199 protein-coding genes, 3 tRNA genes, 1 other RNA gene and 4 pseudogenes (1 of these 207 cut by a window edge) are annotated in these 230,686 nt (G+C 42.5%); 146 read left to right on the top strand and 61 right to left on the bottom strand.

All coding sequences use genetic code 11. From position 1 onward, the window contains the following. The 3 genes from BQ7997_RS02340 to BQ7997_RS02330 form a co-directional block, all read right to left on the bottom strand. Positions 1–1,709: the 5' portion of a polysaccharide lyase family 8 super-sandwich domain-containing protein gene (locus BQ7997_RS02340; RefSeq protein ID WP_073343133.1), read on the bottom strand. It extends 313 nt beyond the left edge of the window; 1,709 of the gene's 2,022 nt are visible here — the first part of the coding sequence; it begins with the start codon at positions 1,707–1,709; its stop codon lies off the left edge, out of view. 46 nt (positions 1,710–1,755) lie between these two features. Beyond that, positions 1,756–2,886, bottom strand: a complete 1,131-nt coding sequence (locus BQ7997_RS02335; protein WP_073343548.1) for a glycoside hydrolase family protein — start codon at positions 2,884–2,886, stop codon at positions 1,756–1,758. Between the two features lie 112 nt (positions 2,887–2,998). Beyond that, complete coding sequence (locus BQ7997_RS02330) at positions 2,999–7,018, bottom strand: hybrid sensor histidine kinase/response regulator transcription factor (RefSeq protein ID WP_073343546.1); 4,020 nt, start codon at positions 7,016–7,018, stop codon at positions 2,999–3,001. 244 nt (positions 7,019–7,262) lie between these two features. On the opposite strand from BQ7997_RS02330, the gene BQ7997_RS02325 reads away from it, so the two are divergent. From BQ7997_RS02325 to BQ7997_RS02295, 7 genes are all read left to right on the top strand, one after another. After that, positions 7,263–8,462: a glycoside hydrolase family 88 protein gene (locus BQ7997_RS02325; RefSeq protein WP_073343130.1), complete on the top strand. Its 1,200-nt coding sequence runs from the start codon at positions 7,263–7,265 to the stop codon at positions 8,460–8,462. Positions 8,463–8,526: 64 nt separating this feature from the next. Next, the gene (locus BQ7997_RS02320) at positions 8,527–11,691 is read left to right on the top strand and encodes a SusC/RagA family TonB-linked outer membrane protein (RefSeq protein ID WP_073343126.1); all 3,165 of its coding nucleotides are present in this window, start codon (positions 8,527–8,529) and stop codon (positions 11,689–11,691) included. Positions 11,692–11,714: 23 nt separating this feature from the next. After that, positions 11,715–13,337, top strand: coding sequence for a RagB/SusD family nutrient uptake outer membrane protein (locus BQ7997_RS02315; protein WP_073343122.1), 1,623 nt, complete (start codon positions 11,715–11,717; stop codon positions 13,335–13,337). Between the two features lie 17 nt (positions 13,338–13,354). Beyond that, on the top strand, positions 13,355–14,284 hold the full coding sequence (locus BQ7997_RS02310) for a DUF5017 domain-containing protein (protein ID WP_073343119.1): 930 nt from the start codon (positions 13,355–13,357) through the stop codon (positions 14,282–14,284). A 5-nt stretch (positions 14,285–14,289) separates the two neighbouring features. Continuing rightward, positions 14,290–16,728, top strand: a complete 2,439-nt coding sequence (locus BQ7997_RS02305; RefSeq protein WP_073343544.1) for a polysaccharide lyase family 8 super-sandwich domain-containing protein — start codon at positions 14,290–14,292, stop codon at positions 16,726–16,728. A 34-nt stretch (positions 16,729–16,762) separates the two neighbouring features. Beyond that, entirely contained in the window at positions 16,763–18,280 is a 1,518-nt protein-coding gene (locus BQ7997_RS02300; RefSeq protein WP_159436738.1) for a fimbrillin family protein, read from the top strand. Between the two features lie 23 nt (positions 18,281–18,303). Further along, positions 18,304–19,119, top strand: a complete 816-nt coding sequence (locus BQ7997_RS02295) for a fimbrillin family protein (RefSeq protein WP_073343113.1) — start codon at positions 18,304–18,306, stop codon at positions 19,117–19,119. 414 nt (positions 19,120–19,533) lie between these two features. On the opposite strand, the gene BQ7997_RS02290 is transcribed toward BQ7997_RS02295, so the two are convergent. Beyond that, the gene (locus tag BQ7997_RS02290; RefSeq protein WP_073343110.1) at positions 19,534–20,769 is read right to left on the bottom strand and encodes a fucose isomerase; all 1,236 of its coding nucleotides are present in this window, start codon (positions 20,767–20,769) and stop codon (positions 19,534–19,536) included. Between the two features lie 181 nt (positions 20,770–20,950). On the opposite strand from BQ7997_RS02290, the gene BQ7997_RS02285 reads away from it, so the two are divergent. Together BQ7997_RS02285 and BQ7997_RS02280 are read left to right on the top strand one after the other, a co-directional pair. Next, entirely contained in the window at positions 20,951–22,150 is a 1,200-nt protein-coding gene (locus tag BQ7997_RS02285; protein WP_022138953.1) for a pyridoxal phosphate-dependent aminotransferase, read from the top strand. Positions 22,151–22,168: 18 nt separating this feature from the next. Further along, positions 22,169–23,413, top strand: a complete 1,245-nt coding sequence (locus BQ7997_RS02280) for an ABC transporter permease (protein ID WP_073343106.1) — start codon at positions 22,169–22,171, stop codon at positions 23,411–23,413. A gap of 42 nt (positions 23,414–23,455) precedes the next feature. On the opposite strand, the gene BQ7997_RS02275 is transcribed toward BQ7997_RS02280, so the two are convergent. Genes BQ7997_RS02275 through BQ7997_RS02260 form a run of 4 tightly spaced genes read right to left on the bottom strand, consistent with a single transcriptional unit; the run spans position 23,456 to position 28,381 of the window. After that, positions 23,456–24,628, bottom strand: a complete 1,173-nt coding sequence (locus tag BQ7997_RS02275) for a glycosyltransferase (RefSeq protein ID WP_022138951.1) — start codon at positions 24,626–24,628, stop codon at positions 23,456–23,458. A gap of 55 nt (positions 24,629–24,683) precedes the next feature. After that, entirely contained in the window at positions 24,684–25,703 is a 1,020-nt protein-coding gene (locus tag BQ7997_RS02270) for an AI-2E family transporter (protein WP_073343103.1), read from the bottom strand. 60 nt (positions 25,704–25,763) lie between these two features. Then, positions 25,764–27,017, bottom strand: coding sequence for a sensor histidine kinase (locus BQ7997_RS02265; protein ID WP_073343100.1), 1,254 nt, complete (start codon positions 27,015–27,017; stop codon positions 25,764–25,766). 5 nt (positions 27,018–27,022) lie between these two features. Further along, on the bottom strand, positions 27,023–28,381 hold the full coding sequence (locus tag BQ7997_RS02260; protein WP_073343542.1) for a sigma-54-dependent transcriptional regulator: 1,359 nt from the start codon (positions 28,379–28,381) through the stop codon (positions 27,023–27,025). 378 nt (positions 28,382–28,759) lie between these two features. Between BQ7997_RS02260 and BQ7997_RS02255 the strand changes: the two genes are divergently transcribed. From BQ7997_RS02255 to BQ7997_RS02185, 15 genes are all read left to right on the top strand, one after another. Continuing rightward, positions 28,760–30,061, top strand: a complete 1,302-nt coding sequence (locus tag BQ7997_RS02255; RefSeq protein ID WP_073343097.1) for a TolC family protein — start codon at positions 28,760–28,762, stop codon at positions 30,059–30,061. Between the two features lie 17 nt (positions 30,062–30,078). After that, positions 30,079–31,326, top strand: coding sequence for an efflux RND transporter periplasmic adaptor subunit (locus tag BQ7997_RS02250; protein WP_073343095.1), 1,248 nt, complete (start codon positions 30,079–30,081; stop codon positions 31,324–31,326). A gap of 74 nt (positions 31,327–31,400) precedes the next feature. Further along, positions 31,401–32,117 (top strand): ABC transporter ATP-binding protein, encoded by a 717-nt coding sequence (locus BQ7997_RS02245; protein WP_022138944.1) that lies wholly within the window; start codon positions 31,401–31,403, stop codon positions 32,115–32,117. After that, complete coding sequence (locus BQ7997_RS02240; protein ID WP_073343092.1) at positions 32,114–34,534, top strand: ABC transporter permease; 2,421 nt, start codon at positions 32,114–32,116, stop codon at positions 34,532–34,534. The genes BQ7997_RS02245 and BQ7997_RS02240 overlap by 4 nt, the downstream gene beginning before the upstream one ends. 417 nt (positions 34,535–34,951) lie before the next feature. Next, positions 34,952–35,704, top strand: a complete 753-nt coding sequence (locus BQ7997_RS02235; RefSeq protein WP_044653863.1) for a FadR/GntR family transcriptional regulator — start codon at positions 34,952–34,954, stop codon at positions 35,702–35,704. Beyond that, the gene (locus BQ7997_RS02230) at positions 35,701–36,774 is read left to right on the top strand and encodes a hypothetical protein (RefSeq protein WP_458692834.1); all 1,074 of its coding nucleotides are present in this window, start codon (positions 35,701–35,703) and stop codon (positions 36,772–36,774) included. The genes BQ7997_RS02235 and BQ7997_RS02230 overlap by 4 nt, the downstream gene beginning before the upstream one ends. Positions 36,775–36,803: 29 nt before the next feature. After that, positions 36,804–37,715, top strand: coding sequence for a dihydrodipicolinate synthase family protein (locus BQ7997_RS02225; RefSeq protein ID WP_022138939.1), 912 nt, complete (start codon positions 36,804–36,806; stop codon positions 37,713–37,715). Between the two features lie 117 nt (positions 37,716–37,832). Continuing rightward, the gene (locus tag BQ7997_RS02220; protein ID WP_073343089.1) at positions 37,833–39,473 is read left to right on the top strand and encodes a sialidase family protein; all 1,641 of its coding nucleotides are present in this window, start codon (positions 37,833–37,835) and stop codon (positions 39,471–39,473) included. Between the two features lie 3 nt (positions 39,474–39,476). Then, the gene (locus BQ7997_RS02215; RefSeq protein ID WP_073343087.1) at positions 39,477–40,712 is read left to right on the top strand and encodes an MFS transporter; all 1,236 of its coding nucleotides are present in this window, start codon (positions 39,477–39,479) and stop codon (positions 40,710–40,712) included. 18 nt (positions 40,713–40,730) lie between these two features. Continuing rightward, positions 40,731–42,155, top strand: coding sequence for a sialate O-acetylesterase (locus tag BQ7997_RS02210; RefSeq protein WP_073343084.1), 1,425 nt, complete (start codon positions 40,731–40,733; stop codon positions 42,153–42,155). Between the two features lie 70 nt (positions 42,156–42,225). Beyond that, on the top strand, positions 42,226–45,489 hold the full coding sequence (locus BQ7997_RS02205; RefSeq protein ID WP_073343082.1) for a SusC/RagA family TonB-linked outer membrane protein: 3,264 nt from the start codon (positions 42,226–42,228) through the stop codon (positions 45,487–45,489). Between the two features lie 17 nt (positions 45,490–45,506). Then, positions 45,507–46,964 (top strand): RagB/SusD family nutrient uptake outer membrane protein, encoded by a 1,458-nt coding sequence (locus tag BQ7997_RS02200; RefSeq protein WP_073343079.1) that lies wholly within the window; start codon positions 45,507–45,509, stop codon positions 46,962–46,964. A 12-nt stretch (positions 46,965–46,976) separates the two neighbouring features. Next, a complete protein-coding gene (locus BQ7997_RS02195; protein WP_052662204.1) occupies positions 46,977–48,086 on the top strand; it encodes a sialidase family protein in 1,110 nt (369 codons plus the stop codon). Positions 48,087–48,117: 31 nt separating this feature from the next. Next, positions 48,118–49,662 carry a PKD domain-containing protein gene (locus BQ7997_RS02190; RefSeq protein ID WP_073343076.1) on the top strand — a complete coding sequence of 515 codons (1,545 nt, stop codon included), beginning with the start codon at positions 48,118–48,120 and terminating at the stop codon, positions 49,660–49,662. Positions 49,663–49,805: 143 nt separating this feature from the next. After that, on the top strand, positions 49,806–50,348 hold the full coding sequence (locus BQ7997_RS02185; RefSeq protein WP_073343074.1) for a hypothetical protein: 543 nt from the start codon (positions 49,806–49,808) through the stop codon (positions 50,346–50,348). A gap of 10 nt (positions 50,349–50,358) precedes the next feature. On the opposite strand, the gene BQ7997_RS02180 is transcribed toward BQ7997_RS02185, so the two are convergent. From BQ7997_RS02180 to BQ7997_RS02170, 3 genes are all read right to left on the bottom strand, one after another. Further along, positions 50,359–50,997 carry an HAD family hydrolase gene (locus tag BQ7997_RS02180; RefSeq protein ID WP_073343071.1) on the bottom strand — a complete coding sequence of 213 codons (639 nt, stop codon included), beginning with the start codon at positions 50,995–50,997 and terminating at the stop codon, positions 50,359–50,361. 12 nt (positions 50,998–51,009) lie between these two features. Next, positions 51,010–51,609, bottom strand: a complete 600-nt coding sequence (locus BQ7997_RS02175; protein WP_235817253.1) for an NUDIX hydrolase N-terminal domain-containing protein — start codon at positions 51,607–51,609, stop codon at positions 51,010–51,012. Positions 51,610–51,713: 104 nt separating this feature from the next. After that, positions 51,714–52,277, bottom strand: coding sequence for a Crp/Fnr family transcriptional regulator (locus BQ7997_RS02170; protein WP_073343069.1), 564 nt, complete (start codon positions 52,275–52,277; stop codon positions 51,714–51,716). A 797-nt stretch (positions 52,278–53,074) separates the two neighbouring features. On the opposite strand from BQ7997_RS02170, the gene BQ7997_RS02165 reads away from it, so the two are divergent. The 4 genes from BQ7997_RS02165 (at position 53,075) to BQ7997_RS02150 (ending at position 58,551) form a co-directional block, all read left to right on the top strand. Next, positions 53,075–55,552, top strand: a complete 2,478-nt coding sequence (locus tag BQ7997_RS02165; protein ID WP_083589141.1) for a TonB-dependent receptor — start codon at positions 53,075–53,077, stop codon at positions 55,550–55,552. A 130-nt stretch (positions 55,553–55,682) separates the two neighbouring features. Then, complete coding sequence (locus BQ7997_RS02160) at positions 55,683–56,762, top strand: sensor histidine kinase (RefSeq protein ID WP_073343066.1); 1,080 nt, start codon at positions 55,683–55,685, stop codon at positions 56,760–56,762. Further along, positions 56,759–57,838: a sensor histidine kinase gene (locus BQ7997_RS02155; RefSeq protein ID WP_083589140.1), complete on the top strand. Its 1,080-nt coding sequence runs from the start codon at positions 56,759–56,761 to the stop codon at positions 57,836–57,838. The genes BQ7997_RS02160 and BQ7997_RS02155 overlap by 4 nt, the downstream gene beginning before the upstream one ends. Then, entirely contained in the window at positions 57,835–58,551 is a 717-nt protein-coding gene (locus BQ7997_RS02150) for a LytR/AlgR family response regulator transcription factor (RefSeq protein ID WP_073343064.1), read from the top strand. Before BQ7997_RS02155 ends, BQ7997_RS02150 begins: the two co-directional genes overlap by 4 nt. Positions 58,552–58,581: 30 nt before the next feature. Here BQ7997_RS02150 and BQ7997_RS02145 read toward each other — a convergent pair whose 3' ends face one another. Continuing rightward, positions 58,582–58,887 carry a YidH family protein gene (locus tag BQ7997_RS02145; protein WP_022138923.1) on the bottom strand — a complete coding sequence of 102 codons (306 nt, stop codon included), beginning with the start codon at positions 58,885–58,887 and terminating at the stop codon, positions 58,582–58,584. 198 nt (positions 58,888–59,085) lie between these two features. Then, the gene (gene trxA, locus BQ7997_RS02140) at positions 59,086–59,583 is read right to left on the bottom strand and encodes a thioredoxin (RefSeq protein ID WP_022138922.1); all 498 of its coding nucleotides are present in this window, start codon (positions 59,581–59,583) and stop codon (positions 59,086–59,088) included. A 492-nt stretch (positions 59,584–60,075) separates the two neighbouring features. Between trxA and BQ7997_RS02135 the strand changes: the two genes are divergently transcribed. The 3 genes from BQ7997_RS02135 to BQ7997_RS02125 are packed head-to-tail and all read left to right on the top strand — an operon-like array spanning position 60,076 to position 63,330. Beyond that, on the top strand, positions 60,076–61,473 hold the full coding sequence (locus BQ7997_RS02135) for an RtcB family protein (RefSeq protein ID WP_073343061.1): 1,398 nt from the start codon (positions 60,076–60,078) through the stop codon (positions 61,471–61,473). Between the two features lie 37 nt (positions 61,474–61,510). Beyond that, on the top strand, positions 61,511–62,218 hold the full coding sequence (locus tag BQ7997_RS02130) for an RNA ligase family protein (RefSeq protein ID WP_073343060.1): 708 nt from the start codon (positions 61,511–61,513) through the stop codon (positions 62,216–62,218). A 2-nt stretch (positions 62,219–62,220) separates the two neighbouring features. Next, on the top strand, positions 62,221–63,330 hold the full coding sequence (locus BQ7997_RS02125) for an AAA family ATPase (protein WP_073343057.1): 1,110 nt from the start codon (positions 62,221–62,223) through the stop codon (positions 63,328–63,330). Between the two features lie 82 nt (positions 63,331–63,412). Here BQ7997_RS02125 and BQ7997_RS02120 read toward each other — a convergent pair whose 3' ends face one another. Next, a complete protein-coding gene (locus tag BQ7997_RS02120; protein ID WP_073343055.1) occupies positions 63,413–64,162 on the bottom strand; it encodes a GNAT family N-acetyltransferase in 750 nt (249 codons plus the stop codon). A gap of 616 nt (positions 64,163–64,778) precedes the next feature. Further along, positions 64,779–66,278 carry an L-lactate permease gene (locus BQ7997_RS02115; RefSeq protein WP_073343052.1) on the bottom strand — a complete coding sequence of 500 codons (1,500 nt, stop codon included), beginning with the start codon at positions 66,276–66,278 and terminating at the stop codon, positions 64,779–64,781. Between the two features lie 258 nt (positions 66,279–66,536). On the opposite strand from BQ7997_RS02115, the gene BQ7997_RS02110 reads away from it, so the two are divergent. The 5 genes from BQ7997_RS02110 to BQ7997_RS25830 all read left to right on the top strand — a co-directional run bounded on the left by BQ7997_RS02110 (position 66,537) and on the right by BQ7997_RS25830 (position 73,201). Next, positions 66,537–68,081 (top strand): acyl-CoA carboxylase subunit beta, encoded by a 1,545-nt coding sequence (locus BQ7997_RS02110; protein WP_073343050.1) that lies wholly within the window; start codon positions 66,537–66,539, stop codon positions 68,079–68,081. Positions 68,082–68,236: 155 nt separating this feature from the next. Next, the gene (gene accC, locus BQ7997_RS02105; protein ID WP_022138915.1) at positions 68,237–69,748 is read left to right on the top strand and encodes an acetyl-CoA carboxylase biotin carboxylase subunit; all 1,512 of its coding nucleotides are present in this window, start codon (positions 68,237–68,239) and stop codon (positions 69,746–69,748) included. A 34-nt stretch (positions 69,749–69,782) separates the two neighbouring features. Next, positions 69,783–70,307: a biotin/lipoyl-containing protein gene (locus BQ7997_RS02100; RefSeq protein ID WP_044654560.1), complete on the top strand. Its 525-nt coding sequence runs from the start codon at positions 69,783–69,785 to the stop codon at positions 70,305–70,307. An 88-nt stretch (positions 70,308–70,395) separates the two neighbouring features. Next, complete coding sequence (locus BQ7997_RS02095) at positions 70,396–72,753, top strand: PAS domain-containing protein (RefSeq protein WP_073343532.1); 2,358 nt, start codon at positions 70,396–70,398, stop codon at positions 72,751–72,753. Between the two features lie 229 nt (positions 72,754–72,982). Beyond that, a complete protein-coding gene (locus tag BQ7997_RS25830; RefSeq protein ID WP_229127341.1) occupies positions 72,983–73,201 on the top strand; it encodes a hypothetical protein in 219 nt (72 codons plus the stop codon). Between the two features lie 14 nt (positions 73,202–73,215). Here the strand turns inward: BQ7997_RS25830 and bioD are convergent, their stop codons facing one another. The 6 genes from bioD to BQ7997_RS02060 form a co-directional block, all read right to left on the bottom strand. Next, positions 73,216–73,863, bottom strand: a complete 648-nt coding sequence (gene bioD, locus BQ7997_RS02085; protein ID WP_022138911.1) for a dethiobiotin synthase — start codon at positions 73,861–73,863, stop codon at positions 73,216–73,218. Beyond that, positions 73,860–74,636, bottom strand: coding sequence for a malonyl-ACP O-methyltransferase BioC (gene bioC, locus BQ7997_RS02080; protein WP_073343045.1), 777 nt, complete (start codon positions 74,634–74,636; stop codon positions 73,860–73,862). Before bioC ends, bioD begins: the two co-directional genes overlap by 4 nt. A 10-nt stretch (positions 74,637–74,646) precedes the next feature. Further along, positions 74,647–75,306 carry a DUF452 family protein gene (locus BQ7997_RS02075; protein ID WP_073343042.1) on the bottom strand — a complete coding sequence of 220 codons (660 nt, stop codon included), beginning with the start codon at positions 75,304–75,306 and terminating at the stop codon, positions 74,647–74,649. After that, a complete protein-coding gene (locus BQ7997_RS02070) occupies positions 75,303–76,457 on the bottom strand; it encodes an 8-amino-7-oxononanoate synthase (protein ID WP_073343040.1) in 1,155 nt (384 codons plus the stop codon). Before BQ7997_RS02070 ends, BQ7997_RS02075 begins: the two co-directional genes overlap by 4 nt. 178 nt (positions 76,458–76,635) lie before the next feature. Continuing rightward, positions 76,636–79,050, bottom strand: coding sequence for an adenosylmethionine--8-amino-7-oxononanoate transaminase (gene bioA, locus BQ7997_RS02065; RefSeq protein ID WP_073343037.1), 2,415 nt, complete (start codon positions 79,048–79,050; stop codon positions 76,636–76,638). A gap of 86 nt (positions 79,051–79,136) precedes the next feature. Next, a complete protein-coding gene (locus BQ7997_RS02060) occupies positions 79,137–80,252 on the bottom strand; it encodes a DUF4421 domain-containing protein (RefSeq protein WP_073343035.1) in 1,116 nt (371 codons plus the stop codon). Positions 80,253–80,411: 159 nt separating this feature from the next. Between BQ7997_RS02060 and BQ7997_RS02055 the strand changes: the two genes are divergently transcribed. Next, positions 80,412–83,540, top strand: coding sequence for a SusC/RagA family TonB-linked outer membrane protein (locus BQ7997_RS02055; protein WP_073343031.1), 3,129 nt, complete (start codon positions 80,412–80,414; stop codon positions 83,538–83,540). A gap of 14 nt (positions 83,541–83,554) precedes the next feature. After that, positions 83,555–85,036 (top strand): RagB/SusD family nutrient uptake outer membrane protein, encoded by a 1,482-nt coding sequence (locus tag BQ7997_RS02050; RefSeq protein ID WP_073343028.1) that lies wholly within the window; start codon positions 83,555–83,557, stop codon positions 85,034–85,036. 149 nt (positions 85,037–85,185) lie between these two features. Here BQ7997_RS02050 and BQ7997_RS02045 read toward each other — a convergent pair whose 3' ends face one another. Beyond that, positions 85,186–86,391 carry an MFS transporter gene (locus BQ7997_RS02045; protein ID WP_044654881.1) on the bottom strand — a complete coding sequence of 402 codons (1,206 nt, stop codon included), beginning with the start codon at positions 86,389–86,391 and terminating at the stop codon, positions 85,186–85,188. Between the two features lie 215 nt (positions 86,392–86,606). Here BQ7997_RS02045 and BQ7997_RS02040 point away from each other — a divergent pair, with 215 nt between their 5' ends. The 4 genes from BQ7997_RS02040 to uxuA all read left to right on the top strand — a co-directional run bounded on the left by BQ7997_RS02040 (position 86,607) and on the right by uxuA (position 90,387). Then, positions 86,607–86,894: a YtxH domain-containing protein gene (locus BQ7997_RS02040; protein ID WP_044654880.1), complete on the top strand. Its 288-nt coding sequence runs from the start codon at positions 86,607–86,609 to the stop codon at positions 86,892–86,894. A 378-nt stretch (positions 86,895–87,272) separates the two neighbouring features. Next, positions 87,273–88,343: a LacI family DNA-binding transcriptional regulator gene (locus BQ7997_RS02035; protein WP_073343027.1), complete on the top strand. Its 1,071-nt coding sequence runs from the start codon at positions 87,273–87,275 to the stop codon at positions 88,341–88,343. Positions 88,344–88,363: 20 nt separating this feature from the next. Further along, positions 88,364–89,176 carry an SDR family oxidoreductase gene (locus BQ7997_RS02030; RefSeq protein ID WP_008643544.1) on the top strand — a complete coding sequence of 271 codons (813 nt, stop codon included), beginning with the start codon at positions 88,364–88,366 and terminating at the stop codon, positions 89,174–89,176. Between the two features lie 41 nt (positions 89,177–89,217). Further along, entirely contained in the window at positions 89,218–90,387 is a 1,170-nt protein-coding gene (uxuA, locus tag BQ7997_RS02025) for a mannonate dehydratase (RefSeq protein WP_022138900.1), read from the top strand. Positions 90,388–90,463: 76 nt separating this feature from the next. Here the strand turns inward: uxuA and BQ7997_RS02020 are convergent, their stop codons facing one another. Both BQ7997_RS02020 and BQ7997_RS02015 read right to left on the bottom strand, forming a co-directional pair. Next, positions 90,464–91,060 carry a 3'-5' exonuclease gene (locus tag BQ7997_RS02020; RefSeq protein ID WP_073343024.1) on the bottom strand — a complete coding sequence of 199 codons (597 nt, stop codon included), beginning with the start codon at positions 91,058–91,060 and terminating at the stop codon, positions 90,464–90,466. 259 nt (positions 91,061–91,319) lie between these two features. Then, positions 91,320–91,595: a putative quinol monooxygenase gene (locus BQ7997_RS02015; RefSeq protein ID WP_073343022.1), complete on the bottom strand. Its 276-nt coding sequence runs from the start codon at positions 91,593–91,595 to the stop codon at positions 91,320–91,322. Between the two features lie 331 nt (positions 91,596–91,926). Here BQ7997_RS02015 and BQ7997_RS02010 point away from each other — a divergent pair, with 331 nt between their 5' ends. The 4 genes from BQ7997_RS02010 to rsgA all read left to right on the top strand — a co-directional run bounded on the left by BQ7997_RS02010 (position 91,927) and on the right by rsgA (position 95,566). Then, complete coding sequence (locus tag BQ7997_RS02010) at positions 91,927–92,766, top strand: RteC domain-containing protein (protein ID WP_073343019.1); 840 nt, start codon at positions 91,927–91,929, stop codon at positions 92,764–92,766. 108 nt (positions 92,767–92,874) lie between these two features. After that, on the top strand, positions 92,875–93,477 hold the full coding sequence (locus BQ7997_RS02005; RefSeq protein WP_073343017.1) for a DUF1062 domain-containing protein: 603 nt from the start codon (positions 92,875–92,877) through the stop codon (positions 93,475–93,477). A 78-nt stretch (positions 93,478–93,555) separates the two neighbouring features. Further along, positions 93,556–94,257, top strand: coding sequence for an SIMPL domain-containing protein (locus BQ7997_RS02000; RefSeq protein WP_073343014.1), 702 nt, complete (start codon positions 93,556–93,558; stop codon positions 94,255–94,257). A 217-nt stretch (positions 94,258–94,474) separates the two neighbouring features. After that, entirely contained in the window at positions 94,475–95,566 is a 1,092-nt protein-coding gene (gene rsgA / locus BQ7997_RS01995; RefSeq protein WP_073343012.1) for a ribosome small subunit-dependent GTPase A, read from the top strand. 100 nt (positions 95,567–95,666) lie between these two features. On the opposite strand, the gene BQ7997_RS01990 is transcribed toward rsgA, so the two are convergent. The 9 genes from BQ7997_RS01990 to BQ7997_RS01950 all read right to left on the bottom strand — a co-directional run bounded on the left by BQ7997_RS01990 (position 95,667) and on the right by BQ7997_RS01950 (position 101,218). After that, a complete protein-coding gene (locus tag BQ7997_RS01990; protein ID WP_022136704.1) occupies positions 95,667–96,233 on the bottom strand; it encodes a GrpB family protein in 567 nt (188 codons plus the stop codon). 46 nt (positions 96,234–96,279) lie between these two features. Further along, positions 96,280–96,621: a hypothetical protein gene (locus tag BQ7997_RS01985; protein ID WP_022136705.1), complete on the bottom strand. Its 342-nt coding sequence runs from the start codon at positions 96,619–96,621 to the stop codon at positions 96,280–96,282. A 79-nt stretch (positions 96,622–96,700) separates the two neighbouring features. Then, a complete protein-coding gene (locus BQ7997_RS01980) occupies positions 96,701–97,105 on the bottom strand; it encodes a hypothetical protein (RefSeq protein WP_073343009.1) in 405 nt (134 codons plus the stop codon). 43 nt (positions 97,106–97,148) lie between these two features. Continuing rightward, complete coding sequence (locus BQ7997_RS01975) at positions 97,149–97,667, bottom strand: Imm26 family immunity protein (protein WP_073343007.1); 519 nt, start codon at positions 97,665–97,667, stop codon at positions 97,149–97,151. Between the two features lie 68 nt (positions 97,668–97,735). Next, the gene (locus tag BQ7997_RS01970; protein WP_073343004.1) at positions 97,736–98,257 is read right to left on the bottom strand and encodes a DUF2262 domain-containing protein; all 522 of its coding nucleotides are present in this window, start codon (positions 98,255–98,257) and stop codon (positions 97,736–97,738) included. Positions 98,258–98,326: 69 nt separating this feature from the next. Then, complete coding sequence (locus tag BQ7997_RS01965) at positions 98,327–98,917, bottom strand: imm11 family protein (protein WP_139260877.1); 591 nt, start codon at positions 98,915–98,917, stop codon at positions 98,327–98,329. A gap of 23 nt (positions 98,918–98,940) precedes the next feature. Next, on the bottom strand, positions 98,941–99,693 hold the full coding sequence (locus tag BQ7997_RS01960; protein WP_022136707.1) for an Imm43 family immunity protein: 753 nt from the start codon (positions 99,691–99,693) through the stop codon (positions 98,941–98,943). A gap of 89 nt (positions 99,694–99,782) precedes the next feature. After that, the gene (locus BQ7997_RS01955) at positions 99,783–100,397 is read right to left on the bottom strand and encodes a hypothetical protein (RefSeq protein ID WP_073343000.1); all 615 of its coding nucleotides are present in this window, start codon (positions 100,395–100,397) and stop codon (positions 99,783–99,785) included. 104 nt (positions 100,398–100,501) lie between these two features. Continuing rightward, positions 100,502–101,218, bottom strand: a complete 717-nt coding sequence (locus BQ7997_RS01950) for a WGR domain-containing protein (protein WP_073342998.1) — start codon at positions 101,216–101,218, stop codon at positions 100,502–100,504. Between the two features lie 318 nt (positions 101,219–101,536). Between BQ7997_RS01950 and BQ7997_RS01940 the strand changes: the two genes are divergently transcribed. The 14 genes from BQ7997_RS01940 to BQ7997_RS01875 all read left to right on the top strand — a co-directional run bounded on the left by BQ7997_RS01940 (position 101,537) and on the right by BQ7997_RS01875 (position 116,278). Continuing rightward, a tRNA-OTHER gene (locus tag BQ7997_RS01940) sits at positions 101,537–101,591 on the top strand. 213 nt (positions 101,592–101,804) lie between these two features. Continuing rightward, positions 101,805–104,051 (top strand): hypothetical protein, encoded by a 2,247-nt coding sequence (locus BQ7997_RS01935; RefSeq protein WP_073342995.1) that lies wholly within the window; start codon positions 101,805–101,807, stop codon positions 104,049–104,051. 271 nt (positions 104,052–104,322) lie between these two features. After that, entirely contained in the window at positions 104,323–104,940 is a 618-nt protein-coding gene (locus tag BQ7997_RS01930; RefSeq protein WP_073342991.1) for an HU family DNA-binding protein, read from the top strand. 78 nt (positions 104,941–105,018) lie between these two features. After that, positions 105,019–106,731: an ATP-binding protein gene (locus BQ7997_RS01925; protein WP_073342988.1), complete on the top strand. Its 1,713-nt coding sequence runs from the start codon at positions 105,019–105,021 to the stop codon at positions 106,729–106,731. A 141-nt stretch (positions 106,732–106,872) separates the two neighbouring features. Further along, the gene (locus BQ7997_RS01920; protein WP_073342986.1) at positions 106,873–107,187 is read left to right on the top strand and encodes a hypothetical protein; all 315 of its coding nucleotides are present in this window, start codon (positions 106,873–106,875) and stop codon (positions 107,185–107,187) included. 85 nt (positions 107,188–107,272) lie between these two features. Next, the gene (locus tag BQ7997_RS01915) at positions 107,273–109,432 is read left to right on the top strand and encodes a TonB-dependent receptor (RefSeq protein WP_073342984.1); all 2,160 of its coding nucleotides are present in this window, start codon (positions 107,273–107,275) and stop codon (positions 109,430–109,432) included. Beyond that, positions 109,429–109,920: a DUF4625 domain-containing protein gene (locus tag BQ7997_RS01910; protein ID WP_073342981.1), complete on the top strand. Its 492-nt coding sequence runs from the start codon at positions 109,429–109,431 to the stop codon at positions 109,918–109,920. Before BQ7997_RS01915 ends, BQ7997_RS01910 begins: the two co-directional genes overlap by 4 nt. A 165-nt stretch (positions 109,921–110,085) precedes the next feature. Continuing rightward, positions 110,086–110,682: a cytochrome c nitrite reductase small subunit gene (gene nrfH / locus BQ7997_RS01905; RefSeq protein ID WP_073342978.1), complete on the top strand. Its 597-nt coding sequence runs from the start codon at positions 110,086–110,088 to the stop codon at positions 110,680–110,682. A 42-nt stretch (positions 110,683–110,724) separates the two neighbouring features. Continuing rightward, the gene (gene nrfA / locus BQ7997_RS01900) at positions 110,725–112,206 is read left to right on the top strand and encodes an ammonia-forming cytochrome c nitrite reductase (RefSeq protein WP_073342976.1); all 1,482 of its coding nucleotides are present in this window, start codon (positions 110,725–110,727) and stop codon (positions 112,204–112,206) included. Between the two features lie 66 nt (positions 112,207–112,272). Then, a complete protein-coding gene (locus BQ7997_RS01895) occupies positions 112,273–113,517 on the top strand; it encodes a cytochrome c biogenesis ResB family protein (RefSeq protein ID WP_073342973.1) in 1,245 nt (414 codons plus the stop codon). Continuing rightward, positions 113,514–114,305 carry a cytochrome c biogenesis protein gene (locus tag BQ7997_RS01890; RefSeq protein WP_073342971.1) on the top strand — a complete coding sequence of 264 codons (792 nt, stop codon included), beginning with the start codon at positions 113,514–113,516 and terminating at the stop codon, positions 114,303–114,305. Before BQ7997_RS01895 ends, BQ7997_RS01890 begins: the two co-directional genes overlap by 4 nt. Positions 114,306–114,334: 29 nt before the next feature. After that, positions 114,335–115,612, top strand: a complete 1,278-nt coding sequence (locus BQ7997_RS01885; protein WP_073342968.1) for an alginate export family protein — start codon at positions 114,335–114,337, stop codon at positions 115,610–115,612. 173 nt (positions 115,613–115,785) lie between these two features. Then, a complete protein-coding gene (locus BQ7997_RS01880; protein ID WP_073342966.1) occupies positions 115,786–116,013 on the top strand; it encodes a hypothetical protein in 228 nt (75 codons plus the stop codon). Beyond that, the gene (locus BQ7997_RS01875) at positions 116,006–116,278 is read left to right on the top strand and encodes a type II toxin-antitoxin system YafQ family toxin (RefSeq protein WP_073342963.1); all 273 of its coding nucleotides are present in this window, start codon (positions 116,006–116,008) and stop codon (positions 116,276–116,278) included. The genes BQ7997_RS01880 and BQ7997_RS01875 overlap by 8 nt, the downstream gene beginning before the upstream one ends. 336 nt (positions 116,279–116,614) lie before the next feature. Here the strand turns inward: BQ7997_RS01875 and BQ7997_RS01870 are convergent, their stop codons facing one another. The 4 genes from BQ7997_RS01870 to BQ7997_RS01855 all read right to left on the bottom strand — a co-directional run bounded on the left by BQ7997_RS01870 (position 116,615) and on the right by BQ7997_RS01855 (position 120,580). After that, positions 116,615–117,688 carry an alpha/beta hydrolase gene (locus tag BQ7997_RS01870; RefSeq protein ID WP_073343529.1) on the bottom strand — a complete coding sequence of 358 codons (1,074 nt, stop codon included), beginning with the start codon at positions 117,686–117,688 and terminating at the stop codon, positions 116,615–116,617. 255 nt (positions 117,689–117,943) lie between these two features. After that, positions 117,944–118,780, bottom strand: coding sequence for an AraC family transcriptional regulator (locus BQ7997_RS01865; protein ID WP_022138636.1), 837 nt, complete (start codon positions 118,778–118,780; stop codon positions 117,944–117,946). A gap of 136 nt (positions 118,781–118,916) precedes the next feature. After that, positions 118,917–119,606: a Crp/Fnr family transcriptional regulator gene (locus BQ7997_RS01860; RefSeq protein ID WP_073342961.1), complete on the bottom strand. Its 690-nt coding sequence runs from the start codon at positions 119,604–119,606 to the stop codon at positions 118,917–118,919. A gap of 119 nt (positions 119,607–119,725) precedes the next feature. Beyond that, on the bottom strand, positions 119,726–120,580 hold the full coding sequence (locus BQ7997_RS01855; protein ID WP_073342959.1) for an AraC family transcriptional regulator: 855 nt from the start codon (positions 120,578–120,580) through the stop codon (positions 119,726–119,728). 131 nt (positions 120,581–120,711) lie between these two features. Between BQ7997_RS01855 and BQ7997_RS01850 the strand changes: the two genes are divergently transcribed. From BQ7997_RS01850 to BQ7997_RS01835, 4 genes are all read left to right on the top strand, one after another. Continuing rightward, entirely contained in the window at positions 120,712–121,341 is a 630-nt protein-coding gene (locus BQ7997_RS01850; RefSeq protein ID WP_073342956.1) for a nitroreductase family protein, read from the top strand. Positions 121,342–121,454: 113 nt separating this feature from the next. After that, the gene (locus BQ7997_RS01845; RefSeq protein WP_073342955.1) at positions 121,455–121,994 is read left to right on the top strand and encodes a flavodoxin family protein; all 540 of its coding nucleotides are present in this window, start codon (positions 121,455–121,457) and stop codon (positions 121,992–121,994) included. 136 nt (positions 121,995–122,130) lie between these two features. After that, a complete protein-coding gene (locus tag BQ7997_RS01840) occupies positions 122,131–122,952 on the top strand; it encodes an MBL fold metallo-hydrolase (RefSeq protein WP_073342952.1) in 822 nt (273 codons plus the stop codon). A gap of 20 nt (positions 122,953–122,972) precedes the next feature. Further along, entirely contained in the window at positions 122,973–126,263 is a 3,291-nt protein-coding gene (locus BQ7997_RS01835) for a S41 family peptidase (RefSeq protein ID WP_073342950.1), read from the top strand. 129 nt (positions 126,264–126,392) lie between these two features. Here the strand turns inward: BQ7997_RS01835 and BQ7997_RS01830 are convergent, their stop codons facing one another. Continuing rightward, a complete protein-coding gene (locus BQ7997_RS01830; RefSeq protein WP_073342947.1) occupies positions 126,393–127,292 on the bottom strand; it encodes a helix-turn-helix domain-containing protein in 900 nt (299 codons plus the stop codon). Positions 127,293–127,447: 155 nt separating this feature from the next. On the opposite strand from BQ7997_RS01830, the gene BQ7997_RS01825 reads away from it, so the two are divergent. After that, positions 127,448–128,119, top strand: a complete 672-nt coding sequence (locus tag BQ7997_RS01825) for a YczE/YyaS/YitT family protein (RefSeq protein ID WP_073342944.1) — start codon at positions 127,448–127,450, stop codon at positions 128,117–128,119. A gap of 107 nt (positions 128,120–128,226) precedes the next feature. On the opposite strand, the gene BQ7997_RS01820 is transcribed toward BQ7997_RS01825, so the two are convergent. Further along, positions 128,227–129,984 (bottom strand): 1-deoxy-D-xylulose-5-phosphate synthase, encoded by a 1,758-nt coding sequence (locus tag BQ7997_RS01820; protein WP_073342941.1) that lies wholly within the window; start codon positions 129,982–129,984, stop codon positions 128,227–128,229. A 180-nt stretch (positions 129,985–130,164) separates the two neighbouring features. Here BQ7997_RS01820 and BQ7997_RS01815 point away from each other — a divergent pair, with 180 nt between their 5' ends. Continuing rightward, complete coding sequence (locus BQ7997_RS01815) at positions 130,165–130,920, top strand: class I SAM-dependent methyltransferase (RefSeq protein ID WP_073342939.1); 756 nt, start codon at positions 130,165–130,167, stop codon at positions 130,918–130,920. 57 nt (positions 130,921–130,977) lie between these two features. Here the strand turns inward: BQ7997_RS01815 and BQ7997_RS25825 are convergent. Next, a pseudogene (locus tag BQ7997_RS25825) lies at positions 130,978–131,145 on the bottom strand (AraC family transcriptional regulator); the annotation flags it as partial. A 185-nt stretch (positions 131,146–131,330) separates the two neighbouring features. Here BQ7997_RS25825 and BQ7997_RS25995 point away from each other — a divergent pair. From BQ7997_RS25995 to BQ7997_RS01775, 8 genes are all read left to right on the top strand, one after another. Next, positions 131,331–131,465, top strand: a complete 135-nt coding sequence (locus tag BQ7997_RS25995) for a hypothetical protein (protein ID WP_022138625.1) — start codon at positions 131,331–131,333, stop codon at positions 131,463–131,465. A gap of 63 nt (positions 131,466–131,528) precedes the next feature. After that, positions 131,529–132,392, top strand: coding sequence for a DUF3737 family protein (locus BQ7997_RS01805; RefSeq protein ID WP_073342936.1), 864 nt, complete (start codon positions 131,529–131,531; stop codon positions 132,390–132,392). 3 nt (positions 132,393–132,395) lie between these two features. After that, entirely contained in the window at positions 132,396–133,553 is a 1,158-nt protein-coding gene (locus BQ7997_RS01800; protein WP_073342934.1) for a MalY/PatB family protein, read from the top strand. 77 nt (positions 133,554–133,630) lie between these two features. Next, on the top strand, positions 133,631–134,833 hold the full coding sequence (locus tag BQ7997_RS01795) for a cupin domain-containing carboxymuconolactone decarboxylase family protein (protein WP_073343527.1): 1,203 nt from the start codon (positions 133,631–133,633) through the stop codon (positions 134,831–134,833). A 575-nt stretch (positions 134,834–135,408) separates the two neighbouring features. Then, complete coding sequence (locus tag BQ7997_RS01790) at positions 135,409–136,536, top strand: OmpA family protein (RefSeq protein WP_022138621.1); 1,128 nt, start codon at positions 135,409–135,411, stop codon at positions 136,534–136,536. A gap of 56 nt (positions 136,537–136,592) precedes the next feature. After that, positions 136,593–137,108: a hypothetical protein gene (locus BQ7997_RS01785; protein WP_022138620.1), complete on the top strand. Its 516-nt coding sequence runs from the start codon at positions 136,593–136,595 to the stop codon at positions 137,106–137,108. Positions 137,109–137,260: 152 nt separating this feature from the next. Next, positions 137,261–138,217 (top strand): manganese catalase family protein, encoded by a 957-nt coding sequence (locus tag BQ7997_RS01780; protein WP_073342931.1) that lies wholly within the window; start codon positions 137,261–137,263, stop codon positions 138,215–138,217. A gap of 261 nt (positions 138,218–138,478) precedes the next feature. Continuing rightward, positions 138,479–138,781 carry a hypothetical protein gene (locus tag BQ7997_RS01775; protein ID WP_044656635.1) on the top strand — a complete coding sequence of 101 codons (303 nt, stop codon included), beginning with the start codon at positions 138,479–138,481 and terminating at the stop codon, positions 138,779–138,781. Between the two features lie 84 nt (positions 138,782–138,865). Here the strand turns inward: BQ7997_RS01775 and BQ7997_RS01770 are convergent, their stop codons facing one another. After that, positions 138,866–139,132 carry a hypothetical protein gene (locus BQ7997_RS01770; protein WP_022138616.1) on the bottom strand — a complete coding sequence of 89 codons (267 nt, stop codon included), beginning with the start codon at positions 139,130–139,132 and terminating at the stop codon, positions 138,866–138,868. Between the two features lie 260 nt (positions 139,133–139,392). Here BQ7997_RS01770 and BQ7997_RS01765 point away from each other — a divergent pair, with 260 nt between their 5' ends. Continuing rightward, positions 139,393–139,653 carry a GlsB/YeaQ/YmgE family stress response membrane protein gene (locus tag BQ7997_RS01765; protein WP_022138615.1) on the top strand — a complete coding sequence of 87 codons (261 nt, stop codon included), beginning with the start codon at positions 139,393–139,395 and terminating at the stop codon, positions 139,651–139,653. A gap of 30 nt (positions 139,654–139,683) precedes the next feature. Further along, positions 139,684–139,980, top strand: a complete 297-nt coding sequence (locus tag BQ7997_RS01760) for a YtxH domain-containing protein (protein WP_022138614.1) — start codon at positions 139,684–139,686, stop codon at positions 139,978–139,980. A 335-nt stretch (positions 139,981–140,315) separates the two neighbouring features. On the opposite strand, the gene BQ7997_RS01750 is transcribed toward BQ7997_RS01760, so the two are convergent. Then, positions 140,316–141,248, bottom strand: a complete 933-nt coding sequence (locus BQ7997_RS01750) for a YihY/virulence factor BrkB family protein (protein ID WP_022138612.1) — start codon at positions 141,246–141,248, stop codon at positions 140,316–140,318. Between the two features lie 187 nt (positions 141,249–141,435). Here BQ7997_RS01750 and BQ7997_RS01745 point away from each other — a divergent pair, with 187 nt between their 5' ends. The 14 genes and pseudogenes from BQ7997_RS01745 (at position 141,436) to BQ7997_RS01690 (ending at position 153,290) form a co-directional block, all read left to right on the top strand. Continuing rightward, positions 141,436–141,627, top strand: a complete 192-nt coding sequence (locus BQ7997_RS01745) for a hypothetical protein (RefSeq protein ID WP_022138611.1) — start codon at positions 141,436–141,438, stop codon at positions 141,625–141,627. Between the two features lie 155 nt (positions 141,628–141,782). Beyond that, on the top strand, positions 141,783–142,916 hold the full coding sequence (locus tag BQ7997_RS01740) for an OmpA family protein (RefSeq protein WP_195408632.1): 1,134 nt from the start codon (positions 141,783–141,785) through the stop codon (positions 142,914–142,916). A gap of 203 nt (positions 142,917–143,119) precedes the next feature. Next, positions 143,120–144,193 (top strand): STM4015 family protein, encoded by a 1,074-nt coding sequence (locus BQ7997_RS01735; RefSeq protein WP_073343524.1) that lies wholly within the window; start codon positions 143,120–143,122, stop codon positions 144,191–144,193. Between the two features lie 5 nt (positions 144,194–144,198). Next, positions 144,199–145,209: an STM4014 family protein gene (locus BQ7997_RS01730; protein WP_073342928.1), complete on the top strand. Its 1,011-nt coding sequence runs from the start codon at positions 144,199–144,201 to the stop codon at positions 145,207–145,209. Continuing rightward, entirely contained in the window at positions 145,196–146,050 is an 855-nt protein-coding gene (locus BQ7997_RS01725; protein ID WP_073342925.1) for an STM4013/SEN3800 family hydrolase, read from the top strand. The genes BQ7997_RS01730 and BQ7997_RS01725 overlap by 14 nt, the downstream gene beginning before the upstream one ends. Next, entirely contained in the window at positions 146,047–147,321 is a 1,275-nt protein-coding gene (locus tag BQ7997_RS01720; protein ID WP_073342922.1) for an STM4012 family radical SAM protein, read from the top strand. The genes BQ7997_RS01725 and BQ7997_RS01720 overlap by 4 nt, the downstream gene beginning before the upstream one ends. A gap of 33 nt (positions 147,322–147,354) precedes the next feature. Further along, entirely contained in the window at positions 147,355–148,902 is a 1,548-nt protein-coding gene (locus tag BQ7997_RS01715; protein WP_073343522.1) for an STM4011 family radical SAM protein, read from the top strand. A gap of 94 nt (positions 148,903–148,996) precedes the next feature. After that, complete coding sequence (locus tag BQ7997_RS01710) at positions 148,997–149,560, top strand: Crp/Fnr family transcriptional regulator (protein ID WP_073343519.1); 564 nt, start codon at positions 148,997–148,999, stop codon at positions 149,558–149,560. Positions 149,561–149,647: 87 nt separating this feature from the next. Beyond that, on the top strand, positions 149,648–149,974 hold the full coding sequence (locus BQ7997_RS01705) for a DMT family transporter (protein ID WP_073343516.1): 327 nt from the start codon (positions 149,648–149,650) through the stop codon (positions 149,972–149,974). 230 nt (positions 149,975–150,204) lie between these two features. Continuing rightward, positions 150,205–151,569: an MATE family efflux transporter gene (locus BQ7997_RS01700; RefSeq protein WP_073342919.1), complete on the top strand. Its 1,365-nt coding sequence runs from the start codon at positions 150,205–150,207 to the stop codon at positions 151,567–151,569. Positions 151,570–151,609: 40 nt separating this feature from the next. Continuing rightward, a pseudogene (locus BQ7997_RS26205) lies at positions 151,610–151,675 on the top strand (Crp/Fnr family transcriptional regulator); the annotation flags it as partial. A 1-nt stretch (position 151,676) separates the two neighbouring features. Beyond that, positions 151,677–151,763: pseudogene (locus BQ7997_RS25820) on the top strand (Crp/Fnr family transcriptional regulator); the annotation flags it as partial. A gap of 127 nt (positions 151,764–151,890) precedes the next feature. Then, positions 151,891–152,778: an AraC family transcriptional regulator gene (locus BQ7997_RS01695; RefSeq protein WP_073343513.1), complete on the top strand. Its 888-nt coding sequence runs from the start codon at positions 151,891–151,893 to the stop codon at positions 152,776–152,778. Positions 152,779–152,867: 89 nt separating this feature from the next. Beyond that, a complete protein-coding gene (locus BQ7997_RS01690) occupies positions 152,868–153,290 on the top strand; it encodes a pyridoxamine 5'-phosphate oxidase family protein (RefSeq protein ID WP_073342916.1) in 423 nt (140 codons plus the stop codon). A gap of 259 nt (positions 153,291–153,549) precedes the next feature. Here the strand turns inward: BQ7997_RS01690 and BQ7997_RS01685 are convergent. Together BQ7997_RS01685 and BQ7997_RS01680 are read right to left on the bottom strand one after the other, a co-directional pair. Further along, a tRNA-Asp gene (locus BQ7997_RS01685) sits at positions 153,550–153,623 on the bottom strand. 54 nt (positions 153,624–153,677) lie between these two features. Further along, positions 153,678–153,751, bottom strand: a tRNA-Asp gene (locus tag BQ7997_RS01680). 444 nt (positions 153,752–154,195) lie between these two features. On the opposite strand from BQ7997_RS01680, the gene purU reads away from it, so the two are divergent. The 9 genes from purU (at position 154,196) to BQ7997_RS01635 (ending at position 161,922) form a co-directional block, all read left to right on the top strand. Further along, the gene (purU, locus tag BQ7997_RS01675) at positions 154,196–155,053 is read left to right on the top strand and encodes a formyltetrahydrofolate deformylase (RefSeq protein WP_004297049.1); all 858 of its coding nucleotides are present in this window, start codon (positions 154,196–154,198) and stop codon (positions 155,051–155,053) included. Next, complete coding sequence (hisH, locus tag BQ7997_RS01670) at positions 155,053–155,643, top strand: imidazole glycerol phosphate synthase subunit HisH (RefSeq protein ID WP_044653158.1); 591 nt, start codon at positions 155,053–155,055, stop codon at positions 155,641–155,643. Before purU ends, hisH begins: the two co-directional genes overlap by 1 nt. Before the next feature lie 138 nt (positions 155,644–155,781). After that, a complete protein-coding gene (gene hisA, locus BQ7997_RS01665; protein ID WP_073342913.1) occupies positions 155,782–156,501 on the top strand; it encodes a 1-(5-phosphoribosyl)-5-[(5-phosphoribosylamino)methylideneamino]imidazole-4-carboxamide isomerase in 720 nt (239 codons plus the stop codon). Between the two features lie 73 nt (positions 156,502–156,574). Continuing rightward, entirely contained in the window at positions 156,575–157,330 is a 756-nt protein-coding gene (hisF, locus tag BQ7997_RS01660) for an imidazole glycerol phosphate synthase subunit HisF (protein ID WP_022138591.1), read from the top strand. A gap of 21 nt (positions 157,331–157,351) precedes the next feature. Beyond that, complete coding sequence (gene hisIE, locus BQ7997_RS01655; protein ID WP_022138590.1) at positions 157,352–157,963, top strand: bifunctional phosphoribosyl-AMP cyclohydrolase/phosphoribosyl-ATP diphosphatase HisIE; 612 nt, start codon at positions 157,352–157,354, stop codon at positions 157,961–157,963. Between the two features lie 37 nt (positions 157,964–158,000). Beyond that, a complete protein-coding gene (locus tag BQ7997_RS01650) occupies positions 158,001–158,729 on the top strand; it encodes a cell division ATP-binding protein FtsE (RefSeq protein WP_073342910.1) in 729 nt (242 codons plus the stop codon). A gap of 13 nt (positions 158,730–158,742) precedes the next feature. Then, positions 158,743–160,062, top strand: a complete 1,320-nt coding sequence (locus tag BQ7997_RS01645; RefSeq protein ID WP_073342905.1) for an aspartate kinase — start codon at positions 158,743–158,745, stop codon at positions 160,060–160,062. A gap of 78 nt (positions 160,063–160,140) precedes the next feature. Then, the gene (gene lysA, locus BQ7997_RS01640; RefSeq protein ID WP_073342902.1) at positions 160,141–161,301 is read left to right on the top strand and encodes a diaminopimelate decarboxylase; all 1,161 of its coding nucleotides are present in this window, start codon (positions 160,141–160,143) and stop codon (positions 161,299–161,301) included. Between the two features lie 141 nt (positions 161,302–161,442). Then, positions 161,443–161,922 carry a ferritin gene (locus BQ7997_RS01635; protein ID WP_022138586.1) on the top strand — a complete coding sequence of 160 codons (480 nt, stop codon included), beginning with the start codon at positions 161,443–161,445 and terminating at the stop codon, positions 161,920–161,922. 34 nt (positions 161,923–161,956) lie between these two features. Here the strand turns inward: BQ7997_RS01635 and BQ7997_RS01630 are convergent, their stop codons facing one another. Together BQ7997_RS01630 and kbl are read right to left on the bottom strand one after the other, a co-directional pair. Then, positions 161,957–162,388, bottom strand: a complete 432-nt coding sequence (locus BQ7997_RS01630) for a DUF2721 domain-containing protein (protein ID WP_022138585.1) — start codon at positions 162,386–162,388, stop codon at positions 161,957–161,959. A 189-nt stretch (positions 162,389–162,577) separates the two neighbouring features. After that, positions 162,578–163,771 carry a glycine C-acetyltransferase gene (gene kbl / locus BQ7997_RS01625; RefSeq protein WP_073342899.1) on the bottom strand — a complete coding sequence of 398 codons (1,194 nt, stop codon included), beginning with the start codon at positions 163,769–163,771 and terminating at the stop codon, positions 162,578–162,580. A gap of 135 nt (positions 163,772–163,906) precedes the next feature. On the opposite strand from kbl, the gene BQ7997_RS01620 reads away from it, so the two are divergent. The 5 genes from BQ7997_RS01620 (at position 163,907) to BQ7997_RS01600 (ending at position 169,146) form a co-directional block, all read left to right on the top strand. Further along, a complete protein-coding gene (locus tag BQ7997_RS01620) occupies positions 163,907–164,860 on the top strand; it encodes an NAD-dependent epimerase/dehydratase family protein (RefSeq protein WP_044653416.1) in 954 nt (317 codons plus the stop codon). Next, positions 164,860–165,708, top strand: coding sequence for a DUF4348 domain-containing protein (locus tag BQ7997_RS01615; RefSeq protein ID WP_073342896.1), 849 nt, complete (start codon positions 164,860–164,862; stop codon positions 165,706–165,708). Before BQ7997_RS01620 ends, BQ7997_RS01615 begins: the two co-directional genes overlap by 1 nt. Before the next feature lie 19 nt (positions 165,709–165,727). Beyond that, a complete protein-coding gene (gene murB, locus BQ7997_RS01610) occupies positions 165,728–166,720 on the top strand; it encodes a UDP-N-acetylmuramate dehydrogenase (RefSeq protein WP_083589139.1) in 993 nt (330 codons plus the stop codon). A gap of 6 nt (positions 166,721–166,726) precedes the next feature. Further along, entirely contained in the window at positions 166,727–167,485 is a 759-nt protein-coding gene (locus BQ7997_RS01605) for an MBL fold metallo-hydrolase (RefSeq protein ID WP_022138580.1), read from the top strand. 83 nt (positions 167,486–167,568) lie between these two features. Next, the gene (locus BQ7997_RS01600) at positions 167,569–169,146 is read left to right on the top strand and encodes a DUF3352 domain-containing protein (RefSeq protein WP_073342891.1); all 1,578 of its coding nucleotides are present in this window, start codon (positions 167,569–167,571) and stop codon (positions 169,144–169,146) included. A gap of 539 nt (positions 169,147–169,685) precedes the next feature. Here the strand turns inward: BQ7997_RS01600 and BQ7997_RS01595 are convergent. After that, positions 169,686–170,060 carry a DUF3127 domain-containing protein gene (locus tag BQ7997_RS01595; protein WP_044653421.1) on the bottom strand — a complete coding sequence of 125 codons (375 nt, stop codon included), beginning with the start codon at positions 170,058–170,060 and terminating at the stop codon, positions 169,686–169,688. A 151-nt stretch (positions 170,061–170,211) separates the two neighbouring features. Here BQ7997_RS01595 and dnaN point away from each other — a divergent pair, with 151 nt between their 5' ends. The 23 genes and pseudogenes from dnaN (at position 170,212) to BQ7997_RS01480 (ending at position 195,466) form a co-directional block, all read left to right on the top strand. Continuing rightward, positions 170,212–171,333, top strand: coding sequence for a DNA polymerase III subunit beta (dnaN, locus tag BQ7997_RS01590; RefSeq protein ID WP_044653422.1), 1,122 nt, complete (start codon positions 170,212–170,214; stop codon positions 171,331–171,333). A gap of 115 nt (positions 171,334–171,448) precedes the next feature. Then, positions 171,449–172,228: a 3'-5' exonuclease gene (locus BQ7997_RS01585; protein WP_022137819.1), complete on the top strand. Its 780-nt coding sequence runs from the start codon at positions 171,449–171,451 to the stop codon at positions 172,226–172,228. Then, the gene (coaBC, locus tag BQ7997_RS01580; RefSeq protein ID WP_073342889.1) at positions 172,228–173,436 is read left to right on the top strand and encodes a bifunctional phosphopantothenoylcysteine decarboxylase/phosphopantothenate--cysteine ligase CoaBC; all 1,209 of its coding nucleotides are present in this window, start codon (positions 172,228–172,230) and stop codon (positions 173,434–173,436) included. Before BQ7997_RS01585 ends, coaBC begins: the two co-directional genes overlap by 1 nt. A gap of 26 nt (positions 173,437–173,462) precedes the next feature. Next, a complete protein-coding gene (recN, locus tag BQ7997_RS01575; RefSeq protein WP_073342886.1) occupies positions 173,463–175,124 on the top strand; it encodes a DNA repair protein RecN in 1,662 nt (553 codons plus the stop codon). Between the two features lie 54 nt (positions 175,125–175,178). After that, complete coding sequence (rlmB, locus tag BQ7997_RS01570) at positions 175,179–175,922, top strand: 23S rRNA (guanosine(2251)-2'-O)-methyltransferase RlmB (RefSeq protein ID WP_022137822.1); 744 nt, start codon at positions 175,179–175,181, stop codon at positions 175,920–175,922. Position 175,923: 1 nt separating this feature from the next. Next, entirely contained in the window at positions 175,924–177,630 is a 1,707-nt protein-coding gene (locus tag BQ7997_RS01565) for a serine protease (RefSeq protein WP_073342883.1), read from the top strand. A gap of 396 nt (positions 177,631–178,026) precedes the next feature. Then, positions 178,027–178,974: a tyrosine-type recombinase/integrase gene (locus BQ7997_RS01560; RefSeq protein WP_073342881.1), complete on the top strand. Its 948-nt coding sequence runs from the start codon at positions 178,027–178,029 to the stop codon at positions 178,972–178,974. Positions 178,975–179,332: 358 nt separating this feature from the next. Beyond that, a complete protein-coding gene (locus BQ7997_RS01550; protein ID WP_073342878.1) occupies positions 179,333–179,920 on the top strand; it encodes a UpxY family transcription antiterminator in 588 nt (195 codons plus the stop codon). Then, positions 179,907–182,321, top strand: coding sequence for a polysaccharide biosynthesis/export family protein (locus BQ7997_RS01545; protein WP_073342876.1), 2,415 nt, complete (start codon positions 179,907–179,909; stop codon positions 182,319–182,321). Before BQ7997_RS01550 ends, BQ7997_RS01545 begins: the two co-directional genes overlap by 14 nt. Positions 182,322–182,328: 7 nt before the next feature. Then, positions 182,329–183,420: a chain-length determining protein gene (locus BQ7997_RS01540; protein WP_073342873.1), complete on the top strand. Its 1,092-nt coding sequence runs from the start codon at positions 182,329–182,331 to the stop codon at positions 183,418–183,420. Positions 183,421–183,437: 17 nt separating this feature from the next. After that, a complete protein-coding gene (locus tag BQ7997_RS01535) occupies positions 183,438–184,607 on the top strand; it encodes a glycosyltransferase (protein ID WP_073342871.1) in 1,170 nt (389 codons plus the stop codon). Then, positions 184,604–185,482, top strand: coding sequence for a glycosyltransferase family 2 protein (locus BQ7997_RS01530; protein ID WP_073342868.1), 879 nt, complete (start codon positions 184,604–184,606; stop codon positions 185,480–185,482). Before BQ7997_RS01535 ends, BQ7997_RS01530 begins: the two co-directional genes overlap by 4 nt. A gap of 18 nt (positions 185,483–185,500) precedes the next feature. Beyond that, positions 185,501–187,039, top strand: coding sequence for a lipopolysaccharide biosynthesis protein (locus BQ7997_RS01525; protein ID WP_073342866.1), 1,539 nt, complete (start codon positions 185,501–185,503; stop codon positions 187,037–187,039). 6 nt (positions 187,040–187,045) lie between these two features. Then, positions 187,046–188,008, top strand: coding sequence for a glycosyltransferase family 2 protein (locus tag BQ7997_RS01520; RefSeq protein ID WP_073342863.1), 963 nt, complete (start codon positions 187,046–187,048; stop codon positions 188,006–188,008). 21 nt (positions 188,009–188,029) lie between these two features. Beyond that, the gene (locus tag BQ7997_RS01515) at positions 188,030–189,268 is read left to right on the top strand and encodes an EpsG family protein (protein ID WP_073342860.1); all 1,239 of its coding nucleotides are present in this window, start codon (positions 188,030–188,032) and stop codon (positions 189,266–189,268) included. Positions 189,269–189,272: 4 nt separating this feature from the next. Continuing rightward, a complete protein-coding gene (locus BQ7997_RS01510) occupies positions 189,273–190,310 on the top strand; it encodes an acyltransferase family protein (RefSeq protein ID WP_083589138.1) in 1,038 nt (345 codons plus the stop codon). A 5-nt stretch (positions 190,311–190,315) separates the two neighbouring features. Further along, positions 190,316–191,374, top strand: a complete 1,059-nt coding sequence (locus tag BQ7997_RS01505) for a glycosyltransferase (RefSeq protein ID WP_073342855.1) — start codon at positions 190,316–190,318, stop codon at positions 191,372–191,374. 6 nt (positions 191,375–191,380) lie between these two features. Next, positions 191,381–192,307, top strand: coding sequence for a glycosyltransferase family A protein (locus tag BQ7997_RS01500; protein WP_073342851.1), 927 nt, complete (start codon positions 191,381–191,383; stop codon positions 192,305–192,307). 58 nt (positions 192,308–192,365) lie between these two features. After that, positions 192,366–193,391, top strand: coding sequence for a glycosyltransferase (locus tag BQ7997_RS01495; RefSeq protein WP_073342849.1), 1,026 nt, complete (start codon positions 192,366–192,368; stop codon positions 193,389–193,391). 74 nt (positions 193,392–193,465) lie between these two features. After that, the gene (locus tag BQ7997_RS01490) at positions 193,466–194,092 is read left to right on the top strand and encodes a sugar transferase (protein WP_073342846.1); all 627 of its coding nucleotides are present in this window, start codon (positions 193,466–193,468) and stop codon (positions 194,090–194,092) included. 630 nt (positions 194,093–194,722) lie between these two features. Further along, positions 194,723–194,956, top strand: a pseudogene (locus BQ7997_RS01485) (DUF4248 domain-containing protein). A 128-nt stretch (positions 194,957–195,084) separates the two neighbouring features. Continuing rightward, the gene (locus tag BQ7997_RS25645; RefSeq protein WP_162842105.1) at positions 195,085–195,249 is read left to right on the top strand and encodes a hypothetical protein; all 165 of its coding nucleotides are present in this window, start codon (positions 195,085–195,087) and stop codon (positions 195,247–195,249) included. Between the two features lie 4 nt (positions 195,250–195,253). Further along, on the top strand, positions 195,254–195,466 hold the full coding sequence (locus BQ7997_RS01480) for a hypothetical protein (protein WP_022137844.1): 213 nt from the start codon (positions 195,254–195,256) through the stop codon (positions 195,464–195,466). A gap of 49 nt (positions 195,467–195,515) precedes the next feature. Here the strand turns inward: BQ7997_RS01480 and BQ7997_RS25450 are convergent, their stop codons facing one another. Beyond that, entirely contained in the window at positions 195,516–195,614 is a 99-nt protein-coding gene (locus tag BQ7997_RS25450; protein ID WP_159436737.1) for a smalltalk protein, read from the bottom strand. A 352-nt stretch (positions 195,615–195,966) separates the two neighbouring features. Here BQ7997_RS25450 and BQ7997_RS01475 point away from each other — a divergent pair, with 352 nt between their 5' ends. Together BQ7997_RS01475 and BQ7997_RS01470 are read left to right on the top strand one after the other, a co-directional pair. Beyond that, complete coding sequence (locus BQ7997_RS01475) at positions 195,967–196,452, top strand: DUF805 domain-containing protein (RefSeq protein ID WP_022137845.1); 486 nt, start codon at positions 195,967–195,969, stop codon at positions 196,450–196,452. A gap of 103 nt (positions 196,453–196,555) precedes the next feature. Further along, complete coding sequence (locus BQ7997_RS01470) at positions 196,556–196,930, top strand: RidA family protein (protein ID WP_022137846.1); 375 nt, start codon at positions 196,556–196,558, stop codon at positions 196,928–196,930. On the opposite strand, the gene BQ7997_RS01465 is transcribed toward BQ7997_RS01470, so the two are convergent. Continuing rightward, positions 196,898–198,388, bottom strand: coding sequence for a bifunctional folylpolyglutamate synthase/dihydrofolate synthase (locus tag BQ7997_RS01465; protein WP_073342844.1), 1,491 nt, complete (start codon positions 198,386–198,388; stop codon positions 196,898–196,900). The genes BQ7997_RS01470 and BQ7997_RS01465 overlap by 33 nt on opposite strands. 132 nt (positions 198,389–198,520) lie before the next feature. Here BQ7997_RS01465 and BQ7997_RS01460 point away from each other — a divergent pair, with 132 nt between their 5' ends. Further along, a complete protein-coding gene (locus tag BQ7997_RS01460; protein WP_073342841.1) occupies positions 198,521–199,846 on the top strand; it encodes a PhoH family protein in 1,326 nt (441 codons plus the stop codon). Positions 199,847–199,957: 111 nt separating this feature from the next. On the opposite strand, the gene BQ7997_RS01455 is transcribed toward BQ7997_RS01460, so the two are convergent. From BQ7997_RS01455 to BQ7997_RS01440, 4 genes are all read right to left on the bottom strand, one after another. Then, complete coding sequence (locus tag BQ7997_RS01455) at positions 199,958–200,935, bottom strand: dihydroorotate dehydrogenase-like protein (protein ID WP_073343509.1); 978 nt, start codon at positions 200,933–200,935, stop codon at positions 199,958–199,960. Between the two features lie 15 nt (positions 200,936–200,950). Further along, the gene (locus BQ7997_RS01450; protein ID WP_073342839.1) at positions 200,951–201,625 is read right to left on the bottom strand and encodes a YggS family pyridoxal phosphate-dependent enzyme; all 675 of its coding nucleotides are present in this window, start codon (positions 201,623–201,625) and stop codon (positions 200,951–200,953) included. Positions 201,626–201,631: 6 nt separating this feature from the next. Continuing rightward, a complete protein-coding gene (locus BQ7997_RS01445; RefSeq protein ID WP_005678170.1) occupies positions 201,632–202,111 on the bottom strand; it encodes a DUF4494 domain-containing protein in 480 nt (159 codons plus the stop codon). Between the two features lie 83 nt (positions 202,112–202,194). Beyond that, positions 202,195–202,758 carry an HdeD family acid-resistance protein gene (locus BQ7997_RS01440; protein WP_022137851.1) on the bottom strand — a complete coding sequence of 188 codons (564 nt, stop codon included), beginning with the start codon at positions 202,756–202,758 and terminating at the stop codon, positions 202,195–202,197. Between the two features lie 137 nt (positions 202,759–202,895). Between BQ7997_RS01440 and tpx the strand changes: the two genes are divergently transcribed. Next, positions 202,896–203,396: a thiol peroxidase gene (gene tpx / locus BQ7997_RS01435; RefSeq protein ID WP_022137852.1), complete on the top strand. Its 501-nt coding sequence runs from the start codon at positions 202,896–202,898 to the stop codon at positions 203,394–203,396. 165 nt (positions 203,397–203,561) lie between these two features. After that, complete coding sequence (locus tag BQ7997_RS01430) at positions 203,562–204,446, top strand: DUF3078 domain-containing protein (protein WP_073342835.1); 885 nt, start codon at positions 203,562–203,564, stop codon at positions 204,444–204,446. 56 nt (positions 204,447–204,502) lie between these two features. Here BQ7997_RS01430 and BQ7997_RS01425 read toward each other — a convergent pair whose 3' ends face one another. From BQ7997_RS01425 to BQ7997_RS01410, 4 genes are all read right to left on the bottom strand, one after another. After that, on the bottom strand, positions 204,503–205,141 hold the full coding sequence (locus BQ7997_RS01425; protein WP_022137854.1) for a DedA family protein: 639 nt from the start codon (positions 205,139–205,141) through the stop codon (positions 204,503–204,505). A gap of 34 nt (positions 205,142–205,175) precedes the next feature. Continuing rightward, positions 205,176–206,618, bottom strand: coding sequence for a tetratricopeptide repeat protein (locus tag BQ7997_RS01420; RefSeq protein ID WP_073342833.1), 1,443 nt, complete (start codon positions 206,616–206,618; stop codon positions 205,176–205,178). 105 nt (positions 206,619–206,723) lie between these two features. Continuing rightward, the gene (locus tag BQ7997_RS01415; protein ID WP_073342830.1) at positions 206,724–208,466 is read right to left on the bottom strand and encodes a glutamine--tRNA ligase/YqeY domain fusion protein; all 1,743 of its coding nucleotides are present in this window, start codon (positions 208,464–208,466) and stop codon (positions 206,724–206,726) included. Between the two features lie 50 nt (positions 208,467–208,516). Continuing rightward, the gene (locus BQ7997_RS01410; protein WP_073342828.1) at positions 208,517–209,329 is read right to left on the bottom strand and encodes a PstS family phosphate ABC transporter substrate-binding protein; all 813 of its coding nucleotides are present in this window, start codon (positions 209,327–209,329) and stop codon (positions 208,517–208,519) included. 177 nt (positions 209,330–209,506) lie between these two features. Between BQ7997_RS01410 and pstC the strand changes: the two genes are divergently transcribed. From pstC to BQ7997_RS01380, 6 genes are all read left to right on the top strand, one after another. Then, a complete protein-coding gene (pstC, locus tag BQ7997_RS01405; protein ID WP_073343506.1) occupies positions 209,507–210,703 on the top strand; it encodes a phosphate ABC transporter permease subunit PstC in 1,197 nt (398 codons plus the stop codon). Between the two features lies 1 nt (position 210,704). Next, complete coding sequence (gene pstA / locus BQ7997_RS01400; RefSeq protein ID WP_073342825.1) at positions 210,705–211,580, top strand: phosphate ABC transporter permease PstA; 876 nt, start codon at positions 210,705–210,707, stop codon at positions 211,578–211,580. A gap of 8 nt (positions 211,581–211,588) precedes the next feature. Further along, entirely contained in the window at positions 211,589–212,347 is a 759-nt protein-coding gene (pstB, locus tag BQ7997_RS01395; RefSeq protein WP_022136647.1) for a phosphate ABC transporter ATP-binding protein PstB, read from the top strand. 28 nt (positions 212,348–212,375) lie between these two features. After that, complete coding sequence (gene phoU / locus BQ7997_RS01390) at positions 212,376–213,065, top strand: phosphate signaling complex protein PhoU (RefSeq protein WP_022136646.1); 690 nt, start codon at positions 212,376–212,378, stop codon at positions 213,063–213,065. A gap of 367 nt (positions 213,066–213,432) precedes the next feature. Continuing rightward, a complete protein-coding gene (locus BQ7997_RS01385) occupies positions 213,433–214,035 on the top strand; it encodes a riboflavin synthase (RefSeq protein WP_022136644.1) in 603 nt (200 codons plus the stop codon). 1 nt (position 214,036) lies between these two features. Continuing rightward, positions 214,037–214,582, top strand: a complete 546-nt coding sequence (locus tag BQ7997_RS01380) for a nitroreductase family protein (RefSeq protein WP_073342822.1) — start codon at positions 214,037–214,039, stop codon at positions 214,580–214,582. Positions 214,583–214,791: 209 nt separating this feature from the next. On the opposite strand, the gene BQ7997_RS01375 is transcribed toward BQ7997_RS01380, so the two are convergent. From BQ7997_RS01375 to rnpB, 3 genes are all read right to left on the bottom strand, one after another. Further along, a complete protein-coding gene (locus BQ7997_RS01375) occupies positions 214,792–218,091 on the bottom strand; it encodes a S41 family peptidase (RefSeq protein ID WP_073342818.1) in 3,300 nt (1,099 codons plus the stop codon). 69 nt (positions 218,092–218,160) lie between these two features. After that, a complete protein-coding gene (locus tag BQ7997_RS01370; RefSeq protein WP_022136641.1) occupies positions 218,161–219,480 on the bottom strand; it encodes a YihY/virulence factor BrkB family protein in 1,320 nt (439 codons plus the stop codon). A gap of 22 nt (positions 219,481–219,502) precedes the next feature. Further along, positions 219,503–219,866: RNase P RNA component class A (gene rnpB, locus BQ7997_RS01365), an RNA gene on the bottom strand. Between the two features lie 98 nt (positions 219,867–219,964). Here rnpB and BQ7997_RS01360 point away from each other — a divergent pair. The 6 genes from BQ7997_RS01360 (at position 219,965) to BQ7997_RS01335 (ending at position 226,320) form a co-directional block, all read left to right on the top strand. Next, positions 219,965–220,951 (top strand): C40 family peptidase, encoded by a 987-nt coding sequence (locus tag BQ7997_RS01360; RefSeq protein ID WP_073342816.1) that lies wholly within the window; start codon positions 219,965–219,967, stop codon positions 220,949–220,951. Positions 220,952–221,203: 252 nt separating this feature from the next. Further along, positions 221,204–222,739, top strand: coding sequence for a trypsin-like peptidase domain-containing protein (locus BQ7997_RS01355; RefSeq protein WP_022136623.1), 1,536 nt, complete (start codon positions 221,204–221,206; stop codon positions 222,737–222,739). Between the two features lie 182 nt (positions 222,740–222,921). Beyond that, complete coding sequence (locus BQ7997_RS01350; protein WP_002561589.1) at positions 222,922–223,782, top strand: sigma-70 family RNA polymerase sigma factor; 861 nt, start codon at positions 222,922–222,924, stop codon at positions 223,780–223,782. A gap of 165 nt (positions 223,783–223,947) precedes the next feature. After that, positions 223,948–224,568, top strand: coding sequence for a murein L,D-transpeptidase catalytic domain-containing protein (locus tag BQ7997_RS01345; RefSeq protein WP_022136625.1), 621 nt, complete (start codon positions 223,948–223,950; stop codon positions 224,566–224,568). Positions 224,569–224,645: 77 nt separating this feature from the next. After that, positions 224,646–225,047: a hypothetical protein gene (locus tag BQ7997_RS01340; RefSeq protein ID WP_022136626.1), complete on the top strand. Its 402-nt coding sequence runs from the start codon at positions 224,646–224,648 to the stop codon at positions 225,045–225,047. Between the two features lie 88 nt (positions 225,048–225,135). Continuing rightward, complete coding sequence (locus tag BQ7997_RS01335; protein ID WP_073342813.1) at positions 225,136–226,320, top strand: clostripain-related cysteine peptidase; 1,185 nt, start codon at positions 225,136–225,138, stop codon at positions 226,318–226,320. 736 nt (positions 226,321–227,056) lie between these two features. On the opposite strand, the gene BQ7997_RS01330 is transcribed toward BQ7997_RS01335, so the two are convergent. Then, complete coding sequence (locus BQ7997_RS01330) at positions 227,057–228,208, bottom strand: ISAs1 family transposase (RefSeq protein WP_073342810.1); 1,152 nt, start codon at positions 228,206–228,208, stop codon at positions 227,057–227,059. Positions 228,209–229,238: 1,030 nt separating this feature from the next. On the opposite strand from BQ7997_RS01330, the gene BQ7997_RS01325 reads away from it, so the two are divergent. After that, positions 229,239–229,580: a hypothetical protein gene (locus tag BQ7997_RS01325; RefSeq protein WP_044657227.1), complete on the top strand. Its 342-nt coding sequence runs from the start codon at positions 229,239–229,241 to the stop codon at positions 229,578–229,580. Between the two features lie 147 nt (positions 229,581–229,727). After that, the coding region (locus tag BQ7997_RS01320; protein ID WP_159436736.1) for an ATP-binding protein at positions 229,728–230,686 on the top strand (959 nt) is incomplete at its 3' end.

Below are 230,686 nucleotides of genomic sequence, written 5' to 3'. Positions count from 1 at the left end.
AGCATTTCGGGTTTGTACATTCCCATGAAGTCTTTCCATTGTCCTTCTTTATTCTCGGTGACAGCTATGCAAGTGTCTGCCTGTAATATGATATACCCTGTGTTGTCATGAAAGAAACGTTTATTATCTTCTGACCATACTTTGTCTTTACTGAATCGCTGGTCGATAGATGTCATAATAGTAGCTGTGCTGTCTGCATGAATGTTGCTGCCCATGCATAGCACATAATCATCTGTAAATACCCATGTCTTGTTCGCCTCTAGTTTATTGCGTTTCAGTTGCATGGCAGTGATGCCTGTATGCTGATAAGTAACTCCGCCAACGCAAGAACTGTGATTCCGTGAATCAGTTTTATTGGGATTAGGAATAGGAGCATTGCTTTCATAAGTGGTAATTCCCGGAATCCTTCTCCACTCCCAGAAAGGAAAAATGTTATGGTATTCATCTCCGCGTACATAAGTATATAGTGCTCCATCTGCCATGTAATATCCTTTCAGGTTATCTTCGTTCACCAGTTCCGTGCCAATCACTCGTTCGGAAGCCATGCGTACGGAAGCCATCCAGGCAGGAGTACGGTGGATTGTATAATCAGATTCGCAGAAATGTTTGCTCCCGGTGAATGTATTGGGGACTTGTGAAGAAGTGGAATTTCGGTCAATCATTTCTTGTATTTTACCTGCCACTTCCGGTTCGCTGCTTTTCATTAAAGAATATGCAGCAAAAAGCAGCCTGAATCCTTTGTCGACATCCGCATTTCGGAATAGTTGTCGGTTCAGTCCGTTTACGTCCCAATATCCTCTCCAAATAATCCATTGATAACCTTCGAGCAGGAGAGAAGTGAGAATTTTCTGCTGTTCTTTAGAAAAGGCAAGAGAAGTTCCGGCAAATAGTTCCGAGTAAAAACTCATATTGCAAAGAAAAGACAGTCCGTAATTTCCGAATTGTTGTTGCGGGCCATGTTGGTGGAAGCTCCAGTCCGCTTTGATTCCTTCCTTTTGTCCGAGGGTTATTTCGGAAGTAATGACCTCACGTGCATCTTTAGTCAATTCCCAGTCGTTCTCTAATAAAGCCCTGATTAGTACATTACCTGCCAGCCAGACCTTATTTTGCCCTGTCATGCCGAAAGCAGAGTTCATCATGACTTTGACGGCTGCCTGTTTTTCTTCTTCGCTCATTTCCTGTTCGAATAACAGGAAAGCCGGCCCGAGTGTACGGGGTATGCCGATTTGGTTATACCACCAATTGGGACATATCAACTCATGCTTGAACCAGAAATTCATCGCTTGGTGGATTGTGTTGGTCAGTCGGGATATTTGAACGGGTTTCAGTTGTTGTTGCTTTTGATAATAGTATTTGGCAATCTTCAAAATTCGTTCTGCATGTATTTTGGGTTCCCAGCCGGAACGTTTGCTGTCTTTGTAATTGATGTCTTTCCATGAACCGTCCGCACAAAGAGTATTTGTGAGATACTTGATTTCTTTGGAAGATATAGGATATAACTGTTGTAACTCAATTACATTCTGATCGGAGACTTCTTGCTCCTGAGGAATCGCTGCAAGTTGTTTGAGAAGAGTTCTCTTCCCTTCATCTTCACCAAGAGTTGCATTTATATAATTTCTTTTGATCAGTGCTATCGAATCATTGAAGGGCTTTTGTGCATGAGCTGTACAGCACATGATAAGAAGAAATAATAATAGCTGATTTTTCATTGAGGGTTTATTTGCAATATTCGTACTAAAAAGGCATTTTTATCCGTTACTTCAAAGGAATCACCATATTCCATGATTTTGTAGCATTCTCAAATCCGCCGGGGCCATCCATTGTGGCAAAGAAAGCATGTGTGGCTTTTCCATTCTCAAAGAGAAGGAACGGGCGTTCCAACTGTCCCTGCATTTCCACTTTTCCATCTTCCCATTCTACGGTGCGTGAGTAAGCCTTTGGATCTTTATCTACGGTCCAATGGACGCCGTCGGTCGAGTGAGCCATGACTCCGCCACCTCTTTCGCCCGTATATTTGGCTACGTGATCTTTAAAGATGGCATGATACCCTTTAGAGTCTTTCCATAAAAACGGATCTTCTGCTTCTCCCTGACCATCCACTTGGAAAATAGGCTGATCATTGTTCAATACCGTGTAAGGACCTTCAATATTGGGAGCATAAGCGATTCCTAATGCCATGTCCGAGTATTTGCCGTTTTCAGTATGAGCCCTTCCTTTGAAAATCATCATCACCGAGCCGTCTTCTTGAATAACAGGCGAAGGGTTGGATGCTAAATAGCTATAGAAAGTATTGGCTTTTGTTTTTAATATCGGTTCGTCGAAACGTTTCCAGGGACCGTAAGGAGAATCTGCGACAGCCAATCCGATGCGTTTATTGACACGTCCGATGATGCACCATGGGCTGCTTAATGTCAGTTCATCATAAGTCGGTTCACCGAATGGGTGGGTAGAACCCATATATATAAGGTAATATTTGTCCTTGTACTTCAGGATACGCGGATTGTGGGTGGAACGTCCGTCCCAGTATTGTGCTCCACGTGCCGGCAGGGCAATGTCGCTGAATTGGTAAGGACCTTCGGGCATATCAGATACGGCATGCACAATCTCTGAGGCAACCATCCATCCCGGATGGAAAGGCAGCGACTTGGGGAAGCGGGAAACAAACATATGATATTTTCCGTCTTCACCTTTGACAACGGAGCTTCCCCAACTCCAATATCCTTCACATTCAAAAGCCGGAGTGCGGGGAGCTTTGTCCAATCGATGAAACAATTCATTCTGTGATTGTTGTTTCATGACCGGTAAGTTTTCTATTTTTTGAGCATGAGTATGCACCGCATATAATGCAAAAATCAAGGATAAAAGGGTAAGATAATAGGTTCTCATAGCCATTGTTTTAATTTTTTAATTAGTTTTCGGAAGCAAAGAAAGCGACTTTTCTTCTAAAGAAAGTGCTACAAAAGTCCCAAATAAGTGTTTCCTGAATCCAAAAACTGTCTTAAATCGCCTTTTCGTCACTTTCTCCTTTTCGATATGCCTGTGGCACTACCTGATATTTTTCTTTGAAACTCTTGCTGAACTGTCGTGGAGACGAAAAACCCAGTTTGTCGGATATTTCCGATATGTTCAGTTCCGGATGCTCTTTCAACAAGATTGCCGCCCGTTTTAAGCGGATGGTTACAATGAAGTCATACGGAGTTTTCCCGGTGATATCTTTCAGCTTGGTGAATAGTTTGCTTCGTGCGATACCTATTTCACGGGCAAGCATATCTACATTGAATTCCATGTTGTCTATATGCTGGTCTATAATTCTCATGGCTTTGTCTATAAACTCCTTGTCCATCGGATTGGTAGCTGTAATTTGCGGGGTTTCCTGCGGGTACTTACTGAATTTTTCCTGTAACATGATCCGGTTGTTAATCAGATTGTTGCAACGGGATAATAGAATGTTGACGTTGAACGGCTTGGTTATGTAGTCGTCAGCACCCAGGCGCAGCCCTTCCATACTATGTTCGATAGACGTTCTTGCCGTGAGGAGTACCACCGGAATGTGGCAGGTTTCTAAATTCTCCTTGACTAGCTTGCATAAGTCGGTTCCCGACATTTTGGGCATTACCACATCGCTTAATATAAGATGAGGATGCTCTGATTGCACTTTCTCCCATCCTTCTTCTCCGTCGCAAGCGGTGAACACCTGGTAGAATGGGGCGAATATGCCGGCGAGCATTTCCCGGAGAGATTCGTTGTCTTCCACTATGACAATTTTTATATCCTGTTTTTTCTCGGCATAGGAGTCGGAGTTTAAAGCTGCTTGTTCACTCAGAAGATTTTGGGCGAAGTCCGGAAGCAGGTTCCCTTCAATGGGGGAGTCTTCTCCGGATTCGCAGATTTGTTCAGGTGTAAAATGTTCCTTACCCGTTTTGAGATGTACGCTGAAGGTCGCTCCCTCGCCCGGTTCGCTATATACTTCTATACTTCCGTGATGCAGTTCGATAATACCTTTGGTTAGTGCCAATCCGATTCCCGTTCCCATATAAGATGAGGAAGTTGATTGTTCGGTCTGATAAAAACGGTCGAAAATCTTGTTCAGGTCTTTCTGAACGATACCAGAACCGTTGTCGGTAACTTCAATCACTACTTCCTTGTTGCCTTTACGTACGGAAACAGTGATTTTTCCTCCCTCTTTGGTATGCTTGAATGCATTGGATATCAAGTTGTTCATCACCTTTTGGAGTTGCTTTTTGTCATACCAGACCGGAATCACGTCCTGTGCCTTGTTGAATCTGAATATGATCTGCCGTTGCGCGGCATATTCCTGAAACAACAGATAGCTTTCGTATACAAAGTCTACCAGATTGTGTTCGCTCACTTTGATTGTCATATATCCTTGCTCCTGTTTGCGGAAGTCGAGCAACTCGGTAATAAGCTCACGCATTTGCAGGCAGTTTTTATATACACCCAGAATCCGGTTGTAAATGGAAGGCGCGAAGGTACGTGCCTGTAACAGCATTTCCATCTGACCGATGATAAGTGTTAATGGAGTGCGGAACTCATGAGAGATATTTGTAAAGAAACGGAGTTTTGTCTGGTTGAGCTGTTCGATATCTTCCGCATGTTTTTGTTCGTATCTCAAAGATTCCTGAAGCTTGATACGATTCTTATAAGTGCGGACGATGAAATAGAGGATGATGCCGATGCAGAGCGTATAAAGTAAGTAAGCCCATACAGTGCGGTAGAACGGCGGCAATATTTTAATGTCGAGATGACTTTCGGGAATGAGATGATTGTTTCCGGCACGTACCATTAATGTGTATTTTCCCGGATTCAGGTTGGTATAGGTGATAGTGTGCTGTTGTCCGTACAGACGGGTCCAGTTTTTGGAGAAACCTTCCAGAAAGTATTCAAGGTCGTCTCTGTTGGAAGGAATATAATTGGATATGGCATATTCGATACTGAACATGGACTGGTCGGCCTTTAATGTGATTTGAGGGGTGTCGGCAAGGGAGTGTTGCAGAATTCCGTTGTCATCATTGACTTGAACGGCTTGCCCGTTGACGGACAAACTGAATGGATAGATTTGATAGCTTTGGGGAACATAGTTGATATGTTCTTCCCGAAAAGAAATCATGCCGTCCGTTCCCCCAATATAGATGTCTCCATTGGATGCTTTAAAAACAGAACGTTCATTAATGGCAGATAAGGGAAGTCCGTTCTCTTTCGAATAGTTTGTGAATTTACGGCTGGGGTAGTCCAGAATAGAGAATCCGATATCGGTAGTGAATAAAATCTTATTCGGAGAAAGCTCACATACATCATATACACAGTTGCTTCCCAAGCCATTCTTTTGTTCATCGAAGTTTTCGAAGTCGTTTGTTTCATGCTTATATAAATCGACACCGCTTTCGGAAGTACAGAACCATAATCTTTTTTGGCTGTCTTCGTAGATACGTCCGATATGATTGCTGCTGATACTATGTTCTAACGCATGGTTATGTTTATAGTTTTCTATTTTTTGAGTATCGTCCCGATAAGCATAGACACCTTCCCCGTTTCCGCTGATCCAGACTGTTCCCTGATAATCTACATGAACTGATACGGTACCGCTAATAGGACTATCCTGAAATAAAAGAACCGTTTTTTCAGTTTGGGGATTAAACAGGCAGACTCCTTTGTGAGTGGCAAGAAGAAGATTGTCTTTGTAAGGAACAATTTCCCGGATAATATTTGAAGGGAGAGAACCCTTGTCGCTATTCGTATGATAACGGGTGAATTTGTTACTGCGAAGATCCAACTTGTTTAATCCTCCCATGTGGGTACCTATCCATAAGATATTGTTGGGATGATCGTAATAGATGGTTTTTACATTATTATGTGAAAGACTATTGGGATTGTTACTGTGCTTGTACCATTGAAACGTATTTGTTTGAGAATTATATTTAGTGATTCCCCCACCTTCGGTACCTATCCATACATTGTGTAGGCTATCTTCCGTTATGCATCCTACTATGGAAGCACTAAGGCCGTTCTTTTCCGCTTTTGCAGCTTGGAAGTGCCGGTATATCTGGCTTTTGGGGTTAAAATAGTTGACTCCTCCGAAATAGGTTCCTGCCCAGATCGTCCCTTGCCTGTCGCATAGAAGGCTCCAGATGGACGAATTGGTCAGACTTTTGTCCGTCTCTTGTTTTTGGTAGCGGGTAAAGGTCTTGTAGGAAGCATTGAACTTATTTAAACCGTTAAAGGTGCCTATCCATATATTCCCTTCCTTGTCTTCGCAGAAGTTCCGCGCGAAATTAGAACTGATACTTGCAGGGTCATTCTCGCTGTGCTTGAAATTGGAGATTGAGGTGCCGTTGATGAGATAAACTCCCTGTTCCCAGGTACCTATCCATACTTTTCCTGTAGAATCCTTGAAGATATTGCTAATATTCCCTTGTGGAAGGAGATGAACGAGTTCATGCCTTTTATTGAGCCGGAACAGTCCGTGTTCCTCTGTTCCCATCCAAATATATTCGTCCTCTATATATAAGGCACTGATATTGATGGAAGAGAAGTCCTTCAATTCATAAAAAGGCACAAAGCGATTGTTCTCATATCGATAGATTTTGTTTTTTTGTGAGATATACAGTTGCTTATGGTAGTGCATAGTTCCCGTTGTACCCTGCAATAACGTCCTGAATTGATTTTGGGCGGTGTTAAATGCAGAAATACCTTGGGCGGTTATGATATAAATCTCGTCTTTCCCATTACCGGTGATGTGTAATACCTTGTTGTCTATCAGACTATTGGAATTATTCTTGCTAAACTTGTAGGTGATGAATCTGTTGCCGTTATAAAGATTAATACCATTTCGGGTACCAAACCACATAAATCCTTTTTCATCCTGATAGATAGCCATGACCGAATTGTTGGAAAGGCCGTCATTCGTAGTCAGGTGGTTGAAAGATATTTCCTGGGCTGTACACTTCAGGGCGGACAGCAGGAAGATATACATATAAAATAGAAATTTGCCGGAATTCATTTTATAATAGATTGTTGGTTGGCTGCAAATATAAGTCTTTTTGTTCAAATGTGCTCTTTCCGTAATGGATTTGTGGCAGATAAGAGGTGTGCTCTGAGTCTAAAATAACTACGCTTAGAGTCTCTATTTTATTTTGAGAGGGTATATAGACTCATGATGTATTTTTTATGGATTCAGGTTTCGGTTCTCTTCCCGGACAGCCGCTATCTTTGCGGTATGAATAACAAAATTAGCATTATAATATATGAGAAACTCTTTCTTGACTTTGGCAGGAATATCGGTTTTGTTCTTTGTTGGATGTAAATCGAAAGTGCCTGCAACCGGTGATCTTATTTCGGATAATGTGAATAATGCCGTTGAACAATACTCGCTGATGACCAATCAGATTGAGAAAAGCGGGCAAGTCTTGAATCCGCGTACGTTGGATAAGGACGGAAAAACAGTTTACGTTCCGTATCGGGACTGGACGAGCGGATTTTTTCCCGGAAGTATGTGGTATTTATATCATCTTACACAAGATAAAAAATGGGAAACACTGGCTGTGAAATATACGGAAGCACTCGATTCGGTGCAATACCTCACCTGGCATCATGATGTGGGCTTTATGGCGGGATGCAGTTTTTTGAATGGGATGCGCTTGGGAAATAAAGACTATCGTTCAGTCATTGTCCGGACAGCGAAATCGTTATCAACCCGTTTTCGTCCGAATGCAGGAGTGATTCAGTCGTGGGATGTGAACAATAGCTGGCAGGCGGAAAGGGGATGGAAATGTCCTGTGATTATTGATAACATGATGAATTTGGAATTACTGTTCGAAGCGACATGTCTTTCCGGAGATTCCACCTATTATAATATGGCTGTCAGCCATGCTGACCAGACATTGAAAAATCATTTCCGAATCAATAACAGTTGCTATCATGTAGTAGATTATGACCCGCAAACCGGAGAGGTGCGCAAAAAACAGACGGCACAGGGATATGCCGATGAATCTTCCTGGGCAAGAGGACAGGCATGGGCGCTTTACGGATATACGATGTGTTACCGCTATACCCGCAATCCTGCTTATCTGACGCAAGCATGCAATATATACAATTTTATCTTTACGAATCAGAAACTTCCTTCCGATTTGATTCCTTATTGGGATTATGATGCCTTGAATATTCCCAATGAACCACGGGATGTATCGGCGGCTGCCATTACAGCTTCCGCTTTGTACGAACTGAGCGGTTATGTGCCGGATATGAAGTATAAAGGAACGGCGGATAAAATCATGGAAAGCCTGAGTACATCCGGTTATCGGGCAGAGATTGGAACGAACGGATATTTTATTCTGAAACATTCGGTAGGAAGTATTCCTCATGGAGTGGAGATTGACGTTCCGTTGAATTATGCGGATTATTATTTTTTGGAAGCATTAAAACGTAAAAAGGATATAGGTAGATAGATTGGTTTTCGGGATAACAATTGAAGTAAAAAAACGAATTTGCATTAATTAGAACAATCGTATTATGAAAAATCGACAAAGTATGAAACGTGTCAGTTTATTATTATTGGCGCTTTGTTCCTTTGCCTTCTCTTTTGCACAGATTTCGGTCAGTGGAAAGGTGATGGACGAATCGAACGAACCCATTATCGGGGCTAATGTGACTGTAAAAGGAGGAAAAACGGGAACGATAACAGACCTGAACGGAAATTTCAAGGTATCTGTCCCTAAACAATCTTCCGTGCTGGTGTTCTCTTTTATCGGATATGCTACAAAAGAAGTGACTGTCGGAAACAAGAAAACGCTGACTGTGGTGATGAAAGAAGACGGAGTACAATTGGATGAGGTAGTTGCCGTAGGGTATGCAACAGTGAAGAAAAGTGATTTGACCGGTTCGGTAGCCAAAGTAGATATGGGGGATCTGAACAAGAGCCAGGTGCTTTCTTTCGACCAGGCTTTGGGAGGCCGTATTGCCGGAGTACAGGTAGTCACAGGTGACGGGCAACCCGGTTCGCAGGCTAATATTGTCATTCGTGGTAGTAATAGTATTTCCGAAACGTCGGATGGCAGTCCTTTGTATGTGATTGACGGTTTTGCTACGGAAGATGCCAATCCGGCTGCAATGAATCCGAATGATATTGAATCTATCGACGTCTTGAAGGATGCGTCCGCAACGGCTATTTATGGTGCTCGTGGTGCTAATGGAGTGATCATTATCACTACCAAACGTGGTATGGAAAGTGCGCCGCGTGTCACATACGACGGATATATCACCTATCAGGCTAAACCGAAATTCTTGAAGTTGCTGGAAGGACAGGATTATGTAGCTTTTCAGGAAGAAGCGCAGACTGCTTCGGAGATGGCAAGAACCTTTTATCGGTATGATGAAACTTTGGGGCGTAACCGGGTGTTGGAAGATTATGCGAATATCCCTTCCATCAACTGGCAGGATAAAGTGTTCCGTTCCGCACCGATGACCAATCATCACATTGCTTTGAGCGGCGGTACCAAAAGTACCAAGTATAGTTCGAGTATCTCTTATTATAATCAACAGGGAATTATTGTCAACTCATCTTATGAGAGCCTGAAAGCTCGTGCTACACTCGACCAGCAGATTTCAAAGAAAGTGAAAGCGGGGCTTACTTTTAATTTTTCAAATAATACTTCCAAGGGGTCGGCCCCTTCACAAGGCGGAGGTGGAGCCACACAATATTTTCTTTATCAGGTATTGGCCTATCAACCGGTATATTATACCGATCCGGATAAAGTGCAGGACGATTTGATGCAACAAGACCCGAACTATCCTTATAATCCGGTGAAAACGATTGAGAATATGTATTCGAAGACATTAAGCCGGCAATTGAGCATGAATGCTTATCTGAATTGGGATATTGCCAAAAATCTGGTGTTTAGGGCTACTTTTGCCTACAACTGGCGTACGGATCGCAGCGAGGCCTATAATAATGCGGATACTTACTGGGGAGATCCTAAATATTCCGCCAAACACTCGAATGGAAACTTTTCTTATAAAGAGTGGACGGGATGGTCGAACGAATATACATTGACTTATCGTAGAAAAGTAAAAGGACATAATATATCGGCTATGTTGGGTGGTTCTTTGAATAGCAAAAACGTATCAGTGCTGGGTGCCAGTTCTTCTATGGTACCGTGGGACGCGCTTGGTTTCTGGGGAATATCTAACGGTACGCCGGATAAATTGACTTCTACAAATTTCGATGACCGGATTGCTTCTTATTTCGCCCGTTTCAATTATGACTGGAAATCGCGTTATTTATTGACGGCGACCGTGCGTGCCGACGGAACTTCCCGTTTCCCTTATCACAAATGGGGATACTTTCCTTCCGGTTCTTTCGGATGGCGTATTTCGGAAGAGAGGTTTATGAAAGGAACCCGTACCTGGTTGTCGAACCTGAAACTGAGAGCGGGCTGGGGAGCTACCGGTAACTGTAATACGTATAAGAATTATCCGTCCCAATTGTTGTTCCTAGGTGATCAGAATTACGCTTTTGGCAATAACATAGACAATCCTGCCATCTATATTTCGCAAATGGCTAATAAGAACATGAAGTGGGAGACTACTTATCAAACGAATATCGGATTGGACTTCGGATTCCTTAATAATCGAATTACCGGTCAGGTAGATATTTATAATAAAGAAACCAAAGACCTCTTATTGGATGCGGAAGTTCCTTTATCGCTGGGCTTCAACAAGGTGCAGCAGAATATTGGCAGTATTCGCAACCGCGGGTTGGAATTTGCTTTCAATACCGTAAACTTCGTTGGCGGAAAGGGACGTTTCAAATGGACGACAGGTTTCAACATCTCTTTCAATAAGAGTAAGATAACAGGACTTTCCGGTGATCAGGATTTTTGGGTATCCAACATTCAATATCCTACCATTCAGAATCTTTATATTGCCCGTGTCGGCCATCCGATTTCAGAAATGTATGGGTATGTGTATGACGGGGTTTATCAATATTCGGACTTCAATGAGGTATCTCCGGGAGTGTTCGTGTTGAAAGATGGTATTCCTAACAATACGAAGGATCGTAATAATATTCAGCCGGGTGACATGAAGTTGCGTGATGTGAACGGAGACGGAAAGGTGACACCGGAAGATCAGACGGTGATCGGACACGGACTTCCGGTGCATATCGGTGGTTTTACTAATAACTTTGAATATAAGGGTTTCGACTTAAGTGTTTTCTTCCAGTGGTCGTATGGTAATGATGTGATTAACTACAACCGTTATAAGTTGGAAAACATGACGTCCAGAAATTCAAACCTGTTGGCGTCGGCAAAAGACCATTGGACACCACGTATTGATAATGGCGACGGTACCTATACGGAGGGTAATTATACGAACTATCTGTGCCGGGTGAAAGGGGATATCGGTAATATCAATACAAGCAGAGTGGTGGAAGATGCTTCATTCCTTCGTTTGAAGAATGTGCAACTGGGATATAATTTCCCCGTAAAATTGATTAAACGTTTGGGAATCTCTTCTTTACGACTCTACGTGAGCGGACAGAACTTGTGGACATGGACGAAATATACCGGTTATGACCCGGAAGTCTCTACCCGCAACTCTGCATTGACACGCGGATTCGATTATTCGGCTTATCCCAAAACGACTTCATATACTTTTGGTGTGAAATTAGGATTATAACTAGTTATAAACAGGAGAATATCATGAAAAAAATAATATATATAGCAATAACAGCTTTAGCTTTCTCGTCTTGCAATTTTCTGGATACAGAGGTGTATGGAAGCTTGGATGAGAACAACCTCTATCATGACGAAACAACGTGTATGGCAGGGCTTACAGGAGTTTATGACAAATTGGGGGCAGTGGGAACTTACGGACAGAACCTGTGGGCTGACTTGGATGCTGGTACTGATATATGCGTCTATAATCGTTCGTATGGAATAGACAATGTCCAGGTTTCCACTTATAATTACAATAATACGGATGCCAGCATCGAGACTACATGGAAGGATTTATACGAGGGCATCAACCGGGCGAATGACTACATTCCCGCGATTGAATCCCGTACCGAAGAAGAGTGCGGCGGCAAACAGAAAAAAGCGATGTTTATCGGAGAAGCGAAAGCGTTGCGTGCTCTCTATTATATGAATTTGGTAGCGTTCTGGGGTGAAGTACCTTTACGTTTGGAAGTGGTGCGTGACCTTTCTCAGCAACAACTGAAAAAATCTCCGCAATCTGCAATATATAAACAAATTATTCAGGATTTACTGGATGCGGAACAGGCATGTCGTCCGGCGGATGAACTGAATGCTTCGGGACGTATTTCAAAGACAACTGTACAAGCATTGTTAGCTCGTGCATATATGTGGGAAGCTGGTTATCCGGTAGAAGCGGACACATGGGGAGAAGCATTGAAATGGGCACGTGAGGTAAAAAAGAGCAAGCTTCATGAACTCTATCCCGAAACGGACGGTGTGAACGGATATCGTGCCATGTTTATAAATATGTGTTCCAATAAGTACGATTTGACTCACCGGGAGAGTATGTTTGAGGTGGAATTCTATGGAAATGGGCTGGATAAAACAAACGAAAGCGGTAAAGTGGGATTGTATCTCGGCATCAGCCAGGGACTTCAGACTGATCCTGACACCCCTTTTGCCTATGCCTGGTATGATGGGACACGTATCCTTTTTAAGATGTATGAAGAAGAAGATGCACGTAAATGGTGGAATTTTGGAGATTATACTTATCAGACGAAAGACAATAAAGCCGTAAAGACTCCTTTTACTGATGCGGAAAAAGCTAAAAAGGAAGATGGAAATCCGGGTAAATGGAGAGCGGAATATGATCCGGTACGCCCGTGGGCACGTAATAACTCTTCTATTAATTTTCCGGTAATGCGTTATGCCGACGTATTGCTTATGATAGCTGAATGTGCCAATGAAGTAAATGGCGGGCCTACCCAGGAAGCAGTCGATGCAGTGAATGACGTGCGTGGACGTGCCGGAGCGACTTTGGTTTCTTTAAGTGACTTTAGCGGAGTAGGAGATTTTCGGGAGTTTGTGCGCGAAGAGCGTGCACGGGAATTATGCTTTGAAGTGCCGCGCCATATGGAACTGCGCCGGTATGGGAAAGATTATTTCTTTAGCCGGATACGGTTGCTGAAAGAACAGGCAACTGATGAAAATGGAAGCAGAATAGGGTATGATTTGACAAATGTAAAAGCTGTTCCGGCTATTAATCTGGAAGAGAAACATTTGTATCTTCCTATTCCCCAAGCTGAATTGAACACGAACCCGACGTGTGGACAAAATGAAAACTGGTAATTCTTAAAAGTAACATTATGAAAAAGATAAATATATATGTGTGGTTATTGCTTGCAGGCGGTTTATTAGCCTCTTGTAATGCTGATACTGTAGATGGAATTGATTTTGATGTGAATCTCCGCAATGAACAACAAGAGATATATGTAGGGGATGAAGTGACATTTGATTTTGATGGAAATCCTGATTATATCGTGTTCTATTCGGGTGAAGATGGTTGCAAATATGCCAATAAGGATCGCTTGAAGGTGGATGTGGAGTCTATGAATTTGTCGTACACGATGAAGCAAGTATATACAAAACCCTCTTATCAGAATCGTGCCAATATGCATATTTATGTATCGGAAGATTTTAAAGGACTTTGCACTGCTGAAGGTATTGAGGAAGCTACCTGGACAGAACTTTCCGGAGAAGGTGGATGGAGAGTCCCTACATGCCCGAATGTAACTACTGAAACTGTTACTGATAATGGGGATTTATCCGGTTATATGGATAAAAAGTTCTATTTGGCTTTCCGGTATGAAACACCGGCTTCAGAAGAATACCAACCCCGTTTTGATATTGAGCCTTTGACGCTGACAAAAACGGTGGAAGGACAGGAAATCAAGATGACTAATCCTGAAAAAGAATTTGGTTTTACTTATGTATTTCCGAAAGGGAAACCGGCAGGGAATTATAATCCGAGTGCGACAAGGCTTCTGTTTCAGCCTTCAGCGGATAATACAGGACTTCCGGCTGAAATATGGGCTATCAGTAAACAACTGGATCCTTCGGCTGTTTCTCCTGACGAAGGAACGCCCATCAAATCATTAGATATGACTGCTTCTTCATACACGTATAAATATATGACTCCGGGTGAATATATCGTGACGTTCGTAGCGCGTAATGCCAATATGTGGAATGTGGAAAGTGTAGTAAGAGAGGTAAAAATAACAGTTAAAGAAAGATGAGGACTATGGTGAGATTGAAGTATTTATATGTAGTGGCCGCTCTTTTTGCCGTTTCGTCGGTGTCTGCACAGAATGCGGAAAGGCAATTGGCTTTTGATAATTATCACCGTTATTTTGAAGAAGCGCAACGGACTTCACTGGATGCGGAAAAGGAGAAAGGACTAAAGCATTTTCGTGATTTTTATGCTGTCACTCCTTACCGCGGCCATGAGTTGAAGCGTGTTATGCCATTGTCGGACATTCTCGCTAACTGGCAGGATGACGGTCATTTCGCTGACCTGGAAGAAAGAGAACAACAAGTGATGGCGGGTAAAGACCAGGGAGCTATTGGAGAACTTCTGTCTGATGCGTTCTTTCGTATCTGGAAGGTAGCGGAAGAGTTCCGTACCGACCGTATGGGATACTCTTTGGATAAGAAAGTGTTTAAAAAGTGTCAGAAAGCAATCCTTCATTATGGTAATCTGGAGGTGAGCCGCAGTAATAGGGTACATCGTTTTCATGCTTCCTGTTTTGCCATTCCCACAGCAGCGGTTAATACTTATTTTTGTTTTTTGAAACAAATGGATAAGGTAGAAACCGGAAAAAATAAAGACCGGGAATTGGCGGATGTTTGTGATATGCTGAAAGTATTGGGGTTGCAGGCGTGGACACAACCGCTTCGACACGATGAAACGGATAAGAATGTAGTGCAGATTGAGCGTTTCCGTCAGCATGTATGGTGGGTAGGTGGCAACGCATTGGCATATCGGTCATTGCTTCCGGTAGCGGTGATGTATCAGTCGGTACCGATGATTGAGCTACTGGCTGAAGTGGCAAAACGGGGAATCGGATGTACGGCACAGTCTGTCTATGATGAGGCTTTTTGGACGGAAGGTTGTACGGCAGACGGAGCCGGCTGGGGACACGGAATGCAGTGCTTGATCTGGGGATATCCTATTGACGGTACATTAAGTGCCCTTGGCATGCTGACTTCTCTAAAGAATACTCTTTGGGAAAGTAAACTGGACAAAGATAATGTAGAAACGTTGTTTAATTATATAGAGGGTAGCAACTGGTTCTATTATAAAGGGTATCCGTTGCCGTATTTAGATAGAAATACTGCCCAATATAATCCCGATAAAAGGGATATCCGTTCTTTGGGTATAGCGAGACAGTTGTTGAAAGACTGGTCGGACTCTTTTGATGCCCGGCAGCAGAATGAACTGAACAGTTTCAAGAAAGAAGCGGAACAGCGGAATATTAATATGAATGGTTATCCTGCCGGATTATATAGCGGGACGCGCTGGTTCTTTAATAATGATAAGTTGATAAAGAAAAATGAACGTTACCACATTTTCGTGAATATGTCATCCGTCCGCTGTGATGGTCTTGAAAGTGCTTCCGGGTTTGCTGATGCTTATAATTTCTATCCTACGGATGGCATGACTTTGTTTCAGAGAAATGGGAACGAGTATGCAAAGGTGATTGGTGCCTGGGATGTGACCGCTACACCGGGAGTTACGGCAAGAGAAGGAATGGACAAACTGGTACCGGTTACTAACTGGCGTGGGTATTGCAGTAAGCATAATTTTGCCGCTGCGGCTACGAATGGAGGAGAGAATGCTGTTGCTGGGTATCTTCTTGAGAAAATGAATGCTTCGGAAAAGGAAGGTGTGAATGATAAAGGAAATAATATCCGGAAAAATGAAGTCCTTTATGGGGTAAAGGCTTACAAATCTTATTTCATGTTGGGAGATTATATGATAGCTTTAGGAGCCGGCATCACTAACTTGAATCCGCAGATGGAAGGAACGATTCGCACGACAATTGACCAGACATTGCACGAAAGTGATGTATTGGCGATGCAGGATGGTAAGCAAATACCGGTAGGAAAGGGAGTATGGTCATTTTTTGTGGGTGGCAAGCCTGTGTGGGTGACGCAAAAAGGTAAATTTTCTTATACTATATTGCCCGAATATACCCGGAATGCTTCTTTTGTGTATGAGACTAAAAAAACGGACTGGGTGGGACGGAATGGTTCCAACAAAGGAAAAAAGGACTTGCCCGGACAAGTGGATATTCTTCGCTTGTGGATAGACCATTCTCGGACTCCGGTGGATGACACTTATGGTTATGTAGTGTATGCCGGCGATGGAATGCCGATGGATAAGTTGCCTTTTCAGGTATTACGTAATGATACGCTGGTACAGGCTGTTGAAAATAATAACGGTGAAGTGGTGGAAGCGGTCTTTTATAAAGAGGGAACAGGATTGAAGACTTCTCGCGGAGAATTGTCTGTTTCGGCTCCATGCGCAATATTGATAGATAAGGATAAATTGTCTGTTACAGATGCGACGATGAATCCGGATTGTAAGGAAATCACAGTCAATTATGGCGGTAAACGGATAACAGTAAATATGCCGCAAGGTATGTTGTGCGGCAAATCTGTGACGGTGGATTTATAGACAATGAATGATAAACTTTTAAATGAATACCAATATGAAAAATAAGTTATTCCATATAATTACAGGAATGTTTATCGCATCCTTTTTCTGTGGATGTGAAAATAGTGATGCGGAAGACAGTCAGTTGGAACAGATTCCGGCTGTATTGTCCGGTAAAGCTTATACTTTTGATCCGGATGCTGAAGGAGAAATCTGGAAAGCAGGTAAGTTTGTCGGCATGTATATGCTGAAAGAGAATACATCTGAGTGTGTGGCACCTTATCAGAATGTGCAATACCAGACAACTGTGGAACCATTGGGCTATTTTACTCCGACTGCCAAAGAGGATGTACTTTATTATCCGCAAGATGGCAGTAAAGTGGATATTATTGCTTACTATCCATGGAAAGAGGATTTGAGGGATGACAGGTATCCGTTGAATGTAGGCAATCAGGCAGCCGCTGCTAATTTTAGCTTTTTATATGCCGGCAATGGTAAGGGGGTAAGCAAGGATAATAATAGGGTGACTTTTGAACTCCGTCCTGTATTGTCGGAAGTTGTATTTAAGTTGATTGCGGGAGATGGCGTCACGGATCAATATTTGGAAGAATCGGTTATCACTGTTGCCGGAATGAATACAAAAGCGGATTTTAATTTAGTATCGGGACAGTTTGAGGCGGTTACTGAGGTAAAAGATATTAGTTTTGTGGCTTTAGAAGATGCCAATGGAGCTTCCGGCCAAGTATTTCCTGCGGTTATGGATGATAACCATGTTGCCAGCATCAGATTACCTAAGATGAATCGGGAATATCAGTGGAACTTGACTGAAGAGATAAGTGAACTGAAACCGGGAATGCGATATACTTGCAGTGTCACGGTGGGACTTAACAAAATAGAGGTTGTTACCGATGAAGAACCGATTGGTGATTGGGGGAATGGCAGTAATAATGAAGTGGCCGGAAGTGAGAACTTAATCGGAACCTTGATTGAAGATTTACCGTTGGGAACAATGGTGTATGGCTTAAACGACCCGTTAGGTAAAATGGAAGAAGGTACGTGGTTCTATACAAGAAATAATGCAACTCCGGACGAAAGTCTTTTGAAATCTGTCGTAGAAAGAGATGAAACAATAGGGCATAATGTTATTCATACTACTTATATCGACAAGAAATCGTGGTTTACTTATTATATGGGCTATCGTATGAAGAATGCGAAAAGGACAAAATATAGAATCACGTTGAAAGTAAAAGGAACGGATGGTAAGAATCTCAGGTGTTTTATCCAGAATGCAAATGGTACGGATTTAAATACTGCTGTATTTGTTGCTTCTGATAAGACAGCTTCTGGAGGTTATAATGGATTTCGACAAGTGAATCTCAAAGATACCTATCAAGTACAGACATTGGATTTTGATTTTTCCAAAATGGTAAAGGATCCATTTGGGCATACGGCGGATGAATCTCGTGAAGCAACAGATAAAGCATTGGCAGATTTCTATATAGGTTTCGGCTATAATAGTGTGGCTAACCTGGATTTCTATATAGCGGAAATTTCTATGACAGAGTTGAAATAGTAATCTTTTAAATACGAACGAATATGAATAAACAAAATATACTGACGGGAATAATAATGGCATCCGGGCTTTTATTCTCTTGTGAACAAGCTGAGATGGAACATACTCTTGGCACATCCAACGCAGGAAAAGAAGTATCTTTTCATATAGGCATCTCTTCGTTGACCCGCACTGCCACTACCGGCAATAAAACGGTTTTTGTAGCAAATGATGAATTAGGTCTTTTTGCAGTCAATCGTAGTGGGCTGAATGTGATAGAGGGGCAGGGAAATTTGAAGTATGTCTATCATGACAATCAATGGGACGCAGAGAAGGCAATCACTTTCCCAATAGATGGAAGTTCGGTGAATTTTTACAGCTATTATCCTTATTCGGCTTCTGTCACAGCTACTACATTTGAACATCAGGTGGCAAAAGACCAGTCTGTAGGAAATGCCTATGACCAAAGCGACCTTCTTTTGGCTAGTCATACCACATCTACTGCGGATGATACATCCATTACCCTGACTTTTGCCCATAAGTTAGCATTGGTAGAAGTCATTTTGCCTTCGGATAAAGTGGGCGTTTCTGCCGAAATGAAGGCAAAACGTACGGTAACCGTGGATTTGTTGAAGCAAACCGCCACGCTGAAAGACGCTGATACTGAAGAATGGATTATTATGAAAAAAGTATCGGATACAGTATTTCGTGCCGTTGTTCCTGCTCAAACTTTAGGTGTGGGGCATCTGATTCGTATAAAATTAGATAGTGGAGGATATTATCATTATAGTATAGATTCCAGAGTAACATTGGTTGCTAATGAAATCAATACATTCAGTATGACTGAGCGGTTGATTTGAAAAAAACAATAGGAAGATTTAATAACTTCTTCCTATTCTATTAATCTTTTCTGCCGTTCTATTGATCAATTCATCTAATTGAATTATCCGGTTGCACTTGTGCAACCGGAATGATACACAAGAGCAACTTGGTTGTTACACTTGTCTGTCCGACCAGTTGCACAAGTGCAATTTGATATTTGCCAGTTAGATACGAAGATAATAGGTGGTATCAGTGGTAATTCGTTGATAATTAGAATAATATGATGAAAGTGCAGTTTTTCTTCAGAAAAAAGCAAAAACATCCTATTGTTTTTTGTGAACTTATCTTAAAAACAAGGCGTTTTCAGACTTAACTGCTTGATTACTACCTCTGCGACATTTTTGTATTTCCCCCTATAATACTTAAGAATAATACAAAAATGTCGCAGCATATTATTCGGTTCGTTTGCAGGCATTTGCCAGGAAGAACTCATTCAATGTATCTTCAAAATTTCCATGAATCAAAATGTGATGATTGCCCAATGGATTCTTCAGGAAATATTCTGCCGGAGTATTCATCCGTATGCGGGCTTGTGTCCGGCACATATTGATATAATTCGTATTTTCGGATAGGGTTCCGGTAGAGAGGTAGTACTCGTCCAGACATTCACCGCCGCACTTTATGATAGTCACGTCTCCTGTCGGGAGCAATCCCTGGATGGCAATTCCTTTTTCCGTTTCGAAATGGTTGCGGATAATATACCTTTCCGTTTGTTTCAGCCCGATGGTACAGTGTGCTAAAATAAGTTCGTTGGTACGTGTATTAATCATGGAAGGATTTGCCATGAATCCGTCTTTTCCGGTCAGTGACTTCACGGCAAGCAGGGTGAATATGGATTGAAGGTCACCTTCGCAGCCTGCCATTATTCCGTCATCGTTCAGCAAGGACAATGCCAGACAGCCGGTAGTGTCAATTTGCTCAATCAGTTTGAAACAACTTAGTGTCAGTGCTTCCAGCTTCTCTTCTTCGCATACTTTCTTGATAGCCCGGTAGAGCCGCATCGCTTTGATAATATCTTCAGGAGTTCCCTCTCGGCAGGCAAGAGCTTGCGAGGCGACTGCGGCACAGGAAGCACCTACTTGATCATCCGTGATTTGTTGAAAATGTTCATAGATACGTTCCAGTGGAATGTCTATGTATTCGATGCCCCAACGGCGTTTTGCCAGCAGATAGTCAACATTACTGGCGACCAGCCAGGATGAAGGAGTGCCGATAACTCCGATACGTTTGCCGAATAAGGAACGTTGTGCCCGGAAATTATTATAAAGTATATGTACACGCTGTATAATGGATGGCAGTTCACCATGAAGGATTTCGCTCTTCATTCCCCTTCCGCGAAGCCATGTAGATATCTCCAGGGCGGCTGCAAGAGAGTTTTGCATGCCATCTGCCAGTAAAATGGCAGGGCGGGGGAGGTTTTCGAAATGTTGGATGACCAGCCTTTCTACTCCACCGGTAGCGATAAAAATAATTTTGAAATCATCACTCGTCAACTTGTCCATATCCTGATAGTCGACGAGTTTTACGGTATAATATTTTTCAAGTTCACTCAAAATCGCTTCGTGTGAACTGCGCAGTGAGACTTGTTTATGAAGTAGTGACGCGAATGAGATAAGGTGTATGGTCATTATGATATTGTTTTAAGTTTTCCGTATGACAAATGTATAGCTTTATTTTCAAAATCCCATAACGTTTTTAACCTTGCTAAGGTTTTTAAAGTTTTTATGTCTCTGTATTCAAATTATTGCGTACATTTGCAGCTCCAAGTAGATAAAGTAAATAGTAATTAAGTAATTTGTAGTTAAAATTATGCCAACCATATCCATTCGCGGAAACGAGATGCCTGCATCTCCTATCAGAAAACTGGCTCCTTTGGCAGACGCTGCCAAGCAACGCGGAGTCCATGTATTTCACCTGAACATCGGACAGCCTGACCTGCCCACTCCTCAGGCCGCGATTGACGCGATACGCAATATTGACCGCAAAGTGCTGGAATACAGTCCCAGTGCAGGTTACCGTAGCTATCGCGAGAAATTAGTAGGATATTATGCAAAGTTCAATATCAACCTTACGGCAGATGATATAATCATTACATCGGGTGGTTCGGAAGCGGTATTGTTTTCTTTCCTTTCCTGCCTGAATCCGGGGGACGAGATTATTGTTCCGGAACCGGCTTATGCTAACTATATGGCATTCGCCATCTCTGCCGGAGCGAAGATTCGCACTATTGCTACGACTATCGAAGAGGGTTTCTCACTTCCAAAAGTGGAGAAATTTGAAGAGTTGATAAACGAACGCACCAAAGCGATACTGATTTGTAATCCGAATAACCCGACCGGTTATCTGTATACCCGTCGCGAGATGAATCAGATTCGTGATCTGGTGAAGAAGTATGATTTGTTCCTTTTCTCCGACGAGGTATATCGTGAATTTATTTATACGGGTTCTCCTTATATCTCTGCCTGCCATTTGGAAGGTATCGAGAATAATGTGGTACTAATTGACTCCGTTTCGAAACGTTATTCGGAATGTGGAATCCGTATCGGTGCGCTGATTACCAAGAATAAAGAAATACGTGATGCTGTCATGAAGTTCTGCCAGGCTCGTTTGAGCCCCCCTTTGATCGGACAGATTGCTGCTGAGGCTTCACTGGATGCTCCGGAAGAATACTATCGCGAGACGTATGACGAATACGTGGAACGTCGTAAATGCCTGATTGACGGCTTGAACCGTATTCCGGGTGTTTATTCCCCAATTCCGATGGGCGCTTTCTATACCGTAGCAAAACTTCCGGTAGATGATTCGGACAAGTTCTGTGCATGGTGTCTTTCTGATTTCGAATATGAAGGTCAGACGGTATTCATGGCTCCGGCTTCCGGTTTTTATACGACTCCGGGTTCCGGCATTAACGAAGTCCGTATCGCTTACGTGTTGAAGAAAGAAGATTTAACCCGTGCGCTTTTTGTTTTGCAGAAGGCTTTGGAAGCGTATCCGGGAAGAGTAGATTAATCATTAATCACTAAAAAATTGTCTCTATCACTTTTCATAGCCCGGCGTATCTATCGTGAAAGCGATGGCGGAAAGCAGGTGTCACGTCCTGCGGTCCTCATTGCCATGGCGGGTATTGCTATCGGACTGGCGGTCATGATTATAGCTGTGGCGGTAGTTATCGGGTTCAAAAGTGAAGTGCGAAATAAAGTCATAGGATTCGGCTCGCATATCCAGATTACCAATCTGGATGCGGCCAGTTCTTATGAGACTCATCCAATTATAGTGGGGGATAGCATGATGGCGGCTCTTGCCGGTTATCCCGAAATAAGCCACGTACAGCGTTTTTCTACGAAACCGGGCATGATAAAGACGGATGATGCTTTTCAGGGAATGGTGCTGAAAGGTGTCGGGCCGGAGTTTGATCCCCGCTTCATGGAAGAATATTTGGTGGAAGGCGAAATTCCGGTTTTCAGTGACTCTGTTTCCAGTAATCAGGTACTTATTTCCAAGGCTTTGGCTACGAAGATGAAGTTGAAGTTGGGGGATAAGATATATACCTATTATATACAGGACGATGTACGTGCCCGGCGGCTGACTATTGCCGGAATTTATCAGACAAACTTTTCCGAATATGATAATCTTTTTTTATTGACTGACCTTAGTCTGGTGAATCGCCTGAATGGTTGGCAACCGGAGCAGGTGACCGGAGTGGAGCTTCAAGTGAAAGATTATGATAAGCTGGAAGATACGACGTATGAAATAGCAATCGACACTGATAACCGGCAGGATGAACTGGGCGGCGTATATTATGTGCGTAGCATCGAACAGTTGAATCCGCAGATATTTGCATGGCTTGACTTGCTTGATTTGAATGTGTGGGTGATTTTGATTCTGATGGTAGGCGTTGCCGGCTTTACCATGATTTCCGGTTTGCTGATTATCATTATCGAACGTACGAACATGATTGGTATCCTGAAGGCTTTGGGAGCGAATAACTTTACGATTCGCAAAACCTTCCTTTGGTTTGCCGTTTTCCTGATTGGTAAAGGGATGCTTTGGGGAAATGCCATCGGTTTGGCATTCTGTATCCTTCAATCCCAATTCGGTATTTTTAAACTTGATCCGGAGACTTATTATGTAGATGTGGTTCCGGTTTCTTTCAATATATTGCTTTTCCTTTTGATTAATATCGGCACATTGTCGGCTGCTGTCCTGATGCTGATAGGCCCTTCATTCCTGATTACAAAAATCAATCCGGCGAGTTCCATGAGATACGAATAGGGTAACTCTCTAAGCTGAGTTTTTGGGAACAGCCCCTTATATTTATCTTCTCATAAAGTCTCCTTTACCACGGAAGAAGCGGCAGAGTTTGAAATTCAATGACTGCATCGGTTGGAGAATATCGAACACAGGCAATGAGAAATAATATTTCCTGTTGCCACCCATCTCTTTGGCTGCCTGGTTGATAATGACGGCTTGCACTGTGTAGCGAATCAGCCAAAGCAATAATGCGATACCTGCCGGCAGCCAATGGAAGCTAAGAATGCCGAATACAATACCAGTGATACAAGCGGCATAGAACAACAGGCGTGACAGGGTTTCAAAACCTAATAAGTAACGTTGCGCTCCACGATAAAAACGTGAAGTAGCTATATAGCTGACTTTTTCCTCTTTCCAGTCTTTATAACGGTAAACAGGTTGTATCCGCATGGTAGCATTGAAGTCCGTTTCTACACGGGTATTGCTGCTGTTGGCTATCTGATTGATAAATAAATCATCTTCTCCGCGTTGCAGGTTCAGATAACTGGAAAAGCCTTTCTGCTTGAAGAATAATTCTTTGCGGTAGGCAAGGTTGCGACCGATACCCATGTAAGGCTTTCCGGCCAAGGCAAAGCCCAGGTAACGCAATGACTGGAACAGTGTATCGAATGCGACACGTTTGTGCAGCCATCCTTTGGTGCGGTCATAGCCGCTATAGCCCAATACCACCTGCGTTTGCGAGGTAAAGTTGCGTGCCATCAGTTTCAACCAATTCTTACTTGCGGGGATACAGTTGGTTTCCGTGAATACGAGCCAGTCGTGTTTGCTGGCTTTGATGCCCAATGTCAGAGCCAGTTTCTTATGGCTGATATAGCGGGCGCTGTCCGGTGTAAAACTGTGGTAAAGATGAGGATATTTCTCTTCCATAAATCCCAGTACATCTTCTGTCTCGTCTGTGGAAGCGTCGTTGATGACAATGACTTCAAATTGCGGATAATCCTGTTCCAGTATGGCAGGCAGGACTTTACGCAGGTTATCAGCTTCGTTGCGTGCACAGATGATGACGGAAAGTGGCGGCAATTCCCGTGTGAAGTGAGCTTCCTCTTTACGTACTGCCTTGTTACGCAGATGTATCCGGTTGTACAAACCGAGATAGTAAATAAGCTGAATGATAAAAAGAACTCCTGCTGCTGATAATGCAATCAGCTCGGCAGTATTGAATGTAAATGCTTCCATGAATTATAGTGTCGTTTTTACGCTCACAAAAGTACGCATTTTTTCGGTAGTTCTTTCATTTTAGAAGAAGCTTATTTCGCGAATCCAGATATTCTTTCTTGAACATATCAACGAAAAGGAAGAATAATGATAGCAACAGCGGCCCGAAGATGACTCCCATAAACCCGAATATCGGCAAACCGATGACTACACCGAAGATAGTGATGAGCGGATGTGTGTCCGCCATCTTCTTTTGAAGGATAAACCGGATAAGGTTATCGGATTGTGAAATGACTATGGCGCCATACGCAAACAGGCCGATTGCATTGAACCAGTCGCCGGTCAGGGCAAAATAGACAGATACCGGAAACCACACCAGTGCGGTACCTACCATCGGGATAATAGTGGCAAAGCAAGTGAAAAAGCCCAGAAGCCATATATTGGGGGCACCAAAGATGAGGTAACCTATCATGGCGACTCCCCCCTGTATAATTGCCAACAAAGGAATGCCTATGGCATTGGAACGCACAATCATAAAGATTTCGTTTGTTACTTCCTGCGTATTCTTGTCATTGAAAGGAAGGATGTCATCAATGTAAGCTTCCATTTTTCTTCCGCCCATGAGCATGAAATAAAGGACGAATATCATGACGAACAGATTGATAGCCAGGCTGCTGATACTGCCCATGATAATTTGTCCGATACGTGGTGCTAAAGAAATGAGAAATGACAACGTATCATTTCCCAAAACGTCGTATCCGGTTTTTGTCTTGATGGCTTCTGCCGTTTGCTGGATTGGTTCGATGAAGGTTTGAGGATCCAGATTAATGTTCTTCAGCAAGTCGACGAGTAACCATACCGTCAGACCCACAGGAGCTAGGAAAACGAGAATTGTTTCTACAATAATCAGTAGTGCGGCAATGCTGCGTTTCATATTTTTCCTGTTTATCAGGTAGCCCATTTGTCCGCGTACCAGGATATAAATGGTAAGTGCGCCCAACAGTCCCCCCATAAAAGGAGTGATTTGTCGGAAAATAATGACTCCCATTAATAGTATAATGATAATGAGGGAATATCTCCAGTATTTTTCTTTCATGCTTTTTTAATGTAATAAGTTCTTTACACAATAACACATAAAAGCATGGAAAGGTTTGTTTTATAGCGGCATATCAATGTGAAAAACTGTTTTTCCGGGAGAGCTTTCCTTGACGGTGAGATGCCCGTCGTGAAGGCGGATGATTTGTTTGCAGAGACTTAACCCGATGCCACTGCCTTCTGATTTGGTGGTAAAAAAAGGAATAAATATCTTTTCCTGCAATTCGGGCGGAATACCCGGGCCGTTGTCCGTAATGTTGATGGATAGGCGTTCATCTTGTTGTACGTGGATATTGATTCTGCCTTCTTCTTTTTCTTCCAGTGCTTGCATGGAGTTTTTCAGAAGGTTGAGCAGGACTTGGGAGAGTTGGTTTTCGTCACCTTGCATATGAATCGTTTCGGGATGGCAGGTCAGTGTGAAGGTAATATTGTTTTCTTTGAAATCGCCGGACAGGAGTTCACGGAGATTCTCCAGGGTTGCCGTAAGTGAGAAAAGTTTCTTTTCAGGTTGTGGCAGGTAGGAGAGATGGCGGAAGGATTCGGTGAATTGTAACAAACGTTCGCTTTGTGCCTGAATGATGCGGAGTCCGCGAACCGCTTTCTCGTTGATGTCCGGATAGGCGGAAAGTGTTTGCGACAGGGAGATAATGGGAGCGATGGTGTTCATTATTTCATGGGTGAGCACGTGGCTTAGTTTGTTCCACGATTCACTTTCCTTGTCGCTAAGTTCGTCGCCGATATCCTTGATAGACAAGAGGGTGATTGTTTCATCTTGTAGTTTCATGTGGTTTTGTGAAAGGCTGAGATGTTCCTTTCTGCCTTTTTCTTGTAACAGGGATTCCAGTTGCCGGTATCGGGTTAATTGTTGGCAGCCCAATAAGGAGAGGGCGGCGCTGTTTGCCATGATTATCTTTCCGGTAGAATCCCATGCCAATACACCGCTGGGCACTTCTTCCAGAAGTGAGCGGTAGAAGTGTTCCTGTTTGGAATATTCTGATTGGGTTCTGGCGAGCAGGAGATTGATGCGGTTGAGAGAGCGGTTCAGCTTTTCCTGTTCTTTGCTGACGTTTTGTTCGGGGAAGTAAAGCATATTGTCCTTATCTTCTATGGCGTCGAAAAAGATACGTAACTTTTGGTTGAATGAATTCAGCTTGTTTACCAGTCCGCTGATTTGGAAGAGGGAACAGGTGATTAATAATGTGCCTGTCACAAATCCGCGTTGTGAGATGATAAGCCAGGCGCCTGTTCCCGAGGTGGCGAGAATAAGTACGACGTGTAGCAGTATAATCCAATAGATGTGTCGGCTGAATATCATGCTGTTCAGGATTTGAAGCGTTTTAGTTTGTTATAGAGTGTCTGACGGCTGATTCCCAGTTGTTCGGCAGCGGCGGTCAGGTTTCCATTGTTTTGCAGGATGGCTGTTTCAATGGCTTGCCTTTCCACTTCTTCCAGATTGGGGACAGTACTGGTGGTTTGCGGTTTCCAGGTTTGTTTTACCAGAATGTCTTTGGGGCGTATCACGTTGCCTTCACATAAGATAACGGCTTTCTCGATAGCGTGCTGCAACTCCCGGATATTGCCTGGCCAGTGGTAGGAGCGTAGCTTCTCAATCGTTTGCTCGTGCATCCGCATTTCCGGACGTTGGTATTTGGAAGCGAAACGGTGGAGAAAGGTTTCGACGAACAGGAGTATGTCGTCACCCCGTTCCCGCAATGGAGGGATTTCCAGGTGGATAGTGTTGATGCGGTAAAATAAGTCCTCGCGGAATAATCCTTGTTTCACCATTTCCGGGATGTCTTTATTGGTGGCGGAAATGAGCCGGATATCAACGGGGATGACTTTATTGCTCCCGATTCGGGTGATATTCCTGTTTTGTAGTACGGTCAGTAATTTGGCTTGCAGTGCGAGGGGAAGATTGCCGATCTCATCCATAAAAAGCGAACTGCCGCTGGCGGCTTCGAACTTTCCCGAACGGCTTTTGTAAGCGTCCGTAAAAGCCCCGCGCTCGTGTCCGAAAAGCTCGCTCTCGAAAAGGGATTCGCTGATAGCTCCCATGTCGATGCTTAGCATTGGGCGGGTATTGCGTGGGGACAGGCGGTGTATTTCCCTGGCCAACATTTCTTTTCCGGTTCCGTTTTCTCCGGTTATCAGGATATTGGCATCGGTTTTGGCTACTTTGTTGACTACCTTTATTAATTGCAGCATGGCGGGAGAGTGCCCTATCAGCATTTCCGGCTTGTTCGGATTGCCGGAGCCGGTGGTTTGGTTCTTTGATTTCGAGGAACTTTTCCCGTTTGATTTATGATTGTATGCTTCCTTTATTTTCTGAACCAGTGTCCGGTTATCCCAAGGTTTGAGAAGAAAATCGGTAGCTCCGTGCTTTAAGGCTTTTACGGCCAGTTCCACATCTCCGTAGGCGGTCAGCATCACCACAGGGAGCGCAGGGCGGATTTCGTGAATACGTTTCAGCCAGTACAATCCTTCGTTGCCGTTATTGATACCGGCTGAAAAATTCATATCGAGGATTACAATATCAATGGAAGTGGTAGTGAGCAGTGTCGTTATCTGGTTAGGATTAGCGGCTGTACGGACTGTGCTGAATTCATTTTCGAGCAAAAGCTCCAGTGAAGCCAACACGCTTTTGTTATCATCTACTATTAAAATAGTTCCGGTTTCCATATATGTAAGATTGGGGGTATCTGTCTGGGTTGAATGATTCTCTAAGTTTTCGGGTAAAGATATTCGTTTTTGCTTTTCTCTGCAAGGGAGTGTCCAATAATTAGACATTTTATGATACATTTCTTGAAACATGGCTTTATTCTATGTTCTGTCTAAGGAATATTTAGAGTCTGAACGTTTGATAATTGTTGTTTGCACGCAGGTTGGGCGGCTCTTTATTGATAACGTCCAGATTTTGGACGATATGGTGTGTAATAATTGGACGGAAATAAGATTAGGTAATATGTTATCTGTTTTATAATCAACGGCTTAAGATTTGTGGCATTGTGTTTGCTTTTTTATCTGCGTAACACACAATCCCATATATAATAGTAAAGAATGAGGAACATTTTCTTTTTATTGTTTTTATTTCCCCCGATTGCGTATGCTCAACCGACAATGAGTCTGGACGAATGTATCCGCTTGGCATGGAAGCAGAATCCTTCTATACGGAACAGTGCTATCGGCATAAAGGAAGCACGGGCGGATTATACTGCCGCTATCGGTACATTTCTTCCCCGCATAGCAGCCAACGCAGAAACAGGAAAGCGTTTCGGGCGTTCGATAGACCCGGATACCAATGGATATACGGAAAAAACTTTTGAAGAAGGAACAGTAGGTCTTGATATGACTTTGTCTTTGTTTGAAGGATTCTCACGTATCAATCAGGTTCGTTTTCGGAAAATGAATAGGGAACGCAGCGAGTGGGAACTGAAAGACAGGCAGAATGAACTCGCATATCAAGTGACGGATGCTTACTACAAACTGGTTTTGGAGAGAAAACTCCTGAATCTGGCCCTGGAACAAAGCCGGTTGAGCGAACGATATTTGAAACAAACCGAAGCATTTGTGGAACTGGGCTTGAAATCCGCTTCTGATTTGCAAGAGGTGAAAGCCCGCAGGGAAGGGGATATATATCGTTATCAGTCCCGTGCCAATAGTTGCCGGTTGGCATTGCTGCATTTGGAACAGTTGATGAACTTTCAGCCGGGCGATACACTTGTCATTCAGGATACGATTGCCGAATTGGACAAGCTCCCGTTACTTTCACTGCCGTCCACGGAAACATTGTATGGTCAATCTCTGGAAATACTTCCTGCCATGCGTATGATTGATTTAAAGCAGAAAGCTGCCCGCAAGGAATATGCAATGGCGGGCGGAGCTTTTTCTCCTTCTATTTATGCTCGTTTTACGGTCGGTTCCAATTTCTACAACACTGCATTTTCCGCCAGGCAATTACGGGATAATATAGGAAAGTATATCGGCATTGGTATCTCTTTCCCTTTGTTGAGTGGTTTTGAACGTCTGACGAATCAGAGGAAGCTGAAACTGAACCTGTATCGCCTGAAGAATGAAGAAGAACTGGAGAAGCAACAGCTATATACCGACATTGAGCAAACCCTTCTTTCCCTGCGTGCCGGATATATGGAACATCAACAGGTATTGCAACAGTTAAGTGCGGAGACTCAGGTTTTGAAAGAGTCCGAACGGAAATGGGAGGAAGGGCTTATCTCTGTCTTTCAGTTAATGGAAGCCCGCAATCGTTTTATCTCCGCTAAAGCAGAACTGGTTCGTGTACGTTTGCAGGTAGAGATGATGGTGAAATTGGAGAAATATTATCGGGAAGGAACTTTTTTATAAAAAACAGAATAAATCTTATGGATACACCTATTGAACGCAACTCCGGCATTACCCGCAAACACCTATATATAATAGGAGGCATAGCCTTTGTCATTGCCGTTATTTTATATTTCATGCTTAGAGATACCGCCTCTACCATGACTGTGGAGAAAGAACGCCTGACGATTGCCACCGTTGAGCGTGGTGAATTTAACGACTATATCCGCGTCATCGGTCAGGTAATGCCCAACCGTATTATTTATATGGATGCCGTGGAAGGCGGACGCGTGGAAGAACGTCTGAAAGAAGAAGGTGCTATGGTGAAGGCAGGCGACGTGATTCTGCGTCTCAGCAATCCGCTGTTGAACATCGGCATTATGCAGAGTGAAGCGGATTTGGCTTATCAGGAAAACGAACTCCGTAATACCCGTATCAGCATGGAGCAGGAACGCTTGCGTTTGAAGCAGGAGCGTATCGGACTGAATAAGGACAGGATGGTGAAACAGCGTCGCTACGAACAATACGGCCGTCTGATAAAAGAGCAGCTCATTGCGCAAGAAGATTATCGTCTTGCCAAGGAAGAATATGAGGCAGCCAAAGAACAACTGGATGTCATTGACGAACGCATCCGTCAGGATAATATCTTCCGTGAAAGCCAGGTAAGCAGCCTAGACGAGAATATACGTAATATGAAGCGAAGCCTTGCGTTGGTGCGCGAACGGATTGAGAACTTGAAAGTAAAAGCCCCTATTGACGGGCAGGTAGGTAACCTTGACGCACAGATAGGACAATCAATAGCGGCGGGTGAGCACATCGGTCAAATCATCACCCCTGATTTGAAAGTGCAGGCACAGATTGACGAGCATTACGTGGAGCGTGTTGTGCCCGGATTGCCGGCTGACTTTACCCGTGATGGTGGTAGCTATAAACTGGAGGTGACAAAGCCCTATCCGGAAGTGAAAGAAGGACAGTTCCGTACCGACTTGCAGTTCACAGCCGGACGGCCGGAGAATATACGTGCAGGACAGACTTATCATATAAATCTTCAGTTGGGCGACCCTGCACAGGCTATTTTGGTGCCGCGTGGCGGATTTTTTCAAATAACCGGCGGGCGATGGATGTATGTTGTAGATGAAAGTGGTAAATTTGCTATTCGCCAGCCTATCCGCATCGGACGACAAAACCCGCAATACTATGAGGTCACCGAAGGGTTGAAACCTGGCGACCGGGTGATTGTTTCCGGATATGAGTTGTTTGGTGATAATGAGAAACTAATATTGAAATAAGGTCGTGATATGATAAATTACTTCTCACAAGTGATTCTTTAAAATATGAATAACTAATAAATATTGAACTGATTATGATTAAGACTGAAAAACTGACAAAACTCTTCACAACCGAAGAAGTGCAGACAAAAGCTTTGAACGAAGTTACCTTGCAGGTGGAACGTGGAGAATTTGTAGCTATAATGGGGCCTTCGGGATGCGGTAAGTCCACACTGCTGAATATTTTGGGCACACTTGATTCTCCTACTTCCGGTTCTTATCTATTTGCCGGGCAACAAGTGGATAAAATGAGCGAGAACCAACTGACAGCTCTTAGGAAAGGCAATCTCGGCTTTATCTTCCAGAGTTTCAACCTGATTGACGAGCTGACCGTATATGAGAATGTGGAATTACCCCTTGTTTATCTGGGTGTCAAAGCCGACAAGCGCAAAGAAAGGGTAAATAAAGTACTCGAAAAAGTGAATCTGCTGCATCGTGCCAACCATTATCCCCAGCAACTGTCCGGAGGACAGCAACAGCGTGTAGCTATTGCCCGTGCCGTGGTGACGGACTGTAAATTACTTCTCGCCGACGAACCTACTGGAAATCTGGACTCGGTGAACGGTATAGAAGTAATGGAACTGTTGAGCGAACTGAACCGTCAGGGGACTACTATCATTATCGTGACCCACTCCCAACGGGATGCCATGTACGCACACCGTGTCGTTCAATTGCTGGATGGACAAATTGTAGCCGAAAACATCAACCGTCCACTGGAAAAGAATACATCATCTAAAAACGAAACCGTATGATAGGAAATTACTGGAATAGTGCCTGGCGGAATCTGATGAAACGAAAAAGGTTCAGCTTCATTAATATATTCGGACTGGCAGTTGGTATGGCATCGGCATTGCTGATTCTCACTTACGTGACCTTTGAATTCAGCTTTGATAAAATGCATACGAAGTATGACCATATCTACCGCGTGCAAAGTACGTTCCACGAAGGGGATGTGCTGACCGACTACTGGGCAAGCAGTTCTTTCGGATATGGTTCGGCTATGAAAGAGAACCTTGCCGGAATTGAAGATTATACCCGAATCGGTTCCCTGTTCCAGCCGGAACAAATCGTGAAATACGGAGAACTGACCTTGCGGGAGAATCAGATAGCTTATGCTGAGCCGAGTTTCTTTCGCCTTTTTGATTTCGAACTTCTGAAAGGGGATAAGAAAACCTGTCTTTCCATGCCTGGGCAAGTGATAATTACCGAACGCATTGCCCACAAATATTTCAAAGATGAAGACCCCATCGGAAAGATACTCATCTTTACCGGAACGTACGATAAAATATCGTGTGAAGTGACCGGAGTGATGAAAGAAATGCCTTCCAACTCGCATATACATTACAGTTTTCTGATTTCTTATAAGTCTTTGCCCAAGTATGTGCAAGAGTATTGGTACAAACACGAGGCTTATACCTACGTCCTGCTCGACTCTCCCGAAAGGAAAGCGGAAATAGAGAAAGAATTTCCTGTAATGGCGGAAAAGTACAAGACGGATGAAGCGTTGAAAAACAAGACATGGGGAGTCTCTTTAATTCCTTTGGCGGATATACATCTTACTCCGCAAGTAGGATACGAAGCGGAGACAAAGGGAAACCGTTCTTCCATGATTGCTTTGATTTTCGCTGCCATTGCTATTTTGGCGATTGCCTGGATAAACTATATAAACCTTACCGTAGCCCGCTCAATGGAGCGTGCCAAAGAAGTGGGAGTACGGCGGGTAGTGGGAGCTTTCCGCAAGCAGTTGATTCACCAGTTCCTGTTTGAAGCATTGGTAATGAACTTGATAGCTTTTGTACTGGCTGTAGGATTGATAGAACTGATTCTTCCGTATTTTAATCAATTGGTAGGACGTACCGTAACCTTCTCCGTCTGGTTGATGGATTATTGGTGGATTTTACTTGTTTTTGTTTTCATTGCCGGGATATTCCTTTCCGGATATTATCCGGCATTGGCTTTGCTGAACCGGAAACCGATTACGCTATTGAAAGGAAAATTCCTGCATGGCAAATTCGGCGAGCGAACACGGAAAGTATTGGTTATCATTCAATACACGGCTTCGATGATATTGCTTTGCGGCACATTGATTGTCTTTGCGCAGTTGAACTTTATGCGCAGCCAGTCTTTGGGAGTAAAAACTAATCAGACATTGGTGGTCAAGTTCCCCGGTCATACCGAAGGACTGAATACAAAACTGGAAGCGATGAAGAAAGCAATAGCCCGTTTGCCTTTAGTGCATCAGGTTACTTTTTCCGGTGCAGTGCCGGGCGAGGAAGTGGCAACTTTCCTTTCCAACCGTCGCACCAATGATGCCTTGAAGCAGAACCGCTTGTATGAAATGCTTGCTTGTGACCCCGATTATGTGGATGCCTATGGACTGCAAGTCGTAGCCGGAAGAAGTTTCTCGGAAGACTATGGAGACGATGTGGATAAACTGGTGATTAACGAAACGGCTGTACGTAACCTAGGCTTTACGTCTAATGACGAGGCGATAGGGGAGTTGGTGACCGTTGAATGTACCGATGCTCCGATGCAGATTATCGGGGTCGTGAAGGATTATCATCAACAGGCGTTGAGCAAGAATTATACCCCCATCATGCTGATTCATAAAGATAAGATTGACTGGTTGCCACAACGCTATATTTCTATTGTAATGACTTCCGGTGACCCTCGTGAACTGGTATCACAGGTACATGAGATTTGGAACCTATACTTTGCGGATTCCAGTTTCGATTACTTCTTCCTCGACCAGTTCTTCGACCATCAGTATCGTCAGGATGAAGTGTTCGGTGTGATGATTGGCTCTTTTACCGGTCTGGCTATTTTCATTTCCTGTTTGGGACTTTGGGTATTGGTCATGTTTTCCTGTTCTACCCGTACCAAAGAAATGGGAATACGCAAAGTGCTCGGTGCTTCCCGTTGGACACTCTTTTATCAGTTGGTCAAGGGATTCTTCCTGTTGATTCTGATAGCGGTTATCATTGCTCTTCCGGTAGCCTGGTTCAGCATGAATGTCTGGTTGAGTCATTATGCTTTCCGTACGGACTTGAAGGCATGGTTCTTTATTGTACCTGTATTGCTGATGCTGTTTATCTCATTTATAACAGTAGCTTTCCAGACCATGAAGATAATAATGAGCAAACCTGCCCGTTCTTTACGATATGAATAATCTCTGAATCACTCAATCGGGTATTCGTTAATATCCGATTGATTTATGTTAAATGTTAACGAGTCTGTTGCTTTTATTAAACCATGTTATAAGATGAGCTGCTTCACTCCGAAAATTTGGAGATATGCGGAAAGTACGTATCTTTGCAATGTGTTTTTCATAGTATTAGATTTAAGGTTAACAAAAAAGATTGGCTGTCTGGGATAGATAGCCTTTTTTTATGCCCTTTATTGTCCTTCTATTTTTCACAAGTATATCTCATCTCCTGATTCTTTTCCGTCCATCTCCTAAAATATGTTTTTCAACACATATGCTTATTTTTCTATTATTATCTTCTTGTATTCTAAAAAAAATCTCTTAATATTGCATTTGTATTATTTGTCAGACAAATAATACAAATAACAAAAATCTAATGATATGAAGATAGAAATCAATCAAACAACGTTAATTGACCAGGTAGAAGACAGTCTACTTACCTACTTTAAAAAGAATGATTTGGGACGTGGGGACTCTATTCCTAATGAGAATAGTTTGGCGGCTGAACTGGGAGTTGCAAGAAGTGTGGTTAGAGAGGCACTGAGCCGTCTGAAAATGATGGGGTTGATTCATGCGCGTCCCCGCAAGGGAATGGTTCTGACCGAGCCCTCTATTTTGGGAGGAATGAAAAGAGTGATAGACCCTCGTGTTTTAAGTGAAGAAACAATTTTGGATTTGCTGGATTTCAGAATTGCGCTCGAAATAGGTATATCAAGTGACATATTCCGTAAAATAACTCCCAAGGATATTGAGGAATTGAGTGAAATTGTAAAAATGGGAATTGTTTTTGAAAATAACGAATATGCATTAATCAGTGAATCGGCTTTTCATACGAAATTATATAAAATCACCGGAAATAAAATCATATCCGAATTCCAGGAAATCATTCATCCTATACTTGTCTATGTGAAAGAAAAATTCAAGGACTACTTAAAGCCTATAAATATAGAGATGAGTAAAAGCGGGCGGATAGCTACTCATGCCGATTTACTGGATTTTATCAAAAAGGGGGATGAGAAAGGATACCGGGATGCCATCGAAAGACATTTTGAGGTTTATAAGATTTTCAAAGTAAACCGGAGTCAGGAGTTGCTGGCGGAGAAAGAGGAGAATGAAAAGGCGGAAAGTCTATGAAAAAGCGGCATCTGATAATTTTATGTTTATCCTTAATAGTATTGTCTATGAGTACGTCTTGTTTTAGAAAAGAAGAGAAGAGGATAGAGGCACAATGGGAAAATGCATTGTTGCTTCCGGGATGTGCCGGCATGCCGGAGAATATCGGATTAGCGGGGGCATATTCCGGGATAGTGGAAGGAAAGCTGCTTGTGCTGGGTGGAGCAAATTTTCCGGATAGGTATCCTTGGGAAGGAGGTACTAAGACTTGGTGGTCTGCTTTATATAGCTATGACTTGGATACAAAGAACTGGTCTGTTTTTGATGATTTCCTTGGCCGGCCGCTTGCTTATGGGGTTTCAATAAGTTTGCCGGAAGGTTTATTGTGTATCGGTGGATGCGACCGTGTGCAGTGTAGCAATAAAGTATTTCTTATAAAAAAAGAAAGAGATTCGTTTGTAATAGATTCTGTCAGTTATCCATCTTTGCCGGTTCCGTTGGCTAATGCAACGGGGGCTGTTTGTGGTAATTGTATTTATATTGCTGGGGGGCAGGAGTCTATGGTAAATGAACGGTCAACTCATCATTTTTATATGCTTGATTTACTTCATAAGGAGAAGGGATGGCAGAAAATGCCGGCTTGGGACGGTCCTTCCCTTTCCTATGCAGTAGGCGTGGTTCAAAGCGGGAAGTTTTATCTCTTCAGCGGAAGAAGCTATGCACCGGATAAGGCGATGACGGAATATACGGAGGGGTACGTATTTGAACCGGACAGCAAGCAATGGGACAAGTTGACCGATACTTTTCCGGTAATGGCGGGAACTGCTGTTCCGTATGAAAACGATAAGATAATTTTATTAGGTGGAGTGGAAGAAATGTTGCCGACCTCTCCTGAACATCCCGGTTTCAGCCGTAAAGTACGGATATTAAGTACAGAGACAAACAGATTGATTGATACGATTGATTGCCCTTATCCCATTCCTGTTACCACAAATGCTGTATATACGCAAGATACAGTTTATATTGTGAGTGGGGAGGTACAACCCGGCATACGGACACCGTTAATCTTGAAAGGAATTTTCCGAAAGTGAAATAAAATAATAATCTAATTAAATGCATTATGAAAAATTATGAAAGACTGGAAGGTATGGTTGCGGCCACCTTCACCCCAATGGATGAAAATGGGGATGTGAATTTATCTGTTATTGATAAGTATGCTGACTGGATAGCATCAACTCCTGTGAAAGGGGTATTTGTGTGTGGTACGACCGGTGAGTTTTCTTCGTTGACGATTGACGAGCGTAAGGCAATTCTTGAAAAATGGGTGGCTTCTGCTGCCAAGCGTTTCAAGGTGATTGCTCACGTCGGTTCAAACTGCCAGCGGGACGCAATGGAACTGGCACGTCATGCGGCACAGGCGGGAGCTGATGCCATCGCTTCAATTGCCCCTTCTTTTTTCAAACCGGGGACAGTAGATGAACTGGTTGATTTCTTTGCACCGATTTGCCGGGCTGCCGGTGAGTTGCCTTTCTATTATTATAATATGCCGTCAATCACAGGGGTTAACTTGCCGGTGGATAAATTTTTGGTAGAGGGTAAGAAGAAAATGCCAAATTTGGTAGGTACGAAGTTTACTCATAATAACTTGATGGAGATGGGGGCTTGCATCGACTTGGAACAGCATAAGTTTGAAGTATTGCATGGCTTTGACGAAATTCTGATTGCTGGTTTGTCTATGGGAGCAGTGGCAGGTGTAGGAAGTACGTATAATTATATCCCTAATGTCTACCATGCCATCTTCGAATCAATGAAGAAAAATGATGTGAAGACGGCGCGTGCCTGGCAAATGAAGTCTATTCGTACGGTAGAGGTGATTATTAGATATGGCGGCGGCGTACGTGGCGGTAAAGCTATCATGAAATTGATAGGCATTGATTGTGGCAGTTGCCGGTTACCGATAAAAGCTTTTTCAGTGGAAGAGTATGAAAAACTGAAAGGTGATTTGGATGCGATAAAATTCTTTGAGTTCTAGTGATATGAAAGAGGAGATGACAGTAAAAGTGTATTGCTGGGGTTAGCTACTTTACTTCCTGTCTATCTCCCCCTAATCTAGTTAAATGCGTTCAAATTTACCTAAAATAAAGATACTATGAAAGTAAGTAAGAAAATATTTATCATATTTTCGATGATTTTATTATGGATACCGGATATATCTTTGGGTAAAGATATAAGGTTCGAACTGGAAAGACCTGTCATCCCTGTTTTGGTCAAGAAGCAAATTAATCCAACTATTAAGGCAACTTTGATTCAAACAGACAACCGCCCTTACGTCATTCGTCAAATTGATGTTGACTTGCAGGGAAGTACGGATTTGTCTGATATTGTTTCTGTTGCGGTGTACGGAGTTCATAAAAACGGGCTGATAGATGAATCTCGTCTGATGTGTAAACCGCTACCTGCTGCACGGAAAATATCTTTTACAGATAATATACAGGTGAAAGATGATTCCTTGTCTTTCTGGATAGCAGTGACCTTGAAAGATACGGTTTCATTGGCACACCGTATTAGTGTGAATTGTAGCCGGATAAAAACGAGTCGGGGAGAACTGAAAGCCTTGAATAAGGAGGCTATTCCCCTGCGAGTAGGAGTTGCCTTAAGACAGAAAGGACAGGATGGCATTGTTTCTTCACGTATTCCGGGGTTGGCTACCAGTAACAACGGAACTCTATTGGCTATATTTGATGCCCGTTATGATTTGGCTCGCGATTTACAGGGAAACATAGATATCGCTCTTCATCGGAGTCTTGACAAAGGACTGACATGGCAACCCATTCAAACGGTATTGGATATGGGAGAATGGGGAGGCTTGCCGCAAAAGTTTAATGGAGTGAGTGATGCCTGTATCCTTGTGGATAGAAATACGAATGACATTTATATAGCCGGATTGTGGATGCACGGTGCATTGGATGATAATGGCAAGTGGATAGAGGGCCTGAATGAAAACAGTACTTACTGGATACATCAGTGGCGGAAGAAAGGTTCGCAGCCGGGAACCGGTCTGAAAGAAACCTGCCAGTTCTTGATAACTAAGAGTACGGACGACGGACTGACATGGAGTTTTCCTGATAACATAACAGGCAAGACCAAACGTCCTGAGTGGTGGCTATTCGCTCCGGCTCCCGGAAAAGGGATTACACTGGCGGACGGTACTTTAGTATTTCCTACGCAGGGACGTGATGAGAAAGGTACTGCATTTTCCAATATTACATATAGTAAAGACTACGGAAAAACATGGATAACCAGTAATCCGGCTTACTCAAATGTGACGGAATGTAATGTAGCTCAGTTAAGCGATGGCACTGTGATGCTGAATATGCGTGATAATAGAAACCGGGGGAACAAAGAAATAAATGGCCGGAGAATCTGTACGACAACGGACTTAGGCGGGACGTGGACAGAGCATCCCACGTCGCGGAAGTCATTGGTGGAACCGACTTGTATGGCAAGCCTGCACCGGCATGATTATACTGTGAACGGAGAAAAGAGAAGCATACTTTTATTTGCCAATCCCAGCGATTATAAGACACGGGATAAATTGACTTTGAAGGTTAGTTTTGATGACGGAATGACATGGCCTGAGAAATACTGGATTCTGTTTGACCAATATCGTAGTGCCGGTTATTCCAGTATCACGTCAATAGATGAAAATTCAATAGGGATATTATATGAGAGCAGCCAGGCAAATATGGCTTTTATTAAAATTGATTTGACGGAAATTCTAAACAGGTAGGTCATGAACAGTAAAACTTCAAATATATATCCTTGGGTGGTAGTCGGATTACTATGGGGAGTTGCTTTACTCAACTATATGGACAGGCAGATGCTTTCTACCATGCGGATTCCTATGATGGCAGATGTCCGTGAGTTGGAATCGGCAGCTAATTTCGGCAGATTGATGGCGGTCTTCTTGTGGATATACGGACTGATGAGTCCCATTTCCGGGATTATCGGTGACCGTATGAGTCGCAAATGGTTGATTGTAGGTAGTTTGTGTGTATGGTTCGGGGTTACTTACCTGATGGGGTATGCTACTACTTTTGACCAACTCTATTGGCTTCGTGGAATTATGGGAATAAGTGAAGCATTGTATTTGCCTGCCGCCTTGTCTCTGATAGCTGATTTTCATCAGGATAAGACACGTTCGCTGGCAGTGGGAATACATATGACGGGACTTTATGTCGGACAGGCGATAGGTGGTTTCGGAGCTACTTTTGCCGCCATGTATTCCTGGCATAGCACATTCCACTGGTTTGGTATTATTGGTATTGGCTATGGTGCCATTCTGGCTTTTTTCTTACGGGATAAGGAAAGAGGAACTGTCTCTGTCATACAGGAGAAAGTGAAAAAGATACCGGTTCTGAAAAGTTTGGGTATGTTGTTCTCCAACGTCTTTTTCTGGATTATCCTGTTTTACTTCTGCGTGCCGGGCACCCCGGGATGGGCGGCCAAAAACTGGTTGCCGACTCTCTTTTCTGAGAGCTTGTCTATTGATATTTCCGTGGCAGGACCGATGTCTACCATTTCCATTGCTTTATCTTCACTGTTCGGAGTATTAGTAGGCGGATATATATCTGACCGATGGGTACTCAAGAATGTACGTGGAAGAGTGTATACGGGAGCCTTGGGATTAAGCTTTATTATCCCCTCTTTATTGTTTATCGGATTCGGTCATTCCATTTTCGCATTGGTGATGGGAACGGTTCTGTTCGGCGTGGGCTTCGGAATGTTCGACGCAAATAATATGCCGATTCTTTGCCAGTTTGTTTCAGCCCGTTACAGGGCAACGGCTTATGGTATTATGAATATGTGCGGAGTATTTGCGGGAGCGGCGATAACGAGTATCTTGGGAGAATCTACAGATGCCGGACATTTGGGACGTGACTTTGCGTTTTTGGCAATATTCGTCTTGATTATGCTGGTCATTCTGGTCACATGTCTGCGTCCTAAGACTATTGATATGAAGGATTAATATTTAAAATTATAAGTCATGAAAAAAGTACTATGCATAATTGTCGGTATGCTTTGTCTTTTACCTTTGGAGGCCAAGGTAAAGCTACCATCAATTATAGGGAATGATATGGTATTGCAGCAGAATACCAATGCTAACTTGTGGGGATGGGCTGCCCGTTTTCGGAAAATCACGGTTAAAACATCTTGGGATAATAAAGTGTATACAACCACTTCCGCATCGGACGGTACATGGAAGCTACAAGTAGAGACACCTGTTGCCGGTGGTCCTTATACCATTACTATATCCGACGGAGAACCGGTAACACTTACGAATGTTCTGATAGGGGAAGTATGGTTATGTTCGGGACAGTCGAATATGGAGATGCCAGTGAAAGGATTTAGGGGACAACCGGTAAAAGGTTCGTGTGATGCAATTGCAACAGCTCTTCCGTCCGATAATATTCGTATGATTACGCTTAAAATAAACAGTAGCCAGACATTGTTGGATGATTGCGTGGCAACTCCCTGGATGGAGTCTACACCGGCTAATGTCGCGGATTTCAGTGCCACTGCTTATTTCTTTGCAAACTATCTGCGTAAAGTTCTGAATGTACCGGTAGGTGTCATTTGTTCCAGTTGGGGCGGCTCCAAGATTGAGTCATGGATTAATAAAGAGGTATATACGGAAAAGTTTCCGGAAATATCTTTGTCGGCACTGACCAAAGACCCAAAGGACATTGCCAGACCGAAAGATGAACCTACATTATTGTATAATGCGATGATTCATCCGATAAAGCAATTCACCATTAAAGGTACTATTTGGTATCAGGGAGAAAGCAATCTGAATAATCCGCAGGTATATAGGCGATTGTTTCCGGCAATGGTAGAGTCTTGGCGAAAAGAATGGAATCAAGGTGAATTTCCTTTTTATTATGTGCAGATAGCTCCCTATGATTATGGGCGGAAAAACGCGGACAAGACGGAAGCTGCTGAAATTCGCCAGGTGCAACTGGAATGTTTGAAGGAAATTCCCAATGCAGGTATGGTTGTTACGGCGGATATTGGAAATCGTACTTGTGTGCATCCCTCTGACAAAGCGAACGTAGGGAAAAGGCTCGCTTTGTGGGCGTTAGCTAAAACTTACCAGCGTAGCGGAACACCTTATAGCGGACCTCTCTACAAGTCTTTTACAATAGATAAAGAAAAGGTGGTTGTAGAGTTCGATTACGCAGAAATGGGGATGACATCTTATGACCGGGAAATTGTCGGATTTGAGGTTGCCGGAAAAGATGGTGTCTATTATCCGGCGAAGGCTGTTCTTTTTGATAATAAAACCAAAGTGGTGTTGACCAGTGAACAAGTTCCCGAACCGGTAGGGGTTAAATATGGATTCAGGAATTATCAGCCGTTGAATTTATTTTCAAACTTCGGATTGCCGGCTTCTCCTTTTGTCGCAAAATAATTTTATAATATATGAAACAAGAAAATAGAAAAACCTGAAATTTGAGTTATTAACTTGTAATCTGTAATTTATGTTAAATGCATTTTTATTAAAGAGTAAGCTATTCCGCATATTGGGTATCTTACTGGTTATCCTCTCTTTCTGTATGCCCGTATTTTCGGCTTCACTTGAAGTCTCAGGCATAGAACAAAAGAAGGTAACTGTAAACGGAGTTGTTTTGGACGATACACGCGAACCGTTAATAGGGGTTTCGGTTCTGGTGAAAGGTTCTCAACAAGGAACAGTGACAGATTTGGATGGGAAATATTCCATCACTGCACCGGCAGACGGTATTTTAGTGTTTTCATTTGTAGGAATGGAAAAACAGGAAATACCGGTAAAGGGACGGAACAATATTCTGGTGACGATGAGAAGCAGTTCGGTTGCTTTGTCGGATGTCGTTGTTATCGGATATGGTAAACAGTCCAAGGCAGCGTTGACTGGTGCTATCACTAAGGTGGATTCAAAAGATATGGCTATTTCGCCAACGGGAAATCCGATGTCAATGTTACAGGGAAAAGTGCCGGGAATGGAAATCCGTGTAAATTCCGGTCAACCGGGAGCTGACCCTCAGATTATAGTGCGTGGCGGAACGACTACCGCACCTGAGAGTGATTCTCCTATGGTAATCATTGACGGTGTAATTCGTACTATGAAGGATATCAACTATGCGGATATAGAAACGATACAAGTACTGAAGGACGCTGCTTCGACGGCTATTTATGGTTCAAAGGCTTCCCGTGGTATTGTGATGATTACGACTAAACAAGGTAAAGCTGGCAAAGGGAGTATCTCTTTTAGCTATGGTTTGTCTGTAGACCACCAACCGAAGAGAATGCCGTTGTCCGGTGCCCGTGAATACCTGACCGCAACCCGTACGGCTGCGTTGCATGCGACCGACCCGGACAAATATCTGTCAGGTACGTTTGCGATGAGTACTGCCAACAAACGGAACGCTCTGAATACGACTGCTTTCCTGGATGACTATATCACCAATTATGGTCAGGGATATGTAGAAGACCTGCTGTATAATCAAGGGTGGGAGATGATGGAGGACCCGGCTAATCCCGGCAAGATGTTGATTTTCAAAGAAACAGATTTCCAGGATAATCTTTTTCAAACGCCGGTCAATCATGATTTTAATATAAACTTCAGTGGTGGCAATGAGAAAGCGACTTACTATATGAGTTTGGGGTATCTTACTCAAGATGGTATTGTGGTAGGTACTAATTACAACCGTTGGAGTTTTCTGACAAATGCTTCGTATAAGATTCGCAAGAACCTTACAGTAAGAGGTATGGTAAACTACTCCATGAGAACGACCGCGGGCATTAACGAGAACAATGTAATGTCACGGGCTGCCAAGATGCCACCTACGGTACGCCAATATTATGAAGACGGAACTCCGGCTCCGGGCGAATTGACAAGCTCATTCCGTACCCGTCTGCATGAAGTTTATTATCAGGAAAAAGAAAATAGGGTGAGCCGAATCAACCTCTCAGCCGAACTGGACTGGGAAATTATTCCGGGATTACATCTCAAACCGATGTTCTCGTACACTAATAATGAAGGTAAAGACCATAATTTCGAGAGATATAATGAGGTGGTGAAAAATAGACCGGTGTCCGAAGCTCATAATATGGACTTGCATTATCAGTATGACCTTGTTTTGAACTATACGAAGACAATAAAGGATAAACATAATCTGGATTTGATGGCAGGCGGCAATTATATTTATGATAACTGGTATCGTTTCAGCGGTTCCGGTTATGGCGGAACATCGGATTATATTGAGACGCTGAATGGTATTGCGACAGAATCAGCCAAGACCACTTCCACTTTTGAAGAAAAGAAGATGAACAGTTACTTCGGCCGTGTCAATTACAATTATGATATGAGATACCTCTTCTCCGCAAGTATCCGTTATGACGGTTCTTCCCATTTTGCAGCCAATCATAAGTTTGCTGCTTTTCCGGGTGTATCTGCCGGATGGAATATGCATCGTGAGGCTTTCTTTGAACCTTTGTCGAAAGTTGTCAGCAATTTGAAGCTTAGAGCCAGCTGGGGAAAAACAGGATATGACAATCTTGCGCTGGAGAATACGGAAGGTTCTTATGAAGCCGGTAAGAACTATGCAGGCGAAGCAGGTATTTTGAATACAGTGCTTATGAACCGCAATCTGTTATGGGAAGAAACGACTTCGACCGATTTGGGGCTAGAAGCCGGTTTTCTGAATAACCGTATCAATCTGTCTTTCGACGCTTATTATAAAAAGACAACGAACCGTTTGTTGAACGAGAACTTATGGTCAGAAACGGGATTTGCTTCAATCAAGTCCAATTTCGGTTCTTTGAACACGAAAGGGGTGGAAATAGCCATCAATGCGATTCCCATACAAACCCATGATTTCCGTTGGAATGTAGATGCCAATTTCTCGATTTGGAGAACAACTATCGGTAAGTTACCCAATAATGGAGCAGACAAGAACCGTACCGGCGGTGGAATCATTTTCGACCCGAAGTTGGGAAAATATGTTGAAGTAGGTGGATTTGCGGAAGGAGAACGCTTCGGTTCCCGTTTTGCTTATCAGTTGGACGGAGTTTATTCAACAGATGAAGATGCGGCTAACGCTCCGTATGATGAAGGTGTATCTTCCGGCTGGCTGGGTAAAGGAAAATGTGCGGGTGACGCCATTTGGCGTGATGTGGATGGAAACGGTATCATCAATTCTAAAGATATGGTGTTTGTAGGTTATATTCACCCTGATAAGATGGGGTCTTTCAACAATACTTTCACTTATAAGAATTTTACTTTACGGATTGCCACGGACTTCTCATTAGGAAATGTGATTGATAATCATTTCAGGGCACAGGCGAACGCAAATTCACGGAATAATTTTGCAACGATTCATGATGTAGCCAGTAGCAAGATGTGGCATAAACCGGGTGATATAGCTTCTATTCCCCGTTATGATGTAGAGTCCGACTGGGATAACGGAAAGCGTAATCATGGGCGTCCAAGTAGTTCTACTATTGGTTTTAGTGGCGGTAGTGCCAATACCTTATATATAAAGAAAGGTGATTATCTGGCATTCCGTGAAGTCTCCCTTTCGTATCCGCTGCGTACCAAGTGGCTGCGTGCCGCTAAGATTGAAACGCTGGACTTGACGGCGGCTGTCTATAATTTAGGATATTGGACTGCTTATGACGGACTTACTCCTGAGGTAATTGGTGCTGATGCCGGTAAATATTCCCGTCCGCGTCAGTTTATATTCTCTGTAAAATTTACAATGTAACATTAAAGCAAACGGTGATGAGAGCTAAATTAATAATATTTAGTATAATGACTGCCTGCACCTTAGGTAGTTGTGAATCTATTTTGGAGATAGACCCTATTTCTGAAATAACTATGGCAAATTATTGGAAATCGGAATCTGATGTGAAAGGTTATCTGAATGGTCTTTATTCGGATTACAGAGGAATGACCAGTACCACCCTGTATGGAGAAGACCGTGGAGATGCTATGGTATCGGGAGTGATTGGCGGTGTTTCACGTTCACATCAGCATGAACTGAATGAAGAATATGGATTGGACTGGCGTACTTTCTATGAGAACATTCATCATTGCAATATGATAATCAAATATGCTCCCGGGATTGACTTTGCACTGGAAAATGAGAAGAAACGTATTCTGGCACAGGCATATACTTTCAGGGCAAAAGCCTATCTTACTTTAACTCAGATGTGGGGAGATGTGCCTATTGTCTTAAATCCGACGGAGTCCTATGATAAGGAGTCACGTCCCGCGCGTAGTGCGGCTTCCGAAGTGATGAAACAGATTCTTTCAGATGTTCAGACTGCCGTCGACCTTTTCCCGGAAACGAATATTCCGGATAAGAACCGGATTTCAAGACCTGCTGCTTTGTGTCTGAAAGCAGAAGCGTTGGCATGGAAATATACGGTTCAGAAGAGTAATGACAAGAATGATTTGACAGATGCAATTTCTGCATTGGAAGAAGTGGAAAAGTGCGGTGTGAGTATGATGGATAAATATGCGGACATCTTTGATGTGGCAAACAAGAAGAACAGTGAAATCATTTTCTCTATTTATTTGAAGAAGGATGAATATAACAATATGTATATGTCTACGTTGTCCATGTCTGCCGCGGCCGGACTGCTGACTAACGATATTGTGAACAAAGAAGACATTCCGTACACCAATTCCACAATCGCACGTCACGTATATGCTCCGTCTCCCCGTCTGATTTCACTTTTCAGTGACAAGGATAACCGGGCTTCGTCAGCGTACATCAATGCTGTAAATTCAAAAGGGGCAGTAGTCTTTACTTCACAGAACAAATTCCGGGGGACAGCCTATACCGACGACCGTTATTATGATAATGATATCATAGTCTATCGTTTGGGCGAAGTCAAATTACTAAAAGCGGAATTGTTATGTTACCTCGGTGGTGATAATGTACAAAAAGCTATTGATGCCATGTTCTCTACCCGTAATCGTGCCGGAATCGGAGTTTATACCGGAAGTACGGACCAGAAAGTAGTACAGAAAGAGATATTGGATGAACGGGGCAGGGAATTGTGTTTCGAGTTGAAGCGCTGGCCTGACCTGATGCGGGCGCACCATGCGGGTACCATTGATATTTATAGTTATATTCCTAATCTGATTGGTAAATCCACTCCATTGTATTTCCCGATTTTGAGGAAGATGATTGATTTGAATCCTAATTTGGAACAAACTGACGGTTATTAAAAAGTAGAAGCAATGAAGAATTTAAACTTAATATTTGCATGGGCGTGCCTGTTGTTTGTAACGACAGCATGCAATGATGTGGAGCCAAGCATATCTTCTTTACCGGTTCCCACAAGCAAGCCATATTCTATCAATAGGGAAGGATATGCCTATTTCAGAATCCCTACGATGGTGATTACTAACAGTGGTACAATATTGGCATTTGCCGAGGGACGTCGCAATGGGCCTGAAGATGAAGGAGACATTGACATCGTATTAAAGCGTTCCACGGATAAAGGAAAAACTTGGGGACCTTTGATTACTGTTAAGGATGATGGTGAAAACCGTTGTCGTAATCAAGTGCCTGTCTATCTTCCGGATATCAATCGTGTCATTTTATTATCTTGCTGGAATCCGGGCGCAACGGGGACTAATTCCATATTTATGACTTATTCGGATGATGAGGGATTGACATGGGCGAAAGAAAAGGATATAACAGCTTCCGTAACTCCTGACAAATATAGATGGTATGCTACTGGGCCTTGCCATGGAATAGTGAAACAGTTTGAACCACATAAGGGAAGAATTGTAGTGCCGTGTAATCATAATACCACTACTTCCGGTGCGGGACGTTCTCATGTGATATATTCGGATGATAAGGGAGAAACCTGGCATTTGGGTGGTATCATGGACGTGGATTATACGAATGAAAGCACTGTGACCGAATTAAGCAACGGTGATTTAATGCTGAACATGCGTAAGCAGTCCAATACAGAAAAATACAGAATGGTTTCCACCAGTACAGACGGCGGACTGACATGGAGTCCGTGTAAGTACACTACATTGAAAGAACCCATATGTCAGGGTTCCATACTCTTTTACGGTTTGGGGGATGATGGTAAAGGCATTATTCTGTTCTCGAATCCTGATAGTCAGACCAATCGTAATAATAACACATTAAAGATGAGCGAGGATGACGGAGTAACCTGGAAGAAGCAATATTCCTATACGGGTAGTGATTATGGTGGTTACTCGGATATTGCCCGTTATCCTGACGGTACGATTGGAGTATTATATGAATATGGATTCAAGAATATTGGCGGCATTGCTTTTCAGAATATTGAGTTGTCACAGCTACAATAAAACAATGCGTAGAATTAAAAAATAGATTGATATGAAAAAGAGATTATATTTCTTGCTCGTGTGTGTCGGGCTCTTTTATGCCTGCAAAGACGAGGAACAAGTACTGTTGAATGCGGACTTTATATCAGATAGACAAACCATATCCGCGGGGGAAAAGGTCTGTTTTATGGATAAGTCTGTCGGAGAACCTGTACGTTGGGATTGGGCTTTTGAAGGTGGGGAACCTAGTGTGTCTAATCTGTTCAGCCCGGAAATCGTGTATAATTATCCGGGAACTTATACCGTGAAATTAAGAGTAGGCCGGGGAACGGAAAATGCGGAGACTGAGATGTTGCAATATATCACAGTCGTATATCCTGATGAAATCAGTGTGGCCTTTAAAGCTAATAAAACTCAGGCATTGAGTGATGAGACTATTAGTTTCACCGATTTGTCCATAGGTTTCCCGTCTGCTTGGTCCTGGGAGTTTATTCCTGCAGAAGGTCGTACCGTTACGTCGACGGAACAGAATCCAAGTTTGGTATTCGAGCCGGGAGTTTACTCTGTGAAGTTGACCGTTACCAATCCTAAAACAACGGCTACTCTCACTAAAGAGAATTATCTGAATATTATTGATAAAAACTCAGTAGCGGCAGATATCACGGCAGACCGGCGTATGGTTATAGAAGGTGGAAACGTATCATTTAAAGATGCCAGTTTGGGACGTCCTACTCGCTGGAACTGGACATTTGAAGGTGGAACGCCCTCTACTTCCAATGAACAGAACCCGACCGTTACTTATTCAACAGCCGGTAGGTATAAAGTCACTTTAGTCGCTTCTAATGAATTGAATACTTCCACAGCCGAACAGGAAGGATATATCACCGTATTGTCGGGTAAAGATATTGTTCTTTTCTATCCGTTCGAGGGTGACAGTAAGGATATGGGTCCCCATGCTATTCATCCGGAAATTCTGAAATTGGGAGATAATATGGATGTTAACTTTAATGCTCCCGCCCGTAAGGAAGGGTTTACTTGTGCCGAGTTCAGAAGTAAGGATAATCAGAATTATGCATTCTTGTCGTTGCCGGATAATGATGTGTTGGATTTCCAGGCAACTCCGGTGACTACTTCTTTCTGGGTGAAAACTTCGAATAAGACAGCTACTAATGTGGGGGTATTCCAACATGGAGCCGGTCCTAATGCCAGTGCGGATGGAAAAAATAAGCAGACCTGGTTCAGGTTCCAAAAATCCAGTCCGTTTATAAGATACGTCATTGAGTACACAGGGCTTTCCGGAAACTGGACTGACTTTAAAACAAAGTCAATGACGGATGGCGAATGGCATCATTACGTATGTGTACATACCAATGGAAGTACCTATTTGTATATTGACGGAGTAAAAGAAGCGGAAGCACTCAATAAAGGTTTGAAGCCTGTTGACCGTACGCCTTATTTTATAGGTGCGATGTATAGAGGGGCAGAGGGTTCTCGTTCTTATGAGAATTTTATGGATGGGTATATAGATGATTATTTAGTATATAACCGTGCATTCACGGCAGCAGAAGCGAAAGCGCTTTATGATAGCATGAAATAAGTAATATAATATCCTTTGATATAAGACAAAAGGTAACTAGCTCATCTATATCATGAGTTTGTTGCCTTTTCTTGTGTTATATTTGCTACATTCCTAAACTTATTCTTCGTATATTTGCGAACTGGATATATATTTGCAATATTATGAAAAATATACTTATCAAGATACTCCGTGTTCTGATGCTCTTTATTCTTTTTGTTTCGTGGGGCATCGGCTATGTAATCTATGAAGATACACTGACAGAGTGGTGGATACCTGTCGGAGTAGCGTTAATGATGGCTGCTGTTACATTTCCTTTTTATAAAAAGTGGTCATGGCTGACGGCAGGTGATAACAAAACATTAAATCTTCTGTCTCATTTGGTATGTGTGGGAACTATCAGTTGTGCATTGTTTCTTGCAGGCAACTACTGGTTGGCTGACCCTGCTTCCACACAAGAAGAAGAGGTTATGGTGCAGAAGAAGTATCAGGAGACACATAAGAAAACACGTCGGGTAGGTAAGCGGCGTTATGTGCCGGACGGTGTGCGTAAGGAATATTATTTGGAAGTCGCTTTTGCGAATGGAAATGTGGAAACATTGCATGTATCACTTTCCACTTATAATAAGGCGCGGAAAGGAAAGGCAAAGACACTGACATTACAGAAAGGTTTCTTCGGGCTTCCGGTGATAACAAAAGGGCTTTAAAGAATGATACTTATGTAGGATGGAAATCGGATAACATTCTGCATATATCATCAGGCGTCTTAAAATAATAATTGGCTTTTATACTATCGGGAGACGCTCCGCTCCACAGAACCAATCCTGAATCAACTCCGGCACTTGTTGCACATTGGATGTCATAAATGCTATCCCCGATATATATAGCGTCAACAGGGTTTATCTTGGCTTTGGATAAATATGCCAGTAGAGGGGCGGCCTGAGGTTTATGTTCTACTGTATTATCGGCGCATACAACGGTGGTAAAATAATTAGCCAAGCCTAAGGGGGTGAAGTCTGTATGATATTCCATATATGTTTTGGAAGTGACAATGCCTGATACATACTTATTAGATAATAGATAGTTCAAGCACTCCTTGATACCTTGAAAGGGGTGGATAGTATGGTAATATGATTTCATATTAGTGTCCCATATTTCCAGTCCTCTATCTATATCATCTATTTTTAGTCTCTTCAAAGCGTCTTTGCCTGTAATGCCTAAAACAAACTTCAGGTCTTCATATTGGGGCACGTTTCCTGTAATTTTTGTAATAGTCTTTATCAAAGAGTGGATAACGGCATATTCTGTATCTATTAATGTGCCGTCAATATCAAATATTATATGCTTATATCTCATTGGCTCAATCTTTTATTCAAACAGTACCTGCCAGTTTTTATCATGATAAGCAGAAAAACACATTTTTATTTGTTCTTCATTGTTTTTTTCTTCTGCAAGAAGAGGAAGTTCTTCCAACCTGAAATAATCGCTTTCTGTAGTTTCAATATTAGGTTGGAAATACCCGCTTAGAATTTCACAAAGAACGAAAATCTTGCATACATTATAGGCATAAGGTGGCACGTTGTGCATATTCCTGTCCTGCACAGCAATTATCCGTGTGGCTTCCACTTTCAGTCCGGCTTCTTCTTCGACCTCTTTTTCGGTGTTCGACTTTACGGTCTGGTTTACATCTACCCAACCGCCTGGCAATGACCATGTACCGTTACGTTCTTTAACCAACAATATTTTATCTTCCTTGAATATGGCTGCTCTTGTATCCAACTTTGGAGTTTGGAATCCTGTCTCATTACAAAACAAATCTTTCACTTTTTCCAGTGACAACTCACTTTGTGCACTTATAATTTCGGCTGATATCTCCCTTATCCGTTCAAAACGTTCGATATCAAATACGTCTTTTGAGTAGGTCAATCCTGTTTGGGCAAGGAATTGCAGTTCTTTAGCCCATTCCAGTCATTGGGGTTGCAAAGTCTTATTCATATGATGATTATTATAATTGTATTATTTTGCAAAGGTACGAGAAATGGATCTTTTGATTTTTGCCCTATGTTAAAAAATCAACGCTTTGCCCTTATGCAGCTAAGCGAAGGTTGGGTGATACCTAAAAAGGAAGCTATATAACCTAGATTCACTCTATTGCAAATATCCGGGAAATCTTTCACCAGTTTTTCATAGCGTTTCTGTGCAGGCAGATTCAGGCGGGAAATATGTATATCCTGTAATTGCAAGAAATTCTCTTGTTGCAAAACTCTCATCCAGTTGGCTATGTCAATATGGGTCTTGTATAAGTTATTAAGTGTTTCTATAGAGATAGAATAAGTAAATGTTTTCTCCAAAGTTTCCACATATTCAAATCCTGCTTTGTTGCGATATAAATCCCAAGAACCACAAGTTGCGTCACCTTCCGCAGAAAACCATGTCGTTATTTCTTTGCCATTGTACAGAATATAAGAACGTGTAATGCCTTTTTCTATGAAATAAACTTTCTTGTCCAAATAACCGGCCCGGATAATAATGGTTCTGGCAGGAAAAACTTGTTCTTCGAAGTTGGACTTCAATATGTTTAATGAATCATCCGAAACCGGATAGTATTCTCTTATTTTTCTTATTATATTATTCATATCCGTGTACTTTCTATTCATGTATGATATTGACAAAGTTATGAAACTATTATTGAAAAGCAAGCAAATGTTTATTTCTGTTGTTTACTTGAAAGAGATATATAGGTACGCCAATTATTTATTGAAAAAACGACCTTTCTTAAAAAAGGAATATCTACGCAAACCGGAAAGGCTGTAATTGTATGTCCATACGAGAAATACCAGAATATCTCCGGCATTTGTGAATACAATTTTCTCTCATTATGTTGTTTTGTGTGTTTGTTGAATAAATAGTAGTTCTTTACTGCTTTTTGTATGCTATTTGAAAGGATTAGTTATGGATTCTAGTTTATTCTGTCATACTTGGCTTATCCAATATTCGTGATGAACCAGAAAGAAAATGAGCTGAATAATCTCATCAATAGCTTTCTCACCGATGAAAGGTTGGCTTCCCGGTGAGGAACGAAGTATTCGACACCGAGGAACACTTCGTTTCTTTTAAACCAACGAATGTCTTATAAGTAAGAGTAGATGCATATTTCACGCAGTTTTATACAGAATTAGCCTCTAATTTTGCATGTTGTTGCACTAATTTATACAGTTTATTCTGTAGTTCATTCTTTTTAGAGCAACAGCTTTCTACTGTTATCTTAAATATAGAACATTTGGATTGAAAGTTTCGGCTCTTAATTGAGAAGAATAATAAATGTCTTGCCAATCCCGTATTTTGTCTATAAACGAGTCCCGTTCGTCTCATTTGAAAAACGTGTACTGTCCTGTCCCTTATCTTCGTGTCGAAATAAAAAACAGAATAAGTCATGAAGATGAATAAAACTATGTTATTGGAAAAGATAGCAACCCGTTCGGGAGTATCAGTAGATGAATGTGGGGTAGTGCTTAAAACGTTGGAAAGAGTGTTGAGCGAAGAACTCACACGGAAGATGTATCGTTATGGGGGGTGGATACTCTTATTAATTGCTTTATTGGTGTCCGTAGCTGCTTTCGGGCAGATATCGGAACGGAAAAGCCGCCCTGTTCAGACGATTCGCGGGATTGTTGTCGACGGTGATTCGAAATATCCTATACCGTATGCTACGGTGAAGTTGGCGGGCACGGAAGGAATGGGGACGACAACGGACAGTCTCGGACGCTTCGCCATCCGGCAAGTCCCTGTCGGGCGGCACACGGTAGAAGCGGCTTTTATGGGGTATGAAACCGGTGTTTTTAGGGAAATACTAGTGACTTCCGCCAAAGAAATCTACTTGGAGATACCTCTCAAAGAGAGTGTGAACGAACTGAACGAAGTGGTAGTCCGCGCCCGGACAAACAAAGAAGAAGCTATGAATAAAATGGCTACCACCGGAGCGCGTATGTTGAGCGTGGAAGAGGCAAGCCGTTATGCAGGAGGATTTGACGACCCTGCACGTCTGGTTTCCGCTTTTGCCGGAGTAGCTCCCAGTGTTTCCTCGAATGGAATTTCCATTCACGGCAATGCTCCCCACTTGTTGCAATGGAGACTGGAAGACGTAGAAATCCCCAATCCCAACCACTTTGCGGACATCGCCACATTAGGCGGGGGAATCCTCTCTTCCCTTAGCTCGCAAGTACTCGGAAATTCCGATTTCTTCACCGGAGCTTTTCCCGCGGAATATGGAAATGCCGTATCCGGAGTGTTCGACATGAAACTACGTAACGGAAACAACCAAAAGAACGAAAATACAATTCAAGTAGGAATCATGGGCATTGACATCGCATCCGAAGGGCCTTTGAGCAAGAACCATAAAGCGTCGTATATCTTCAACTACCGTTATTCCACCACCGGACTGCTCAATCTCGACGGGGGAACGATGGACTATCAGGACTTGAACTTCAAACTAAACTTCCCGACGCAGAAAGCCGGAACTTTCTCTATCTGGGGAACCAGCCTGATTGACAAATTCAAGAGCGACATGGAGAAGAATACTGAAAAATGGGAGTATCTGGGTGACCGCAGCGAGTCACGCGACAAGCAATATATGGCAGCCGGAGGTGTCAGCCACCGCTATTTCTTCAATAGCGACGCATCACTGAAAACAACCGTTGCCGCCACCTACTCGCAACTGGACGGCGGGGCGTCCATGTTCAATGATGCTTTGGAAACCACTCCCTATATGGACTTGAACTCAAAACATACCAACCTGATACTGACCAGTACCTTCAACCACAAATTCAGCAACCGGTTCACCAATAAAACCGGCTTCACCTACAACGCCATGTTCTATAAGATGAACCTCGCCATTGCCCCTTATGAAGCCCATTTACTGGAAACTGTCTCCCAAGGCGACGGCCATACGAGCCTGATTTCCGCCTACAACAGTTCTTCTGTCGGATTGGGCGACCACTGGACTCTCAACGCCGGCATCTACGGACAATTTCTGACCCTGAACAATCAATGGTCTGTCGAACCCCGTGCCGGTCTGAAATGGCAGGCCACCCCGAAAGCTACTTTTGCCTTAGCCTACGGAATGTACAGCCGCATGGAAAAAATGGACGTCTATTTTGTAAAGACGAAAACCACAGGGGACAAATCCGTCAACAAAGACCTCGACTTCACGAAATCCCAACACGTCATGTTGTCTTTCGGCTACAAGATTTCCGACCGTATAAACCTGAAAATAGAGCCGTATATCCAGTTCCTGCACGATGTCCCCGTAATGGCGGACAGCTCTTATTCCGTGCTCAACCGTTCCGACTTCTACGTAGAAGATGCATTAATCAATAAAGGAAGAGGGCGTAATGTCGGAATCGACATCACATTGGAACGTTTTCTGAATAAAGGACTTTATTACATGATTTCCGGCTCCTTGTTCGACTCCCGCTACCGGGGTGGCGACGGAAAATGGTACAACACGAAGTTCAACCGTAATTATGTCATCAACGGACTTGTCGGCAAAGAATGGATGTTGGGACGCAACAAGCAGAATATTCTTAGCGTCAACCTGAAACTGACATTACAGGGCGGCGACCGCTATTCCCCGATTAACGTGGAAGCAACGATGAACCACCCTGACAAAGAAGTACAGTATGACGAGACAAGAGCCTTTTCCAAACAATATTCGCCCATGCTTATCGGCAACTACACCGTCAGCTACCGTATCAACAAGAAAAAAGTATCCCATGAGTTTGCCGTGAAAGGACTGAACTTTACCGGAGCGAAAGAGCACTACGGACATGAATATAACATGAAAACCGGAAAGATTGATGTCAGCGACGGCTCCACGATACTGACAAATGTGAGTTATAAACTTGAATTTTAGCCAGACAGTATGGAGCCCGACCGGAAAAAAGTTTTATCTTCGTCCCTTGGAGATAAAACACTTCCGGCTGTGGTCTATTCTACGTTTAGAAAAGGATATTCCGGAATACTAAATCCCCGTAATAAAATATATGGTAACTGAAACTGCAATAACAGACAATAAATCTACCTTTTTATATAGATTCCTCGTCAGTCCGGAACTTCGATGGGTGCGCTATTGGGTGCTCATAGTCATACTGGCTACTATTTCCTTCAATCAAGTTTTTATTATATTCATTGATTATCTGGAGGTACTGGGAGGATGGATTTATGCATTTACTTTCTTGTATCTGCTGACTTACATAGGAGTCGTTTATCTGAATCTTTTCTGGCTCTTTCCGAAATTCCTGTTGAAAAGGCATTATCTGAGTTACATGGTCTTACTCTCAGTAGCAATGATGATAGCCTTGGCAATACAAATGGCAACGGAATACATATCTTACTCCTGTTGGCCGGAACTTTACGAACGGGCTTCCTATTTCTCCATACCTATGGTGATGGATTATATATCGTCTTTCATGTTGTCCACGCTCTGTATGATAGGAGGAACCATGACCGTCCTTCTGAAAGAATGGATGATAGACCACCAACGCGTCTCGCAGATGGAAAAAGCCCACGTACTTTCGGAAGTCGAACAACTGAAAGAACAAGTCAGCCCCGAACTCCTTTTCAAGACATTACATCACTCAGGAGAACTGACTTTGAACGAACCAGAAAAAGCATCGAAAATGTTGATGAAATTAAGTCAGTTACTCCGTTACCAACTATATGATTGCAGCAGAGCAAAAGTATTGCTTGGCAGTGAAATTACTTTCCTGAATAATTACTTGACTTTGGAGCAGAGCTCACAGTCACAGTTCAGTTATGAATTCCTTTCGGAAGGAGAGGTGAACCGGACATTGGTTCCACCTTTGCTTTTCATTCCTTTTGTACAACATATCGTAAAATCAATCAATGAACGGCGGATATCAACCCCTGTTTCTCTCAAAATCCATTTGAAAGCGGAAGGGGACACAATAACATTCACCTGTCTTTGCCCGCAAGTGAATATTCCGTCAGATAAAGGACTTGGAAGAATCCGCCAAAGACTGGACTTATTATATGGCAATCGTTACGGACTATTCCTGACAGCAGAAAGCATTAGGTTGGAACTGAAAGGAGGTGAAGCATGAACCTGAATACAGAACATAGAAGCATGGAAGATAAAAGCGTTACAGCTTTTCTGTTAAGTCCGCATTACTGGACATACAGACATCTGTTACTGCAAGTGATAGTTCTTCTGATGACTATTAATGTCTTTTGGTACGAACCCTTGCAGGCAGTTCCTTTTTGGCGGCGTTTTGGTGGATTTCTGGCATATTTTGCTTCCATTAATACGGTAATCTATATGAACCTGTATATATTGGTACCCTGTTTTCTGTTGAAAAACCGTTTGGGTCGCTATGTCTTGACGGCTGTCCTGACAAATTTGGTAGTCATAGTTTTCATTTCAGTTACCCAGGGCTTGCTTTTTGAAGTGATTCTGCCCGGAAAAGACCCCGGCAGATTTGCGACTTTCATCAATACTTTTTCAGGCATACTTACCATTGGGTTCGTCACGGCAGGTTCGGCGGCCATATCACTGTTTACCCATTGGCTGCGCTACAACCTGCGTATTGATGAACTGGAATCCACCACCTTGCAATCCGAACTGACGTTTCTCAAAAATCAGATTAATCCGCATTTCCTTTTCAATATGTTGAATAACGCCAATGTCCTGATAAAGAAAAACCCGGAAGAAGCTTCCAAAGTACTGTTCAAACTTGAAGATTTGCTGCGCTATCAAATCAATGACAGCTCCCGCGAAAGAGTCTCGTTGGCTTCGGATATCCGTTTTCTGAACGATTATCTGAACCTCGAAAAGATACGCCGTGATAATTTTCGGTTCACATTAAGTCAGGAAGGCGAGACAGATTTCATTTGGATTCAACCCTTATTATTTATCCCTTTTGTAGAAAATGCAGTAAAACATAGTTTCGATAGTGAGCACCCATCGTCTGTTCGTGTCTTTTTCAAAGTAGACGATAACCGGTTGGAGTTTCACTGCGAGAACTCCAAACCATCTGTTGCCGCAAGCAAAGGCAAGGTGGGCGGAATCGGGCTTGCGAATATTCAGCGCAGATTAGGGTTGCTGTATCCCGAACGCTACCGGCTGGAACTAAAAGAAGATGAAAACCGTTATTCCGTAATTTTAAGTATAACATTATGAATTGTATAATTGTAGATGATGAACCATTGGCACGCGAAGCCATGAAGTTATTGATAGAAGAGACGAGTAATCTCCAGTTGGCAGGTAGTTTTAACAGTGCCGCTACCGCTTCCGACTATATGGAACAGCACGGAGTCGATTTAGTCTTTCTGGATATTCAGATGCCGGGGATTACGGGAATTGAATTTGCACGGACGATTTCCAGGCGGACATTGGTTATCTTCACCACCGCCTACACGGAGTACGCACTGGACAGCTACGAAGTGGATGCCATAGACTATCTGATAAAGCCTGTCGAACAGGAACGTTTTCAGAAAGCTATGGATAAAGCACTGGCTTATCACTCCCTGTTATTGAAAGAAGAAAAGGAAGCTATCGAAACAATTGCCGCCGCCGAATATTTCTTTGTAAAGGCGGAGCGCAGGTATTTTAAGGTCAATTTCTCCGATATTCTCTTCATCGAAGGATTGAAAGACTATGTCATTATCCAACTGAACGACCAGCGTATCATCACCCGTATGAGCCTGAAAGCCATATTCGACCTGTTGCCTGAAGCCGCTTTTCTGCGGGTGAACAAGTCATATATAGTCAATACCGCCCACATCGAATCGTTTGATAATAATGATATATTCATAAAATCGTATGAAATTGCTATCGGAAACAGCTATCGTGACGACTTCTTCGAGGGCTTTGTGATGCGGCAACGGAGATAATGTTTTATCTATAACTTTAAGCAGAATCTATCAGTCGGCATTTTCACTACACTGTGACTTTTCTACGTAACATTTCAGTTGTTTCTTTATCTTCGAGTAATGAACAAATCCGAAGAAAAACAGAATGATACCTGCTATGATGCATACCCACGCCAGTCCGTTCAGTTGCGAGATACTGTCAATCTGAAGTATTCCGATTCCTGCGGTGAGGAGATAAAGGGAAGTGCGGATATAGGCAAACAGAGTTCTGACGTTGGCTAATCTCGTTCTCTCTATTGCCAGATAATCACGAAGTATCAAATCTTCGTCTTTGAATTTGTTGGTAGATTCCTGCATACTTTTCAATGTTTACTTATTAGTACATATTGGAGTATTGGGGCTTTATTGTAATAAACACGAATGTGCACAAATATGTTTGTTTTTATGTTATGAATACTCCTGTTTAAAGTACAATATGTAATAAAGGACTAACCCTCTGTCAATCTTCAAAAGACTGACAGAGGGCAGTTACCATGACGAGAAAAAAGTCGAAGTTTATTGCTTTGCTTCGTTATCTTGTTTCAACAGAAATTCATCAATAGCTTTCTTTAGCTGGTCTTTGGGCAAGGCACCCTGCATGATTCTAGGTTCTTCCTTCATCGGAATCATCAAAAGGGTAGGGATGCTGCGGATACCGAATGCAGCGGCCAAATCTTGTTCTTTGTCTACATCAATCTGATAAATATCCACTTTTCCGCTATACTCTTTGCTGAGTTCTTCCAAAATCGGATGCATCATCTTGCACGGTCCGCACCAGGTAGCGTAGAAGTCTACGATGGCAGGACGGCTGCCTTCAAATTTCCAATCTTTGGGACTGGCTTCATAATTATATACCTTCTTTAAAAAATCCGCTTTATTTAATGCTACTACTTCCATTTTACTGTCCTCCTTGGTTGATTCATTATTCTTTTTATTTTCTCCGCTGTTTCCTGCGCAAGCTGTAGTTGCCAGTACAATTGCGAAAACGCTCAATAATCCTTTCATTAATTTCATAACTCTTTTTATTTGTTTTATCTGATGCAAAGATAGGTGATATAAAGGGGGTGGGAAATAGCAATTTCCCCGAATTACTTGGCTAAACTTCCCATAAAGTATTATCGGATGCTAAAATATGTCTTTTAATCTTTGGAAGATATAAAAATAAGCATTACTTTTGTCGCGATAAAATGAGTATTCACCCTTTAAAATTGATGGAAAGGGTATTAATTATGCTGGAACGATAATATTTTCAAATTAGGACTAAGTTGTCTCGTCGGGAAGATGAGGCTTTGCAACATTTTGTTTTCTTACACATGCCGCTACTCTACTATTATGCGGTAATGGTTGATTAGTCCTGCAATCACATTTTTTATTTTTAAAATTAATCACTTCAATGCGATGGATGGGTATTTTATTTCCGTATCCAAAGCATTGGTATCACGTGTATTACCTTGCTTTCTGCCTGTATGGCGGACAGGGAGTGTCGTATGCGAATGTAAAAAAAGTATGGGAATACGATTAAAAGATTTAAGTAAACTGGGATATCGGGATAATGTAGCTCGTAGTCTGGTAGTGGACATTGTAAGCAAACATTGCAAGCATGACACCAAAGAACAGATTGAAATGACATTGAGCAATATACTCCGGGAACCCGAATCTTATAAAAACAACGAAATTTGGAATAAACTTGCCGAACGCCTTTCGCCTACAAGGATAGCGAAGGACTTTAGGGCTTATGATTTATCGGACGAGCCGCTGATGTATAAAACCTACGGGGGAAAATTCATCGAGACGCTCGCCAAACAACAAATGAACCTGGCGATGCGTCTGCCCGTAACGGTAGCCGGAGCACTGATGCCCGATGCCCATGCCGGCTACGGATTGCCTATCGGCGGGGTGCTTGCTACGGACAATGCGGTGATTCCGTATGCCGTAGGGGTTGACATCGGCTGCCGGATGAGCCTGACGGTATTTGATGCCGGTGCGGATTTTTTGAAACGGTATTCGTATCAGATGAAGGAAGCCTTGAAGGATTTCACCCATTTCGGTATGGACGGCGGATTAGGCTTTGAGCAGGAGCATGAAGTGTTGGACAGGGAAGAATTCCGTCTGACCCCTTTATTGAGGGATTTGCAAGGAAAGGCGGTACGTCAGCTTGGAAGTTCCGGTGGTGGAAACCATTTTGTGGAGTTTGGAGAAATTGCTCTGCAAGAGCATAATGTGTTGAATCTTCCCGAAGGAAGTTATGTGGCTTTATTGTCACATTCCGGTTCGCGTGGACTGGGAGCCGCCATTGCCAAACATTACAGCCTGTTGGCACGCGAAGTATGCAGGCTTCCCCGTGAAGCGCAGCATTTTGCTTGGCTGGACTTGGATTCCGAAGCAGGGCAGGAGTATTGGATGAGCATGAACCTGGCAGGTGACTATGCCCGTGCCTGTCACGAACGGATTCATCTGAACCTGGCGAAAACATTGGGATTGAAACCGCTTGCCAATGTCAACAATCATCACAACTTTGCCTGGAAGGAAGAAATTGCTCCGGGACGTATGGCAATCGTGCATCGCAAAGGGGCTACTCCGGCACAAGAGGGACAACCGGGATTGATTCCCGGCAGCATGGCTACGGCAGGATACCTCGTCTGTGGCAAGGGAGTGGAAGACGCTTTGAATTCTGCTTCTCACGGTGCAGGCAGAGCCATGTCCCGCCAAAAGGCGAAGGACAGCTTTACGCAATCGGCTTTGAAAAAGATGTTGTCACAAGCCGGAGTGACCCTGATTGGTGGAAGTGTGGAAGAAATGCCGTTGGCATACAAGGATATTGACCGGGTGATGCATATGCAGGAGACGTTGGTGGAAGTACAGGGTAGATTTATGCCTTGTGTTGTACGAATGAATAAGGAGTGATGCGATGAGATAATTTAGTAATTAAAAAAAGAAGAAAATGATATCAGAGAAATATGGTCGTACCTATCACTATCCGTTCTCTCCCGGAACGACTAGTGATGACCGGATTAATCATACGTATTGGGAGGACATCCAACGGATTGGAACATTGGTACATACCGAAAAGTTGGACGGAGAGAATAATTGTTTGAGCCAGTGGGGTGTCTTTGCCCGTTCGCATGCTGCGCCGACCACTTCACCGTGGACGAGGCAACTGCGTGAACGTTGGGAACTGATAAAGAATGATTTGGGCGATATAGAAATCTTCGGAGAGAATCTGTATGCCGTACATTCTATTGAATATCAGCGGTTGGAAGCACATTTTTATGTATTTGCGGTTCGTTGCATGGATAAATGGCTGTCATGGGAGGAAGTGAAATTCTATGCAGCTTTATTTGATTTACCTACTGTTCCGGAGTTGGTGATAGAGCCTGTTTCCGGTTTGATGCCAGAGCTTTTGAAACAGGAAATCATTAATATGTCACAAGAACCGTCAGTTTTCGGTTCTTGTGACCCGTGGACAAAAGAAACTTGTACCCGTGAAGGAGTAGTCAGCCGTAATATAGAAGAATATCCGGTCAGCGAATTTATGCATAATGTATTTAAGTATGTGCGGAAAGGGCACGTCAAGACAGATGAGCATTGGACGCGTAACTGGAAGCGTGCCCGGCTTACCTGGGAGTTTACTAATGAAAAGGAGAAATAATTATGGATTGGAAATTGATAGAAGATAAATCGTGTAGCTCACTCGAACAACAGTTCGGGTGGGTGCGCGAAATGAATACCGTTCCGCAGGATACTCGTTATCATGCGGAAGGGAATGTAGCGGTACACACCCGTATGGTGTTGGAAGCATTGCAGCAATCTGCTGCTTATCAGTCTCTTTCTGCTTTGGAGAAAGAAATAGTATGGGCAGCCGCATTGTTGCATGATGTGGAGAAACGTTCGACCTCTGTGGATGAGGGAGAGGGGAGAGTGTCTGCCAAAGGACACGCCCGGAAAGGAGAATATACTGCCCGTACTATTTTATATCGGGATTGTCCTGCTCCCTTCCGTATTCGGGAACAGATTGCGTCTTTAGTTCGTTATCATGGGGTACCTATTTGGATAATGGAAAAGCCGGATTCTGTAAAAAAGCTCTGCGAGGTTTCTTTACGGGTGGATACTTCATTATTGAAAATGTTGTCCGAAGCCGATGTCAGGGGACGTATCTGTGACGATAAAAAAGAGTTGTTGGAAGCTGTGGAACTATTTGAAATTTTCTGCCGCGAACAGGATTGTTGGAACAAACCGAGAGAGTTTGCCACTGATTATGCACGCTTTCATTACTTCCATACAGAAGGCGGTTATATTAATTATATCCCTCACGAACAGTTTAAATGTGAAGTCACGATGTTGTCAGGGCTTCCGGGAATGGGGAAAGATTATTATATCCAATCTTCCGGCATGGATATGCCGGTGGTGAGCCTGGATGCCATTCGTCGGAAGCACAAATTGAGTCCTACGGATAAATCAGCGAACGGGTGGGTAGTGCAAACGGCAAAGGAAGAAGCACGGACGTATCTTCGTAAAGGGCAGGATTTTGTTTGGAATGCAACAAATATTACCCGTCAGATGCGGGCGCAACTGATAGACTTGTTTGTGGATTATGGCGCAAGAGTGAAGATTGTATATCTGGAACAACCGTATCACATTTGGCGTCAACAGAATAAGAGCAGGGAATATGCACTTCCCGAATCTGTACTGGATAAGATGCTGGATAAACTGGAGGTTCCCTTGTTGACGGAAGCGCATGAAGTGGTGTATCATGTGGTATAGTCAAGGAGTATTATACTCCGGCTTTTCAAACTATTCGCAAATCAATTTGCAGGATATTAGGAGAAAAGCCGGAGTTATCTATTTATTTCTTGAGTATTCTCTTTAAATAGTCGGTATTCGTTAAGTTCACTGTTTCGAAAACACCTTTATAAAACACGGCGAAGTTATTGAATACGCAAGGTAACTCCTTTGCTTTTTGTAGCGTATCCACTTGGATGAAAGATACAGGAACGTCATTTGTTTCACAATACTGTTTTATTCTGTCAATGTATTGAGAGATATAAGGGCATTGCATATCATGATAAATCGTCAACTCTTTGTTTTCAATTTCTAGCTTCTTGGCGTTTGGCGCAAACTTGGGTGTTGTTCCGTCAAAAGAGAGAGCAAGCAATTCATATCCATTATCAGTAGTATCGACAACTTTGAAGCCGAACTTCCTGGCAAATGCCTGGTCAGAAAGCCAGTTCTTTTGTTTTTTTGCCCCAAGCATACAAACACCGGATTTACCTTTCTCTTTCGCATCAGCCAGACAATACTCCATAAGCGATTTCCCATACCCTTTTCCTTTGGGACTACCCAGTACCCATAAGCAATACAGATAATAATAGTTGTCGCCGACAATAGGAACCCAAGCTGTTTCGAGAGGAGCATATTCAATAAAAACCGTAGCTTTTGCATTTAATTTTCTAAAGACATGACCTTCGTTGAGCCGGTCGGAAAGCCATTGGCGTTTGGCATCAATACCCGGATGAGACTTCTTGCTGCGGATAATGCAACATAAATGTTCGTTGGCAAGGTTTTCATTCGTCAGGTTTATAAAATCAGTATTCATGTGTACGTTTGTTTTAAGTTTGGACATTATAAATAAGTAAGATGTAATTGAGACTGTCTATCATTGTTGATTGATTATGAATACAAATGTAGCGAATTTATGTGATATTAATAACCTTATCGTTGACTATCCTTTTCCTTTAATTCTTTCTAGGAACAGATAAATCAAAAACACCTATTTGAATATGAGGCAATATTCCTTCATCTTTTGTTGCAAAAGCCGATGGATAGGTCGATATAGGGTGAAGGGGGAACTCCTTCACCTACTTTTCACCAGTGTGTCCGTTTTGTGAATCTAAAGCTATGCTTTAGAGAGTGTAAAGCATAGCTTTAGCCTGCCTAAAACGATGCTTTTCAAAAGTCAAAGAGTTTGTTTCAATCATTTAGCGTCTTTAAAATAAATATCCCAATGTTTGTTTCAACTATCAAGAAGAAAATATGGAAGCTATGAGCATAATAAATTTAGCTATAAGCATATTCCGATTTGCTATAATGAAAAATAGATTTGCTATAATGAAATCGGGAGTGAACTCCCGGTGAAGGACTGCCCTTCACCCGCAAATACTGATGAACAGGGAAAGGTGAAGGGGGAATACAAAGTTTACCTAAAGGCGATACTAACTGAAAATATAGACGATAATTCCTGTAATTACCACATAAGCTAATGCGTACGGAATAGCTGCTTTCAGGATTTCACCCTCTTTGCCCTGCTGGTTTCCGGCAGAAGTGGCGATGGCGATGCTTTGCGGGGAGATAATCTTACCGCCCGTAGCGCCTACCGTATTTGCAGCAGAGAGCCAATCGGGGCTGACATGAATTTGTCCCGCTACACTTGCTTGCAGTTTGCCGAAAAGGATATTGGATGAGGTGTCGCTTCCGGTAATAAATGTACCGAGACAACCGATGACTGGTGCGAATAGCGGATATAAACTTCCCGTAGCAGTGGCGAGTGCCGTGGCAATAACGGCAATCATTCCCGAAGCGTCCATAATGGTGGATAATCCAACCAGGCAGATAACCGTGACGAAAGTCTTTTTCAACTGTTTTACCGTATTCCAAAGTACGATGAACAAGTCCTTTACTTTTGCTCCCTGTATCAATCCGCCGATGAAAGTACCCACGAAAAGCAATACTCCCGCATGAGTCAGCCATGAAATCGTATAATTTACGGTGGAAGCATTGACAGGCAGGCTGATTCTCGTTATCCAGTTATTCTCTAATGTGTGGCGCAATCCCGGAAATAGCGGGCTTGTGAGAATAATAAGGAAGAGAATAAGCAAGTAAATGCTCCATGCATTCAGAATATCTTTCGTCTTCAACGAGCTTTTCTGTGCCTTTTCTTCTTTGGATGCAGTCAGTTTGCCATAAAGAACGATGACGATGATAGACAGGATACTTCCGATGATAGCCGGAGATTCCGCTCCCATATATCTGGCTGCGAGGTATTGGCTGGCTAAAGAAACACTGCCTACCAATAAAGCCAGAAACAGATTTTTGGGGAGTGATTTCAGTTTGGGGTCGGTAAGGAAAAGCAGTACAAGCGGAATAAGGAACATGAGTACTGATAATTGCAGTACGACGTTGGTACTAAGATTCAAAACATCCAGATTCGTCTCCTTTGCCAGTACGAGCACCGGAGTTCCGATAGCCCCGAAAGCGGTAGCTACACTATTCGCTATCAGGCTGACCGTGGCCGAGAATATCGGCTTGAACCCCAGACTGATAAGAATCGCTGCCGGAATGGCAACTGCCGTACCGAATCCCGCCATCGCTTCCAACAATCCCCCGAATCCCCAAGTCAATAGCAATACTTGAATACTCTTATCAGTGGAAATGGAAGCAAACTGCTGTTTTATAATCTCCATTTTTTCTGTTTTCAGTAATACGTTGTAACTGAAAATTGCCATCAGTATAATGATTAAAATAGGGGAGACTGCTTTTAACGCTCCATATAAAAAGGAATAAAACAAATTATCCACAGAAAAGGCAAAGCCGAAAAGCGCAATCAGCATGGTTACAACTAAGGAAATGATACTACTTTTGTCGCCCGACATTTTGAAGAATGCCATTAATATGATTAATAACAATACCGGAATGATAGCAAGAATCAAGGTCATAGTGTTCTGGTTTTAAAAAGTGAGACGTTCATTTGTTATGAGTATAACAAACAAACGCCTCACTTGGGTCGATGCGGTAAATAGATTTTTCTATTTATTTTTTGCTGATAAATTATGTTTAAAGACATAAACGCTAACATTTTCGGAATATCGTACGTTTATTATATAAAAGTGCCTTTGTGTAATCAATGTGACAACATTTTAATTTATAACGGGCTATTTTTATGCACACATACATCTTTAAATAAATTCAAGCCTATGAAAGAGCTTATCAAGAACCTGGAAGAACTGAACAGAAAAGCAGAAAAAGGTGGCGGAGACGCCCGCATTGAAAAACAACATTCCGTGGGCAAGCTGACTGCCCGTGAACGTATCGATTTACTTTTGGAGAAAGGTTCGTTTATCGAACTGGACAAGTTGGTAACCCATCGCTGTACCGATTTCGGCATGGAGAAGCAGAAATTTGCCGGTGATGGGGTAGTGACGGGCTATGGCATGATTGGTAAACGGCTGGTTTATGTCTTTGCGCAGGATTTCACGGTCTTTGGCGGTGCCTTGTCCGAGACGCATGCCAGGAAAATCTGCAAAGTGATGGACATGGCGATGCAGATGGGAGCTCCTGTCATCGGGCTGAACGATTCCGGTGGCGCACGTATCCAGGAGGGAGTCCGTTCCTTGGCGGGATATGCCGAGATATTTCTTCGCAATTCCATGGCATCGGGAGTTATTCCGCAGATTAGCGCGATAATGGGCCCTTGTGCCGGTGGCGCTGTTTATTCTCCCGCACTGACGGATTTTATCCTGATGGTGAAGAATTCGGGATATATGTTTATTACCGGCCCCGATGTTGTGAAAAGTGTGACGCAGGAGGAAGTCAGTAAAGACGACCTTGGCGGGGTGGGTGTTCATATGACCAAATCCGGCGTAGCCCATCTTTCTGCCGAAAATGACATTGAATGTATCAACTATATCCGTGAACTGATTTCCTATCTTCCCGGAAATAATATGGAAGAACCGCCGTTTGTAGCTACCAGCGACTCGCCGACCCGCCTGACGCCGGAACTTTCTATACTTATTCCCACCAATCCGAACCAACCTTATAATATAAAGGAGATGATTGAAGCCGTAGCCGATGATAATAGCTTCTTCGAGTTACAGGCGGAATTTGCGGCGAATATCGTCACCGGATATATCCGGTTGAACGGAAAGACAGTGGGAGTGGTTGCCAACCAGCCGTTGGTGCTGGCAGGTACATTGGATATTAATGCTTCTATCAAAGCGGCTCGTTTTGTCCGCTTCTGCGATGCTTTCAATATTCCTCTGCTGACACTGGTCGACGTTCCGGGATTCCTGCCGGGAGTAGACCAGGAGTACGGTGGAATCATCCGTAACGGTGCGAAATTACTTTATGCCTATTGTGAAGCTACCGTGCCCAAAGTTACAGTGATTACCCGTAAGGCATACGGCGGCGCTTATGACGTGATGAGTTCCAAACATATCCGCGGAGATGTGAACCTGGCTTTCCCGACTGCCGAGATTGCTGTTATGGGGCCGGACGGTGCAGTAAATATCTTGTTCAGGAAAGAGATAGAAAAGTCGCAGACACCGGATGAGAAACGGAAAGAACTTCAGGATGATTACCGCGAAAAGTTTGCCAATCCTTACCGGGCGGCGGAACTGGGATATGTGGACGAAGTAATCGACCCGGCAGTCACCCGCCTGCGCTTGATTCGTAGTTTCGAGATGCTTGCTAATAAGCGCCAGTCCAATCCGCCCAGGAAACATTCCAACCTACCGCTTTAGGTTTGTTTGTGGATTAAATTTAGGCACGGATTACACGGATTTCACGATTGCTTTATGTGGTAACCTTTATTCTAAAAAACGTGTAATCCGCGTAATCCGCGCCTAATATAATTTAATTGCTCTTTTAAGTTTTTACTTCTAAAAAGAAAAAGATTATGATAAAGAAAATATTAGTAGCCAACCGGGGGGAGATAGCTATGCGTATCTTCCGTACATGCCGGGTGATGAATATCTCGACGGTGGCTGTTTATACACACGTTGACCGCGGGGCTTTGCACGTCCGTTATGCGGAAGAAGCCTATTGCATATCCGAGTCGCCCGAAGACACTTCCTATCTGAAACCGGAATTGATATTGGCGATTGCCAAAAAGACCGGAGCAGCCATTCATCCGGGATATGGTTTCCTGTCGGAGAATGCGGACTTTGCCCGTCGCTGCGAAGAAGAAGGAGTGATTTTCATCGGGCCAAGTGCGGATATTATTTCCAAGATGGGAATTAAGACGGAAGCGCGTAAGATAATGCGTGAAGCCGGGCTGCCGATTGTTCCGGGGACAGAGACTCCTGTGCAGGGAATTGAGGAAGTGAAGAAAGTGGCCAACGAAGTGGGGTATCCTATCATGTTGAAAGCACTTGCAGGGGGCGGGGGAAAAGGGATGCGCCTCGTACGCTCCGAAGAAGAAGTGGAAACGGCACTTCGCCTGTCACAGTCCGAAGCGGGCACGTCGTTTGGCAATGATGCCGTCTATATCGAAAAGTACATAGAGAATCCGCACCATATCGAGGTGCAGATTATGGGAGATAAATATGGGAATGTGGTTCATTTGTACGAACGCGAATGTTCCATCCAGCGCCGTAATCAGAAGGTGATAGAAGAAAGCCCTTCGCCTTTCGTGAAAGAAGAGACGAGAAAGAAGATGCTGAAAGTGGCGGTGGAAGCCTGTAAGAAAATAGGTTATTATAGTGCCGGGACACTGGAATTTATGATGGATAAAGACCAGAATTTCTACTTTCTTGAGATGAATACCCGTTTGCAGGTAGAGCATCCGGTGACGGAAGAATGTACGGGCGTCGACCTGGTGCGTGATATGATAACCGTTGCCGCCGGAAATCCGTTGCCCTACAAGCAGGATGATATTCAGTTTAGCGGAGCCGCTATCGAATGTCGTATTTATGCGGAAGACCCGGAGAATAATTTTATGCCTTCTCCCGGTGTGATTACGGTGCGCGAAGCTCCCGAAGGACGTAACCTGCGTCTGGACAGTGCCGCTTATGCCGGATTTGAAGTTTCTTTGCATTATGACCCGATGATTGCGAAACTCTGTTGTTGGGGGCGTACCCGTGCTTCGGCCATCTCCAATATGGCGCGTGCTTTGCGTGAATATAAGATACTCGGAATCAAGACCACCATTCCTTTCCATCAGCGTGTATTGAAAAATGCTGCTTTCCTGAAAGGCGAATATGATACTACGTTCATTGATACGCGTTTTGATAAGGAAGACTTGAAGCGTCGCCAGAATACAGACCCGACGGTAGCGGTCATTGCTGCCGCAGTGCGCCATTACGAAAGGGAGAAAGAAGCGGCTTCACGTGCTACGACTCTGCCGGTAGTAGGAGAATCGCTTTGGAAGTACTACGGTAAGTTGCAGATGACTGCCAACAATTATTAAACGAAAAGTTGAAAACTAAAAAACGAGGATCCATATGGGTACAACATTAGCTACATATTATGCCAGGCTTCAGGATATGCCGGATAGCGAATATAAGGTGGAAATCCTGGAAGACGGGCCAATCAAGAAGATTGCGGTCAACGGTAAAATATACGAGGTCGATTATAACATGGGCGGTGACTCCATTCATTCGATTATTATCGACCATCACTCGCACGGAGTACAGATTTCTCCTTCTTCCAATAATTCTTATACGATTATGAATAAGGGGGAATTGTATCAGATTGAGTTGCAGGGAGAGATGGAGAAGATACACAACGCCCGTTCGGCTGCCGAATCAGTAGGTCGCCAGGTGGTACAGGCACCGATGCCGGGAGTCATACTGAAAACGTATGTGAAGAGAGGGGACAGCGTGAAACGCGGTGACCCGCTTTGCGTACTGGTAGCCATGAAGATGGAGAACGAAATACGCTCGGTGACGGACGGTGTTGTAAAAGAAGTTTTCGTGGAAGACGGCATGAAGGTGGGATTGAATGACCGAATTATGGTGATTGAATGATTCTTGGAAAATAAATAGGGATTTTGCGTACTTATCTGCAAGAAAATATTTACTTTTGGCAGATAAGTACGTATTTATCCCTTATACCATGAGCAGTGAACAAACAAAAGAGGCATTAGTAGAGGAATTGGAGAGGCTTAAAAAAGAAAATGAGCAACTTCGGAAAGAACTTTTAATTCTGAAACAAAAGAAAGGGGAAGGTAACCCTGTTAGCTTTAAGGAAAAATATGCTGTAAAGATACTGGACTCTTTACCGGATATGTTGACAGTCTTTAATCACAAGGAAGTGGGGATTGAAGTTGTGTCCAGCGAAGAAACCAATCACGTCGGAGTGACAAACAAGGATTTCGTGGGAATGCACATGTGTGATATGGTGCCCCCGGAAGCTTATCAGAACATACATTCCAATATGTGTCATGCGATTACTACGGGAAACGTTTCGGCTGCGCACCATGAATTGGATTTTAATGGCAAGCATCATTATTACGAAAACCGTATTTTCCCGTTGGATAAGGAATATGTGTTGATTATGTGCCGTGATATAACGGAAGGAGTGGCTACGCAAAGGCAACTGGAAGTATTCAAGAGTGTACTCGATAAAGTGAGTGACAGTATTCTTGCCGTGGCGGAAGACGGGACACTGGTGTATGCCAACAAACAATTTATAGAAGAATACGGAGTTACCGGGGAGATTGGTACACAAAAGGTATATGACCTGCCTGTTTCTATGAAAACGAAAGAGGCATGGGAAAAACGGCTTCAGGAAATACGTGATAATGAGGGTAGTTTTGCTTATCGTGCCGCGTATGTGCGTGTGGGTGACGATAAGAAAAGGATTCATCAGGTGTCTACTTTCCTTATTCATGAGAATGACCAGGAGCTTGTCTGGTTCTTTACCCAGGATATTACGGATGTGATAAGGAAACGGGACGAGCTTCGCGAACTGAACCTGTTATTGGATGGTATCTTGAATAATATCCCTGTTTACCTGTTTGTGAAAGATCCGGAAGATGATTTCAGATATTTATATTGGAACAAGGCTTTTGCCGACCATTCCGGCATCCCTGCTTCCAAAGCGATAGGGTATACGGACTTTGAGATATTCCCCTTGCATGAGGATGCGGAAAAGTTTCATAAGGATGATTTGGAATTGCTTCGCACTCATAAGCGTATTGATATGCAGGAAACTTATCTGACGGTTGCGGGAGAAGCACGTATCGTGCAGACGCTGAAAGCGCTTGTTCCGATGGAAGGGCGTGAACCGTTATTGATTGGTATCTCCTGGGATATCACCAACCTTCAGAATATTGAGCAGGAACTTATCAAGGCGCGGATTAAAGCTGAACAGTCTGACCGATTGAAAAGTGCTTTCCTGGCCAATATGAGCCATGAGATACGGACACCGCTCAATGCGATTGTCGGTTTCTCACAATTGCTGCCTGCTGCTGATACTGCCGAGGAAAAGAAGCTTTATTCGGATATTATCAATCAGAATTCGGACATTTTGTTGCAGCTTATTAATGATATATTGGACTTGTCGAAGATAGAAGCGGGTACATTGGAGTATGTGAAACGTCCGATGAATCTCGGTGAAGCGTGCCGGACGATTTATACGGTTCATAAGGAACGTGTGAAAGAAGGGGTGAATCTTATCTTTGATAATGGAGAGGAAGACCTGCTGATGGAAGGTGACCCGAACCGTATCATGCAGGTGATAACGAATTTTATCACCAACGCAAGTAAGTTCACCTATACGGGTGAGATTCGATTTGGCTTTGAGCGGATGGATAAGAAGATTCGTGTATATGTGAAGGATACGGGAATCGGGATAGAACCGGAAAAGGTAGACCATATCTTCGACCGTTTTGTCAAACTGAACAGTTTTGCGCAAGGCACTGGTTTGGGACTTTCCATCTGCCGGATGATTATTGAAAAGATTGGCGGAGAAATAGGCGTGAACTCCGAACTGGGTAAAGGCTCGACTTTCTATTTTACAATACCTTGTGAAGAAGTTGGAGAGCGGGAGCAACTTTTCAAAATTACCAAGACGGAAGCTGAAAATAATCCGGTAAATTCTTCGCGACAGGTAAAGAGGATTTTAGTTGCCGAAGATGTAGAAAGTAATTTCATCCTGCTAAAGAATTTAATAGGAAAAGAGTATACCTTACTTTGGGCAAAAGATGGATTTGAAGCCGTGGAAATGTATAAGCAGTATCATCCTGATTTAATCCTGATGGATATAAAAATGCCGCGCATGAATGGTTTGGAAGCTACTCATATCATCCGTACTTATTCTAAAGAGATTCCTATTATTGCGTTGACGGCTTATGCTTTTGAAACGGATAAGGAACTGGCTTTAGAAGCCGGCTGCAATGATTTTGTGACGAAACCGATTTCGGAAAAGGCATTACGAAGAGCGTTGGATAAACATTCGGTCACAGATTGATGGGTTTATGCGACAGAAGAGGAAGCGAAAGGTAATAAAAAAGCCCCCGAAGAAGAAATATATTCAGAAACCTGAACGTAAGGAGTCTTTTTGGTCTGGATATTCTATTGGTATAATTGTTTTCTCTGTTGTGTTGTTGATGTTTGTCTTGTTAAATAATTCTTCGTCTCCGCAAAACTATGATAAGGAGACTGTGGGAAATATCGTAAGCCATAAGTCTAAATATAATATGACACAAGGAAGAACAGGTGGTAGTGTTTCCTATTACCTTGTTATTCATTTTCAGTATATGGTTGGAGACAAACACTATTCTAATAAGGTTTCTTTAGGCTATACAAGAGAGAATATCCCTTTTATACAAAAGATAAAGGATTATGGCTCTATGTATCCCGTAAAGGTTACATATGACAGCCATAATCCGCAAATAAGTAGGATTGTTGTTGAGTGAAATAACTTATGCGGCTACTCTTTTATTTCCGGAATCAATATAAACTTCGTATCCGGGAAATGTTTTTTCAACCAGTTTTGAATAAAGTTCATCGTATCATTCTGAATCGTTTTATCCTTTACGGTAGGATACATATTATAAAGTACAGTATCCAGTACAATACCACGTTTTTGTATGGCTTCGAGACTAAGTAGGGTATGATTGATACTTCCCAATTTGCCGGAAGTAACAAAGATAAGCGGATAATTTTCTTGGGCAATGTAGTCTATTGTCAGAAGCTCTGTCGTTAATGGAACCATTAAACCGCCTGCGCCTTCGAGCAGGACATAATCATATCGTTCACTCAATTCTTCCGTAGCACGTTTGATTTTGCCGAAGTCAATGGGGCGGTTATCCAGTTGGGAAGCGAGATGCGGAGAGGCAGGATAAGAGAAAATTTCCGGCATAGTCAGTCCTTCCTTGTCTTCTTCTGTAAAAGGGATTCCCATAATACGACGATGCAGGTCTATATCTTCGGAATGACCGACATTTCCTGTTTGGATGAACTTTTGAGTAATGGTACGTTGTCCGTTCTTGTTCCATTCACGAGCTAAAAAACCGGTGGCATAGCTTTTTCCGGCATCAGTGTCGATACCGCTTACGAAATATACATTCTGTTTCATACTTCTTTCTTTTTTGCGATGATATAAATAGGGTGATAGGTCAGGGACACAGAAGTGCCCTGTGTGAATTCTTGTGTATAACGTTCACTAAATAATTGCAAGTCACGACGCGTCCGCAGTTGTCCGGAAGATTGACCGGATATTCCGGTTACTCCTGTAACTCCTGTTTGCTTCAAATGATAAAGCACTTTTATAGGATTGTCGAACGAAAGAGGAATAAGCTCTTCTTCCGAATGAAGTATATCAAAGTGGGACGACAAGGCTGTTACAAGTTCTTCCCGTGAACGATAAGGAAGGCTGTTTCCTGTTAACTCGCGTATCTCCTTCATATTCTCTTTCCCAAAAGTGCTGAAAGCGAAGTAACCTTGCTTATTGAGTAATGCATTACATCTCTTGAAAAAGTTTTCGGGAGATTCGAACCATTGTAGGGCAGAACAGGAAGTTATCAATGTACTTTCAGCAGGAAAGGGAGCTGTTTCCGCATCTCCCGGAAGAAAGGAAACCTGTTTCTTTTTTAATAAATCCTCGCAACAATATTTCATCTCCGGACAAAGGTCATTCAACAAGAGTTCTTCCGGGCAAAGAGTTTGAAGTAGCATACGGGAATAAATTCCCGTGCCGCAACCGAACTCAATCACTTTCGAGCAGGGGGAAGATATATGTTCCGTAAGCAGGCGAATCATTTTATCTGCTATCTGTCGCTGCACGTTTGCTTCCTGCGGATAGGTGGGAATGGCTTTAGAGAAACGTTCGGCAATTAGTTGTTTATCCATAAATCAATAATTAGTTGATTTGCATGATTACGTTATCAAAAAGTTCCATTTGATAGTGGGCGGCTTCTGCATATTCAAGGGAATCCACTTTGTTTCTCCATGCCAGCCATTGGTTATCCGGTAGGAAGATACGGTCGTTCTTTCCTATGATGGCTTTTTGCCATGTAAAGTCCGAAGGGGGTAATGACAGATATTGCTGTTGTATGGCAGCTAATTCCTCTTTGAGTTCTTCGACCGTACGTTGGGGAGCTACGGTTTGAAAGACTTTGTGATCGGCTATTGAACCACACATTCGTCTTTGAAACTTTTGCAGGGATTGGTCGTTCAATCCTTGCAGGGTTCCTTCAAAGATGGCAGGTGCAATTCCTTTCGTTTCGTGTATAGGATAAGGAGTGCCATTGATAGCGATACTTTGAGAGAGGGGCAGGGCAGGATATTGTTTCATTATCTGAGAAGCTGCCCATACTCCCATTGACCAGGCGATGAGACTGATTTCGGAATACTCTTGCAAGATGCCGGCATCAAACTCCAACGAACGATAATCATAACAAATCATCCAATCCCTATCGGTCGGGTGAATTTGAAGGAAAGGAGTTTCATCCATTCCCCAACCTGCGAAGAAAAGTAATAGATGCTTTTGGTTATTCTTTATGATAAAATGCTGTTTCATTCGTTTATCAGTTTTATGAGTTGGTCGATTTCATGTTCGGTGATGTCTGCTGTCAATGAGAAGCGGATGCGTGAAGTCCCTTCGGGAACCGTAGGCGGACGTACCGGCAATGCGTAGAATCCTTTGCGTTGAATTTCTTCTGCTTTGCATATGGCATCTTCACTTGCTCCGACAATCATGGGAACAATATGGCTTACTGAGGGGCAATTGTATCCTTTGTCGGCAAGCGCAGTCTTTAGTTTGTTACTGATTCGCAGTAAATGAGTTCTCTTCTGTTGGAGAGCGGGCAGATGTTTTAATATCCACGAAGTCCATTGAATATTTATGGGCGGAAGGGCTGTTGTGAATATAAATGTGCGCATCTTGTTGATTAGATATTCCCGGATAACTTGTCGGCAGACAATGTAGGCGCCTGTTGAGGCTATCGCTTTACCGAATGTTCCTATCAGAAAGTCTATATCATTGATGCAGTCTTGTTCTTCAGCGCATCCTAATCCGTTCTCGCCCCGTACGCCGAAGGCATGGGCTTCGTCTACATAAAGAAGAACGTTGGAATAATTCTTTTTCAATTGGACGAGAGCGCGAAGGTCGGCTTCATCTCCGTCCATGCTGAAGATGCTTTCGGTGACAATAATGATTTGCCCATACACGTTGTGATTCTCAGAAATCAATCGTTGTAACTGGGATAAATCATTGTGACGATACCGGATACATTTCGCGGATGACAATCTGATTCCGTCTATCAGACTGGCATGTACCAGTTTGTCCGCAAGAATCAATGTTTGCGCATTGCTGACGGCAGGAAGAATCCCTGTATTGGCATGATAACCACTATTAAAAATGAGTGCGCTTTCTACTCCGAACATAGCTGCCAGTTGTTGTTCCAACGCTTGATAATCGGAAAAATTACCTGTCAGCAACCGGGAAGAAGAGGAACTAGGCAGAAAGGTTTCGGGAGTAATTGTCTTTAAGAATTCCTCTCTTAATGATACATCATTAGCCAGTCCGAGATAATCGTTGGAAGAGAGATTCAACATTCGTTTCCCGTTCAGAATAACATCCCGTCCATCGTGGACAAGTGGCGGGAGAGAACGATAGTTCTTCTTTTCTTTTAGAACAAGAAGTTCCTGGTTTATATTGTTTATAATCATATATTGTTCTTTTATAGCTAAATGATAATTTTTTAGCAGACAGACTAATAAATTTCTTTTTAGACATAAGAACAAAAGATGAAACAGTAGTAGTTTAATGACTAGTAGAAATAATTTTCCAAACGCAGCCTTTATGTTCTTTTGTTCTTATGTCTAAATCGAATTCTCATTTATGAAACTATATTTTCTTTATTATTTTCAATAATCCGGAAGTCAATTTACTTAGTTGTTCGGAAGTAATAATGAAAGGCGGCATCAGATAAACCAACTTTCCGAATGGACGTACCCAAATACCTTCTTCGACAAAGCGTTGTTGCATAGTTGCCATATTCACCGGACGCTTCATTTCAATGACTCCGATTGCCCCTAGTATCCTTACATCAGCTACTTGTGGCAACTCCTGTGCAGGCGCCAATTCTTCTTTTAATTGAGCTTCGATTCGTTTCACATTCTCCTGCCAACCGGATTCAATCAGCAAGCGGACAGATGCGCAAGCCACCGCACAGGCGAGTGGATTTCCCATAAAGGTAGGCCCGTGCATAAATGCTCCCGGTGCATGGTTGGAGATGGTATCTGCCACCTGATTACTTGCCAAAACCGCAGAAAGCGTCATATATCCGCCGGTCAATGCCTTTCCGATACACATAATATCCGGTTCTACTCCGGCGTGTTCCCAGGCGAAAAGTTTGCCTGTTCGTCCGAATCCCGTTGCTATTTCATCGAAGATGAGAAGAAGTCCGTGTTCCCGGCAGAGCTTTTCCGCTTCGCGCAGGTATTGCGGATGATAAAACCACATACCACCTGCTCCCTGCACAATCGGTTCAAGAATCAGTGCCGCTAATTCTTCCGAATGTTTTTCAATCGTCTCCTGCAAAGGGACAATATCTTCAGGATTCCACTCCCCGTCAAAACGGGAAACCGGAGCCGGAACAAAATGGCGGACAGGAAGCGCCGAGCCGAAAAGACTGTGCATTCCCGTCACCGGGTCGCAGACGGACATGGCATTCCAGGTATCTCCGTGATAACCGGAACGGATAGTCACGAAATTATTCTTATCGGGTTTTCCTGCTGCGTACCAGTATTGTACAGCCATTTTCAAGGCAACTTCAACAGCTACCGAACCGGAGTCTGCATAGAATATCTTTTGCATGGACGGCGGAACTAACGGTAATAGCAATTTTCCCAATTCGATAGCGGGGTCATGTGTCAATCCACCGAACATCACATGAGACATCTTGTCCAACTGCTCTTTGGCCGCCTGGTTCAATGCCGGATGATTGTATCCATGCACGGCACACCACCAGGATGACATTCCTTCAATAAGTGTCCGCCCGTCTTCAAGGGTAATGGTAGCGCCATCCGCCCGTTTTACTTTATAAACAGGAAGCGGGTCGGTAGTAGAAGTATAGGGATGCCATATATGTTCGCGGTCGAACTGTGAACTTGCAAAATGATAACCTTCTTCCTGAATCATCTTCTTGTCTTCCGAAACTTTAGAGCCGAGTGTCGTCAGCAAGTCACCTACAATAGCCGAATTAATTCCGATATACAATGCCTTGTGCATCGCTTCAGACGAGAGTTGCGAACGTCCGCCGGCAAAACGTAGAAAAGCCGTCGGATTGATGAAACGGAACAAGGCAATTGTCCTGAGGATTTCTTCTTCACTTAGAGGCTTTTCGTTTTCCAACGGTGTTCCGGGTATCGGGCTTAATAGGTTGATAGGAATGGACTGGACGTTCAGTTCTTCCAAAGTGAAAGCGAATTCTATCCGTTGTTCCATTGTTTCTCCCATACCGATAATGCCACCGCAGCAAATGTCCATTCCTACACGGCGGGCAGCATCAAGAGTCGCAAGTTTCTGCTCCTGTGTGTGCGTGGAGCAGAGCGTTGAAAAGTAAGAAGGTGCAGTTTCCAGATTGCAGTGATAGCGGGTTACGCCGACTTCATGCAGAGAACGCAGTTCTTCTTCGTTGAGTAAACCCAGTGAAGCGCAAAGTTGAATTGACGAATGTCGCCGCATATGGCGGACTGTATCACAAAGTTGGGTAATCTGTTTGGGAGAAGGTTTCCGGCCGCTGGTGACGAGGGAGAAACGGTTGACGTCCTGGGCTTCATTGTATTTTGCCTGTCGGAGACATTCTTCAGCGGGTAGGAGGTCGTAGACTTCGGCTTGCGTTTTGTAGTGAGAGGATTGTGCACACCATTTACAGTTCTCCGGGCATCTGCCGGACTTGGCGTTGATGATGGAACACATGTCGAATTCGTGCGAAGCACGTGCGACGGTAATCTCATGCGCGGCGGCATAAAGCGCCTCGCTGTCGGCCATGTTGGCGAGCCAAGCGGCTTGGTCGGGTGATATGTCTACGCCTGCCAACACTTGGTCTTTAATTTCTTGAAGTGTCATAAATGTATGATAAGGGATAGTTTGTGCAGCATTCTGCTTGCGAAGGGCAACGTCCACTACATTGATATGCAGATGACCGATTTGGAATTCACGTCCCATACTCGCAAAAGCGGCGTAATTCTTTCTGCCCCAGTAACGGAAGCGGGAAAGAAGGGTGCGTGTGGTCTGTATGTGGCGTTGTTGCTTCATTGATTTTTTACTTTTTGTTCCATAGAACGCGGCAAATGTACAAAGATTCTTTGGATAAGCAAACTGTTTGGCGGTTTCTGATATTTCTACTTCGATTTCTTTTTCCTGTATTCCTTGCGCAGATTGAAGTTGAATCCGGCATATATCTGAAGAGTTCCGAAGCCATTGTCCAAAGAGAAATTATTGCGATGGTAATTGTAGTTTTTCCCGACGAAAGAGGAACCTACGAAATACTTTCCGTTATTATAGACCACGCCTGCACGGAGCAGGAAATCGAGATTAAACTTACTGTACCATTGTTTTCCTTCGTGGGTTTCCGCGTCTACGTCAGAGGCTTTGTAGGCAATGGCGGGAGTGAGAGAAATACAAGCCAGGCAGTTGCGTGCGAATACCCAGTTGTAGGCATAGCCGAAACTGATATTGGCATTGGTATATTTTATCTTATTGACTTTCATGCCGGGATTCATTCTTTCCTGTATATATTCCGGCAATTGCAGATAATCAAAGTCGAGGTTGTGTTTGGAGATAGAGAAACCTGCGATGAATGTTCCTGCATTGCGCCGTTGATTGGTCGACTGGCTGAAAGCGGCAGGATAAGAGAACTTCCGGTTGTTGAATATATAATATAGATTCAGCCCTTTGATATCTACTTTCAGTCCGTTGAAGTTTTCGGAATAATTGGAAGGAATCTCGTCATAGAATCCTCTGATTTTATGAATCTTATAATTATTGCCCGTACGGCGGTAGAAGATATCCACCCCTAGCTTGGAGCTATAAAGACTTAAATCAAACTCTGTCCCTCTGTTCTTCCGGTTTGTCTTCCGATAAATATCATCGACATCGACAGACCATCCCAGGAAAATCCATCTCCAACCGAAGTACAATCCAATCTTGTTGTGCGGATTAGGAGAGAAGCTAAGTTTCTGAGGTTGGGGAAGTTCACTGGTGACCGAGTAATATTCAAAGTTGCTGAAATGGGTAACCATCAGCGCATAATTATATCGGTTGGGACTGATGTAGAGCGTATCGAAATCACTGAAATTCATGAATTTCTTGATAGCTCTCTTGAAAGCACTTGGTTTGGCGATGTTTGACGAATCTCCCTGCACACTGTCGGCTACGGAAATATTCTCCTTTCCAGGCTGTGCCTGTAAGGAGAGTGACAATAACAGGGAAATATATAAAACAATCTGTCTTACCATGCGATTCTTCGTGGCCGTTATGAATGTCTTTGGTTTCACGAATGTACTACCTTTCGTTGATTTATACTAGCAATCTTCTAAAAAATGTTTCGTTTCCTAAACAAAAAACTTCTATATACTGTTAGTACAGCTAGCAAATAAATATTAAGCCACAAAATTATGAGAATCTATTTACGTTTATTAGCAGCGTCTTTTCTGCTTCTTGCAGGAAATATATTGTATGCGGAAGCACAGCAGGAGAAGCGCGTGACAGGTACGGTGACCTCTGAAGGAGAGCCCTTGCCTGGTGTATCTGTACAATTGAAAGGAGCATCTTCAGGCACAATCACCGATATGGATGGAAATTACTCTGTCGAAGCTCCGGCTACCGGCACTTTGGTATTCCGCTTTGTAGGGATGCGCACAGTAGAACAACCGATAAACAACCGGAATGTGATAAATGTTGCCCTGGAATCAGAAAGTAAAGAACTGGACGAGGTGATGGTAGTAGCGTATGCCACCGCCAAGAAATATAGTTTTACCGGAGCTGCTTCGACCATGAAGGCGGGGGAAATTGAAAAGTTACAGACTTCCAGTGTATCGCGTGTACTGGAAGGTACGGTGTCCGGTGTGCAGGCAAGTGCGGCAAGCGGTCAGCCGGGTACGGATGCTGAAATCCGTATTCGTGGTATCGGTTCTATCAACGCTTCCAGTGCTCCGCTTTATGTAGTGGACGGCGTCCCGTTTGATGGGAGTGTGAACTCCATCAATCCCGATGACATATCTTCGATGACTGTTCTGAAAGATGCCGCGTCTGCCGCCTTGTACGGTTCCCGTGGCGCGAATGGTGTGATTATTATCACTACCAAGCAAGGTGAACAGAACTCGAAAGCAACGGTAAAAGTGAAAGCATCTTTAGGAGGTTCCAACCGCGCAGTCCGCGACTACGACCGTGTCAGCACCAACCAATATTTTGAATTATATTGGGAAGCACTTCGTAATCAATATGCCAAAAGCTCTGACTACACATCGGCAACTGCCGCAGCACAGGCTTCCAAAGATTTGGTTACGAAATTAATGGGTGGAGGGCCTAACCCTTACGGCCCGCAATATGTACAACCGGTCGGTACAGACGGTAAACTGATAGAAGGTGCCCGCCCGTTATGGGATTCTGATTGGAGTGACGCTATGGAGCAACAGGCACTTCGCACAGAACTGAACCTGAGTGTTTCCGGTGGTGGAAAAGCCAATCAATATTTCTTCTCCGCCGGATATCTGAATGACAAAGGTATCGCCCTCGAATCCGGTTATCAACGTTTCAACTTGCGTTCCAATATTACCAGTGAAATAACTTCCTGGCTGAAAGGCGGTGTCAACTTGAGTTTTGCCCATTCCATGCAGAACTATCCGGTTTCTTCCGACTCCAAAACGAGTAACGTGATTACAGCCGGACGTACCATGCCGGGTTTTTATCCGATTTATGAGATGAATACCGACGGCAGTTACAAACTGGATGAAAGCGGAGACCGTATTTACGATTTCGGTTCGTATCGCCCTTCCGGTTCTATGGCTAACTGGAACTTGCCCGCTACTTTGCCCCTGGATAAGTCGGAACGTATGAAAGATGAAGTTTCCGGCCGTACTTTTCTGGAAGCTACGATTATCGAAGGATTGAAATTCAAGACAAGTTTCAACTTCGATTTGATTAACTATAATACATTGGACTATACGAACCCCAAACTAGGCCCGGCTAAAGAAAACGGCGGCGGTGTCAGCCGGATGAATACCCGCACTTTTTCCTGGACATGGAATAATATTGTCACTTATGACAAGACGATTGGCGAACATCATTTCAATGTCCTTGCCGGTATGGAAGCATATTCTTATCGTTATGATGAACTGACTGCGTCACGTTCTAAAATGGCGCAGCCCGATATGCCGGAACTGGTAGTCGGATCACAGTTGACCGGTGGTTCGGGATATCGCATCGACTATGCGCTGGTCGGTTATCTTACCCAACTGCTCTACGACTATCAGAATAAATATTTCTTCTCGGCATCTTACCGTCGCGACGGTTCTTCACGTTTTGCGCCGGAGACGCGTTGGGGAAACTTCTGGTCATTGGGTACTTCCTGGCGTATCGACCGTGAAGAGTTTATGGCAAGCACTTCCGACTGGCTGTCTGCCCTGACTCTAAAAATGAGCTACGGTGCACAGGGAAATGATAACCTCGGCACTTACTACGCAAGCAAGGGACTTTATAGTATCGTCTCCAATTTGGGCGAGAACGCATTAGTCTCCGACCGTATGGCAACTCCGAACCTGAAATGGGAAACGAACCTGAACTTTAACGTCGGTATTGATTTCTCTCTGTTTAACAACCGCTTCTCCGGTTCGTTCGACTTCTTTACGCGCCGTTCGAAAGACTTGCTTTATTCCCGTCCGATAGCTCCCTCTTTGGGATATGGTTCTATTGACGAGAATGTAGGAGCTTTGAAAAATACGGGTATAGAACTGGTACTTAACGGAACGATTATCAACCAGAATGGTTGGGTATGGAAACTGGGTATGAACCTCACTCACTATAAGAATAAGGTGACAGACCTTCCATTGAAAGACATGCCGCAAAGTGGTGTGAACAAGCTCCAGGTAGGTCGCTCTGTTTATGATTTCTATATGAAAGAATGGGCAGGCGTAGACCCTGAGAATGGTGACCCATTGTGGTATATGGACGAGGAAGATGCCAACCACAACCCGACAGGAAAACGTATCACCACCAATGATTATGCTTCGGCAGATTATTATTACGTCAACAAATCATCTCTTCCGAAAGTATATGGCGGATTCAATACATCACTTTCCTGGAAAGGATTCGACCTCTCTGCCATCTTTGCTTACAGCATCGGCGGATATATCTACAACCGTGATATTACAATGATTCTGCATAACGGTAGTTTGGAAGGACGTGATTGGTCGACAGAAATTCTGCGGCGTTGGACACCGGAAAACCGGGATACCGATGTTCCTGCCTTGAGTACAACTTCTAATAACTGGAACTCGGCATCCACTCGCTTCTTGCAAAACAACTCCTATATGCGATTGAAGAACCTGACGCTCTCTTACAATTTACCCAAGCAATGGATTAGTAAATTGTCATTGAGTAGTGTGCAGGTATATGTGCAGGGAGATAACTTATTTACTATCCACCGGAATCAGGGATTAGACCCTGAGCAGGGAATTACGGGTATTACTTATTACCGCTATCCGGCTATGAGAACCATTTCCGGAGGTATTAACGTTGCTTTCTAAATTCAGACTAAATTATGAGAAAAATAAAAATACAATCTATTCTAGCAGCCGTTGCCACTCTCTTTTTGGCAGCGGGTTGTAGCAGCAGCTTTTTGGATACAGACCCGACAGATGCAGTAAGTTCCGAAAAAGTGCCTGTGCCCGAAAATGCGGAAGCGCTTGTGAACGGTGCCTGGTATAATCTGTTCGATTATTCAAGTACTTATGCCAATATCGGTTATCGTGCACTTCAGTGTCAGGATGATATGATGGCAAGTGATGTTGTTTCCCGTCCGAAATATGGGTTCAACTCTTCCTATCAGTTCAACGACGTGGCTATTTCTTCAAACAATAGAACGGAGTTTGCCTGGTATCTGATGTATAAAACGATAGATAACTGTAATACTGCTATTTCCATCAAAGGGGATTCGGAAGAACTCCGTCGGGCGCAGGGACAGGCATTAGCTTTACGTGCTTTCTGCTACCTGCATCTGGTACAACATTACCAGTTTACTTATTTGAAGGATAAAGATGCGCCTTGTGTTCCTGTTTATACAGAACCGAGTAATAGTTCAACAGTACCGAAAGGAAAATCGACAGTAGCGCAGGTTTACCAGCTTATTTTCGACGACTTGACTTTGGCGAAGGACTATTTGAAAAACTATGTCCGCAGCGGTGATAATCAGAAGTTCAAACCGAATGTAGCAGTAGTCAACGGACTTTTGGCTCGCGCTTACTTGCTGACCGGACAATGGGAAGAAGCGGCAAAAGCTGCCGAAGCCGCCCGTGAAGGATATTCTCTGATGACAACTACTGCCGAATACGAAGGATTTAATAATATCTCCAATAAGGAATGGATATGGGGATTCCCTCAAATACCTTCCCAATCGGATGCAAGTTATAATTTTTACTATTTGGATGCTACATACGTTGGAGCTTACAGTAGTTTCATGGCAGACCCTCATTTGAAAGATACTTTTATCGAGGGTGACATTCGTTTGCCTTTGTTTCAGTGGATGCGTGAAGGATATTTAGGATATAAGAAATTCCACATGCGTGCGGACGATACGGCTGATTTGGTCTTGATGCGTTCTGCTGAAATGTATCTGATTGAAGCTGAAGCGAAAGTCCGTGATGGCGTAGCATTGGAGCAGGCTGTAGCGCCTTTGAATACATTGCGCAATGCCCGTGGAGTAGGGGATTACGATGTGACGGGAAAATCACAGGATGATGTAGTCAACGAAATTCTGATGGAGCGCCGTCGTGAACTTTGGGGAGAAGGCTTCGGTATTACTGATGTACTCCGTACCCAAAGAGCCGTAGAACGTACTGCTTTGTCGGATGAAATACAGAAAACAGAAGTGGACTGTTGGCAAGAAGGCGGTAGCTTTGCCAAACGGAATCCATTAGGACATTGGTTCCTTCGTTTCCCGGACGGCAAAGCGTTTACAGTGAACAGCACTTATTATCTATATGCTATCCCACAAAAAGAAATAAACGCTAACCCTAACCTATAAATATAAATAGATAACTCTCTTAATTTTTTTGACTTTGACCTTAACTTGTAGACCGGTATACGTCGTGACGACGCATACCGGTCGTTTTTTTATCTCCAATTAAATATGTTAATATAATGCGCTTTGCTTCGCTTTATTTATATAGATTTCTATCCAATCTTTTTCTTCTTCAAATTCGGCAAAAAGAATGTGACCAATCCCAGTAGCGGCATATAAGCACATATATTATATACATATTCAATACTCGTTTTATCCGCTAAATTACCGAGTACGGCAGATGCTACACCAGCCACCCCGAATGCAAATCCAAAGAATAACCCTGATATTAATCCGAGTTTGGTAGGAAGCAATTCCTGTGCATAAAGCAATATGGCGGGAAAAGCGGAAGAAAGCATCAATCCCACACAGAAACTAAGGATAATAGTCCACATCAGATTAGCATGCGGCATAAGTAAACTGAACGGGGCCGCTCCCAAAATTGAAGCCCAAATAACATACTTCCGACCGATACGGTCACCTACCGGCCCACCAATCAGCGTTCCGATAGCAGTAGCAACTAAGAAAATAAATAAATATAGCTGCGAATCCTGTACCGTAACATTGAATTTATGAATCAGATAGAATGTATAATAACTGGTCAGACTCGCCATATAGATATATTTCGAGAAAATCAATATCAATAATATACCGATAGTAATAGCCGTTTTATCCATAGGCAGCGGAAGATGAACCGGAGTTTTTATACTGACGGTTTGAGCCTTCATCCGGTTCAGATAAGATTTATACCATTTGCAAATCGGATACATGACTCCGATAGCTGCAACCGCTACAAATGCAAATATGAAAAGATGCTGTCTTCCATAAGGGGCAACGAGCAAAGCTACCAATAAAGGGCCTAGCGAACCACCAAAGTTTCCACCTACCTGAAAAAGTGACTGTGCCAATCCCCGCTTGCCACCAGAAGCAAGGAACGTGATGCGGGAAGCTTCCGGGTGAAGCACCGAAGAACCGATTCCGATTAAGAACACAGATAACAATATCCAATACAGATTATCGGAAAATGCCAAGCTTGCCAAACCAACCATTGTAAAGCTCATTCCGATAGGCAACGACCATGCAACGGGATATTTATCAAAGATAATTCCGGTAATCGGTTGAAAGACTGAAGCCGAAAGCTGATAAACCAGTGTGATAAGACCGATTTGCGCAAAACTCAATCCTAAATCATCTTTGAATAGCGGATAAGCAGCTGATACAACGGACTGTAAAAGATCATTGAGACAGTGTGAAAGACTTAATGCGATTAAGATGGAAAATGTAATTTTTCCTACGGGTTGTTCCTGATTTTGTACCATGATACCTATTTCTTTAGAAGTGTTCCTGAAAAATTGGCTGCAAAGGTACGCAAACTTTCCCGTTTCTCTAAAACTAAGGATTGTAAATTGTCGTTAATTCAGTTTTGAGTTGCTGAACTATTCTCCATACCTGCTGTTGTTAAATCAAAAAGGAGGATAATATGAGCTTTATTGGGTATATAATTTATTTTTAATCTAAAAAACTGAATTTGATTATGGAATGTAGACATGGTAATTTTTGGATTGGACTCGGAATCGGATCAATCCTGGGTGCGGTAGCTTACCGCCTTTCACGCACTGCGAAAGCTAAACAGTTGGAAAGCGAAATTTATGATGCTATCCACCGTATTGGTCGTGACGCAGAGGCTGCAGCAGCTTGCGCTGAAAAGAAAGCGATGAACCTCGGACTTAAAGCAGTAGAAACCGGAGCCGAAATTGCTGATAAAGTAGCAGCCGAAGCAGATAAAGTGGCTGACAAAGCAAAAGATAAATGGGGAAAATAATAATCCCAGAATTGGTAATCAGCTAGGATATAGTTGATTACCAATTTCTATATAGTAACTACCTGTCATTTACATCACTTAAAACCTTTATGTGTGCCCGTGCACACTTTATACATTTTACCATTCTTTTTCATTCTTTTCCGGAATAAAGGTACTTTGTTTCTTGGCCTTTTCTACTCTATAAATGTACATTTTATGATTCTTTCTGCCGTTTTTCTTATGTTTTACAACATGAATGTATTATTCTATTTGTTGTTAAGTTTCTGATTATTAGTAGTATATGTCCTTTTGTGTGTAAATGTGTGTGCGCACACACTATTGTGTAATTCAATAATTCATTTTACTTTTGTCATCGAAAAACAAGATACTTATTAAAATATGGATAAAGAATTCTCAAATATTCGTATTGTGGACATAGCCAAGATGGCTGGTGTCTCTGTCGGTACGGTAGACCGGGTTATTCATAATCGTGGGCGGGTATCTGAGGAAAACAGGAAGAAAGTGCAGACTATTTTGGAAATGGTGCATTACCAGCCCAATCTAATGGCACGGTCTTTAGCTTCCAAGAAACAATATCATCTTGTTGCCATTATACCGTCTTTTACTCAAGGAGAGTATTGGGAAGCCATTTCAGAAGGTATTGACAAAGTAGCTTCGGAGATGGAATCGTACAATATAACGATTACCAAACTTTTTTTCGACCAATATAACAATAAAACGTTTGATGATATTACCCGAAACCTGCTGGATGAGAAAGTGGACGGAGTGCTGATTGCTACCCTGTTTACTGATTCGGTTATCCGTCTTTCGCAGGAACTGGACAGGAATGAGATTCCTTATATCTATGTCGATTCAAATATCGAAGGACAACACCAACTGGCTTATTTCGGAACAGAATCTTATGATGCAGGAGTCATTGCGGCAAGGTTATTGACCGACAGGCTTTCACCTGCTTCGGATATCCTGATGGCAAGGATTATCCACAGTGGAAAGAACGATTCTAATCAGGGAAAGAACCGCAGGGACGGCTTTTGTCATTATCTGAAAGAAATAGGATTTGCCGGAAAGCTGCATGAAGTAGAATTGAAAATCAACGATTCTGTATATAATTTCACTAAACTCGATGAAATATTCGATGTAAATTCGCATATAGAGGGCGCTATTATTTTTAATTCAACCTGCTATATCCTCGGAAATTATCTGAAGGCAAGAGAAATGCAAACGGTGAAACTGGTAGGCTATGACCTTATCGAGCGGAATACCCAACTGCTTTCAGAAGGAGTTATCACTGCATTAGTTGCCCAACGTCCCGAAAGGCAGGGGTATGAAGGTATCAAGTCTTTATGCAATCATCTGCTATTCAAGCAAAATTCAGAAAAGGTAAACCTGATGCCGATTGATATTCTCTTGAAGGAAAACTTGAAATATTATCTGAACAATAAGCTATAAACATATAAATTTTAGAAACCATGAATGAATTATTTAACGTAAAAGACAAAGTTGTTGTAATCACCGGTGGAGCCGGAATCTTAGGTAAAGGAATTGCTGCATACCTCGCAAAAGAAGGTGCAAAAGTGGTTGTACTCGACAGAAGCGAAGAAGCAGGAAAAGCATTGGTGGATAGCATCAAAGCTGAAGGAAACGAAGCTATGTTCCTTTATACCGATGTAATGGACAAAGAAGTATTGGAAGGCAACAAAGTAGAAATCATGAAAGCCTATGGTCGCATTGATGTATTGCTGAACGCTGCCGGTGGTAACATGGCAGGTGCTACAATTGCACCGGACAAGACTTTCTTTGACTTGCAGATTGACGCATTCAAGAAAGTGGTAGACTTGAACCTGTTCGGTACAGTATTGCCTACAATGGTATTTGCTGAAATCATGGTTGAACAGAAGAAAGGCTCTATCGTAAACTTCTGCTCTGAATCAGCTCTCCGTCCGTTGACTCGCGTAGTAGGCTATGGCGCAGCAAAAGCAGCTATTGCTAACTTTACCAAATATATGGCAGGCGAACTGGCTCTGAAATTCGGTAACGGTCTGCGTGTAAACGCTATCGCACCGGGATTCTTCCTGACAGACCAAAACCGTGCGTTGTTGACCAACCCGGATGGTTCTCTGACTGACCGTTCAAAAACGATTCTCGCTCATACTCCGTTCAACCGTTTCGGTGAACCGGAAGACCTTTATGGAACAATCCATTATCTGATTAGTGATGCTTCCAACTTCGTGACAGGTACAGTAGCTGTTATCGACGGTGGTTTCGACGCATTCTCTATCTAAATTATTTTAATCGTAATTAGTAATCAGTAAATAGAAACTATATGTATTTATGTGAACAAACTTGGCGCTGGTACGGCCCTAACGACCCAGTAAGCTTGTGGGATATTAAACAAGCGGGCGCTACCGGTATAGTAAATGCTCTTCATCACATTCCGAACGGTGAAGTATGGACAGTGGAAGAAATCATGAAGCGTAAGCAAATGATTGAAGAAGTAGGTCTGACGTGGTCTGTTGTAGAAAGTGTACCTGTACACGAACATATCAAGACACAGACAGGCGACTTCATGAAATATATCGAAAACTATAAAGAAAGCATCCGTAATCTGGCGAAATGCGGCGTAATGGTAGTTACTTACAATTTCATGCCTGTATTGGACTGGACACGTACCGACCTTGCCTATACAATGCCCGACGGTTCTAAAGCCCTTCGTTTTGAAAAAGCGGCTTTCGTAGCTTTCGACCTTTTCATCCTGAAACGCCCGAACGCGGAAAAAGACTATACTCCTGAAGAAATCGCCAAAGCAAAAGCCCGTTTCGAACAAATGAGCGAAGACGACAAGAATCTCTTGGTTCGCAACATGATTGCCGGACTTCCGGGTTCTGAAGAAAGCTTCACAGTAGAACAGTTCCAGGAAGCGCTTGACCGTTACAACGACATTGACGCTGAAAAACTTCGTTCCAACTTGATTTTCTTTTTGAAAGAAATTGCTCCCGTTGCCGATGAGGTAGGAGTGAAGCTGGTGATTCACCCGGACGACCCTCCTTATACAATCTTAGGCCTGCCGCGTATTCTGAGTACGGAAGAAGATTTCAAGAAACTGATTGAAGCCGTACCTAACGAATCCAATGGTCTTTGCCTGTGCACAGGTTCTTTCGGAGTACGTGCCGATAATGACCTTGCCGGCATGATGGAACGTTTCGGTGATCGTGTGAACTTCGTACACTTGCGCAGTACACAGCGTGACGAAGAAGGAAACTTCTACGAAGCTAACCACCTGGAAGGAAATGTGGATATGTACAACGTAATGAAAGCTCTTATTCTTCTGCAACAACGTCGCAAATGCTCTATTGCTATGCGTCCCGACCACGGACATCAGATGATTGATGACTTGAAGAAGAAAACAAACCCGGGATATTCTTGCTTGGGCCGCCTTCGCGGATTGGCGGAGCTTCGCGGTCTTGAAATGGGTATCGCTAAGTCTATCCTCTAATCGAAGTACATAATTAGCACTTTATAATAAAAAACACTATGGCTGTTATTGATTGAAATAATAGTTGTAGTGTTTTTTATTTGGTCTTTTTCACCGGTTGGGGAATAAGTATATCGAACAAGTCTCCGATGTGCGTATCTTTATCAGCTTTTTTTGCAGGTTTCGCTTTCCTCGGTTCGGGAATAATTAGCAATGCAATTTGTGCGCAAGCCTCTGCATCAGCAAGTGCGTGGTGGTGATTCTCCAGATTATATCCGCATCGTTCCGCTACCGTATGCAACTGATGATTAGGCAAATCTTTCCCGAATACCTTCCTTGAAGTACGACAGGTACAATAAAACTTATAATTGGGATAAGTCATATCATACAATTCGTGAACCGCACGGAGACAACCTTCATCAAAAGGACTGTTGTGGGCTACAAGCGGCAATCCATCTATCAACGGCTTGATTTCCGCCCATACATCGGGGAAATCTTCCGCTTCTATCGTATCGTCATAAGTCAATCCGTGAATAGCCGTTGTCCATTGCGTATAATAATTAGGAGCAGGACGAATCAGACGATAGATTTTATTCACAATCTTACCATCTCTTACAATGACAACACCGACACTGCATACACTGGTGCGCTTGCTGTTGGCTGTTTCAAAGTCGATTGCTGCAAAGTTTCTCATTAATCCTATTGTTTTTTTTGAATACAAATGTATTGAATTAGAATTTATTCTTTCTATATTTAGCTGCAAAATAAATCCAATAAGATTATGCTAACAAAAATAATGAAAGAATTTATGAGAAACTGGACTAATCACTTCATACAGCCTCAATCCCGTAGGATATGTAAAAAGAGAGAAACATCCTTTCCTTCCGAAGAAGAATGTCTCCCTCTTTCTGATGATACTTGGATAGATAGTATATCCATTCTCCGTGATTCATCTAGAATTCGAATTTCTCCAGTTTCATTTCAGCTAATTCCTGAATGATACCTACATACTTGGCAAAATGAGCGGATTTCTCGTGAGCAGCCAATACTTCAGCATTCTGCCATGTTTCACAAATCATGAAAACGTCGTGGCGGGTACTGCTTTCGAAAGTATCATAAGCAATGCATCCTTCTTCCTTCAAAGAACAAGCAGTCAGTTCCTTAGCTGCTTCAATCGCTTTTTCGCGGTTTGTCTCGCTTACACGGACAAAAACATTCAATCTTATCATAGTCTTTATTATTAAATGATTAAAAATAGCTTTATCACATCTTTGTGAGTAAATCGTAGGCAAAGATACTATTTTTGTGCTTTTTGAGACTGCTTGTTCTTTAAATTTCACCAAAACGTCATATAATCATAAAAAACGATTATATTTGCCCCTGAAATCAAAAAGTAACTATTTTGGGCGCAACTCTTAAATTTGTTCTGGCTTAATATTAGCCTCACGAACCACAGGCTAATTTCTTTCGTTTGAGTAATTCCACTCGAACCGGTTTTTCATTTTGTTATTTTTATTATTTACTGCATGGTTTTTCGGAACATATGCGATATGAAAACGAATGGAAAATTTCGTAAGAAACAATAAGCTAAGCATAGAAAAAGAGATTGAACGAATTGAGCGCCAGCCGATTGCCCTGATTGATAAGATAAAACAAATTATTGATGTCATACAGACCTCACTTATTCTGTTGAAGTCAACCGTTGCCGAATATCAATTCTCGAATTCAGCAGAAGAGATTTTTTTCTTTAAAACCTGGAAGCCGCAAATTTCCGGGCTATTGATGTTTTATGTCCGCTTGTATCAGATTGAAAAGAAACGTATCGGAGAATCTCCGTCTTCCCAATGCAAATCTCTGAAGTCGGAACTGGAGAATTTGAGGAAATACTTCCTGAATAATCCCTTTTATGATTATTACCGTACTGGCAGGACGGAACTCGATGAACAATATTTTGTCAGAAGAAACTATGACATTCTAGCAGATACCCGTTTCGGCTTATTGGACAGGGATTCTTCTTTTACTACCCTGCATGATTCAAGTGTGGCGGAAATCATAGCCAACAATCGTCTGGCGGAATATCTGTCTGCTGAAATAGAGATATTATCAGACGAGCTTCATCTGAAACTCACTTCAATAGTAGAAAGCCGGATATTGCAGTGGACGGATAGCAAAGTCGCTTTGGTTGAGTTTATCTATGCCCTGTATGCGGGCAAATGCTTCAACAATGGAAATACTAGTTTAAAAGACATAGCTTTCTGTTGCGAAACTCTTTTTAGTATTGAGATAGGAGACTTTTATCGTATCTTTCTGGAAATCAGAAACCGGAAGAAGAGTAGGACGCAGTTTCTTGATAAGTTGAAAGATAAAATTATTAAGATGATGGATGAGCTGGACAGATAAATTTCATGCCGTCTTGTGACATCTTGTGAATTATACAAATGGCTAATATCCAACTTTGCGAAGAAAAAGATTTGATTCACAAAGAAAGATAACAGCTTTTGTATAATTATGGAAACAATATTTACATGGGAGATCAGGGTGAAGAATTGCCCTTTGTTGATTAAGAAATGCAGCCACTGCGATAGTGACCGCTTTTATTGCAGTGATAAGTTCAGAATGAATGCACAGAAAAAGAACATTGATGTCTGGCTAATTTATAGGTGTGTGAAGTGCGATAACACTTGTAATATGACTTTGCTTTCGCGTACTAAACCCGACCTGATTGATAAGAAACTGTTTCATAGCTTTTCTATGAATGATAGGGAAACGGCCTGGCAATATGCTTTCTCAGCCGGAATAGCAAGTAAGAACAATCTTCAATTAGACTATGATAGCGTTGAATATGAGGTGACGAGTGACATTTCATCGGAAGTCATAATGGATATGACCGGTGAGGTGATAAGTGTTCGAATCAAATGTGATTTTGACTTGAACCTGAAATTGTCATCATTGATAAAGAGATGTCTTCCACTTTCCAGTACCCGTTTAAAGCGTATGTTTGAGCAGGGAGAGATTTCTCTTCTTTCGGGCAAACAGCCTTATAAGTATAAGGTAAAGAAAGGAGATGTTATTTTGATACATAGAAAGTGCTTGCTTGATATTCTAGGATGAAGTCCGTAATATGGATTTTTTTTATAGCTTTGTAAACTGATGGCATATAAAAGTAATATCACCCTAATAATCGAAGATATGAAAAAAGTATTTTTATTGGCTTTTGCCTTATTCGCATGGAATATCCTTGCCAATGCTCAGGAAAGTGATGAAAGATATGTTGAAGTAACCGGCTCTTCGGAGATAGAAGTCGTGCCGGATGAAATACATTTTCTGATTCAGATAAAGGAATATTGGGAAGAAGAATATACAGGTAAATCGAAGAAAGAGGAAGACTTTCGGACGAAAGTGCCATTGGCTATGATTGAGAAGGATTTGCGCCGGAGTCTGCGTAAAATCGGAATATCGGATGAGGCTATCCGTACGCAGGAAGTAGGGGACTATTGGCGGCAGCGGGGAAAGGAGTTTCTGATAGGCAAGCAACTGGATATCCGTCTTGCGGATTTCGAGCAAATCAATTCCATAATCCGTTCTGTCAATACATGGGGAATTGAATCAATGCGTATCGGGGAACTGAAACATAAGGATTTGCCTATGTACAGGAAGCAGGGAAAGATTGAAGCGCTGAAAGCAGCCCGTGAGAAAGCATCCTATCTGGTGGAAGCAATGGGACAGCAATTGGGTGAAGTCATTCGTATCGTTGAACCTGCCGATAACAACATAAGCCGTTATATTCCTTTTCAGGCACAGAGCAATGTCAGCATGGGGACGGCAGCTACCGAACAGTACCGTGTCATCAAGCTGAGATATGAAATGACCGCTCGTTTTGCCATAAAATAAAAAAAATGCCTATCTTTGCCGCATGACTAAAAATAATAAATCGGATTTGGTTTAGTAAACAGTCTGTGTCTGTGACACAGGTTGTCCTTTCGTTTGCTCTCGAATGATTCCTTTCGGGAGTAGTTCTTGTGTCTTTATAATTTCAATTTTAAACTGCGTACAATGACAGAAAAAGCATTGTTATGCTTTCAATGCGTACGTTCTATACATTAAGATAATGAATAACGAAAATAATACCAATCCTCAATCCGGCATTAACCTGAATATGTATGGCTGGAATGATAAACTAGACCAACTTAAAAAAGAATCATTATATAGTACTCTTGCCCACGGTCGTGTATCCATTGTGCATCGGACATGTTATGAGATAGTGTCCGAAAGCGGACTGTTTCAGTGCGAACTGACAGGAAACATGATGTACGGAAAATCGGATTTCGAATTACCTTGTACGGGCGATTGGGTAATCTTTCAGCCGTTCGATGAAAATAAAGGGATTATAGTTGATATGCTGCCCCGTGAACGGACACTGTATCGTAAGAAAAGCGGGACGGTTGCCGATAAACAAGCCATTGCTTCTTATGTCGATAAGGCTTTTATAGTACAAAGTCTTGATGATAATTTCAATATCCGCAGAGTAGAACGTTTTATGGCTCAGATATTGGAAGAAAACATCAGTTCCGTGTTGGTACTCAATAAAGCCGATTTGGATTTTGACAGGCAGAGTGTTGAAGGACAAATAAGGCATATCGCCTGTCAGATACCCGTCTTTTTTACAAGTATCCGCCAACCGGAGACTATTCTCCGGCTACGCGAATCCATATCAGAAGGTGAAACAGTTGTATTTGTCGGCTCTTCGGGCGTTGGGAAAAGCTCTTTGGTGAATGCACTTTGTGAAAAGTCGGTATTGCTCACATCTGATATAAGTCTGTCCACAGGAAAAGGCCGTCATACTTCGACCCGTCGTGAAATGGTATTGATGAACAGTTCGGGTGTTTTAATCGACACTCCGGGCGTCCGTGAATTTGGCTTGGCCATTGATAATCCCGATTCTCTTGCCGAAGTATTGGAAATCTCCGACTATGCGGAGTCGTGCCGTTTCAAGGATTGCAAACATATCAACGAACCGGGCTGTGCTGTTATAGAAGCAGTCAATAGCGGCGCATTAGATTCAAAAGTTTATGCAAGCTATCTGAAACTTCGTCGGGAAGCGTGGCATTTCTCCGCTTCCGAACATGAGAAACGTAAAAAGGAGAAATCCTTTACCAAACTGGTGGAGGAAGTGAAGAACCGCAAGGATGCAAGCCGCTGATTCTACTCAAAATGCGATGCAGGTATCACTGGATGCCTGCATCGTGTTTATTCTGACTTATATTTATCTTAAACAGGTATTTATGAAAGAGCTTTATTTATTACTTATTGTCATATCTGCTTGTAAAAAGTAGTTTCCCTTCCTGGGTGTACTGTTTTATGAAATCCCCTTTTTGAAAAGTGTACATATTCCTGTCATGCTCATACTGTTTCCACAAATCAAGTTTAAGTTGTTCATATTCTTTGGCAATGACAGCATTTGTTTGAAGATAGTCTCTGAAATACAATTCATCATTATCCCCTTCATAACATAAATGTAGATGAAATACCCGCTCGGCAAATCCTTGTAAAGTGTAACCTTTATTGAAATCAATACGACTGCTGTTCTCTGCCATGCAGAGATAGCCGCATCTTTCAATTATGACTTTCAAATCGGAGATTTTCTCTTCTCTTGGAATTTCCACAAGTATATCTATGATAGGCTTTGCCCATATTCCTTTGATGGCTGTGCTACCTATATGGTTAATACGTTCAATACAAGGAAGTTCCTCTGTCAGTAATTCCGCTTCTTCCTTATACCAGTCTGCCCAGTATTCTTGGTGTGCAGTCAGGGTTATGGGAAATAATTGCCAAAGTTCGTCTAATGGTAATTCGGTCAATTTTTTCATATTTCAACTATTTATTGTAGTCTTAAATACTAATGGGTAAACGTTGTCACGTTTCGTTAGTGACTTTTTTCTGTTGTGAGTTATTTAGACGTTGAACTAGCATCTTCTTAAACTCTGTACTATTACATCCATTTATAAGTTTTCTGTACTCAAGGAATTTTGTTTTTGGATACACAGACTCTATTAAATGTAGCAATGTCCATTCTATGCCATATAAAGCAGTAGGCGGAAAGAGCTTGATTAAAATATGCGCTTCCTCCAAAGTGATAGGCTGAACTATTTTGTCCAATAAGTCGGCATATTCATCAACTAATGTAGCCGTTATTCGTTCGTCTGCTTCATCGGGCATTGCACCCATTAAAGCTAATTGTTCAATTTCTTTTCTCATATTCTTTTTGTAGTTGGTGTTAATGCTAAAGGGTATGCGGGGAATGCTGCTAAGCGTTATCACGCTTTGTTAGCAATATTTATTCATCCTTTTGCTCCTCTAAGAATTCATTTATCCATTCTTTAACTCCCTCGTCAATATCCTTTTGTAAGGCTTCTTCTAATATCATAATGCCCTCTGCCTTTTCGTCATTATCAAGCGTATTCAAGTATCTGTTCACCATCCAAACATTATATTCTGTAGGCTGTCTACGAACTGAATCATATAAAAAGGGAACATATACTTCATGGGCAAATCCCTCTAAGTAACGCACTATGTTACCCGGATTGCCAAAATTGAAAAAGGGGAACTTTTCAAGTAACTTAAACAGTGGCTCTATCAATATCTTATCTTGAATTGGCAAGATTGACTCAACCTTTTGCAAATCCTCATGCGATTGCAGATTGACATTATTGATTTTAGAAATGATTTCTGTTGTATTCATAAATACTATATTTTATATTCGTTTATTACTAATGTGTTGGCAGTTAATTGCTATTTAAGCAATTAAGCTGTTTGTTAACAGCTAATTTTTGTATTATTCTATTTTCTAAGTCAATTGGGAACCACACAATAGAAAATTCATACTTTACGATTTCAGCCCTTTGGATAAAAGTTTCTTTTTGGGTTCCAAAATCTTTTAGTCGAAATTCTTCTCCTATACCAAATACCATTTTGAGATTGTTATAATTCGAATCTGTGATTTTATTATAATTCTCTGTTTGCCCAATAACTTTCCATCTTTTTTTTACAACACCATCCCAGAAGACTTGGATAGGAGAAAACATAACTCCTGACTTGATAATATCTTCTATTCTCGTATAGGCAGAACCTATCTTGTTGAAAATTTCAACTAAGACAGAAGAACTGGTTTCTATTACTCTTCCAAAAACATATTCTCTATTCAAATCTTCCTCGCTCAGTTTAATCTTTAATTTCCAATCATCCTTGGGCATAAATAGAGGAATACAAAATATTACTCCCGGTGTTACTATTATCTTCTTCATAATTATTTAGTGCTAATGGTTAGATAAGGAGCTACGTTTAGCGGCTAACTTGGCTCGTAATAACTTAATTATCCCTCTAAACCACAGCATTTATAATGAACGGGATTAGAGTTCATAAAACGACAAAGAATAATATGACCAAAGAAATAATCAGGATTACACCCTAAATACAACTCAACCAATGGATTTTCATCGTTTTCATCAAGTACCAGATTTATGGATTGAAGTTTAATACTTTGTAAGAAATCTTTTTGTGGTATTGGTACAAAAACTTTCTCACCTTCATCTGTTAGATAACACTCCTCGTTTACATTTTCGACCTTAAATGCTTCATCTGCAATCCATTCTGCTGCAAGATTTATCATATCAGCATCAAGAATGGACTGGAAGCACTCTTTTTGAGTGTCGTTTATCTGTTGTAGGCATTGTCGTACTTGCAATAGGAGTATTGATAAATCAGCGTTTTCATTTCCATTTGGAAAGATTGTAACATTACAATCCATACCCCATATAGATACACTATGCTCATAACTCAAAGGTGTATCAAGCTTTTGGAAGTTCGTTGTCTTTAGTTGTGCTATTGCTGTCATATTATAGTCGTAATCAAATTGTTATTAATGGCTTGACAAGGAGCTGCGTTTAGCAGCTATCTTGGTTCGTTAATAGTATATTTCCAGTTCCTTAGCAAAAGACATACAATTAAACTTATTAGCCTTAATCACTTTTCTGAACATTTCCGATACCACTATTTGATTATCAAACGAGCATCGGACTATATTATAATTAATGCCATATTCCTCTAATGGTGATGCTATCAATGTGCGTTTCTCAAATTCATAACTCTTATCCACAGGAGAAATAGAATAGATACTTTTCTCCATATCGTAACATTCTATATGGTTATGAATATTCATAGCGGAATAGCTATTACACATCTTTCCTTTATAATAGAATATGGCATCAAAAAATTGTACATCATTTGGGAAATGTTCCTCTATTACCTGCCTTATACGTTCTGATACTATTTGTCCCCCATAAACAGTATTGAGAACATCATAAGTGATTAAGCGGTCAAAAGAAACAGTACTATTTTCTGCATCCCTATAGACTAACGGAGAAGATAGGTATTCATGAATATAGTTACCCAAATTTAGGTCAGAACCTAATTTTGAGGAAATATGGGGATTTTGACTTTCATCCAATATTAATGGATAATTAGGTCGTGATGTGATTTGTAAAAAGTATCTCATGTTGTATGTCTTTCTTATTACTATTAATGGCTTGACAAAAAGCTGCGTTTAGCAGCTATCTTGGCTTGTTGACAATGAATTAAGTAAGAATTATTATATGGCAACATTTCGTAATTATGTTGATTGTTAAAAATGAAAGGATAATCTTCCGCTTTGTATAATTGCGGATTACTGAAATGTTTGAGCACATCTTCCTTTGCAACCTCGTTCAATATTAAAGTTTCTTCATTGCAAAATTCAAATAGAGAAAAAACATTTTTATCGACTATATTTCGCTTCAATTCCATAAACGGGTATAAAAAATGATTTCTTATTCCTGCCGCTCTTTTGAAAGTATCTTTCTGAAAATCAAAAAGTGTATCATCACTTTTGATAAATCGAAGTGCATAGTAGTTCTTTGATACTAAACTATTTCCAGCCAAGTCTAAGATATTTAGCTTTGCTTGCTCATAATAATTTTTATCAATACCATTTGTGGATAAGAAGTTCAAAAAACTTTCAGATACAAACTTTATTGATGTACCTACATCACAAGAGTAGTAATCGAAATCAATTTCTTTGTATTTCTTTTTGGTAACTACCATAAACATTTCACAGGGAAATTGAAATTCTCCTGTTGGATATTCCGAATTAAAGCGGTTATACATTTTCCATTTCTCATCATAAATCTTACGAGGTTGCTCTAAATCAAACTGTGATTTAAGAATAAAATCATTCTGCAAAGGATAACCTTTAGGCAGGTGAGTTCGATTAAACCATATATATAATTCTTTCATTGCTATGTATTATTGTTAATGGCTAAGCGGGGAACACTGTTCAAGTGTTATCACGCTTTGTTAGCACCGTTTTCTCTATTCATATCAAATTACTCCGGATATATTTTTTGAGTTGTACCGTCACTCAATATTTCAAGGATTGAAATATCATCATACATTATTATGTAGTGACGCTCAAAATATGCATCTACCCAAACTTTTTGTGTTATACCGCAAATCCTATCATCTTGGTATGAATAGTAAAGTTCTTCATATTCGCTTCTATTACCAAAACTATAAGCACTCTTGATTTTGTTATCTTTTATTTGAGCGATAGTAACTCTCTCTAATCTTGCATTTGTTTCGTTTTCAAATACACTACCAAAAGAGTATTGAATGGTTGAATCAGAAGAATAAAAATAGAATTTGTTAGAAACTATCCATTGACTATTCAAATCATTAAACGAATCATATTCGACACCATTAATAATTTGATTGTCGGTATTTAATAAATAACATTGTCTATTTGCTCCCGGTTTAGATGCTTTTTTTAGAAATCTCCCCGGTTTATTCCCAAGTAACTCACTATAAAATGGTAGAATTGAATAAGGTGGAATTACACCTTGTCCCCATTTTGAAGCTACCCCTATTTTATTTGCTTCTTCTTTAAGGAACGCAAACTCTCTTTTATTACGCTCAAATAGTATTTCTAATTCTTTTTTCATATTCTTTGTAGTTGGTGCTAATGCATTAATAACCACACCTCATGGTGTCGTTCCTAATCTCTATTATCCTCATATTTTTGCTACCTATCAGTTTGATATTATTATCACTTGTCGATAGGAAATGAAAGTAAGTCGTCAATCATTCTGCTTTGGATCTCGGTCAAACCATTTCCCCAAAGTAAAGCTAATCTTTTGATAGCTTTAACTCCTTGTTCTTGTAATTGGGGTGAGAGATGCCCAGTGATTTTTATTTGTCCAAAGGCAGTAGCGTAAGTCACCATGTCGCTTTGTGTCATATCCATTTCTTTCTTTGAAGCTAGTTTTTTAACCACTTCGGGCTCAAGACTTTCAACAGGAATATATTCCATGCCCCAGTCGTGTTCTATCAGATACTTGGGATAATCAGGAAAGTTGAGTTTGGGATTTTTTCTGATCGTTTCTTCAAGAGAATCTAACGTATCACTTCCCTCATCGCTGCCAAACGGTGCTTCTTCGTCTACACAATCATAATAGAGTTCTTCCGTGAAGTGTTCGGTAAATCGGGGGTGGGAAGTTTTGGGATGCAATCCGTATTCTTCGGAATCGATATAGATTTTGTTCATAAAGTCAAATCCGGTATCTTCCACATATCCTTTTTTCTCTTTTGAGCGAATAAGTTTTTCAGCTTGTTTCAGACATTCTTCTTCCGTCTCAAATTCCTTGATTTCAAACTTGCCGATACTGCCGGACTTGCCGTAATTTACGGAGAAATCATAGCCGCTATAATCAATGCACCAGAATTTGTGAGATTTCTCGTCTTTATAGATAAATGCTCTTTTCATAAATATTGTGTGTTTATTGTTGGCAGGGAGATTAATGCGTTAATATCTCTGCTATACGCAAAAGTATGAAAACTGTTGGGTTATCACCTATATGTCTTCGTTTTTCTTCTGTATTCTTGCAAAATAAGTCCCGTTCATTCATTTTTTACTGTTTTTTCAAGAAAACAGCAAAAAAGTTTGAGTTACGCAAAAAGGCTGCGTACCACTACTTCTATCTTTGTCGAAGAAACAAGAAAACAGGTCAAGTACGGGTTACTTCAACACACTCTTTAAGGTAGAACATTACCAGTACGATTATCCGTTTTCCAGTTTCGCAAAGGAGCAGTAGCTCAGTGGGTAGAGACGGTCACCGGTTCGACTCCGGTCTGCTCCACAAAAACAAATATAGAGGTAGGACAGTAGCTTCGGTATTATCTGAAATGAGGTCAACCGGAGCTTACTTCTTAACGGTGGCTATTGCTGGTTCGAATCCGGCCTGTTCTACCTCTTTTTATAAACTAAGGTCAAGGAAGGCTTACTTCAAAAACCGCAGGAATGCTCCATTGATTCACAGTCTCCCGATTACCTTACTTAAAAAACACAACCTATGAAAAAAGATTTATTGAAAGTATCTATCAGGCAAAATGCAATTTATCTGCCTTTGATAGAAGGAACAGAAAAGCGCGAAGCATTGACTTCGACTACCATAGCATTGGTAGCCCAACTCCGTAAAATAGGATATACTCTGTCCGAAGAGTTGCTTCATGCTGTCAATCAGTTATATCCGGCGCAACAGGTGGAGATTCTTCAAGTGATGAAGGAAGTATTGGGCGTGACGCTCAACTGGGCTCCATTGGTGAAAGGCTGGGATACACCTACTGGAGAAACAGGATTAGACCATTTGATAACATGGATTGCAAACATCTTCAATAGCAAGAAAGGCGTGAAGCTGCCCTGCGGACACGTGATTCCCGATAACACCTTCCCTTTGGAGCGATACAACGGTTGCCCGTTCTGCGGAACTCCGTTTGAAACGTCCGCTACGGAATACTTCGGACAGGGAAGCAAGCTGAAAGTTCTTGAACTTTGGCGGGAAGAGGATTTGAATGGTTTCTTCCGCGACCTGCTTGAATCGCGTACGGCTCTTGATGCCACGCAAGTGGATAGCTTGAAGATTTTGCTTGGCGAACTTCCGTTGCCGGCAGTCGGAATCAAGATGAAAGAAACTTTGATGCTGGTGATAGATACATTGGTGGAGCAGGACAGGGCGCAGGAAGCGCAAATCTATTTCTCCACTCCGAACGATATATTGCGTTATCTGTGGTATAAGAAAACCGGATTCCTGCAAATCATCGAACCTAAGACTATCATCCGTAAGGCGGGTAGAAACAATGCGCATATAACTGCTGTTTTGGATAAAAGCCGTTCGGCTGCTCAGGCGAAGCGTGAGGAACTGAAGTTGAAATACACCCGCCGTGAATGTAAAATGGTAGCCCTCTGGCTGAATAACCTGGAGATGAACGCGGAAAAGGCTTGTGAAATCATGCATCCGAAAAGGGAGATGTGGGTACGTATGATACGTGCGCTGCGTTTGGCGGAATATGCCCGTAAGCCGGGATTTGAGAATCTGAAGGAGTTGATGGATATATTCTACTGTCAGACATATACGGTTTGGCAGGGAGAGGTGGAGCGTTATCGTATGAAGGCGGATGCCGCACAGACATTTGCCTTGTTGAAGCAGCGGCCGGGTATGTTCGCACGTTCCTTGTTTGCCAATATGCTTTGGTTCGGGCCGGAAGAGACGTTGGCTGCATTCAAGGAAGTCGTTCATTTGTTGCCGGCTCGTCTGGTGGTCACTTTGGGTATGTATGCGGAGAACTACTTTGAATCCGGACGTAAGAGAATGGTGAAACCTTTAGGTGGTAATGCTCTTTTGATAGAACCGCATTACTTGGTGGTGCTATATATGGAAGAACAGCTTAAAGCGATGGTGAAGGATGTACAGGACTTGTGCAAGGAAGTCGTGGCTGCCCGCTTCGCCGACGCGGCTACCGAAGGTGAAAACAAAAGTATGTATATCGACCCTATGTTGTTTCATATCCCGTTGTCTATCGGCGACCGTAGCGAAACAATTCAGGATACTTCCTGTGCATTGCAGGGAACACGTTTCCCGGTAGAAGGAGATAAGGTGCGCCTGTTCATGCAGTGGGGAAAGGGACTTCCGGCACAGCATCTTGATATGGACTTGAGCTGTCATATCACTTTGCCTTCAACGACAGAAGTTTGCTCTTATTTCAACTTGCAGGCTATCGGTGCCAAGCATAGTGGAGATATCCGGAGCATCCCTGACAAGAAAGGTACTGCCGAGTATATCGAACTGGATTTGAATGAGCTGAACCGTGTAGGTGCGCAGTATGTGGTTTTCACTTGCAATGCGTATAGCAATGGGACTATCTCTCCTAATTTGGTAGTCGGTTGGATGAACTCCGCTTACCCGATGAGGATATCAGAGAAGACCGGAGTGGCATACGACCCTTCATGCGTTCAGCATCAGATACGTGTTTCTCAAAGTTTGCAGAAAGGACTTGTTTTCGGGGTATTGAAAGTGAAAGAAAGGGAAATCGTCTGGCTAGAAGTTCCTTTCGGCGGGCAGACTGTGCTTTCTTTGGATACACAAGCTATCGAAAAGTTCTTGGATAAACTGGACGCGAAAACAACCATAGGTGAACTGTTGGCAATCAAAGCGCAGGCGCAGGGATTGAAACTGGTTGATACTGCGGAAGCGGACGAGGTATATACCCGTGAATGGGCATTGAATACTGCTGCCGTGACTAAGTTACTGTTGGGCGATTAATTTCTAAAGAGAAATAAACTTTTTTCTCTTTAGATTTAAAGGTCGCATCGTATAAAGTTGTACCTTTGTATGCGATAAGCTATTCGTCTGACAGCTGTTGAACTTTCGTCTGACAACTGTTTCTTTTTCGTCTGACAGGTGTTAGATGAAAAGAGAACAGTTGTCAGACGATTATTTTTATACTAAACGGAGAATAAGGTTTAGGGAAGGAAGAGGTAAATGTCAGCGAATAAGCTATTAAATGTATAAACAACCAATAAAAAATATCCTTATGAGTGCATATTATGATTTGTATGAAACGCCTGACCCTAATAGTACGGGAGAGAAACAACCGCTTCATGCCCGTATTGTTTCGAATGGAACTTATTCGAAGAAAGAATTTATAGAACGTGTATCCCGCCACCAGCCTTTTCCCCATAATATTATTGAAGGAGTACTTGGGGCCGTCGTTGACGAACTTGCCGAAGCGTTGGCAGACGGATACATTGTAGAACTGGGCGAACTTGGGCATTTCAGTATTTCATTGAAATGTACTCATAAAGTAATGAATAAGAAGGAAATTCGTGCCGAGTCTATTCGCTTCGATAATGTTCATTTACGTACTTCCAAAGAATTTAAAAAGAAAGTACATCGGGAGATAGAACTCGAACGGGTGGAGAACTCCGGCCGGACTACTTCCAAAACAGAGATACCTATCGAACGACGTCTTCAAATGTTACAGGAGTTCCTGAAGAAAAATGGTGGAATCACCCGCATAGAATATAGCAGACTGACAGGAGTAGCCCGATTGAAAGCTGTAGATGATTTGAATACTTTTATTCAAGAGGGGAAACTGCGTAAGAGAGGGGCGGGAAGGAATGTGTTTTATGTATGGAAACAGGAAGAATAATATTTATAATAGGTAATTATCCTTCTTTTTGCTAACAATTTTGTACCTTTGTTTGTCTATAAAGAAAATAGTAAGATTATGGCAAGAATAACTATTCCTTATGCAGTAGCGGATTTCGTGGATTTGCGTGAACGTGGCTTTTATTATGTTGACAAGACCAACTATATTCCCAAATTAGAGGATTATAATGCCCCTGTATTTCTTCGTCCCCGCCGTTTTGGAAAAAGCCTGTTGGTTTCTACTTTAGCTTGCTATTATGACCGTACTAAAGCGAATCGGTTTGAGGAATTGTTTGGAGGAACTTGGATTGGCAGTCATCCTACAAAGGAACATAATCGTTATATGATTATTCGCTATGATTTCTCCAAAATGGTGATGGCGGATAACATTGAAGGATTAGCGCAGAACTTTAATGATTTGAACTGCTCCCCTGTGGAGATTATGGTGGAGCATAATCGGGATTTATTTGGTGATTTTCAATTTGCCAATCGGGGAGATGCATCCAAAATGTTGGAAGAGGTTCTAGGTTTTGCCCGTTCTCACGAATTTCCTAAGGTCTATATATTGATTGATGAATATGATAATTTCACGAATCAACTGCTGACTGCATATAATGACCCGCTTTATGAAGAAGTGACGACTGCTGACAGTTTCCTGCGTACTTTCTTTAAGGTAATAAAAGCTGGTATAGGTGAGGGGAGCGTCCGTACTTGTTTCTGTACAGGGGTATTACCTGTTACAATGGATGATTTGACCAGTGGATATAATATTGCAGAGATATTGACCCTTGAACCCAATTTCCTGAATATGCTTGGGTTTACATACGAAGAGACAGAGACATATTTACGTTATGTACTTGACAAATACTCTACAGGACAGGAACGTTTTGATGAAATCTGGCAGTTGATTGTAAGCAACTACGATGGTTATCGTTTCCGTTTTAATGGAGAGCGGTTATTCAATGCTACTATCCTTACTTATTTTTTCAAGAAGTTTGCAGCTAATGCCGGTAGTATTCCTGACGAACTGGTAGATGAGAATCTGCGTACCGATATTAATTGGATTCGTCGGCTCACCCTTTCATTGGATAATGCAAAAGCAATGTTGGATGCGTTGGTTATTGATGATGAGCTGCCTTATAATGTAGCCGACCTTGCCAGTAAATTCAATAAGAAAAAGTTCTTTGACAAGGAGTTTTATCCCATTAGCTTGTTTTATTTGGGAATGACAACGTTGAAAGATAAATTCGTGACAACATTGCCTAATATGACGATGCGTAGTGTATATATGGACTACTATAATCAATTAAACAACATAGAGGGTAATGCGCAGCGCTATGTTCCTGTATATCGGAAGTATGATTCCAACCGGAGTTTGGAGCCACTGGTACAAAACTATTTTGAGCAATACTTGGGGCAATTTCCGGCACAGGTCTTTGATAAAATAAATGAGAACTTCATCCGATGTTCATTTTATGAGCTTGTTTCGCGTTATTTGAGCAGTTGCTATACATTTGCCATTGAACAGAATAATTCCGTAGGACGTTCGGATTTTGAAATGACAGGTATTCCCGGTACGGACTATTATACCGATGACCGTGTCGTGGAATTCAAATATTACCGTGCGAAAGAAGCGGAAAAAATGCTTGCGTTTACCGAACCTCTTCCCGAACATGTGGAGCAGGTGAAAAGATATGGTGAAGATACGAAGAGAAAGTTTCCTAACTATAATGTGAGGACGTATGTGGTGTATATTTGTGCCAATAAAGGGTGGAAATGTTGGGAAGTATAAGTGTTATTTGTTTGTATCATCATTAGGAGTTTTATCATCAATCGGAGTGTCTGATAACACATATTAAGCCTGATAATTTGTCAGTTCTCTTTCATACCCCTATATTTGTTCCCACTATTCTATATAACCAATAGAGGGAGAATGTATCACAATAGGAAAATAAGAGCATACATAGCGTGGGTGTTGTTCATGACATTCATTCCTTTCTTTGTAGTGAAGACCTTTCACTACCATGGAAGCGAGGATGAAAAGTCATGTTCTCATGCCGGGCACTCTCACAAATCATCCGATGATTGTGCGATATGCCAATACTCCCTTTCTTTCTTTACCGAACCCCAACCGGTAGAATTTCATTGTACATTAACGCTCGTGCCTTACGAGCCAATCATTTATCAGGATAAGGTCGTTTTCAAACGGACTTGTTCGCATCAACTGCGTGCACCCCCTGTCGCATAATTACATACTCAAATTTACGAAGAAGACAGATTCACTGTAACCTGTCCTCATACTCATTTTACACATTAAATAAAGATTGTAATTGATGCGTATCGGAATTATTTCGGGCGTACTGGGGCTGATTGTAGCCTTACCCGTCCACGCACAGAAGTCCGATTCAATCAAGAGCATGCTTTTGCCTGATGTTGTGGTGACGGAAACGTACCGGCAACGTCAAGCCAAGAAGTCTGCACTCACGGTTGAAGTGATAAATCAGGATTTTCTGCGCAAACATTTTACAGGAAACTTCATGCAGGCGATGGAGAACATCCCCGGCGTGCAAGCGATGGATATAGGCTCCGGCTTCTCCAAACCGATGATTCGCGGAATGGGATTCAACCGGATTGCCGTATTGGAGAATGGCGTCAAGCAGGAAGGGCAACAATGGGGAGCCGACCACGGACTGGAACTCGATGCTTTCAATATCGAAGCGGTCAATGTCCTCAAAGGCCCTGCTTCCTTGCTGTACGGCAGCGACGCGATGGGCGGAGTGATTGATATAACCCCGCCACCCGTCCCTACTGGCAACAATGTCTTTGGAGACGTTACACTCTTGGGCAAATCTGTCAATGGAACGATTGGCGGCTCACTGATGCTGGGAATAAAGAAGAATGCCTGGTACTCCCATATCCGCTACTCGGAACAGCATTTCGGAGATTATCGTATCCCTACGGATACCATCGTTTATCTCACGCAGAAAATGCCCGTCTACGGACACAAGTTAAAGAACACGGCAGGTATCGAACGCAATGTCGGATTCTTCACCCAATATCAAAGAAAAAGGTATAAGGCGAACTACTCCGTAAGCAATGTATATCAAAAGACCGGTTTCTTTCCAGGAGCGCACGGCGTGCCCGACGTGTCCCGCGTAGAGGATGACGGAGACAGCCGCAATATTGAGTTGCCGTATAGCAAAGTGAATCATCTGAAAGTGACTACCCATCAGCAATATGCGTGGGAGAAACTAATCCTGTCAGGTGATTTGGGCTTCCAAAACAATCATCGTGAAGAATGGAGTGCCTTCCATACCCACTACGGTTCGCAACCCGCACCGGAGAAAGACCCGGACAAAGAACTGGCTTTTAACCTGAATACTTACAGTGCTTCGGTAAAAGCACGCTTTGTCGGTTCTTCCTCGTGGGAACATACGCTGGGGTGGGACGGGCAACATCAACGAAACGGCATCTCCGGCTATTCGTTCTTACTGCCCGAATACCACCGTTCCACCACCGGATTGCTTTGGCTCACCACCTATCGACCTAACAATGTCCTCTCCATTAGCGGGGGAGTACGATATGACTACGGACATATCAACATCTCTGCCCATGAAGACGCCTATCTTGCCGATTATCTGCAAAAACAAGGATATGAACAGGAACAGATAGACTTCTATAAGTGGAACAGCCACGCAGTGAAGAAACATTTCGGTGATTACTCCTTTTCTTTAGGACTTGTGTGGACACCCTCGGTCGCTCATATGATAAAGCTGAATGTCGGACGCAGTTTTCGTCTGCCCGGCGCGAACGAGCTTGCCGCCAACGGTGTGCATCACGGCACTTTCCGCCATGAGCAGGGAGACGCGACGCTGAAGTCCGAGCAAGGCTGGCAACTGGACGCTTCTTATAACCTGAACTACCGTAGAATCTCTTTTTCCGTTTCCCCCTTTGTCAGTTGGTTCAGCAATTATATCTTCCTGCGTCCTACCGGCGAATGGTCTGTATTGCCCCATGCCGGACAAATCTATCGCTACACCGGAGCGGAAGCATTATTCGCGGGAACGGAAGCTACGATAGATGTCCGCTTTCTGCGCAACTTCAATTATCGTATCTCCGCCGAGTATGTCTACACCTATAATTGTGACGAACATATCCCGTTGAGTTTCTCTCCGCCGCCCGGTATGTGGAATACATTGACCTGGCAGCATAAACGCTATATGCTTTATGCCGAATGGCAAAGTATCGCCCGTCAGAACCGTGTCGACCGCAACGAAGACCGTACGTCCGGGGCAAACCTGTTCCATCTGGGCGGCTCATTAAACATTCCGACAGGTGGAAACAGTGAAATAGAAATCACCCTGACCGTCCGTAATATCTTCAATACCCGATATTACAATCATCTTAGCTTTTACAGGAAAGTTGAAATCCCCGAACCGGGACGCAACTTCCAGTTATTAATCAAAATCCCATTTAAAAAAATCCTAAAATGAAAAATAAATTTTATCTCCCGATGATTGCCTTTATGGCTATGTCCGCTTTTGTATTTGTCTCTTGTGATAACGACGACTCCAGTGATACCACCAAACCGCTGATTGAACTTCACGAACCGGAAGAGGGGCAAGCCCTTGAAATCGGAAATGAACACGGGGTTCATTTGGAAATGGACTTGTCGGACGATGTTATGCTGAAATCTTATAAGATTGAGATACACAGCAACTTTGACCACCATTCGCATGGCGGCAATAGCAGGGCTGCCGCGGCAACCGTGGATTTCAGTTTCAACAAATCCTATGATATTTCGGGACAGAAAACGGCGCATATTCATCATCACGATATTGTGATACCCGCCGATGCGACTCCGGGAGACTATCACTTGATGGTTTATTGCACGGATGCCGCAGGCAATGAGTCTTATGTCGCCCGCAACATCAAGTTGAGCAACGAAGTGGAAGATGAAGACCATCATCACGACGAATAAGATGCCCCATTGCGTATTATAAGGAAAAACAAACTGTTTCCAGTCTGCGGAAACGACAGATTCTTCTTTTTTTTAACAAAGAGTCTTTTTTCTTTCAAAAGGTGTAATATCTATTACACCTTTTTTGTTTCCAAACCTTTACTTTTGTAAAAAATACTTTTTCATATGATGAAGTTTCCAATAATAAATCGACTCTTTCCTTCTTATAAATGGAAGGTAGCGGCTGTCATCATCGGCGGAATTATTGTGGGCGGTGGAGCACTATTCATGTATATGCTCCGTGCGCATACCTATTTAGGAGATGACCCGGCCGCATGTGTGAACTGCCACATCATGACTCCTTACTATGCGACATGGTTTCATAGCTCTCATGCACGCGACGCCACTTGCAATGACTGTCATGTGCCGCATGAAAATGCCGTGAAGAAATGGACTTTTAAAGGTATAGACGGTATGAAGCACGTCGCCGCCTTTCTCACGAAAAGCGAACCGCAGGTTATCCAGGCTCACGAAGCCAGTTCCGAAGTGATAATGAATAATTGTATCCGCTGTCATACGCAGCTCAATACCGAGTTTGTGAAGACGGGTAAGATTGATTATATGCTGTCGCAAGTAGGAGAGGGGAAGGCTTGTTGGGATTGCCACCGCGATGTACCTCATGGCGGAAAGAACTCCTTGTCAGGCACACCGGGAGCTATCGTTCCCCTTCCCGAATCCCCTGTTCCCGAATGGTTGCGGAAAATGGTGAATAATAAAGATTAACAGGAAATGAAATACGTAATAAAATAATAAAACCGATATACAATGGAAAAGAAATTAAAATCATGGCAAGGATGGCTGTTGTTCGGAGGTTCAATGGTCGTTGTGTTTGTTTTGGGATTATGCGTTTCTGCGTTGATGGAGCGTAGGGCGGAAGTTGCCAGTATTTTCAACAACCGCAAAAATGTTATCAAAGGGATTGAAGCACGGAATGAACTATTCAAGGATGATTTCCCTCGTGAATATCAGACTTGGACAGAAACGGCAAAGACTGATTTTGAAAGCGAATTTAATGGAAATATTGCAGTCGACGCACTGGAAAAACGTCCCGAAATGGTTGTCCTTTGGGCAGGATACGCTTTCTCTAAAGACTATTCCACTCCGCGCGGACATATGCATGCTATTGAAGACATTACCGCTTCACTTCGTACCGGTGCACCCGTGAATCCGACCGACGGTCCTCAGCCGTCCACTTGCTGGACTTGCAAGAGCCCGGATGTTCCCCGTATGATGGAAGCCATAGGCGTAGACTCTTTCTATAATAATAAGTGGGGAGCCATGGGCGCTGAAATTGTGAACCCGATTGGCTGTTCCGACTGCCACGACCCGGAAACAATGAATCTTCATATCAGCCGTCCGGCATTGATAGAAGCTTTCCAACGTCAGGGAAAGGACATCACCAAAGCTACTCCGCAGGAGATGCGCTCACTGGTATGTGCGCAATGCCATGTAGAATATTACTTCAAAGGCGACGGCAAATATCTGACTTTCCCTTGGGACAAAGGTTTCACGGTAGAAGACATGGAAGCCTATTATGATGAGGCCGGTTTTTACGATTATATCCATAAACTGAGCCGCACGCCGATTCTGAAAGCGCAGCATCCCGATTATGAAATTTGCCAGATGGGTATTCACGGTCAGAGAGGTGTCTCTTGTGCCGATTGCCACATGCCTTATAAGAGTGAAGGCGGCGTGAAATTCAGTGACCACCATATCCAAAGCCCGTTGGCTATGATCGACCGCACTTGCCAGGTTTGCCATCGTGAGAGCGAAGAGACTTTGCGCAATAACGTTTACGAACGCCAGCGCAAAGCGAACGAAATCCGCAACCGCCTGGAACAGGAATTGGCGAAAGCGCATATCGAAGCCAAGTTTGCTTGGGACAAAGGCGCTACGGACGACCAAATGAAAGATGTCCTTGCATTGATTCGTCAGGCACAGTGGCGTTGGGACTTCGGAGTGGCTTCACACGGCGGCTCTTTCCATGCACCGCAGGAAATTCAGAGAATTCTTTCTCACGGACTCGACCGTGCTATGCAGGCTCGTCTCGCCGTATCCAAAGTCCTGGCAAAGAACGGATATACAGATAACGTTCCGATGCCGGACATCTCGACGAAGGCAAAGGCACAGGAATATATCGGGCTGGATATGGACGCTGAAAGAGCGGCGAAAGAGAAGTTCTTGAAAACAACTGTTCCTGCCTGGTTGGAGAAAGCGAAAGAAAACGGACGTCTGGCACAGATATAAAACAAATATAAAATAAGGTATAGGACAAATATAGGATAGATATAAGATAAGTATAAGAATATATATATGTGGAGCAAACCGTGGAGTTATAAGGAAGGGCTGACGATTGGCGCAGGATTACTGGTAATAGGCATGTTGCTGCAAATGACGGTGGGTGCTATCAACTGGGACTTGTTTGCCTGTCCGGTCAATGTGATTGTATTAGTGGTTTATATCATTGCCCTGATAGCCATGCATCTTCTTCGTAAACGTGTGTATTTGTTCGGATGGTTGAGCCATTACTCCGCTGCCGTCTCCGCCCTGTTGTGGGTGGTCGGCATGACGGTGATAATGGGGCTTGTCCGGCAAGTTCCTTCCGGTCATGCTTCAAATGCTTCAACGGATTTGCTGGGATTCTCGCAGATGATTTCGTCATGGCCTTTTGTACTGCTTTACTTTTGGATGGTCACTGCATTGGGACTGACGATACTCCGTGCCAGCTTTCCTTTCAAACTGAGCCGCCTTTCGTTTCTTCTCAATCATATCGGATTGTTCGTCGCGTTGATAGCGGCCACTTTAGGCAATGCCGATATGCAACGTTTGAAGATGACTACCCGGATGGGGAATGCCGAATGGCGGGCTACCGACGATAAAGGACAGTTGGTGGAACTTCCATTGGCTATCGAACTGAAGGATTTCACTATCGACGAATATCCCCCGAAACTGATGTTGATTGACAATGAGACAGGCCGCACGCTTCCCGAAAAATCTCCGGTACATATTCTACTGGAAGAAGGAGTATCGGACGGCAACTTGCAGGACTGGCAACTCACCATCGGACAATCTATCCCGATGGCTGCTTCCGTGGCTACCGAGGATACATTGAAATTTACCGAATTTCATTCGATGGGTGCTACCTATGCCGTATATCTGAAAGCTGTTAATCAGAAGAGTCAACAGATGAAAGAAGGCTGGGTGAGCTGCGGAAGTTTTCTTTTTCCTTATAAGGCAATCCGCTTGGATTCTTTGACCAGTCTTGTGATGCCGGAACGGGAACCACAACGGTTTGCGTCGGAAGTGAAGATTTACACGCAGGAAGGAACGATAACGGAAGGAACAATCGAAGTAAACCGTCCGATGGAAGTGGAAGGATGGAAAATCTATCAGCTTAGTTACGACGAGACAAAAGGACGATGGAGCGATGTCAGCGTATTCGAACTGGTTCGCGACCCGTGGCTGCCGATAGTTTATGCGGGAATTATTATGATGATGGCAGGAGCTATCTGTCTGTTCGTGAATGCTCAAAAGAGGAAAGAGGAGGATAAAGCATGAGTTGGGACTATTTTGTACTGTTTGCCATAATTGCACTGGTTTGTTGGGCTATCGGAGCTTTTGCAGCCTGGAAAGGCACGAAGCCGGGATGGGCTTACGGATTTACCCTGTTAGGGTTAGGTGTTTTCTTCAGCTTTATGATTGGAATGTGGATTTCATTGGAACGTCCCCCGATGCGGACAATGGGAGAGACGCGTTTATGGTATTCTTTCTTTCTGCCGTTGGCAGGGTTGATTACCTATGTGCGTTGGAAGTACAAATGGATTCTTAGTTTCAGTTGTATCCTCTCACTGGTGTTTATCTGTATTAATATCTTCAAACCGGAGATTCATAATAAAACCCTGATGCCTGCTTTGCAAAGCCCGTGGTTTGCGCCTCATGTCATCGTGTACATGTTCGCCTACGCCATGTTGGGAGCGGCAACGGTGATGGCTGTCTATCTGCTTTGGTTCAAAAAGAAAGAAATAGAACGAAAAGAGATGGATTTATGCGACAACCTCACCTATGTAGGTCTGGCATTTATGACATTGGGAATGTTAACGGGCGCTATCTGGGCGAAAGAAGCCTGGGGACATTACTGGGCTTGGGACCCGAAAGAGACATGGGCGGCGGCAACCTGGTTTGCCTATCTGGTATATATCCATTTCAGATTGGGCAAACCGTTGAAAGCGCGTCCGGCATTAGTTATTTTGTTAGTATCGTTTGTTTTATTACAGATGTGCTGGTATGGAATCAATTATCTTCCATCGGCACAAGGAGTCAGTGTACACACTTATAATTTGAATTGAAATATCAAATCATTTAAATTGCAATATTGATGAAAACATTTTATTGGTCATTAGTGCTTATGATGCTATTGCCAAGCATGGCATACACACAAAACACGGAGAAGGAAAATGAGTTCTCGATGTCGATGCAAATCAGACCTCGGGCGGAGTATCGGAACGGAGCCTGGTTTCCTCGCAATGAAGGGGTGAAAGCCGCATCGTCTATCAACAACCGTGCCCGTTTGTCGATTGACTACAAGCGGTCGGACTTGGAAATCAAGATGTCGGCACAGCACGTCGGAGTTTGGGGACAAGACCCGCAGATTGACAAGAACGGACGTTTTGTCTTGAACGAAGCATGGGCAAAACTTGATTTCGGACACGGCCTTTTTGCCCAGTTAGGTCGTCAGGCATTGGTTTATGACGATGAGCGTATCTTGGGCGGACTGGACTGGAATGTGGCGGGACGTTATCATGACGCGTTGAAACTGGGATATGCGAATAAGAATAACGAAGTGCACCTTATTCTTGCTTTCAACCAGAATGACGAGAAGAAGATAGGCGGTACTTATTATGCTTCCGGCGCACAGCCTTATAAGAATATGCAGACCGTATGGTATCACTATAAAGCGGATGCAATCCCATTCGGCGCTTCTCTATTGTTTATGAACCTGGGACTGGAAACCGGGGACGCGGCTACGCAGGATTCGCATACCCGTTACCTGCATACAATGGGAACGTATCTTACCTATAAGCCCGGTAGCTGGAACCTGGACGGTGCTTTCTACTATCAGACGGGTAAGAATAAGAATGCTGAGAAAGTGTCGGCATTAATGGGAAGCGTGCAGGCTGCCTATGCTTTTGACAAGACATGGGGAGTTGTGGCAAGTTTCGACTATCTGAGCGGCGATAAGGGAAACGGTGGCAAGTTTAAAGCGTTCGACCCTCTCTACGGAACACACCATAAGTTCTACGGAAGCATGGACTATTTCTATGCGAATCTATTTGTGGACGGTTATGCGCCCGGTTTGATGGACAGCCGTATCGGTGTCCGTTTCCGTGCTTCGGACAAGGTGGATATGGAAATGAATTATCACTATTTCACTACTGCGGTTAAATTGCCGGATTTGAAGAGGTCTTTAGGTTCGGAAGTCGATTATCAGATTAACTGGTCAGTGATGAAAGACGTGAAACTCTCTGCCGGATATTCTTTCATGCGTGGCACGAAGACGATGGATGTAGTGAAAGGCGGAAATCATAGGAGTTGGCAAGACTGGGGATGGGTATCGTTGAATATCAATCCGAGAGTGTTTTTCACAAAATGGTAGAGAAGTAAATAGTATGATGAAAATCCCGGTTGGCAAATGTTGGCCGGGATTTTTTTAGTTAATAGCGGCATACCTCTATTAATCTATGTGTATGATACTGCAAAAACACTGCTTTTTAATATATTGCAAAAGGAAATAATGATTATCTTTGCAAAAAAGGTCAGGAGGTGTATATGGATATGACAATGGAAGCAAAAAGTATCAAGATGGACGTTATGGAAGATTTGATGGCTATAGATAATCTGGATACTTTAAAAAAGATAAAGTCGTATATAGCGAAAGTGCGTAAGCAAAGTAATATGAATGATGCTACCCGTAAGGCTTTGGAGGAAATGGAAAAGGGAGAAATGATTCATTTCAATTCTTTTGATGCTTATGTAAAAGCAACAGAAAATGCTTGAAATAAATGTAACGCATCAGTTCATGAAAGACCTGAAAATAGCTAAAAAAAGAGGTCTTGATATTAATAAGCTTAATGAAGTAGTTCGTTTGATAGCTGAAGAGAAAACATTACCGGATAAGAATAAAGACCATAAATTAAGAGGTGACTACATGGGTTGTAGGGAATGTCATATCCAACCGGATTGGCTGTTAATCTATGTGGTGGAAGATTCGGTTAAAATCTTGAATTTATTACGTACTGGCACTCATTCGGATTTATTTTAGGGAGAATATCAACCCGAAAGTGTTTTTCACTAAATGGTAGAGAAATAAACAGAATGATGAGAATCCCGGTTGGCTTATGTTGACCGGGATTTTATGACTTAGACCTCTATACCGGATATTCGACAAATTCTTTCAGTCGTCGGGCAAGTAGCTTTTTTCTTGTGGGCTGCACCCCTGTAATGTTATAATAGTGATGTGTACGGCAAAGAATTAAAATTTCCGTGCCGGTGCGGGAAACGCGGTATCCAAATCATGCAAATCTTCCTCTGTCAGATGAATGGAAAGGCTTCGGGAATTATCTTCCACATGGGTTATATTGGTTCTTATGGCAATTTTTTATTTGAGGTTCGACTTGAAAAATGCTTCCAGTTTGTCAAACGGAATCTTCCGGTCGTAAAGATCGGTGTGGTTGGCTCCGGGAACGATTAGTAACTCCTTGTTGTTGCCCTTGAGGCGTTTGAAGGCATCCTCGCTGAAATAACGTGAATGGGCATTTTCGCCGTGAATGAGCAATACGGCATTGTCAATCTCGTGGATATAGGACAACAATGGCATATTGATGAACGAAAGAGCCATCGTGGGGTTCCATGCACCGTTGGAATTGATGGCACGGGCGTGGAAAGCACGTTCAGTCTTGTAATAATCGAAGTAGTCCTTGACGAATTGCGGCTCGTCGCCCTTGATGCTGGCGGGCAGACCGGGCGTACCGGGAGTGGCCGTGCCGTTCTGTGCATCACGAGTCCGGATGGCATTCATCGTCTCGCGTTTGTTGCGGCGTGCCTCGGCACTGTCCTCGGCATCGAAATAGCCGTTGGCATTCACGCGGCTCATATCGTACATAGTAGAAGCTACTGTTGCTTTGATGCGCGTGTCCATTGCGGCGGCATTCAGTCCCATACCACCGAATCCGCAGATGCCGATGATACCGATGCGTTCGGCATCTACATCGGGGTGTGCGGTCAGGAAATCCACTGCCGCGCTAAAATCTTCGGTGTTGATGTCGGGTGATGCCACATTGCGGGGTTCGCCACCGCTCTCGCCCGTATAAGAAGGGTCGAATGCAAGGGTGAGGAATCCGCGTTCGGCCATTGTCTGCGCATAAAGTCCCGATGACTGTTCCTTCACAGCCCCGAAAGGGCCGCTAACGGCAATGGCAGGGAGTTTACTTTCGATATTCTTGGGTTCGTACAAGTCGGCGGCAAGTGTGATGCCATAGCGGTTTTTGAAGGTTACTTTACGATGATTTACCTTGTTGCTCTGTGGGAACTTTTTGTCCCATTCCTGTGTAAGATTCAATGTGTCCATATGATTACTTGTTTTTTGATTTGTTATACCGTTCGTGCAGCCGGTAAGCACCCCCATACTTAACAAGGCTGTGATAGCTACTGATTTAAAATTCGCTGTTCTCATCATTCTATTATTTAAATGGTTATTGTTCTATTTTATATTGCAAAGGTACGGCTATAAAACAAGCGGCACATTATTGTCAGGCTCAAAAGGAGTTACTCAAAAGCTCAACTATCCATTTTCTAAAAAATATCAGGGATGCACTTACCGTAAGGTTACTGTAAGGGACAAGCTGCAAGGTAATGTGAAAGCCTCACTGCGACGTCGCTGTGAGGCTCAAATAAATCTATTAAAAAACTCAATATACTTTGCTCCGATTTACACGAATGTGGCGGTCGGCGGCATACCATACTGTTTTTTGAAGGCGGTTGAGAAATGAGACGGATTCTTGAAACCGACTTCGGCATAAACATCCACGACCTTTTTGCCGCCCTCTTTCATCAGGGCGTAAGCTACTTCGAGGCGTTTACGGATAAGCCATTTTTCGGGAGTGAGGTCGCTGATTTTCTTGAAATCCCGTTTGAATGTGGCAAGGCTGCGTCCCGTGTAGTGTGCCATCTCTTCCATCGTGAACTCGTACATGTAGTTCTCGTTCATAAATTCCAGAATATCTATTTTCCACGGTTCGTTGAAGTCGAAAAGCGTCGGCGCGAACTGTTTGTCGATATGTAATAATGCGAGCAAACCTTCCTGCAATTTCAGTTGCATCAGATCATCCGCAGGTTTCACCTTCGGATCGAAGTAAGGCGTCATCGAAGCGAACAGACTGGCGAGTTCGGCCGTTTTCGGAAGCTTTATCACTCCGGAATTGAGTTTTGCGGTATTGGCCGGTACTTTACGTTGTCCCAACTTACCGTACATTTCACGTAGGAAACGACGTGTGAACATCAGGAAGATACCGCAGTAGCGTTCACCATCTTTCGTCTTCTTGTACATCGTGATGTGATGGTCGCGCGGTATGAAGACGCATTCGCCTTTTCCGACATGAATTTGCTCATTGCCATTGTCGAGAATCATCTCACCTGAATAGACGTAATTGATGGCATATTCGCGGGAGCGGTGTACGCAGCCGCTGAGGTCATCATAGAAGAAACTGTAGAATACATCGTTGTAATTGAAGATAAGCTTCATTTGCCCTAATTGTTCATCTGTCATATTTTTCTGCTTTTCTTTCTGATTGCAAATATAACAAAAACAGTTTCATTTCTTTTCGGCTCATTTATATATTTAACTTGTTTTCGATATAAGAGTCAAATTATTCCTTTGTTTCAACCCTGCCCCTGTTTCTTTATTATATGAATTTCTCTAAAGCTGCCTTATTCAAAATTTCCACCCGTTTCCCTTCCATTGTCATAAGCCCTTCCTTGATAATCTTATTAATTTCTTTCGATAAGGCGGGACGGGATACATTCAGGTATTCGGCAAGTTGGGATTGTGTATGTGTAATCTCCACTATCAGGGAATCTTTCTTCTTGTGCTCGAACAGATAAACAATGAATCTTTCCCGGACAGTCTTGCGGGAGAGTGGTTTCAGACGTGATACGGTGCAGATGTTGCAATTACCTGCAATGCAGAGAAAATTGTGCAACACTTGCGGATCCTGGCTGATAACTTTAAAGGTAGAATCTTTGGTTGCCATAAGTATCACACTGTCCTCAAGAGCAGTGAAAGTAGCCGGCAAAGTATTGTTTGAATTAAAAAGATGAGGAGTGGCGAAGGTACGTGGCGCAATGATATATTCAATCATTACTTCATTTCCCAATCCGTCGATAATATCCGTGCGCAATTTCCCTTCCAACAACACATACAGTTTGTTACAAGGTGTTCCCTGTGTAACAACTATCTCTTTCTTGTTTGCTGCATAGACTACGAAATCCAGTTTCTCCAATAGGGATTCTTTAATGTTTAAAGGCAAATCCCGGAAAAGGGGGATTTGAAACAGCTTTTCTTTATGTGTGTCGGTCAGTTGTATTTTTTTCATTGTATCATGTTGTTCGTATCGTGGACAAACTTACAATAAATCTCTGGAATAACCTCGAAAAATGGGAGAAATGACGCTGAATGGTTTGGATATAAAATCGTCTTTGAAGAAAAAGATGACTATTGAAATTGTTTTCTGTATTTGGATGGAGATATTCCCAAGGTATTTGTGAAAACCCGGACGAAATGGGGCAAATCATTAAAACCGACCATAAAACAAATTTCGGATACTTGTTTATGTGAATTTTTAAGAAGTTCGCAGGCTGTATTTAAGCGGTATTGGGTTACATACTGCGAGAAGGTCATTCCTTTGCAACGTTTGAAATAGGAACAGAAAGCGGAGCGGTTCATGCCTATTTCTGCCGCAATATCATCCAAAGATATGGTATGGATATAGTGAGCCATTACATAAGTACAGATTTGCTGCATACGTCTCACGTCACGTTCAATACTCATGGGCTTTCCGGCAAGGGTATGGTCGGATGAGGTAAATATGACAGGTAGCAGACGAAACATTTCGCATAGGCGTCCCAATTCGTCCATATCGTTCATCCGTGACAATATCCGGCGAATGGTTTGTGAACTTCCGGTACCGAATTTCAGTGCGTTCGTCGGGAATGTAATGTTCGTCAGACGATTACGCAGTTCGGGGAATACTGCCATACATCGTTCTACAAGCGAATGGCTGAAAGCGACCATTAAATAACGGACACATCCGTCATTGTCTGCCGAATCCGGCGAATACTCCCAACGGTGAAACATGGACGGTGGTATTAATGCCACATCGCCTGCTGCGAAAGGTTGCAATGTGTCGCCTGACATTCGTGTGCCATATCCGTGGACAACATAATACAACTCCCATGCATCATGCTGGTGCAGTTTGGCTTCGATACTGGTTTCTATTCGTTGGTCTATGAAGAAAAAAGAGTGATTCTCTACTTCGGGCAATTCATAAGGAATGACGGTGTCTTCCATAAAAGTATGTTTAAAATGACTATTATGCAAATATACGACAAATATATGAGATAATACCACAAATATATAACAAGAAAGTGGGATAACTTTGCAACTGGAAACAATAAGTATAACTATAAAAATGTATTGTTATGGATTTCTATCAAGTATTAGAAAAAAGAAGAACCATTCGCGACTTTTCCGATAAGGAAGTGACGGATGAAGTGTTGGAAAAGGTATTGTCGGCTGCATTCAAGGCTCCGACTAATGATCATTTGCGGCAGTTTGAATTTGTTGTCGTGAGAGGGAAGGAGAACATAGCCCGGCTCATATCGCCTGTAGCGGAAAATACCAGAAGCATTCAGCAGACAGCACTAAAGGCAGCTGCCGGCGTGATGGATAAGGATGAGCATGCCATGTTTGTCGATGCCTTGCCCAAACAACAACGTATGCTTATGCAAAGTAATTGTCTCGTGCTTCCATTTTTCCGGCAAAAGGATTTTCCTCTGTGCCAACCTGCTGACCAAAGTTCACTCAACTATTTCGCTTCCGCATGGGCAGCCGTTGAGAATATTCTGTTGGCAGCAACGGCGGAAGGATTGGCGTGTGCATTCCGCATTCCTATTGGCAACGAACCGGAGTATGTGAAACATCTTGTTAATGCTCCGGATGAATATGAGTTCACTTGTTTTCTTGCCATCGGTTATGCGGCGGAAGATGCGCATATATGTAAGCAGAAAGAAATCCGGGTAGGGGACAGGATTCATAAGAATGTCTGGTAAATCAGTAATCAAGGTATATCTCTCTGTAATTTATATACATTTACTATGCCATAAATTGTCTATTTTTGCAAAGTGAAAAGACTATTAATTCTAAAGATAAAATTAGTAAAGTTATGGCTAAAAAAGTTCTGATAATTTCGTCCAGTCCGCGTAAAGGTGGCAATTCGGATTTGCTTTGTGATGAATTTATGAAAGGTGTTTTCGAAGCGGGCAATGAGGTGGAAAAGATATTCTTGAAAGACAAGACGGTTCACCCTTGCACCGGATGTAGTGTTTGCAGTATGTACGGTAAGCCTTGTCCGCAAAAGGACGATGCAGCGGAAATCGTTGAAAAAATGATTGCCGCTGATGTGATTGTAATGGCAACTCCTGTGTATTTCTACACGATGTGCGGTCAGATGAAGATTATGATTGACCGTTGCTGCGCACGCTATACGGAGATAACAAACAAGGAATTTTATTTTATTATTGCGGCGGCAGAAGATAATAAAGCAATGATGGAGCGCACCATCGACGGATTCCGTGGCTTCCTCGATTGCCTGGAAGGGGCGCAGGAAAAAGGAACAGTTTATGGAATCGGTGCCTGGAAGGTAGGGGAGATTAAGGATACTCCTTATATGCAGGAAGCATATAATATGGGAAAGATGGTGTAACTTCTACCACACTTCCCTCACCCTTTGCTCTTTTTGTGATTACTTAATTGACCGGATTGCTTGTTCTGCCATAGAATTATTATAATTTTGTGGCAGAACTTTTTATATTGTATGATTCGTTTAAAAACTAAGCATCATGGGCTATACAATAACGACTCTTGTAGAGAATTGTGTCTATGGACGTAAATTGCAGGCAGAACACGGGCTTTCTCTCTATATCGAGACATCGGGACATAGATTACTCTTCGATACGGGAGCGTCCGATTTGTTTATCCGTAACGCCCGCCTGCTACATATTGACTTGCAGAAAGTTGATTATTTGATATTATCCCATGGGCACAGCGACCATACGGGAGGGCTGCGCCATTTCCTGGAACTGAACACTCAGGCAACGGTTGTCTGTAAACGTGAAGCCTTTTCTCCTAAATTCAAGGATGAACGCGAAAACGGAATGCAGCATACGCAGGCTTTCGACCTTTCCCGCTTCCGTTTTATTGAAGAACAGACCGAACTGCTCCCCGGCGTATTTCTCTTTCCCTCTATTGATATTATCGACGGGGAAGATACCCATTTTGAACGTTTCCGGGTTCAGAAAGAAGACGGTTGCCATATACCGGATACTTTTCTGGATGAATTGGCGGTAGTGCTAGTAGAACCGGACGGGCTTTCCGTTTTGAGCGCCTGTTCTCATCGGGGAATTACAAATATTCTGCGAACAGTCCGTGCGGCATTTCCGGAATCTCCTTGTAACTTACTGTTGGGAGGTTTTCATATTCATAACGCGGAAGAACGGAAATATCAGATCATTGCAGATTATCTGAAAGAATATCTGTCACATCAGATTGGTGTCTGCCATTGTACGGGAGTAGATAAATATGCTTTCTTCTATAAGGATTTTGGCGACAGGATATTCTATAATTACACGGGAAAAGTAATTCAAACCGATTTGTTGGAATAAAATATATATAATAATTTGATATGAAGAAACTAATAACTTCTTTAGCACTGGCATTGACCGCATTGTCCGGCTATGCCATTACTCCTTTGTGGATGCGTGACGCACGTATTTCACCGAATGGAACGGAAATTGTCTTTTGTTATAAAGGCGATATCTACAAAGTCCCCGCACAGGGAGGAACAGCCGTTCAGTTGACAACACAAGCATCTTATGAAGCCAATCCCGTCTGGTCGCCCGACGGCAAGCAAATCGCCTTTTCCAGCGACCGCAATGGCAACTTTGACCTCTTTATCATGCCTGCCACTGGCGGAACGGCTAAGAGGCTGACTTATCATTCAGCATCGGAAATTCCGTCTGCTTTTACTCCCGATGGAAAGTATGTGCTTTTTTCCGCTTCTATTCAAGACCCGGCAGCCAGTGCATTGTTTCCTACCGGAGCTATGACGGAATTGTATAAAGTTCCTGTTGACGGCGGACGTACCGAACAAGTTCTGGGCACTCCTGCCGAATGGGTTTGCTTCGACAAAACAGGAAAGAACTTCCTTTATCAAGACCGGAAAGGCTTTGAAGACGAATGGAGAAAACACCATACTTCATCTATCACAAGAGATGTCTGGCTGTATGATACCCAAACCGGAAAGCATACAAACCTGACCAATCGGGGTGGGGAAGACCGTAACCCTGTTTATGCTCCCGATGGAAATACTGTTTATTTTTTGAGTGAACGCAATGGCGGTTCGTTCAACGTTTACTCTTTCCCGTTGAATACTCCGCAGGAAGTGAAAGCAGTTACTACCTTCAAGACTCATCCGGTACGTTTCCTGTCTGTCAGCGATAAGGGTACACTTTGTTATACTTATGATGGGGAGCTTTATACGCAAGAGGTAAATGCCCGTCCCCAAAAAGTAAAAGTAGAACTTGTCCGGGATAACGAAGAACAGCTTGCCGCACTCAAATTCTCTCAGGGAGCAACTTCAGCTTCTGTATCTCCCGATGGAAAGCAGGTTGCTTTCATCGTGCGTGGTGATGTATTTGTCACTTCTACGGACTATGCAACGACCAAGCAAATCACGAATACTCCAGCCAAAGAAGCTGCCGTCTCCTTTGCTCCGGATAACCGTACATTGGTTTATGCCAGTGAACGAACCGGAAACTGGCAACTATACACTGCCAAAATAACCCGTAAAGAAGACCCCAACTTCCCCAACGCTACCTTGATTGAAGAAGAAGTATTACTTCCTTCCAAAACCGTAGAACGTGCATATCCGAAATATTCACCGGACGGAAAGGAACTGGCTTTTATTGAAGACCGCAACCGATTGATGGTACTTGACTTGAAAACGAAAAAGGTACGTCAGGTGACAGATGGTTCTACATGGTATAACACCGGTGGTGGCTTTGACTATGAATGGTCGCCTGACGGTAAATGGTTCACTCTTGAATTTATAGGAAATCGCCATGACCCCTATTCGGATATAGGTATAGTCAGCGCGCAGGGAGGGACAATTACTAATCTGACGAATAGCGGATATATCAGTGGTTCTCCGCTTTGGGTACTCGACGGCAATGCTATTCTTTTTCAGACAGAACGTTATGGTATGCGTGCACATGCTTCCTGGGGTTCACAGCAGGATGTCATGCTGGTATTCTTGAATCAAGATGCTTACGACCGCTATCGCCTGAGCAAAGAAGATTTTGAATTGCTCAAAGAATTTGAGAAAGAACAGAAGAAAGCTAAAGAGAAAGATAAGGATAAAAACAAGAAGTCTGATAAAGATAAAAAATCTGATAAAGACAAAGACGCTGAAAAGGACTCTGGTGAAACGGATAAAGATAAGGACGATACAAAGGATATTGTCGTAGAACTCAACGGTATCGAAGACCGCATCGTCCGTCTTACTCCCAACTCTTCCGACTTGGGCAGTGCCATACTTTCCAAAGATGGAGAGAACCTTTATTATTTCTCTGCTTTTGAAGGCGGCTATGACCTTTGGAAGATGAACCTTCGTGAAAAAGATACGAAACGTCTTCATAAACTGAATTCCGGTTGGGCATCATTGATGCTGGACAAGAAAGGGGATATATTCTTGCTGGGAAGTAGAAATATGCAGAAGATGGATGCCAAATCGGACGCATTGAAACCAATCAGCTATCAGGCCGAAATGAGGATGGAACTGGCTGCCGAACGTGAAGCCATGTTCGACCATGTCTACAAGCAACATCAGAAACGTTTTTATAACGTCAATATGCATGGAGTAAACTGGGATGCCATGACTGCCGCTTACCGCAAATTCCTTCCTCACATTGATAATAACTATGACTTCGCTGAATTATTGAGTGAATGGCTGGGCGAGTTGAACGTCTCTCATACAGGAGGACGCTATTCTCCGCGAGGTAAGGGGGATGTGACGTCTAATCTCGGTTTATTGTTCGACTGGAATTATCAGGGCAAAGGTATGCAAATCTCAGAAGTCGTGGAGAAAGGGCCGTTCGACCATTCCCGTACCAAAGTAAAAGCCGGCTGCATTATCGAAAAGATAAACGGTGAAGAACTGGCTCCTGATAAGGATATTACTGCTTTACTGAATAATATGGCCGGAAAGAAAACACTGGTCTCGTTATATAATCCGCAGAATAAGGAACGTTGGGAAGAAGTGGTTATGCCTATTACTAGTGGAAAGCTCAATGGTCTGCTGTACAAACGTTGGGTAAAACAGCGTGCCGCCGATGTCAAGAAATGGTCGAACGGACGCCTTGGATATGTCCATATTCAATCTATGGGCGACGGTAGTTTCCGTACTGTTTACTCTGATATTTTGGGTAAATACAACAACTGTGACGGAATAGTAATAGATACCCGTTTCAACGGTGGTGGTCGTCTGCATGAAGATATCGAGATACTTTTCAGCGGTCAGAAATACTTTACGCAGGTAGTGCGTGGCCGCGAAGCGTGTGATATGCCAAGCCGTCGTTGGAACAAGCCTTCCATCATGCTGCAATGCGAAGCCAACTACTCGAATGCGCACGGTACTCCTTGGGTATACAAGCATCAGAATATAGGCAAGCTTGTCGGTATGCCTGTTCCGGGAACAATGACAAGCGTGTCTTGGGAAACTTTACAAGACCCGTCTTTGGTATTCGGTATTCCTATTGTCGGTTATCGTTTGCCTGACGGCAGTTATTTGGAAAATTCTCAATTAGAGCCTGATGTTAAGGTTGCCAATAACCCCGAAACCGTAGTGAAGGGTGAAGATACACAGTTGAAAGTGGCTGTGGATGAACTTTTGAAAGAGATAGATAGCAAGAAATAGGCCTGATATATAAAATGAAACTGTATTAAGGACAAGTAACTGATACTTTGCTTTAATACAGTTTCATTTATTTAAAAGGAATCATTTTCCTGCTTTTTTGTCCGTTCGACCCTTTATCCGCGATAATATTTATAGTTTTTCTTTGTAACATTCATTCCTGTAATTCAATGGGGTCTGCCCTGTATTCCTTTTGAAGAATTTGCAAAAACTGGCGGCATCACTAAAACATAGTTTGGAAGCAATTTCGCCAATTGTTGATTTTGTCGAATTTAATAACGTACGTGCTTCCATTACCAGTAATTCTGTGATGATACTATTGATGGTTTTACCTGTCCCTGTACGTACTATTCGTGCCAAGTATTGTTCGCTGATAGCCAGTTTGTCCGCATAAAAACTCACAAAATGTTCTTCTCTGAAATTAAGGGTAACAAGGGCATGAAACTCTTGCAAGACGTGGTCTTTGCGGCCGACTTCTTTTTTGATAATTGTCTTTCGGGAAAGAAAATCAGCTATATCCAGAAATAGGGCATTGCACGCCGCCTGTATCCGCCGGAAAAGGAAATGATGTTTGATATTCATCAGGTGCATCAGAACTTCCAGTTCCTTATGGATGATTCCGGCTTCATATTCCGTTAGTTGTATCGTATATTGCTTGTTCTGTCTCATCGTTGCCAGTAGCGTAGCCGTTATTTGAGTCAGATAAGAATCGTCCGTCCGCATGGATTCGGAGATGGAGAGAGTGATAAACTTAATATCCCGACTCGAATAAAGATGCTCCGTGAGATAATTTGCTCCATGAATAAGCAACATATTCGGCTCTATCGCAATAAACTCCCCATTCAGCAAAATCTCCGAACGGCCTTCAAGAACGAATATCATATACAGTTCCCGATTGAAATAACGTTCGTTATCAGGATAACTTCTGTCTTTATATTCACTCTGAAAGCAGACTACTTCCTCTTTATAATGAGGAATTTCAGGATGCTCCTTTAATAGCTGTGTATTGTCGAATATGCGGGATTTTACCATTTATACCTTCTTTTTCAAGACGTAAAAATACGATTTGTTTCGGATATGACAAAAACTGTATGGAATTAGATAATCTATTTTCTTCAAAAAAACGGGAACTTTGCATATTCTTTCCAATATATGAAAGAATCAAGATAAGGAGATTATAAAAAGATATGAAAATGAAAGATGTTTTTAAGAGGTATTCGGTGTTTGCTATCGGGCTATATTTTTTAGCGGCCGGTATTGTTCTGATTATACGTTCCGCATTGGGCACGACTCCTATATCCAGTATCAACTATGTGTTGAGCCTGAATAGTCCTTTATCATTGGGTACTTGTACTTTTATTATCAATATGATACTTATCTTGGGACAGTTCTGGTTAATCCGAAAGAATAAAACCCGGCAGGATATTATTGAAATTCTTCTTCAGATGCCTTTCTCTTTTCTATTTTCGACATTCATTGATTTCAATATGATGATGACAAGTGAACTGCGTCCTACCAACTATGGAATGTCAATAGCTTTATTACTAACAGGGTGTTTGGTACAGTCTATCGGGGTGGTTCTTGAACTCAAACCGAAGGTGGCTATGATGAGCGCGGAAGCATTCGTAAAATATGCATCCCGTCGTTATAATAAAGAGTTCGGGAAGTTTAAGGTGTATTTTGATGTGACTTTGGTTACTTTGGCAGTTATACTATCGCTCCTGTTAACTCAAGGTGTTCAAGGAGTACGTGAAGGCTCTCTTATCGCTGCTTGTATAACAGGCTATATCGTCAGCTTTCTGAATCAGAAGATAATGACGAGAAAGACACTTCATAAATTATTGCCTGTTTTGAAATAAAGAAAGGAAATAGGTCGATGCAATTGCCGTAACGGACAATGTGCATCGACCTGCATATATAATGAGCGGGTTTGATTCTAATCTTGACTTTAATCTTAACTTTAATCTTAACCGAGAACCGTCTTTATATCTTCCACAATCTGCTCATCTGTAAGATGATTGGCACGAAGCAACTCCTGTATATCAAAGCGGTCTACGAATTCTTTCTTAGCTCCGTAATTTATCACTTTCATATCACTGGCTCCATAATACCGGGCAATCTTTTCACCGAAACCACCATCCAGTACGCCATCTTCCAGTGTAATCACTAATTGATGGTCGGCTTTCAGCTCGTTCATAAGTTCAGTGTCTACCCCTGTGATATAACGAGGATTAATCAACGTTGCATCAATACCCGTTTTTTCTTTCAGTAATGACAGAACCGACTGTCCCAATCCATAGAAAGATCCCAAAGCTACAATGGCTACTTTCGACCCACGATGGGTAATCTTATAACGATTCAGAACATTATAATCGGATTCAACAGGTTCACCGCAACTTATCACATCTGTTGCCGGCACGCGGATAGCAACCGGATGCTCATTCTGACTGATGCTCCATTCAAGCATCGCAAGATATTCTTCCTTGCAGGTCGGCGCCAAATAGACCATATTAGGGATATTGCTGATAAGCGGAATATCGAAGAAGCAGAGATGCGTCACATCATTCATGCCGGACAATGTACCCCAAAATACCAGTAAGACAGCCGGATTATTATTAATACAAAGGTCTTGCGAAAGTTGGTCGTAGGAACGTTGGATAAATGTACTATACACTCCATAGACCGGCTTTCCGCCCGCCTTGGCGATGCCCGAAGCAAGTGCTACCGCATGTTCTTCGGCAATGCCGACATCTACAAACTGCTTTCCTGCTTCTTGACGGCGGTCGGGTGTAAATCCGAGAACCGCAGGAGTACCCGAGGTGATTGTCACCACACGAGAGTCCTCTTTCATCTTCTTCAGCAGGTATTGGGCGGTTACTTCACTGTAATCATCTCCCTCGTCATTGATTTTCGCTTCTCCGGTTTCTATATTGAAAGGAACACGCCAGTGGTAAGTCTCCTTATTTTGTTCGGCACGTGCGTAGCCTTTGCCTTTCAGGGTATTAATGTGCACTACTATCGGATGCTGGATATCTTTCACTTTGGAGAAAGCCTCAATCAATGCTTCCACATTGTTTCCGTCGTTCACATACATATAATCCAGTCCCATAGCCTTGAAGAAATTGCACTCACATTGCCCGTTGCTGTCGCGCAGTTCCTTTAGATTCTTATACAGCCCACCATGATTCTCTGCAATAGACATCTGATTATCATTGACAATAATAATCAGGTTTGTACCAAGCTCCGCCACATAGTCCAATCCTTCGAACGCCTCGCCGCCACTTAAAGAACCGTCACCTATCACAGCTATAATATTTTCATTGCCACCGGTCAGGTCGCGTCCTTTCGCTAACCCGCTGGCCAGACTGACGGAAGTGGAGGTATGACCGATAATAAAGAAGTCATGCTCACTTTCCTGTGGCTCGGAATAACCGGACACATTGTCATACTCGGCCGGATAGAGGAAAGCATCTTTCCGTCCGGTCAGCATCTTATGCACATAACTCTGATGAGATACATCAAATACAATTTTGTCTTCCGGTGAATTAAATACATAATGTAAAGCGATAGTCGCTTCCACCATTCCGAAATTAGGCCCGAAATGCCCGCCGTGTTCACTCAACTTTTGAAGGAGTGATACACGGATTTCATTACTTAAATTATTGAGTTCATTAAACGATAACTTCTTTACATCTGCGGGAGAGTAAATATTTTCTAAATACATATCAATTTGTTTTTTTACGTTTATACCTATTATCTTTATCACACTGCAAAGATACTGCTGATTTTAAATTCGGTTTGTATACAGATTACGGATTATTTTACCTATATTACCGACCTTGGAAAATAGGACTGACAATAAACATAAAAATAGTAGATAATATATATTGGAGGACAACATATAATGAATAGTGATTATAAAGTGGGCGATTTAATTTATGATGCCAATATTTATGATGCAATGAATACCAACCTGGATGATTTGTACTTTTATAAGCGATGGCTGCCGGAAAACAGGGATACACGGATACTTGAACTTTGTTGTGGTACAGGCAGGCTTACTCTTCCCATTGCAAAGGAAGGATACAATATTGCTGGAATTGATTATACCCCTTCAATGCTTGCCCAGGCAAAGAGTAAAGCTTCTGAAGCAGGATTAGAAATAAGTTTTATAGAGGCAGACATCAGAACTTTGAATTTGCCGGAAAAATACGACTTTATCTTTATTCCATTTAATTCGATTCATCATTTATATAAGAATGAAGATTTATTTAAGGTATTTAATATAGTTAAGAGTCATCTCAAAGACAACGGCTTATTTCTGTTTGATTGTTTTAATCCGAATATCCAATATATAGTTGAAGGTGAAAAGGAACAGAAAGAAATTGCTGCATATACAACTGGTGATGGCAGGGAAGTCTTGATAAAGCAGACCATGAGATATGAAAATAAAACTCAGATAAACCGTATCGAATGGCATTATTTTATCAATGGTGAGTTCGATTCTATTCAAAATCTGGATATGAGAATGTTCTTCCCTCAAGAGTTAGATTCATATTTGGAATGGAGTGGTTTTCATATTCTTCATAAGTATGGTGGATTTGAAGAAGAAACATTTAATGATAATTCGGCAAAGCAGATATTTGTTTGCCAATGCTAGTTCGGATATTGAGGCTCTGTTGAGTCTGGCTTCAATATTTTCTCTTTTATGTAAAAATCTGGTTTCTTTCAAGAAAAGTGCGTAAAGACCATAATTCATTTGGATATGGTTAACAGATTTAGTCGCTTTGGTCAGCTCAACGATACTGACTAGCGGATGCAATGTCTCACGTCCGTATAAGTTGTTATATGGGTCTACATTCTCTAATTTTATAACTTTCTCCATAGTTGTTTTTATTTGAACCGTAAGAAGATACGCATAAAAAATTTATCTTCATAGAGGGGAAATGACGAATCTGTAATTCGGGTAATAATGTCAGTAATTCATCTACAAACAATCTCTTAATTTCACCGTAATTTTGCAGTGTAGAAAGTAGACAATCAATTCTTTAATTATTAAAAACAAGAGATATGAAACGGATCTTATTATTAACGACTGTATTTATTATGATGCTCGGAACTAGTTTTTCTTCTGCACAGACAGATGCGGACAACTTTTATGAAAGTGATTTGGCAAGCTGGAATCTTTCTTCAAGGAATATCTGAAGAAATAGTGATAACAGGAAATGTAAATGTGACTTTTGAAATAACAGACTAAAAAATAAACTAATGGAACAAATAAGAAATCAAGAATACGGAGGCGAACGTCCTCTGTTTGCAACCCACGACCTTCAACTGGAAGATGTAACGATTCACGCCGGTGAATCCGCACTGAAAGAATGTAGTAACATTATAGCAATCAACTGTCGCTTTGAAGGAAAATATCCCTTTTGGCATACCAATGGATTTATAGTGAAGAACTGTCTCTTTACAGAAGGCGCCCGTGCTGCACTATGGTATTCCCAAAGTCTGCAAATGGCGGATACCTTGGTGGAAGCCCCGAAGATGTTTCGCGAAATGAACGGGATAAAACTCGAAAATGTACAGTTGCTCAACGCTTTGGAAACATTTTGGTATTGTCGTAATATAGACTTGAAGAACGTGCAGATAGACAAGGCGGATTATCTGTTCATACATAGCGAGAATATCAATATCCAAAACTACGCCCAAAACGGAAACTATTCATTCCAGTACTGTAAGAACGTGGAAATCCGTAATGCGGTTATCAACTCCAAAGATGCATTCTGGAATACGGAGAATGTAACTGTCTATGATTCCGAACTGAATGGGGAATATCTAGGCTGGCATTCTAAAAACTTACGTCTGGTGAATTGCAGGATTTCGGGCACACAGCCACTTTGCTATGCGCATGACCTGGTCATGGAAAACTGTACAATGGCAGATGACGCTGACCTCGCTTTCGAACACAGTAGTGTGAAAGCAACGATTAAGAGTCCGGTTCACAGCGTGAAGAATCCCCGTACGGGGAGCATTATTGCCGAAAGTTTCGGGACAATCATCCTGGACGAGAATCTCAAAGCACCGGGAAATTGTGAATTGAAACTTTGGGACGAACTGACTTGTTTTGATTGAAATATGAAGTACAACTTCGATGAAATAATTCCACGCCGAGGTACGAACTCCTATAAATGGGATTCTGCCGGAGATGCAGGTATATTGCCGATGTGGGTGGCCGATATGGATTTCCGTACGGCTCCCCCTGTTGTGGAAGCGTTGAGGAAACGGGCGGAGCATGGTATCTTCGGATATGTCCGTGTACCGGATGCATACTACGCGGCGGTGACAAACTGGTTTGCAAGGCGGCATGACTGGCAGATAGAAAAAGGATGGATTATTTATACCACGGGAGTAGTACCGGCATTGTCTGCTGTCATTAAGGCACTGACAGTCCCCGGAGATAAAGTAATGGTGCAGACACCCGTATATAACTGCTTTTTCTCCTCTATCCGCAATAACGGATGCGGAATGATTGCCAATCCGCTGATTTATAGAAATGGAACCTATCAGATAGATTTTGCGGATTTGGAACAAAAAGCTGCCGACCCAAGCGTAAAGGTTCTATTGTTATGCAATCCGCACAATCCTGCCGGAAGGGTATGGACAAAACAGGAACTTACCCGTATCGGTGACATCTGTATCCGAAATAATGTGTGGGTAATAGCAGATGAAATCCACTGCGAACTTGTCTTTCCGGGACACACCTATATCCCCTTTGCTTCTATCTCACAAGAATTCTTGATGCACTCCGTCACTTGCACCTCGCCCAGTAAAGCCTTTAACCTGGCAGGGCTTCAGATTGCCAATATCATTTCTGCCGATACGGATATACGGATGAAAATAGATAAAGCAATCAATGTCAATGAGGTTTGTGATGTGAACCCATTCGGGGTGGAAGCGTTAATGGCAGCCTATAACGACAGTGAGGAATGGTTGGAAGAGCTGAAACAATACTTGTTCGCCAATTACAATTATTTGAGGGCATACTTCGCAGAATGTCTTCCTGAATTTCCAGTGTCGATGTTGGAAGGCACTTATCTGGTTTGGGTGGACTGTTCAGTACTGAATCAGTCATCGGATGAGACAGTGAAAACCTTGTTGGAGAAAGAAAAACTTTGGGTGAACGAGGGCGGCTTGTACGGAGAGGCTGGTGAAGGATTTATCCGCATCAACATCGCTTGTCCGCGACAGCAGTTGATAGAAGGATTAAACAGGTTGAGGCGGGCTTTGAAATAATAAAATAATTGTCAATTTATTGAGAGTTCTTTTGAACTCTTCGTGAGTATGAATAAAAAGAATAATAGACTATGAACATGAAGAGATTAATTGTTACTTTAGTAGTTGCATTAATAACGTTTTTCGGATATAATTCATTAAATGCACAGAATATGAAAAAAGAAGAAGTACCCCAAAACATCAGCGCATTTCCGATAGGAGAGGAGAATGTAGGATTCAAACAATATTTCACAGGAGAATCCTGGTTGGCGCGGTTGACTAATAACAAAGACTTGAATGTCCCCATGTCCAACGTTACTTTTGAACCCGGTTGCCGCAATAACTGGCACAGCCATACGGGCGGACAAATCCTGATTACCGTAGGAGGCGTAGGATATTATCAGGAACGTGGCAAAGCGTCACGCCGCTTGCTTCCTGGTGATGTGGTTGAAATCGCTCCGAACGTAGAACATTGGCACGGTGCCGCCCCCGATAGCTGGTTCTCGCATCTGGCTATCGAATGTAATCCGCAGACCAACAAGAATACATGGCTGGAACGTGTGAGCGACCAACAATATGCCGAAGCTACAAAAGACAACGTGGCAACCGGACTAAAAGCTACCGACCCCGAGCTGGACGGAATATTTAGTAATTTTACAAAAGAAGTGCAGGAGTATGGTGACTTGGATACTAAAACCCGCCTTATGGTAACCTTGGCGTCCAATATTGCTTCGCAGGCACAGGCTGAATACCGTATCACACTCGAAAACGCCCTAAATGAAGGTATTACCCCGATAGAAGTGAAGGAAATCCTTTATCAGGCAGCAGCTTATGCAGGAATGGCTAAGGTGAGAGATTTTATCGGTCTTACTAATGGTATATTGCTTGCCCGTGGCGCACACCTTCCCTTAGCGGGACAATCGGTTGTATCATCCGAAACCCGTTTCGACAAAGGGCTGGAGTTACAGAAATCTATTTTCGGTGAACGGATAGAACAGATGCATAAGAACGCTCCCGAGAATCAGAAGCATATCCAGCGTTATCTCTCCGCCAATTGCTTCGGAGACTACCAGACACGTAGTGGGCTGAATGTGAAGACACGCGAACTGGTTACGTTCTCAATTTTAGTTTCCTTAGGCGGCTGTGAATCGCAAGTAAAAGGACACATACAAGGAAATGTCAACGTAGGGAATAACAAAGATATGTTACTGACTGTTGTCACACAACTGTTGCCCTATATCGGCTATCCGCGTACACTCAATGCCATAGCCTGCCTGAATGAGGTGATTCCGGAAAAATAATAAGTTTGAGTGAGATTAGTATACCAAATGTGAATTGGGAAATGTTATTTTTAGTGATTTGCATATTTTAATATTGTCCTATTTTTAATATTTGCTTATAATATTATAATCACTGTTTTGATTCAGAAAAGGCATATTTATGATTGGTAGAGAATAAATATGCCTTTTTGTGTGTATGTATATTGATTATTTATACAGCCTGATTATTAGTAAAAGAGGCTTTATTTAAGGATGAGCTGCTTTTTTAGTGAGGAATGTGTTGTATGTGTAATTGCTTTTAATTCTTATAGTTGAGTAGTTTAGAATGTCGCTTCCTAATAGTAATTACTATTTGCTGTTTATTGTTTAGTAACTGACAATACTCTCCACTCCTTTATCTGATTTTGATTTATTTTTATAGACTTTTCTAATAAATATGCATAAGTATTCTGCTTTTCAATAAATGGTGTATTCTTTCGATTTTTTGAAATCAAATATATGTTAATGTGAAATACATATTACGAACTAATTTTTTTTAGGATATGTTGTTTTCGTGTAGATGATAAACAAAACGTCACATTTAATTATATTCAATTATGAAAAAGTCTATTATTTTATTAGCTTGCGTATTGGGCGCATTTTCAGCGAATGCCCAAACAGTTATTGAAAGTACTAAATTTACGGATAATTGGTCGGTGGGAATCAATGCCGGTGCAGTGACTCCCCTTACTCATAGTGCTTTCTTTAAAAGTATGCGTCCTGCTTTTGGAGTAGGATTCTCGAAACAGTTGACTCCTAATTTCGGTTTGGGATTCCAGGGAATGGGGTATGTGAATACAACCCAAAGTAAAACTGCTTTTGACGCTTCTGATGTAAGTCTATTGGGTAAAGTGAATCTGATGAATCTTTTCGGCACTTATCTTGGTTCTCCGCGTGTATTTGAAATTGAAGCAGTGGCCGGTGTAGGGTGGTTGCACTATTATGCGAGCGGCGACGGTGACGAAAATTCATGGTCTACCCGTTTCGGGATGAACTTTAATTTCAATATGGGCGAATCCAAAGCATGGACGATTGGTATCAGACCTGCTATCGTGTATGATATGCAGGGGGATTACAATCAGGCAAAAAGCCGTTTCAATGCCAACAATGCTGCTTTCGAAATCACTGCGGGATTGACATATCATTTTGCAACGAGCAATGGAACCCATTACTTCAATAAGGTGAGAGTCTACAATCAAGCTGAAATTGACGACTTGAATTCTTCTATAAATGCGCTTCGCGGACAAGTGGATACCAGAGATAGCGAGTTGAATACTGCTAACCAAAGAATCAACGGACTTCAACAGGAACTGAATGACTGTCGTACTAAAGTAGTTCCGGCAGAAACAGTAGTCAAGACAGCCCGCATCCCGGAATCTATCATCACTTTCAGACAAGGTCGTTCATCAGTAGATGCATCACAGTTGCCGAATGTGGAACGTGTAGCTTCTTATATGACTAAGCATCCGGAGACGAAAGTTATAATAAAAGGATATGCTTCTCCGGAAGGTAGTGCCGAACTTAATGCCAGACTGGCTGCTGCACGTGCAGAAGCTGTCAAGACAATTCTGGTTAAGAGATATAGGATAGCAGCAGATCGTGTAACTGCCGAAGGACAGGGAGTGGGCGATATGTTTACCGAACCGGATTGGAACCGTGTAAGTATCTGTACTATTGAAGAATAACAGGAAACGAGAGTTTTGTTTTAGATGAAATATATTATTAACTAAATGCCTTGATTATGAAAAAGTTTTTATTATTGATTTTGGTTGCAATGACTGCTTTCGGAGTGAATGCTCAAACTAGAAAAGGTGAGGGGGCTTTAATGGGAAGTCTTGGTTACCAGACTAATTACGAGAGATTCGGTTTACAAGCGCAGGGACGCTATGTGATAGCCAATAATCTTAGGATAGCTCCTGACCTCACATTCTTTTTCCCGAAAGACAAAGCAACGGGACTGGATGTGAATGTGAACTTCCATTATGTGTTCAATTTCAGTAAGGATGGACAAGGATTTTCCGTTTATCCTCTTGCGGGAATTGGTATGCAGAACAATTTCTATGGAAAGCAGGACGTCGAGGTCAATGGTGTGACCACTCAGGTGGATAGAAGTAACTCAACCAAGTTTGCTTTTAATCTTGGAGGCGGTATTACATTACCTTTGTCAGAACGTAGCTTTTTAAACGCGGAAGCGAAATTTATGTTTGCCGAGGATGACAATGTCGTTATCATGTTAGGTTATGGTTATAAATTCTGATTCTTGTTGTATGCCGGACGGTATTTATGCTATCCGGCATATTTTTTCTGACGATGTCGCATTAAAAGAGTGCGTGAACATATAAAATAACATGTTATAAATATAGATGTACATCTTAATCAACCTGAATTATTAACTTAAAAAAATCGATTATGTTTTACCATGTAAAAGATTTGCAGTTTAATGCCCGCGTCTCCAGGCCGGATCCGCGTTTCGCACGTATATTGCTTGAGGCATTCGGTGGTGCTAATGGAGAATTAACTTCAGCCATGCAATATTTTGTACAGGCTTTCAGTTGTCATAATCCGTTCCCGGATAAGTATGACATGCTTATGGACATTGCCACGGAAGAACTGGCACATCTTGAAATAGTGGGTGCTACTATTCAGATGCTTCTCGGACCGGTAAACGGTGAGATGAAGGATGCCGCAGAGACAATGGATATTCGCAAGCTGATGGATGGCAAGTCCGCTAAGGAAGAATTTATCCAGCAAGCGTTTACAAATCCGCAATGTGTGGTAGTTGCCCCCGGGAGTCCTATGTTGACAGACAGTAATGGAAATCCATGGTGTGGAAGTTTTGTATCTGCCAATGCGGAACTTACAGTAGACCTTCAGTCCAATATGGCAAACGAATGTCGCGCCAAGATTGGTTATGAAAATCTTCTGAAGTTTACGGAAGATCCGTCGGTAAGAGAAACTCTTATTTTCCTTATGACTCGTGAAGTTACTCACTTCCAACAGTTCGAGGCAGCTCTGAACACCATTCAGCCGAACTTCCCGCCTGCAGTACTGCAAACTTCACCGAAATATAGCAACCTTTACTTTAATCTGTCAAAAGGTGAAGAGTTCCGTGGTCCATGGAATGAAGGTGAAAGCTCAAGACTGAAAGAAGAATGGCAGTATATTGACGAGCCACTGGAAGAAGTGAGAAGGACAAACGGGCTGGTAGACAGAAAACCTGAAGGAACGGAACGTACCGAAAAGCAAGTTGCCCAAATAGACGAACAGTTGTCTGAAGAACGCAGCAATGAAGTGCTTTCGGCAACTCCTGAAAAGGAACTGATGTGGTGTGATTATCAGAAATCAGAAAAAGGCAGCAAAAAATAAATGGCTGCATATAATCTATTTTTTAACTTTTAATTTTTTGTGTTATGAATAAGAAAACTGAAAAAAAACAGGAAGCAAAGAGTGCCAAAAAGGAAACTCAGGCTAAAGAAAGTAAATCTGCAACTTCCAGCAAGAAGTCAGATAAGAAGTAATGCTTTAGATTCTTAAATCAAGTTCATGTTTTTTCCGGCGGAAGATGTTCGGAATATCTTTCGCCGGAATTTTTAATTCTATTTTATGAAATAACTAATTTGAGAGAATATGGAAACAAGAAAAATATTGTTCGCAGTTTTGGCGTTGATATGTACTGTGTCTTTGGCTATAACTTCTTGCAATGATAAAAAAACGCAGGATAAGGTTAGCAACCGGATTGAGAATGCAAAGGAATCTGCTGACAGAGCGCTTGATAAGGCTTCAGATAAAATAGAAGCAGGAGCGGATAGCGTAAAAGAAGCTTGGAAAGAAACCAAAGAAGAAGTAAAGGATGGGGCGCATAAAGCTAAGAAGGAAATAAAGGAAGGTTATAATAATGCCAAAAAAGAAGTGAAAAAGACACTTGATTGATCTTTGTTGAAATATGTTTCATACATCGGAAGCATAGTATTTCCATTATTTACCTTCAGAAAGGACAGTGTCTATCCTGTCCTTTCATCTATCAGTTTCCAGTTTGTATAACTCTAATTTGTATTGATTCAGATACCAGCAATTCCCGTCACATATTTTCTTGGTCAATGTTCCGAAGAAGGAACGGGTCATGCATCTGTTGCCAAACAGATTGTTGCAACGTAGTCTGTATGCTTCGATAGCCAGTGCCCTTTCTGCCATACGTCCTTTGGTGTATGCGTCCGAGCACATCTTATGTATGTTCTCATACTCGGTTTGACCTGTAAGAAATAAATTATCGCAATTTTTCATATTCCGGTATTTTTAATGTTTTATATTTAGTAAAACATATTGTGGAATACGGAGGTTTAATTTGAGCTTTTAATCATTCTTAATATTGCTCGTAATGTTGCTAAAATATGATAAATGCAAAATATGTGTTAAAAGATAGGATTGAATTGGAACTAAATGACACTAAAAGTCGTTTTTAAATAAAATGAAAATCTTATTATAACTGGAGAAAACAGTAAACCCTTTTTTGAAATTTATATATAAACCTAAATTCTTTAATTATGAGTGTAATTTGGTACATTATCATTGGAATTGTTGCCGGTTTTTTGGCCGGTAAGATTATGAGAGGAGGAGGCTTCGGCCTTTTGATTAATCTGATTGTAGGTATTATCGGTGGTCTTTTGGGCGGCTGGGTATTTGGTTTACTAGGTATCGCTGCCGGCGGTATTCTGGGTAGTCTTATAACTTCGGTTGTGGGTGCTGTGTTGCTATTATGGATTTTATCCTTGTTTAGAAAACACCCCAGAAGCGAAGAACTCTGATTTATTAACTTTTAAAACTTAAACTTCATTATGGAAAGTGGAAAATCTAATTTTCTTATCGGACTGGGAGTCGGTTCGGTAATTGGTGCGCTGGTCTATCGTTTCTGGCATTCACCTAAAGGGAAGTGTGTGAAAGAAAAAGTAAATCATGCATTTCAGAAAGTAACCGGAGACAGTGTTAATTTGATTGATACGGTAAATGACAAGGTATTGGATGCCGGAACAAAAGTGGCTGACAAGGTAGCTGACGGAACCTTTTATGTTGCCGAAAAAGCGGATGATGTAAGAGATAAAGTCCATGCTATGGCAGATAAGGCTAAGAAATAGTTAGGGTTTTGTTGTTCTGCAATGGGAGGATAGTGTAAGTGAAAGCTATTCTCCCCTTTTACTAAAACAAATTTATTATGAAAACTAATAATTTCAATTTATGGCTTCGGCTGACAGTAGGTTCAGCTATTGGTGCAATTATATATCATTTCTCATCAGGTAGGAAGACTGAGAAATTGAGAAAAATGGTACGTATGAGAAACCAGATAAAAGAAAGTGAGAATAAGGGCGAGATATATACACTCTCGGCCAATGCCAGAAGATAAGCTGCTTGTTTGTTTGCCTGTCACCAGTTTCAGATAGATAATAATTACTACTGAAACTGGTGCTTGAAGTTAATTGACTGGTTTGTTCTCTTCACGTATTTCAATGACTCTGGTTGCCACGGCATATTCGTCCGGAAAAATCTTCCCGCCTAACTCGTTCGCCCACGCTTTCGTAAATTCCGCTCCTGTATATATGATAATGGCTGAATAATAAATCCATGTGATGAAAATAGCCATAAACGCCGCCGCTCCATATACGGTTTCTATATTTGCAAATCCGATATAAAAGGATATTCCCCATTGTCCGATTAATAATAACACGGTGGTGACAAGTGCTCCTATAAATACATCTTTGCTTTTGATTTTCGCATCCGGCAATATCTTGAATATGAGGGTGAATATAACAGTGGTTACACCTATATTAATAATCATTCCTATCGTTTTCACCAAAGATTCTGCTACATCCGGATTGTTGGTGATGAATTTGTTGCTTATATCTGTGATGAGATTGGTAATGGTAAAGGTGATGAGCAGGATAAAAGCGAAAGCAAGGATGACCGAGAAAGATAGCAATCTGTTTATGATATATTTAAGCCAACTCTTCTTGGGGACGGCTTTTATTCCCCAAATGGTATTTAGGGAACTTTGTATTTCTGCGAAAACAGTCGTAGCCCCGAAAATGGTGACACCTATGCTGATTATTGTGGCAAATGAGAATGAATCGGTTGTCTCTGCATTTTCCATAATTGCTTGAAGCGCATCAATCACTTTAGAGCCGACAATAGGTTCCAGTTGGGCGTATAACTGATTGGTGAAATCTACATTGAGTAATACTCCGATAGTAACGAGGAGTGAGAGCAGGGGGATGATTGAGAACAGGGTTGCATAAGCCAGTGACGCACTCAATCTCATGACATTGTCATCAATAAATCCTTGAAAAGTGTCTTTTACTATTTTAATGGATACAGACAACTTTTTCTTGTTTTGGGTTAAGATTTTCATTGGCATTTTCTTTATTCTAACGAACATAATAATTTATTTGTTCGGGCATTATATGGAAAATCTATCAATAGTGTCCGCATTCCTGATTTTTTTGTTAAAAGACAAATCTCAAGAAACCAACATGTGCTTTTGTTGTTTATATATTGAAATGTGATTTTCAAACTATTATTAATCAAATTGTACTGTTATGGTTGGATTTGTAATTTGGGTAGTGGGCTTGGTGCTCACTATTAAGGCGGCTTTGGAAATAGGACGCCTTTATGCACCCTGGGAAAAGAAGTTATTGGCTATTGTACTGATTCTTCTTACCAGTTGGATAGGGTTGTTTTTCTATTATTTCTATGCTAGAAGCCGTATGGCGGGTTGGCTAAGTGAATAGTTGTTAATTACCCTATAGGCGTATGAACTAATTTTTTATACGATATGTTGTTTAGTGTGAATAACAAACTTAATTATGAACTAAAAAGTTAGGCATGGAACACATAAAAACATTTCTAATGGTTTAGCATGCAAAACATTACAGTTTAAAAAAAAATGATTATGAAGAAATCTATTATTTTATTAGCTTTTGTATTGGGCGCATTTACTGCAAATGCCCAATCAGTAGTAGAAGGTACAAAGTTTACAGACAACTGGTCTGTTGAAGTAAATGCAGGAGCAATCACTCCTCTCACTCACAGCGCTTTCTTTAAGAGTATGCGTCCCGCTTTCGGAGTTGGATTCTCGAAACAATTGACTCCTATCTTCGGTTTGGGATTTCAGGGAATGGGATATATCAATACCACCCAGAGTAAAACGGCTTTCGATGCTTCGGATGTCAGCTTATTGGGTAAGGTAAATTTGATGAACCTGTTTGCAAGTTATCAAGGGCAGCCTCGTTTGTTTGAGGTAGAGGCAGTAGCCGGAATGGGATGGTTACATTATTATGTAAATGGTGACGGTGACGAAAATTCATGGTCTACCCGCTTCGGATTAAATTTCAATTTTAATCTCGGTGAATCAAAAGCGTGGACATTGGGAATCAAACCTGCTATCGTATATGATATGCAAGGTGATTATAACGAAGCGAAGAGCCGTTTCAACGCCAATAATGCAGCTTTTGAATTGACAGCCGGATTGACTTACCACTTCAAGACAAGTAACGGAACACACCACTTTGCTAAAGTGAGAGTTTACAATCAGGCGGAAATCGACGGTTTGAATTCTTCAATCAATGCTCTTCGTTCCGAAGTGAACAATAAGGATGGTGAATTGAACACTGCCAACCAACAAATCAACGGATTACAGAAAGACTTGGAAGAATGTCGCACAAAAGTAGTTCCTGTTGAAACAGTAGTAAAAACTGCCCGTGTACCTGAATCTATCATTACTTTCAGACAAGGCCGTTCATCTGTTGACGCTTCACAGCTTCCTAACGTGGAACGCGTAGCTTCTTATATGAAGAAATATCCTGAAACGAAAGTTGTGATTAAGGGATATGCTTCTCCTGAAGGTAGTGTGGAAGTCAATGCAAGAATTGCTGCTGCACGTGCTGAAGCTGTCAAGACTATCTTAGTCAATAAATACAGAATCAGTGCCTCTCGTATTACCGCTGAAGGGCAGGGTGTAGGCGATATGTTCACCGAACCGGATTGGAACCGTGTAAGTATATGTACTATTGAAGATTAAGTAGATATATTAAGATAGAATAATGGGGGCTGCTCTTTCCAAGGGCAGCCCTTGTTGTATAATTGTGAATAGATTCTTCCTGAATTACATGAAAGTTTAGCATGCGATTTCTTTGTACATAACATAAAATGGCTATTTTTGCAGACATTGTTTATGCAGGTTCAAAACTGAACGTGCAAATATCAACCATTAAAAACTGTATTATGAAGAGAGTATTCGTATTTCAAGACTTTAAGTCGCAGAAATTTTGGAGTATAGATGTAGTCGGGACAGACGTTACTGTAAATTATGGTAAACTGGGAACTGACGGACAAACACAAGTGAAGAACTTCGCAACTACCGAAGAAGCCGAAAAAGCTGCCAATAAGCTGATAGCTGAAAAGACAAAGAAAGGTTATGTGGAGACAGCGGAAGAAACAGCACGCGAAATGAAGGTGGAAGCTAAGAAATTTGCGCTAAGCTACGATGAATATGATAATGGTGTTAATCTCTTGGATAAGATTTTGAAAGACAAGCACCTGTCTGACTATAAACAGATTACTATCGGTTGCTGGAATTACGAGTGTGAGGATTGCTCGGAATTACTGGAAGGAATGCTCGAACATAAAGATAAGTTTGCGCAAATAGAAGGACTGTTTTGGGGGGATATTGAACAGGAAGAACAGGAGGTTTCCTGGATTGAGCAGACAGACCTTAGTCCGTTGCTCGATGCCATGCCCAAATTGAAGGACTTGAAGATAAAAGGAACGAATAACCTGCGCCTGGGACAGACCTCACGTCCGGAATTGCGTTCACTGGAAATTATCAGCGGCGGTCTTCCTACCGAAGTCGTGGAAGATATTATAGCTTCCGATTTTCCTAATCTGGAAAAGTTGATTCTGTATGTAGGTGTCGAAGATTATGGATTCGAAGGCGATATAGAGATATTCCGCCCGTTATTCTCCAAAGAACGTTTCCCTAAACTAACTTATTTGGGACTTGTCAACTCCGAAGAACAGGACAATATTGTAGAGATGTTCCTGCAATCGGATATTCTTCCCCAATTGGAAACCATGGATATTTCTGCCGGCACTCTTAAAGATGAAGGCGCTCAACTCTTACTGGATAATTTGGATAAGATTTCTCATCTGAAATTTATTGATATGAGCTATAATTACCTGAGTAAGGACATGAAGAAGAAATTGCAGGCTCTTCCTATGAAGATAGATGTTTCCGATACTCAGGATGCGGACGAGGATGATGATGAAGTATACTATTACCCGATGATTACAGAGTAAGGGGAATGCAGATAATCGTTGTCAGCAACTCTCTGTCCAAACGTATCGAATACTTTGTCGAAGCAGGCAGACACTTGCAGACAGAGATTCGTTTTATGACTTACGAAGAACTTTTTAACTGCTTGCCGTTGCTGCGGCAGGCAGTTATCAAACTGGAGCCTTGGGTAAGCAGTGAAACTGATTTTCTGAAATATGCTTTGTCAAATCAGGAATATAAGGAGACATTAAGACGTTTGGGTGGGATAAGACTATCTGGTGATGTGCATTTTTTGAATACTCCCCATGCATTATTGCGTGCTCTCGATAAGCGGGAAACCAAACGGGTACTATCGGATAGGGGACTGAAAGTGACTCCGATGTTACCTTCTCCACAGTCTTTCGATGAATTGCGGCAACTTCTAGCCGGTTGTAGCAGGGGATGTTTTCTGAAACCCCGTTATGGTTCGGGAGCGGGTGGCATTATGGCTGTCCGCTATCAGCCCGGCCGGAAGAAATGGGTGGTTTATACTACGCTGCAACAAGTGGACGGAGTGATTCATAATACCAAACGGATTCATCGTTTGAGTACGGAAAAAGAGATTGTCCCGTTGGCGGAAGCTGTGATACAAACGGAAGCCATATTGGAAGAATGGATTCCTAAAGAACAGTTGCAGGGAGAGAATTATGACCTTCGGGTAGTGTGCCGGGAAGCTGAAATAGATTATATAGTAGTGAGATGCAGTAAAGGAAGCATTACCAATCTGCATCTGAACAACAACGCACGTCTGTGGAGCGAATTGTCCTTATCGGAAGAAGTGCGACAACAGGTCTTTTATCAGTGCCGGGAAGCCGTCCAAACGTTGGATTTGCAATATGCCGGAGTAGACGTACTGATAGAAAGAGGAACAGATACACCTTATATAATAGAAGTCAACGGGCAAGGCGATCATGTTTACCAGGATATGTTTGACCATAATTCTATATATGCCCAACAAATAAGAACTATAAAAAAGAACTATAATCATGCAAATAGATGAACTACCGGCTGGAGAACAGAATCAATATCCGGATTTGGATATGAATCAGGTGGTGGGTACTCATGATATACTGATGCTTTGCTTTGATACTTTACGCTATGATGTCAGTAAGGAAGAAGAAGCTGCCGGACGAACGCCTGTGCTGAACAGTCACGGCGGAGAATGGGAAAAGCGGCACGCTCCGGGAAATTTCACGTATCCATCCCACTTTGCCATCTTTGCCGGGTTTCTGCCTTCTCCGGCGGAACCTCATTTGCTGCGAAGCCGTAAATGGTTGTTTTTCCCTGTGCAGGCAGGGACAGGACGTATCCCGCCCAAAGGAAGCTACCCCTTTACGGAAGCTACATTTGTGCAGAGCCTTGCCAATACCGGATATGAAACGATTTGCATAGGCGGTGTGAATTTCTTTAGTAAACGCAATGAGATGGGACGTGTATTCCCCGGCTATTTTACAAAAAGTTATTGGTTGCCTACCTTTGGCTGCACTGCCATTGACAGTACGGAAACTCAGATAGACTTTGCGCTCAGGAAACTTGAAAACTATCCTGCGGACAAACGGATTTTTATGTATATCAACTTCTCTGCCATCCATTACCCGAACTGTCATTATGTGAACGGTAAAGTGAAGGATGACAAAGAATCGCATGCCGCTGCGCTGCAATATATAGACGGCCAGTTGCCCCGTTTGTTTGAAGCTTTTCAGAAGCGGGCTGATACGTTGGCGATTGCCCTTTCCGACCACGGTACTTGTTATGGCGAGGATGGATATGAATATCATTGTATCTCCCACGAAACAGTTTACACAGTCCCTTACAAACACTTTATCTTACCGAAAAAATGAATCAACCGTTATCACGATATGTAGATTATATGTATAGCTATCCACATAAAACTGCTTATCGTCCTTTTTCGTCTCCGGTTTCGCTGCTTCCTTATCTGGAACAAGTGAAAGGGAGAAATGCTTCTCTTTATTTTCATATTCCTTTTTGCAGTCATAAATGTGGCTACTGCAATCTGTTTTCTCTGCAAACGAATCGTGGGGAATATATCACGGCTTATTTGAATACGCTTCGTAGGCAGGCACAACAATTGGCGCCACTCACTGCCGGACTGGCATTTGACAGTTTTGCTATCGGTGGTGGTACGCCATTACTTCTCACTGTTCCCCAACTGGAGTTTCTTTTGGATACTGCCGCATTATTTGGCGTGTATCTGTCCAATGCTTTCACTTCTATAGAAACGTCACCCGAATATGCTGATACGGCTCGTTTGAATTTATTAAAACAGGCAGGCGTAGCTCGTGTAAGTATTGGTATACAAAGTTTCCAGGATAAAGAACTGATAGCTTTGAAAAGACGTCCCCGACAGGATTCTATCTGCCAGGCGCTTAACGCTATTCAGAAAATGGACTTTCCATATTTTAATATTGACCTGATTTATGGAATCAAAGGACAAACTGTCGAAAGTTTCCTCTATTCATTGGAAAAAGCGCTCCGGTTCCAGCCGAACGAACTGTTTATTTATCCGCTATATGTGCGTCAAGGTACGGGTATTACCGAACGGGAACCGGATGATGTTTGTTTCCGAATGTATCGCGCTGCCTGCGAGTTATTGCAAGCAAAAGGCTTTCTGCAAACATCCATGCGGCGTTTTATTCATCATCCGTCCACTGACGCGGAAGTCTCATGTGGCGACGAAGTAATGCTTTCGTGCGGGTCGGGCGGACGCAGCTATTTGGGTGATTTACACTATGCCACCCGATATACTGTCTGTCAGCAATGCATTGCCCGCGAGATAGACGAATATATGGCAACCACTGACTTCACCGTAGCCCAGAACGGATTTATCCTTTCCGCAAAAGAACAACAGCAGCGTTTTATCATCAAGAATCTGATGTATTATACGGGGATTGACAAAGCTGAATATACCCGGCGTTTTGGAGAATCGCTTGACAGGATTCCGTTATTTCGCGAACTGGCGGAACAGCACTGGATAGAGGAAACTCCCGAATGTATCCGGCTGACTTCCGAAGGACTGGGTTATTCCGATTATATCGGTCAGTTATTTATCCCCTTGGGAATCAGACAACTAATGGAGACTTATTCTTACTGAATGAAAATTGAGTGAAATTAGAATGAAATGACAATGGAAAATGAAGGCTCGTTACTTTCCGTCCGACGTATTTACTATCGGGGCAAATTGAATAGTTGTAATTACACTTGTTCTTATTGTCCCTTCGGCAAGAAGTCTCATCCTACATCTACGACGCAGGACAAACAGGCATGGAACCGATTTATTACCGCTATTGAGCAATGGAAAGGAGAGTCTTTGCAACTATTTATCATTCCCTATGGGGAAGCACTCATACATCGGTATTACAGGGAAGGAATAATGCAGCTTGCGGCATTGCCGCAAGTTGCCGGAATTTCCTGTCAGACTAATCTTTCTTTTCCTGCCGACGAATGGCTGGATGAACTCCGGGCAACTCCGGCATTGAGAGGTAAGATAAAGATTTGGGCTAGCTTTCACCCGGAAATGACTTCGGTAGAGAAATTTGTCCGGCAACTTCATACGCTCCATAATGCAGCAATACAAGTCTGTGCCGGAGCTGTCGGCAATCCGTCGGTAAAAAATACACTTGCTGATTTGCGAGATGCTCTCATGCCGGATATTTATCTGTTTATTAATGCCATGCAGGGACTAAAGTCCCCGTTGAGCGATGAAGATATTCGTTTTTTCACTCAATTGGATAATCTTTTCAAGTATGATTTGCGAAACGCTCCGGCTCAATGGGAGAATTGTTCAGGGGGAAGAAGTGCTTGTTTCATTGACTGGAAAGGGGATATCTTTGCCTGTCCTAGAAGTAAGGTGAAGATAGGCAATCTTTATCAGAGTCAAAAAACGGGTCAGAATCAAAAGTTGGATACCTCGCTTCCTTGTCAGAGGAAAGTTTGTGATTGTTACATTGCTTTCAGTAATTTGACTAATCATCCTTTGCATGACATACTGGGCAAAGGTACATTTTGGCGGATACCGGATAAGTCCTTGATTACTGCCGTTTTTTTTGATGTGGACGGAACATTGACCGATGTACAAGGGAAAGTCCCGGAAAGTTATGCTAATACCTTACGATATATGGCGCAATCTGTCCCATTATATCTGGCTACTTCTTTATCTATGGAACAGGCACGGAGAAAATTAGGAAAGACTCTTTTTAGCCTGTTCAAAGGTGGAGCATTTGCAGACGGTGGATTATTGTTGTATGACGGGCAGAACCGATGTTTACCGGTTGAATTACTACCGGATGTAAACGGGGAATCCGCAAAGATAACGGCGTATAGCTATGAAGGCCAAGTCTATAAGTATAGCATGCTGGTTTATGAGAAAGAACAGAGGGAGAACATTCTTTCCCAGTTAAAAGCAAAACCTTATCAGGTATTTTATAAACCACCCCTTATCACAGTTGTACATAAAGAAGCCGGCAAAAAGAAAGGAGTGCTCCATATATGTAAAGTTTTAGCTTTCCCTCTGGAGCAAGTATTGATTGTCGGCAACTCGCAGAAAGATTGGGAAATGATGTCGGCAGTGCCCCATTCTTGTGCAGTGATGAATTCCGAACCGTTTTTGAAAGAACATGCCCGCTACACGTTGAATCCCGACCGCCTGCCTGCTTTCTTCCGTTTCCGGAAATAGAAAAACGGATAAAGTTATTGTATATCAATTTAAAGTGATTATTTTCGCAGCCTACGTTATCTAAAAAACGCATCGAAATAAAGAACCTATGGATATAGACATTTATGACATCATTGATAATATCTACAAACTGCCGCTTGCATCCAAGGAAGCCCTGTTGAATAAAGCAACGGAAGTAACCTATCCTAAAGGTTTTCATCTGTTTCTGGCAAACCGTAAAAGTTCCAAGTTCTATCTGATGAAAAAAGGAATGTTGCATGCATATACCTATAAATCGGACAAGAAAGTGACATTCTGGTTCGGAAAAGAGGGCGACGCTATTTTTCCTTTGCAGACCCTTTATAATAATCAGGCGGGATATGAGAATATAGAACTACTGGAAGACAGTGTGCTGTATGAATTGAGTGTCGATAAACTGCACGACCTCTATCTGGCAGACATACATATAGCCAACTGGGGACGGAAGTTTGCCGAAAGGGAGTGCATCAAATCAGAACAACTCTTTATATCGCGGCAGTTCAAGACCTCATTGGAACGGTATCAGGATTTGATTGCTGATTACCCGGACATACTTCAACGTGTACCATTAGGAATTATTTCTTCCTATTTAGGAATCTCCCAAGTTAGCCTAAGCAGAATCAGGGCGAAGATAAGATGATTTTTTATCAAATGTAAAATCCCTTTTTTACAAATGTAAAATAGAGGCTGCCGGAAATTCATGACCTTTGCAAATAAAAAAGATGTTATGAATTGGATTCTTTTGATTTTGGCAGGTTGCCTTGAGCTGGTGTTTACTTTCTGTCTGGGAAAGATAAACAGGGTATTCGGAATGGAGAAATATGTGTGGTCATTCGTACTCTTGGTATCCTTATGCGTGAGTATGCTGCTTCTGATAAAGGTGACCAAGACGTTGCCGGTCGGTACGGCTTATGTGATATGGACAGGCATCGGTGCGGCAGGCACGGTATTAATCGGCATTTTCTTCTTTAAAGAACCTGCAAGTGTGGGACGGTTGTTCTTTATCTTCACACTGATTTGCTCCATTATCGGGTTGAAATTGGTATCACATTGATACCCGATTGTATCCTGAAAAAATAAAGTACAGCTATAATTTGGTAGTTATGAAAACAAAGCCCATATTTGCAGCCCGAAAATAGGGACAGGCATAAAAATCCTCATCGGAGGGTGCTATAATAGATAATTATAGTGCTGGATAAGATGAATGGTGCAAATCATTCGCTTGTCCGGCACTATTTTTTTATTGTAACAATTTAAGATAAGAGGTAAAGTATCGAAGAAACTATGAAAGAGTTGAATTTGACACAAGGGAGCGTTCCGAAAGTATTGCTGCAATTTGCAGTACCTTTCCTTATTGCCAATGTACTTCAGGCACTTTATGGCGGGGCGGACTTGTTTGTAGTGGGGCAATATGATGATTCTGCCAGTGTGGCGGCTGTGGCTATCGGCAGCCAGGTGATGCAGACGATTACAGGTATCATCCTTGGTATTACGACGGGGACAACCGTATTGATTGCTATTGCTACCGGAGCAAAGGATAATAGGAAAGTGGCGTCTACAATCGGTTCTTCCGTATGGCTGTTTTCAATCGTAGGTGTTTTGCTGACTTTGGTCATGGTCGTGTTTCACGGGCAGATAGCCGAACTGATGCATACGCCTGCGGAAGCAATGGCTGATACGAAAAGTTATATTCTGGTATGTTCGGCAGGTATTTTATTCATTATTGGGTATAACGTAGTGTGTGGTATCCTGCGTGGACTGGGCGACTCTAAAACGCCGCTTTATTTTGTAGGACTGGCGTGTGTGATTAATATTGTCCTCGACTTTATCTTGGTCGGCTATTTCCATTTGGGGGCTACGGGAGCTGCATTGGCTACCATAACGGCACAGGGAGTGAGTTTTGTCATCTCGCTTTGGTTCTTATACCGGCATGGATTCCATTTCGAGTTTGCACGGAAGGATATCCGGCTTAACAAGAACTTATCCAAAAAGATTATGGTGTTGGGAGCACCCATTGCATTGCAGGACGCGTTAATCAATGTCTCATTCTTGATTATAACGGTCATTGTCAATCAAATGGGGGTTATTGCGTCGGCGTCTTTGGGTGTTGTGGAAAAAATAATCGTCTTTGCAATGCTACCGCCAATGGCGATATCATCGGCGGTGGCAACCATGACGGCGCAGAATTACGGTGCGGGACTGATACAGCGCATGAACAAATGCCTGGCTTCGGGCATTGGGATTGCTCTTGTTTTCGGTGTATCGGTTTGTGTGTATTCCCAATTACTGCCGGAGACGCTTACCGCATTCTTTTCCAAAGATGCGGCGGTAGTGGCAATGGCGGCGGAGTATTTGCGGGGGTATAGTATCGACTGTATCATTGTAAGTTTTGTGTTCTGCATCAATTCTTACTTCAGCGGACAGGGAAACTCATTGTTCCCGATGATTCACAGTCTGATAGCAACCTTCCTGTTCCGTATTCCGTTGTCGTACTGGTTTAGTCAGATAGACAGTTCCTCGTTGTTTCTCATGGGTTTTGCTCCGCCCTTGTCGACGGTGGTTTCGTTGTTGATTTGTATTTGGTATTTGCGATATAACCAAAAGAGAATGTACTCGAAAGGCACTGTAATGCCTGCTATATCGAATTAAGTATTTTCTAAGTGACATATATTAACTAAAATCAATTTGTATGGAAGCTTATTTGAAGAAACTCTATTTTGAGTATCAGGTGGAAGAAAAAGAAGTGAAAGAGCTGTTTATACAGAGTACCTCTGAAGTATATTACTCATTATTTGGGGGCTGATGTGACAAGCTTGGGGTATTTGGCGGGAAGCCAGAAATAAGAAAGCGTTTAGTTATTTATACTTTTAAAGATATTCCTTATCAAATAGTCTATTGTTGTTTTCATTTATTTCTAAAGTGAAAAAGCCTTGGATTATTTGATAAGGAATATTATTTTTGTACTCTATAATGAAGAACTCGATTCCCCGATATACTTTCCATAAAAATAAGTATGGCAGTGAACTTTTGATGGATGTCGTAGAGCTGAAATATGTGAAGAAGTTCCTGGCTGAAAGTTCCGTCCATACGCTGACTTATTATGACATTACTTTTATAACGGAAGGAGAGGGGAGTTTTTCAATTGACAACCGTAGCTATGAGGCTTTCCCCCAAGATGTGTTTTTCTCTAAAACGGGGGAAATTCGGAACTGGGATACGCATCACATAACAAACGGATATGCTTTGATTTTTGAGGATGAGTTTTTGTCTTCCCTCTTTAGCGATTCTATGTTTGTCCGGCATCTTGCATTTTTCAAACCGGAAAAGATATCAGCCAAACTGCGTCTTCCGGACGAACTTTATATGCGTGTCCTTCAAGTCTTGCACAATATTAAAACGGAGATTGACTCTTACAAACAGAATGATAATGATGTACATGTTTTGAGGGCATTGCTTTATGAAGTTCTGATGCTGTTGGAACGGGCTTATCAGAAGGCGATTTCAAACGAGGAAATCACCGCAGATAAAGAAATCAATAATACTCATATAGACAGATTCATCCATTTGGTTGGAACTCATTTGAAGGAACAACATTCTGTTCGGTTTTATGCGGAAAAACTTTGCATCACTCCCAATTACCTGAATGAAATCATAACTTCGGCAATGGGGCTTAGTGCAAAGCAATACATTCAGAATAAAGTGATAGATGAAGCTAAAAGGTTGCTTGCTTATACAGATGCTCCGATATCGGATATTGCGTTTGAACTTCATTTCTCGACGGTTTCTTATTTTATCCGCTGCTTCCGGCAACATACGGGAGAAACGCCGTTACTCTACCGGAAAAAGTATAAACCGTAAAAAGTACTATTTCTCCCTTTCTTTTTATTGCACCAGCTCTACTCAATATCCTTACTTTTGCATCAAATAATAACCGATTAAATTATTAAATGATGAGAGACGCAGAAAAAACGGTAGGAAACATGATTGACAAGCAGAAAACAGCCTTTATCGGTTCCATAGACAGCGAAGGATTTCCCAATATTAAAGCTATGTTGCAACCCCGGAAAAGGGAAGGGATAAAAACGATTTATCTGACAACGAATACTTCGTCAATGCGTGTTGGGCAATACCGGGAGAACAATCATGCCTGTATTTACTTTTGTGATAACCGCTTCTTTCGGGGAGTAATGTTGCGCGGCACAATGGAAGTGTTGACAGACAGTGCCAGTAAAGAGATGATATGGCAGGAAGGTGATACAATGTATTATCCCGAAGGAGTCACCGACCCCGACTATTGTGTGTTGAAATTTACGGCAACTTCCGGTAGGTTTTATAGTAATTTCAAGTCGGAAAGCTTTATCGTAGGGTAGACTCATGGTACATAAGGGAAGCTGAGAAGCAGGGATTTTCCGAACTGGTGGTATGGTATTGTACACATGGAGGAAGCCGTTTCTCACAAGCAGGGTTGCGGGATGAATCCATTTTTATAAATACATATTATATTTACCTTTGAAAAGTAGGAGTTGACAGAACGTTTTGGCGGAAAAGATAATAAAAAACACCCGAAAAAGCCATTAATGGTACTTTTCGGGTGTCCTTTTGTAACTACCTTATAATAAGGATTTATTGCGGTGCGTACGGGACTCGAACCCGTGACCCCATGCGTGACAGGCATGTATTCTAACCAACTGAACTAACGCACCAAATTTTAATTGGATTAACTCATTTCTATTCTCTCTGCTTCTTAATGAAAGAAGCGGTGCGTACGGGACTCGAACCCGTGACCCCATGCGTGACAGGCATGTATTCTAACCAACTGAACTAACGCACCAGAATTTCAATTTGTCAATTCGCATCTCTCTCGATTGCGGGTGCAAAGGTAGTTGTTTTTTATAAATCTGCAAGCGTTTTGGGAAAAGTTTTTTTTAAGAAAAAACGAGAAAAACGCTTAGTGTCTCATTTTGAGTACTTTTGTAATGAAAAAAAATATTGTTTTTTCTTCTCTTCGGATAGTGACGCTATCCGGTTGTCATAGTGACGCCATCACGATAGGATAGCGTCACTATCCGAAGGTGATAGCGTCACTATCCTAAAGTTTGTCATTCTTTCCATAGGAAATAACTCTCAATATCTTTCTATCTGTAAGAAATCACCGTTTTTATATCAACTTTCTGCTTGAATAATTCGTAATTTTGCAATAAATCGTTATTTTTGCGGACTAAAATTAGGGAGGTGGAGAATATTCCTCCCCCGGAATCGTAAATCAGTAAAAAGAATGATGACAACAGCCAAACTGTTATTGCACTGTCCCGACAAACCGGGAATCCTTGCGGAAGTGACAGACTTTATTACGGTAAACAAAGGAAATATTATCTATTTGGATCAATATGTAGACCATGTAGAGAACATATTCTTCATGCGTATTGAATGGGAATTGAAAGACTTCTTAGTTCCCCAGGAAAAGATTGAAGATTACTTCAGGACACTTTACGGCCAAAAGTACGAAATGGACTTCCGTCTTTATTTCTCGGATGTAAAACCACGTATGGCTATTTTCGTTTCCAAACTATCTCATTGTCTTTTCGATATGTTGGCTCGTTACACTGCAGGCGAATGGAATGTGGAGATACCTCTTATTATAAGCAACCACCCCGATTTGCAGCACGTGGCCGAACGTTTCGGTATCCCTTTCTATCTGTTTCCTATTACAAAAGAGACGAAGGAAGAACAGGAACGCAAAGAAATGGAACTGCTTGCCAAACATAAGATTACATTTATCGTACTGGCACGCTATATGCAAGTAATCTCCGAACAGATGATTAATGCTTATCCGAATAAGATAATCAATATCCATCACTCTTTCCTTCCTGCGTTCGTAGGGGCGAAACCTTACCATGCAGCCTTCCAAAGAGGTGTGAAGATTATCGGAGCCACCAGCCATTACGTGACAACAGAGTTGGATGCAGGCCCCATCATCGAACAGGACGTAGTACGCATCACCCATAAAGATGCCATTGAAGACCTGGTAAATAAAGGAAAAGACCTTGAAAAAATCGTTCTTTCCCGTGCGGTACAGAAGCACATTGAACGCAAAGTCTTGGCTTATAAAAATAAAACAGTAATATTCAGCTAATGAAAGTAGCAGTCGTAAAATATAATGCCGGCAATATCCGTTCTGTGGATTATGCTTTGAAGCGGTTGGGGGTGGAAGCGGTGATTACTGCTGATAAAGAAGAACTCCAGTCGGCCGATAAAGTAATCTTCCCCGGAGTGGGAGAGGCGGAAACTACCATGAACCACTTGAAAGCGACAGGACTGGACGAATTGATAAAGAACTTGCGGCAGCCTGTATTCGGAATCTGTCTCGGTATGCAATTAATGTGCCGTTATTCCGAAGAAGGGGGAGTGGACTGTTTTAATATCTTCGATGTAGACGTGAAACGTTTTGTTCCACAGAAACATGAAGATAAAGTACCGCATATGGGTTGGAATACCATCGTAGATACGAATAGCAAACTCTTCGAAGGATTCACCGAAGAAGAATTTGTCTACTTCGTGCATAGTTTCTATGTTCCGACTTGTGAATTTACTGCCGCTACGACCGATTACATTCATCCGTTCAGCGCAGCGTTGCACAAAGATAATTTTTACGCTACCCAGTTCCATCCGGAAAAGAGTGGCAAGACAGGAGAGAAGATTCTGACGAATTTCCTGAACCTATAATAAACTATGTTGCCGTTTATAATAAACTCCACCATAATTTATAATAAACTCGTTCGTAGTTTATAATAAACTTTTCCGGCGGATGAAACGGTGCTGACAAGCGAAAGAATTGTATAACCAAATATCTTGAAATACCAAATGATAGAAATTATTCCGGCCATCGATATTATTGACGGAAAGTGCGTACGCCTTTCCCAGGGAGACTACGATAGTAAGAAGGTATACAACGAGAATCCGGTAGAAGTTGCCAGGGAGTTCGAAGCGAACGGCGTTCGCAGACTTCATGTGGTCGACTTGGATGGTGCTGCTTCTCACCATGTAGTCAACTATCGTGTGTTGGAACAAATTGCTACACATACTTCGCTCGTGATAGACTTCGGTGGTGGAGTAAAAAGCGACGAAGACTTAAAGATAGCCTTTGAAAGCGGCGCGCAGATGGTGACAGGCGGCAGCATTGCTGTGAAAGACCCCGCACTGTTTACTCATTGGCTGGAAATATACGGCAGTGAAAAGATAATTCTGGGAGCAGACGTCAAAGACCATAAGATAGCCGTCAACGGTTGGAAGGACGAAAGTACCTGTGAACTATTCCCCTTCCTCGAAGACTATATGACGAAAGGAATACGGAAAGTAATCTGCACGGACATTAGTTGCGACGGAATGTTGAGCGGCCCTTCCATTGATTTATATAAGGAAATGCTTGCCAAATTTCCCGACCTCTATCTGATGGCCAGTGGCGGAGTGAGCAAGATAGATGATATTATCGCCCTGGACGAAGCCGGTATCCCCGGAGTCATCTTTGGCAAAGCGTTGTACGAAGGACATATCACATTGAAAGCTTTACGAATCTTTCTGTAAGCCGTCAACCATACAACGGCATCCCCGTTCAAAGCACAAGTTTAAATTGTCAAATAGTAAATAAAATAGGATTGTGTTAGCAAAAAGAATTATCCCTTGTCTTGACATTAAAGACGGGCAAACAGTAAAAGGAACAAACTTCGTTAATTTGCGCCAGGCCGGTGACCCGGTAGAACTGGGGCGGGCTTATAGTGAACAAGGAGCAGATGAACTTGTTTTCCTCGATATAACTGCAAGCCACGAAGGACGCAAGACCTTTACCGAACTGGTCAAGCGGATTGCGGCAAATATCAACATCCCGTTTACCGTAGGTGGCGGAATCAACGAATTGAGCGATGTAGACCGTTTGCTGAATGCCGGAGCAGATAAGATTTCAATCAACTCTTCCGCTATCCGTAATCCGCAACTGATTGATGAAATCGCCAAGAATTTCGGTTCCCAGGTCTGTGTACTGGCAGTAGACGCCAAGCAAACAGACCACGGATGGAAATGCTATCTCAACGGTGGTCGCATCGAAACCGATAAAGAACTGATGTCATGGACAAGAGAAGCCCAGGAACGTGGTGCAGGCGAAATCCTGTTCACGAGCATGAACCATGACGGCGTAAAGACCGGCTATGCGAACGAAGCCCTTGCTTCACTTGCCGACCAGCTCTCTATTCCAGTCATCGCTTCCGGTGGAGCAGGTTGTAAAGAACACTTCCGCGACGTATTTTTGCAAGGAAAGGCAGATGCGGCGTTGGCAGCCAGCGTTTTTCATTTCGGAGAAATCAAAATTCCCGATTTAAAATCGTATCTTTGCGGCGAAGGTATTGTAATGCGTAAATAGTAAATTAAGATATTAGATAAAATGGAATTGGATTTCGATAAAATGAACGGACTTGTTCCGGCTATCATACAGGACGACGAAACACGTAAAGTCCTGATGTTGGGCTTCATGAATAAGGAAGCATATGATAAAACGGTAGAAACGGGAAAAGTGACTTTCTTCAGCCGCACCAAGAACCGTTTGTGGACGAAAGGTGAGGAAAGTGGTAACTTCCTTCACGTTGTTTCTATCAAAGCCGATTGCGATAATGATACATTATTGATACAAGTGAATCCGGTAGGGCCGGTATGTCACACAGGTACAGACACTTGCTGGGGCGAGAAGAACGAAGAACCGGTCATGTTCCTGAAAGCATTGCAGGACTTCATCGACAAACGTCACGAAGAAATGCCCGAAGGCTCCTACACAACCAGTCTGTTTAAATCCGGTGTCAATAAAATGGCGCAGAAAGTAGGCGAAGAAGCAGTAGAGACAGTCATCGAAGCAACCAACGGAACAGACGACCGCCTGATTTACGAAGGAGCCGACCTGATTTACCACATGATTGTATTACTCACTTCAAAAGGCTATCGCATCGAAGACCTTGCACGCGAATTGCAGGAAAGACATAGCAGTACCTGGAAGAGACATTGATTCAATTAGAAATTAAAGATTAAAAATAAAAGTCAGCATGGGCGACGAGGCGTTGATACAATATAAGAACGTAGAAATCCATCAACAGGAACTCTGTGTGCTGAATGATGTCAATCTTGAACTGCATAAAGGCGAGTTCGTCTACCTGATAGGAAAAGTAGGCTCCGGCAAAACGAGCCTGCTCAAAACTTTCTATGGCGAACTGGACGTAATGGACGGTGAAGCAGAAGTGCTGGGCTATAATATGCGTTCCATCAAACGCAAGCATATCCCTCAACTTCGCCGGAAACTAGGCATTGTGTTTCAAGATTTCCAGTTGCTGACAGATCGCACCGTTTACAACAACCTCGAGTTCGTGCTCAGCGCCACAGGCTGGAAAAACAAACAAGAGATAAAGGAACGCATTGAAGAAGTGCTCGACCTGGTAGGAATGTCCAATAAAGGCTATAAACTGCCCAACGAACTTTCCGGCGGCGAACAGCAACGCATCGTGATTGCACGTGCAGTACTCAACTCCCCGGCTATCATCCTGGCGGATGAACCGACCGGAAACCTGGACGTAGAAACAGGAAAATCCATTGTAGAGTTGCTGCACAATATCTGTGAATCCGGCTCATCCGTAGTGATGACGACCCACAACCTGCAATTGCTGAAAGACTACCCCGGCAGAGTATACCGTTGCGCCGACCATCAGATTGTAGATGTCACCGACGAATACATGCCCCGTCAGAGAACAATAGAAATAGATTTAAATATAGATAACTAAAACAGTAACGAAAATGAAAGTTTTAAAGTTTGGAGGAACTTCCGTAGGTTCTGCTCAACGCATGAAGGAAGTAGCCAAATTGATTACCGATGGTGAACAGAAGATTGTTGTCCTTTCAGCTATGTCAGGTACGACAAACACATTGGTGGAAATTTCGGACTATCTGTATAAGAAGAATCCGGAGGGTGCCAACGAGATTATCAATAAGCTGGAATCTAAATATAAACAGCACGTTGATGAACTTTTCGCAACCCAGGAATATAAACAGAAAGGTCTTGAAGTCATCAAGTCTCACTTCGACTACATCCGTTCCTATACGAAAGACCTTTTCACTCTGTTCGAAGAGAAAGTGGTTTTGGCACAGGGCGAGCTCATTTCTACGGCTATGGTAAACTTCTACCTGCAGGAATGTGGCGCGAAGTCCGTATTGCTTCCGGCTTTGGAATTCATGCGTACTGACAAGAACGCAGAGCCGGATCCTGTATATATTAAGGAGAAGTTGCAAGTGCAGCTCGACCTCTATCCGGATATGGACATCTACATCACACAAGGTTTCATCTGCCGCAACGCTTACGGTGAGATAGACAACCTGCAACGTGGTGGCAGCGATTACACCGCTTCCCTGATCGGAGCAGCCGTAAACGCTTCCGAAATCCAGATTTGGACAGACATCGACGGTATGCATAACAACGACCCGCGTGTTGTCGACAAGACAGCTCCGGTTCGTCAGCTTCACTTTGAAGAAGCAGCCGAGCTGGCTTACTTCGGTGCAAAAATCTTGCACCCGACTTGTATCCAGCCTGCCAAATACGCCAACATCCCCGTACGCCTGTTGAACACCATGGATCCGGAAGCTCCCGGCACATTGATTTCCAACGATACGGAAAAAGGCAAAATCAAAGCAGTAGCCGCCAAAGAAAACATTACAGCTATCAAAATCAAATCCAGCCGTATGTTACTGGCTCATGGTTTCCTGCGTAAGGTATTCGAAATATTCGAAAGCTACCAGACTTCCATCGACATGATTTGTACGTCAGAAGTAGGTGTATCCGTTACGATAGACAACACCAAGCATCTGAACGAAATCCTTGATGACCTGAAGAAATACGGAACGGTGACCATTGACAAAGATATGTGTATCATCTGCGTTGTAGGCGACCTGGAGTGGGAAAACGTCGGTTTCGAAGCAAAAGCGCTCGACGCGATGCGCGACATACCGGTGCGAATGATTTCTTTCGGTGGAAGCAACTACAACATCTCCTTCCTCATCCGGGAATGCGATAAGAAGACAGCGTTACAGTCGCTGAGCGACATGCTTTTCAACAACAAATAATTCCACAAATAACACGAGCGCTTTTACCAACCTGATAAAAGCGCTCTTTTTTAACTAACTAAACAAGTTTTTCGAATTATGAAAGGAATATTTCCAATCGATAAGTTCCGCACTTTGCAGACCCCTTTCTATTACTACGATACCAAGGTGCTGCGTGATACATTGTCGGCTATCAACCACGAGGTTGCCAAATATCCTAATTATTCAGTGCATTACGCTGTCAAGGCCAATGCCAACCCGAAAGTACTGACCATCATCCGCGAGAGTGGGATGGGAGCCGACTGCGTGAGCGGCGGAGAAATCCGTGCGGCTATCCGTGCCGGATTCCCTGCAAACAAAGTTGTTTTCGCCGGAGTAGGCAAAGCCGACTGGGAAATCAACCTCGGCCTGGAGTACGGCATCTTCTGCTTCAATGTAGAATCCATTCCCGAACTGGAAGTCATTAACGAACTGGCTGCCGCACAAAACAAGATAGCCAACGTCGCCTTCCGCATCAACCCCGATGTAGGTGCGCATACTCATGCCAATATCACTACCGGACTGGCTGAAAACAAATTCGGCATCAGCATGCAGGATATGGACAAAGTGATTGACATAGCTCTCGAAATGAAGAATATCAAGTTCATCGGACTCCACTTCCATATCGGTTCGCAGATTCTCGATATGGGTGACTTTGTCGCCCTCTGCAATCGTGTCAACGAACTACAGGATAAACTGGAAGCCCGCCGAATTTTAGTGGAACATATCAATGTGGGCGGTGGACTCGGCATTGATTACGGACACCCCAACCGTCAGGCAATCCCGAACTTCAAAGAATACTTCTCCACCTACGCCGGACAACTGAAACTGCGTCCCTACCAGACGCTGCATTTTGAATTAGGACGCGCAGTCGTTGGCCAGTGTGGTACATTGATATCCAAAGTACTGTATGTGAAACAAGGAGCGAAGAAGAAATTCGCCATCCTCGATGCCGGTATGACCGACCTGATCCGCCCCGCCCTCTATCAGGCCTACCATAAAATGGAAAATATTACATCCGAAGAACCGGTAGAAGCCTATGATGTAGTAGGCCCTATCTGCGAATCGTCCGATGTTTTCGGAAAGGCGATAGACCTGAACAAAGTGAAGCGTGGCGACCTGATAGCCCTTCGTTCAGCAGGTGCATACGGTGAAATCATGGCATCCGGCTACAACTGCCGTGAACTGCCGAAAGGCTATACTTCCGATGATTTGGTGTAATTAAAAAATGAGTAGCCACGTCCAAAGTGTGAATGTAATTTAAAAATGCAGAGGACGTGGAACAATTCTTACTGAAATCTTGTTATTTTTGTAATGAGTTCAAAAAGAAACTACATTAACAACTTAATAATAAATACGATTATGATTTCAGAAAAATTACAAAAAGCAATCAATGAACAGATTACAGCCGAAATGTGGTCTGCTAATCTGTATCTGGCAATGTCTTTCTACTTTGAGAAAGAAGGTTTCAGTGGATTTGCGCATTGGATGAAGAAACAATCCCACGAAGAACTGGAACATGCTTACGCTATGGCCGATTATATCATCAAACGTGGTGGAACCGCAACTGTTGACAAAATAGACGTTGTGCCCAACGGTTGGGGAACTCCATTGGAAGTGTTTGAACACGTTTACAAACACGAATGTCATGTATCTGCCTTGGTAGATAAATTGGTTGACGTAGCTGCTGCGGAAAAAGATAAGGCAACTCAGGATTTCCTATGGGGATTCGTTCGCGAGCAAGTAGAAGAAGAAGCTACTGCGCAAGGAATTGTTGATAAGATTAAGAAAGCTGGTGACACCGGAATTTTCTTTGTTGACTCACAACTGGGACAACGTTGATGATAGATTCAGAATATCTTAAAGATATATATAATCAGAGCTGTCGGGAAGTGTTTTCTGACAGCTTTTTTTGTCTTTTCTCCATCGCTCCCAAGTAAATCTCCAATGAGCGGGTGGAAATCTGTATTTCACGGAAAGATACGCCGAGAGAAGCGATAAGCAGAAGCAAAGCCACCCCGAACACATAAGCGGAGAGCAGTTGCAATCCGATATAAATAAAGAACATGCTGACCACACAGAGGAACAGGCTTGCAATTCCCAACCCTTGCATGGTGCGGGTGAGATTCAACCGTTTCCGTAAGTTTTCGATTTGCGCTACGGTGATATCCGTAGGATTTTCCATATAGCGGTCACGCAGTTGGCGTACGAGCTGTGCATACGATAAAAAACGATTGGTGTAAGCCAGTAAAATCAGAGAAACTGCCGAGAAAAGCAGGGCAGGAGTAGTGAGAGTCAGTTCTTCCATTTTCTTATAGTCAAATAGCGGTCTAAAATCTGTTTTATAAAAAGAATTTCTAGGCACGGATTACACGAATTTCGCGGTTCTCACGGATTATATGTTTTTAGAATGATTCTTGTCATAAAACAACCATGCATGAAATCCGTGTAATCCGTGCCTGGAAAATATATCCCGCAAGGAAACCTTGCTCCGGCGCTACGCCGTCGGCAATACGCCAAGCTCTTTACCTACTTTGATAAAGGCGGCTATACACTTGTCGAGATGTTCCTTCTCATGTCCTGCGGAAATCTGTACACGGATACGAGCCTGGTCTTTGGGAACTACCGGATAATAGAATCCCGTCACATAAATACCCTCTTCCTGCATACGTGCAGCATAAATCTGCGACAACTTCGCGTCATACAGCATCACGGCACAGATAGCGCTTTGGGTCGGCTTGATGTCAAATCCGGCAGCCGTCATCTTGTCACGGAAATAATTTACATTCTCCACGAGCTTGTCATGCAACGCATTGCTCTCCTTCAGCATCTTGAATACCTCAAGACTTGCACCGATAATGCCCGGTGCCAATGAGTTGGAGAACAAATACGGGCGGCTACGTTGACGCAGCAAATCAATAATCTCCTTACGTCCCGTCGTAAATCCACCCAGCGCACCGCCGAAAGCCTTGCCCAGCGTACCGGTATAAATATCCACACGTCCGTGCGTCTTATATAATTCGCTTACTCCATGCCCCGTAGCACCCACCACGCCGGCAGAGTGAGACTCGTCTACCATAACCAGCGCGTCATACTTCTCGGCGAGGTCGCAAATCTGATCCATCGGAGCCACGTTGCCATCCATAGAGAACACACCGTCGGTAACGACAATGCGGAAACGTTGTGCCTGCGCTTCTTGTAGACATCTTTCCAAATCCTTCATGTCGGCATTGGCATACCGATAACGTTTCGCCTTGCACAGACGGACACCGTCAATAATAGAAGCATGATTCAGAGAATCCGAGATGATAGCGTCCTCATCAGTGAAAAGCGGTTCGAATACACCGCCGTTCGCGTCGAAACAGGCAGCATACAAGATTGTATCTTCTGTCTGAAAATAATCAGAGATAGCAGCTTCCAGTTCCTTGTGTATATCTTGTGTTCCGCAGATGAAGCGAACGGACGACATACCGTATCCGCGTCGGTTCATCATTTCCTGTGACGCCTTAATCAGTCGTGGGTGATTGGACAGTCCCAGATAGTTGTTAGCGCAGAAGTTCAGCACTTCCTTGCCTTTAACAGTGATGGCAGCTTGCTGCGCACTTTCGATCAGTCGTTCTTCTTTGTAAAGCCCGGCTTCCTTGATTTCAGCCAATGTCTGGCTGAGGAATTCTTTCATTTTACCGTACATAGTGTTTGAGTAATTAAGTTCGATTACAAAGGACACAATTTTTCTTGGAATAACCATATCTTTTTGATTAAAATCTGAAAAAAAAGTGCTTACTTTGTGCGCTATTTAGCTTACTAACTTAAGTACGAAGAAAAAATGAAACACATTTTGATTATTGGAGCCACCGGACAGATAGGCTCCGAACTAACGATGGAGCTACGTAAACGTTACGGAAATGCAAATGTAGTAGCTGGTTACATCCCGGGTGCAGAACCTAAAGGAGAGTTGAAAGAATCCGGGCCGTCAGCTATTGCGGACGTGACGGATGCAGAAGCGATTGCTTCTGTGGTAAAGGAGTATCAGATTGATACGATTTATAATCTTGCCGCCCTGCTTTCGGTTGTGGCGGAGTCGAAGCCCAAACTGGCATGGAAAATCGGCATCGACGGATTATGGAATGTACTGGAAGTGGCGCGCGAACAAGGCTGCGCGGTATTCACCCCCAGTTCTATCGGTTCTTTCGGCGCGACTACGCCGCATACACAAACACCGCAGGATACTATCCAGCGTCCTCGTACCATGTATGGAGTCACAAAAGTAACCACAGAGTTGCTGAGTGACTACTATTTTAACAAATACGGTGTCGATACCCGTGCTGTCCGTTTCCCGGGCATTATCTCGAACGTGACACCCCCGGGTGGCGGAACTACTGACTATGCTGTCGACATTTATTATTCGGCAGTGAAAGGAGAAAAATTCGTGTGCCCCATCAAACAAGGCACCCTGATGGATATGATGTATATGCCGGACGCGCTGAACGCAGCCATTACGCTGATGGAAGCCGACCCGACCAAACTGATACACCGCAATGCTTTCAATATCGCCTCTATGAGTTTCGACCCGGAGACGATTTATCAGGAAATCAAGAAGCATATGCCGCAGTTCGAGATGGTTTATGACGTAGACCCCTTGAAGCAGCGCATAGCCGACAGTTGGCCTGATAGCCTGGACGATACCTGTGCCCGCCAGGAGTGGGGGTGGAAGCCGGCCTACAATTTGGAAAGCATGACGGTGGATATGCTTGAAAAGTTAAGAGAGAAATTGAAATAATGAAAAAACTAATTGCAGGGGTCATATTGCTCTGCATGTTGGGCTCTTGTGGTAACAAGAAAACCAAGATTGACCCCTTCGCATCTATTACCCAAGAAGTGGATTCAATCCGCCAACAGGCGGATTCTATCCATGGAGATGAATTGCCGGAAGAGCCGCAGCCTATACAGGCTGACGAATCTTTCGACGATTTCATCTACAATTTTGCTTCCGATGATGCTTTGCAGCGTCAACGTGTGAAATTTCCTTTGCCCTACTACAAAGGAGATGAAAAGTCGAATATCGACGAAAAGCACTGGAAGCATGACGACTTGTTTACCAAGCAGCATTATTATACGCTCCTGTTTGATAAAGAAGAAGACATGGATTTGGTAGGAGACACCTCACTCACATCCGTACAGGTAGAATGGATATTCGTCAAGACCCGGATGATGAAGCGGTATTATTTTGAGCGTATCAAAGGAGCATGGATACTGGAAGCAATCAATCTGCGCCCTATCGGGAAGAGTGACAACGAGAATTTTGTAGAGTTCTTCGGTCGTTTTGCCACTGATAGCGTTTTTCAAAGTCAGCGCGTGCGTGAGCCATTGGCTTTTGTCACCAGTGACCCGGACGATGACTTCTCCATCCTGGAGACAAGTCTCGACCTCAACCAGTGGTTTGCCTTCAAACCCGAACTTCCTTCCGAACGCCTTTCCAATATCAACTACGGACAGCGGAATGACGATAATTCCACAACAAAAATCCTGGCATTGAAAGGTATTGGCAACGGTTTCTCCAACATTCTTTATTTCTGTCGGAAAGCCGGAGAATGGGAACTGTGTAAGTTTGAAGATACAAGTATATAACCCTAAAACAGTATAGATGATGTACTCTCTTTTGTCTTACAATACATTCGGCATTGATGTCAGTGCCGCCCGTTTTTTAGAATATGCTTCAGTAGAAGAACTGCAACAACTGATTGCGCAAGGTGCCGTTACGACACCTTTTTTGCATATAGGCGGCGGCAGTAACCTTCTGTTTACCAAAGACTATGACGGGTTGATACTTCATTCGCGCATCGAAGGAATCGAAGTGACGGAAGAAGATGCGTGCTCCGTATCCGTGCGGGTAGGCGCAGGCGTTGTATGGGATGACTTTGTGGCCTACTGCGTGGAACGCGGATGGTACGGAGCCGAAAATCTCTCCCTGATTCCCGGTGAAGTGGGAGCGAGTGCCGTACAGAACATCGGAGCCTATGGCGTCGAAGTGAAAGACATCATAACCGCTGTGGAGACAGTGAACATTCAGGGCGAAAAACGTGTTTACTCCGTAGAAGAATGTGAATATGCCTATCGCGACAGCCTCTTTAAACGTCCGGAGAATAAGTCGGTCTTTGTCACCCACGTACGTTTCCGGCTTAGCAAAGAAGCGCATTACACACTGGATTACGGAACCATCCGCCAGGAACTTGACAAATACCCTGAACTGACGTTGCCGGTAGTCCGGAAAGTAATCATTGATATCCGCGAAAGCAAGTTGCCCGACCCGAAAGTCATGGGAAATGCCGGCAGCTTCTTTATGAACCCCATCGTCCCTAAAGAAAAACTGGCAGACCTGCAACGGGAATATCCCCGGATACCCTATTACGAACTGGCTGACGGACGGGTGAAAATCCCTGCGGGATGGATGATAGACCAGTGTGGCTGGAAAGGAAAATCCCTGGGGCCTGCGGCTGTGCACGATAAACAAGCCCTCGTGCTGGTCAACAAGGGCGGGGCGAAGGGGAGTGATATAATAGCACTTTCGGACGCGGTACGGGCTTCGGTTCGCGAGAAGTTCGGCATAGACATTCATCCTGAAGTAAATTTTGTAGGATAACGAGAAATGAAAGTAAGAATCATAGGAAGCGGAACATCGACGGGAGTGCCCCAAATCGGCTGCACATGCGCAGTCTGTACTTCTGCCGATCCGAAAGATAACCGCCTGCGTGCATCCGCCATCGTGGAAACGGACGACGCGCGGATACTGATAGACTGCGGCCCCGATTTCCGGGAACAAGTATTGCATCTCCCTTACGAGCGGATAGACGGCGTGCTCATAACGCATGAGCACTACGACCACGTCGGCGGGCTGGACGATTTGCGCCCTTTCTGCCGTTTCGGTTCCGTGCCCATCTATGCCGAGGAATATGTGGCGAAAGCATTGCGCCTGCGCATGCCCTACTGTTTCGTAGACCATCGTTACCCCGGCGTGCCCGACATCCCTTTGCAGGAAATTGAACCGGGACAGCGCTTTTCCATTAACCATACGGAAATACTTCCCCTGCGTGTGATGCACGGCCGGTTGCCGATTCTGGGCTACCGCATCGGACAACTCGGCTATATCACCGACATGCTGACCATGCCCGAAGAATCTTTTGAACAATTAGCGGGAATAGATGTTTTGATAGTGAATGCACTTCGGATTGCCCCGCATCCTACCCATCAGAATTTGGAAGAGGCGTTGGCAGTGGCGCGGCGTATTCAGGCAAAGGAAACTTACTTCATACATATGAGCCATGATATGGGCTTGCATGCCGAGGTTGAACGGAAACTACCGGACAATATTCACCTGGCATTTGACGGAATGGAAATCCATCTCTGATTGTCGGTGAAATTTTTAGCAAAAGTTTTGTTTCCTTTGTAGAAATTATTATTTTTGCACCTAACCGATAAACAGCGGATATTATGAAACTTCGTACGATAGTGAAAATAGCGGTCACTTCTTCTGTTGTACTTTTGTGCGCAGGTTTCGCCTTATACTCTTTTTTCCGGTTGTCGGCCGCCGAAGGACAGAAGGATTTCAACCTTTACGAGTTAGTTCCGACCACCGCTTCCGCGGTATTTGCCACCGATGATGTGCTCGGATTTGTCACCGAAATAGACGGCCTGACTTGTAGCAAGAATCAGCAATATCTGCATGTATCTAAACTTTTTTCTTATCTGAAGCAGACCCTCTATGCGCTTTCGGAAGACAGTCCGCACGGGTTAAGCCGGCAAATGAACCAAATGCTGATTAGCTTCCACGAGCCGGATAATGAACGCAATCAGGTACTTTATTGTCGGTTGGGCGCAGGAGACAGGGAGTTAATCGACAGATTTGTGCAGAAATATATCTCATCGCTCTACCCGCCGAAAAGCTTCGACTATAAAGGAGAGGAAATAATGATTTACCCCATGTCCGACGGTGATTTCCTCGCCTGCTACCTGACACCCGATTTCATGGCATTGAGTTTCCAGAAGAAACTGGTGGAAGACGTCATTGATGCCTATAAGAAAGGGGATTCACTGGCGGATGATTCTACTTTCACCGAAGTGCGCGCGCCGAAGAAAAGTACGGCTGCCGCCACCATCTATACCCGTGTGAACGGGATGATCGGATGGACGGAGTTCGATATGAAGATGAAAGACGACTTTGTCTATTTCACAGGAATCAGCCACGACGCAGATACCTGCTTCACCTTTATCAACCTGCTCCGCCAACAAGAATCCGTGCAGGGATTTCCCGGCGAAGTGCTGCCCTCTACCGCATTCTATTTCAGTAAACAAAGCATAACCGACTGGAACTCCTTGCTCTCTTACGGCGATTTGCAAGGGTACGCAACCGCAGGACGCACTGCTGAAATGCAAAACAGGGACAGGGAGTTATTGCATTATCTGATGGAGAATACCGGGCACGATTTGGTTGCCTGCCTGTTTCAGCGGGAAGATACCTTGCAAGAAGATGCGGCAGCAGTGTTGAGCCTGTCCGTACTGGACGTGACGGAAGCCGAACGGATGCTGCGCTCGTTGGTCAATACCGCTCCTGCCGAAGAAGGGATTAGAAAACCCCGTATAACTTTTTGTTATACCGCCAATAAGGCTTACCCTGTCTATCGGCTCCCTCAAACAACGTTGTTTACGCAACTAACCAGTTTTGTGGAACCGGCATCCCATATGTATGCCGCTTTCTATGGCGGGCGTCTGCTGCTCGCTCCCGATGAAGACAGTCTGTCCCGTTACATCCGCCAGTTGGACAAAGGCGAAGTGCTCGATGGAGCAATCGCCTATCGGGCAGGAATGGATAGTATGTCCGATTCTTATCATTTTATGTTGATGGCGGACTTCGACCATCTGTTCCATCAAGCGGAAAAACAAGTCAGTTTCGTGCCGGATTTCTTCTTGCGCAACTCCGGATTTTTTCGCAATTTTATACTTTTTGCCCAGTTCACCTATGCTGATGGAGTGGTTTATCCTAACATCGTTTTGCGGTATAAAACGGAGTAAAGCCCTGTTTGGAAATCTCATTTGAAAACCTGTTTTTCTATGTGGGAAAAAGAGCTTCCGATTAAGATTTTCCGGATTTGAGCAGTGGAAAATCCTATGGAAAACCTACGGGAAAATAACAGAAAACCTACCCGAAAACCTAGTTGGAAAATATCGTCCTTTTTTTGAAAACTAAAACTTCTGAAACGCCTTCTGGCAGGGCGTAAAAACCGAACCATAACCGAACCATAACCCAAGAGAAGAGAATAGAAGAGAATAGAATATAAAAAATAGAAATAGAAAGAAAGAGAAAAAGCTGTTGCTGTTGCCGGTGAATTTTTGAGGAAGGGAGAATTGCCCTGGCTGATGTTGCTTCGTTTCTTCCGTAACCCGTGGGAGAATTTTCCCCACCCCGCAGCAGACTGTTGCTCATCCCCGGAATGAAGTGTGTTCAGCCCACGGCGGAATCTTTACAAAGTGCGGGCATAAAAAAAACTCCCGGCAAGAACATTCTCACCGGGAGTTTTTTTATCTGTATCGTCAAGCGGAATACTTTCGGCTTAGAACGGCAGGTCGTCTTTAGCGTCGCCCGGAGTGAAATCCGGAGTAGCCGACGGAGCCGGTGGAGGAACGGGAGCACCCGGAGCCATCGGAGCACCTGCGCCGACACGCTCAACTTTCCATGCACGGATACTGTTGAACCAGCGGTCTTGCCACTGGCGGGCGTCAACGTCGAATGATACGGTCAGTTCTTCACCCATCTGAATGTTAAACTGTTCGATTTTGTCCGCGCCGAATACGTCGAAACACATTTTGCGCGGGTATTGGTCGTGGTTTTCAATAACGAACTCTTGTGATTTCCACTCATTGCCGCTAGTCTTTGAAACTCCACCTCTCGGAGGGAGTATAGCGATGATTTTTCCTGTAAATTCCATTGCGATTAATTTAAATTCTGCGGCGAAGTTACGATTTTTTGGGAATATCCCTCACACAAACTCAGTTTTTCTTTTGTTTTGTTGGGTAGCACGAATCTTTTTTCGTAACTTTGTGCGATAGAACATTTAAAACTTAAATACACGAAAATATATGAAATTTATCGTTTCAAGTACTGCTCTTTCCAGCCATTTACAGGCCATCAGCCGTGTGATTAATTCAAAAAATGCGCTGCCGATTCTCGATTGTTTCCTCTTCGAACTGGAAGACGGAACATTGTCTGTGACCGTATCTGACAGCGAAACGACGATGGTGACTACCGTTGAAGTGAATGGCGATACAAACGGGCGTTTTGCCGTAGTAGCGAAAACATTGCTTGATGCACTGAAGGAGATTCCGGAACAACCGTTGACATTTGACATCAATCCGGATAATTACGAAATCACAGTGCAGTACCAAAACGGAAAATACAGCCTGATGGGACAGAATGCGGATGAATTCCCGCAGTCGGCTACACTGGGTGACAACGCAGTCCGCGTGGAAATGGCGGCTGAAGTATTGCTGGGTGGTATCAACCGCTCCGTATTCGCCACTGCCGACGATGAACTTCGCCCCGTGATGAACGGTATTTATTTTGATATTACAACAGAAGACATCACCATGGTGGCTTCGGACGGTCATAAACTGGTACGTTGCAAGACGTTAGCTGCCAAAGGCAACGAACGCGCAGCCTTCATCCTTCCGAAGAAACCGGCTACCTTGCTCAAGAACCTTCTGCCGAAAGAACAGGGAACTGTGACTGTCGAATTTGACGAACGCAACGCTGTATTCATGCTTGAAAAATACCGCATGGTGTGCCGTCTCATCGAAGGACGTTATCCGAACTACAACTCGGTGATTCCTCAGAACAACCCTCACAAGGTAACCGTAGACCGCCAGCAGTTGGTAGGTGCTTTGCGCCGTGTGTCCATCTTCTCGTCACAAGCGAGCAGTTTGATTAAACTCCGTGTGCAGGATAATCAGATTGTGATTTCCGCGCAGGACATCGACTTCTCCACTTCTGCCGAAGAAACACAGGTATGCCAGTATGCAGGTGCTCCAATGAGCATCGGCTTCAAGTCTACTTTCCTTATCGACATCCTGAACAATATCTCGGCCGACGAAGTGGTTATCGAACTGGCCGACCCGTCACGTGCCGGAGTTATCATCCCTGTGGAACAGGAAGAGAACGAAGACCTGTTGATGCTGCTGATGCCGATGATGCTGAACGATTAATGCTAATTCACCACAGAGGACGCAGAGGACACAGAGGATAAATTTGAATATTTATTATTAAATAACCCTCTGTGTCCTCTGCGTCCTCTGTGGTGGCCCAATAAAATAACAAGAAATGAAATTAAACCTGAAAAACCCCATCGTCTTTTTCGATCTTGAGACGACCGGAACCAATATCAACACAGACCGGATTGTTGAAATCTGCTATTTGAAAGTTTACCCGAACGGGAATGAGGAAGCAAAAACCTTGCGTATCAACCCCGAAATGCATATCCCCGAAGCATCTTCCGAAGTACATGGCATTTATGATGCCGACGTGGCGGATTGCCCTACTTTCAAGGAAGTGGCAAAGAATATCGCCCGTGACATCGAAGGCTGCGACCTGGCAGGATTCAATTCCAACCGTTTCGATATTCCGGTGCTGGCGGAAGAATTTCTGCGTGCCGGCGTAGACATCGACATGACGAAGCGCAAATTTGTAGACGTACAGGTGATTTTCCACAAAATGGAACAACGCACTCTGTCTGCCGCCTACAAGTTCTATTGCGACAAGAACCTGGAAGATGCCCATACCGCGGAAGCGGACACACGGGCTACCTACGAAGTGCTGAAAGCACAGCTCGACCGCTATTCCGACCTTCAGAACGATATTGCGTTCCTGGCGGACTATTCCAGTTACAACAAGAATGTAGACTTTGCCGGACGCATGGTGTACGACGACAATGGGGTGGAAGTGTTTAACTTCGGAAAGTACAAAGGAATGTCTGTAGCCGAGGTTCTGAAGAAAGACCCCGGATATTACAGTTGGATTTTGAACAGTGACTTCACGCTGAATACGAAGGCGACATTGACAAAAATCCGTCTGCGTGAAATGAGTAATTTGATTACAAAATAATGCTAAAAGGAAAAAAGATAATTCTTGGAATTACCGGCAGTATTGCCGCGTACAAGGCTTGTTACATCATCCGCGGACTCATTAAGCAAGGAGCGGAAGTGCAGGTCGTAATTACTCCGGCGGGAAAAGAATTTATTACTCCCATCACTCTTTCGGCTCTGACCAGCAAACCGGTCATCAGTGAGTTTTTTGCCCAGCGCGACGGAACGTGGAACAGCCACGTAGACCTCGGCTTGTGGGCGGATGCCATGCTGATTGCGCCGGCCACCGCCTCTACCATCGGCAAGATGGCAAACGGGATAGCCGACAATATGCTGATAACGACTTATCTTTCGGCCAAAGCTCCGGTGTTTGTAGCTCCGGCGATGGATCTCGATATGTATGCCCATCCTTCCACACAGAAGAATTTGGATATACTCCGCTCGTTCGGTAATCATATCATCGAACCGGGGACGGGAGAACTTGCCAGCCATCTGGTAGGGAAGGGGCGCATGGAAGAACCGGAAGCGATTATCCGTGCCCTGGATGAATTCTTTTCGGCAAGCGACGAACTGCAAGGAAAGAAAATCGTGATAACGGCCGGCCCGACTTACGAAAAGATAGACCCTGTCCGTTTCATCGGCAATTATTCTTCGGGAAAGATGGGATTTGCCCTGGCGGAAGAATGTGCCCGCCGTGGTGCGGAAGTGACGCTGATAGCAGGCCCTGTACAACTGGAAACGAAACATTCCCGTATCCGCCGTGTCGATGTGGAATCGGCGGAAGAAATGCATGCGGCTTCGCAAGCCTGCTTCTCCGATGCCGACGCTGCTATCCTCTGCGCGGCAGTAGCCGACTATCGTCCTGAGAAGGTGGCCGACAGGAAGATTAAACGGGAGAAGGAAGAAGAACTGCCCCTGCGTCTCCGGGCAACGAAAGATATTGCGGCCAGTTTGGGAGCTACGAAAAGAAAAGGCCAGTTGTTGGTAGGCTTTGCCCTCGAAACGAATAACGAACAGCAGAATGCCGAAGGAAAGCTTGAACGCAAGAACTTCGACTTTATCGTGCTCAATTCGCTGAACGACGTAGGAGCAGGCTTCCGTCACGATACAAACAAAATCAGCATCATCGACCGGAAAGGTCGCACGGACTATCCGCTGAAACCGAAAACGGAAGTGGCGCAAGACATTATCGACCGTTTGGTAGCGGTTATGTCGTCCAATTCTTAATATTTAATTCTTAAATTTAAAGAAAGGTGTTACGTTCACTATACATTCAGAATTACGCGTTGATAGAGAAACTGGATATTAGTTTCGACAAAGGTTTTTCCGTTATAACAGGTGAAACGGGAGCCGGAAAATCAATTATTCTTGGAGCCATCGGTCTGCTGTTGGGACAGCGTGCCGATGTGAAGGCGATTCGCCGTGGAGCTTCTAAATGTATAATAGAAGCTCGTTTTGATATATCGGGCTATGGCATGCGCCCGTTTTTTGAGAACAACGAACTGGAATATGACGAGGAGTGTATCCTGCGCCGTGAAGTGCAGGCATCCGGCAAGAGCCGGGCATTTATCAACGATACTCCCGCTTCGCTGTCGCAGGTGAAGGAGCTTGGCGAACTGTTGATTGATGTACATTCACAACATCAGAACCTGTTGCTCAATAAAGAAGGTTTCCAGTTGAACGTGCTCGATATCCTGGCACATAATGACGCCGCATTGGAAAAATACCATGCCCGTTATGCAGAGTGGAAGCAGGCCGAGCGCGAACTGGCGGAGTTGATGGCATTGGCGGAGAAAAGCCGTTCCGATGAAGATTACATCCGTTTCCAACTGGAACAGCTTGAAGATGCCCACCTTTCCGAAGGTGAGCAGGAAGAGTTGGAGCAGGAAGCTGAAATGTTGAGCCATGCGGAAGAAATCAAGGCGGGACTCTATCGAGTGGAACAATCCTTTTTCTCGGACGAAGGCGGCTTGCTTTCATCCCTGAAAGATAGCCTGAATACGCTGAACAGTCTGCAAAGAGTCTATCAACCCGCCAAGGAACTTACCGAACGCATGGAAAGCGCCTATATCGAATTGAAAGATATTTCGCACGAAGTTTCTTCGCAAAGTGACTCCGTAGAGTTCAATCCCGTGCGTCTCGACGAAGTGAACGAGCGGTTGAACCTGATTTATTCCCTTCAACAGAAACACCATGCGCAGACGCTTGACGAGTTGATAGCGTTGACGGAAGAATACCGTCGCAAGCTGTCCGACATCACTTCTTACGATGAACGTATCGCCGAACTGACCGCCCGCAAGGATGAACAATATGCGAAAGTAAAACAACAGGCCGAACTGCTCACGAAAGCCCGTACAAAGGCTGCCCGTGAAGTGGAAAAGCAATTGGCTGCCCGACTGATTCCGCTCGGAATGCCGAACGTCCGTTTCCAGGTGGAAATGGGACTCAAGAAAGAACCGGGCTTGCAGGGAGAAGATACGGTCAGCTTCCTGTTCTCCGCCAATAAGAACGGTATGTTGCAGAATATCTCTTCCGTAGCTTCCGGTGGTGAGATAGCCCGCGTCATGCTTTCCATCAAAGCCATGATTGCCGGAGCCGTGAAGTTGCCGACTATCGTATTTGATGAGATAGACACGGGAGTATCCGGCGAAATAGCCGACCGCATGGCGGATATGATGAAGGAGATGGGCGAACAGAACCGCCAGGTTATCAGCATTACCCACCTGCCGCAGATTGCCGCCCGTGGATGCGCGCATTATAAGGTATATAAGAAAGACAGTGATACGGAAACCAACAGCCATATCCGCCGTCTCACCGACGCGGAGAGGGTAGAGGAAATCGCTCATATGCTGAGTGGCGCCACACTGACCGAAGCAGCCCTTAGTAACGCCAAAGCTCTGTTAAATAGTAATTAGCGATTAGTAACCGACAAATAGTAACTGGTAAATAGAAAATAGTAAATAACCGCGATGATAGATAAAAGTGAAATGATTTTCGGCGTTCGTGCCGTGATAGAAGCCATTCAGGCTGGAAAAGAGATTGATAAAATCCTTGTGAAGAAAGACATTCAGAGTGAACTTTCCAAAGAGCTGTTTGCGGCTTTGAATGGTCTGCTGATTCCTGTTCAGCGTGTTCCGGTAGAGCGTATCGACCGTATCACCCGCAAGAATCATCAGGGTGTGATTGCCTTCATTTCTTCTGTGACCTATCAGAAGACGGAAGATATGGTTCCTTTCTTGTTTGAGCAGGGTAAGAATCCGTTTTTCGTGATGCTGGACGGGATAACCGATGTGCGCAATTTCGGCGCGATTGCCCGTACTTGCGAATGTGCCGGTGTGGACGCGGTGATTATTCCTGCCCGTAACAGCGTGTCGGTGAACGCCGATGCCGTGAAAACCTCGGCAGGAGCCTTGCATACGCTTCCCGTATGTCGCGAACAGAGTCTGCGCACGACGCTGAAATTCCTGAAAGATAGCGGTTTCCGCATCGTGGCTGCTACCGAAAAAGGGGATTATGACTATACGAAAGCCGATTATACAGGGCCGTTGTGCGTCATTATGGGTGCGGAAGATACGGGTGTGTCTTATGATAACCTGGCACTCTGCGACGAATGGGTGAAGATACCGATGTTGGGAACCATCGAATCCCTCAATGTGTCTGTTGCCGCCGGTATCCTGATTTACGAAGGTGTGAAACAAAGAAACAACGAGTGATATGAAGAAGATTTTAATCCTACCTTTACTGTTCATCTTCCTTGCACAGGGAAGCATGGCACAAACCCCTAAATGGGTAGAGAAGGCGAAACGCGCTGTCTTCTCGGTGGTGACTTATGACAAAAACGACAAAATGCTGAATACCGGAAACGGATTTTTTGTATCCGAAGACGGGTTGGCGTTGTCCGACTACTCTCTCTTTAAAGGTGCCGAACGTGCGGTGGTTATCACGGCCGAAGGCAAACAAATGCCTGTCAGCACAATATTGGGAGCGAATGATATGTATGATGTTATCAAGTTCCGCGTAGCTATTACTGAAAAGAAGGTGTCTGCGTTGGTTGTGGCGAATACTGCTCCGGCAGTGGGAGCCGACGCGTGGATGCTTCCTTATTCTACACAGAAAAGTATTGCTTGTGTATCGGGTAAAGTGAAAGAGGTTTCCAAAGTGGCGGGCGAATATCATTACTATACGTTGAGCATGCAGATGAAAGACAAGATGGTGAGCTGTCCGGTGATGAACGTGGATGGCCAGGTGTTCGGTATTGCACAGAAATCATCCGGTCTTGACACGGTGACTACTTGCTATGCCGCAGGAGCTGCCTTTGCCATGTCACAAAAGATTAGCGCCCTTTCTTTGGGAGATGCGGCACTGAAAAGCATAGGTATCCGCAAAGGTCTGCCCGAAACGGAAGACCAGGCGTTGGTATATCTGTTCATGGCTTCTTCAAGTCTGTCGGAAGAAGATTACGGAAAGCTGCTGGATGATTTTATCCGTCAGTTCCCGATGAATGCGGATGGTTATCTTCGCCGTGCGAATTATTATGTAGCTAAGGGCAAGGACGACCAGTCTTGGTTCGATAAGGCCGTTGCCGACTTTAACCAAGCGTTGAAAGTAGCTCAGAAGAAAGATGATGTATATTATAATATAGGTAAGCTGATGTACGCTTACCAACTGTCGAAACCGGAGAAACCGTATAAGGATTGGTCATATGACACTGCTTTGAAGAATGTACGTCAGGCCATCACTATCGACCCGCTGCCTGTTTATGTCCAATTGGAAGGTGATATCTTATTTGCCCAACAGGATTATGCCGGAGCTTTGGCTGCTTACGAGAAAGTAAATGCCAGCAATATCGCTTCTCCCGGTACGTTCTTCAGCGCTGCCAAAACAAAAGAGTTGATGAAAGCAGACCCGAAAGAAGTCCTGGTGCTGTTGGATAGTTGTATCGCCCGTTGTCCGCAACCCATTACGGCGGACTTCGCTCCTTATCTGCTGGAACGTGCACAAATGAATATGAACGCCAACCAGCCACGAAACGCTATGTTCGACTACGACGCTTATTTTAAAGCTGTCAACGGCCAGGTGAACGATGTATTCTATTATTATCGTGAACAGGCTGCCTTGAAAGCACGCCAGTATCAACGTGCATTGGACGATATTGCCAAAGCTGTCGAACTGAATCCCACCGACTTGACTTACCAGGCTGAAAATGCTGTCGTCAATTTGCGTGTAGGACGTTATGAGGAAGCTATTCAAATTCTGAATAATATCCTGAAAACAGACCCGAAATATGGCGAAGCCTACCGTTTGCTGGGACTCTGCCAGATACAGTTGAAAAAGACGGACGAGGCTTGCGGAAACTTCAAGAAAGCTAAGGAATTGGGTGATCCGAACGTGGATGAGCTGATTAAGAAATACTGCAAGTAAAAAGGTAATGGCGCCTGATGTTTAAAGATAATAATGGCGTTTAAAGATAAACTCAGTATCTAAAATAAAACCCCTGCCAACTTTAAAGTTAGCAGGGGTTTCTTTTTTGGGGACGTTAAATAAAAAACTCTCTCTCTTTTTTGTTTTTTCCCCCACTTGTTAAGCTCAGGTTTTAGGTCTTATGATATAGGTCTGATTATCTTTTTTATTTCTTGGCTTTATAGGGTAAATGCGGAGATTCTCGGAATACTGCATCGCCGTTCTTATTTTTTTAGAAAATATTCGAAAATCAGTTGAAAACAGTGAGTAATTCTGAAATGGCAACTTATTTTATCTATAATCTTATTATATTCCGTCCGTCATTTGATGACTAACTAGATAAGTAATTATTTATTTATGAAGAAAAAGCAATTTACTAATTGTGCAAACGAATATATAGATCGTTTGCGAAGGGAGGGTCGTTATTCAACGGCTCATGTGTATAAACATGCTATCCGTTCCTTTACGAAATTTTGCGGAAGTCAATTCATCGCTTTCAGTAGGGTGAATCGCGATACGTTGAAGGCGTATAGCAACTATTTGGCGGCTTCTCATCTGAAGCCTAATACGATTTCTACGTATATGCGTATGTTGCGTTGTATCTACAACCGGGGAGTTGATATCCGTCAGGCTCCTTATGTGCCCGGTTTGTTCCGGGATGTCTTTACGGGTGTCGATACCCGTCAGAAGAGGGCGCTTCCGATACGTGAACTTCATGTCTTGCTTAACGAAGACCCTAAGACGGAGAAACTGCGACGCACACAAGCTGTTGCCAGTCTGTTGTTCCAGTTTTGCGGTATGCCGTTTGTCGACTTTGCCCATTTGGAGAAATCTAACGTTGAGCAGGGACTTTTGAAGTACAACCGTATGAAGACCGGTACGCCCATGAGTCTCGAGATTCTGGATTCGGCACAGGATGCCATTGCCCGTTTGTGTAACGGATATAATGAGGAGTATCCCGATAATCGTCCCAACTATCTTTTCCGAATATTAAGCGGAGAATATAAGAGAACGGATGAAAAGGCATACCGCGAGTATCAGACGGCTTTGAGACGGTTTAATAATGACTTGAAGTGCCTGTCAAGACAGTTGCGGATACGCTCGTCCATCACTTCTTATACACTCCGGCATTCATGGGCTACTACTGCGAAATACAGGGGAGTTCCTATCGAGATGATAAGCGAATCGCTGGGACATAAATCAATCAAGACAACACAGATCTATTTAAAAGGCTTTGAATTAGAAGAAAGAACAAAAGTAAATAAAATGAATTATTCTTACGTGAAGAGTTTTAGAATGCTCTGAATAATTCAACTAAAGTATTAGGGTTTAGGGATTTAGTGAATCTGTTACTTCTTAGGTAACGGACAATACACATGCAGAACGCATACAACAGCAATAAAAAGGAAAAAAAACAACATGAGGGAAGAAAAGATATGGTTATCCGGACTCCAAGACAGACGCTTTTTGAGGTTAGGAAATAGAAATTCACAGAGCATGAAGAGCTTATTCCTCATGTTCAGAAACTTTATGTGGACATATTTGAAAGAAAAAGGAAAAAAAGAAGTTTATTGCTTGTTTCCTATTATTATTTTTCTCTATCTTTGTAGCAAATAAAAATCCGTTACCTAAGAAGTAACAGATAAACATGGGGTAAAAAATTATGATTTTTGCAAAGGAAAAGTCTATTAGCGCCGCGCCCGGTTGTGGGACAGGGGAAGGCGTAGCACACTCAAAACGCTGGTATGTAGCACTGGTTCGTATGCATCACGAGAAGAAGGTTGCCGAGCGTTTGTTCAAGATGGGAATCGATACTTTCGTTCCCGTCCAGCAAGAGATACATCAATGGAGCGACCGTCGTAAGGTAGTCAATACTGTATTGCTTCCGATGATGGTATTTGTACATGCTGATCCTAAAGAACGCAAGGAAGTTCTAAGTTTTTCCACGGTCAGCCGTTATATGGTGATGCGTGGTGAAAGCACTCCTGCCGTTATTCCCGATGAGCAGATGGCTCGTTTTCGTTTCATGCTCGATTATTCCGACGAAGCAATTTGTATGAACAGTTCTCCTTTGGCACGTGGCGAGAAAGTCCGTGTCATCAAAGGCCCTCTCAGAGGTCTTGTCGGCGAACTCGTCACGATAGGGGGCAAGAGTAAAATCGCCGTCCGTTTAAATATGCTTGGCTGTGCTTGCGTGGACATGCCAATCGGTTATGTGGAATCTACAAAAAACACCAATGACACTATCTAAAAAGATTACTGCGTTTCTATTCATTCTAATGTTAGGGGGGGCCTCTCCTTTGCTGGCTCAAAGCATGAGTGATTCCCAAGTCCTTGAATATGTGAAAGATGGCATCAAGCAAGGAAAAGAACAAAAACAACTAGCCTCGGAACTAGCCCGCAAAGGTGTGACCAAGGAACAGGCGATGCGTGTGAAACAGTTGTATGAACGTCAGAACAATGTAAATACTTCCAATGCCACCGGCACTGATATTAATGAGTCGCGTCTGCGTGAAGAAACGAAAGAAAATACTTCCGACATGCAGGAAGACCACCCGAGCACACAAGACCTCGACCGTGGCAACCAAGTTTTCGGCAGAAATATCTTCAATACCCGAAACCTGACTTTTGAACCTAGTGTGAACATCGCCACTCCCTTGAACTACCGTCTCGGCCCGGGTGACGAAGTGATTATCGACATATGGGGAGCGAGCCAGAATACTATCCGGCAGCAGATTTCCCCTGATGGCACCATCAACATTCAGAAAATCGGCCCTGTCAACCTGAACGGTATGACCATCGCCGAAGCCAACGACTATCTCAAGAAAACTTTAAATAAGATATACAACGGCCTTAACAGCGCAACCGACCCTACCTCGGATATCCGTCTGACCCTGGGTAGTATACGTACGATTCAAATCAACGTGATGGGCGAAGTTGTACAACCGGGCACGTATTCCCTTTCTTCTTTTGCCACTGTATTTCATGCACTTTACCGTGCAGGCGGAGTCAGTGACATAGGAAGCCTTCGCAATGTCCAACTGGTCAGAAACGGTAAGAACATCGCCACAATTGATGTCTACCAATTCATACTGAAAGGAAACATTCAGGACGATATCCGTCTCCAGGAAGGTGATGTTATTATCGTCCCCGCCTACGAAGTATTGGTAAAGATCGACGGAAAAGTGAAACGCTCCATGCGTTTCGAAATGAAAAAAGACGAATCCTTATCTACCCTTCTCAGCTATGCCGGTGGTTTCGAAGCGGATGCCTACACCCGTTCACTGCGTGTAGTACGTCAGAATGGTCAGGAGTACGAAGTAAATACAGTCAAAGACTTGGATTACAGCGTCTATAAAATGCGAAACGGTGATGTTGTTACAGCCGAAGCCATCCTTAACCGTTTCATTAACAAACTCGAAATCCGTGGTGCAGTCTATCGCCCGGGAATTTATGAACTGAACGGTAAACTGAACACAATCCGCGAACTCGTCAACGAATCACAAGGTCTTACGGGTGATGCGTTCCTGAACCGTGCCGTCCTTTACCGCCAACGCGAAGACCTGACCAGTGAAGTTATCCCGGTAGACATCAAAGCCATAATGGATGGTACTTCCCCCAATATCATCCTAATGAAGAATGACATCCTCTATATCCCAAGTATCCACGACTTGGAAGATAAAGGTGATGTTGTCATCCACGGTGAAGTAGCCAAGCCGGATTCTTATCCCTATGCTGATAATATGACTCTTGAAGACCTTATCATCCAGGCAGGTGGTTTGCGTGAAGCAGCTTCGGTTGTCCGTGTGGATGTATCCCGCAGAATCAAGAACCCCCGAAGTACGGTAGACAACGATACAATTGGTCAGATATATACTTTTTCTTTGAAAGAGGGATTTGTGGTGGATGGGAAGCCGGGATTTGTACTCCAACCTTATGATGAGGTTTATGTACGTCGAAGTCCCGGCTATCAGCCGCAACAAAATGTAGCTATTGAAGGTGAAATCCTTTTCGGTGGCTCTTATGCGATGACCAGCCGTGAAGAACGCCTTTCGGATTTAATCAACAAAGCCGGTGGTGCAACGAACTACGCTTACCTACGTGGTGCGAAACTGACTCGTGTAGCTAACGCTAGCGAAAAGAAACGCATGGGTGATGTGATTCGTTTAATGAGCAGGCAATTGGGCGAAGCGATGATTGATTCTTTGGGTATTCGTATTGAGAATACATTCACAGTCGGCATCGACTTGGAAAAAGCATTGGCTAAACCGGGAAGTACGGCAGATCTTGTATTACGTGAAGGCGATGTTGTTTCTATTCCGAAGACTAATAATACAGTTACTATCAATGGTGCTGTAATGGTTCCGAATACAGTTGCTTATATGGAAGGTAAGAATGTAGACTACTATTTGAATCAATCCGGTGGATACTCTGAAAATGCGAAGAAGAGTAAGAAATTCATAGTTTATATGAATGGTCAGGTCGCGAAAGTGAAAGGTAGTGGTAAGAAACAGATAGAGCCTGGATGTGAGATTATTGTGCCTAGTAAGGCTAAGAAAAAGACAAATGTAGGTAATCTTTTAGCTTATGCAACTTCGTTTAGTTCAATAGGGATGATGATTGCTTCTATTGCTAATCTAATCAAAAAATAAAGAAGTCATGGAGCGTGATAAAGTTAAGGCAGATGAATTTGAAATAGATCTACTTGATATTTTGCGTAAGGTTATTGGTATCCGTAAGATTTTATATAAAGCTGCCGGAGTGGGATTGATTATAGGCATTGTTGTTGCAATAAGTATTCCTAAGCAATATACTGTAAAGGTAACTCTTTCTCCTGAGATGGGGAGTACAAAGGGAAATAATGGTATCGCTGGACTTGCTGCTTCCTTTTTGGGTAGTGAGATTACAACAGGAAATGTTACAGACGCATTAAATGCTTCACTTTCTGCTGATATTGTATCTTCTACACCTTTTTTGCTTGGGCTTTTCCATATAAAAGTGACTCCTTCTGATGAAAAAGTGAGCACAACATTCGAAACTTATTTAGAAAACTTATCTACTCCTTGGTGGAATTATATCATTGGTTTACCTGGGATAATTATCAGTGGAGTAAAATCTTTGTTTGTGGATGAGGGAGAAACTACGCATGAAAGAAGGCAGTCAATAATAGAATTAACAGAGAAAGAAACTGCAAAAATAAATTTCTTGAAGAAAAATGTAAGAGCATCTATGGATAAAAAAACGGCTATAACTTCAGTTTTGGTAACTTTACAAGATCCTGAAGTTGCTACTGTAATTGCAGATTCAGTTGTTCGTAAACTACAAAATTATATAATTAATTATCGTATAGCTAAAGCCACGGAAGACTGCATTTATTTAGAAAAACTGTTTAAAGAACGACAACAGGAATACTATCTTGCTCAAAAAAAATATGCAGACTATGTTGACTCTCATGATAATTTAATACTTCAAAGTGTACGGACGGAGCAAGAACGGTTACAAAATGATATGAGTTTGGCTTATCAAGTGTATAGTCAAGTGGCTAATCAGTTACAAGTAGCTAGAGCCAAGGTACAGGAAGCAAAACCTGTGTTTGCAGTAGTAGAACCAGCAGTGGTACCTCGTTTAAGCTCAGGAATGAGCAGAAAAGTATATGTTATCTTATTCATCTTTTTAGCAATGATTATTGCAGGAGGGTGGAGTTTATTGGGTAAATGTTTTTGGGCTAAGTTAAAGCAAGAACTCAAATAATAATATATGAAACACCCATGAAGATTGCGTTTATTTATAAATATTTTCCTGCTTTAGGAGGAGTAGAACGGGTGATATCTATATTAGCTAATGAATTAATTAGTCAAGGAGAAGAGGTTGTTATTTATTCTTTTGAACAGAAATTTGAAAGCCCTTGTTATCCATTGGATAATAGTATTAAGATAATTCCGTTGCCGGATAAGGAAATTATTACTTCTATTACTAATAAAAATTTCCTTGTAAAGGATTTGGTGAAAAAAAATATCTCAATTTTGTTTAATCATGACACTACTTCTGATAGTATGGAATTGTGTGAAAAAGTAAAAGCAGAGATTTCTGTTTCATTGGTTACTTTACACCATGGACAAATATATTTATCGTGGATGTCTTTGAAAACAATAGTATATAGTACTCGAAAAAAGTGGGTGGATATTCGTAGGATATTATTTCTGTTATATTATTTTTATGTAAATTTGAAAAGGTATTATCATCACAAAAAGAATATGCAGATATGTGATGCATATGTTACCCTTTCTGAAAAATTTAGATGTCAATTAGGAAATAGTCCTAAAAATAGAGTAATAGCTAATCCCTTATCTTATTCTTCGTTTTTTGATATCGAACAGTATGGAAAGAAAGAAAATTTAGTGATAATAGTAGGACGTATCAGTGATTCAAACAAACGAATCTCAATGGCTTTAAATATATGGAAAGAACTAGAGCAAAATATATCTTTAAGGTCTTGGCGTTTAGATATTATTGGAGAGGGTGAGGATTTTGATTTGATTAAGAATTTGATTGTTAAATTGCAATTACAGCGCGTTAATATGGTAGGATATGTTGAACCGGAATCATATTATAAGCGAGCAAAAATCCTTTTTATGACAAGTGCCTATGAGGGATTCCCTTTGGTTTTGATGGAAGCCTCTCAATATGCATGTGTTCCTATTGTTATGAACAGTTTTGAATCACTATGCGATATGATCGAAACAGGAGTTAATGGATATGTTGTCCCCAATAATAATCTCTATGCATTTAAAGATAAAGCGGAATATTTGATGAGTAATTACGATACTATTTATCAGATAGCTAATGCTGCTGTGATGAATAGTCGTAAATATACTCCAGTTAGTTTAATTGACAAATGGATGGGTTTGTTTCATGATTTAAGCATAGATATAAAATGAATGTATCGGTAATTATCCCATCTTATAATAGGGCAAATTTATTACCTATAACTTTGCCTACTTATTTGCAAGAAGATGTAGTAGAAGTTATAGTTGTGGATGATTGTTCTACAGATAATACACAAGAAGTAATTTTGGAACTTCAAAAAAAATATCCTCAGATTCGATATACTAGAAATTTCAGAAACTTACGACAAACCTATTCTAAAAATGTTGGTATTCAATTAGCAAAAAGTGAGTATATATATTTTGGGGATGATGATAGTATTTTATATCCAGGTTCTATCCGTTTCTTGAAAGAAACATTAGTACGATTTCAAGCACAAATTTGCGGAGCAAAAGCACTTTACTTACCCTTGAAATATAATAATCGAATTGATGATTATGTCCGTTTGATGAATGTTAATTGTTCTACTATAAAAAAAATAGTAGATGTTCGTAAGATTAGTGCAAATTTCACTTACTCAACTTCTGTACCGATTGAAGTTCCTTTTTGCCAGGCAGCTGCTTTAGTCGAGAAAAAAGTAGCACAACAAGTTATGTTTGATATAAATTATAAAGGAAATGCGTATCGTGAGGAAACGGACTTTTTTATCCGTTGTACTTTATCGGGAGCGAAGATTATGTTTGATTCTCGGGCTATTCAAATAAATTTGCCTCGACATATAGCAACGGGAGGAGCGCACGGCCGAGGACAATTAAAATGGTATTATGATACAATTTGTAACAATTGGTATTTCTTAAAGAAAAATGGAAAGTTGATACAAGCGTATTATGGTTTTAGAGAAAATATATATATAAGACAGTTTATATTTACTATATCTATGATTAGTACCGGGTTTTGGGGTCTTATGAAAAAGAACATTTGTAAGTAAAGTTGAAAGAGGAATTGCATGACAAATTATTCGAGAACATTTAAAAGTCTTAAGAATGCGAAGATTTCTTTGCTGTTTTATTTATTAAATCTAATTTTACAATTCTTTTCTCGTAAAATATTTCTAGATTATTTAGGAACAGAAGTATTAGGATTAAATACGACTGCCATGAATTTGCTTCAATTTCTTAATTTGGCAGAGTTAGGGATTAGTTCAGCTATTAGTTATTCACTATATAAACCTCTAGCGGATGGTAATAAGAAAGCTATTAATGAGATTGTATCTGTACAAGGTTTTTTATATCGTCGTATAGCGCTTATTATTATTGCTGCTGCTATATTATTGATGTGCTTCTTCCCTTTGTTTTTTAGAAAAATAGAGTTACCGCTGTGGTACGCGTATGCTACTTTTATTGTATTTTTAGTAGATTCTTTAGTTGGCTACTTCTTTAATTATCATCAAATAATATTGACGGCTGACCAAAAAGATTATAAATTGAATTATGCGATACAGACGAATCGGTTATGTAAGGTTGTATTGCAGATGGTTTTGATAGTGTTATTGCCATTTGGATATATTTGGTGGTTATTGCTTGAATTAGTATCTGCGATAATTTCTGTCTTTGCTGTTAAGTTTATTGTTCATAAAGAATATGCTTGGCTTCAGACAAGTATTTCTCAAGGGAAAAAACTAAAAGAACGGTATCCGGGAATCATAACAAAAACAAAACAATTGTTTTTTCATAAAATAGGAGGATTTGTTTTATTTCAAACTAGTCCATTAATTATATATGCTTATGCTTCTATGACTTTAGTAGCTATTTATGGTAATTATATGTTGGTAATAACGGGAGTTACTGCTTTATTTAACGCTGTATTTTATAGTACAAGTGCTGGCGTCGGGAACTTAATAGCAGAAGGAGATAAGGAGAGAATAATGCGTGTTTTTAAAGAACTTTTCTCTGCACGTTTTTTCATGGTAGCAAGCGTTTGTTTTGGTTTTTATATTTTAGTTAATTCTTTTATTTCATTATGGGTGGGTAAGGATTATTTAATAGACCAAGTTTCATTATCAATCTTAGTTTGTATTCTATATATAAATTTGATGAGAAATGCTGTTGATTCTTACATTTATGCGTATGGGCTTTTTCAAGATGTTTATTCTCCTTTAGTGGAAGCTGTTTTAAATATAACATTATCAATATTATTGGGGTATTTTTATGGCTTACCCGGAATTTTAAGTGGGGTATTAATAAGTTTATTAATTGTTATCTTTTTATGGAAACCTTATTTTTTATTCCGTTTTGGTTTGAAGGAATCTATCCGCATATATTTTAATTTATATTTTAAGCATTTATTGTTATGTGCATTTGTAATCAGTTGGGTTTTGTGGATATTACCTTTTGTTTTGAAAGATACCATAGAAGATATTTTCGATTGGATTTTGCAAGCTATTGTGATAGTAGGCATTTTTAGCTCATTATTGTTATTGGGGCTTTATATTTGTGAACAGGGAATGCGAGATTTTGTGAAACGTTTGTATTGTTACTTTAAATAATAGGTTATGAATCCGTCTGTGACTGTGATAATATTAGTATATAAAGTTGAGGAATTTTTTGAGCAGTGTGTCGAGTCTTTGTATGGACAAAGTTTACAAAATATTGAATATATTTTTGTAGATGATTGTACACCGGATAGGAGCATGGATATTTTATCTACCGTATTGCAACGATATCCACATAGGGCTTCGCAGACAAAGATAGTTCGGCATGCGGAGAATAAAGGAGCAGCAACTGCACGTAATACAGGGCTATCTATGGCTCATGGCGAATATGTTATTTATTGTGATGGAGATGACTGGGTTGAGTTAGACATGTATGAGAAAATGTATGAGCAAGCTGTGGAAAATAAATCTGATATTGTATGGTGTGATTTTATGTTGAATTATCCAAATGGCAGAGAAATAATTGAGCGACAATTTATTTCTGAAAATCGGAATTCAATAATAAGAGGACTTCTGTCAGGGCGTATACATGGTGGTAATTGCAATAAGTTAGTACGTACTGATTTATATTTGAGATATAATATTCTTTTTCCGGACGGTCATGATATGATGGAAGATTTAGTGGTTACTATTCAGTTATTTTATTATGCATTAAAAGTGAAGTATCTTTCTATGCCATTGTATTATTACAGGCAGAATCAAAAATCTTTGTCCAGAAATAGTGATTGTGATAAGGTGCAGCAGCGATGTTGTAATCAACTTGTAAATGCTGAATATATCATCTCTTTCTTGAATGGGAAAGGAATAACAGGGAAGGATATGGTTGAAGTACAGTATTTCAAGTTGTTTTCTAAGATGGAGTTGCTTCAGAATAAAAAAACTTTAAGGCAGTGGCGTGTTACTTTTTCAGATGCAAATAAGTATGTATTTTCTTGCCCTAAAATAACATTTAAGAGCAAAGTTCTTCAGTGGTGTCTTGCACATGGCTTTTGGTGGATATATAATTTAAAAAAGATTTCATAATTTCTTATATAAAATCAAATTATGGACTCAGGTGTGATTACTCATGAAATGAAAAGGATGTATCCTATTCAAAATGAACGAGCATATAATATATGTATCTTCTTTATTTTTCTATTTTCTTTTTTTGTTTCATTGATGGGAGGAGTCTTATTATTTATTTCTTTGTTGTTTATTTTTAAAAAAGCAACAATATATGGATTTCTATTTCCTTTGTTTGTTATAGCAACAATTATATTTACTCAATATAGTACTGTTTATGATGGAGATTATGACATTGTCCGTTATTATAGTAATTACAGTACTCTGTCAAATTGTGATTTTACGACTGCATTATTATTGATAGGATTATTTGGGGACTATTTCTTTTATTTTATAGTGTACCTATTGTCTCAAATATTTCCTAATGATCCGAGAGTAATGGGATTCTTTTTTGCATTGGTTACAGGTGGAATAATGTTACTCACATATGAAAATATAGCACTTTATTTGAGTAATAATAAAAAAGCTAATTATTTGTCTTCTATTCATTTAATTGTATGGGCGATGGGATTTATCTTTTTTATGAATTTCGTAAATTATGCCAATGCATATAGGCAATTTTTTGCGACTTCTTTATTTTTATGGGGTTTTTCAAGGTATTTGTTGTATAAAAAGTATTTATTTATTTTTATTCTAGCGCTTTTTTCACATTGGAGTATATTGATGTATATTGTTCCTTTATTTATTTTTCGTTTTCACTATAAATCATTGTATGTATGTTTGTTCCTAGCATTTTCGTTAGGCGTCTTTGATATTAGTTCAAAGTTAAATTTTGCTGATTTTGAGAAAACAAGTAATTATGTACAAGGAGAAATATTAGGCGTAGATAAACATTTGATTTTAACTTTACTTTTCACTGCGTCTACATTAAGCTATGTACTTTATAAGTTTGATCAGGAAAAAAAAATATATTTTCTATCTTTGATTTTTGTTTTGTGGGATTTTCTTTTTCTACGGAGTTCAACTATTGCTACAAGACTTTTTTTTTCAGTGTCACAATTATTTGCAATAATATTTCCACTTATTCTATTGGAACGTTCTAAAGGAGAACGTCGAACTTATATTGATTTATTATCGCTTTCAGCTTTTTTTCTTTTTATATATAATATGAAGAATATATATCTATCAGAATTTACGTTTCTGATATTTACAGAATATAGTTTATGGTATTCCGTATATGATATTTTATCTGCACCGTTTCCAACTGAAATAATTTTATAATCTTATGCAGACTTCATTTTCTCACTCTAATTCTACAAGAGATAATAATATAGAATTATTGAGGCTTGTTTTAATGTTTCTGATTGTATTAGAACATGTAGTTGGGCATGGATGTGGGATAGTAGAAACAATGGTTCAATATCCTGATGAACCAATTCATTTATCTACAGAACATTTACTTTTATATGTTCCAGCGGTTATGAGTGTTAATTGTTTTGTGTTTATCTCGGGGTATTATAAAATAAAATTTCGTTTTAAAGGAATACTAAACTTTTATATGCAGGCTTTGAGTGTGGCTATTATTTTATTCCTGGTGAATTACTTTTCCAGCTTTAATTTTTCTCTTTCGTTATTAGTGAAGAGTATTTTTCCTCTTTCTTCAAATTATTGGTGGTTTTTAAGTACTTATATGTTTTTGTATCTTGTTTCACCATTTCTAAATATGATATGTGATACTCTTTCTTATAAGCAGTTTAGTATGTTCATTTTTTTATTTTTTACGTTTAATTGTTTGGGAGGATATATTTGGGGAACTTTTAATGCTAATAATGGATATTCAATACTTAATTTTATGTTCTTGTATCTTTTGGCAATATATATGCGGAAATATAATATTATTGCGTTAATAAAGAGACCATTGTTACTTTGGTATATATTCTCGAGTATTCTTGTGATTATGTGTCTCTTTCTTCAACAATATGGAGGTAAATATATAGTTAAATTGTTGGGTTATAATAACCCTTTCGTTATATTTTTAGCTATATTATTTTTTTGTGTTTTTTCACGAATTAATGTTTCTGCTAATGTATGCAAATTCTCTAACTTAACATTAGGAATTTACCTTTTTCATGATAATAATGTGATTCGTCCGATGATAGAGTCTATTGTGGGGACATATAAATTCTCTATTTGGGGGTTGGTGCTTTTTGCTTTGTCTATTTACATTTTATCTGCAATATTGGAATTACTTCGAAAAGAATCTTATAGATTATTATCTGTGGATTTATGGATTGAGAAGATTTCCAAAAAAATCTGGGAGTGATTGTTATGAATATTTTATATATAGGTAATCGTTGTTCTCAGATAAAATCTGGAGCGGATATTGTTAATAATAGAAATATCTATTTTTTACAGCAAATAGCAAAAGGGAATATTGATTTTATACCATTAAAGTCTGAACTTAGAATAGTTGACAAACTTTCTTTTTATTTGGGAGGACTAACATTAGGCATTGAGAAGAGAATTCTAATGCAAATGGAGGGAAAAGAATATGATTATGTCTTTTTAAGCCAGTCTTTGTTAGGAAGATTAGCAAGGAAAATAAAAAACTGTCACCCTAGTATAAGGATAATTTGTTGCTACCATAATATTGAAAGACATTATGCCAGAGAATTTATTCGTGTTTCTGGATTGATACATTTTCCTTTTTACTTGGCAGCGACATATAATGAATCCCTTTCAGTGAGGTATTGTGATTATTCTTTAGTACTAAATCAACGTGATTCCAATCTTTTCTATCAAGAGTATGGAAAGACTGCATCGTTAGTTTTACCAGTAGCCTGTAATGATATTTTTGATAAAAGACGGTGTATAAATATACCTGCTGAAGAATCTAAGATTATATATCTTTTTGTTGGGGTGGATTTTTTTGCAAATGTGCAGGGCATACGTTTTTTTATAAAAGAAATACTTCCTTATATACCAGGACAGTTAATTATAGCGGGTAAGGGCATGGATAGATATACTGATGAATTTACATCGGAAAGGGTTGAAGTCAAAGGATATGTAGAGGATTTAGCAAAATTATATTATGAATCTACATTTGTTGTCTTGCCTATATTATCCGGTGGCGGAATGAAAACAAAGACAGCTGAGGCTTTGATGTATGGGAAAACAATAATTGGGACAGAAGAAGCATTTGAAGGCTATAGATTAGAAACTGGTTCTACGTTTGTATGTAAAACGTCAAATGATTTTATATGTGTAATAAATAGATTGATTGAAAAGAAACAGACTAATCTATTTAATCAGAAATCAAGGCAGTTGTTTATTGAAAACTATAGTTATGAAGCGGTATACAAAAAATTTAGTTCATTATTTAAATAGTAAAAGATGGTTTATAACTACTTAATTACAGTATTTACTTCTACTTATAATCGTGCTTATTTGCTCCCTCGTTTATATAGCAGTTTATGTCGGCAAGAGTTTAAAGATTTTGAATGGCTAGTAATAGATGATGGTAGTACAGATAATACAGAAGAACTTATGGCCAAGTATTCTTCTCAAGGTATTATCAATATTCGATATATAAAAACTACTAATGGGGGAAAACATCGTGCTATTAATTTAGCTGCCAAGGAAGCGAAAGGAGAATTGTTTTATATAATAGATAGTGATGATTATTTATATGATGATGCTTTACAAATTATTTCATTATACTATGGTGAAATAAGAATGGATAATTCTTTTGGAGGTATTTGGGGGCTTAAAACTCATCCTAACGGGAAAAAATTAGGTGGGGGAGTTTATTCCAAGATTGATTGTACATACCTTGAGTTTCGATACAAATATCATATTGGAGGTGATATGGCTGAATTTTTTAAAACGGATGTTATTAGAGAGTTCCAGTTTCCTGATATTTCAAATGAAAAATTTTGTTCAGAAGGGTTGTTGTGGACTCGTATTGCTAGTAAATATAAATTGAGATTCATTTATGAGAAGATATGTATTTGTCAGTATTTAGTAGATGGACTAACTTCAAATACAATAAAAGTACGTATAAATTCACCTCAATATGCATCAATTGGATATATAGAACATACTCATGCAAGTGTTCCTTTTGTTATCAAAATTAAGTCAGCTATTAACTTTTGGCGTTTTGCTGTTTATACGCGATGGAGTTTTAAAAAGAAAATAGGATTAATAGGGTGGCAATATTTATTATGTCTTCTATTCGCTTTCTTTTTTATTATAAGAGACTCTTATATTTGCAGAAGCTCTCTTCCCAATATAAATTTAAATAAACGTAATTCTAATTGAGCTTTTCTATATAAAAAGATTATGTTTTTGGGATATTCCCAATTTAGTACTATAGCCTATGAGAATTTTACAGATTATAACTTTAAGTGAACTTGGTGGAGCTCAATCAGTTGTTGTAAACCTAGCAAATAAATTGTCTGAAAATAATGAAGTGATAGTAATGGCAGGCGAAGGGGATGGTAAACTTTGGAATATGCTATATGCTACTGTAAAGCAAGTGCATTGTAAACATCTGAGACGCGCTTTATCTCCAATCAATGATTTTTTGACTATTATTGATTTTCAAAAAGTTTATTGGGAGCTTAAGCCGGATATTATTCATCTTCATTCGTCTAAGGTAGGTATTCTAGGACGCATGGTATTTCCAAAGAAAAAGACTGTGTATACAGTGCATGGTTTTGACTCTATTAGAATCGCTTATCGGAAGTATCTTCCGATTGAGAAATTCTTTCAAAAGAGATGTAAAGCAATTGTTGGAGTGAGCAATTATGATAGGCAAAAACTTTGGGACGAGGGGATTACAAATAATGTATATTGTGTTTTTAATGGGATTTATCAGCCACAAGGGGATGTAGCGATGAAAGTTGCGCACAGATATGCTAAAAAGGTATTATGTATTGCTCGTGTCTCTAAGCAGAAAAAATTTGATTTGTTTTTGGAAACAGCGAAAATATTACCTCAATACGCTTTTATATGGATTGGCAATCAGGAAGAAATGAAGAATCTTCCCAAGAATGTCTTTTGTTTGGGTAATATTCCCAATGCTGGTATTTATAATAAGGAGACAGATCTTTTTATGCTTGCCTCCAATTATGAAGGATTGCCAATGGTTATCCTCGAAGCAATGAGTTTCGGAAAACCTGTTGTAGCTTCACGAGTAGGTGGAATCAGTGAAGTGATAGAAAATGATGTAAATGGATATACTGTTGATAATACAGCAGAAGCTTTTGCTGATAAAATTCAATACGTATTGGAAGATGATTATGTTTATAAACTTTTCTCGGCGAATACTCTACACCGATTTAATGAAAGTTTGACCGTAGATAAGATGGTTAAAGCATATATGGATATATATCAGTTGTAAGGCTTGCTAGACAATACTGATAGACTAAACTTAGTTCTAATAGATACTTATCAAATTTACAATTTATAATTATTATGGGGTATAGTGAGGAATTCATTCCGGACGGAATGAATGCTTTTGAGCGTAATGTAAAGCGAATTGGGGACTGCATAGTTGCAGCGGTTTTAATGGTTATTTTTTCTCCGCTATTTTTAATTTGTTATATAGCTGTGAAACGGGAAGACGGTGGCCCGGCTATATTCAAGCAGGAACGTATCGGGCGTTTCGGACGGCCGTTTAATATCTATAAATTCCGCAGTATGCGATTGGATGCAGAGTCGGCAGGCCCCAGACTTTATGCCGGAGGAAGAGATAGGCGACTAACAGATATTGGAAAATTTCTTCGTGAACATCATTTGGATGAACTACCGCAGCTATGGAACGTTTTCTGTGGAGATATGGCTTTCATCGGGCCTCGTCCGGAACGGAAGTTTTATATTGATCAAATTATAAAGCACGATCCGCGTTATCAATACTTGTATCAGATTCGGCCGGGAGTAACCTCTTATGCTACCTTGTATAATGGCTATACGGATACAATGGATAAGATGTTGCGGCGTTTGCGGTACGATCTGTTCTATTTGCAACATCGTTCCTGGTGGTTTGATTTTAAGATATTGGTAAAGACTTTCTTGAACATCTGTTTTGGCAAGAAGTTTTAGATATATAAAGCAATTAGGAAAATAAAAAGATATAAAGTAATGTTGAGGTGTAATCAACACTAAGAATGTTTGTATGTGAGATGAAAAAATGTAGGTCCCTAGCTTCATGCCGTAAAAAGCATGATTCTCCTACATTGTAGATTAGAAATTGTACGACGGTACATTTCTAATTTGCGCCCTGCCATCGGAGGCTAAAGCCGATGTGAATTTCCCACTATATCAACTGTCTGTGAAGATCGTTGATATATTATTATATTTCTGCTTTGGCAAGAAGTTTTAGATATATGGAATAAATTAGAAAATGAAAGGTATAAAATATAATGTTGAGATGTAATTAAAACTAAGAGTGTTTGTATGTGAGATGAAAAAATGTAGGTCCCTAGCTTCATGCTGTAACAAGCATGATTCTCCTACATTGTGAATTAGGAATGTACGACGGTATATTTCTGATTCACGCCCTGTCATCGGAGGTTAAAGCCGATGTGAATTTCCCACTATATCAACTGTCTGTGAAGATCGTTGATATATTTTTTTATACCCCTTGTTGTGTGGAATAATAATGAATGTATTCTTTGGCTGATTGTCTGAAATTTTGTATCTTTATAGCTGTAAATCATGCATAAATAAACGATGGGACATCCCGATTTTGTGGTGAAATGTTATAATAAACAAGAGCTGGCTCAAATGTATTTTCCCGATTTAAGCATTCGTGCTTCAGTCAATAAATTGCGGCGTTGGATGCGGAGATGCTAGCCGTTGATGGATGAAATTCTGTCTACGGATTTTCATCCGAAGACAAAGGCGTTTTCTGTGAGGGAAGTACGGCTAATCACTTATTATTTGGGAAGACCGGGAGATTTGTAGTAATATAAATTTCAGTATACACTTATTTATTAGTATAAGAATGTAGTTCATAAGGAAAAAGAAGGTTTTATGGAGATGTTTTAGCTTTTCTATAGAAAAGAAGTAACTTTGTACTAAAAATAAGACCTATGGCTATAACAATAAAAAGTATTCCAGTTTTGGAAGGAGGGACAGCGGAGGAATTTATCCGCCGTGCGGAAAAGAATGCTTCTAAAGCGACTCCGGTCTTGTTCACAAAATCCAAGAAACGTCTTCTGACTGTTCTAGAAAAATCTAAAACGTTTAAATTTTAGGAATATGGAGACTGATTTTTCACTTTATGATAATTGTGTTATGCTTTTGTATAACAAAGAAGTTAGAGAGAATTGCGTGCCTTTTAATTGTGGAGAATCAGATTTGGATGATTTTTTTCTGAATGATGCAGAATTGTATGCAGAAGAACTTTTAGGTAAGACTTATTGTTGGATAACAGTAGAAAAACCTCATCGTTTGGTTGCGCTTTTTACTTGAACTAATGATAGTATAAAGACTCGTTTTTATCTTCTAGTTCTAAAGAAGGTTATTGTCCTACGCAGGACGTCACACCGATGGCTGAGATGATAGACGTCGCAATGGTCACGATAAACTGGAGAATGATTTTCCAAAGTTGCTTTTTCATACAGTTTTAATTAAAAATGGATAATTGGTAATTAATAATTAGGCTGCCGAATCCGGAGTTTCATCGCCATCATCCTTGCCGTCATCGTCGGGAAGTGGCTCTTCGTCCGAATTGGTGGAGGCATCACTTTTATACAGCGAGTAATCCAACGTTTTTGCACAATTTGAATGGGAAACAGTGCTGTAATGGGGTGGCGTGATTTTGTGAATAGTATCGGGGAATGAGACATTTTTTTAATATTTCAGGCGATTTCCTTTCTTTATTTAATTTATTTTATTTTATATCTTTGCTTTCTATATAAGAGGAACACGAATGAAAACTCACTTATTTATTCATATAAACTTAATAAATTATGTTCAAAGCTCCTTTTTCTTTTGACGGACGTATTCGTAGAATCGAGTATTTCCTGTCTGGTATCATTGGTGGTATCGTTTCAAGTATCGCATGGGCACTGGGTGTGGGCACATTCATTATGGGTGCGGCTAGCGGTTCGGCCGGCGGTTCTGTCATCGGTTTATTGATTGGTCTTGCAGCTTTGGTTGCTTCCGTGTGGTTCTCTTTGGCACAGGGAGTGAAGCGCCTGCATGACTTGAATAAATCCGGTTGGTTGATTCTGCTGTGCTGTGTTCCTATCGTAGGCTGGATTTTTGCGTTGTACATGCTGTTTGCCGACGGTACGGTAGGCCCTAATCCTTATGGCGAAGATCCTAAAAACCGTATGCCATATCAGGCACAACCAACTTCTGTGAATGTGACAGTAAACGTTTCGAGAGAAGAAGTGAAAGTGGCGGAACCTGTTGCTCCTGCCGTAGCTCCTGAAGAAGAAAAAGCTGAATAAACTTTTTTAAGAAGAAATAGTGAAGCCTCTTGCGAAATTCGTTTTGCGAGAGGTTTTTTTTTGCTATCTTTGAAAGTTAGTAAAACAGAAAACAGAAATAAATATGAAAAAAGTAATTTGCAGTGAGAAGGCGCCCGGAGCTATCGGGCCTTACAGTCAGGCGATAGAAGCCAATGGAATGGTATTTGTGTCAGGTCAGTTGCCTATTGATGCCGCTACGGGAGAGATGGCGGAAGGGATTGAAGCACAGGCACGCCAGTCGTTGGAGAATATGAAACACATTCTTGAAGAAGCAGGATTGACAATGGCAAACATTGTCAAAACTACTGTCTTTCTTCAGGATATGTCCCTGTTTGCAGGGATGAATGGTGTGTATGCCACCTATTTCGACGGAGCTTTTCCGGCACGCTCGGCGTTTGCCGTAAAAGCCCTGCCAAAGGATGCATTAGTAGAGATTGAGTGCATCGCGGTTCGTTAATAAATCTGCGACAATGAAACTGCTGCCTCCCACGAAGATAAGGTCTTTTGGGGGGCAGTTCTTTTTAGCTGCCTGCACGGCATCCACCACAGTAGGGTAGGATGTTCCTTTTAGTCCGGCTTTATTTGCCAGTTCCATCAACTCATTTTCGGGCAACGCACGCTTCACGCTTGCTTTGGTGAAGTAGTAAGTGGCATCTTTCGGCAACACTCGCAAGACACCCTTGATGTCTTTATCATTGACCATGCCGAATACGATATGAATATCCTTGTCGAAAGTTTTGCGGATAGCATTGAGCTGTACATGGATATATTCGATTCCATCCACATTGTGTCCCGTGTCACAGATAATATCCGGATAGCTGTGCACTTTCTGCCAACGCCCCATCAGACCGGTGAGTTGGCATACGTTTGCAAAACCGTCGAAGTAGTTCCGGGGGGTGATGTTGTACTTCAAATGGGTCAGCATCTTAAGAGCTTTCAGAATGGTGAACATGTTTTCGAACTGGTAAGCTCCGCTCAACTCTGTGTAAAGTCCGAAAGGAAACATTTCATTGTTGATTCTGATAGCGTCTTTTCTTTTGTCAAGTATCTGGTCTATCGCACGTATGCTACTTGGTACGTCCAGCATGAGCAATGCTTGCCGCATTTGATTTCCCTGTTCTTCTGATTGCTCGCCTATTGCTTCGATCATTTGGTATAGGGTCTGCATTATTTCGTCAGCCTTTGTCCTTATTTCCTGCAACCTTGAATAAGGAAGTATCTCCATGTTCCAGTGGCGGGATTTTTCACGGGCATATTCGATAGGCGCATTCATTTGTTTGGCTTTCATGGTGAACACACGTTTCACCGCTCCTTGGGCTCTGCCGATAACGACCGGAACGCCTTCCTTGATGATGCCTGCTTTCTCTTTGGCAATCTTCGTCAGCGTGTCACCCAGATATTGGGTGTGGTCAAGACCGATATTGGTGATAACGCATAAATCCGGATGAATGATGTTCGTACAGTCCAGTCGCCCGCCCATACCTACTTCGATTACTGCCACGTCTACTTTCTGATCGGCAAAATAACGGAATGCCATAGCAGTGGTCAGTTCAAAAAAGGAAGGGTGCAGCGGCTCGAAGAAAGCGCGGTGTTCTTCCACGAAATTGACTACATACTCTTCCGGTATCATCTCGCCGTTGATGCGGATGCGTTCGCGGAAATCAATCAGATGAGGAGAGGTGAATAATCCGACCCGGTAGCCGGCGCACTGCAATACTGCCGCGATAGTATGTGAGCAAGAACCTTTTCCATTCGTTCCTGCGATATGTATCGTTTTGAATTGTCGATGGGGATGCCCGAAATGCTCGTCCAATTTGTGTGTTGTCTCTAACCCCGGCTTATATGCTTTGCTTCCTATTTGCTGAAACATAGGTACACTTTCATATAAGTACTTTAAAGTGTTCTGATAATCCATGTTTTATAAAATTTAACTCAGGGCAATCTTTATTGCCCACTAATTTGTTTATCTTTAGAACCGTCAATCCTACGATATATGCGGGGTTGACGATTTGAGATTGCAAATATCAACATTTAAATCTAAGAAATCATGGGAACTAAGAAAAATTTTGTACTAGACACAAATGTTATTCTTCACGACAGTAATTGTTTGAAGAATTTCCAGGAAAATGATATCTATCTCCCTCTTGTCGTACTCGAAGAACTGGATAAGTTCAAGAAAGGGAACGAGCAGATTAATTTCAATGCCCGTGAGTTTGTGCGCGAACTGGACGTGCTGACCAGTGACGAACTTTTCACTGACGGAGTGAAACTGGGCGAAGGCTTGGGACGTCTGTTCGTGGTGACCAGTAAAGTGGAGGCTACCAAAGTATGGGACTCTTTCCCTATCAAGAAACCCGACCATCTGATTTTGGCGGCGACCGAGTATCTGACAACCAAATATCCGGATATGAAGTCTATCCTGGTGACTAAAGATGTGAACCTGCGCATGAAAGCCCGTTCCATCGGTCTGCTTTGCGAAGACTATATCACGGATAAGGTAGCCAACGTGGATATTTTCGAGAAGTCCAATGAAATCTTTGAAAATGTAGACCCGGCATTGATCGACCGTATCTATTCTTCTAAAGAAGGTATCGACCTGAGCGAGTTTGACTTTAAAGACTTGATTCATCCTAATGAATGTTTCGTGTTGAAGAGCGACCGGAATAGTGTGTTGGCACGTTACAATCCTTTCACTCATTCTATCTGCCGGGTGATGAAAGGCAAGAATTATGGAATCGAACCCCGTAATGCCGAACAGAGCTTTGCTTTTGAGATTCTGAACGACCCGAACATCAAACTGGTGGCACTGACCGGAAAGGCGGGAACAGGTAAGACATTGCTGGCTTTGGCAGCCGCTTTGGGTAAGTTGACGGACTATAAGCAGATTTTGCTGGCACGTCCTATTGTAGCGCTTTCCAACAAGGACATCGGTTTCCTTCCGGGAGATGCACAAGAAAAGGTTGCTCCTTATATGCAACCATTGTTTGACAACCTGAATGTGATTAAGCGTCAGTTTGCCGCTAGTTCTACGGAAGTGAAGCGTATCGAAGATATGCAGAAAAGCGAGCAACTGGTGATTGAGGCACTGGCATTTATCCGTGGGCGTAGTTTGAGCGAGATGTATTGCATTATCGACGAAGCGCAGAATCTGACCCCGAATGAAATAAAAACAATCATCACCCGTGCAGGCGAAGGCACGAAGATGGTGTTTACGGGGGATATTCAGCAGATTGACCAACCGTATCTGGATAGTCAGTCCAATGGCCTGGTATATATGATTGACCGCATGAAGGATCAGAACCTCTTTGCGCACGTCAACCTGTTGAAGGGTGAACGAAGCGAGTTGAGTGAGTTGGCTAGTAACTTGATGTAATAATGAAAAATAAAATAGGCACGGATTACACGGATTTCACGGTTTTTCCAATTATCTTAAACCGCGTAATCTGTGTAATCCGTGCCTGATTTTTTCCTTTTCCTTTTTCTCTTATTCTTTCTTTCCGAAATATTTTAAGAATTGAGTACGTTCGAAAGTATTGATACCTTTCACATCCTTCGTATTCAGTTTGCCTTTGAACTGGGCGATGCTGTTGAATCCCTTTCGTGCCATCCATGCGGAGAGGAAGCGTGTTGCTTCTCCGATAAATGCGTTGGTGTTCAGGTAGACAGCGCTACACACTTCTACGGCCGACGCGCCGGCAAGAATCGCTTTTACTACTGATTCTGCATTGGCGACACCACCGGATGCCGCATAGTCGATTTTGTCTACTGCGGCCGACGCGATTCCAATCCAGCGGAGCGGAGTGGCGAGGTCGGAAGCATTGCTGAATACTTCACCGGAGATATGCTCCAGTTTCTCGATATTGATGTCCGGCTGATAGAAACGGTTGAAGAGGACAACTGCTGCCGCGCCGTTGGCGTAGAGCTGGTCGATCAGTGCTACGGGATTCGTCAGGTTGTCGCCCAGTTTCATGATAACCGGAATGTTGACAGTCTTTTTGATGTGGCGGAGAATATCGATATGGCGTTGTTCGAAAGAACCATACGCATATTGTACGTCCGACTGCAACGCGAGGATATTGATTTCCAATGCGTCGGCGCCGGCTTCTTCGATTTGCTTGGCAAAGTCCACCCATTCGGAATCAGTGTAGCAGTTGATGCTGGCAATGATGGGAATAGGGCAAACCTTTTTGCTCTCCTTAATCAAAGTCAGGTATTCGGACAACTTGTGTTCACGGATATACTCTTCCAGATAATCGCTGCCTTCAGCAGAGAAAGCCGGATCACGCAGTTGTTCCGCTTCCAGCATAATCTGTTCTTCAAACAGTGATTTCAGAACGATAGCACCGGCACCTTCTTCGGCCAGCTTTTTATTTTTGCCGACACTGTTGGTCAGTCCCGAGCTACTGATAATGATAGGGTTTCTGAGAGAAAGCCCTGCGAAAGTAGTTTTTAAATCGGTCATGGTCATAATGATTGGTTAAATATTATAATTGCGTTCTCCGAAAATCTTGCTTCCCACCCGTATCAAGGTACTTCCTGCGGCAATGGCTTCGTGATAATCGTGTGACATTCCCATTGATAACTCCCGGAAATCATCCGAGCCGGCGAACCAAGTTTCTTTGATCTTATTGAAGAGCTTATCAAGTAAACGGAATTCCCGGTTGATTTGTTCAATATTATCGGTGTTGCTAGCCATTCCCATCAACCCGCAGATGCTCACGTGGGTCAGTTCTTTCCATTCTCCGGCGTTCAGCATCTCCTTGCATTCTTCAGGACTGAAACCGAATTTCGTCTCTTCCTGCGCTACGTGTATCTGCAACAGGCAGTTGACGGCGCGTCCTGCTTTGACAGCCTGTTTGTTGACTTCCGCCAGTAATTTGTAAGTGTCAATTCCATGTATCATCGCTACGTATGGTATCATGTACTTGATTTTATTACTTTGCAGGTGTCCGATAAAATGCCATTCGATGTCTTTGGGCAAACTTTCGTATTTAGCTGTCATTTCCTGCACTTTGCTTTCTCCAAAAATACGCTGTCCCGCCTGATATGCTTCTTCTATCGCTTCATTGGGATGGAATTTTGAGACAGCAACCAGCCGGACTCCTTGCGGGAGCTCGGCCAGAACTTGCTTTAAATTGTCAGCAATACTCATTGTTACTTATGCTTTTGACGGATCAAACTCCGGTTTGTCATTCGGGCCGGCACTGTAAGGATATACGTCCATCAGCGGTGTCTCGGACACCATGCCGATTTGATAATCCGCCATTGTTCCCTTCATGCCCTCGTCCAGTTTCTTCACTGCGTCACGCAAGTCGGCAGCCTGTACCAGTACTTGTGTGGAAGTCTTCTTCTCCGCACCGCTTTTTTCATCCAGCGTGATGAAAATAAGTTTGCATTTGAACCAGCGGTCGGCACTTTCTTCATCGCTGGGGAAAAGTTCGCTATAGTTGGCACGTTTGATGTCAGAAACGGTAAACTCGCCCGAAATAAACGGAGTCATTTCTTCGATGATGCGTGCTTCGGCTTCTGTAAAGCTAAGCGCGTCAACGAGATAAGGTTCGGTTACTTTTTTCTGCATTCCGTTCTCCATTACTTTCTCATAACGGATTTTACATTCAAACCATGTATGCATTGCCATAATTTTCTTCCTTTTTAATTAATTGATTTATGTAAATTGCCTACAAAGATAAACAAAATACCAAAGTAAGTGCCGAAAGATTTTTATTTTCTTTTATGCAGATTTTTTAGTTCAAATGAAAGCATGATGCGGAAAAGTCCGATAATGAGGAAAGTAAAAGAAATCATGTACACTGCGTAGAGTGCTCCGACGGCAGGTTGCCACAATATCAGCAGCGAGCAGAGGATGGCGAGGATACCGAAAGCCATATACCAGCCCCAGTCGCGGGTGCCGTAACGTTTCAGGTCGATGGAATAGCCGGTAGAGGAGAAGCCGCGGAACATCAGCCAGAAGGCTATGATGAACGGAATAACTTCCATGCTGACTAGCGGATAGGCAACCAGATAGATACCCAGAACGAGGTCGATCAGCCCGCCTACGACATACCATCCCCAACTGGGCACACCTTTCTTATTACTAAGGGCAAAGATGATTTCCAATATACCGCTTATCAGCATGGATACGCTGAAAACGATGCTGAGAGCTACATAGCTGCTCAAGGGGGAGAACATGAGCCAAAGGGCTACAATAATATACACGACACCTAAAAGAAGGGAAGTCCACCAGTTTTTTACCGAGTGTTGAATCTCATTAAATACAGTTTCCATACATTTTATTTTTTAAGTTGATTACTAAAGTGATTTCGTTGTGGAATAACAATCTGCATTTAGAAATGTTTCTTCGTGAACATTTTTTTGGTAATAGTTGTTTTCTATATAAAGTAAATTTTAAATATAAAAGCATTATGGCAACAACAAATTTCAAAGGACAACCGGTGAAACTGATCGGTGAATTTATACAAGTAGGTAAAGTCGCTCCTGACTTTGAATTGGTAAAAACAGATTTATCTTCTTTCTCCCTGAAAGACTTGAATGGTAAAAATGTGATTCTGAATATTTTCCCGAGTCTGGATACAAGCGTATGTGCTACGTCTGTACGTAAGTTTAATAAGATGGCTGCCGGTATGAAGGATACAGTCGTGCTGGCTATCTCTAAAGACCTTCCGTTTGCGCACGCTCGTTTCTGTACGACCGAAGGCATCGAGAACGTGGTTCCATTGTCGGATTTCCGCTTCTCTGATTTTGATGAAAGCTACGGTGTACGTATGGCTGACGGCCCATTGGCAGGACTTTTGGCACGTGCGGTAGTCGTAATCGGCAAAGATGGCAAAGTGGCTTATACGGAACTCGTTCCTGAAATTACACAGGAGCCTGACTATGACAAGGCACTGGCAGCGATAAAATAATATAAGTATTAAGTATAAAATAATAATTGCGGCTGACAAGTGATTGCGGCTGGTACTTATCTAAAGATTTTGACCTAATGAGAACTGGTAATGAGTTTGGTATCTCGCCAAACTTATGTTCTTGTTAGGTTGTGTTTTTTTCTACACTAAACCTCAACAATTATCATGAACAAGATGAAAACTCTATTCATTGCCCTGTCATGTATGGGCGCTGGAACTCTTTCGGCTCAGACTGCCGATAGTACACAAACTTCTCCCTGGACTAAAGAAGGATTTGCCGGGCTGAAACTGACACAGGTCAGCCTTACCAACTGGGCCGCCGGTGGTGACAATTCCGTAGCTTTTGACTTACAAGGTACTTACCAGATTAATTATAAGAAAGGAAAGCATTTGTGGAACAACCGTATCGAACTGGCTTATGGATTGAATAAGACCGGCGATCAGGGTACAAGAAAGGCGAATGATAAAATCTATCTGAATACGAATTATGGTTATTCCATTGCCAAGAACTGGTATGCGAGTGCATTTGCCACTTTTCAGACCCAGTTCTCTCCGGGATATGACTATTCGGTCAATAAGGATGTTTCTATCTCCGAATTTATGTCTCCGGGCTATCTGACTACGGGTTTGGGCTTCACGTATGATCCGGGCAAGATATTTACGGTCGTATTATCTCCTGCTTCCTGGCGCGGCACATTTGTCCTGAATGACCGTCTCTCTGACGAAGGGGCTTACGGGGTTGACCCCGGCAAACATTTGCTGTCCGGTTTCGGAGCTAATCTGAAAGGGGAAGTGAAATATGAATTCCTGAAAAATATGACTGTATATTCACGTCTGGACTTATATTCCGATTATCTGCATAAACCTCTGAATATAGATGTCAACTGGGAAGTGCAAGTGAATATGATTATCAATAAGTGGTTCTCAACTACATTGACCACTAACTTGATGTATGACGATGATGTGAAGATTGCGCAAAAGGACGGTACGAAAGGTGCACGTGTGCAGTTCAAGGAAATATTGGGAGTGGGAGTGCAATTCAACTTCTAAAATTAAAGAGAAGATTCAGGCACGGATTTCAAAGATAAATCCGTGCCTGAAATATATTACTTCTTCTTCATCCCTTTATAAATCAGGAATGCAACGACAAATACGGCGATGGCAATAAAGACATAACCTATCTCGTGGCTGTACTCCGTCACTTTAGCTATAAGCTGCGCTTCGCTTTCGATGCCGGGAACTTTAGCCAGGTGATAACCGATAACAGCTAAGATAGTATTCCACAATCCGGCTCCCAGAGTGGTATATATCAGGAATGTATGCAGTTTCATCTGAGCCAGTCCGGCAGGAATTGAAATCAATTGGCGGACAGCGGGAATCAAACGGCCGATAAAGGTGGACAGTGCGCCGTGCTTGTCGAAGTAAATTTCGGCATTGCGTACTTTCTCCTCATCAATCAGGCACATATGGCCGATACGGCTATTGGCAAATTTGTAGATGATGGGGCGTCCCAGCCATTTTGCCAGGTAATAGTTGATTAGCGCTCCGATATTTGCCCCGATAGTAGCGAATAAAACTACCAGATAAATATTAAGCTCGTCGTTGACTGCAGCTTTGTAGGCTGCCGGCGGGATGACCACTTCCGAAGGGAAAGGTATAAAAGAACTTTCGATGGTCATTAATAAGGTGATAGTCCAATAATTTAAATGATCCAGACACCACTGGATAAAAGCTACTGATTCCATGATTTTTAGGGATAGAGTTTATTTAATTGATTGATTATTTTCCTTTTTTCTTATTCTCTCTTTTCATGCGCTTCAATACTTCCTTGAGTGCCTTTTCATCTTCCGCCCTATGATTGGGACTGGCAAGCAAGTCCTCGATGACGTCCAGTCCGAGCGGACTCTTACATTCACTGTTGTATTTGAAGAAATCTTCTATTTCGTTGCTCATGAGACAGAGGACACTTAGCTTTTCGGTCACTAACTCATACTTCGGGTCGAGCTTGTAGGCCATCTCGTAGTATTCTTTCGCGTCATACAGATAGTCGTTTTCCGAATAGGTGGAAGCAACCAGATAACACATTTCCACGCCGGGATTAAGTTCTATGGCCTTTTGGAAAGCTTCGGATGCCAGGTCTTCCATTTCTTCCGCCAGATATACTTTTCCGTCCGTCAGGTAGATAAGTCCTTCGTCGGGGTTTAGTTTCTTGGCTTTGTCGCAGAGCTGATGCGCTTCTTCATATCTTTGCAGATTGGAGAGGGCGAAGGCTTTGCTGGTATATGTGTCTATCAGTAAGATAGAGTCTCTGTCTCCTTCTTTTTCAAAGCAGTCGATTACTTTGGTATAACAATCGTCGGCTTTCTGCCATTCTTCCTTATTGGCGTAGGACAATCCCATGAACATATAGCCCAGTTCGGGGGGAATTGACTTGTATTTAATAGCCTTCAGGTAATTCTCGATGGCTTCATCCGAGTTGTTCAGATAGAAAAAGCTATGTGCCTTGTAGGCATAGGCTTCTCCGCAGTTTTCGTCGGCTGCCAGTGCGAAGTCGCAAGCTTCGACGGTCTTGTCTACATTCTCTTCAATAAAATGACATTTTGCCAGTCCCATCCAGTAGGAAGCATTGTAAGGGGCTTTGTCAATCAGTTTGTTGTAAGCTTCGATTGCAGTTTCCGTTTGGTGAGTGGCGAATAGATAATCGGCGGTAAGAGCCAGATAATCCTGCTTGTCGGCATATCGTGATTTTCCTCTTTCGAGCCATGCTTTGGCATTTTCGGGATAACCCAAATCAAGGAAGAGATATACGATATCGGTGATGGTGGCAAGGTCATCGGCATCTTCTATCGAGTTCAGAAGCCCTTGGGCTTCTTCCAGATTTCCTTCGTTCAGCAGTAGTTCGGCTTTCAGCATTTTCACGTCAGGTTCATATTCTTCGGTGATGGCGGCGGCCACTGTCTTTGCCTTTTGCAGCTTTTGGGTGTCCAGGTAAAGGTAAGCCTGCTCTATCAGCAAGTCCGTGCTTCCGGGGTGCAGATGAAGTCCGTAGTTGATGACTTCCTGCGCTTCGTCAAATTTTCGTTCGGTGGCATACCAGTCGGCGATGTCAGCCAGTTGGTCGCCGTCCAGATAGAGTTGTCGGTCGTCTGCTTTTGCTGCTTCGTAGTTTGTGATTAGTTCCACCAGTTCCTTTTTGGCGGATGATGAGTTTTTTCTAGCCATTTTATTTTATAATTTTTTTATTGCTAAGATGGGGCTGTTGCAAAAGTTTCAGATTCTCTTTTGTCACAGCCCCATTTTATAAAGTCAAGCCGATGGTCGGCCCGTTTATTTATTAATCTTCCCCCACGTGTCTTTCAAGCCTACTGTGCGGTTGAAGACCAGTTTTTCAGGGGTGGAGTCTTTGTCTACGTTGAAGTAACCGATTCGTTGGAACTGCAGGTAGGAGAGTGGCGGCAGGGTTGCTGCGAACTTCTCTATGTAGCAGTTGGGCAATACCTTCAATGAATCAGGATTTATAATTTCTTTCATGGCTTCCAGGGCGTCGCAGTTTTTAGCTTCGCGGATGGCGGCCAATTCGTCACGCGGGTTCTCTACTTTCCACAGACGGTCGTACAAGCGTACTTCTGCCTGCATGCAGTGGTTGCAGCTCACCCAGTGCAATGTACCTTTCACTTTGCGGTTGGCGTCCGGCATACCGCTGCGGGTATTGGCGTCGTATTCGCAATAAACCTCTGTAATCACGCCGTTCTCGTCTTTCTTGCAACCTGTGCATTTTACAATATAGGCATTTTTCAGACGTACTTCCTGTCCCGGTGTCATGCGGAAATATTTCTTGGGAGCATCTTCCATGAAGTCCTCACGTTCCATCCACAATTCGCGGCTGAACTCGATAAGGTGGCTTCCTGCTTCCGAATCTTCCGGGTTGTTGATGGCTTCCAGTTCCTCTACCTGTCCTTCGGGGTAGTTCGTGATGATGAGCTTCACAGGATTGATGACGGCGGATACACGGATAGCGCGGCTGTTCAGGTCGTCACGGAGAGAGCTTTCCAGCAGGGCGATGTCGTTCAGCGCATCATAGGTAGTATAACCGATTTTGTCGATAAACTTATGGATGGCTTCCGGTGAGTAACCGCGACGACGGAAACCGCAGATAGTCGGCATACGGGGGTCGTCCCATCCGTTCACCAGGCCTTCTTTTACCAGAGTCAGCAAGTTGCGTTTGCTCATCAGCGTGTAGCTCAGGTTCAGCTTGTTGAACTCGGTCTGGCGGGGACGGTTGTCGTTCAGATCTTTGCCTTCTTTCAACCAGTCGATGAAGAGGTCGTAGAGTGGACGGTGTACCACAAATTCGAGGGTACACAGTGAATGAGTCACTCCTTCGAAGAAGTCACTCTGTCCGTGGGCGAAGTCGTACATCGGATAGGCTTTCCATGTAGTGCCCGTACGGTGGTGCGGATGCTTCACTACGCGATAGATGATCGGGTCGCGGAAGTGCATGTTCGGGTTTGCCATGTCAATCTTGGCACGGAGCACCATAGCGCCTTCTTCAATCTCGCCGCTGTTCATCTTTTTGAAAAGCTCAAGGCTTTCTTCGATGGGGCGGTTGCGGTAAGGGCTTTCCACACCCGGCTGGGTAGGAGTGCCTTTCTGTTGCGCAATCAGTTCGGAGCTCTGTTCGTCGATATATGCTTTTCCTTCCTCTATCAGGCGGATAGCGAAGTCCCATAATTGCTGGAAATAATCGGAAGCGTAGTATTCGTTTCCCCAATGATAGCCTAACCACTGGATATCTTCTTTGATGGCTTCTACATATTCCACATCTTCCTTGGTGGGGTTTGTGTCGTCGAAACGAAGGTTGCATACACCGCCATGTTTTTCTGCGATGCCGAAATCAAGGCAAATAGCTTTGGCATGGCCGATGTGAAGGTATCCGTTAGGTTCGGGCGGGAAACGTGTCTGCACTTTTCCACCGTTTTTACCTTCTTTCAAGTCTTTCTCTACTGCCTGCTCTATAAAGTTCAGGCTTTTCTTTTCACCTGCTACTTCTTCGTTTTTAATATCTGTCATAACGATTTATGTTAATACATGATTCAGGCTACAAAAGTAGGACATTTTTTTTATTTAACCGGAATATAACCGCTCTTTTTTATAATGTCCTGTCCGTCGGGTGAGAGAATATATTGAATCAGGGGATCGACTTGTTTCTTGTTCTTTACATTATAATAGTAGTAAAGGGGGCGTACGATGGGGTAGGTCTTGTTGGTGGCGTTCTCTACTGTGGGCGTGGCGTAGTGGCTGCCGTCATAGGATACGGAGAGCGTCTTCACGCGAGGGGACACGTATGCCAGTCCGACGTACCCGATAGCTCCTTTCGTCTGGCTGACGGACTGGATGATAGCGCCCGTTGCCGGCATGGAAAGGCTGCTCGCCATGTAGTTCTTGTTTTTCAGGACACTCTCTTTGAAAAATTCATAAGTACCGGAAGATGTTTCGCGGGAGTAAACCACTATCGTGCGGTCGTCTCCGCCCACCTGTTTCCAGTTGGTTATCTTTCCCCGGAAGATGTCTTCCAGTTGCTGGCGGGTGAGCTGCTTCACAGGGTTGGATGGGTGTACCACTACGGCGAGGGCATCATAGGCTACAATCACTTCGTCCACTTCTTCTCCTGCCGCTTTGATTTTCATCTTTTCGCTGAATTTTATCGGGCGCGAAGCCATTGCGATATCCGTGGTGTTATCCATCAGGGCGGAGATGCCGACACCGGTTCCGCCACCGGTGACGGTGACACGGGCATCGGGCTGCCGGTTCATAAAGCGTTCTGCTGTCTGCTGGGCGACAGGCAGTACCGTGTCGCTGCCTTTGATGCGTTGTGCGCTGGCACTGACTGCGAACAGCGAAAGGGCTATCAATAAGTTTCTTCTGATTTTCATAATGATTCTTTGTTTATTGTCGGTGCAAATAAAGCAATCGGATATTACATTTCTGTTTCATATGGCGGAAAAACGATACTTGTAATACAAATGTAACAGGATTGAAACATTTCCTTCAAGCGTTAGTCACACCGCCTTAATAAAGAGATGCTTTCTTTGCATCAGAAATCAAGAGGTATGAAAAAGGTTTTAGAAAGGATTATAGAAGGAGTTTTGACTTGTAGCGGCTTCGTAACAAGTATTACTATTTTGCTGATTGTGCTTTTCCTGTTTACGGAGGCTTTCGGATTATTTAAAAGCAAGGTAATCGAGGAAGGGTATGTGTTGGCATTGAATAAGACAAATAAGGTAAGCGTATTGAGTCCTGAACAGATAAAGAATGTTTTCGACGAGGAGATAACGAACTGGAAAGAGCTCGGTGGGGATGATCTTCCTATCCGGGTGTTTCGTCTGGAAGATATTACGCGGTATTATACGGAAGAAGAACTCGGCCCTGCCTATGAGTATGCAGGGGATAAGATTACGGAACTGGTAGAGAAAACGCCCGGTATCGTGGCATTCGTACCGCAGAAATTCATTGTTCATCCGGATGCGGTGCATTTCATAGAGGATAATACGATTTCCGTGAAAGATGTGTTTGTGGGTGCCGAATGGTTTCCGACGGCTACTCCGGCTGCCCAATTCGGCTTTCTGCCTTTGATTACCGGTACGTTATGGGTGAGCCTGTTCGCCATTCTTTTCGCTTTGCCGTTCGGCTTGTCGGTTTCTATCTATATGTCCGAAGTGGCAAACCCGAAAGTGCGGAACTGGCTGAAACCTATTATTGAACTGTTGAGCGGCATTCCTTCCGTTGTCTATGGCTTTTTCGGGCTGATTGTCATTGTGCCGATGATTCAGAAAGTATTTGATCTTCCGGTAGGGGAGAGCGGATTGGCAGGCAGTATCGTGCTGGCTATTATGGCGCTGCCTACCATTATAACGGTGACCGAAGACGCGATGAGAAATTGCCCGCGCGACATGCGGGAAGCGAGCCTGGCACTGGGAGCTACGCAATGGCAGACGATTTATAAGGTGGTGATTCCGTATTCCATATCGGGGATTACTTCGGGCGTGGTGCTCGGCATCGGACGTGCTATCGGAGAGACGATGGCGGTATTGATGGTGACGGGTAACGCGGCTGTGATTCCGACAACGATTCTCGAACCGTTGCGCACCATTCCGGCTACCATCGCGGCGGAGTTGGGGGAAGCTCCGGCGGGCGGGCCTCACTATCAGGCTTTGTTCCTGCTGGGTGTCGTTCTGTTCTTCATTACATTGATTATCAACTTTAGTGTGGAGTATATTTCCTCTAAAGGATTAAAACGCAGCAAATAACATGGAAATAAGAAGTAATAATAAGGCTAAGCACCGTTCGCAGAAGATTGCTTTCGGGATATTCCGACTGTTGAGTCTTTGTATCGTGCTGATATTGTTCGCGATTTTGGGCTTCATTATTTATAAGGGGAGCGGTGCTATCAGTTGGGAGTTCCTCACATCGTCTCCTACGGACGGTATGACAGGGGGCGGCATCTGGCCGGCTATCGTCGGAACTTTCTATCTGATGACGGGCAGTGCGTTGTTTGCTTTCCCGATAGGGGTGATGAGTGGAATTTATATGAATGAATATGCGCCGAAAGGGAAGTTGGTACGCTTTATACGGGTGATGACCAATAACCTGAGCGGTATTCCTTCTATCGTATTCGGTCTGTTCGGTATGGCGCTGTTTGTCAATTACATGAGCTTTGGAGATAGTATCCTGGCGGGGGCTTTGACATTAGGTTTGCTTTGCGTACCTTTGGTCATTCGGACAACGGAAGAAGCCTTGAAAGCGATTCCCGACAGTATGCGTGAAGGCAGCCGGGCATTGGGAGCGACCAAGTTGCAGACCATCTGGCACGTGATTCTGCCGATGGGGATGCCGAATATTATCACAGGGCTGATTTTGGCATTGGGACGTGTCTCGGGTGAGACGGCTCCGATTCTGTTTACTTGTGCCGCGTACTTCCTGCCGCAGTTGCCGACCGGTATCCTGGATCAGTGTATGGCGTTGCCTTATCACTTGTATGTGATTTCTACGAGTGGAACGGATATGGAAGCGCAGTTGCCATTGGCCTACGGCACGGCATTGGTATTGATTGTGATTATCCTGCTGGTGAACCTGCTGGCAAATGCGTTGAGAAAATATTTTGAGAAAAGAGTAAAAACGAACTAAATAAGTATATGGATACAGTGAAAATAGACGCGCGTGACGTGAACTTCTGGTATGGTGATTTCCATGCGTTGAAGGGCATCAGTATGCAGATTGAAGAGAAGTCGGTCGTTGCCTTTATCGGCCCTTCCGGTTGCGGAAAGTCTACCTTTCTCCGGCTTTTCAACCGCATGAACGATTTGATTCCCGCTACCCGCCTGGAAGGGGAAATCCGTATCGACGGACAGAATATCTATGCGAAGGGCGTGGAAGTGGATGAGTTGCGCAAGAATGTGGGAATGGTGTTCCAACGTCCCAACCCTTTCCCGAAAAGCATCTTCGAGAATGTGGCTTACGGACTTCGGGTAAATGGGGTGAAAGATAACGCTTTCATCCGCCAGCGCGTGGAAGAAACATTGAAAGGGGCGGCTCTCTGGGATGAGGTGAAGGATAAGTTGAAGGAATCGGCTTATGCGCTCTCCGGCGGACAGCAGCAGCGCCTTTGTATTGCCCGTGCGATGGCGGTATCTCCTTCGGTGCTGTTGATGGACGAACCTGCGTCTGCGCTCGACCCTATTTCGACGGCGAAAGTAGAGGAATTGATTCATGAACTGAAAAAGGACTATACGATTGTCATCGTCACGCACAATATGCAGCAGGCAGCCCGTGTCAGCGATAAGACGGCTTTCTTTTATCTGGGTGAAATGGTGGAGTTCGACCAGACGAAAAAGATATTCACCAATCCGGAGAAAGAGGCTACGCAGAATTACATTACGGGGCGCTTTGGATAAAATATTAATCATTTATATAGAATAGACTATGGTAAAGTTTATAGAATCGGAACTCATCCTGTTGAAGAAGGAAGTGGATGAAATGTGGACATTGGTATATAATCAGCTTGACCGTGCCGGAGAGGCTGTACTGACGCTTGACAAGGAACTGGCTCAACAGGTGATGGTTCGTGAGCGCAGGGTGAATGCTTTCGAGTTGAAGATAGACAGTGACGTGGAAGATATTATTGCCTTATACAACCCGGTGGCAATCGACCTCCGTTTTGTGTTGGCGATGCTGAAGATCAATACGAACCTGGAGCGTTTGGGTGACTTTGCAGAAGGAATCGCCCGTTTTGTGATTCGCTGTAAAGAGCCGGTGCTCGATGCGGAACTGATGAACCGCCTTCGTCTGGCGGAAATGCAGGCAGAGGTATTGTCGATGCTCGAACTGGCGAAGCGTGCCTTGAATGAGGAGAGTATCGAACTGGCGGCAGGTGTATTTGCCAAAGATAATCTCTTGGACGAAATCAATGCGGAAGCCACCGGAGTTCTGGCGAACTATATCATTGAACATCCGGAGACTGCGCTTACCTGTCTCGACTTGGTCAGTGTATTCCGTAAGTTGGAACGTTCAGGCGACCACATCACGAATATCGCCGAAGAGATCGTCTTTTTCGTTGATGCAAAGGTCTTGAAGCATCGTGGAAAAACAGAGGAACACTATCCCGAGAAATAAATATTCGCATATTTTTAAACAGAAATTAGTGCTCCTTGGAAATTTGTCTTATATTTGTCTCCTGTAACGGACAGGTTACGGGTGTTCTTGCTCAAATGATAATAAATCCAAAGAAATTTCAAAAAGATGTTATATGACATGTTTTATAATTTGGATAATATCGGTAAAAGCACCTATATTTGCACCGTTATCCTGAAAACAATCTTTTTACCTTAAAAAAAACTAATACCTATTGAAAACTGAAAAAAGGAGCTTTGTGAAAAGCCCCTTTTTTTTATGCTCTTATTTTCTTTCCTGCCAGCTTATTTGTATCTTTGAGCCGTATATAAAAAAGAGTTTTTTTAATCGTAAAATCGTAAATAACATTATGTTTTCCGGAATCGTAGAAGAATATGCTACCTTGGTAGCGCTGGTGAAAGACCAGGAGAATATACACTTTACTTTTAAGTGTTCATTTGTAAATGAGTTGAAAATCGACCAGAGTATTTCTCATAACGGCGTATGCCTGACGGTAGTGAGCATGACGGATGATACGTACACGGTGACTGCTATGAAGGAAACGCTGGAACGTTCTAATCTGGGTCTGCTGAAAGTGGGAGATAAGGTGAACGTAGAGCGTAGCATGATGATGAATGGTCGCCTGGATGGTCATATCGTGCAGGGACATGTGGATCAGACTGCTACCTGCATTGATATCAAGGATGCGGAAGGAAGCTGGTACTTCACTTTCCAATATGCGTGCGACAAGGAGATGGCGAAACGAGGATATATCACTGTAGATAAAGGTTCGGTGACGGTGAACGGTGTCAGCCTGACGGTTTGTAATCCTACGGATGATACTTTCCAGGTGGCTATCATTCCTTATACTTATGAGCATACCAACTTCCATACGTTTACCATCGGCAGTGTGGTGAATATCGAGTTTGATATTATAGGTAAGTATATCAGCCGGATGATTCAATATAAGTAAGATGGAATCCGGTGATTTTCTGCAATTGGTGCTTTCACGTCAGAGTGACCGGGCGTATGATAAGGAACGCCCTGTGGAAGCTGACAAACTGGAACGGATTTTAGAGGCGGGGCGTATGGCTCCTTCTGCCTGTAATGCGCAGCCGTGGAAGTTTGTGGTAATAACTGACCGTGAACTGGCTTTGAAGATTGGCAAAGCGGCGGCAGGACTGGGAATGAACAAGTTTGCCAAGGATGCTCCCGTGCATATTCTGGTTGTGGAAGAATCGGCTAATATCACTTCTTTGCTAGGTGGGAAAGTGAAGGATAAGCATTTTCCGTTGATTGATATTGGAATTGCCGCCGCTCATATCACGTTGGCTGCTGAAAGTGAAGGCTTGGGGTCGTGTATCCTGGGCTGGTTTGACGAAAAGGAAATGAAGCGGCTGACGGGAATTCCCGCTTCCAAACGTGTGCTGCTGGATATTGCGATAGGCTATCCGGTGAAGGAGAAACGCAAGAAGATGAGGAAGCCGAAGGAGAAAGTGGTATCTTACAACCATTACTGATTCTAAAAGGTAAATATTTCACACTTACAAATTACTATATAAAAGAAAGGCATCGTTGGTTTAAAAGGAAGAGGTCATTCCTTTAAAACCAACGATGCCTTTCTTTTAAAGGAACGATCTATTTCATTTAAACCATAACAGATGCATTAAATCGTTGATAAATAGCTTATTATAAAAGCCCCGCAATCGGGGCTTTTATAATGGCATGTTTACTTCTTTTTTGACAACTCTTTCAGAAGATGGTCTACTGCTGCTTTCAGTTGGGCATCTTCACCTTTCAGGCTCGCTCCCGGTTCGTTGTAGACCAGAATGTCAGGTTGCAAAGTCTGGTTTTCAAGATATTTTCCCTGCATATCCATGCAGCCTACCTGCGGAATACCAAATACAATAGACGGATCTATCTGACGTTCCCACCATACGGCAGTCATGGTTCCGGCAACGGGAGCACCTATCAGTTTGCCGATGCCTAATGTCTTATATACGTATGGGGTGCCGTGGGCGTTGCTGTAATTGTCTTCACAGGTCAGCATACATGATGGTTTCAGCCATTTGTTGAACGGGTCGCTGCCGATGTACTGTCCGCGTGGAACGAAACGCTGGTATTCTTTTCCGTTAAGCAGCGTTACTACATCATCGTGCAACCATCCGCCGCCATTATGACGGGTATCTACAATGACCGCTTCTTTATTGCGATAGCGTCCCAACAGTTCGGAATACATCTTGCGGAAACTCGGACTATCCATTCCTTTGATATGTACATAAGCGATTCGTCCACCGGAAAGCTCTTCCACTTTTTGGGCGCAACGTTTTACCCAACGTTTGTAGAGCAATTCGCTTTGAGCGCCATAGCTGATGGCTTTTACTGTTTCTTCAAAACGCTTTTTGGTAGCGGGATCATATACGGTGAGTATGACTTTACGTCCTACTTTGCCTTCGAATAACGGGAAATAATCCGCATTGGCTTCAATGGCTTTTCCGTCTATCTTTTCGATGATACATCCTGCTTTCACATCTGTCTTTTTCTGCGTAAAAGGACTTTGGGCGAGAATTTCTTTAATTTTCAATCCTGCGCCCTTGTATGATTCGTCATAGAATACACCTAATGTAGCGGTAGGCAGTGCGCTGCTACCTGCTCCGAAACGGGCTCCGGTATGTGAAGCGTTCAGCTCTCCGAGCATTTCGCTCAGCATTTCGGCGAAGTCATAGTTGTTGTTGATATGTGGCAGGAAGCGTTGGTATGCTTCTTTGTATCCTTTCCAGTCAGTTCCTTGAAGGTCGGCAACATAGAATTTGTCGTTAACTTGCTGGTAGACGTGGTTAAAGATATACGCGCGTTCCTCGTAAGGACGGTAATCAAAGAAAGCCTCAAAGCTAATCGGGGTGATTTTGCTGCCGGCAATTTCTATTTTCTTCAGTTGTCCGCCTGTACACATAAAGATGTTCTTTCCTTCTTTGTCGGGTATTAATGCGCCACCGCCGACTCCTTTCAACAATATTTTAGTGGTGTTCTCTTTCAATTTATGTTCCCATAAATCATAACCACCCTCAAATGCGGCAAGATAATAGAGTGCGTCACCTTTCGGAGTAAGTACGGCATCACCGAGACGGGAAGAATTAACAGTCAGGCGAACGATACGGTCAAAACGGTTTTCAAGGTCGAAAATGAGTGGTTTTACTTCTTCTTTCTTGTCTGCGTCCTCTTTCTTATCTTCTTTTTTATCGTCTTTCTTCGTTCCTTTCCTGTCTTTCTTCTTGTCGGCTTTTTCTTTTTCAGCCTTTTCCTTTTTATCTTTTTCGGCTTTCTCTGCTTTTTCAGCTTCTTCAAGCAGGGCGAGGTCTTCTTTGTTCATCATGAAGCGGTTATAGGCATCCACATCGAAGAACATGATATAAGCGTCTCTTTCGCTTCCCCAACTACCATGGCTGCGGTATCCGGCACGGTCACTGTTCCATATCATAGCTTTTCCGCCGAGTACCCATTTGGCATTGCTGTCGCCATATCCGCTTTCGGTCAGGTTGACCATTTCACCCTTTCCGTCGGCTTTGAGTAATACGACGTCTTTATTGTTCCAGCCGCCTATGCCGATGAAGTCCGAAAGAATCCATTTACTGTCGGGACTCCACTGGAACCATTGGTCACCGTCTGCATAAGAATACTGGTATTTGGCATCCATGACCGTGCGCACTGCTTTGCTTTTCAGGTTAATGACACGGATAGCGGTGCGGTTCTCAAGGAAAGCGATTTCCTTTCCGTCAGGGCTGAATTGCGGCTCGAAAGAAGCGACATTGGATTTCGTCAGGCGTTCTTCCTTCAATTCAGTGGCATAGGTGAATTGTTTTTCGTCCTTGCGCACGATGGTTGAAGTGTAGAGCTGCCAGAGTCCGTTGCGTTCCGAAGAGTAAACTAACGTCCGTCCGTCGGGAGAGAAACTCAGATTGCGCTCCTGGTCGGGAGTGTTCGTGATTTGCTTCGTTGTCTTGTAGTCAATGGAAGTGACGTAGACATCGCCGCGCATGATAAACGCAACTTCTTTTCCTTTGGGAGATACGGCGATGTCGGTAGCGCCGTTCGACCTGATTTGGCGGATAATGTCTTTGTCATTCTTGTCTGACAGGATAGTAACGTTTACTTTCTGCGGTTTTCCACCCGGAGCAAGTGTATAGATTTCACCGTTATAACCGTAGCAGAGTTTACCGTCGGCGGCTACGCTTAAAAAGCGGACGGGATGCTTGGTATGGAAAGTAATCTGCTTGGCGGTAGCGGCTCCGGGAGTACGTTGGAATACGTTGAAAGAACCTTTCTCTTCACTCAGGTAATAGAATGATTTGCCATCGGGAGCCCAAACCGGTTCGCGGTCTTCACCACCGAAAGTCGTTTGCTTTTGGTAAACCGGTGTCTTTCCGGGAGTATAGCTCCAGATGTCACGGGCGATAGGGGATACCTGATGCTTGCGCCAGTAGTCTTCGTATCCCTTTTTGTCCTGATAGAGCAATATTCCGTCTTTATTGATGGAGATGCATTCCATCGGCATGGATGAAAACATGACGGGGCGTCCGCCTGTCACGGCTACTTCATACATCTGTTGAAACTGTCCGGAAGGAAATCCGGCATCTTCGGTGGAAGGCGCGATATTAGCTGTAAACAGGATATGATTATTATCTTTGTAAGCAACGGGCTTTTCACTGCCGGAGTGCGTGGTCAGGCGTTGGGGGACTCCACCGTCTTTGGATACGGTGAAAACATCGAGGCTTCCCATACGGTCGGACGCAAAGGCGATTTGTTTTCCGTCGGGACTCCATACCGGTTCTGTGTCGAAAGCCGGATTGGTAGTGATTTGTGTGGCACGTCCGCCGGTGGCCGGTACGGTGTAGATGTCTCCTTTGTACGTGAAGGCAATGGTTGTACCATCCGGCGATAGGACGCAATGACGCATCCATAGCGGGGATTCCTGTGCTGCGATTGCTCCTGCAAAACATAGGGCAAAAGCACTGATTAGTAGTTTTTTCATTTTTTCTTTATTATAATTGTGTCAAGTTCATCTTCACGATTTAAGGCAGTGCTTCCTTATTCTTGCTTCTTATAAATCCTTCAGTAATACTTTACTTGCCTTTTTATAGTATTCCTCTCTGGATTCGGTCAGCACTTTCCATTCGTCACTGAATTCTTCGTCTTTATCAATCTTGAAATTCTCGGAGCCGTAGGTGTCCAGTCGGTCGAGCAGGATGGCTACGTTCAGTTGGTTAATATCCATTGACGGTTGGTAGCCTATTTCCTCGCTTTTTGTGTCGGTCACAACTTCATGTATCAAGTCTATCTCTTGTAATTGATAAAGTACCTGATTGGTGAGCCGGATCGGGATTTTATGTTCTTCCGATATTTCCGAAGCGGTATATGGCGGCTCGTTCTTTTCAAATCGTTTGGCGATGAGGGACATAATCAGAATAGAAATAAAGTCCCGGTAACGCCGGCTGATATTCCGGGTGTCCTGGTCGAAGCTGAAACTTTGGATATTCTGTCCGGCGTATGTCAGTTCTGCACCGAACAGGCAGATAGTCCAGGATATTTGCAGCCAAAGCAGGAACAAAGGCAAGGCGGCAAAGCTACCGTAAATGGCATTGTATTTTGATACGCCCACCTGGCTGCTGATATATAAGTATTGGAATATCTGATAAGCGGTTCCTGCCAGGATACCTGCAATGAATGCATGCTTGAATTTCACTTTGGTATTCGGCATAAAGATATAGAGTCCCGTGAACATCATCCAGGTCAGCACAAAAGGTATGAGCCGTATCAGGAATTTCATGATAGGAGCCAGTAGCACGAAGTCGTCCATTTGCTTGAGCATGGTACTTACAAAGATGGAAAGACCGCCGGAGACAACAATCAGAATCGGCATCAGCAGGAACATGGAGAAATAATCCGTAATCTTGCGATACATGGAACGTGCTTTCTTTACTTCCCAAATACGATTGAATGTGATTTCTATATTGCTGACCAGGTTGATGACCGTCCATAGTAACATCACCAAGCCTACACCGATGAAAAGGCCGCCTTTAGTTTGTGAGAGGTAGGAATCAACAAAAGAGAGAATTGCTTCCGTGGTTTCTATATTCCCACCGAAACCATTGCGGAACTGGTGTTCCATCAGATTGTCAAATCCGAATCCGCGTGCAATGGCGAACAAGATAGCCAGTATCGGCACAATGGCAAGCAGGGTGCTATATGTCAGAGCCGATGCTTTATTTGCCATCCGGTCTTTCGTAAACCGGTTGATACAGAGATAGATGGTCTTGATGATATTGTAGAGCGAGAACTTCGTTCTTGTCACTTCACCTTCCGTAATGCGCCAGATGTCATACGTGAGGAATTTCCATATATCAGTGATTTTCTTCTTCATGGCTCATAGTTTAAAAAAAAGAAAAAGCAGTCAGCCTATAAGCCGAGTTCTGTACCTTATATAAATAAGGTGCCTGTCATTTATCTGAGTGGCGTGTCACCACGACACTTTAGCGGTCTACCCTCCGACATGGAGCGAGCAACTCTCATAACGCCGGTTTACATGACCTTACAACTCCTAAGACGTACAGCCCGACATGTCACCATGCGGCTGGTGGGCTCTTACCCCACCTTCTCACCCTTACCTCTCCCCGAAAGGAGCGGCGGTTATTTTCTTCTACGTTACTCTACCCTCGCGGACAGCTTTCTGTTAGGAAGTAGGATGCTCTGTGTTGCCCGGACTTTCCTCCTGCACGCTGACGTACACGCGACAGACCGGCCAACTGCTTTAGACTGCAAAAGTACGTCATTTATTTTGTTTTAGCCAAAGAAAGTACCATAAATAGAAATAATTTCTACCTTTGCTATTCATAAAACGTGATTCGATGAAGAAAAATATCCTCTTTTTCTGTTGCTTGCCGGTGATTCTTGCCACAAGCCTGAAAGCACAGGAGATACGCCCCATGCCTGCTGATTCGGCCTATGGGGTAGTACATGTTTCTGTTTGCAATATGCGCGAAGAAGGTAAGTTTACCTCCGGCATGAGTACGCAGGCATTATTGGGAATGCCCGTCAAGGTGCTTCAATATACGGGCTGGTATGAGATTCAGACACCGGACGATTATACCGGATGGGTACACCGGATGGTAATCACTCCCATGTCCAAAGAACAATATAATGGATGGAACCGTGCGGAAAAGATTGTCGTGACCTCACATTACGGATTTACTTACGAGAAGCCGGATGAAAAATCACAACCCGTATCTGATGTCGTGGCAGGCAATCGTCTGAAATGGGAAGGAAATAAAGGACATTTCTATAAAGTGTCTTATCCGGACGGTCGGCAAGCCTATATCCCGAAATCTATCTCGCAGCCCGAAACCCAATGGAGAGCTTCCCTCAAACAAGATGTTGAAAGTATTATCGAAACGGCTTATACGATGATGGGAATCCCTTATCTATGGGCGGGAACTTCTTCGAAAGGGGTAGATTGCAGCGGTTTGGTTCGGACGGTGCTGTTCATGCACGATATTATTATTCCGAGAGACGCGTCGCAACAAGCGTATGTAGGCGAACGTATCGAAATTGCGCCTGATTTCTCCAATGTGCAACGCGGAGATTTGGTGTTCTTCGGCCGGAAAGCCACTGCCGGACAAAAGGAAGGAATCTCCCATGTGGGGATTTATCTCGGAGATAAGCAGTTTATCCATGCTTTGGGAGATGTGCATATCAGCAGTTTTGAACCTGCGGATAAGAACTATGATGAATTTAATACGGGACGTCTGCTTTTTGCTGTCCGTTTCCTGCCTTATATAAATAAGGAGAAGGGGATGAATACGACGGAACACAATCCCTATTATCTGCCGCGGTAACTCCTGCCCGGAATAGCTGTCATGAAAATCTAGTCTTACTGAATGAATGTCAGAGTGTTAATGACAACTGACATACAACGAATGTAAATTTGTCAGGTGCTGTCGTTAACCGCTGTTAAGCTCTAAATATTCTCTGTTAAAAGAGGACAAAAAAGAGTGACAAGTATAATAAGTGAACGATATTTGTTATTATTTTAACGTCGTAAAAGTTAAAACAATGTCGAATATTAACATTTTAAAGAATTATAAATCATGAAACAGACAACAAAGAACATTCTGGGAGTAGGAGCAATCGTTCTTCTTAGCTCAGGAGTTGCAGGATTGACAACCTACAAATTGTTGCAATCCAACCAGACTGCCACAGAAACATCTTTTAATGAGATGTTCAAGCAGAATCCCAATGTGAAATTGGCTGCTTTTGATGCTGTGAACGCTCAACCTATCGATTTGACCCAGGCTGCGGAAAACTCTCTTCATGCTGTTGTACATATAAGGTCTACCCAAGAAGCTAAAACAAGAACTGTTCAGCAGGCGCCGGACATTTTCGATTTCTTCTTCGGTGACGGACGCGGACAGCAACGTCAGATACAATCACAACCTCGTGTGGGTTTCGGTTCGGGAGTTATCATCTCAAAGGATGGCTATATCGTAACGAACAACCACGTAATTGATGGTGCTGACGAAATCAGCGTGAAGTTGAATGACAACCGTGAATTCAAAGGACGTGTCATTGGAACTGACCCAAGCACCGACCTTGCATTGGTGAAAATCGAAGGGGATGATTTCCCGACTATTCCGGTAGGAGACTCCGAAGCATTGAAAGTAGGAGAGTGGGTATTGGCAGTAGGTAACCCGTTCAATCTGAACTCTACCGTAACCGCAGGTATCGTAAGTGCAAAAGCACGTTCGTTGGGAGTGTATAGTGGTGGTATAGAATCATTTATCCAGACGGATGCCGCTATCAACCAAGGTAACAGTGGTGGTGCATTGGTCAATGCCAAAGGTGAATTGGTGGGTATCAACTCCGTGCTTTCTTCTCCGACAGGAGCATACGCTGGATATGGCTTCGCTATCCCGACCAGTATTATGACGAAAGTTATTGCCGACCTGAAACAATATGGAACTGTACAGCGTGCATTGCTCGGTATCCGTGGCGGCTCTATCGGTAGCAGCTTGATGGACGACCGTCAGCCGATTGACAAATCCGGTAAGACATTGGCGGATAAAGCCAAAGAACTGGGTGTCGTAGATGGCGTATGGGTTTCTGAAATCGTTGAAAACGGTTCTGCATCCGGTGCTGACATCAAGGTGGACGACGTAATTATCGGTCTGGACAACAAGAAAGTGTCCAATATGGCAGACTTGCAGGAAGCTATCGCTAAACATCGTCCGGGTGATAAGGTGAAAGTGAAACTGATGCGTGACAAGAAGGAAAAGACCGTCGAAGTAACGTTGAAGAACGAACAGGGTACTACCAAGATTGTGAAAGATGCAGGTATGGAAATCCTGGGAGCTGCTTTCAAAGAGTTGCCGGATGACGTGAAGAAGCAATTGAATTTGGGCTACGGTCTGCAAGTGACAGGAGTTTCTTCCGGTAAGATGTCAGACGCGGGAGTTCGCAAAGGATTCATCATCCTGAAAGCAAACGACCAGCCGATGCGTAAAGTCAGCGACCTTGAAGAAGTAATGAAAGCTGCTGTTAAATCACCGAACCAGGTATTGTTCCTGACAGGTGTGTTCCCGTCCGGTAAACGCGGATACTTCGCAGTTGACTTGACTCAGGAATAAGGTATAAAATAAGGTAATAAGATTCAGGATTAGCTAATGAAATAGAAAAAGGATGCCGACGGACAACTTGTCGGCATCTCTTTTTGTTTTATTAGTAGAAAAATTTAGTGTAAAAGTTACTTAATTTTGTATGTTAACAAATTATTTGTCGTAACTTTGCACTCCAAATCTGTTTTTAAAGAATGAGACAACTAAAGATTACCAAAAGTATCACTAACAGAGAGAGCGCTTCTCTTGACAAGTATTTGCAGGAAATCGGCCGTGAAGACCTGATTACTGTCGAGGAAGAAGTAGAACTCGCTCAACGCATTCGTAAGGGTGACCGTGTGGCATTAGAGAAACTGACACGTGCCAATCTTCGTTTCGTCGTATCTGTGGCCAAACAGTACCAGAACCAGGGTTTGAGTTTGCCTGACTTGATTAATGAAGGCAATTTAGGACTGATTAAGGCTGCCGAAAAGTTTGATGAAACACGTGGATTCAAGTTTATCAGCTACGCTGTATGGTGGATTCGTCAGTCTATTCTGCAAGCATTGGCAGAGCAGTCGCGTATTGTTCGTCTCCCGTTGAACCAGGTAGGTTCGCTGAATAAAATCAGCAAAGCCTTCTCGAAGTTCGAACAGGAAAACGAGCGGCGTCCGTCTCCTGAAGAGTTGGCAGACGAACTGGAAATCCCGGTTGATAAAATCTCTGATACACTGAAGGTGTCCGGCCGTCATATTTCGGTGGATGCGCCTTTCGTGGAAGGAGAAGACAACAGCCTGCTGGATGTGTTGGTGAACGATGACTCGCCTATGGCGGATCGTTCTCTTGTTAATGAGTCTCTTGCGAGGGAAATTGATAGAGCTCTTTCTACGTTAACCGATAGAGAAAAAGAAATCATTCAGATGTTTTTCGGTATCGGACAACAAGAAATGACGTTAGAGGAAATCGGCGATAAATTCGGCCTCACACGTGAGCGCGTTCGCCAGATTAAAGAAAAAGCAATTAGAAGACTTAGACAAAGTAATCGTAGTAAATTGCTCAAATCTTACTTGGGATAAGTAAGAAATATCAGTTTCTGAAAGAAAAAAGAACTTGAGTCGCATAAGTAGCACTTTTCATATAGAAGAATGTACTTATGCGGCTTTTTATTTTAAGTATCTTCTTTTAAGTGTCTTATTTGAAATATCATCTGTTGTTTCTGTTTTTAATACTATGGTGTCCTTATGAAGAAGTTTTTTTTAGTCCTGTCTATTCTTATCATTCTGGGAGTGGGGTGGGTGGCATACGGAAGATGTACTGCTTCTGAATCTGTCGTGCCTGCTAAAACCGAACAGCGCTTGCGGGAAAAGGCGCAGGTGGCAAAGGCTTATTGCTTGAAAAACGGATATAATACGAATTACTGTTTCCTGGTGGATTTCAGTATTCATTCGGGAAGAAGGCGGTTCTTTGTCTGGGATATGAAAGGGGATTCTATCAAATATGCCAGTCTGTGCGCGCATGGATACGGTAAGAACAGTACGGTTTCCAAACCTGTTTTCAGTAATGTGGAAGGGAGTTATTGCTCTTCTTTGGGGAAGTATAAGGTCGGCATACGTTCGTATAGTAAATGGGGAATCAATGTGCATTATAAACTGCATGGTCTGGAAGTGACGAATGACAATGCTTTCAAGCGCATCATCGTCCTTCATTCTTATTCGCCTATGCCCGAAACGGAAGTTTATCCGATGCATCTTCCGTTAGGTATCAGCCAAGGATGTCCTGTAATCTCCGATAATGTAATGAGGAAAGTAGATGCATTGCTCAAGGCGGAAAAGAAGCCTGTGCTGCTATGGGTCTATGACTAAGAAATGCTATTTCTTCAAGATAAATAGAGGATATCTCCTCTTTTTTGTTACCTTTGCCACAATTAAAATTATATGATATGAAATACGTAAAAATACTATTTGCCATTGCACTTGTGTTTACCATGTGCTCCGCTTTTTCTCTGAAAAAAGACCACTCTAAACCTGTTTATGCTTTTGGAATCTCTGCGTCATTTACTGACTCGGTTGTTTATTTCACGGATATTCAGATATTGGACAGTGCAAAAGTCAGCAAGGAAGGTTTCCTGGCTCATCGTGAATTGTATAGTTATCAGTTAAAGAATTATCTGGAAGATAATCAGTTGCAGCAGAATAGTACCTGCATGATTTACTTCTCGGAAAACAGAAAGAAACTGGAGAAGGAAGCAACGAAGATTCTGAATAAATATAAAAGGAATAAGAGAATAACGGTATCGAAGATTGAGTCGGAAAAATTCCACTTTACGAAACCGGAAGAATAATACTTGAATTGTTAATGTTAATATGGTAAGAGATGCAGTTTTGCATCTCTTATTTTTTTATCTTTGTCCCGTTAGTAATGAAAATATTATGAAAAAGATTAAAATATTATCCCTGTTTGTAGGGTTGTTGGCTATTTTATCTGCTTGTGGCGATGATGACGATACGCCTATTCCGGTAACCGTAAAAACAGTTCTCATGTATCTTGTTGCCGACAACAGTATAAGTGGTGATATATACAGTAATATAGCGTCAGTAGAGGAGGGATTGACCAAGGCTACATCTCCTGGTACATTTGTAATCTATTGGGACGGTGGGAGTAGGAAAAGCGAATTCCCAGATCCGACTTTATTTAAATATGAAGTGGATGGCAAGGGGAAAGTTAGTAAAAGAGAAGTAATAAAAACCTATAGTAGTCAGAATTCTGTGTCTAATGAAGTTATAAATAGGGTTCTGAAGGATGTAGAAGCTTATTGTCCTGCTGAAAAGTATAGTCTGATTTTTGGCTCTCATGCTACTGGATGGTTGCCGATAGATGATAGTAAAAGTCGTTCTTTTGGAGATGATAGTGGAGCTAAAATTAATATACCTGATTTATCGGTCGCTTTGAAGCAATCAGGTATTCATTTTGATTATATACTATTTGATGCTTGTTTAATGTCTCAAGTGGAGGTTGCTTATGAATTAAGAAATGTTGCTGATTATTTAATACTTTCCCCTACGGAGGTATGGGATAAAGGATTTCCCTATTTTAAAATGGTAAAATATTTGCTGGCTGCGGATAATGCGCAACAAAATGCAATAAATGTAGCGAAAGATTATGTTGATTTCTATAAAAATGAATGTACGGAACGTATTCCTTGGGCTACCATTGCCGTGATAAAAACGGATGAAATGCAAGCGTTGGCAAGTATAACTCATTCGATTATGGGACAGTATCAGGGGAATTTGACTAGGTTTGATAGTAATAAAATAAATTATTTTCAAACAAATTATGGTTATGGACGTTCTCCGCTAAATTATTCAACATATGATTTTCGAGCTTTTGTGCGTGAACTGACAAGTAACAATATTCCTCCTGCTTTTGAAGAACAACTGTCAAAGGTTATTGTTTATAAAGATTATGTGGATGATGCTGGTTTTGTGAATATAGATCCTGAGGTGTATTCAGGTATTGGTTGTTATATTCCGTACGAAAGTTTTTCAAAATGGAATGCTTATTTTAAGAATTTGCAATGGTATTCCGCAGCCGGATGGAATGAAACAGGTTGGTAACTGAATTGAAAAACACTTTATTATGAACACACAAAATCTTACTCCTATACAAGTATTATGCGCATGCAGTCTGTAAGGTATGAAACTCGGCCTTCGTTAATTTGGCAATTCTCTATATTGTTCAGTCCTGAAACGGGTAAAGCGTGCATTGTTTCTTTATTATTGAGCGTTCCCCCTGCCTTGATTCTCGAAAAAAGTTTATTCAGCGTATGACCTACTAAAAACGAATTTTGAATTCATTTCTCATGTTCTCATAGCTTGAGTGACAACTGTCTGTAAATAAGCGATATAACTGAATGAGAAATGAAATCAGAAACGGCATTTCTCATTGTTTTCCTACCATTTTACTTTAAAAATCATGTATTTATCATACTTCTTTCAACCATTTCTCATAGGCTTTGGCCTTATCCTCATGGATTTTTCTCTTTTTTATCGCATTTCTCATCCATTATCCTTATATTTCTTTTCTGATTTTGCCTGATTCAATGTTCTTCTTTTCTTTGGCTTTTTCGTCAGTCAACCCATCGCCCTTTTGCCAGCTCCCTGTCAATTTTCTGCTAATGCCCTGCTAACTTTTTGCCAATACCCTGTCAACTTCTTATCAACTCCCTATCAACTTCCTGTGTTTTATAGCTTGTTTTTATGTCGTTCACCTGTTGTCTCTATGTTTTTGATTAATCATTGCTATGTTTTTCTATTGCCATCTGTCTTGTTCCATTCGAGCAGGGCAGACGCATTAAAAATTATTTTCCTGTAAAAGTTGTGACAAATAGTTTTCATCCCATCCTGCTTTTAGTCTTTTCAGATTCATACTTCCTTTTGTTGTTTTATCCTTCTTTAGTATGGTAAGCGCCATCTTTGTTGCCACCGAAAAGTTTCTGGCTGCATTTTTCACCTTTTTACTGTAGTCTTCCCGAAAGGTAACATCCAGTTGCCAATGGAGATTATTCTCAATAGACCAATGCTGCCTGATGGCAGATGCAATCTCCTCCGGTTTGGTATTATCAAGTGAAGTTACATAGTATCTGACCTCTTGAGTATATTCTCCTGTTGATACTATTGTTCTCTCCGACTTTATCCCTACAATAGACTTCAACCCCACAAGTTTCTTCTTAAACATTTTTTCTATTATAGAACCATAACTGACTACAGTACAGGTTCTTTTCTCAATTCTTCCATGTCCGGTATTTTCCGACACATGCCTGGTGACTCTATTGATTATTTCATCTCTATCCCGATAATCGTCAATGATTTGTTTAGCTAGTTGATAATTTTTTTTCTTATTCTCCTTTATAGCTATAATATAATTTGCATCACGTTCAATAATGGTCCGGGTTATATCTTTCTGGCATCCCATCGCATCAATTGTAACAATACAACCACTTAGTTCCAAAGAGTTAATCAACAATGGAATAGCTGTAATCTCATTGCTTTTATCATCTACTTTTACCTGGCCCAAAGAAATTCCATTAGCGGCAGACCAGGCGGAAACCATCCATAATTTGAATCCTTCTTTTCCCGTAGTATGCTCTCCATCACATTGGCTTGGACCACGCATGAGCTTGCCATCTATAGCTACAACGCCTTTCACCTCCTGACAGACTTGTTTTACCCAATTACGAAAGATCAACTCAAAATACTCAGGTTTTATTATACTGAAGAATCTATTAAAAGTATCATGACTGGGGATGAACTCCAGGTCAGGTATGCGACTTTTGAAAAAAGCAATTTTCGCATTGCCAAATTCCTCAATCTCATTCCAGGATTGGGCGCCACAGATTACAGCAGCAATGGATATATAGATAATGGTTTCCATTTTATGTACTTTTCTGCGGTTCATCCTAGGATCTTCTATTTGTTTACAAAGGTCAATTATACCAATTTTCATGTTAGTTTATGTTTTAAAATATCTTATAAAGATAAGAAAAATAGTCGACATAAACAAACGATAATACATTAATAATCAATAATATAGCAAAGAAATAACAAATAAGAATATAGTAATAAATATAATGCGTCTGCCCTGTCCATTCGAGTGAACAGCTTTTTTCACTCGAGTGGCTAAGCCTGTGCACTAGAGTAAACAAGCCTGTCCACTTTAGTGCAACGATAGAAATGCTTATAGAAAAATATGCGTATATCGCTTTCTATCCTCTTGATAACTGCTTGGTAATATGTAACTAAGCGGTATCCTCTTTGCTGTTTGCCTTGAGTCCGATTATTATTTTATGGTCTTTAAGTTTTGCCACAGATATTTTATTGAACGGTCATCCATACCTTTTTCAAGTGTATAATAAATGTTTTAGATTGTTCAAATCGGGTTCCTACTGTTTTAGGCACAATGAGAAATGATTTAAATAAGGATGAGAAATACATGATTTTTAAGGTGAAATGATAGGAAAACTATGAGAAATACCGTTTCTGATTTTATTTCTCATAGTACTATATTGTTGATTAATAAATAGTTGTCATGTAAGCAATGAGAATATGAGAAATGATTTTTAAAATCGTTTCTAGAGTAGCTAATTTTTTTAGAAGAATCAAATAAATTAGCTTGAAGTGCTTATTTCTTAGTCAATATTGTTTGCTTGCTAAATATAAATTGCTACTTTTGTCGTAGTTTACTTTCGAGCGAAGAAAGTAAGTTTTTTGATAATTTTATTGAGAACGGTTATTTGTTGCATTCAATCATAAAAATCCGCTAATTTTTTACCAGTGAATGGCGATAGGTGACAGGTCTCGCGCACATTTGTATATATCTTTGCTATATACTCAATTGGGCGTGGGACTATCACTTATGTTCACTGGGGGTCTTAGCGGATACCTATGATTGACATAAGCAGATAGTTCCTGCGCTCTCTCTTTTTATATATAAACCTTCGTACCATCGGGAACTGATACGGCAAATTATTTAAAATATGTACGGATACTTTAATCGAATCATTGTTCAGTTGACCCAGCACCCTGTTATGAATAAGCCTCTTTCTGATTTAACTTATACGCAATGTGAACAAGCATATGCGTTGATAAAGGAATTGATAGAATTGTCTGTAGAAGACGATTATACTCTAGTGGACTATCTTCAAATGGCTCGTCTCGAGTATTGTCTTGGCGAGTTGTCTTGTAGGATAAACAGTGATAGGGAAGATGCTGCCCTTCATTATGGTGGTGCTCTTCATTTGTTAGAGAAAGGCGGCTTTGATCTTGATTTAAAGAAATGGGTTGAGCTTGTAAGTTTACGTATGGAGAAAGAGGAGTGAGAAGGGATTCTCTTTGCAAGCTTTGAGTTTTCAGGCAAATATGCAGAATGAATTACGGAAAAGAATCTTTTAACTTGCCATGGTGAAGAGTTCTATTAAAAATATATATCTTTGCATGACAGGTGTTTTTTTATAAAAGCAGAGAATATGAGCAATAAAATATATCCTATCGGTATTCAGAATTTTGAAAAGATTCGTAATGACGGTTATTTCTATATTGATAAAACGGCATTGATGTATCAAATGGTAAAAACCGGAAGCTATTACTTCCTGAGTCGTCCGCGGCGTTTCGGAAAGAGTCTGCTCATCTCTACCTTAGAGGCTTACTTCCAAGGAAAAAAGGAACTGTTTGAAGGACTGGCAGTAGAGAAATTGGAAAAGGATTGGGTAAAATATCCTATATTGCATCTGGATCTTAATATCGAAAAGTATGATACGTCGGAAAGTCTGGATAAAATATTGAATGATAACCTTGAATATTGGGAAAGCCAATATGGTACCCGTCCGTCCGAGACATCCTTTTCTCTGCGCTTTGCCGGTATCATTCAGCGTGCTTGCGAAAAGACGGGGCAACGTGTAGTTATTCTGGTAGATGAGTATGACAAACCTATGCTGCAAGCCATTGGTAATGAAGAGCTCCAAAAACAATTCCGAAATACCTTGAAGCCATTTTATGGAGCTTTGAAAACGAAGGACGGTTGCATTAAGTTTGCCCTGCTTACCGGTGTAACAAAGTTTGGCAAAGTCAGTGTGTTCAGTGACCTGAACAATCTGGATGATATTTCAATGTGGAATGAGTATGTCGAAATTTGTGGTGTCAGTGAACGTGAAATCCACGAAAATCTGGAAGCAGAACTCCATGAATTTGCAGCAGCGCGAGGAATAACGTATGATGAACTCTGTGAGGAACTGAGAAAGTCTTATGACGGCTACCATTTTACACACAATTCTATAGGTATGTACAATCCGTTCAGCCTGCTTAATGCTTTCAAACGCAAGGAGTTCGGCAGTTATTGGTTTGAAACGGGCACGCCTACCTATCTGGTGAAATTACTTAAAAAACATCATTATGACCTGGAGCGGATGGCTCATGAAGAAACCGATGC

This window comes from Bacteroides congonensis (assembly GCF_900130125.1).
GTDB classification, from domain to species: Bacteria; Bacteroidota; Bacteroidia; order Bacteroidales; family Bacteroidaceae; genus Bacteroides; species Bacteroides congonensis.
The sequence above is the reverse complement of the archived record's forward strand: the minus strand, read 5'-3'. Positions and strand labels throughout refer to the sequence as shown.

Bases quoted from the DNA above. Each gene is read 5' to 3' on its own strand.
- BQ7997_RS01805 (WP_073342936.1), top strand. From the start codon at position 131,529: ATGGAACAAATAAGAAATCAAGAATACGGAGGCGAACGTCCTCTGTTT.
- BQ7997_RS02120 (WP_073343055.1), bottom strand. From the start codon at position 64,162: ATGAATACTGATTTTATAAACCTGACGAATGAAAACCTTGCCAACGAA.
- BQ7997_RS01605 (WP_022138580.1), top strand. From the start codon at position 166,727: ATGAAAGTAAGAATCATAGGAAGCGGAACATCGACGGGAGTGCCCCAA.
- BQ7997_RS01975 (WP_073343007.1), bottom strand. From the start codon at position 97,667: ATGAAGAAGATAATAGTAACACCGGGAGTAATATTTTGTATTCCTCTA.
- BQ7997_RS02155 (WP_083589140.1), top strand. From the start codon at position 56,759: ATGAACCTGAATACAGAACATAGAAGCATGGAAGATAAAAGCGTTACA.
- BQ7997_RS01530 (WP_073342868.1), top strand. From the start codon at position 184,604: ATGAATGTATCGGTAATTATCCCATCTTATAATAGGGCAAATTTATTA.
- trxA (WP_022138922.1), bottom strand. From the start codon at position 59,583: ATGAAATTAATGAAAGGATTATTGAGCGTTTTCGCAATTGTACTGGCA.
- BQ7997_RS02130 (WP_073343060.1), top strand. From the start codon at position 61,511: ATGATATCAGAGAAATATGGTCGTACCTATCACTATCCGTTCTCTCCC.
- BQ7997_RS01845 (WP_073342955.1), top strand. From the start codon at position 121,455: ATGGCTAAAAAAGTTCTGATAATTTCGTCCAGTCCGCGTAAAGGTGGC.
- BQ7997_RS01950 (WP_073342998.1), bottom strand. From the start codon at position 101,218: ATGAAAAGAGCATTTATCTATAAAGACGAGAAATCTCACAAATTCTGG.
- BQ7997_RS01735 (WP_073343524.1), top strand. From the start codon at position 143,120: ATGAAGAGAGTATTCGTATTTCAAGACTTTAAGTCGCAGAAATTTTGG.
- hisA (WP_073342913.1), top strand. From the start codon at position 155,782: ATGATAGAAATTATTCCGGCCATCGATATTATTGACGGAAAGTGCGTA.
- BQ7997_RS02060 (WP_073343035.1), bottom strand. From the start codon at position 80,252: ATGGTAAGACAGATTGTTTTATATATTTCCCTGTTATTGTCACTCTCC.
- pstC (WP_073343506.1), top strand. From the start codon at position 209,507: ATGAAAAAGGTTTTAGAAAGGATTATAGAAGGAGTTTTGACTTGTAGC.
- BQ7997_RS01480 (WP_022137844.1), top strand. From the start codon at position 195,254: ATGGAGACTGATTTTTCACTTTATGATAATTGTGTTATGCTTTTGTAT.
- bioA (WP_073343037.1), bottom strand. From the start codon at position 79,050: ATGAAGCAACAACGCCACATACAGACCACACGCACCCTTCTTTCCCGC.
- BQ7997_RS02235 (WP_044653863.1), top strand. From the start codon at position 34,952: ATGAAGATAGAAATCAATCAAACAACGTTAATTGACCAGGTAGAAGAC.
- BQ7997_RS01715 (WP_073343522.1), top strand. From the start codon at position 147,355: ATGGAAAATGAAGGCTCGTTACTTTCCGTCCGACGTATTTACTATCGG.
- BQ7997_RS01550 (WP_073342878.1), top strand. From the start codon at position 179,333: ATGATTTTTGCAAAGGAAAAGTCTATTAGCGCCGCGCCCGGTTGTGGG.
- BQ7997_RS01540 (WP_073342873.1), top strand. From the start codon at position 182,329: ATGGAGCGTGATAAAGTTAAGGCAGATGAATTTGAAATAGATCTACTT.
- rsgA (WP_073343012.1), top strand. From the start codon at position 94,475: ATGAATAACGAAAATAATACCAATCCTCAATCCGGCATTAACCTGAAT.
- BQ7997_RS01955 (WP_073343000.1), bottom strand. From the start codon at position 100,397: ATGAAAAAAGAATTAGAAATACTATTTGAGCGTAATAAAAGAGAGTTT.
- BQ7997_RS01750 (WP_022138612.1), bottom strand. From the start codon at position 141,248: ATGAAAATCTTAACCCAAAACAAGAAAAAGTTGTCTGTATCCATTAAA.
- BQ7997_RS01875 (WP_073342963.1), top strand. From the start codon at position 116,006: ATGCTTGAAATAAATGTAACGCATCAGTTCATGAAAGACCTGAAAATA.
- pstB (WP_022136647.1), top strand. From the start codon at position 211,589: ATGGATACAGTGAAAATAGACGCGCGTGACGTGAACTTCTGGTATGGT.
- BQ7997_RS01820 (WP_073342941.1), bottom strand. From the start codon at position 129,984: ATGTATTTAGAAAATATTTACTCTCCCGCAGATGTAAAGAAGTTATCG.
- BQ7997_RS01490 (WP_073342846.1), top strand. From the start codon at position 193,466: ATGGGGTATAGTGAGGAATTCATTCCGGACGGAATGAATGCTTTTGAG.
- BQ7997_RS02125 (WP_073343057.1), top strand. From the start codon at position 62,221: ATGGATTGGAAATTGATAGAAGATAAATCGTGTAGCTCACTCGAACAA.
- BQ7997_RS02070 (WP_073343040.1), bottom strand. From the start codon at position 76,457: ATGATTATAAACAATATAAACCAGGAACTTCTTGTTCTAAAAGAAAAG.
- BQ7997_RS02185 (WP_073343074.1), top strand. From the start codon at position 49,806: ATGAAAAATATACTTATCAAGATACTCCGTGTTCTGATGCTCTTTATT.
- BQ7997_RS02160 (WP_073343066.1), top strand. From the start codon at position 55,683: ATGGTAACTGAAACTGCAATAACAGACAATAAATCTACCTTTTTATAT.
- BQ7997_RS02295 (WP_073343113.1), top strand. From the start codon at position 18,304: ATGAATAAACAAAATATACTGACGGGAATAATAATGGCATCCGGGCTT.
- BQ7997_RS02095 (WP_073343532.1), top strand. From the start codon at position 70,396: ATGAGCAGTGAACAAACAAAAGAGGCATTAGTAGAGGAATTGGAGAGG.
- BQ7997_RS02045 (WP_044654881.1), bottom strand. From the start codon at position 86,391: ATGGTACAAAATCAGGAACAACCCGTAGGAAAAATTACATTTTCCATC.
- BQ7997_RS01965 (WP_139260877.1), bottom strand. From the start codon at position 98,917: ATGAGATACTTTTTACAAATCACATCACGACCTAATTATCCATTAATA.
- kbl (WP_073342899.1), bottom strand. From the start codon at position 163,771: ATGTACGGTAAAATGAAAGAATTCCTCAGCCAGACATTGGCTGAAATC.
- BQ7997_RS01425 (WP_022137854.1), bottom strand. From the start codon at position 205,141: ATGGAATCAGTAGCTTTTATCCAGTGGTGTCTGGATCATTTAAATTAT.
- BQ7997_RS02290 (WP_073343110.1), bottom strand. From the start codon at position 20,769: ATGACCATACACCTTATCTCATTCGCGTCACTACTTCATAAACAAGTC.
- BQ7997_RS02040 (WP_044654880.1), top strand. From the start codon at position 86,607: ATGGAATGTAGACATGGTAATTTTTGGATTGGACTCGGAATCGGATCA.
- BQ7997_RS01890 (WP_073342971.1), top strand. From the start codon at position 113,514: ATGAGTTGGGACTATTTTGTACTGTTTGCCATAATTGCACTGGTTTGT.
- BQ7997_RS01350 (WP_002561589.1), top strand. From the start codon at position 222,922: ATGAGACAACTAAAGATTACCAAAAGTATCACTAACAGAGAGAGCGCT.
- BQ7997_RS02050 (WP_073343028.1), top strand. From the start codon at position 83,555: ATGAGAAAAATAAAAATACAATCTATTCTAGCAGCCGTTGCCACTCTC.
- BQ7997_RS02015 (WP_073343022.1), bottom strand. From the start codon at position 91,595: ATGATAAGATTGAATGTTTTTGTCCGTGTAAGCGAGACAAACCGCGAA.
- rlmB (WP_022137822.1), top strand. From the start codon at position 175,179: ATGATAGATAAAAGTGAAATGATTTTCGGCGTTCGTGCCGTGATAGAA.
- BQ7997_RS01865 (WP_022138636.1), bottom strand. From the start codon at position 118,780: ATGACAGATGAACAATTAGGGCAAATGAAGCTTATCTTCAATTACAAC.
- BQ7997_RS01925 (WP_073342988.1), top strand. From the start codon at position 105,019: ATGGCAAGAATAACTATTCCTTATGCAGTAGCGGATTTCGTGGATTTG.
- BQ7997_RS02180 (WP_073343071.1), bottom strand. From the start codon at position 50,997: ATGAGATATAAGCATATAATATTTGATATTGACGGCACATTAATAGAT.
- BQ7997_RS01860 (WP_073342961.1), bottom strand. From the start codon at position 119,606: ATGAAAAAAATACAACTGACCGACACACATAAAGAAAAGCTGTTTCAA.
- BQ7997_RS02195 (WP_052662204.1), top strand. From the start codon at position 46,977: ATGAAGAATTTAAACTTAATATTTGCATGGGCGTGCCTGTTGTTTGTA.
- BQ7997_RS02310 (WP_073343119.1), top strand. From the start codon at position 13,355: ATGAAAAAGATAAATATATATGTGTGGTTATTGCTTGCAGGCGGTTTA.
- BQ7997_RS01445 (WP_005678170.1), bottom strand. From the start codon at position 202,111: ATGGCAATGCATACATGGTTTGAATGTAAAATCCGTTATGAGAAAGTA.
- purU (WP_004297049.1), top strand. From the start codon at position 154,196: ATGATGACAACAGCCAAACTGTTATTGCACTGTCCCGACAAACCGGGA.
- bioC (WP_073343045.1), bottom strand. From the start codon at position 74,636: ATGGATAAACAACTAATTGCCGAACGTTTCTCTAAAGCCATTCCCACC.
- BQ7997_RS01475 (WP_022137845.1), top strand. From the start codon at position 195,967: ATGTTCAAAGCTCCTTTTTCTTTTGACGGACGTATTCGTAGAATCGAG.
- BQ7997_RS01730 (WP_073342928.1), top strand. From the start codon at position 144,199: ATGCAGATAATCGTTGTCAGCAACTCTCTGTCCAAACGTATCGAATAC.
- BQ7997_RS01855 (WP_073342959.1), bottom strand. From the start codon at position 120,580: ATGGAAGACACCGTCATTCCTTATGAATTGCCCGAAGTAGAGAATCAC.
- BQ7997_RS01830 (WP_073342947.1), bottom strand. From the start codon at position 127,292: ATGGTAAAATCCCGCATATTCGACAATACACAGCTATTAAAGGAGCAT.
- BQ7997_RS02225 (WP_022138939.1), top strand. From the start codon at position 36,804: ATGAAAAATTATGAAAGACTGGAAGGTATGGTTGCGGCCACCTTCACC.
- BQ7997_RS02020 (WP_073343024.1), bottom strand. From the start codon at position 91,060: ATGAGAAACTTTGCAGCAATCGACTTTGAAACAGCCAACAGCAAGCGC.
- BQ7997_RS01765 (WP_022138615.1), top strand. From the start codon at position 139,393: ATGAGTGTAATTTGGTACATTATCATTGGAATTGTTGCCGGTTTTTTG.
- BQ7997_RS02220 (WP_073343089.1), top strand. From the start codon at position 37,833: ATGAAAGTAAGTAAGAAAATATTTATCATATTTTCGATGATTTTATTA.
- BQ7997_RS01545 (WP_073342876.1), top strand. From the start codon at position 179,907: ATGACACTATCTAAAAAGATTACTGCGTTTCTATTCATTCTAATGTTA.
- BQ7997_RS02030 (WP_008643544.1), top strand. From the start codon at position 88,364: ATGAATGAATTATTTAACGTAAAAGACAAAGTTGTTGTAATCACCGGT.
- BQ7997_RS02265 (WP_073343100.1), bottom strand. From the start codon at position 27,017: ATGATATTCAGCCGACACATCTATTGGATTATACTGCTACACGTCGTA.
- BQ7997_RS01500 (WP_073342851.1), top strand. From the start codon at position 191,381: ATGGTTTATAACTACTTAATTACAGTATTTACTTCTACTTATAATCGT.
- BQ7997_RS01495 (WP_073342849.1), top strand. From the start codon at position 192,366: ATGAGAATTTTACAGATTATAACTTTAAGTGAACTTGGTGGAGCTCAA.
- BQ7997_RS01375 (WP_073342818.1), bottom strand. From the start codon at position 218,091: ATGAAAAAACTACTAATCAGTGCTTTTGCCCTATGTTTTGCAGGAGCA.
- nrfA (WP_073342976.1), top strand. From the start codon at position 110,725: ATGGAAAAGAAATTAAAATCATGGCAAGGATGGCTGTTGTTCGGAGGT.
- BQ7997_RS01355 (WP_022136623.1), top strand. From the start codon at position 221,204: ATGAAACAGACAACAAAGAACATTCTGGGAGTAGGAGCAATCGTTCTT.
- BQ7997_RS01985 (WP_022136705.1), bottom strand. From the start codon at position 96,621: ATGAGAAAAGAAATTGAACAATTAGCTTTAATGGGTGCAATGCCCGAT.
- BQ7997_RS02215 (WP_073343087.1), top strand. From the start codon at position 39,477: ATGAACAGTAAAACTTCAAATATATATCCTTGGGTGGTAGTCGGATTA.
- BQ7997_RS01535 (WP_073342871.1), top strand. From the start codon at position 183,438: ATGAAGATTGCGTTTATTTATAAATATTTTCCTGCTTTAGGAGGAGTA.
- nrfH (WP_073342978.1), top strand. From the start codon at position 110,086: ATGATGAAGTTTCCAATAATAAATCGACTCTTTCCTTCTTATAAATGG.
- BQ7997_RS02270 (WP_073343103.1), bottom strand. From the start codon at position 25,703: ATGAAAGAAAAATACTGGAGATATTCCCTCATTATCATTATACTATTA.
- BQ7997_RS01345 (WP_022136625.1), top strand. From the start codon at position 223,948: ATGAAGAAGTTTTTTTTAGTCCTGTCTATTCTTATCATTCTGGGAGTG.
- BQ7997_RS01515 (WP_073342860.1), top strand. From the start codon at position 188,030: ATGGACTCAGGTGTGATTACTCATGAAATGAAAAGGATGTATCCTATT.
- BQ7997_RS01335 (WP_073342813.1), top strand. From the start codon at position 225,136: ATGAAAAAGATTAAAATATTATCCCTGTTTGTAGGGTTGTTGGCTATT.
- BQ7997_RS01705 (WP_073343516.1), top strand. From the start codon at position 149,648: ATGAATTGGATTCTTTTGATTTTGGCAGGTTGCCTTGAGCTGGTGTTT.
- BQ7997_RS01620 (WP_044653416.1), top strand. From the start codon at position 163,907: ATGAAACACATTTTGATTATTGGAGCCACCGGACAGATAGGCTCCGAA.
- BQ7997_RS02055 (WP_073343031.1), top strand. From the start codon at position 80,412: ATGAGAATCTATTTACGTTTATTAGCAGCGTCTTTTCTGCTTCTTGCA.
- BQ7997_RS02000 (WP_073343014.1), top strand. From the start codon at position 93,556: ATGAAAAAAGTATTTTTATTGGCTTTTGCCTTATTCGCATGGAATATC.
- BQ7997_RS01990 (WP_022136704.1), bottom strand. From the start codon at position 96,233: ATGAAAAAATTGACCGAATTACCATTAGACGAACTTTGGCAATTATTT.
- BQ7997_RS01840 (WP_073342952.1), top strand. From the start codon at position 122,131: ATGGGCTATACAATAACGACTCTTGTAGAGAATTGTGTCTATGGACGT.
- pstA (WP_073342825.1), top strand. From the start codon at position 210,705: ATGGAAATAAGAAGTAATAATAAGGCTAAGCACCGTTCGCAGAAGATT.
- BQ7997_RS01915 (WP_073342984.1), top strand. From the start codon at position 107,273: ATGCGTATCGGAATTATTTCGGGCGTACTGGGGCTGATTGTAGCCTTA.
- BQ7997_RS01460 (WP_073342841.1), top strand. From the start codon at position 198,521: ATGGGAACTAAGAAAAATTTTGTACTAGACACAAATGTTATTCTTCAC.
- BQ7997_RS02135 (WP_073343061.1), top strand. From the start codon at position 60,076: ATGGGAATACGATTAAAAGATTTAAGTAAACTGGGATATCGGGATAAT.
- BQ7997_RS01850 (WP_073342956.1), top strand. From the start codon at position 120,712: ATGGATTTCTATCAAGTATTAGAAAAAAGAAGAACCATTCGCGACTTT.
- BQ7997_RS01760 (WP_022138614.1), top strand. From the start codon at position 139,684: ATGGAAAGTGGAAAATCTAATTTTCTTATCGGACTGGGAGTCGGTTCG.
- BQ7997_RS01825 (WP_073342944.1), top strand. From the start codon at position 127,448: ATGAAAATGAAAGATGTTTTTAAGAGGTATTCGGTGTTTGCTATCGGG.
- BQ7997_RS01525 (WP_073342866.1), top strand. From the start codon at position 185,501: ATGACAAATTATTCGAGAACATTTAAAAGTCTTAAGAATGCGAAGATT.
- BQ7997_RS01795 (WP_073343527.1), top strand. From the start codon at position 133,631: ATGAAGAGATTAATTGTTACTTTAGTAGTTGCATTAATAACGTTTTTC.
- phoU (WP_022136646.1), top strand. From the start codon at position 212,376: ATGGTAAAGTTTATAGAATCGGAACTCATCCTGTTGAAGAAGGAAGTG.
- BQ7997_RS01370 (WP_022136641.1), bottom strand. From the start codon at position 219,480: ATGAAGAAGAAAATCACTGATATATGGAAATTCCTCACGTATGACATC.
- BQ7997_RS02325 (WP_073343130.1), top strand. From the start codon at position 7,263: ATGAGAAACTCTTTCTTGACTTTGGCAGGAATATCGGTTTTGTTCTTT.
- BQ7997_RS01585 (WP_022137819.1), top strand. From the start codon at position 171,449: ATGAAATTAAACCTGAAAAACCCCATCGTCTTTTTCGATCTTGAGACG.
- BQ7997_RS01330 (WP_073342810.1), bottom strand. From the start codon at position 228,208: ATGAAAATTGGTATAATTGACCTTTGTAAACAAATAGAAGATCCTAGG.
- BQ7997_RS01510 (WP_083589138.1), top strand. From the start codon at position 189,273: ATGCAGACTTCATTTTCTCACTCTAATTCTACAAGAGATAATAATATA.
- hisIE (WP_022138590.1), top strand. From the start codon at position 157,352: ATGGAATTGGATTTCGATAAAATGAACGGACTTGTTCCGGCTATCATA.
- BQ7997_RS01815 (WP_073342939.1), top strand. From the start codon at position 130,165: ATGAATAGTGATTATAAAGTGGGCGATTTAATTTATGATGCCAATATT.
- BQ7997_RS02275 (WP_022138951.1), bottom strand. From the start codon at position 24,628: ATGGAAGCATTTACATTCAATACTGCCGAGCTGATTGCATTATCAGCA.
- BQ7997_RS02335 (WP_073343548.1), bottom strand. From the start codon at position 2,886: ATGAGAACCTATTATCTTACCCTTTTATCCTTGATTTTTGCATTATAT.
- BQ7997_RS02315 (WP_073343122.1), top strand. From the start codon at position 11,715: ATGAAAAAAATAATATATATAGCAATAACAGCTTTAGCTTTCTCGTCT.
- BQ7997_RS01440 (WP_022137851.1), bottom strand. From the start codon at position 202,758: ATGGAAACTGTATTTAATGAGATTCAACACTCGGTAAAAAACTGGTGG.
- dnaN (WP_044653422.1), top strand. From the start codon at position 170,212: ATGAAATTTATCGTTTCAAGTACTGCTCTTTCCAGCCATTTACAGGCC.
- BQ7997_RS02190 (WP_073343076.1), top strand. From the start codon at position 48,118: ATGAAAAAGAGATTATATTTCTTGCTCGTGTGTGTCGGGCTCTTTTAT.
- BQ7997_RS02230 (WP_458692834.1), top strand. From the start codon at position 35,701: ATGAAAAAGCGGCATCTGATAATTTTATGTTTATCCTTAATAGTATTG.
- BQ7997_RS01770 (WP_022138616.1), bottom strand. From the start codon at position 139,132: ATGAAAAATTGCGATAATTTATTTCTTACAGGTCAAACCGAGTATGAG.
- accC (WP_022138915.1), top strand. From the start codon at position 68,237: ATGATAAAGAAAATATTAGTAGCCAACCGGGGGGAGATAGCTATGCGT.
- BQ7997_RS01780 (WP_073342931.1), top strand. From the start codon at position 137,261: ATGTTTTACCATGTAAAAGATTTGCAGTTTAATGCCCGCGTCTCCAGG.
- BQ7997_RS01775 (WP_044656635.1), top strand. From the start codon at position 138,479: ATGGAAACAAGAAAAATATTGTTCGCAGTTTTGGCGTTGATATGTACT.
- BQ7997_RS01560 (WP_073342881.1), top strand. From the start codon at position 178,027: ATGAAGAAAAAGCAATTTACTAATTGTGCAAACGAATATATAGATCGT.
- BQ7997_RS01835 (WP_073342950.1), top strand. From the start codon at position 122,973: ATGAAGAAACTAATAACTTCTTTAGCACTGGCATTGACCGCATTGTCC.
- BQ7997_RS01565 (WP_073342883.1), top strand. From the start codon at position 175,924: ATGAAGAAGATTTTAATCCTACCTTTACTGTTCATCTTCCTTGCACAG.
- BQ7997_RS02210 (WP_073343084.1), top strand. From the start codon at position 40,731: ATGAAAAAAGTACTATGCATAATTGTCGGTATGCTTTGTCTTTTACCT.
- BQ7997_RS01340 (WP_022136626.1), top strand. From the start codon at position 224,646: ATGAAATACGTAAAAATACTATTTGCCATTGCACTTGTGTTTACCATG.
- BQ7997_RS02035 (WP_073343027.1), top strand. From the start codon at position 87,273: ATGGATAAAGAATTCTCAAATATTCGTATTGTGGACATAGCCAAGATG.
- BQ7997_RS01465 (WP_073342844.1), bottom strand. From the start codon at position 198,388: ATGGATTATCAGAACACTTTAAAGTACTTATATGAAAGTGTACCTATG.
- BQ7997_RS01885 (WP_073342968.1), top strand. From the start codon at position 114,335: ATGAAAACATTTTATTGGTCATTAGTGCTTATGATGCTATTGCCAAGC.
- hisH (WP_044653158.1), top strand. From the start codon at position 155,053: ATGAAAGTAGCAGTCGTAAAATATAATGCCGGCAATATCCGTTCTGTG.
- BQ7997_RS02150 (WP_073343064.1), top strand. From the start codon at position 57,835: ATGAATTGTATAATTGTAGATGATGAACCATTGGCACGCGAAGCCATG.
- BQ7997_RS01595 (WP_044653421.1), bottom strand. From the start codon at position 170,060: ATGGAATTTACAGGAAAAATCATCGCTATACTCCCTCCGAGAGGTGGA.
- BQ7997_RS01325 (WP_044657227.1), top strand. From the start codon at position 229,239: ATGTACGGATACTTTAATCGAATCATTGTTCAGTTGACCCAGCACCCT.
- BQ7997_RS02010 (WP_073343019.1), top strand. From the start codon at position 91,927: ATGGAAAATTTCGTAAGAAACAATAAGCTAAGCATAGAAAAAGAGATT.
- BQ7997_RS02255 (WP_073343097.1), top strand. From the start codon at position 28,760: ATGAGGAACATTTTCTTTTTATTGTTTTTATTTCCCCCGATTGCGTAT.
- BQ7997_RS25830 (WP_229127341.1), top strand. From the start codon at position 72,983: ATGACACAAGGAAGAACAGGTGGTAGTGTTTCCTATTACCTTGTTATT.
- BQ7997_RS01380 (WP_073342822.1), top strand. From the start codon at position 214,037: ATGGAATCCGGTGATTTTCTGCAATTGGTGCTTTCACGTCAGAGTGAC.
- BQ7997_RS01615 (WP_073342896.1), top strand. From the start codon at position 164,860: ATGAAAAAACTAATTGCAGGGGTCATATTGCTCTGCATGTTGGGCTCT.
- murB (WP_083589139.1), top strand. From the start codon at position 165,728: ATGTACTCTCTTTTGTCTTACAATACATTCGGCATTGATGTCAGTGCC.
- BQ7997_RS01415 (WP_073342830.1), bottom strand. From the start codon at position 208,466: ATGACAGATATTAAAAACGAAGAAGTAGCAGGTGAAAAGAAAAGCCTG.
- BQ7997_RS25450 (WP_159436737.1), bottom strand. From the start codon at position 195,614: ATGAAAAAGCAACTTTGGAAAATCATTCTCCAGTTTATCGTGACCATT.
- BQ7997_RS01505 (WP_073342855.1), top strand. From the start codon at position 190,316: ATGAATATTTTATATATAGGTAATCGTTGTTCTCAGATAAAATCTGGA.
- BQ7997_RS02200 (WP_073343079.1), top strand. From the start codon at position 45,507: ATGAGAGCTAAATTAATAATATTTAGTATAATGACTGCCTGCACCTTA.
- BQ7997_RS01450 (WP_073342839.1), bottom strand. From the start codon at position 201,625: ATGAGTATTGCTGACAATTTAAAGCAAGTTCTGGCCGAGCTCCCGCAA.
- BQ7997_RS01650 (WP_073342910.1), top strand. From the start codon at position 158,001: ATGGGCGACGAGGCGTTGATACAATATAAGAACGTAGAAATCCATCAA.
- BQ7997_RS02005 (WP_073343017.1), top strand. From the start codon at position 92,875: ATGGAAACAATATTTACATGGGAGATCAGGGTGAAGAATTGCCCTTTG.
- BQ7997_RS02330 (WP_073343546.1), bottom strand. From the start codon at position 7,018: ATGAATTCCGGCAAATTTCTATTTTATATGTATATCTTCCTGCTGTCC.
- BQ7997_RS01455 (WP_073343509.1), bottom strand. From the start codon at position 200,935: ATGACCGATTTAAAAACTACTTTCGCAGGGCTTTCTCTCAGAAACCCT.
- BQ7997_RS01690 (WP_073342916.1), top strand. From the start codon at position 152,868: ATGATGAGAGACGCAGAAAAAACGGTAGGAAACATGATTGACAAGCAG.
- BQ7997_RS02110 (WP_073343050.1), top strand. From the start codon at position 66,537: ATGAAAGAGCTTATCAAGAACCTGGAAGAACTGAACAGAAAAGCAGAA.
- BQ7997_RS25995 (WP_022138625.1), top strand. From the start codon at position 131,331: ATGAAACGGATCTTATTATTAACGACTGTATTTATTATGATGCTCGGA.
- BQ7997_RS01600 (WP_073342891.1), top strand. From the start codon at position 167,569: ATGAAACTTCGTACGATAGTGAAAATAGCGGTCACTTCTTCTGTTGTA.
- BQ7997_RS02260 (WP_073343542.1), bottom strand. From the start codon at position 28,381: ATGGAAACCGGAACTATTTTAATAGTAGATGATAACAAAAGCGTGTTG.
- BQ7997_RS01700 (WP_073342919.1), top strand. From the start codon at position 150,205: ATGAAAGAGTTGAATTTGACACAAGGGAGCGTTCCGAAAGTATTGCTG.
- BQ7997_RS01745 (WP_022138611.1), top strand. From the start codon at position 141,436: ATGGTTGGATTTGTAATTTGGGTAGTGGGCTTGGTGCTCACTATTAAG.
- BQ7997_RS02100 (WP_044654560.1), top strand. From the start codon at position 69,783: ATGGGTACAACATTAGCTACATATTATGCCAGGCTTCAGGATATGCCG.
- BQ7997_RS02250 (WP_073343095.1), top strand. From the start codon at position 30,079: ATGGATACACCTATTGAACGCAACTCCGGCATTACCCGCAAACACCTA.
- BQ7997_RS01930 (WP_073342991.1), top strand. From the start codon at position 104,323: ATGAGTGCATATTATGATTTGTATGAAACGCCTGACCCTAATAGTACG.
- BQ7997_RS01910 (WP_073342981.1), top strand. From the start codon at position 109,429: ATGAAAAATAAATTTTATCTCCCGATGATTGCCTTTATGGCTATGTCC.
- BQ7997_RS02075 (WP_073343042.1), bottom strand. From the start codon at position 75,306: ATGAAACAGCATTTTATCATAAAGAATAACCAAAAGCATCTATTACTT.
- lysA (WP_073342902.1), top strand. From the start codon at position 160,141: ATGAAAGGAATATTTCCAATCGATAAGTTCCGCACTTTGCAGACCCCT.
- BQ7997_RS01790 (WP_022138621.1), top strand. From the start codon at position 135,409: ATGAAAAAGTCTATTATTTTATTAGCTTGCGTATTGGGCGCATTTTCA.
- BQ7997_RS02170 (WP_073343069.1), bottom strand. From the start codon at position 52,277: ATGAATAATATAATAAGAAAAATAAGAGAATACTATCCGGTTTCGGAT.
- BQ7997_RS01895 (WP_073342973.1), top strand. From the start codon at position 112,273: ATGTGGAGCAAACCGTGGAGTTATAAGGAAGGGCTGACGATTGGCGCA.
- BQ7997_RS01785 (WP_022138620.1), top strand. From the start codon at position 136,593: ATGAAAAAGTTTTTATTATTGATTTTGGTTGCAATGACTGCTTTCGGA.
- BQ7997_RS01645 (WP_073342905.1), top strand. From the start codon at position 158,743: ATGAAAGTTTTAAAGTTTGGAGGAACTTCCGTAGGTTCTGCTCAACGC.
- BQ7997_RS01960 (WP_022136707.1), bottom strand. From the start codon at position 99,693: ATGAAAGAATTATATATATGGTTTAATCGAACTCACCTGCCTAAAGGT.
- BQ7997_RS02205 (WP_073343082.1), top strand. From the start codon at position 42,226: ATGTTAAATGCATTTTTATTAAAGAGTAAGCTATTCCGCATATTGGGT.
- BQ7997_RS01520 (WP_073342863.1), top strand. From the start codon at position 187,046: ATGAATCCGTCTGTGACTGTGATAATATTAGTATATAAAGTTGAGGAA.
- BQ7997_RS02115 (WP_073343052.1), bottom strand. From the start codon at position 66,278: ATGACCTTGATTCTTGCTATCATTCCGGTATTGTTATTAATCATATTA.
- tpx (WP_022137852.1), top strand. From the start codon at position 202,896: ATGGCAACAACAAATTTCAAAGGACAACCGGTGAAACTGATCGGTGAA.
- BQ7997_RS02240 (WP_073343092.1), top strand. From the start codon at position 32,114: ATGATAGGAAATTACTGGAATAGTGCCTGGCGGAATCTGATGAAACGA.
- BQ7997_RS01740 (WP_195408632.1), top strand. From the start codon at position 141,783: ATGATTATGAAGAAATCTATTATTTTATTAGCTTTTGTATTGGGCGCA.
- BQ7997_RS02320 (WP_073343126.1), top strand. From the start codon at position 8,527: ATGAAAAATCGACAAAGTATGAAACGTGTCAGTTTATTATTATTGGCG.
- BQ7997_RS01935 (WP_073342995.1), top strand. From the start codon at position 101,805: ATGAAAAAAGATTTATTGAAAGTATCTATCAGGCAAAATGCAATTTAT.
- bioD (WP_022138911.1), bottom strand. From the start codon at position 73,863: ATGAAACAGAATGTATATTTCGTAAGCGGTATCGACACTGATGCCGGA.
- BQ7997_RS01870 (WP_073343529.1), bottom strand. From the start codon at position 117,688: ATGAGAACAGCGAATTTTAAATCAGTAGCTATCACAGCCTTGTTAAGT.
- BQ7997_RS25645 (WP_162842105.1), top strand. From the start codon at position 195,085: ATGGCTATAACAATAAAAAGTATTCCAGTTTTGGAAGGAGGGACAGCG.
- BQ7997_RS01410 (WP_073342828.1), bottom strand. From the start codon at position 209,329: ATGAAAATCAGAAGAAACTTATTGATAGCCCTTTCGCTGTTCGCAGTC.
- BQ7997_RS02245 (WP_022138944.1), top strand. From the start codon at position 31,401: ATGATTAAGACTGAAAAACTGACAAAACTCTTCACAACCGAAGAAGTG.
- BQ7997_RS01980 (WP_073343009.1), bottom strand. From the start codon at position 97,105: ATGAATACAACAGAAATCATTTCTAAAATCAATAATGTCAATCTGCAA.
- BQ7997_RS01385 (WP_022136644.1), top strand. From the start codon at position 213,433: ATGTTTTCCGGAATCGTAGAAGAATATGCTACCTTGGTAGCGCTGGTG.
- BQ7997_RS02300 (WP_159436738.1), top strand. From the start codon at position 16,763: ATGAAAAATAAGTTATTCCATATAATTACAGGAATGTTTATCGCATCC.
- BQ7997_RS01360 (WP_073342816.1), top strand. From the start codon at position 219,965: ATGAAGAAAAATATCCTCTTTTTCTGTTGCTTGCCGGTGATTCTTGCC.
- BQ7997_RS01430 (WP_073342835.1), top strand. From the start codon at position 203,562: ATGAACAAGATGAAAACTCTATTCATTGCCCTGTCATGTATGGGCGCT.
- BQ7997_RS01920 (WP_073342986.1), top strand. From the start codon at position 106,873: ATGTATCACAATAGGAAAATAAGAGCATACATAGCGTGGGTGTTGTTC.
- BQ7997_RS01725 (WP_073342925.1), top strand. From the start codon at position 145,196: ATGCAAATAGATGAACTACCGGCTGGAGAACAGAATCAATATCCGGAT.
- BQ7997_RS01470 (WP_022137846.1), top strand. From the start codon at position 196,556: ATGAAAAAAGTAATTTGCAGTGAGAAGGCGCCCGGAGCTATCGGGCCT.
- BQ7997_RS01970 (WP_073343004.1), bottom strand. From the start codon at position 98,257: ATGACAGCAATAGCACAACTAAAGACAACGAACTTCCAAAAGCTTGAT.
- uxuA (WP_022138900.1), top strand. From the start codon at position 89,218: ATGTATTTATGTGAACAAACTTGGCGCTGGTACGGCCCTAACGACCCA.
- BQ7997_RS01420 (WP_073342833.1), bottom strand. From the start codon at position 206,618: ATGGCTAGAAAAAACTCATCATCCGCCAAAAAGGAACTGGTGGAACTA.
- BQ7997_RS01630 (WP_022138585.1), bottom strand. From the start codon at position 162,388: ATGGAAGAACTGACTCTCACTACTCCTGCCCTGCTTTTCTCGGCAGTT.
- BQ7997_RS02145 (WP_022138923.1), bottom strand. From the start codon at position 58,887: ATGCAGGAATCTACCAACAAATTCAAAGACGAAGATTTGATACTTCGT.
- BQ7997_RS02285 (WP_022138953.1), top strand. From the start codon at position 20,951: ATGCCAACCATATCCATTCGCGGAAACGAGATGCCTGCATCTCCTATC.
- BQ7997_RS01635 (WP_022138586.1), top strand. From the start codon at position 161,443: ATGATTTCAGAAAAATTACAAAAAGCAATCAATGAACAGATTACAGCC.
- BQ7997_RS01880 (WP_073342966.1), top strand. From the start codon at position 115,786: ATGGATATGACAATGGAAGCAAAAAGTATCAAGATGGACGTTATGGAA.
- BQ7997_RS01720 (WP_073342922.1), top strand. From the start codon at position 146,047: ATGAATCAACCGTTATCACGATATGTAGATTATATGTATAGCTATCCA.
- coaBC (WP_073342889.1), top strand. From the start codon at position 172,228: ATGCTAAAAGGAAAAAAGATAATTCTTGGAATTACCGGCAGTATTGCC.
- BQ7997_RS01695 (WP_073343513.1), top strand. From the start codon at position 151,891: ATGAAGAACTCGATTCCCCGATATACTTTCCATAAAAATAAGTATGGC.
- BQ7997_RS01800 (WP_073342934.1), top strand. From the start codon at position 132,396: ATGAAGTACAACTTCGATGAAATAATTCCACGCCGAGGTACGAACTCC.
- BQ7997_RS02305 (WP_073343544.1), top strand. From the start codon at position 14,290: ATGGTGAGATTGAAGTATTTATATGTAGTGGCCGCTCTTTTTGCCGTT.
- BQ7997_RS02165 (WP_083589141.1), top strand. From the start codon at position 53,075: ATGAAGATGAATAAAACTATGTTATTGGAAAAGATAGCAACCCGTTCG.